The following is a 227,077-nucleotide window of genomic DNA, read 5'->3' as shown; positions in this document are numbered from 1 at the left end:
CGGCACCGCCACCGATTCCGCCTCCGGCATCGACGAGGCCGGTGCCCTGCTGGTCGCCGCCGGCGCCGTGGACGAGGGCTACGTGCGGGCGATGCACGACCGCGAGGCGACGGTGTCCACCTTCATGGGCAACGGCCTGGCGATCCCGCACGGCACGAACGAGGCGAAGTCCTCGATCACCCGCTCGGCGATGTCCTTCGTGCGCTACCCGGGCGGGATCGACTGGAACGGCAACCCGACCACCTTCGTGATCGGCATCGCCGGGGTCGGCAACGAGCACCTCACCCTGCTCCAGAAGGTCGCGATGACCTTCTCCGACGCCGCCCAGGTCAAGCGTCTCGAGGACGCCACCACCACCGACGAGATCCTCGAGATCCTCGGGGACGAGAAGGAGTGAGCACCATGAAGGCAGTGCACTTCGGCGCAGGGAACATCGGCCGCGGCTTCGTGGGCCTGCTGCTGCAAGAGGCCGGCTACGAGGTGGTGTTCTCCGACGTCGCCGCGCCGCTGGTCGAGTCGCTGCAGGCGGCGGACTCGTACACGGTCCGGACCGTCGGCCAGCACCCCACCTCGACGGTGGTCGACGGCTTCCGGGCGATCAACTCGAGCGAGGACCCGGAGGGCCTTGCCGAAGAGATCGCCTCGGCGGACATGGTCACCACCGCCGTCGGCGCCCGGATCCTGCGGTTCGTGGCCCCGAACATCGCCGCCGGCATCGCGGCCCGCCCCGCGGGGGCGCCGCGCATCGCAGTCCTCGCCTGCGAGAACGCGATCAACGCGACCGATCTGCTGGAGGCCGAGGTGCGCGCCGCCTACCAGGGCGAGGACCTCGACGAGAAGGCTCTGTTCGCGAACACCGCCGTGGACAGGATCGTCCCGGTCCAGGCCGAGGGCGCGGGCCTCGATGTCACCGTCGAGGACTTCCACGAGTGGGCCGTCGAGCGCGGCCCCTTCGAGGGCACCGAGCCGGACGTCCCGGGCATCACCTGGGTGGACAGCCTCGGCCCGTACATCGAGCGGAAGCTGTTCACGGTGAACACGGGCCACGCCACCACTGCCTGGCACGGCGCCCGCACCGGCCACGCCACGATCGCCGAGTCGATCGCGGACCCGGAGGTCGCCGCGCAGGTCGGGGCCGTGCTGGAGGAGACCTCCTCGCTGCTGGTCGCTAAGCACGGCTTCGCCGAGGAGGAGATGGCCGCCTACCGCACGAAGGTGCTCGGCCGCTTCGCGAACGAGGCGCTGCCGGACCCGGTCGAGCGCGTCGGCCGCTCCCCGCTGCGCAAGCTCTCCCGCCAGGACCGCATCATCGGCCCCGCCGCGGAGCTCGCCGAGCGGGGGCTCGGCCACGACGCGCTGCTGGACTCCCTCTCCGCCGCGCTCGTGTTCACGCCCGAGGGCGACGAGGAGGTCGATCGCCTGCAGGAGATCCTCACCTCCGCCGATCCGGACACCGCGACCGCGGAGATCACGGGCCTCGAGCCGTCCCACCCCCTGTACGCCGAGGTGCGCGAGCGGATCGCGTCCCCGGTATATTCGCGTCACACGGACTGAGCACCCCGCCCGAGCCGTCCCCGACTTCTCGCCCGCAGCCCGCGGCCGCGGGACCACCCGATCGAAAGGCATCCACCATGGCAGAGCGCACCGTCACGATCGCCAGCGCCTCCGGGCTCCACGCCCGCCCCGCCGGCATCTTCGCCCAGGCCGCTGCGCAGCAGCCGGCCACCGTCACCATCGAGAAGGCCGGCGGAAGCGCCGTGCAGGCCTCGAGCATGCTGATGCTCATGACCCTCGGTGCCGGTCACGGCGACGAGGTGACCCTCCGCGCCGAGGGCGAGGGGGCCGAGGAGTCGGTCAACGCGCTCGCGGACCTGCTCGAGAAGGACCTCGACGCCGAGGAGTGAGCGAGAGCCCCCGCGACGAGGAAGGCGCCCCACCGACCAGGTGGGGCGCCTTCCTCGTTCAGGAGCGCCGAGAGGCGGAGCTCAGCCCCTCACAGCCCCAGCTCGCCCAGGATCGGCAGGTTCGCGCGGACCAGGCTCACCGCGTCCTCGGAGGTGCGGGCCGCGAGCGCCTTCGCGGCGAGGTCCTTGGCCTGCTCGAGGGGGACGGTCGAGAGCACCTTCGCGACCGCGGGCAGGGAGCGCGGGGTCATCGACAGCGAGTTCACGCCGAGGCCGACGAGCACCACCGCGAGGCCGGGGTCCCCCGCGGCCTCGCCGCACACGCCGACGGGCTTGTTCGCGCTCTCCCCGAACGCCTCGGGGTCGCCGCCGGCCGTGCGGGCGCCGTCGCAGGTGGCCTTCACCAGCGCGAGCACGGCGGGCTGCCAGGGCGAGTTCAGGTGCGCGAGGGAGCCGAGCTGGCGATCGGCGGCCATCGTGTACTGGGTGAGGTCGTTGGTGCCGATCGAGGCGAAGTCGGACTCGGCGAGGTGGCGGTCGGCGGTGATCGCGGCCGAGGGGGTCTCGACCATGATCCCGGCCGGCTCGAGGCCGCGCTCGCGGCACAGGCCCACGAAGTCCTCGGTCTCGTCGACGGTCGCGATCATCGGCGCCATCACCCAGGGCTTCGCCTCGGTGCTCTTCGCGGCGGCGGCGATCGCGTCGAGCTGGTTGGTCAGCACCGAGCGCTTCTCCCAGGAGGTGCGATAGGCGCGCACGCCGAGGGCGGGGTTGGGCTCGTCGGCGTCGGTGAGGAAGGGCAGGGGCTTGTCGGCGCCCGCGTCGATCGTGCGCACCACGACCTTCTTGCCCGGGAAGTGCGCGAAGGTCTCCGAGTACGCGGCGGTCTGCTCCTCCACGCCGGGCTCGTCCTCGCGGTCCAGGAACAGGAACTCGGTGCGGAAGAGGCCCACGCCGTCGGCGTGCGCGGCGGCCGCCTTCTCGGCGTCCTTCGCGCCGCCGATGTTGGCCAGCAGCTGCACGCGGGTCCCGTCGGCGAGGACCCCTCCCCCGCCCTCGTAGGTCAGGGGGTTGCGTTGAAGCTCGGCCCACGCCTCGGAGAGGCGCTGGTGCTCCTCGGTGACCTCGTCGGTGATGGTGCCGAAGCCGGCGTCGATGAACACCTCGGTGCCGTCGGAGAACTCGTGGATCCCCTTCGCGGCGACGATCGCGGGCAGGCCCAGCTGGCGGGCGAGGATCGCGGTGTGCGACTGGGGGCCGCCGTCGGAGGTGACCAGGGCGAGCACACGCGCGGGGTCGAGGGTGGCGGTGTCGGCGGGGGCGAGGTCGATGGCGGTGAGCACGAACGGCTCGTCGACCTCGGGGATGCCGGGGGCCTGCTCGCCGCGTAGCTCGGCGACGATGCGGGCGCGGACGTCGCGCACGTCGGTGGCGCGCTCGGCCATGTACCCGCCGAGGTTCTCGAGCATGGAGGCGACCTGGTCGCCGGCCTCCCACACGGCCCGCTCGGGCGTCTTCCCGCCGGAGAGGACGAGTCCCTGGGCGGTCTGTGTGAGGGAGGGGTCGGCGGCCATCTGCGCGGTCGCCTCGAGGATCTTCTTCCCGTCGCCGTTCGCGCGCTCGGCGAGGCGGACGAGGGTGGCCTGCACGGCGGCGGCCGCGGCGGGGATCCGCTCGGACTCGGCCTGCGCATCGGCGCCCTCGGGGAGCGTCGCGTCCGCCGCGGGCTCGGCGACCGGCGGGGCCATCGTGCGGATGGTGCCGATCACCCGTCCGGGGCTCACTGCCACACCTGTGTACTGCGCCATCGTCGTCATCTCCTCGATCCGGCCGGATGCTCCTGCTTGGCGCACATGCTACGCGGCGGAGGGAGGACCGGCTCAGTGCGGGGAGCCGGGCGACTGCGGGGAGTCCGCGGAGACCGGGCTCGGAGCCGACGGCGCGGACGGTGCCGACGGGGCGGAGGGCGGGGTCTGCGCCGTGGGCGCGGACTGCGCGGTGGGCGCCGACCGCGCCGACTGCACATCGCCGGCCTTCGCAGGAGCGGGAGCGGCCTTCGCAGGCGCGGGAGCCGCCGAGGCCGCACTCACCGCCGTCGGCGCGCTCACCGCCGTCACGGCGCTGACCTCGCCACCAGCGGTCCCCGCGCTCTGCATCGTCTCCGTCGCCGGCAGCGCGACGGCGGGCTCGGCCGGGCTCGGCGCCGACGGGGCGGAGCCCGCGGTGGCCTGCGCGTCGCCGTCGGCCGGCTGCACGACCGCGTCCTCGGACGTGCGCGGGGCGCTGTCGCCGCCGCCGACCATCGCATAGGCCACGCCCGGGATCAGCACGGCCGCGGTGGTGCCGGCCGCCACGGTCCAGATCGTCGTCTTCACACGCATCGTGATCACTCCTTCGTCTTCCCGGTCGCCCGGGTCCTCTTCTCGATGACCACAGAGAACACGGGCCCGATGAGAGACGCCCCAGATGGTGATGAGGCGCCTCTCATGCGACGTCGTTGACCCGTCCGCGGCGCACCGCTAGCGTCCGCCGCAGCACGCGTTGCCGCCGCACCCCTCAGGAGCCCCCGTGATCCGGTCCCGTTCTGCACGCTCCGGCACTCCGCTGGGCTGGGAGCACCTGCCCGCCCCGGACCTGCGCGGCAGGACCCTCGTCATGACCGGCGCGAGCGACGGGCTGGGCCGCGAGGCCGCGCTGCAGCTGGCGCTCTGGGGTGCCGATCTCGTGCTCGCGGTGCGCAGCCGGGACAAGGGCGAGATCGTCCGCTCCCGCGTCACGGCGGAGACGGGGCGGCCCGGGGCGGTGCGCCTGGTCGACCTGGACCTCGACGACCTCTCTTCCGTCCGCGCGGCCGCCGAGGCGATCGGCCGCGAGACCGCCGGGACCGGGATCGACCAGCTGATCCACGTGGCGGGCCTGGTCACCCGCCGCCGGGAGGAGACGGCCGACGGCTTCGAGCGAATGCTCGGCGTCAACGCCCTCGCGCCGCTGCTGCTGACGGACCTGCTGCTCCCCTCGGTGCGGGACCGGGTCGTGGTGGTGGCCTCCCACGCCCACACCTTCGGTCGCGTCGACCGCGCCGATCCCCACTTCCGCCGCGGCGGATGGTCGCTGCGCGCCGCCTACGGCCGCTCGAAGCTGGTCACGATGCTGTGGGGGCTCGACCTCGCCGAGCAGCTGACCGCGACGGGCTCCCCGGTGGACCTCCAGCTGGTCCATCCCGGCTGGGTGCTCACCAACCTGCAGAACGCGACCGGCTCCGACCGGTTGGACGCCCTCGTGACCGCCGCCTCCCGTCCGCTGGCGATGACAGCGCAGGAGGGCGCGGCCCCGGTGCTGCTCGCGGCGACGCAGCCGCTCCCGCCCGGCTCCTACCTCGGCCCGGACGGTCCCGGCGCGCTGCACGGCCGGCCGACCTTCCTGCGCCGCTCCCCCACGGCGCTCGACCGCGACCTGGCTCGGGAGGTCGCCGCATGGGCGCGCGCGGAGGTCGACGACGTCGGCGGATGACCGCGCATGACGCGGGCCCTCGACGTGCGGGGTCCGAGGGAGCAGACTGCGAGCGTCCCGTCCGAGACCTGCAGGAGGCTCCCATGACCGCATCCGCTCCCGAGGACTTCCTCGCCTTCCGCGACCGTCGCGACCGCGGCCTCGCCGAGCCGCACGGGATCCTCTCCCAGGTGGGACTGCACTGGATCGACCCGGCCGACGGGGCGCACGAGATCGAGGGCGTGCCCGGCACCTGGCGGCGCGAGGGCGACGTGCTCGAGGCGGAGTGGGAGGGCGAGGCGCTCGAGCTGCTGGCGGACGCCCCCGAGGCGCTCGTCGAGCACCATGGTGAGCACACCCGCGTCACCGTCGGCGCGGCCGCCGACGTGCGCCTGGCCCGCTTCGGCGAGGACGTGCAGATCGACGTGATCCGCCGCGGCGACCGGATCGGGCTGCGCCTGCTGGACCCGTCGGCCCCGCGCCGCACCGCCTTCGAGGGCGTGCCGACCTTCGACCACGACCCGGACGCGGTGCTGACCGGCACCTTCGTCCCGCGCCCGACTGAGGTCACGGTCGGCTCGGTCCTGCCCTGGCTCACCTCGGAGATCCCCTCCCCCGGCGTCGCGCGCCTCTCGGTCGGCGGACAGGACGTGGAGCTGGTGATCACCGGCCGCTCGACCCTCATGTTCACCGACGAGACCTCCGGCACGGAGAGCGCGGACTGGCGTCAGGTGGAGGCGCGGATCGACGGGGACCGCATCAAGGTGGACCTGAACCGGGCGCTGAACTTCCCCTCGGCCTTCAGCACCTCGGCGACCTGCCCCCGCCCGCCGGAGGGCAACCACCTGCCCGTCCCGGTCCGCGCCGGCGAGCGCCGCGTGGAGCCGACGGACCGCTGAGCGCGCAGGTCAGTGCAGGGCCCACGGGTCCTGTCGACCCTGCATCCGCGCGTTCGTTGCGGCGATCCAGCGGCGGTGCGCCTCGATGGCGGCGAGGGTGGGGCAGCGCGGTGCATTCCCGGCTCGGACGGTGTCGAACGGGTTCTCCCCGCGGTACAGCATCATGCGATCCGTGGTCGCGAGCGCGGTGATGCGCCGGCCGGCGGGCTCGCGCAGCACCACGACCGCGGCGCCCGTGGTCCAGTAGGAGCTGCTCTGCTCGATCACGGCGACCTGCTCCCACGGGATCCGATGGGTGCGCACGTGGTGGACGATCGCGAGCCCCTTGTCGTCGACGAGGAACTGGACCCTGGTGCCCACGAACCAGACCAGGCCGATGAAGAGCACGAGGGACAGGCACAGCAGGAACCCGAGCACCCCGGCGACGGACTCCGCGGTGAGCAGCATGACGCCGCCGCCCAGCACGAGGAGGGAGACGGGCACGAAGACCACGCCGAGCGCGGCCCGGACCCACCAGACCCGCATCGCGCGATACCTGACCTCGGCCACGTTCCCCCTTCACCACGACGTCGCCCGCCCCCGCGCGACTCTTCCCCTGCGACGGACACTAGAAGCGCAGGTCGGCGGAGGGTGCGGGATTCGAACCCGCGGTACAGGGTCACTGCACAATGGTTTTCAAGACCATCTCATTCGGCCGCTCTGACAACCCTCCCGGTGCCCGGAGGCACCCGCGGAAGTCTACCGTCCGGCCGGACCGCGCCCCGACCGCTCAGCGCGTCTGGGTGCGGCGCACCAGCAGCAGCCAGACCCCGGCGGAGGCCGCGCCGATCACGGTGATCACGGCCACGGGTCGACGTCGAGGGCGGGATCGGTGTCGAGGTCCGGGTCGAGGTCAGGATCGGGGTCGGGGGGCATACGCTGGTGCCGACCGTGATGCCCGACCGTGAGGAGCCTCGAATGCGCGCGATCCTGATCGACTCCGAGGGCGCGGCACCGCGCCTGCTGGAGGACGCCGACGAGTCCCTGCTGACCGGCGAGGTGGCGCTCGACGTGGAGTTCTCCTCGCTGAACTACAAGGACGCGATGGCCCTGGCCGGCAAGGGCATCGCCCGCACCCACCCGCTCATCCCGGGCATCGACCTGGTCGGCACGGTGACGGAGTCCGCCGATGCCCGCTTCTCCCCCGGCGACGGCGTCGTCCTGAACGGCGACGGGATCGGCGAGTCCCGCCACGGCGGCTTCGCGACCCGCGCCCGCGTGCGGCCCGACGCGCTCGTCCACCTGCCCGCGGCCCTCACCCCGCAGCGCGCCGCCGCGCTCGGCACCGCCGGCTTCACCGCGATGCTGGCCGTGCTGCGACTCGAGGACGCGGGGCTCACCCCGGCCGACGGGGACGTGCTGGTCACCGGCGCCTCCGGCGGCGCCGGCTCGGTCGCGATCGCGCTGCTCGCCGGTCGCGGCCACCGCGTGATCGCCTCGACGGGCCGCGGTGAGGAGCACGGCGAGTACCTCCGCTCCCTCGGCGCCGCCGAGGTCGTGGACCGCCGCGAGCTGTCGGAGGAGCCGGGCCGTCCCCTGCAGTCGCAGCGCTTCGCCGCCGCGGTCGACGGAGTCGGCTCGACGACCCTCGCGAACGTCCTCGCGCAGACCGCATGGGGAGGCACCGTTGCCGCCTTCGGCCTCGCGCAGGGACCGGACCTGCCCACGACGGTGCTGCCGTTCATCCTGCGCGGCGTCACCCTCGCCGGCATCAACTCCGTCGAGTGCCCGCTGCCGCTGCGCGAGCGGGCCTGGGCGGCGCTGGCGAGCGAGCTCGACCTGGCCCTGCTGGACTCGATGACCACCACCATCGGCCTCGCCGACGCGATCCCCGCTGCACAGCAGGTGCTGGCCGGGCAGGTCCGCGGCCGCACCGTCGTCGAGGTGGGACGATGACGGCGAACCCGACGACCGAGAAGAAGACCATGCGCGCGATCACCATCGTCGGCGAGGGCGAGCTCGATCTCGCCGAGCTGCCCGAACCCACGCCCGGCCCCGGCGAGGTGCTGGTCGACGTCGTCGCCGCAGGCGTGAACCGCGCCGATCTGGCGCAGGCCGCGGGCCAGTACCCGCCCCCGCCCGGCGCCTCCGAGCTGCCGGGCCTCGAGGTCTCCGGCCGACGCCGCGACACCGGCGAGGAGGTCGTCGCCCTGCTCGCCGGCGGCGGCTACGCCGAGGTCGTCGCGGTCCCCGAGGAGCAGCTGCTGCCGGCCCCGGAGGGCATGGGCCTGATCGACGCGGCCGGGGTGGTCGAGGCCGCCGCGACGGTCGTGTCGAACCTGGTGCTCGAGGCGGGGATGCGCGAGGGCGAGACGGTCCTGGTCCACGGCGGCACGGGCGGCATCGGCACGGTCGCCATCCAGCTCGCGAAGGGCATGGACGCCCGGGTGCTCACCACCGTCGGCAGCGACGACGCCCTGCCGATCGTCGCCCAGCTCGGCGCCGACCAGGCGTGGAACCGCCGGATCATCGACCTGCCCGCCGCGGTGCGCGAGGCGGGCGGCGCGGACGTCATCCTGGACGTCGTTGGCGGCTCGGCGCTGGCCGACAACGTCGCGATGCTCAACGAGGGCGGCCGCCTGGTGATCATCGGGACGCTCGGCGGTGCGATCGGCGAGCTGCCGATCGGGCAGCTGATGGCCAAGCGCGCCCGCGTGATCGGCTCGACGCTGCGCTCGCGCCCTGTGGAGAACAAGGCCGCGATCCTCGAGGCGACCCGTTATCTGGTCTGGCCGCTGCTGGCCTCCGGGGAGCTGCAGATCCCTGTCCACGAGCGGCTCCCGCTGGCCGAGGCCGCTCGCGCCCACGAGATCCTTCGCACCGGCGGCCACCTGGGCAAGGTGATCCTGGAGGTCGAGGAGTCGGCCGACGGGCATCGTCGGGGGCGCCGCCGCCGGAGCGCATGAGCGATCAGCTCACGACCCGACTCCTCGTCGCCGCGGGCCTCACGCTCGTCGGCGTCTTCTGCCTCGCCTACACGGCCTGGGCCCGGCGCGGCCGCTCCGAGCGAGCTCGCGCCTGGATGGGCAGCGAGTTCGGCGAACGCCTGCGCGACGAGCGCTGGGCTGTGCTCGGCGCACCGATGTTCGGCGTCATATGCCTGTGCTTCGCTGCCTTCGTGCTGCCGGTGGTAGGGATCTACCTCGGCCTCGTCACACTGCCGCTGGCCGCACTGTCCTTCGTCTTCTTCCTGTGGGCGATGATGTACTTCATCCCGCTCCCCGACCTTTTCTACCCCCGCTGGGCCCGCCCGCTGCGGGAGCGGAACCGTCGCGTCGAGGCGGCCTGGAAGCGGGAGTTCCGACGACGAAGTCGCCGGTGACCCTGCGGGCTCAGTTCCGCGGGTCCTTGACCTCGTCGCTGCCGGGGAGCACCCGCACCATGGTCTCGAAGGCGGTCACCGACGGCACCGGCACCAGGGACAGGGAATCCTCGGCCTCGACCAGCACGAAGTAGTGATCGCCGGCGCGAAGGTGGACGGACATGTCCTCAGCCGCCTCGCCGTCGACAGCGACCCACCGGCAGTACGAGCGGACGAGCTGCCAGGATGCATCGGCCTGCTCGACGTCGATGTGGCCCTCGAGCAGATCTCGGACCGTCTCCCAGGCCGCGATCCGCTCGTTTTTCGTCTCCGCGGCCAGTGCGACGACCGCATCTCGCGGAACAGCGACCGACGCGTCCGGGTGCAGCGGGAAGTCACCCGGTCGGAATCGCACGAGGCGTGCCATCCCGCCGGGCAGCAGCGGGAAGGGCGACGCAGAGAGCTCGGCGAGATCCGGGCGTGCGATGCTCCACCGCACCGCTGCCGCGTTGATCCCCGCATCGATGACGTGCCGTTGCTCCCCTCCGGGACCGGACACGGTGAGCTCGACGGTGAAGATCGGAGTCCCGAGTGCGACGCGCACGGCATCCAGGAACTGGTCGTCCCCAGCCACGGGAGGCGTGACCCCAGCTTCCTGCATGGCGGCCGCGAGCTGCGAGGGATCACGGAGGCCCTGCAGGCGGGAGCGCAGGTCCTCGATGGCGCGGGCATCTCCCCGCAGGGTGCCGGCGACGTGGTCGTAGGCGATGGACATCAGGCGTCCCCCTCGGTCGTCACGACGGTGCAGGAATCCAGGATGTTCTGGAAGAGGCCATCGACCTCGCGATCACGCAGCGCCATCGTCGTCAACGAGATCGTCACGAGCAGGTCTCCTCGCCGTGTGAAGACCTGCCGGTTCACGGCGGTGATCCCGGGGGGTGCGGTCTGCAGGGAGGCGCGCAGCCATCCTTCGTCCCCGGCCACCTCCAGGGGCCGGTCATCGATCGTGTGGAAGTCCGGCACGTTCGCGAAGGCCTGCGCGTAGAAGAGGCCCTGCAGCTCCTCGAGATCCTCGGGAGCGTCCGGGCCCAGTCGCTCGATCCCGACCACGAGGTTGTCCCCGAATGGGCCCGCATCCTCGGAGGGCATGTGCGCGAGAAACGACCGCGGCTCGTCGAGCTCGCGGGTCACCCAGGTCGCGGGCACCCCGATGGAGACGCTGGCCTCCTCGATGCCCGGGATCCTGACATCGTGGGTGATGAGTTCAGACGGCATGCGGTTCGACTTCCTCGATCGATGGGGTGATTATCACAGGGAGGCAGGTCAACCCAAGACCCAGTCTATGGCCGCGTCCGCGAGCCCCCCGCCCGCGATACCGCCGACGATGCCGCCGACCGCGCCGCCGACCACGCCACCGATCGCGGTTCCTGCCCCAGGGAAGATGGAGCCGATCGCGGCACCGGCGATCGCGCCGCCCTTCGCTCCCACCGCAGCACCGCCCAATGCGCCGGCGAGATTCACGCCACCGTCCAGACCTGCTCGGACACCGCGCTCGGTGTCGCTGAGACTCGGATCACCGGCGTCCTCGTTCCATCGGTCGTTCGCGGCGAATCCGAAGGTCAGGACATCCCCGAGCGGCCCCAGGTACTTGGCGGCGGCACGCAGCCCGTGCGCGTTGCGCAGCCACGGGACGATCGCGTCCTCACCGCCGTGGGCGAAGATGTCCGCCGCGGCATCGAGCATGCGGTTGCCGGAACTCTTGAGGACCCCGAAAGCACCCGTCGCCCAGTTCCTGGGGTCGAGGAAGGCGAGCAAGGGGTTCTCGAGCGGCCCGTTGCCCGGAAAGAGGTCCCGAATCCTCTCCCCGATGGCCCCCAGCGCATCCTCGGCGGAGGCGACGTCCTGCTCCTGTGCGTGCTCGGCGATCTCCCGCGCCAGCTCCATCAGGCGATCGACGGCGGTCTCGATCTGTGTGATGTTGACCTGTCGCCAGTCTTCGCGGAAGCTCGTCGCATCGGAACCACGCCAGAACGAGTCGATCCCGGAGATCACTCCATCGATCTGTGATGCACGATCCTCGATCGCCCCTCGTCGATCCGAGATCAGCTGGGCGAAGGACTCACCCTGCGCCGTATCCATGCCATAGAAACCCATGAGACTCCCCGTGTCCTGTCCTGTCAGTTACATGGTTCCTCATATGGCATCGCCGCGACATGGGGAGTACTCCCCATGATGAGAGACTGCTTCCCATGGACGACCAGGTGACCATCCGGCTGCTGTTCTTCGCAGCCGCCTTCATCGTGGGAGCGGCCCTCTTCGCCTTCGCCATCTGGCAGCGCCGTGGACGCTCCCCTGCGGCCCGGCGGTGGATGGGCCGGGGCCGCGGGAATCCAGACTTCGAGGAGCGCATGTCGCTGATCGGGTTTCCAGCGCTCGGGGTGCTGTGCTGGTGCTTCGGCGCGGTGGTGCTGCCGGTGATCGGCACCTACCTGGCGCTCATCGCCGTACCGATTGGCGTCCTGTTCTTCATCCCGCTGATCATCTGCCGGCTGGACTTCATCCCGATCCCGGACGCCGTCTACCCGAAGTGGGCCCGCCCGATCCGTCACGCCAACGAGCAGGCCGTCAAGGACTCCGAGGCCTGGCTCCGCGCGTACCGTCGTCGTCAGCGCTGAAAGCGCTCCAGCACCAGCACTGTCCCGTCCTCGTAGATCGACTCGGTGACCACGTCCGCGACGTCCTTGACACCCTGCGGCGCCTGCCCCATCGCGACCCCGACCTCGGCCCAGGTGAGCATCTCGGTGTCGTTGAAGCCGTCGCCGACGGCGACGGTCGCGCGCCGCTCGATGCCGAGCCGGTCGCGGATCACCTCGAGGGCGCTGGCCTTGGAGATGCCGGGCGCGGCCATGTCCAGCCAGGCGGTCCACCCGATCGAGTATTCGACGCCGTGCACCCCGGACTCGGCGATGACCTTCGAGAACTCCTGCGGGGAGAGGTCGGGGACGTGGACGACCACGCGCACCGCCTCGAGCTCCATCAGGTCGTCGAGCGCGGTCTCGGTCGCCTCGACGCCGAAGCTCGCGTCCTGGAAGCCGGTGGTCGAGTGGAAGCCGCCGTCGGCCGTCTCGACCGCGTAGTGCGCGTCGGGGGCGACCTCGCGCAGGGTGCGCAGGGCGTGGCCGGGCTGGAAGGAGCGGGTGTCGACGATGCGGTGCCCGCCCTCGACCTCGGGGTCCATCTCGACGGTGACCGCGCCGTTGGAGCAGACCGCGTAGCCGCGCGTGATCCCGGCGGCCTCGACGATCGGCAGGGTCGCGCCGAGGGAGCGGCCGGTGGCGATGACGACGGTGTGCGTGCTCGCGGCGCCGCGCAGCGCGTCCCGCATCTCGGGGGTCATCCGCCCGTCGTGGTCGACGAGGGTGCCGTCGACGTCGAGGCCGATCAGCAGCGCCTTCCCGTCGAGCCGGTCGAGGTGCTCGGCCAGGCGCTCCCGTGCAGCGGTCCGGTCGGTGGTCGTGGTGGAGGCGCTCATGCGCGGCAGTGTGCCATCGGCCGCCGACGAACGGGTGAACCGACGGTGACGAAGAACCGCGCGCAGTCGCTGGAGGGGACGGGGGAAGGGCATCTCAGGCAGCGCCGCCCACGACCTCGAAGACCTCGCGCCCGCCGAGATAGGGCCGCAGACCCTCCGGCACGACGACGGAGCCGTCGGCCTGCTGGTGGTTCTCGAGGATCGCGGCGATGAAGCGGGTCGTGCCGAGCGTGCCGTTGAGGGTGGCGACGGGGCGCAGGCCGTCCTCGGTGCGCTCGCGGATGTTCAGCCGGCGCGCCTGGAACTGGGTGGTGTTCGAGGTGGAGGTCAGCTCGCGGTAGGTGTTCTGGCTGGGCATCCACGCCTCGCAGTCGTACTTGCGGGCGGCGGAGGTGCCGAGGTCGCCGGCGGCGGTGTCGATGATGCGGTAGGGCACGTCGATCCGCGCCATCATCTCCCGCTCCCAGTCCAGCAGCCGCTCGTGCTCCTCGTAGGAGTCCTCGATGCGGCAGTAGGAGAACATCTCGACCTTGTGGAACTGGTGCACGCGGATGATGCCGCGGGTGTCCTTGCCGTAGCTGCCGGCCTCGCGGCGGTAGCAGGCGCTCCAGCCGGCGTAGCGGATCGGACCGTCGGAGAGGTCGAGGATCTCGTCCTTGTGGTAGCTCGCCAGCGCCACCTCGGAGGTTCCGACGAGGTAGAGGTCGTCGCCCTTGTCGAGGTGGTACACCTCGTCGGCGTGCTCGCCGAGGAAGCCGGTGCCCTCCATCGCCTCGGGCAGCACCAGGGTGGGGGTGATCATCGGGGTGAACCCGGCCTTCGTGGCCTGGTCGATCGCGGAGTTCAGGATCGCGAGCTCGAGCTGCGCTCCCACGCCGCGCAGGAAGTAGAAGCGGGCGCCGGAGACCTTCGCGCCGCGGGCCATGTCGATCGCCTGCAGGCCCTCGGCGATCTCGAGGTGGTCCTTGATCTCGAAGTCGAAGCTCGGGGTCTCGCCGACGGTCTCTCGGAGGACGAAGTCCTCCTCGAGGCCCTCGGGGGCGCCCTCGGCGAGGTTCGGGATCTCGCGCAGGGCCGCGTCGCGGACGGCGAGCGCTTCGCCGGACTCGGCCTCGAGCCGCTTCACGTCGGCGGCGAGCTGCTTGACCTCGGCCAGCAGCGCCTGCTTCTCCTCGCCCGTGGCCTGCGAGACCTTCTTGCCGAAGGCCTTCTGCTCGGCGCGCGCCGACTCGAAGGCGGAGGTCGCCTCGCGCCAGCGGGAGTCGGCCTCGAGCACCGCATCGACGGTGGAGGCGTCGCGCCTCCGGGCCCGCTGGGCCGCTCGGACGACGTCGGGATTGTCTCGCAGGAGCCGCAGATCGATCATTGCTCCAGGGTACCTGCGTGCGCGGGCCGATCGCGGCGGGGCCGCGCCGCTACTGTGAGCACATGGATCTGACCCTGCTGCTGCTGAGCATCGCCTCGGTGGTCACCACGATCATCGCCGTCGTCCTGCTGGTCGTGGTGCTGCGACGCCTCGGCCGGCACCGCCGCGAGCTCTCCGCGCTGAAGTCCGAGAGCGCAACCCGGGCGGAGGCGCACGAGAATCCGGACGACGGCGAGGACGCGGAGGCCGCCGACCGCCTGCGCCGCATCGCCGTGGTCCTGAACCCCTCGAAGTTCGAGGGCACCGACGACTTCCGCCGACGGATCTCCGAGGTCGTCGAGCGGGTCGAGGGCGCGGAGGTCGAGTTCTACGAGACCACGATCGACGACCCGGGGCGCGGGCAGACGGAGCGGGCGGTCGCCGACGGCGCGGATCTCGTCATGGCCGCGGGCGGCGACGGGACCGTGCGGATGGTCGCCTCCGTCCTCGCCGGCACCGACACCCGCATGGGCATCATCCCCTCCGGCACCGGCAACCTCCTGGCCCGCAACGTCGACGTTCCCCTGGAGGACCCGGCCGCGGCGATGGTCGCGGCGCTGACCGGCAAGGACCACCAGGTCGACGTCGGCTGGCTGCGCTACGGGGACTCCCCCGCGGCGGCGCAGTCCGCGCCGAAGCAGATCTTCCTGGTGATCGCTGGCTTCGGCGCCGACGCCGAGATGATCGGCTACACCGACCCGCGGATGAAGAAGCGCATCGGCTGGGTCGCCTACGTCTTCGGCGGGGTCCGCACGATCCTCGGCCGCTCGGTCGACGTCGTCGTCGAGCTGCCCGACCGCACCCGCCACGCCCACAAGGCCCGCACCGTGCTGCTGGGCAACGTCGGCAAGCTGCCCGGCGGCTTCGTGCTGATGCCGGATGCGACGATCGACAACGGACGCCTCGAGGTGGTCGTCGCCGGATGGCGCGGCGCGGCGGGCTTCAGCCAGGTCGCCACCCAGGTGATCAACCCGAAGCTGGTGCCGAAGGTGGGGCCGAAGCTCTCCACGATGGAGCGCTACCTGACCACCGGCATCCGCGTGACCACGGCGAAGGCGCAGCCTGTCCAGCTCGACGGGGACACCGACGTCGAGGCGACGCACCTGATCGCGACCGTCGATCCAGGCGTGCTGCGGCTGCGCGTCCCGGAGAGCACGGAGCCCTCGAAGCACTGAGCGAGGCCGACGGGGTGCGGGAGCCGGCGGTTCAGGCGTCGGGATCCTCGAGCCGGGTTCCCCGCTCCTCGTCCCAGACGAGCTGCGTGCGCGGGCCCCACCAGGTCGCCGCTCCGTGCGCCAGGTTCTCGAAGGGCAGGGGCACTCCGCGCACCGCCTCGCCGTCCTGGTGGAAGACGTACAGGACCTCCTGCGTGGAGTAGCGCTCGCCGGTCTCGACGACCACCCCCGACTCCTCGTTGATCGTCGTCGCGGGCGTGCCGATCGTGTAGACGGTGAAGCGGTCCCAGTCGAACTCGTCGCCGATGGCCGTGGCGACGTCACGCGGCTCGTGGTCCTCGCCGACCGCGATGACGGCATCGGTGAGACCGCTGCTCGCAGCCACCTCGATCTCCCGTCGGCGCCCAGGCAGGAGCCCGCAGCCGCCGAGGACCAGGCCGACCCCCGAGAAGACGGCGACGGCCGCGAGATCACGTCGCGAACTGCGGCGCTGCAGCACTGCCACCGTTCCGCTCACTCCCGCAGCTTGCCGCTGCGGGCGAGCTCCGGGTCGGTGCAGGAGGAGAGGTCGAAGCAGCAGGGGCGGCGCGAGCCGTTGCGGAGCTTGTCGATGGAGACGTCGACCCTCTTCGCGCGGGTGCTCTCGCTGCGGGTCGAGCCGACCCAGCGCACCCACTCCCAGCGCGCCATCGGAGTGAGCGACGGCCACGTCTCGGCGAGGTCATCGGCGTCCTCGAGCGCGGTGGCGAGGTCGGCGGGGACCTCCGGCTCGGGCCAGTCCTTCGTGGTGGTGAGGGTGAACTCGACGGTGCTGCCCTCGCTCGCCTCGAGAGTATCGACGAGCTCCGCGGCGAGGTCGAGCCAGTGCCCCTTGCGCCCGTCGGGCTCGACGACCAGGTCGCGCTCGTGTCCGTCGAGGGAGGCGTGCACGGCGACCTGCCCGCGGGAGGGCAGCTGCGCGCTCGCCTCCTCGGGCAGCGGCAGGATCAGCCGCTCGTCGATCGCGCGCACCTGGGCGGTGCCGGTGACGGTGACGGGTGCCTTCGGGGCCATCTCAGATCTCCGTGGTCGGATCGGCGGGGGTGATCATGCCGGTGAGGCGCTCGAGCCAGTCGTGCGCCTCGTCGTAGGCGCCGTCGGCGAAGTCCTCGCGCACCTCGGGCTGCTCGCCGTCGACCCGCGGGTAGGAGCCGAGGTAGTGCACCACCGGGCAGAGGCGGTGCAGGGAGCGCAGCGCCGCGGAGACCCGCCGGTCCTCGATGTGTCCCTCGAGGTCGAGGGAGAAGGAGTACCGGCCCAGGAAGTCGCCGACGGGCCGGGACTCGATCCGGGACATGTTCACGCCGTTGGAGCCGAGGATCTCGAGCGCCTCGAGCAGGGCGCCGGAGCGGTTGTGCGGCAGCTGGATCACGACCGTGGTCTTGTCGGAGCCGGTGCGGGCGGGGATCCGGCCTTCTCGGGTGACGAGCACGAAGCGGGTGATCGCGCCGGCATGGTCCTCGATCCCGTCGGCGAGGACGGTGAGGCCGAAGTGCTCCGCCGCCAGCGGCGAGCAGACCGCGGCGCGGCCCCAGGCCCCGTCCTCGCTCATGCTCGCGAGGTCGCGGGCCGCGGCGGCGGTCGAGGAGGCGGCGGCGATGTTCGCGTCGGGCACGTTGCTGCGCAGCCAGCCCTGCACCTGCGCCTGGGCGTGCGGGTGGGAGGAGACGGTGGTCAGCTGCTCGAGCGCGGTCTGCTCGCGGGCGGCGAGCACGAAGGTGATCTGCACGGTCTGCTCGGCGACGATCGTGATGGAGTCGGTCGCGGCGAGCACGTCGAGGGTCCCGGAGACGCCGCCCTCGACGGAGTTCTCGATCGGGGCCATGAGCGCGTCGATGTCTCCGGCAATCAGGTCGGTGGTGGCGGTGGCGACCGACGCGAAGGGCACCAGCTCGGGCTCCGTGGCCCGGAACTCCTCGGGGATCTCCGTGAGCGCCTGGAGGAGTGCCTGGTGGGTGAAGGTCGTCTCGGGACCGAGGAATCCGTACCGCATGGGGGAAGGGTACTCGGGTGCCTCGAACGGGCCGCGGTCCGTGTCAGCGCTGCACTGGCCGCTCGCCCTCGCCGATCCAGTAGCGGCGCTTCCCGTCGCGGATGTCCTCGAGGGTGCCGCCTGCGCCCTCGATGGTGCGGCGGGAGGCGGTGTTGTCGGTGTCGCAGGTGATCAGCACGGGGTCGATGCCGAGCCCGGCCGCGATCTCCAGACCCTGCGCGAGGGCCGCGGTGGCCACGCCCCGGCGGCGAGCACCGGGGCGGACGGAGTAGCCGATATGCCCTCCCACCTCGAGGAGGAAGGGCGTGAGCTGGTGGCGGACGGCGAGGAAGCCGAGCACCTCGCCGGTCGCGGTCTCTCGAATCCAACGGCTCGTGCAGTGGACCCAGCCGTCGGCGAGCTCCGTGGAGGGGTCCTCCTCCGCCAGGCGCCGGGCGACGAACTCGCTGAGCTCGTCGTCGGTCCGCGGCGTGCGGGAGGGGTCGGTGATGCCGGATCCGTCCACGGCCGTCCCGGCGAAGTCGGCGAGGCAGTCCGAGACCTCGTCGCGCAGGGCGAGGGTCGGGAGCACGAGCTCGATGTCCACAGGCATCGGATGATCGTACGGGGTCAGAACGGCGGACCCTGCTCCCAGTACTCGCCTCTCTCGTCCTCGGGGTCGGGCGGTGGGTCGTGCAGAGGGTCCGCCGGTCCCCACTCCTGCAGGATCCGGTCGATCTCGCCGATCGCCTGCATCTGGTCGAGGTCCCGGTGCCAGCAGAACTCCTCCCACGACTCCATGAGCGCCTTCGCGTGGTGGGGCGCGGCGAGGTCACCACGGGGTGCGACGCGGGTGGTGATCAGAGCCGGGGAGCCGACCGTCCAGGTGGTGGCGCCGTCGGGCTCCCGCACGGGATCGATGCGCCCGGCGGTCTTCAGATCGTGGTGCCTCCAGTCGAGGCGGTGGAGGTTGTGGAGGCTGGTCGGTCCGCCGCGGGCGGGACCGGCGTGGTCGAACTCCTCGATGTGGTCGTTCTCGGCGTCGTCGGTGGTGGTGTGCGTGCAGCAGGGGGCGGCGCAGCGCGGGTGCAGAAGCCGCAGATGCTCCACCTGCTCGGCGGAGGGGCGGTAGCGCTCGGCGGGCAGCGGGAGGAATCCGCCGTCCGCGGGGTCGGCGAAGACGCGGTGCCAGACAGGCTCGGCGGCAGCGAGGTCGCGGGCCATCTGCGCGGGCAGCGGGTGGATCCCGTCGTACAGGGCCGGGGTGTCGCTGAGGCCCATCAGGGTGAGGACGGGGACGACGATGTTCACGCGGTGCCGCGGCGCAGGGATCTCGACCCCGCCGGTATCGAGCTCGGTGCGCAGGAGGATCGCATAGCGCAGCGCCGCCTGGCTCATGGCCTTCCCGTCGCGGGCCACGTCCCCGTCGAGGTCGAAGGGGATCGGCTCGCCCCGCTCGAGAGCGCGGCGCTGACGCGCCTGGACGGTCTTCGCGGAGCGGTCGAGGCGCCGGGCGAGGTCGAGGATCTCGGGGATCGGGCCGGTGATGCGCAGACAGGCGGTGCCGTCGTCGTGCAGGGAGTTCTCGAGGGACACGTCGCGCAGCGACTCGGGCTGCGGGGCGCTCATCTCGCGGTCGAACCAGGAGCGCAGCTGGCGCAGCTCGTCGCGGAAGCGGTCCGCTGGCACGGAGGCAAGATCCCAGGAGGCGATGATCTCGTCGACCTGGGCGCGCTGGACGGCGGTGAGGTCGCGGACGGCCTTCAGCATGCGCGTGTGCCATTCGACGGGCATGTCCCCGGCGGCGAGCCGTTCGAAGGTCGCGGGCATCTCGGTGACGGCGGTGTGCGCGTCCGCGATCCGGTAGGACGCGATCGCGGTGGTGGTGCGGGTCGCGATCGCGACGGCGAGGCTGCGCTCCTCGCGGTCGTCGTCGAGGTCGGGGTCCTCGTGGTCGATCCAGAAGGGGGCGAGGTCGGCGAGCCGGCGCGCGTGGCGCCGGGAGTCCTCTCGCTCCTCCTCGAGCAGGCGCGCGATGGTGCGAGCGTCGGCGCCGGGCTCGACGCCGCCGCGGCGCAGGAGGGAGTCCTCGGTGAGCCGGGCACGTGCCCGCACGCGGGCACGGGGAGGGGCCGTCGCGGTGCGCGGCACAGGGCCGCGCGAGGCGGGAGCGCGGGAGGCCGAGGGTCCGGACGACGGTCCGTCCGACGAGCTGCGTGAGGACCGTGCAGTGGCGGGAGACGGCACGGGCCTAGGGTCCGTCGTGGTCATCGCCCCCACCTCCTCGTGGACTCGTCGTCGATGCCGCTGTGCTGGGTGTTCCAGCTGGTCATCACCCTACGGACCCACCCTGACATTCGAAGCGGCCAGGCGCCACGGGCCGTCGGAAGATGTGGATTCGGAGGCGTTGTGGAGGAACGGTCGCGGGGCGTCAGGAGTCGAGCGGAGGCGGAGCGTCGCGACGGGGTCCGCCCGCCGAGGAGTCGTCCCCGCGAACGGGGCACGGCACGCCGCGGGGCCGTCGGCGCGAACGGGCGGCGTGGCGCCGAGCTGCGTTCGTGCCTACGCCCGCAGGTCCAACACCCATCGCTCAGCCCGACGCGGGCCGCCAGCGGGGTGCGGGACGAGCTCTCCCGTCGGCCGGGCGCCGAGAGTGCGGGCCACTGACTGCGAGGCGGTGTTGTCCGGGGCGATCAGGAGCACGGCCTCGGTCGTCGTCGTCCCGCGCCGTGCAGGCAGATCCCGCGCCCGGTCGGCCAGTGCGGCCGCGAGCGGCGCCCCCATGCCGCAGCCCCGGGCCTCTGCGAGCAGCCAGTAGGTCAGCGCCACCTGGCCCGGTTCGACTCCCGGGGCGAGCCGGTTCAGCCCTCCCCCGCCGAGCAGCCGGCCGCTGCCAACCTCGAGTGCCGCGAGCTCGACGACCGGGCCGTCCTCGCGCCAGCGCGCGCAGCGGGCGAAGAACTCCTCGAGGCGCTCCCGGTCCCAGGGGCGGCCGACGATCTCCCTGGCCAGCGCCTCGTCCTGGCCGGTGAGGATCTCCTCGGCATGGCGCGGGCCCAGGCGCTCGAGGCGGATCCTCACGCCGCGCGGCTCGACGACCGACTCCTGGGCCGCCTCACTGCGCGCCCGCGCTCTCCCCCGCGAGCACCGCCCGCACGGTCGCGAGGATCTCGACGTCGCGGGCGCCGCGGGTGCGGGCCTCGGCGACGGGGCCGGCGAACAGGGAGAGCAGCGCCGGATCGACGGGGCCGCCGTCCTCGCGCTCGGCGGTCTCGGCCTCCCGTCGGGCGTTCTCCACGGCGCCGGGCGCGATCGTCGTGCCCGCGCCGCGGCGGGTGACGATGATCTGCGCCTCCTCGAGCATCTTGTAGGCGCGGGCGACGGTGCCCGCGGCGAGGCCGAGGTCCGCGGCATGCGCCCGGATGGCGGGGAGCCGGTCGCCGGGACGCAGCTCGCCGCCGCGCACCTGCTCGAGGATCTCGCGACGGACCTGCTCGTACGGGGGCTGGGGTGAGGGCATGAGGACACGATAGGCGGAGGACGTGGAGGCCTCGTGCACGTCACGGCCGGTGTCGAGGAGCGCCCCGTAGCATCGGGGCGTGCCCGCCTCCCCCGCCCGCTCCGCCTCCCTGCCCGTGCCCCGCGCCCTCCGGGTGCTGCTGCTCGCGCTCCTCGCCGCGCTCGCGCTGCTGCCGGGCGCCTCCGCACGGGCCGACGGCGGCGCGGAGGCCGACGCACCCGTGCGCCTGGTCATCGCGACCGCGGGGCTGACCTGGGAGGACATCGACGCGGAGAGCACGCCGACGCTGCAGTGCCTCGCGGACCGCTCCGGCGTGGGCGCCATGAACACCACCTCCACCACCGTCGTCTCCACGAAGCGGCAGGGGCTGGAGACGCTGCACACCGGCTACCGGGGCCTGGCCGAGGAGGCGCCGCGCACCAGCGGCATCCCCACCCCGCCGACCGACCAGTGGGAGCAGCTGCCGGGCGAGGTGACCGAGACCGACGACCCCGCCGCTGTCGCCGGCGCGCTCCAGGACGGGGACGTGGTCGAGCTGATCACCCCGTCGGTCCCCGACCACGACGACCTCTCGCGCGAGCAGGCGCTCACGGAGCTCGACGGCGCCGTCGCCGCGGCGCTCGAGGACCTCGGCGGCTGCGAGGCCGCGGACCTGCAGCGCACCCTGCTGGTCTCCGTCGCCGCGACCGACCCCGAGCATCCCGAAGAGGTCGAGCGCACCGGCGCGGTCGCCTCCCGCACCGTCGGCCTGCAGGTCGCGATGGACACCGCCCTGCCCGGCCAGGCCCTGACCTCCGGCGCCACCAAGCAGACCGGCGTCGTGATGATCACCGACGTGGTCGCGACCGTGCTCTCCTCCCACGACGCGAGCGCCGACGGGCTGATCCCCGGCCAGCCCTTCCGCGGCACCGACAGCGAGGAGGCGCAGCAGCTCGCCTGGGACCGCTCCGAGGCGGCCCGGCTGGTGGATGCCGCGACCGTCCCCGCGCTCGGGTCCTGGCTCGCCCTCGGCGTGATCGGCCTCGTGATCGTGCTGGTCCCGGAGCTCGCCCGACGCCAACGCCTCGCCGCCGTCGGCCGGGCGCTCGCGGCGGTCGCGCCGCTCGCCCTGCCGGTGGGGCTGTGCGCCTCGCTGGTGCCGTGGTGGCGGGCCGACAGTCCGACGCTCGCCCTCGCGGGCGTGGTCTGGGGCGGGTGCGCGCTGCTGTCCGTGCTCGTGCTCGCCGGGCCCTGGCGCCGCAGCCGATTCGGCCCCGTCGGCGTCTCCGCGGCGCTGGTCGCGGGGATCATCCTGGCCGAGTCCGCGTTCGGCTCGCGGCTGCAGCTCTCCTCTCCGCTCGGGGCGCAGCCGATCTCCGGCGGGCGCTTCTACGGGCTGTCCAACCACCTCTTCGGGATGGTGCTGGCCGCGGCGATGATGGCGCTGCTGTGCCTGTTCACGGCGGTGCGGACACCCCGGGCGCGGGTGCTGTGGACCGTCGGCGTCGGCCTCGCGGTGGCCGCTGTGTGCGTCGCGCCGTCGATGGGTGCGGACTTCGGCTCGGGCCTCGCCACGGTCCCGGCGTTCGGGCTGCTCGCGCTGCTCGTCTCCGGGATCCGGCTGCGGGTGTGGCACGTGCTCACCCTCGGCGTCGGCGGGGCGGCGGCGGTGCTGTCGGTGTCCTTCCTGGACTGGCTGCGCCCGCCCGAGGACCGCACCCACCTGGGGCGCTTCATCGACGAGCTGCTCAGCGGCGAGCTGCTCTCCGTGATCGTGCGCAAGCTGGCCCAGAACATCCAGATGGCGACCGGGTACTGGGCGCTCGCGCTGGTGCTGGTGCTCGCGGTGCTCGCCTCGATCGCGATCCTCATGCCGCGCCGGCTGCGGTGGCGGCGGCTCGCCGCGCTCGATGCGGCCCACCCCGTCGCGCACCGGGTGCGGATCGCGCTCGTGGTCGGGGCGTGGGTGGGCTACGCCGTCAACGACACCGGGCCGGTGCTGATCGCCGCGATGTTCGGGATCTGGCTCGCGCTGCTGCCGCCGACGCTGCCGGACCCGCTCCCGGCCGACGGGACGACGGAGCAGCGCGTCTGATCAGCTGTTCTCGGCGTCGACCGCGGCGTGCACGACCAGGGAGGTGTACTCCTCCGGCGCGAGCGGCGCGGTGAGCGAGGCGGGGATCTCCGGCTCCCCCACCTGCAGGTGGGAGGCGATGATCACCGCGTGCGCCGGCTCGAAGCGGCCCTCGACGGGCGCGGCGTCCAGACGCTCGGCGAGCTGCTCGAGATCGGTGCCGGCGAGATAGACGATGTCGTCGGGCGCGAAGTCGCCCTCGACCTTCAGGGCGCGCAGCAGCGCGTCGAGCTCGGCCGGGTCCACATCGCCCAGCGCCCGGGTCTCGTCGTCGGAGAACTCGCCGTCGACGGGGAGGTCCGCGAGGGTGAGCCGTCGCTGCTCGGCCAGCTCGGCGTCCGGCTCGTCGAGGTCCGCGAGGCCGGCCCAGACCTTCGCCTCGTCGTGGTCGGGACGGCCGGTGGGGAGCGGGGCGGGGGTTCCGGCCGACGGGGCGGGGTCCGCCTCCGGCGTCGTCGCCTCGTCCGCCGCGGGGGCGGCCTCCGTGGTCGGCGTCGTCTCCGTGTCGGCTGTCGACGGAGCCTCGGACGGGGCGGCGTCCTGGCTCTCGGACGTCGTCGCCGGGAGGGCCGCGGGCGTCTCCGCCGCCGCGGTCTCCTCCCCCTCCTCCTCGATCTCCGGGCTCAGGTGGCGCGTGCGGGCGAGCGCGCGCAGCACGTCGCGCAGCTGGGCGGCGCGGTGCAGGCGGCCGCGCAGGTCGTTGCCGGTGGCGCGGTGGTGGAGATCGGCGGGGACCTCCTTGACCCAGAAGCCGGCGGTCAGCGCGTCGATCGTCAGCGAGGTCTCCACGCCCCAGCCGGGGGCGAGGGGCTGGCAGGCGTCCCAGGTCTCGCGGGTGATGCAGCGGGTGCCGGACAGCGGCTGCGTCGCCTCCCAGCCGGTCGCGCGGAGGATGCCTCGGCGGGCGGTGCGCACCACGACGCCCATCCCGCCGGCGCCCGACTGCGGCGGCAGCAGCGCGATCGCCATGTCGACGCCCTCGCCGAGGACCGCCTCGACCAGCGGCTGCGCGGCGGCGGCGCTCTCCCCCATGTCCGCGTCGAGGAACAGCAGGGCGCGGGGCTCGGAGGCGCGGTCGTCGATCACGGGCAGCGGGCCGGTGTGGCCGGGCGAGCGGGGTTCGGCGTGCAGCTCCTCGGAGAAGTCCGCCCCGCCGTCGGCCCGCTCGGCGCCCTCCTGGATCGCGACCATCTGCGCGCCGGTCGCCATCGCCGCGGCCTTGCCGCGGTTGGTCTTGTGCCGCACCACCAGGGCGTCGGCCCCCATCGCCACGGCGGAGGTGGCGTCGGACGAGCCGTCGTCGACGACGACCACCAGGTCGACCCCCGGGATCCCCCGGGCCGACGCGATGGTCGCCTCGATCCGCTCCGCCTCGTTCTTGGCGGGGATCACGACGGCGACCCGCTCGGGGCGGTGCGCCGTCAGCGGCCCCGCGGCGCTCATCGCAGCGTCACCTGACGGGCGACGATGCCGCCCCGGGCGCGACGCTCGATCGCGGTGAGCGGCTCGGTGGAGGTCAGCGCCTCCTCGAAGCGGGCGCGGAAGGACTCGGCCTCCGCCTCGGCGGCCTCGACCCCGGCGCCCTTGGGCAGGTCCCAGACGGGGATCGACAGACCCTCGGCGCGGAAGGAGCCGACGTACTTCGCGCCCTCGCAGAGCGCGGACTCGCGGCGGGCGTGGAGGCGGGTGACGGCGTCGATGACGCGGTCCTCGTCGGCGTCCAGCACCCAGCGCACGTGCTCCTTGGGGCCGGCGTCGACCCAGTAGGCGTGGGGCAGGCCCTCGACCGGGCGGGTGGGCATGATCGAGTCGTTCGCCTGGGTGATCGCCTGCTCGATCTCGCCGGTGCGCTCGGCGCTCGGGTCGAGCCAGAACTCGAAGGTGTCCTGGACCCGGATCGCGAAGTCGCCGGAGAGGTCCAGCACGTCCTGCAGGCGCGGGGAGTCGTCCTCGAGGGTGACGGAGGTGATCGGGTTGCCGGGCTCGAGCGCGACCGCCTGGCGGATCGCCTGGCCGAGCCCGCGGGAGAGGTCGCCGCCGGGGAACGGGGCCTGCACGCCGACGGTGACGGTGCCGTCGGTGCGGCGCACGGCGGGCCAGGCCATCGGCAGGATCGTGGCGAGCTCGACGTCGACCGCGCCGTACTCCTCGGTGGTCCTCGCCGACATGGTCGCCGCGGGGATCAGCTGGCGCATCGCGACGAGGTCCTGCTCGTTGGGCAGGCCCTCGAAGGGGCGACGGACCAGCTCGTTGCGCGAAGGGGAACTCATGGCGGCGAGTCTACCGATCGGGAACGTGCTCCCGCATCGTGCTCACGGATGCGTCCCCGCGTCCATCAGCTCGCGGGCGCACTCCTCGAGATCGCGCGGCTCGACGCCATCGAGCATGTGGAGGGCGAAGTCGGCGCTGAGCCGCTCGAAGAAGAGCGTGCCGCGCACGGAGTTGCCGTGCAGGTCCAGCTGCGGGGCATAGCTCGCGACCCCGAAGCGTGAGGGCAGGCCCGCGATGATCCCGCCGCCCACCCCGGACTTCGCCGGCAGGCCCACGTCGCTGACCCAGTCGCCGGCGTTGTCGTACATGCCGCAGGTGAGCATCACCGAGAGCACCTGGCGGGCGGCGACGCGGGAGAACACCTCCTGGCCGGTGAGCGGGTTCGTGCCGCCGGAGGCGAGGGTCGCGGCCATGACGGCGAGGTCGGTGACGGTCGTGAGCACCGAGCAGCCCTCGATGTAGCCGTCGACCACCTCGATCGCGTCCTCCCTCATCGAGCCGGCGGCGCGCAGCATGTAGGCCAGCGCGTAGTTGCGGTCGGCGCTCTTGAGCTCCTCGCGCCAGGTCACCTCGTGCGGGGCGAGCGGGCGGCCCGCCGCGGCGTCGAGCACCGCGCGCAGCCGCTGCGTGCGCTCCTCCCGGGTGGTGCCGAGCATGGCGTGGGTGCGGATCGCACCGATGTTGACCAGCGGGTTCTTCGGCTTCTTGGTGTACGGGTCAAGGCTGAGGGCGTTGAACTCCTCCCCCGTCGGCTCCTCGTCGACGAGGGATTCGACATACTCCGCGCCGTGCAGGTCGATCGCCGCGCCGTAGGCGAACGCCTTCGAGATGGACTGCATCGGGAAGGCGTGCCCGGTGCCCGAGGCGGTGATCTCGCCGTCGATCGTGCAGACGGCGACGCCCAGGTGATCCTCCCGGGCGCCGGAGAGGAAGGACAGCTCGGGGATGTCGCCATCCTCCTCCGCGCTGCCGGAGATGCCGCGGTCGGGGAGCACCAGGTCGCCGGGGCCGTGCGCATCGGCGACATCGGAGGTCTGCGCGGAGGCGAGGGCCGCGGTGAGTCGGTCGAGGTACGTGGTCAGTGCGCTGGTCACTCCTCGACGGTACCGCCCCCACCGCCCTGAAAGTTCTTGCAGGTTCTGCGGGTTCCCTTGAGCGTGCGACCTGGCCCGCCTACGGTGGTCGACGCGTCGGCCGCACAGGAGCGGCAGATGCACTGCAAGTTCTTGCAGGTCGGGTGCTCCGCACCGCCTGCCTCTCCCGTCGGCCCCGGTCGACGCTGCTGCCCGGACAGAGGAGTCCCCGCATGTCGATCCAGCCCTCCGCCCGCCCGATGAGAACCCGTCTGCTCGCGATCGCCGGAGCACTGGCGATGGGCACGGCGACGATGCTGAGCACCGCCCCGCTCGTGCACGCCGTCGGCCCCGGGCAGCCGGTGCTCACGGGCTCCCTGCAGGACGAGCTGGGCTGCGGCGAGGACTGGGACCCGGCCTGCGAGGCCACCGCCCTTTCCCCCACCGACACGGCCGGGCAGTGGGAGTCGACCTTCGAGGTGCCTGCCGGGCAGTTCGAGGTCAAGGCCGCGATCGGCGGCGGCTGGGACGAGGCCTACGGCCTGGACGGCGGGGAGGACAACATCCCGCTGGCCGTCGCTGCGCCCGCCGAGATCACCTTCCGCTTCGATGCGGAAACCTCGCGGCTGTCCGTCGAGTTGGCCGAGCAGGACGGGGAGTACACCGAGGCGGACGACGAGCTCGCCGCGGCCCCCTACCGCCATCCCGGCGGCGGGCAGACCTTCTATTTCGTGCTCACCGACCGCTTCGAGAACGGCGATCCGAGCAATGACACCGGCGGCCTCGAGGGAGACCGCCTCGACCACGGCTTCGACCCCACCGACAAGGGCTTCTACCAGGGCGGGGACATCGCCGGGCTCCACTCGCAGCTCGACTACATCGAAGACCTGGGGATGAGCGCCATCTGGCTGACCCCGTCCTTCACGAACAACCCCGTGCAGGGCGAGGGCGCGGACGCGAGCGCCGGCTACCACGGCTACTGGATCACCGACTTCACCACCATCGACCCGCATCTGGGCACCAACGAGGAGCTCAAGGCGCTGATCGAGGACGCGCACTCGCGCGGCATCAAGGTGTACTTCGACATCATCACCAACCACACCGCGGACCTCATCGACTACGAGGAGGGCGAGTACGGCTACGTCGACCAGGCCACCGCCCCCTACCTCGACCAGGACGGGAACCCGGTGGACGTCACGGCACTCGCCCAGTCCCCGGACTTCCCGGCCTTCGATGCGGAGACCTCGTTCCCCTACACCCCGGTCCGCTCGGAGCAGAACCGAGTGATGGTCCCCGAGGCGCTCAACGACGTGACGATGTACCACAACCGCGGCAACTCGACGTGGGAGGGCGAGTCCGTCACCTTCGGCGACTTCGACGGCCTCGACGACCTGATGACCGAAGACCCGCGCGTGGTCGAGACGATGACGGACATCTACACCACCTGGATGGACTTCGGGATCGACGGATTCCGTATCGACACCGTCAAGCACGTCGACTTCGCGTTCTGGCAGACCTTCACCTCCGCCCTGGTCGACCACCAGGCCGCGACCCCGGCCGGGGACCAGTTCTTCACCTTCGGCGAGGTGTACGACGCCGACGCGACGCTGCTGTCCCCCTACGTGCGGGACACCGAGATGGACTCGGTGCTCGACTTCGCCTACCAGGCCTCCGCGACCAACTGGGCCAAGGGCTACACCGCGCAGGGCATGGCCGGGCTGTTCGCCGCCGACGACCACTACACGACCGCCGACTCCTCCGCCGCGGACCTGCCCACCTTCCTGGGCAACCACGACATGGGCCGCATCGGGAACCTGCTCAGCAGCTCCGACCGGCTCGACGAGCGCGCCGCCTTCGCGCACGAGACCATGCTGCTGACCCGCGGCCAGCCCGTCATCTACTACGGCGACGAGCAGGGCTTCGTGGGCGACGGCAACGACAAGGACGCCCGTCAGTCGATGTTCGCCAGCCAGGTGCCGTCCTACCTCGACGACACCCTGATCGACGGCACCCCGTACGGGAGCGGCGAGCACTTCTCGACCGAGACGCAGCTGTACCCGCTGATCAGCGAGCTCGCCACACTGCGCGGCGAGACGCCTGCGCTGTCCACGGGCGCGCAGATCGAGCTGTACGCCGAGGACGGCGCCGGCGTCTACGCCTTCTCCCGCGTGAACCGCGACGAGAAGATCGAGCACCTGGTGGCGCTGAACAACGCACCCGAGGAGCGCACCGTCACCCTCACCGCCCTCACCCCGGGCGCGAGCTACTCGCCGCTGTACGGCGACCACGCCCCGGTGACCGCCGCGGCCGACGGGACCCTCGAGCTCACGGTCCCCTCGCTCGGCGCGGCGGTCCTGGTGGCCGATCAGCCCGTCGCCCCGGCCGGTGACGCGCAGGCGATCACCCTGGATCTGGCCGACGGCGGAAAGGTCGAGGGACACGCCCCGATCTCCGCGACCGTGGCCCAGGACCGCTGGGCCGAGACCTCCTTCAGCTGGCGGGCGGCCGGTGAGACGGCGTGGACCCCGCTCGGCACCGCCGAGGACGACACCCCGCGGATCTTCCACGACGTGGCGGACCTGCCCGTCGGCACCCTGATCGAGTACCGCGCCGTCTCCACCGACGCGAGCGGCGCGCGCGTGGCGGACTCCGTCACCGCGGTGGTGGGCGCGGACCTCTCCGCGACCGGCTCCCAGGACGGGAACAGCGGCGGCGAGGTCGACGGGCAGACAGTGACCCTGCCCGGCTCGCACAATGCGGCGATGGGCTGCGCGGGCGACTGGCAGCCCGACTGCACCTCCGCCCAGCTGGACCTGGACGCCGACTCCGGCAAGTACACCGGCACCTTCGACCTGCCCGCCGGCGACTACGCCTTCAAGGTCGCCATCGGCGGCAGCTGGGACGAGAACTACGGCGCAGGCGGTGTGCCCGGCGGCGGCGACATCACCTACACCCACGACGGCGGGCCGCTCACCTTCTGGTACGACCCGGTCACGCACGTCGTGCAGAACAGCGCCCAGGGCCCCTTCCTCACCCTCCCCGGCTCGATGAACGCCGCGCTCGGCTGCCCCGAGGACTGGATGCCCGGGTGCATGCGCACCTGGATGCAGGACGCCGACGGCGACGGGATCTACACCTTCTCCACCGAGGACCTGCCCCGCGGGTCCTACGAGGTGAAGGTCGCCCATGGTGGATCGTGGGCGGAGAACTACGGCGTGGACGGCGTGCCCGACGGCGCCAATCACACCTTCTCGACCCAGGACGGAGACATCGTGACCTTCGAGTACGACCCGGCCACCCATCAGCTGACCATCGAGGCCTCCGATTCGCTGACCGCGGGCTCCGGCAAGCAGCTGGCCCACTTCGTCGACACGGACACGATCGCCTGGCCCGCCGACCTCGTGGCCGATGCGGGCGCGACCCGCTGGGAGCTGTTCACCGCGCCCGGCGGCGGGATCTCCGCCGACGGCGACGAGGTCACCGGTGGGAGGAGCCTCGGCGAGCTGACCCTGCGGGACGGCGGCCTCGCCGAGGACGAGCTCGTCGGCCGCGCGCACCTGGACGGCCACCTCGCCCTCGACCTGCCCGAGCTCGAGCGCGGAGTGCTCGAGAAGGCGCTGCGCGGCCAGCTGGTCGTCGCCCAGCACGGCCCGGACGGACTCGAGGTGCTCACCGGGCTGCAGATCCCCGGCGTGCTCGACGCGCTCTACGCCGAGGCCGCCGCGGAGCAGCAGCTCGGTGCGAGCTGGGAGGACGGCGCGCCGAGCCTCGCGCTGTGGGCGCCGACCGCCCGCGCCGTCACCCTGCAGCTGCACGGCCCGGCGGACGAGGCGACCGCCCCGTCGGACCCCGTGCGGACGTACCCGATGCGGCGCGGCGCGGACGGCGCGTGGACGTTCGAGGGCAGGAGGCACTGGACCGGCCAGGCCTATACGTTCGCGGTCGAGGTGTACGTGCCCGCCCTCGACCAGGTCGTCACCAACGTCGTCACCGACCCGTACTCCGTGGGCCTGACCGTGAACTCGACACACTCGGTGCTCGTGGACCTGGACGACCCGCGCTGGGCGCCCGAGGTGTGGACCGACACGCCCGCCCCCGAGGTCGCGCAGTTCGCCGACCAGACCATCTACGAGATGCACCTGCGGGACTTCTCCGCCGGCGACGAGGCGCTGCCCGAGGGGATCCGCGGCTCCTACGCCGCCGTCGGCCACCCGGACTCGGCGGGCTCCGCGCGCCTGGCCGAGCTCGCCGAGGCGGGCATGACCACCGTGCACCTGCTGCCCACCTTCGACATCGCCACCATCGAGGAGGACCGCGCCGCACAGCTGCGCCCGGACATCCCCGCCGACGCCGGCCCCGCCTCCCCCGCGCAGCAGGAGGCCGTCGCGGCCGTCGCGGGCGAGGACGCCTACAACTGGGGCTACGACCCGCTGCACTACATGGCGCCCGAGGGCTCGTACGCGACCGAGGGCCACCAGATCGGCGGCGAGCGCACCCGCGAGTTCCGCGCCATGGTGGGCGAGCTGCACGGCATGGGCCTGCAGGTCGTGCTCGACCAGGTGTACAACCACACCGCCGCGCACGGGCAGTCCGAGCGCTCGGTGCTCGACCGCATCGTCCCCGGCTACTACCAGCGCCTGGACCTCGCCGGCGGCGTCGAGAACTCCACCTGCTGCTCGAACATCGCCACCGAGCACGCGATGGCGCAGAAGCTGATGGTCGACTCGACCGTGACCTGGGCGCGGGACTACGGCGTCGACGGCTTCCGCTTCGACCTCATGGGCCATCACAGCCGCGAGAACATGCTCGCCGTGCGCGAGGCGCTGGACGAGCTGACCCTCGAGTCCGACGGCGTGGACGGCAAGGGCATCTACCTCTACGGCGAGGGCTGGGACTTCGGCGAGGTCGCCGGCAACGCCCGCTTCACCCAGGCCACGCAGGGGCAGCTGGGCGGCACCTCGATCGGCACCTTCAACGACCGGCTGCGCGACGCCGTCCACGGCGGCAGCCCCTTCGACACCGACAAGCGCACCTCCCAGGGCTTCGGCAACGGGCTCGCCACCATGCCCAACGGCCACGCCGAGGTGGGCGAGGCGGAGCAGCTGACCGACCTGCGTCACCGCACCGACCTGATCCGGCTCGGGATGGCGGGGAACCTCGCCGACTACGAGCTGCTCGGCTCCACCGGCGAGGTGGTGCGCGGCGATCAGCTGGACTACAACGGCGCCCCGGCCGGGTATGCGACGGCGCCCGAGGAGACCGTGAACTACGTCGACGCGCACGACAACGAGGCGCTGTACGACATGAACGTGTGGAAGCTGCCGCAGGACGCCCCGATGGACGTGCGCGTGCGGATGAACACGCTCTCGCTCGCGACCGTGGCGCTGGGGCAGTCGCCCTCCTTCTGGGCCGGCGGCACCGACCTGATGCGCTCGAAGTCGCTGGACCGCGACAGCTACGACTCCGGCGACCACTTCAACGCCATCGACTGGACCGAGCAGGACAGCGGGTACGCGAACGGCCTGCCGCCCGAGGGCAAGAACGGCGAGGCCTGGGACCTGATGGTGCCGATGCTCGAGGACCCGGCGAAGAACCCCGCCCCCGAGGACATCGCGTCCAGCAGCGAGGTCACCCTGGACCTGCTGCGCCTGCGTTCCTCCACGCCGCTGTTCACCCTCGGCGATGCGGAGCTGATCCGCCAGAAGGTCACCTTCCCGAACGCCGGTCCCGAGGCGACCCCGGGCCTGCTCGTGATGCGGATCGACGACACCGTCGGCCCCGACGTCGACCCGGCGCTCGACGGCGCGGTCACCGTCTTCAACGCCTCCGACGAGCCGCTCACCGAGCAGATCGAGCACATGGCCGGACTCGGGTACGAGCTGCACGAGGTGCAGGCCAGCGGCGCCGACGAGGTCGTCAAGGGCGCGAGCTGGGACGCGGAGACCGGGACCGTGAGCGTGCCCGCGCACACCGTCGCCGTGTTCGTCGCCGAGCAGGGCACGGGCGAGGACGGGAAGCGCACGGGCCCGCCGGCGCACGCCGGACAGCCGGGGAAGCCCGGGCACGTTGGGGAGCAGGGCCCGCCCGCTCACTCGAACGGCAAGGCGAAGGGGCGCGCCGCGGGCGAGGGGTGAGCGGGAGCGCTCAGCCGTCGCACTCCGACGGCTCCACGGGGACGCCGGACAGGCGGATCACCGTGGAGCCGGGCACGGAGTACAGCTGGAGGCGCGCGCCGTCGGGGCGTGTCGTGTCGAAGCCGTAGGCGGGGGCGCCGCTGCGGCGGCCCGCGTCGCCCACGGGGTCGAAGCCGTGGGATCGCGTCATGCGGCGCGGCGGAGCCCGTCGCCATGGACAGCGCTGCGGTGAGACGGTCGAGGTACAGGGACAGGGAGGTCGGTGCGCTCGTCACGCACCGACCACACCGCCCTGCGCCTCGTCCCTCTCATTCCGGCGGGTCGAAGGTCCCGCGGTCGGTGCGGAACGCACGCCGGCGGGCGTAGGCGTGGACCGCTTCGAGCTGCTCGAACTGGTGCAGCGCCTGCTCGGCGAGCTCGCGGAACCGGTCCTCGTCCAGTCCGAGCTCCTGGGCGTTGTCGGCGAGGGTGAGCCAGCTGCCCCGCTTGCCGATCACCGCGCTGCGCATCAGCTCCGCCTCGAGCACCATCGTCATCGGGGAGCGCGCGACGAGCCGCCCGTTGCTCTTCAGACGGCCCGCATGCTCGCCGAGCCAGGCCGCGGCCTGCCGGTAGCGCCGGCGTCGCAGTCCTAGGTCGTCGATCAGCTGGTGGAGGAAGCGCCGCTCGGCACGGATCTGCTCGGCGATCGAAGAGAGCACGGGGTGGACGGGCGTGTCCACGAAGTCGGCGGCCATCCGGTCGATGCGGGCTGCGCCGGCGGCGGCCCCGGTGAGGTGGTCGGACAGGTAGAGCCCGAGCAGCCCGGTGTCGATCCGCGGCGAGGCCCCGGCGTCGCCGCCCGCGCCCTCGCCCGCGGAGGTCCCGTCGACCGCGAGGCGCGCCCGTCGGCTGTCGCGCGCACGCATCGGCACCGAGCCGGTGCCCCGGCCGTCGGCCATCCCCTCGAGCAGCTCGGAGAGGGCGTCGGCGGCGCTGTGACGGGGCCGCCAGCCCAGCTCGCGGTCGGCGCGGGCGTTGTCCATCACGGGGACGTTCATGCCCATGTCCAGCCATCCGGGGTCCGCGGCGACCAGACCTGCGCGGTGCGCTGTGGCGAGCGCGGCGCGCACCGCGGGCACGGGAAGCTCGATCGCTCGCCCCGTGCCCACGAGGTGAGCGAGGTCCCGCACGTCGAGTACATCGTCCGCGCAGATGTTGAAGGCGCCGGGCACCTCTGCCACGGCCGCGGCGGCGTATGCCTCGGCGACGTCGCGGGCGTGCACCGCCTGGATCCGCAGCCCGCGCGGCAGCGGGAGCAGCGGCGGCCGCCCGGCGCGCAGCAGCTGCACGGGCATCCATCGGCCCAGGAAGTAGCGCTGGATCTCGGAGCCGGCGTCCCCCTGGAAGATCAGCGCGGGGCGCAGGCGCGTGAGCGTCATCGCGGGGTGCATACGCTCGATCTCGTCGAGGACCTGCTCCTGGGCGACCTTGTCCACGCTGTAATGGGAGGTGCGCACGCCGCCCGTAGGCCACGACTCGTCACGGACCTCCCGTCCCGGGGACGGAGAATAGGCACCGACCGAGGAGGCGACCACCAGGGTGCCGACCCCCGCCTCCGCGGCGGCCCGGCCCACGTGAGCCGTCCCGTCGACGTTCACCCGGCGCAGGAGGTCCCGGTGAGAGTTGGGCTGGATCAGCCAGGCGAGATGGATGACGGCGTCCGCTCCACGCAGCGCCTCGGTGAGCTCGGCGATCGCCTCCTGCGCAGGCGTCGCGCCCCCGATGTCGATCGCGGCCCACTCCGCGCTCGCGTACGGCTCCTCGGTGCGCACGGGGAGACGCCGCGCGATTCCGAGGACCGAGGTGACCTCGGGCCGGCGGGCGAGGGCTGCGAGCACCTCGGTCCCGACGTTCCCGGTGGCTCCGATGACGGCGACTCTCATGGCGTGCTCCTCCTCTGACCACCGGGTATGCGGTGGGGCGATGGCACCTGCGGTCTCCTCCCAACCTAGGTCGCCGGGACCGCACGGAGAAGGGAAGGGCTCGGACGCCGACCGCTCGGTCTCCTCCCGTCCCCGTGTCCGGCCGCGCCGGATCTCGTTGCGACCCCTCCCTCGCCGGGGTACCGTCATCGCACCTGTGGCACGAACGACGACGAGGTGGATCGTGAGCGAGGCAGGATGACCGTGACCGACTGGTCGCCGACGAATTCCGACTACCAGGCGCAGCTGCGGCGAGCGCACGAGGATCTGCGCGCTCAGAGCGTCCCCGACGAGACGCCGTGGCCTGTGCGCGCCCCGGTACTGGACTCCTGGCGGCGCTCGCTGGCCGCACTGCCCGACGGCACGGGCACCGCACGCGCCGTGCTCGAGGGCGACGAGCTCGCCCGGGCGCGCCGCGCGCATCCCTTCTCCGCGATGCTGCCGCTGCTGCGCTCGCGACTGATCGAGCCGGCCGTCGACGCGGGGCTCATGGTCGCGCTCGGCGACGCGGAGGGCCGGCTGCTCTGGGTCGAGGGCCGCTCCTCCGTGACCTCCCGAGCCGATGCGATGGGCTTCGCCGCCGGCGCCGACTGGTCCGAGCCCGCGATGGGCACCTCCGCCCCCTCGCTCGCCCTCACCACCGGCTCCCCCACCCAGGTGGTGGGCGCCGAGCACTTCAACGAGGCGGTGCATCCGTGGAGCTGCAGCGCCGTGCCGGTGCTGGACCCGCGCACCGGGTCGACGATCGGGGTGCTCGACGTCACCGGCAGCGCGGACGCGGTCGCGCCCCTGGTGCTGCCGCTGCTCCAGGCGACCTCGCGCGCCCTCCAGGCGGAGCTGCGCGCGCAGGGCGCGGGACGCGCCCCCGCCGCACCCGCCCACCTGCTGCTCACCGGGCGCCGCACCCCGCAGCTCCTCCTCGGCGAGGACGCCGTCGAGCTGAGCGGCCGCCACGCCGAGCTGCTGACCCTCCTGCACCTGGCCCCCGACGGGGTGCGTGGAGCGGAGCTCGCCGAGGACCTCCACGGCGGCGCCTCCGCCGAGAGCACCGTCCGCGCCGAGGTGGTGCGCCTGCGGCGCGTGCTCGAGGTGAACGGCGGGCCCGCGATCGCCTCACGCCCCTACCGACTTCAGGGCGAGGTCGACAGCGACCTGCAGCAGACACGGTCCGCCCTCGCGCGCGGCGACCTGGACACGGCGCTCGCACACTGGAGCGGCGAGCTGCTGCCCGGTTCCGACGCTCCCGTGATCCGCCGTCTGAGCGCCCAGGTGGACGACCATCTGCGAGAGCTCGTGCTCGGGAGCGGCGGCGCCGCGCAGCTGTGGGCCTACGCGCAGCGGCCCGAAGCCGCGCACGACCTCGAGGTGCTCATGACGATCCTGCAGATCGCCCCGGCCGACGCCCCCGAGCGGACGGCCGCCGCGACCCGGGCTCGGGAGCTGCGGGGCGAGACGGCCTGACGTCGCGGTCGCAGCGCCCGCGCAACGTGCATGCAACGTGATGTGGATTACGTTCTACGCACCGACGACGACGTCGACCGCAGAAGGGAACGCCATGACTGTCTACGCACACCCCGGCACGGAGGGCTCGAAGGTCACCTTCAAGCCCCGCTACGAGAACTACATCGGCGGGCAGTGGGTGCCGCCCGTGAAGGGCGAGTACTTCGAGAACCCCACCCCCGTCACCGGCCAGATCTTCACCGAGGTCGCCCGCTCCACCGCCGAGGACGTCGAGCTCGCCCTCGACGCCGCCCACGCCGCCGCCCCCGCCTGGGGGAAGACGTCGGTCGCCGAGCGCGCGGTGATCCTGAACAGGATCGCGGACCGCATCGAGGAGAACCTCGAGATGCTCGCCGTCGCCGAGACCTGGGACAACGGCAAGGCGATCCGCGAGTGCCTGAACGCTGACCTGCCGCTGGCGGTGGACCACTTCCGCTACTTCGCCGGCGCGATCCGCGCCCAGGAGGGCGCGCTCTCCCAGATCGACGACGACACCGTCGCGTACCATTTCCACGAGCCGCTCGGCGTGGTCGGCCAGATCATCCCCTGGAACTTCCCGCTGCTGATGGCGGTGTGGAAGCTCGCCCCCGCCCTCGCCGCCGGCAACGCCGTCGTGCTCAAGCCCGCCGAGCAGACCCCCGCCTCGATCCTGGTGCTCGCCGAGCTGATCGGCGACCTGCTGCCCGAGGGCGTCCTGAACATCATCAACGGCTTCGGCGTCGAGGCCGGCAAGCCGCTCGCCTCCAACAAGCGCATCGCCAAGATCGCCTTCACCGGCGAGACCACCACGGGCCGGCTCATCATGCAGTACGCGAGCCAGAACCTCATCCCGGTCACGCTGGAGCTCGGCGGCAAGAGCCCGAACATCTTCTTCGAGGACGTCGCCTCGCAGGACGACGCCTACTACGACAAGGCGCTCGAGGGCTTCGCGATGTTCTCCCTGAACCAGGGCGAGGTGTGCACCTGCCCCTCGCGCGCCCTGGTGCAGGAGAGCATCTTCGACTCCTTCGTCGCCGACGGGCTGAAGCGCGTCGAGGCCACGAAGCAGGGCGACCCGCTGGACACCGACACCATGATCGGCGCGCAGGCCAGCAACGACCAGCTCGAGAAGATCCTCTCCTACATCGACATCGGCAAGCAGGAGGGCGCCGAGCTGCTCACCGGCGGCGAGCGCGCCGACCTCGGCGGCGACCTCTCCGGCGGCTACTACGTCACCCCCACCGTGTTCCGCGGCGACAACTCCATGCGGATCTTCCAGGAGGAGATCTTCGGGCCGGTGCTGGCGCTGACCTCGTTCAGCGACTACGACCAGGCGATCTCGATCGCGAACGACACCCTGTACGGGCTGGGCTCAGGCGTGTGGAGCCGGCAGCAGAACATCATCTACCGCGCCGGCCGCGCCATCCAGGCCGGACGCGTATGGGTGAACAACTACCACTCCTACCCGGCGCACTCCGCGTTCGGCGGCTACAAGTCCTCCGGCATCGGCCGCGAGAACCACCTGATGATGCTCGACCACTACCAGCAGACCAAGAACCTCCTGGTCTCCTACTCGGAGAACAAGCTCGGCTTCTTCTGAGCCGACCCACCCCGCAGCATCCACCCCGCTACCGCAGCGGCCCCTCGACGATCTGTCGACGGCCCGCCCTCACCCCCTGCCCGAGAACGGGCCGACCAAGGAGCACGAGATGACCACCACCATGACCGCCGCCGTCGTCCACGAGTTCGGGAGCGACCTCGCCGTCGAGGAGTACACCCTCCCCGAGCCCGGACCGGGCCAGGCCCTCGTCAAGCTGATCTCCTCCGGCGTGTGCCACACCGACCTCCACGCCGCCGAGGGCGACTGGCCCGTCAAGCCGTCCCCGCCCTTCGTCCCCGGCCATGAGGGCGTGGGCACGGTCGAGAAGGTCGGCGAGGGCGTCACCGACGTGAAGGTCGGCGACCTGCTCGGCAACGCCTGGCTGTGGAGCGCCTGCGGCGACTGCCAGTACTGCCGCACCGGCTGGGAGACCCTCTGCGAGGAGCAGCAGAACGGCGGCTACAGCACCGACGGCTCCTTCGGCCAGTACATGCTCGTGGACACGAAGTTCGCCGCCCGGATCCCCGAGGGCGCCGACCCCTACGAGATCGCCCCCGTGCTGTGCGCCGGGGTGACGGTCTACAAGGGGCTCAAGCGCACCGAGGTGCAGCCCGGGCAGTGGGTCGTGATCTCCGGGATCGGCGGGCTCGGCCACATCGCGGTGCAGTACGCGGTCGCGATGGGGATGCGCGTGATCGCGGTGGACATCGCCCAGGAGAAGCTCGACCTCGCCACCAAGCACGGCGCGGAGATCGTCGTGGACGCGAGCCAGGTCGACCCGGTCGAGGCGATCCAGGAGCAGGTCGGCGGCAGCCACGGCGTGCTCGTCACGGCCGTGCACCCCAAGGCGTTCGGGCAGGCGATCGGCATGACCCGCCGCGGCGGGACGATCGTGTTCAACGGCCTGCCCCCCGGGGACTTCCCCGCCCCGATCTTCGACATCGTGCTGAAAGGCCTGACGATCCGCGGCTCGATCGTCGGCACCCGCCAGGACCTCGCCGAGGCGATCGAGTTCTACGCGGCCGGGAAGATCCACCCCACCTATTCCCGCCGCTCGCTGGAGGACATCAACCAGATCTTCGGCGAGATGAGGGAGGGGAAGATCGACGGCCGCGTGGTCATCGAGTACTGAGCAGGACATCCAGAGACCGGGCCCGGCGGGGGCGGAGCAGCAGCTCCTCCCCCGCCGGGCCTGGTCCGCGTCTACCCTGGGAGCGGGAGCGACCCTCGCTCCGGCGCGACGAGGCGCCGACCGAGAGGAGAGGACCATGCCGCACCTGCTCGACGTCCCCGGGACGATCCGCTGGATCCGACGCGACGGCATCGAGAACATCCTCGCGGGGATGGTGAGATACCTGGAGTCCGACCTGCTGCGCTGGGAGGAGTTCGAGAAGGTCCCGCGACTGGCCAGCCACAGCCCGCACGGGGTGATCGAGCTGATGCCGACCAGCGACGGATCGCTGTACTCCTTCAAGTACGTCAACGGCCACCCGCACAACCCCGCCCGCGGGCTGCAGACCGTGACGGGCTTCGGCGTGCTCGCCGACGTCGACAACGGCTACCCGATCCTCCTCTCCGAGATGACGCTGCTGACCGCGCTGCGCACCGCAGCGACGTCGGCGCTCGCCGCGCGGGAGCTCGCCCTGCCCGGCGCCGGCGTCCACGCCCTGATCGGGGCGGGCTCGCAGGCCGAGTTCCAGGCGCTCGCGATGCGGACCGTGCTCGGGATCGACCGTCTGCGCGTGCTGGACCTCGACGAGGCGGCGGTGGAGAAGGTGCGGCGCAACCTCGTCCCGCTCGGCTTCGAGATCCACGCGGCGAGCTCGATCGAGGACGTGCTCGAGGGCGCCGACGTGGTCACCACCTGCACGGCGGACAAGGCCCGGGCCGCGGTGCTGCACAGCGAGCAGATGCGTCCCGGCATGCACCTGAACGCCATCGGCGGCGACTGCCCGGGCAAGACCGAGCTGGACCCGACGATCCTCGAGGAGGCGCGGGTGGTGGTCGAGTACGAGCCGCAGACCCGGATCGAGGGCGAGATCCAGCAGCTGCCGGAGGACTTCGAGGTCACGGAGCTGTGGCGGATCCTCGCCGGGGACGCCTCCGGGCGCACCTCCGACCAGGAGGTGACGGTGCTGGACTCCGTCGGCTTCGCGCTCGGGGACTTCTCGGCGCTGCGCTGCGCGCTGGACGCGACCGAGGGCACGGACCTGCTGGGATGGGTGGACCTCGTCGCCGACCCCGACGACCCGAAGGACCTCTTCTCCCTCGTGACATGACGACGGCCGGCGTCCAGAGCAGGACGCCGGCCGTCGGCATGCAGTGCGTGCGCGAGGGGTCAGTCCTCCGCGGGCGGAGCGCTCGGCGCGCTGGGCGCGCTCTTCCTGCCCTCGACCCGCGTCCGGTGACCGCCGCGACCGATGCCGCCGCGGGTGCGGGTGAGGCGGTAGTCGATGCGGTCGTCGACCAGCGAGGCGATCTCGTCGGTCGAGGCGTGGGTGCGGCTCACCTCGTCGGTGATGTGCGCGGTGACCCGCTCCAGGCGGGCGAGGCGCTCGTGCTCGGCCAGCACCGCCCGGTCCAGGCTCAGCGCCTTCACCAGCGCCACGCACATCAGCAGCAGGATCACGCTGAACGGCAGCGCGGTCATCAGCGAGCCGGCCTGCAGGGAGGTCAGGCCGCCCGAGAGCAGCAGCGCCGCGGCGAGCAGGCCCTCCAGCAGCGCCCACAGCACGCGGGACCACATCGGCGGGTTCGGATGGCCGCCCGAGGCGAGCATGTCCACCACCAGCGAGCCGGAGTCCGAGGAGGTGATGAAGAAGACCGCGACCACGATGATGCCGAGCACCGACAGCAGCTGTGTGGCGGGGAACTGCTCGAAGATGCGGAACATCGACTCCTCGGCGGTGATGTCGCCGAGGTCGCCGGTGCCGAACCACTGGCGGAACAGGCCGTTGCCGCCCCAGATCGAGAACCAGATCATGCCCACCAGGGTGGGGACCATCAGCACGCCGGCGACGAACTGGCGCACGGTGCGCCCCTTGGAGATGCGGGCGATGAACACGCCGACGAACGGCGCCCAGGCGATCCACCAGCCCCAGTAGAACAGGGTGTTGCCGGCGAACCAGCTCTGCGCCTCCTCGGAGCGGGTGTACGCGCCGACGTCGAGGGTCAGGTGGAAGACCTCGCTGAGGTAGATGCCGAGGGACTCCACGAAGTTCTGGAAGATGAACACGGTGGGGCCGAACAGCAGCGCCGCGACGGCGAGCAGGCCCGCGAGGGTCAGGTTGCCGTTGGAGAGCCACTTGATGCCGGCGCCGACGCCGGAGACCACGGAGAGGGTCGCGATGAAGGTGATCACCACGATCAGGATCACCAGGAAGTTCGTGGAGACCTCGTCGACCAGGCCGATGACCTGCATGCCGGCGGCGATCTGCTGAGCGCCGAGGCCCAGCGAGGTCGCGATGCCGAAGACGGTGCCGAAGATCGCGAGCACGTCGATGACGTCGCCGATCCAGCCCTTGACCCGGTCGCCGAAGATCGGCTCGAGGGCCCAGCGGATCGAGACGGGACGGCCGCGGCGGTGGATCGCGTAGGCGATGGCCAGGCCGATCACGGCGTAGGCGGCCCAGGGGTGCAGGCCCCAGTGCAGGAAGGTCTGCGCCATCGCGAGGCCCGAGGCCTCTGCGCCCTCGACGTCCCAGCCCGGCTTGGGGCTGTTCGTCGTGTAGCCGAGCGGCTCGGCGACGCCGTAGAAGACGAGCCCCACGCCCATGCCGGCGGAGAACAGCATCGCGAACCACGACATCAGCCCGAACTCGGGCTCGTCGTCGTCACGGCCGAGCCGGATCGAGCCCCACCGGGACAGCGCGACGATGATCGCGAAGGCGACGAAGATGCCGATGGCCAGCATGTAGAACCAGCCGAGGTTCGCCACGATCCAGTTCTGGGATTTCTCCATCACCGACCCGGAGGTCTCAGGGAAGACGATCGCCAGCAGCGCGACGCCGAGCACGACGACCATCGCGGGCCAGAACACGGCCGGGGCGATGGTGCCCTTGCTGATGCGCGCGCCCTGTCGGCGCAGCTTCTCCGTGATCTCGTCGTCGGAGTCGTCGGTGGCGATCTGCTGGGACCGGGGAAGATGAACGGTCCTGGGGAGCTCTTCGGGCCATGCGGAGATGTCGGAGCCCTGCGCGGGCGCCTCCGCTCCCTGGCCGTGACCTGAGCTGCTCATAGCGGTCCCTTCTTGTCGATTATCGGATTCCCACCAACTGTGCAGGATGCCCGGGGTATGGAGAGAATAGGCCGATCCGGAGTCCGAAGGTCGGACAACCGGCATCTGCGCAGTTCAGCACGCTTCCCCGCGCTGTTGCGCCGTCCGTCGCGACGGTCGGGGAACTCACATGCCCGACCCGGCGCACGTGGCGCATCACACTCGCGAGCGCCAGAGCAGCCACTCCAGGTACGGCGCCTCGATCAGCGAGACCATGAGCCCGGCGGGGACTTGGGCGGGGGCGATCAGGGGGCGCCCGAGCACGTCCGCGAGGGCGACGAGGCCCACGAAGCCGACGACCCCGACCGTGAGCACGCTGGTGTGCTCCAGTCGCGCCTCATCGCCGGCGTCGAGCAGGCTCCCGATCCTGGTCGGCGCGCCCGTCGGCCGGGCCGCGCTCGGTGCCGGTCAGGCGGCCGATCCCGCGCATGCCGTGGAAGACGACCAGCGCCGCCACCGTCCCCAGCGCGATGCCGGTGAAGGCGAAGCCGCCGACCTCCCAGTGCAGGTCCGCGATCGCGATGACGAGGGCGACGCCCGCGGTCATCTGGTTCACCGGGCGGGCGAAGTCGACCCTCCCATCGATCCACATGCGGAAGCCGACGATCGCGATCAGCCCGTAGAGCACGAAGGTCACGCCGCCGAGCACGCCCGGCGGGATGGTGTTGATCAGCGCGCCGACCTTCGGGGAGAGGGACAGGCCGATCGCCACCAGGCCCGCGACCCAGTAGGCGGCGGTGGAGTAGACCCGGGTCGCGCTCATGACGCCGATGTTCTCGCCGTAGGTGGTCGTCGGCGAGCCGCCGAAGGTGGCCGACAGCGCGGTCGCGGCACCGTCGGCGAAGAGGGTGCGCCCCACCATGTGGTCGAGGTTCTTCCCGGTCATGGTGCCGACGCTGGTCACGTGGCCGACGTTCTCCGCCAGCAGCACCACGATCACGGGCAGGAAGATCGGCAGCAGGCCGAGGTTGAACTCCGGGTGGTGGAACTCGGGCAGACCCAGCCAGGCCGCCTCCCGCACCGGGGTGAAGTCGACCTCGCCGCGGGCGAGCGCGATCAGGTAACCGACGACCACGCCGACCAGCACGCTGATGCGTCCCAGCAGTCCGCGGAACAGGGCGGTGCACAGCAGGATCGCGATCAGGGTGAGGGTCGCGGTGACCGGGGCCTGCGAGAAGTTGTTCTGGTAGGTGGTGGGCACCAGGTTCAGGCCGATCAGGGCGACGATCGAGCCCATCACCACCGGCGGCATGAGTCGGCCGATCCAGCCCGTGCCGATCCGCTGCACGAGCAGGCCCAGCAGGGCCAGCAGCACGCCGGTGACGAGCACCCCGCCGAGCGCGGCGCCCATGGAGTCCGCCTGGGTGGAGGCGGTGATCGGGGCGATGAACGCGAAGGAGGAGCCGAGATAGCTGGGCACCCGGTTCTTCGTGATCGTGAGGAACAGCAGGGTGCCGATGCCGGAGAAGAGCAGCGTGGTCGAGGGCGGGAAGCCGGTGATGACAGGGACCAGGAAGGTCGCGCCGAACATCGCGATGACGTGCTGGGCGCCGATCCCGATCGTCAGCGGCCAGGCGAGACGCTCCTCGGGCAGGACGATCGCGTCGGGGGCGACGGTGCGGCCGTCTCCGTGCAGGCTCCAGCGGAACATGGTTCTCCAGGGGTGGGGAGGGGCGGGGCCGGCGGGCCGGCCGGCGGCCGGTCAGCGGCCGGGGAAGATCTTCCGCTCGGCGGTGGCGCCGGAGACGTCGGGGACCAGGTCGAGGAGGGAGACGCGGCCGTTGTCGCGGGCGCGGAAGTCGGCGAACATGCGGGTGATGTCCGGGGCGCCGAACTCGTCCCGCACGGGAGCGGGGACGGTGAGCATGAGCGAGGTGGCGATGCCGAGCACGAGGGCGACGCCGCCGGTGACCAGGCCGGCGCCGCTCGCGGTCGCGATCGAGCTGACGATCACGTCGAGGAAGCCGACCACGACCAGGACGAGCGAGGCGACGACCCCGCTGGCCCGGGCGCTGACCGCGGGGCGGGAGAGCAGCGCGGTGCGGCCGAAGACGGAGACCAGCACGAAGCAGGCGCAGACCACGGCGTCGACCAGGTGGAGGACGGGGCCGCCGGGGCGGGGCACGGAGGTCGCCGCGAGAGCGCCCATCAGGTGCCACAGCACCGCGGCGGAGTGCATCAGGGCGCTGAGCTCGAGGGCGCGCACCGAGTACACCAGCCAATCGGTGCGCCGGAACGACAGCGGCATGGAGCGCACGAAGGAGCGCGAGATCATCAGCCCCAGCGCCGCGAGGAGGAAGGGCAGGTAGACGAAGCCGCGGGCGACGCTGATCGGGGCGGCGAACTGCAGCCCGAGGGTGTTGTCGGCCAGCGCCGCGATCGCGAGCCCGGCGACGACGGCGGTGGAGAAGACGTACCAGGAGCGCTCCCGGCGCAGCGCGGAGGCGAGCACCACGGCCAGCAGCAGCGCGGAGATCAGCGTGTTCGCGAAGGTCATCAGCGAGAACGCCCAGCCGGTGGTGAACAGGCGGCCGATGATCATCACCAGCGCCAGCAGCAGCGCGGCGGCCGCGGCGATCCCGACCCCGAGGAGCAGCCGTCGAGCGGCGCGGCGAGCCCGCTCCTGCGGGAGATAGCCCTCGTGGGCGCGCGGCTCGATGCCGAGGATCGCGCCGAGCAGCAGCAGGGAGACGCCCACGCCGACCCCGACGGGAGGCCCGTCGGGCAGGGGGGCGAAGAGCACCGGGAGGGAGAGGACGAGGTCGGCGCCGAGCACGAGCAGGGCGATGGCGAGGGCGGGGGCCATGCCCGCTACGCGCAGCGTCCGGATCGCGCGCAGCGGCGGCGCGGCGGGGATCCAGCGCAGGGCGTGGACGGCGACCAGCGCGGCGAGCGCCACGCCGATCGAGATCCGGCCCAGCAGGTCCAGGACCGGGTTGTCCGCGACGGTGAAGGTCGTGGTGAGGGCGGAGGTGAGGCAGATCAGGGCGAGCACGTCGCGCAGCGCGTCGAACAGGCCCAGGTCCTTGAACCGCTCCGGCAGCTGGAAGCCGGCGATCGGGATCTCGTCGTCCTCGGCGTTCGGGGTGGTGCCCGAGCGGGCGTAGGAGACGACGCGGGGGCGGGCGAGCGGGGCGACGGTGTCGTCGTCGGTCCCGTCGGAGCCGTCCTCCTCGCCCTCCACCGCGGGGATCGCGCCGGTGACCGCGTCGGGCTCGGTGCCGGGACGGTCCTGGTCCGGCAGCGCCGGGCCCTGACCGCGGCGAGCGAGCAGCGGCTGGGCGTAGCGGTCGAACTCCTCGCGGCCGGGGAGGCGGTCGGTGGGGAGGCTGTGGGGGTCGTCGATGGCGAAGATCCAGTCGGCGTCCTGGTCCTCCTCCGAGCGCGGATCCCTGTCCATCGACCTTCTCTCCTGCTGTTCGTCGCCCGGACGGTCGCCCGGGCGCTGGTCTGCCCCTCGAATCCTAGGGAGCGCGGGCCCGCAGGAGCCGTCGGCGCGCCGTGGGACCTTCGCTACAGGTGCAGGCGTGTGGCCAGCTCCTGCCGCACCGCGCCGCCGCGCACCGTCAGCAGCAGCACGATCGAGAGCACGCTCAGGCCGCCGCAGATCGCCGAGGGGATCACGGTGCCCACCCAGCCCAGCGCCAGGAACACGATCGGGGTGAGCCCCAGCAGCACCGTCAGCCCGAGATAGACGATGTAGTCGCCCACCTGCATCCGCACCACCCGCACCGTGATCACCAGGCCGATCAGGGAGGCGGCGCACAGGATCGGCACCACGAAGGTGAGGGACCACGCGTCCCAGCCGGTCAGATAGTCCCAGTACACGCACACGCCGCCGGCGAGCGCGACGAGATAGACGATGAACTTCGCGAGGTTGCGGCGCTTGCCCACGGCGACCAGCACCACCAGCCAGGTCGCGACCACGCCCAGCCACACCGAGCGCAGCGCACCCAGGCCCTGCTCCTCGGGACGGAACAGCAGCTGGGCGAGGAAGGACAGCGCGATCACCGCGAGCGAGGTCAGCGTGAGCACGCGCAGCACACGGCGGCGCCGGAAGCGCAGCGGCACCGCCGGATAGGGGCTCTGCGAGGCGGCGCCCTCGAGCGACGCCGCGCACAGGGGGCAGCGGGTCCACTCCCCCTCGACGCCGACCGCGCAGTCGGGGCATCTCCTCATCGGCCGACCTCCGCGAGCTCCGCCTCGGTGGTCCGGGACGCGGCCACGGACACCTCGATGCCGGCCTCGGTGAGGATCCGCGCGTACTCCCGCACGTGCTCCGTCTCCACGAAGGGCGAGGTGAAGGAGATCGTGAGCAGGCCGGCGTGGGAGATGGCGCAGAACTGGGGTCGTGCGGCGGAGACGTGGAAGAGCATCCGGCCGACGTGCGGGGCGGCGGCCTCGGGCAGCGTAACCCGGCCCAGGTTCGAGATCGCGACGGTGAGCGAGCGGTTGTTCGCCCGGTTGGCCAGCCCCAGCAGCACGTCCTTGAGCGGGCGGGGGACGATCCGGGCCAGTGGAGCGCGCTCCACCCGGATCAGGCGGCGCAGCCTCCCCTCGAGCGCCTCCGGCCTCGCCTCGGCGCCGAAGTCCTCCTGGAGCCGCCGCGCGACCTCGCCGAGGGAGTCGCCGCCGGCGCCGTAGGTGTGCGAGACCGTGATCGTGGCGAAGAAGTTGCGGGCCGAGTCGGAGGGGAAGAACTGGCGGAGGTTCACCGGCACCGAGGCGGTGAGGGTGCGGGCGCCGCGGGAGTCCCGCTCCAGCGCGCCGGTGCGGCGGATCGCCTCGAAGAACGCGGCGGTGAGGAACATCGACATCGCCACGCCCTCCCCCTTCGCGAGGGCGAGCACGGGCGCCACGGGCATCGTCAGCTCGAGGACGCGGGTGCGGTGGTCGGGGGTGCGGGTGCCGCGCAGGCGCAGCACCCGTCGCGGCGCGGGGTCGGGGGCGTCGGACTCCTCTCCCGCGGGCTCCTCCGCGATCTCGGGCTCCTCCTCCTGGGCGCGCAGCATCGCGGAGGCGGCCTCGCGGGTGAACTCCTCCTCGTGCGCGGCCCGCTCCTGCTCCTCCCGCGCCCGGGCGGCGCGCTCGGCCCGTGTGCGCCGGCGGAAGTGGTGGGCGAAGGAGTCGGCGGCCAGCTCGTGGACCTCGGGCTCGACCGAGCCCGCCGCGTCCGCCGTGTCCTCGGGGGCGAAGCGGCGACGGCAGTACTCCTCCAGCAAGGCGGTGAGGAACCACAGCGCCCCGGTCCCGTCGGAGAGGGCGTGGAACACCTCGAGGCTCACCCGGCGTCGGTGGTGGACGACGCGGAACAGCAGGGTGCGGCGGTCGGCCTGGTAGATCGGGGCGCAGGTGTGCTCGGTCTCCGGCTCGAGGACGGGGCGGAGGTCGCTGTCCTGGAGGTAGTACCAGAACACGCCGCGCCGCAGCACCGCGTGGTAGAGCGGGAAGCGCTCGTAGGTCGTCTCCAGCGCCTCCTGCAGCAGCGCCGGGTCGACCTCGTGGTCCAGCTCGGCGGCCATGCGGAAGACCTTGGTGTCCACGTCGCTGCGCGCGGCGAGGAAGATGTTCGAGGCGTTGTCCAGGCGCACCCAGTGCCGCCGCCGGACCGGCAGGGAGAGCTTCACGGCCCCTGCTCCAGGAACTCGTCGATCACCTCGTACGCCTCCTTCAGGGGGCGCGCGAAGCGGGGCAGGGTGATCACCCCGTGCAGCGCCTCCTCGAGGCGATGGACCCGCACCCGGTTCCCGGCCGCGGCGAGCGCCCGGCCGTAGGCCTCCCCCTCGTCGCACAGCAGGTCCAGGCCCGCGCTGAGCACGAGGGTGTCCGGCTGCCCGGAGAGGTCCTCGGCCATCAGCGGGGCGACCAGGCGGCTGCGGCGCAGCGCGGGGTACGGGACGTACAGGTCGAGATAGTCCTGGACCTCCGTGCTGGTGAGCCGGTAGCGGTCGCCGAGGCGGCGCACGGACTCGAAGGGGGAGGTGGCGGGGTCGTGGTCGTGATGGGTGACCGGGTAGAGCAGGATCTGGCGCGAGGGGACGCGGTGGCCGCTCTCGCGCAGCAGCAGCGAGACGGCGGCGGCGAGATTGCCTCCCGCGGAGTCCCCGACCAGCACGATCCGGTCCGGGTCCGTCAGACCCGCCCGGCCCGGGTCCTCCAGCAGACCCCGCGCGACGCCGTAGCAGTCCTCGAGCCCGGCGGGGAACGGGTGCTCGGGGGCGAGGCGGTAGTCGACGGAGGCGACGTGGCAGCCGGTGAGGTCCGCCATGGTGGCGCAGGCGGGGGTGTAGCTCTCGATGTCGCCGGTGACCCAGCCGCCGCCGTGGAAGAACAGCAGCAGGTCCTCGCGGCGCCGCTCGGTCGGCGCGAACACCCGCACCGGCACGCGGTGCCCTTCGGGGGCGTCGGAGAAGGTGTCCCAGGTGGGGGTGCGGTAGCGGGCCGTCGGCAGCGAGGCCAGGCGTCGCTGGAGGGCGCGGACGCGCTGGTAGTCCTCGCGCACGTCGAAGCGGCCGGCCCGGGCGACCGCCCGCAGGGCCAGGCGCAGCAGGGCGCTCACGGCCGCAGCTCCCGCTTCTCCCCCGCGAAGCGGATCGCGGGGCCCGCCTCGGCGCCGCCCTGCCCCATCTCGACGACGGGACCGATCAGCAGGCGGTGGGTCGCGGCGTCGACGCCCTGCTCGATGCGCAGCGCGAAGTGGGCGAGCGCGCCGGGGAGGATCGCGTCCCCGTCGGCGGTGCGCCCCGCCTCGATCCCGGCGAGCATCCCCTGCAGCGGCGCGCCGGGAGTGCCGAAGCGGTCGGCGAGCGCCTGCTGGTCCTCGGCGAGCAGGCTCAGGCAGCAGTGGCCCGCCTCCTCCACCGCCTCCGCGGCGCGGGAGAGCCCGTACAGGGCCAGGCCCATCGTCGGCGGGTCGTAGGAGATGTCGAGATAGGAGTCGACGGTGACGAGCAGATCGTGGGGCCCCTGCCGGGTGCTGACCACGGCCAGGCCCACGGCGAGCAGGTCGCTGAGGCGGCGGTACTCGTCCTGGTCGACGCCGTGATGCGCCATGCTCACCGCGCGGTGGGGAGCATGCGGGCGCGGGCGGAGTCCGCGTCGAGGATCTCCTTGCCGAAGGGGAAGCAGGTCACGGGGATCAGCTTGAGGTTCGCCCACGCGAGCGGAATGCCGATGATCGTGACGGCCTGGGCGAGCGCGGTGACGACATGGCCGAGCGCGAGCCACCAGCCGGCGATCACGAACCAGATCACGTTGCCGATCGTCCCGGCGGCGCCGCCGCGGCCGGTGTCGACGACCTCGCGGCCGAAGGGCCAGATCACGAAGCCCGCGATGCGGAAGGACGCGAGTCCGAACGGGATCGTGACGACGAGGAGGCAGGCCAGGATCCCGGCGACGAGATAGCCGAGGAAGAGCGACCAGCCGGCGGTCAGCAGCCAGATGATGTTCAGGACCAGGCTCAGGAGGGAACGCATGGGGCCAGGGTAGGCACCGCTGCTGTCCGCGGCCAGGGGGCTGTCCCCCGACCGTGCGGGAGGGCCACTACCCTGGGACGCATGCCAGCTCCCGAGATCGCGCTGACCGAGCGCTTCCAGTCCGCCTTCGCCGCCGCCTTCGGGCCCGAGTTCGCGGACGCCGATCCGATCATCCGCCCCTCGCAGTTCGCGGACTTCCAGTGCAACGCCGCGATGGGACTGGCCAAGCGCCTCGGCCGCAAGCCCCGCGACATCGCCGCGGACATCCTCGCGGCCGTGGACCTCTCGGACATGGCGGAGACCCCGGAGATCGCCGGTCCCGGCTTCCTGAACATCCGCCTGCGCACCGACTGGGTCGCCGCGCAGGCCGCCGAGCTCGCGGCCGACACCCGGCTCGGCGTGCCCGCTCCCGAGCACCCGGACACCGTGGTGCTCGACTACTCGGCGCCGAACGTCGCCAAGGAGATGCACGTCGGCCATCTGCGCACCACGGTCGTCGGCGACTCGATCGCTCGCACCCTCGAGAAGCTCGGCCATACCGTGGTGCGCCAGAACCACATCGGCGACTGGGGCACCCCCTTCGGGATGCTCATCGAGCACCTCCTCGAGGTGGGCGAGGACAGCGCCGAGGCGGAGCTGCTGACCACCGACCCCAACGCCTTCTACCAGGCGGCGCGCGCGAAGTTCGACGCCTCCGAGGCCGCCGCCGACGGCGGGTCCGGCTTCGCCGCGCGAGCGCGTCGGCGCGTGGCGACCCTCCAATCCGGGGACGCCGAGTCGCTGCGCATCTGGACGCACCTGGTGGGGCTGTCCAAGGAGTACTTCCACCGCATCTACGAGATGCTGGACGTGACGCTGACCGACGAGGACCTCGCCGGCGAGTCGACCTACAACGACCAGCTCGAGGCCACCTGCACCGATCTGGAGGCCGCCGGGATCGCCCGGATCTCCGACGGGGCGCTGTGCGTGTTCCCGGAGGGCTTCACTGGGCGCGACGAGCAGCCGCTGCCGCTGATCATCCGCAAGTCCGACGGAGGCTACGGCTACGCCACCACCGATCTCACCGCGATCCGCCATCGCGTGAGGGACCTCGGGGCGGACCGCATCGCCTATGTCGTCGGCACCGCGCAGGAGCTGCATTTCCGGATGGTGTTCGCCACCGCGCGGGAGGCGGGCTGGCTGCCGGACGAGGTCGAGGCGACCCATGTGAAGATCGGCTCCGTGCTCGGCGAGGACGGCAAGATCCTGCGCACCCGCTCCGGCGCCTCCCTGCGGCTGATGGCGCTGCTGGAGGAGGCCGTGGCGAAGGCCCGCACCGTCATCGACGAGCTGCGCCCCGACCTCTCCGACGAGGAGCGCGAGAAGATCGCGCACGCGATCGGGATCGGCGGCGTGAAGTACGCCGACCTCTCCACCGCGCACGACTCGGACTACACCTTCGACCTCGACCGGATGCTGGCGCTGACCGGCAACACCGCGCCGTACCTCCAGTACGCGGTGGCGCGGATCCGCTCGATCGGCCGACGGGCCGAGACGGCCGGCGTCACCGCCTCGGCCGCTCCCCTGGTCGTCAACGACGCGGAGCGGGCGCTCGCGCTGCAGCTGCTCGAGTTCGGCCCGGTCCTCGCCTCCGTCGGCGCGGAGTACGAGCCGCACCGCCTGTGTGCCTATCTCTTCTCCCTCGCGCAGGCGTTCACCGCCTTCTACGACGCCTCCCCGATCCTCAAGGAGGACGACGCGGAGGTGCGCGCGGGCCGTCTCGCCCTCGCGCAGCTCGCCGAGCGGGTGCTCGTCGAGGGCCTCGACGCGCTCGGGGTGGAGGCGCCGCAGCAGATGTGAGGGCACCCCCGGCGCGGCAATTCGGACATCCCTCCCCGGTCGTGACCGAACCGTGTCCGCCGTTACCCAAACGTGCCCCAGTCCGGCGGTCGATCCCTGGTCAGAGCCAGGATCTGCTTCCTACGCTGGGACGGTGTCCACGATCCGCTCGGCCCATCGCGCCCTGTGGGGGGCCTATGCGCTCCTCGCACTGGTCCACCTCGGCGCGCTCCTGGCCGACGCGGATCTGATCGGCAGGATCACCCAGCCGATGTTCGCCCCGCTGCTCATCGCCGTGGTGCTCACCGCGGCCCCGTACCGCTCCCGCACGACGGGGCTGATGCTCGGTGCCCTGGTCTGCGCTTGGATCGGCGACAGCGTGGGGCAGGTCCCCGTCGAGGGCAGCGGGATGCTCGCCGTCGTCGGCTTCCTGGGCGCGCTGATCTGCTACTCGGCCGCCCTCGTGCCGCTGTGGGCCCGATCCCGCGACCCCATGCGCATCGCGCTCGCGATCCCCTACGGTGCCGTGGTGATCGGGCTGTTCGTCGCCTGCGCGGACGGGGCCGGCTCCCTGCTGCCGATGGTGGCCGCCTATGCGGTGGCGCTGGCGACGATGGCCTTCCTCTCCGCCGGTGGCAACGGCCTGACCTGGACGGGAGGCACCCTGTTCCTGCTGTCGAGCTCGCTGCTGGGGATGGACTGGTTCCTGGCCGGCGCCGCGATCGCGTTCAGCACGGAGCTGGTGATGCTGACCTACCTGGTGGGCCACGCCCTGCTCGTGGCGGGGCTGGTGAAGGCGATGCCGCGGCACCGCTGGACCGTCGCCGCCCCCGCCCCCTCGCTCGTGATTCTCGAGGGCTGACGGGGCCGCTCAGCCCTGCCGGCCCTCCCGGTCCTTCCGGCCCAGGGCGCGGCCGATCAGCTCGGACTGCTCGCGGTGCAGCCGCTCGATGTCCTCGCCCTTGCGGGGGATCAGCTGCAGCCCGAGACGACCGCCGATCTCCCGATAGGCGACCTCCTCGCCGTTCTCCTCGAGCTGGAGACGCGCGACCCGCGCGTCGGAGGCGAAGAGGTCCTTCTGGCCGACGCTCAGGTGCAGCGGCGGCAGGCCCTCCAGGCCCCGGTTGATCGGGGAGAGGTCCGGATCGTCCAGCGGAGTGCGCCCGGCATAGCGGCGCGCCGCATCGCGCAGCAGGCGCCGCTCGTGCACCGGATCGGACTGGTCCGTCTCGCTCATCCACGCGGCGGACAGCTCCAGGTCCAGCCAGGGAGACATGAGCACGATCGCGGCCGGGGCGGGCACCGGCGCGAGCGCCTCGGACTCCTGCTCGACCAGTCGCCGCGCGACGACCACGGCGAGCCCGCCGCCGGAGTGCTGGCCGCTGAGGACCCACGGGCCCTCGCCCAGCCGCCCGTCGGCCGCGAGCGCGGCGAGGACCGCCTCGACGTCGTCCCGGGCGACGGGGTGCTGGTGGTCGGGGGCATTGCGGTAGTCGACCATCAGCCCGGCGCAGTCCTGCGCCTCGACCTGGCGGGAGAGCCACGCCCAATCGCTGGTGAAGGGGCCCGAGACGTAGGCGCCGCCGTGCAGGTGGATGATCAGGCCGTTGCCGCGGTGGTGGCGGTCCAGCCAGACGGTGCGGGTGCGGCCGATCATCTCCTGCTCGATCGCATGGGACTTCAGCACGTGCGAGGGAGGCTGCGGGCTGCGCGCCTCGCGCAGCGCCTGATGGGTGAGGGCGGAGGGGATCGGGATCCTCGCGGCGGCGCGAGCCCCCGTCACCACGGCGTCTCGGATGCGACCCATCGCTTGCCCTCCTGTCCGCGGCCGCTCGGGCCGCCTCTGTGCCGGTCCGCCCAGACTAACGAACGCGCCTGGACGGTGCGGGAGCGGCACCGGCCGGGCTCCGGCTCGCCGGTACGCTTCGAGCATGCCTGAGACCTCCGCCCCCGCTCCCCTGCTGGTCCTCGTCGCGATGCCCGAGGAGGCCGCGCCGCTGACCTCCCGCCTCGAGGACCCCGCCCCCGTCGAGGTCCCCTTCCCCGCCCCGGTCGCGGCCGTCCGCGGCCGTCTCGGCGGGTCCGAGGCCGTCGTGGTCACCACCGGCATCGGCGTCGCCGCCGCGACCGCCGCTGCGACCTGGGGCGTCCTCGCCCTCTCCCCCGCCCTGGTGGTCGCCGCCGGCTCCTGCGGCGGCCTCGCCGCCGACGTGGAGGTGGGCACCGTGATCGTGGGCGAGAGCTTCGCCTGGTCGATCGCGGACGCGACCGCCTTCGGCTACGCCCCGGGGCAGCTGCCCGGCGGGCCCGAGCGGGTCCACGCCCCCGCCGACTGGGTGGACCGCGCCGAGCGGGCCGCCCGCACCGACCCCGCCGCCCAGGTGCGGCGCGGGCTGATGCTCTCGGGCGACGCCTTCGTCACCGCCCCGCTCGCGGACCCGATGCGGGAGCGGTTCCCCGGCGCGCTCAGCGCCGACATGGAGACCACGGCGAGCGCCCGCACCGCCGAGGCGCTCGGCGTGCCCTTCGTCGCCCTGCGCGCCGTCTCGGACCTGTGCGGCCCCGTCGCCGGACAGCAGTTCCACCTCGAGCTGGACCAGGTCGCGGAGACCTCGGCCCGCGCGGTCGAGGCGCTCGCGGGATCTGTCGTTCAGGCGTGACCCCAGCTACTGTGCCCTACACCCGTCCCACAGTCCCCGACCATGCAACGGAGCATCGTGTCAGCATCGACAGCCCGTCCCACCCCCTCCTCGCCTCCTGACCCGCCGCAGGACGGCCCCGGCGGCCCGAGTCCCGCGTACGGCCTGTCGAAGCCGGTCTTCTACATCGCCGGGAGCATCATCCTGCTCGCCGTGCTCTTCGCACTGCTCCTGCCGGACGTGTTCAACTCGGTCATCTCGACCCTGAACTCGACCGTCGTCGACAGCATCGGCTGGTACTACGTCCTGGTCGTCACCGGCTTCGTCGGCTTCGGCATCGTCGTCGCCGTCAGCCGCATGGGCGAGATCAAGCTCGGCAAGGACGGCGACGAGCCCGAGTACTCGGTCTTCTCCTGGTTCGCGATGCTCTTCGCCGCAGGCATGGGCATCGGCCTGGTGTTCTGGGGCGCGGCCGAGCCGCTGACCTTCTTCTCCGAGAACGGCGCCCCGCCGAACGCGGCGGACCTCGAGGCACCGGCCCGGGCCGAGCGCGCGCTGGGCCAGACCTTCCTGCACTGGGGCCTGCACGCCTGGGGCATCTACGTGGTCGTCGGCCTCGCCGTCGCCTACGCCGTGCACCGTAGGGGCCGCCCCGTCAGCATCCGCTGGGCGCTCGAGCCGGTCCTCGGCCGGCGCACCAACACCTGGATCGGCGACCTCGTCGACATCATCGCGCTGGTCGGCACGCTCTTCGGCATCGCGACCTCGCTCGGCTTCGGCGTCAACCAGATCGCCGCGGGCCTCGACCACCTCGGCGTGCTCCCGAACTCCACGACCGTCCAGGTCGTCATCGTCCTCGTCGTGACGGCGCTGGCAACCCTCTCGGCCGCGAGCGGCGTGGACAAGGGCATCAAGCTGCTCTCGAACCTCAACATGGGTCTGGCCGCCCTGCTGCTGGTCACCGTGCTGATCCTGGGCCCGACGCTCTTCCTGCTGCGCGACGTGGTCTCCAACATCGGCTACTACCTGCAGAACTTCCTGCAGCTCGCCTTCCAGACCCTGCCCTTCCGCGGCGAGGACGGGGCCTCCTGGATCAGCGGCTGGACCACCTTCTACTGGGGCTGGTGGATCTCCTGGTCGCCCTTCGTGGGCGTGTTCATCGCCCGCATCTCGAAGGGCCGCACGATCCGGGAGTTCATCACGGGCGTGCTGCTGGTGCCGACGGCGCTGACCTTCCTGTGGTTCACGATCATGGGCGGCACCGCGCTGTACAAGTCCGTCCTGGAGGGCGTCGACTTCACGGGCGGCACCGGGGACATCGACCCCAACACCGCCCTGTTCGACACCTTCGCGCACCTGCCGGCCGGGGCCCTGCTCTCCGGCATCGCGGTCGTGCTCGTCTCGATCTTCTTCATCACCTCGGCCGACTCCGGCGCCTTCGTGATGGACATGATCGCGCACAGGGGCGATCCGAACCCGCCGCGGATCACCCGCATCTTCTGGGCCTCCGCCTCGGGCGTGATCGCCGCGTCCCTGATCTGGGTCAGCTCCCTCTCCGGGGACGGGGATGCCTCGGGCATGACGGCGCTGCAGTCCCTCGCACTGCTCTCGGCCCTGCCGTTCTCGATCGTCATGATCGCGATGTGCATCTCGCTGTGGCGCTCGTTGTCCAACGAGGTGAAGGTCATCGAGCGGCTCGAGACGCGCCTGCGAGAACGCGAGTTCATCGAGCACTACTCCAGCGAGATCACCGATCGGGTCGACGCCCGTGTCGAGGAGACCGTCCACGACCACGTCGTCGAGCACCTCGCGACGATCACCGGCGAGTTCCCGCTCCCGAACATCGAGGGCGAGTCCTCCGGGGACGCCGGGAGCCCCGTGACGAACCGTCACCGACGGGACGCCCCGGAGGCCTGACGGGCCCCTCCCCCACCGTCGGGCGCGGCGGCGCGCAGCTCAGCGCGCCGCCGCGTGCTGCATCTCCGTGCCGTCCACGAGGGCGCGGAGGCTCGTCGCGATCCGCTCGTCGGCGCCGACGGGCCGGCCGCCCGCGCCGTGCGGGGTGATCAGCAGGCGCGGCGCGCCCCACAGCGGGTCGCCCTCCGGCAGCGGCTCGGGCTCGGTGACGTCGAGGCCGGCCCCGCCGAGGGTCCCCGCCTCGAGTGCCTCGCGCAGCGCGACCTGGTCGACGGTCGCGCCGCGGCCGACGTTGACGAGGAGCGCGTGGTCGGGCAGCGCGGCGAGCACCTCGCGACCCACGATCCCGGCGGTCTGCTCGGTGGCGGGCAGGATGTTCACCAGCACGTCGGTGCCCGGCAGGGCGGCGGGCACGTCGGCCTCGGCGATCACCTCGACGCCGGCGCGGGTGCCGGCGCTGCGGGCGGCGCCGCGCACCTCGGCACCGAGGCCCTGCAGCATCGGGGCGAGGGTCTGCCCGATGCTGCCGAAGCCCCAGATCAGCACGCGTGCGCCGAGCAGCGTGGTGAGGCGTCCCTCGGGGTGCAGGGGCTGCAGACCGCCGAGCTCTCCGCTCCACTCGTGGCGCTCCTGCGCCTCACGGGCCTCGGGCAGGCGCCGCACGAGGGCGAGCAGCAGGGCGAGCGCGTGCTCGCTGACGGTCCTCGAGTGCAGGCCCGCGCCGGTGGCGACGACGACGTCGTCCGGGAAGCCGGCGGCGAGGATCCCCTCCACCCCGGCGGCGAGGGACTGGACCAGCCGCAGCTGCGGCAGGTCCGCGGCGGCGGAGGCGAGGTGGCGGCGGGAGGAGCCCCAGACCACGAGGGCGGCGGCGTCGTGATGGGCGGCGGGGATCTCGGCGCGGGCGTCGACCACGACCGCCTCCCAGCCCTCCGGCAGCGTCGGGTCCAGGGGCATGGTGTCGGGAAGCAGGATCTTCATGCCCCCAGGGTACGGAGGAAGCGCATCGCGCCGGTTCGACGTCCTCCGATAGCCTTCCCCCCATGCGCTTCGGCCCCGCCTCCGCACTGTCCTCCCTGACCGGCCTCACCGGCGGCGCCGCGCGAGCGCTGCGCCGCACCACCCGCCGCGCGCGTCGCGGGGCGCGCCGCTCGGCGATCACCGCCCCGCTGGACACCGGCGGCTTCCTCGGCGCCTCGCTGACCGCATGGATCTCGACCTCCCCGAGCCTGCTGCCCCGCACCTGGTGGATGTGGGCGGTGAACATCGGGCTGTCGGAGGTCTACGGCTATGCCGCCGGCACCCTCGCGGGCCGTGCCGTGCGCCGCGCCGGCGCCGCGATCGGCCTCGAGGTGGACATCGCCCCGGACCACCGCCGCCGCGCCCGCTGGGCGGGGGCGTGCGCCCTCATCGGCATCACCGCCTACTCGTGGGTGCGCGGGGTGATGCGGCAGCGGGAGATCAGCCATCTGGTCCACCAGGAGCCCAAGAATCTCGCCACGCACCTGGTCGGCACCGCGGCCGGGGCCGGGTTCTCCCTCGCCGCGCTCGTCGCCGCCCGGTCCACCGTCGCGACCGCGCACTTCTACCGCTCCCTGCTGCGTCCCTACCTGCCGGCGCGGGTGGTCGGCGTCGCCTCGCTGCTGCTGACCGCCGCGACGGTCGCGGTGGTGGTGGACCGGCTGATCCGCGGGCGTGTGCTCGAGGGCATGATCGAGCGAGCCGACGCCGCGAACCGGCTGATCTCCCCCGACGTGCCCCGCCCCACCTCCGCGCTGCGCTCGGGCGGGCCGGGATCGCTGGAGACCTGGCAGTCCCTCGGCGCGCCGGGCCGCAAGATCGTCTCCGCCGGCGCGGAGGCGGCCACGATCTCCCGCACCGTGGGCCGGCAGGCGGCCGAGCCGATCCGCGTGTACGCCGCGAAGTCCGGCTCCCGCACCCTCGAGGACACCGTCGACGCGGTCATCGCGGAGCTGGACCGCACCGGCGCCTGGGACCGGGAGGTGCTGGTGCTGTTCACCGGGACCGGCACCGGCTGGCTGCAGGAGTGGTCGCTGTCCGCGATCGAGTTCCTCACCGCGGGGAACTGCGCGACCGCCTCCCTCCAGTACTCGTACTTCCCGAGCCCCCTCACCTATCTCGCCGACCGCCGCTCCCCGCAGCGCGCCGGCGCACTGCTGGTCCAGGGCGTGCGGCGCCGGATGGCGCAGCTCCCGCCCGAGCGGCGTCCGCGCCTGTACGTGGCCGGCGAGTCGCTGGGCGCCTTCGGCGGCACCGCCGCGTTCCGCGACCTTCCCGAGCTGCTGCGCACGGTCGACGGAGCGGTGTGGACGGGCACCCCGAGCTTCACGCCGCTGTGGGAGCAGCTGACATCCCGTGCCCGGCCCGGCTCCCCCGCGGTCGCGCCGATCATCGACGACGGCCGGCACGTCCGCGTGGTCACCCGCCCCCGGGACCTGGACCGCAACTACTGGGGCGGGCTGTACGTGACGTGGGAGAGCCCGCGCGTGGTCTTCGCCCAGCACCCCTCGGACCCGGTGGTGTGGTTCGACCCCTCGCTGCTGTGGCGGGAGCCGGCCTGGCTGCAGGAGCGGGTGGGGCACGACGTCACCCCGGCGATGCGCTGGTTCCCGTGGATCACCTTCTGGCAGATCGCCTCGGACATGCCGCTGTCGATCGCGGCGCCCGGCGGGCACGGGCACTCGTACCACGAGGAGATGGTCCCGATCTGGGCGGCGGTGCTGGGCCAGGACGTGCCCGAGGAGCAACGCCCCGCGCAGCGACGCCGGCACCGCGAGATCATCGCGGCGATCCGGGAGATCCACCCGGGAGCGTGAGCGGGAGGGAGCTCAGGGGTTCGGACCGACGGCGACGGGCCGTCCGGGGTCCGTGCTCCACTGCGACCAGGAGCCGGGGAAGAGCCGCACCCGCCCGAAGCCCGCGGCCTCGAGCGCGAGCAGGTCGTGGGTGGCGGTGACGCCGGAGCCGCAGTACACGACGGTCTCGCCGTCCGCGGTGACGCCGGCGGCCGCGAAGCGCTCCCGCAGCTCCTCGGGGGGCAGGAAGCGCCGCTCCGCATCGAGGTTGCCGGCATAGGGCAGGTTCACGGCGCCGGGCACGTGGCCGGCACGCGGGTCGATCGGCTCGACCTCGCCGCGATAGCGCTCGGGGGCGCGGGCGTCGATCACGACGGCCTCGTCAGAGGCGGCGAGCTGCGCGACCTCGTCGGCGCTCGCGATCCGGTCCGCGGGCCAGTCCCGCACCGGCACGTCCCCGGGCTCCGGGGTGACGGGCCCGCTCTCGAGCGGTCCGTTCCAGGCGTGCAGGCCGCCGCTGAGCACGGAGGCCTCGTGGCCGAGGGCGCGCAGCATCCACACCAGGCGGGCGGAGGGGCCGCCGTCGGTGTCGTCGTAGGCGACGATGCGGGAGTCCCCGGTGACGCCGAGACGGCGCAGGGTCGCGGCGAAGTCCGCGGGATCGGGCAGCGGGTGACGGCCCGCCTCGGGGCGCGCCGGGGCCGCGAGCTCGGTGCCGAGATCGACGTAGACCGCGCCGGGCAGGTGCCCGGCGAGGTGGTCGTGCTCGCCCTTGCTGCCGTCGAGCGCCCAGCGCACGTCGAGCAGGACCAGGGGACGGTCCTCCTGCCCGATCTCGTCGATCAGCGCGTGGAGCGCGGCGACGTCGAGGAGCGGGGCGGAGGTCGGGCTCACGCCTTCACCTGCAGGTCCACCCGCACCAGGCGGTGGTCGGAGGTGGGGAAGGGGTGACTGCCGGTCAGCTCGCTGCCCGGCTCGCCCCGGCGCGGCCAGTACACGGCCGAGGAGGCGATCTGCAGCCCGCGGGCGGGCAGCACGTAGTCGACGCGGAGGTTCCCCGGGGCGGGCTCGGCGAAGTCGGCGGTGTCGTACCGCGCCTCGCCTCCGTGCTCGGCGTTCGCGCCGACCTGCAGCTCGGCCGCCTCCACGGCGCCGTCGCTGCTGGGCTTCGGGTCCTGGACGCGGGGATGGCGCAGGAGCTGCTCGATCGCGCCGGGCCAGGAATCTCCGTCGGCCGGATCGGAGTTGTAGTCGCCGAGGATCACGAAGGGGGCGCTGGGCTCCAGGCCGCCGCGCGTCCCGGCGTCGTCGACGATCCACTGCGAGCGACGGCCGGGCTGGAGGTAGTCCACCCACAGCCGGATCTCGTCGTGGTTGCGGCGCTGGTTGCGCTTCTCGGGTCCGTCGAAGCTCGGCGGGGTGGGGTGGGCGACGAGGACGTGGAGGACGTCCGTGCCGATCTGCACCGGCACGTCCCAGTGCGACTTCGAGCTCAGCCGCAGCTGCGGGGAGATCTCCGGCCCGTAGAACTCGGTGGGCAGCAGGTTGTGCGGCATGTCCGCCCAGCGCAGGTTCTGGAAGGTGCGCACCTGATCGGTGAGGATCGGGTAGCGGGAGAGGACCACCATCCCGTACTGGCCGGGGAACTGGCCGAACCCCCAGGCGTCGTCCGGGCCGCCGACGGTGCCGTCGCGGTTCAGGTCCAGGCCGGAGGGCACGCCCGTGTTCACGGGGGCGGTGAAGGCGTAGGGGTAGAAGGCGGGGCTCTGCCCGTTCTGCGGCACCTCGAGGTACTTCTCGCGGAAGAGGTCCACGCCGCGACCCTCGTCGTCGTGGTCGAACTCGTTGAGCAGCAGGATGTCGGGGCTGTTGATCTGGATGACCTCGGCGACCGCCCGGATCTGGGCGTCCTCCCCGGTGGCGAGGTCCTCGAGCAGCTGCCCCTCACGGCCCCGGTTCAGGGAGGCGTTGTAGGTCGCGGCGCGCAGCGACTGGAACGGACCGCCCCGACGCGAGGGCTCCGCCGCGGCGGCGGTGGCGGCGGCGGGCAGTCCGAGCCCGGCAGCAGCGGCGGCGACGAGCGCCCGGCGACGGGAGAGGCGAGGAGTCATGATCTCCATTGTGCACGTTCCCCGGACCGGACGACAGGCCGCTGTGGACGGCCCGGTGGCACACTGGCGGCATGAGAATCGCGTTCCTGGGCACCGGCCGCATGGGCACCGAGCTGGCCCTCCATCTGCTCCCCGACCACGAGCTCACCGTCTGGAACCGCACCGCCTCCCGCACGCAGCGCCTCGCCGAGGCGGGCGCCGCCGTCGCCTCCACCGCCGCCGAGGCCGTCGCGGACGCCGAGCTGGTCGTCACCTCGCTGTTCGGCCCCGATGCGGTGCGGGAGACCGTGATCGCCCCGTCCCTGATCCCGGCCGGCGTGACCTGGGTGGACACCACCACCGTCTCCCCCGCCGACGCCGAGGAGTTCGCCGACGCCGTCCCCACCTACGTGGGCGCGCCCGTGGTGGGCACCCTGGGCCCGGCGCGCAGCGGCAGCCTCGGCGTCTACGTCGGCACCCCCGACGACGCACGGCGTGAGCAGGTGCTCGACCTCGTCGCCCCCTGGGCCGATCCGGAGCGCCTGCGCGGCGTCGGCTCCGGCCGCGAGGCCGCCGTCGGGAAGCTGCTGGCGAACCTGGCGCTCGCCGTCTCCGCGCAGGGCCTGCGGGAGGCGCTCGCCCTCGGCGAGGCGACGGGCACCTCCGCGGAGGCGACCCTCGACATGCTCGGCTCCACGGGGCTCGCGTTCATCGCGGGGATGAAGGGCCCGTTCGTGCGCGGAGAGCGCAGCACCGAGGGAGGGGACTTCACCGCGGACGCCATCGCGAAGGACGCCCGGCTGATGATCGACACCGTCGACGGCGCTGCGTCCGACGGCTCGTCTCGCCCCGGCAGCGACCTGCCCGCGCTGCGCGGCGCCCTGGCCTCGCTCGACGCGGAGATCGCCGCCGGCCACGGCGAGGACGACTTCTCGACGATCCTGCTCTCGGAGGCCGAGCGCACCGGCGAGTGAGGCCTCAGCGCAGGTCGGCCAGGATCCCCTGCCCGGCCTGGCGACCGGAGAACAGGCAGCCGCCGAGGAAGGTGCCCTCGAGCGCGTTGTGGCCGTGCACGCCGCCGCCCCCGAAGCCGCTCGCCTCGCCGGCCGCGTAGAGGCCGGGCAGCGACCCGCCGCCGGGGACGCCCTCGCGCTGCACGCGGCCGCCGAGGTCGGTCTCGAGACCGCCGAGGGTCTTGCGCAGCAGCACGTGCAGGCGCACCGCGATGAGCGGACCCGCCGAGGGGTCGAGCAGCCGGTGCGGGGAGGCGGTGCGGATCAGGCGGTCGCCGAGATAGCCGCGCGCGCCGCGCAGAGCGGTGATCTGGGCGTCCTTCGAGAAGCGGTTGCCCACCTCGGCGTCCCGCGCCCGGATCGTGCGCTCGAGCGCGCGGGCGTCGATCAGGTCCTCCCCCACCAGCGCGTTCATCTGGTCGACGAGCCCCTCCACGTCGCGGGCCTGGAGGAAGTCCTCGCCGCGGTCGAGGAAGGCCTGCACCGGGCCGGGCGCGCCGGGGCGCACCCGTGCAAGCACCTGCTTCCAGTCCTTGCCGGTGAGGTCCGGGTTCTGCTCGCTGCCGGAGAGCGCGAACTCCTTCTCGATGATCTTCCGGGTGAGCACGAACCAGGAGTGGTCGTGGCCGGTGGTGCGCAGATGGCGCAGGGTGCCCGTGGTGTCGAAGCCGGGATAGGCGGGGGCAGGCAGGCGGTGGCCGCGCGCGTCGATCCACAGCGAGGACGGTCCGGGCAGGATCCGGATCCCGTGGCCGCGCCAGACGGGGTCCCAGTTGCGGATCCCCTCGGTGTAGTGCCACATGCGGCTCTTGTGGATCCAGCGCGCTCCGGCCCGCTCGGCGGCGAGCATCCCGGAGCCGTCCACGCTCGCCGGCACCCCGTGCACGACGTCCTCCGGCATGGTGCCGAGCTCCTCGGGCCACAGCGAGCGCACCAGCTCCTCGTTCCCGCCGATCCCGCCGGTCGCGAGGAGCACCGCCGCGGCGCGCTCCTCGAAGTCGCCGACGACCTCGCGGGTCGAGCCGGCACCGCGCGGGGAGCCGTCGGCCGCGAGCACGCTGCCGCGCACCCCGACCACGCGCCCCTCCTCCACCAGCATCTCCTCCACCGCGTGCCGGGTGCGCAGCGCGATCCGCCCCGCCTCGCGGTGCGCGGCGAGACGTCGGGCGAAGGGCTCGACGAGGCCCGGCCCCGTCCCCCAGGTGAGGTGGAAGCGGGGCACGGAGTTGCCGTGCCCCTCGGCGCGGCCGTCGCCCCGCTCGGCCCAGCCGACGACGGGGAAGACCCGGTGCCCCATCGACCGCAGCCAGTCGCGCTTCTCCCCCGCCGCGAACTGCAGGTAGGCCTCCGCCCAGCGGCGCGGCCAGGTCTCGTCGGCGCCGTCCTCGAACGCGGCGGAGCCCAGCCAGTCCTGACGGGCGAGCTCGAGGGAGTCACGGATCCCGAGGCGGCGCTGCTCGGGGCTGTCCACGAGGAACAGCCCTCCGAAGCTCCACCACGCCTGCGCGCCGAGGTCCTGCTCCCCCTCGCGCTCCAGCAGCAGCACGCGCCGTCCGCCGTCGGCGATCTCGGTCGCGGCGACCAGGCCCGACAGCCCGGCGCCGACGACGATCACCTCGGCCTCCATGGTCACTCCACCCTGATCCGTCGGACCCGCTCGAGATGGTCGCGGCTGTTGACGCCGGACATGGTGCGGCTCTTCTGGCGGTTGTTGCTGCCGACGCGGCGGTCGTCGGTGCGAAGGTTGCCGACGGCGACGTCGGTCTTCTTCTCGAACTCGTGCCGCTTGTCCCGGTTGCGGTAATAGCGGTAGATGCCGATGTAGGTCCCCAGGAACACGGCCGGCCCCAGCAGGAAGGGGAAGGCGATCCCGGCGGCGCCGTCCCCGGAGTCGGCCAGCAGCATCGCGGCGGTCGGGTCCGCGGCGAACTCAGCGAGCAGCGGGTGCATGCGGGCCTCCTCGGGGGCGGTAGGTCGTGGTCGGCGTGCTCATCAGAAGAACATGTAGGCGAGACCGGCGAGCGCGCCGACTACGGCGGCGACGGTGCCCGCGGCGCAGGAGGCGGCGAAGATCTTCGGATGGGAGACGGGCACGGAGCCCATCGTGGTGCCGGTGCGGCCGTTGACGGCGATGTAGTGGGTGAGCGCGCCCTCGCCCTTGGCGGAGTCGGCGTAGCTGTACAGCCACACCGGAACGTAGATCGACACCCAGCGGGTGCCGTGCACGGCCACGCCCTCCTCCTTCCAGCGCACCCCGCGGTCGTAGCGGGAGATGGTGGGGGTGGCCTTCGCCCGGGCGATCGCGAGGAACTTGTCCTCCACCTCGGCGTCGACGTCCCGGACGTTCAGGTCGCGCCGCTCGGAGGTGAAGCCCTTGAGGTAGTTCGAGTTGTAGGTGACCGCGTTCTCGGTGTCGTAAGGCTGGACGGCGTTGAGGATGTTGTTGGTCGCCTGCTCGTTCTCGTCCGCGTCGAAGCGGCTCGCGGACTCGACGGTGAGGTCGTCGACCAGCAGATCGAAGGCGCGCTGGACGGCGTAGACGTCCGCGTCGTAGTAGGTCTCGGTGACGTAGTTGTCCTTGCCCACGCGGCGTCGCACCGTGTACTCGCGGGTGGTGACCTCGCCGGTGCCTCGCAGCACGGCGTGCATGTTCCCGTCGACCACGAGATACGGGATGTACACGCCCATCACGTTCTCGGGCACGAACTCCTGCGTGAAGCGGCCCAGCGCGAAGGTCTTGCGCTTCCCGGCGAAGGCGTCGATCCGCTCGACCGCCTCCTCGCGGGTGAGCAGGAAGGGCAGCACCGCGTCCGGCACCGCGCCGTTGGGGATCTGCGAGTTGATCGAGAGGGTCTGGCGGCACCAGTGGCAGCGGGCCTGCATCTGCTGGTCGACGTTGAGGACGATCTCCGCGCCGCAGCCCTGGCACTTCAGGGTCACGGTGGTGAGGTCCTCGCGCACGTCCGCGGTGCCGGAGGCCATGGTGTGGCCGCGCAGCTCCGCGATCGAGGAGTCCAGGCCGAAGCGCTGCTCGGCGACGTCCTCGTTCCAGCTGTGGCGGCAGTACGAGCACACCAGCGCCTTCGCGGTCAGCGAGTACTGGATCTCGGTGCTGCCGCAGCGCGGGCACTTGTTCAGTCCGTCCTCACGTCCGGAGCTCGTGTCGATGATCCGCTCGGAGCTGTGGCCGGCGGCGGCCTCGGCGGCGCGCGCGACGGCCTCGTCCCCGAGCATGGGGGCGTCGGTGCTCGACGACGCCGCGCCTCCGGGCTGCGGGGCCCGGGGCGGCTGCGGCGGGCGCGCCCACGGCGGGCCCTGCGGATCCTGCGGAGGAGGTGAGGTCATCGAGAGGGTGCTCCAGGCGTGCGGGCGCGGCTCAGAGGCCGAGCGCGGCCTTCTTCGCCGCCTCGTAGTCCTCCTCGCTGATCAGCCCCTGCTCCAGCATCTGCTTGTACTGGGCGAGCTTCGCGACGGGGTCCTCCTGCGCGGGGGCGGGCTGCTGCTGCGGGGCCTGCTGCCCCTCGGCGGGGGCCTGCTGCTGCGGGGCGCCCTGCTGGCCGGGCGGGGCCCACGGCTGGACGGGGTTGACCATGCCGCCCGCGGCGCCCATGCCCGCCCCGAACATCGCCAGTCCCGCGCCGCCGCCGTTCTCGCCCGCGGCCTGCACGCCGCGCGCCGCGGCCTGGTTCATGAAGGACTGCGAGCGGGCGCCGGAGAGCGCGTCGGCCTTCTGCACGTCGGCCAGCAGCTCGCGGGTGCGCTGGTCGTACTCGATCGAGACGATCGCGGTCTTCACGATCGCGAGGCCGCGGTCGCTGGACCAGCGGTACCCCTCCTCGACGGCGGCCGAGAGCGACTGGGCGAAGCCGACCGAGTCGCCCTGGATGCGGGAGATGCGGTTGCCCTTGTCGGGGTCGTTCGTGTAGCGGGAGAACGCCTGGGCGAGGGAGCCGACGACCTCCTGGAACATCTGGTTGCCGGCCGCGTTGTCGGGATCGGAGAAGTCGAACACGGGCGCGTTCGCGGAGATGAACGAGGCGGGCACGAAGTTGTGCACGAACAGCAGCGGGTCGATGATCCGCATCGTGTAGGAGCCGCGCGTGACCGCGCCGACCTGCGCGTTCAGATACGCGTCGTCCCAGTAGATCTCCGACTGGGTGCCGAAGCGGTTGTCGGGGATCTCCTTGAGGCTCACGTAGAAGGCGAGCTGCTGCGAGGAGGGGCGGCCGCCGTACTTGAAGCGCTCCCAGGAGGTGCCCACGGTCGAGGCGAGCAGGTCGTCGCCCGCGAAGACGGAGCGGGCGTCCGGGGAGGAGTCGTTGAACTCGTAGCCGCCGGCCTCGGTGATCAGGCCCGTCGCGCGGCCGTCGACCACGGTGATCAGGCCGTAGCCCTGGGGCACGAGGATCTTCGAGCCGTTGGTGATGACGTTCTCGGAGCCGCGGGTGTTCGAGCCGCGGCCGGCGTTGGTGCCCTGCGGGACCGCCGGGAACAGCGCCGCCGTCTGCGGCAGCCCGTTCGGGACGGTGAGGAAGTCCTTCCACTGATCGGCGAGCATGCCGCCGACCGCGCCCTTGAATGCCTGGATGAATCCCATGTGAGCTCCTTCGTCGCCCCCGACGTTGTGATCGCGGCCATGCTACCGCCCGTCCCCGGACGCCCGCTGGGCGCCCGGCTACAGTTCCCCCATGGACCTGCTGCCGCTGCTCGAGCGCCGACAGGTCCCCCTCTATCTCGCAGCGATCGCGGCTGGGGTCCTGCTCGGTGTCGCGGCCCCGGGCACCGCCCCGACCCTCGAGCTCGCCGTCGAACCCGCGATCGCCGCGCTGCTGCTGGTGACCTTCCACGGCATCCCCCTCACCCGCCTGGGCGCCGCCCTCGCAGGCCCCCGCTTCCTGCTCGCGCTGCTGGCGCTGAACCTGCTCGCGGTGCCGCTGATCGTGTGGGCCCTGACCCGCCCGCTCGCCGGCTCGCCCGATCTGCTCCTCGGCGCGCTGCTGGTGCTGCTCGCCCCGTGCATCGACTACGTCGTGGTGTTCACGGCGCTCGCCCGCGGGGCGCACGAGAAGCTCCTGGCCGCGACTCCCCTGCTGATGCTGGGGCAGATCCTGGCGCTGCCGGTGCTGCTCCCGCTGCTCGGCGGCGGCGCGGCGACCGCCGCGATCGACCCCGCCCCGTTCCTCCGGGCGCTCGTTCTGCTGGTGCTCCTGCCGCTGCTGGCCGCCGCGCTGCTGCAGCGCCTCGTCCCCCGCCTCGACGTCGCCCCGGCGATGGTGCCGCTGATGATCCTGGTGCTGCTCGCCGTCACCGCCTCGCAGACCCCGCGGGTGCTCGGCGCGGGCGGCGCGCTGCTCGCCCTCGTGCCCGTCTACGCGGCCTTCCTCGTGCTCGCCACGGGAGCAGGCCTGCTGATCGCGCGCCTGCTGCGCCTGGACGCCCCCACCGCCACCGCCGTGACCTTCTCCGGCGCGACCCGCAACTCGCTCGTGGTGCTGCCGCTGGCGCTCGCGATGCCGACCCCGCTCGCCCCCGCGGTCGTGGTCGCCCAGACCCTCGTCGAGCTGATCGGGATGGTGGTGCTGGTGCGGGTGCTGCCGCGGCTGATCAGCCGGTGATGTCGAACCGTGCCAGGCGCTTGCGGTCGCCGCTGTTCTGCAGGTCCAGCAGCTGGGCGTAGATCCCACCGGAGGCGGCGAGCTCGGCGGGGGTGCCGATCTCGTCGATCCGCCCGTCCTCGAGGGTGATGATCCGGTCCACGGCCGCGATGGTCGAGAGGCGGTGGGCGATGATCAGGGAGGTGCGGCCCTCCATCAGCTCGTCCAGGCCCTTCTGCACCTGCCGCTCCGCCTTCGTGTCCAGGGCCGAGGTCGCCTCGTCGAGCACGAGCACCGGCGCGTCCTTGAGGATTGCGCGCGCCACCGCGATGCGCTGGCGCTGCCCGCCGGAGAGCTTCAGCCCCCGCTCGCCGATCACCTGCTCGTAGCCGCCGGGGAAGCGGCGCACGAAGCCGTCGGCGTTCGCGCGGCGGGCCGCGTCGGCCACCTCCTCGTCGCTCGCGCCGGGCCGGCCGTAGGCGATGTTCTCCCGCAGGGTGCCGGAGAACAGGGAGGCGTCCTGGAAGACGACGCCGATGCGGGAGCGCAGCTCGTCCAACGGCAGCTCGGTGCTGGTGCGTCCCACCACCTCGACCTCGCCGACCCGCGGCTCGTACAGGCCCAGCAGCAGGTTCACGATCGTGGACTTCCCGCCGCCGGACTCGCCGACCAGCGCGATCTTCTCCCCGCGGGCGACGGCGAAGTCGATCCCGTGCAGCACGTCCTCGTCGTCCTCGTAGGCGAAGGACACGTCCCGGAAGCGGACCACCGGGGCGCCGGGCACCGGCTCGATCGCCGGCGGCGGCACGTCCTCCTCCGCGCGGGCGAGCATCGCGGCGGTGCGCGGGTCGACCTCGGTCCCCATCACGCGGAAGTAGTCCTTCGACCCGGCGATGGCGCGCTGGGAGGAGTCGATCACCCAGCTCATCGACTCCACCGGCGCCTTGGCCATGCTCATCAGCTGCACCAGCAGCACCATCTCGCCGAGCGTGAAGGCGCCCTGCACGGTGCGCACGAAGATGATCACGTAGATGCCGAAGAACACCAGGTTCAGCACCGCGCGGCGGATCACGTCCATGCGGTGCCAGTGCGTGGACTGGGCGCGGGTGGTGGCGTCGGTGGACCAGAAGCGCCGACGGAAGTCCTCGAGCTCCGAGCGCTCCCGCACGAAGGACTTCACGACCCGGATCTGGCCGACGACCTCGGCGAAGCGGCCGGAGGCGATGTCGACCTGCTCGTTCTTCTCGCCCTCGAGCCGCTGCCACTTCACGGAGGTGAGGGAGGTCAGCCACACGTACAGCGGGAACACGATCAGCAGCAGCACCGTCAGCGGCCAGGCGTACCAGGCGCTGATCGCGAGCACCGCGACCGTGGTGATCAGCATCGACGCGAAGGAGTTCGACATCATCTTCGCGAAGTTCGTGATCTCGGTGATCGAGCGGTTCAGCCGCGCCACGATCGTGCCGGTGATCTCCCCGTCGAACCAGCGCTGGGGCAGGTGGAGGAGCTTGTCGTAGTAGCGCACCGAGAGGATCGTGCGCATCCGGTTGCTCATCACGTCGCCGAACCAGCCGCCGATGTTCGACACGACCGTGTTGAACAGCTCCGCGACCAGCACCGCGGCCGCGATCAGCACCACGGCGCGGACGGCGGCGGAGGTGGGGGTCTGCCCGCCGACGGCCCCGGCGACCGTGTCGGTCGCATGGCCGATCAGGAAGGGGACGGCGAGCGCCGCCGCCGCGGTGAGCACCGAGCAGAGGATGACCGCGGTGTACAGCGGGGCGAGAGCACGGGTGAAGCGCACGATGCGCAGGAGGGATGCCACGTCCCACCACCTTACGGAGGCGGCGCGGCGCGGTCCATGAGCCGCCTCACCCGGGCGCGACGCCCTGAGCGAACCGGCCTGCTCCCCCGTCCCTGCTCAGTCGTCCTTCGGTCCGACGATCCCCAGCAGCACCCCGAGGGTGGCCCGCTCCCCCGCCCGGCGTCGACGGACGAAGCCGGTGGCGAGCGCATAGGGCACGAGCATCACGAAGCCGACGGCGCTCAGCAGCAGGATCGCGACGACGATCGAGCCGGTCTGCGCGCTGCCCTCGGCCCCGGTGCGGGCGACCAGGAGCGCGGCGGCGATGTTGCGCTGGCTGGTGAGGATCGCGGGTCCGTCCGGGACGGTGAGGGTGTCCCCGGCGAGGTCGCCGGCGAAGCGGCCCGCCACGAAGGCGAGCGCGACGAGCCCCGCGGCGACGAGGAGCACCGGGGAGAGCAGCAGGTCCAGCACGAGGCCGGAGTTCGCGCCGAAGCCGGAGAGGAACATCAGCACCGCCGAGACCGCGGCGACGCCGCCCGCGATCCGGGCGAAGAGATCGGCGCGGCCCGGCCAGACCGCGGCGATGACGATGCCGGCGATCATCGGGGAGAGCATCGTGCCCAGCAGCAGCTGGGCGACGGACCAGCCGTGCACCTCGACGTCCCGCAGCAGGAAGGGGACCACCAGCGGCATGAACGCGATCGAGCCCAGCAGCAGCACCGCCATCGGCCCCGCGGTCTCGCCGTAGGGGATGCGGGCCATCGCCCCGAGCTGCAGCACGAACGGGGCGCCGGCCGCGCACAGCGCGATGACGAACCCCTCCCCCGTGTGGTGGGGCAGCAGCCCGGCGAGCAGCCAGATGAGCAGGGTGCCGACGGCCGGGACGACGACGAAGTTAGCGCCGAGCACGGCGAGGACGGTGCGGCGGTCCCGCAGCTGGTCGCGGAAGGCGCGCAGCGGGGTGCGCAGCCCCATCGAGAGCATGGAGGCGATCGCGAAGGCGGGCACGCTGATGTCGATCAGCGCGCCGAGCAGGGCCTCGATCGCATCCACCCCGGCAGACTACGCGTCACCGGAGGCAGGGGCTCAGATCCAGCCGTTGTCGGAGGCGGTCCTCACGGCCTCGGCCCGGTTCGCGACCCCCAGCTTCCCGATCGCGGCGGAGACGTGGTTGCGCACGGTCCCCTCGGAGAGGAACAGCCGCCCGGCGATCGCGGCGGTGGTGCCGCCGACGGCCGCGGCCTGCAGCACCTCGGTCTCCTTCGCGGTCAGGGGGCTCGGGCCGACGGCGAGGGACTGCGCGGCGAGCTCGGGGTCCACCACCCGCAGCCCCTGGTGGACGCGGCGGATCGCGTCGACGAGGCGCTCGACGGGGGTGTCCTTGACCATGAACCCGCTGGCCCCGGCCTCCATCGTGCGGCGCAGGTAGCCGGCCCGACCGAAGGTGGTCAGCACGATGATCCGCGGGGCGCCGTCGGTGCCCTGCAGCTGCTCGGCCACGCCGATCCCGTCGGCCGGTGCGCCGTCGGCCCCGGCGGGCATCTGCACGTCCAGCAGCAGCACGTCGGGCTGTGCCTGCCGGACCAGCTCGAGGGTCCCGGCGCAGGTCGCGGCCTCCCCCACCACCTCGAGGTCGGGCTCCAGGCGCAGCAGGGCGGCGAGGCCGCCGCGGAGGATGGCCTGGTCGTCGGCGACGGCGACGCGGATCATGCCGCCCGGTCCATCGTCGCGGTGAGAGTGGTGCCGGTCTCGGAGGTCTGGACCCGGAGCCGTCCCCCGGCGAGCGCGACGCGGGCCTCGAGGCCCTGCAGACCGCTGCGGGAGGCGCCGTGGGGGATGCCGATGCCGTCGTCGGCGACGGTCACCGCGTCCTCCTCGACGGTGATCCGGGCGCGCGTAGCGCGGGAGTGGCGCACGATGTTGGTGACTCCTTCGCGGATCACGTAGCCGAACAGCTCGGCGAGGTCCTCGTGCAGCGGCGGCAGGGCCGTGGGGACCTCGGCCTGGATCCCGACGGTGCCGAGCACGGTGCGGGCGGAGGCGATCTCGGTCGCGGCGCGCACGGTCTGCATGCCGGAGGCGGTGGCGCGCACGTCGGCGAGCGCCTGCCTCGTCGTGGTCTCGATGTGCTCGAGCTGGGCGCGGGCGGCCTCGGGGTCGCTCTCCAGCAGGCGCCGGGCGAGCTGGGCGGAGATCGTCAGCGAGGTCAGGGAGTGGCCGACGAGATCGTGGAGGTCCCGCCCGATCCGCTCCCGCTCCGCGGCGACGGCGAGCACGGCGTTGCGACGGTGGGCGGCCTCGAGCTGCTCCTGCAGCACCTGCTGGCGGATGCCGTGCCCGATGCCCCAGGACATGATCGTGCCCATCACGGCGAAGCCCGCCGCGATCGGCTGACCGGCCACGAGCGCGATCGCCATGACGGCGAGGCTCATCAGCAGCATCGAGGGCACCGCCCACCGCCAGGGCAGCAGCAGCACATGCGTCATGGCCTGGAACATCACCATGTAGAGCACGTTCAGGCCGATCACCGGGATCAGCACGAGCAGGATCCCGGTGCACAGCGCGAACCAGATCAGGCGCACCCGCCGCGGGTACAGCGCGATCCCGGTGGTGGCGGCGAACATCGCCCCGTACAGGAGCAGCAGCGCGGTGGCGAGCACCATCGTCGGCCCGGGCGCCTGGATCCAGCCGAACACGATCGGGACCAGCACGAACATCACCGGCGGGAGGGAGAACGCGAGCCCGCCCGACTCCCGCGCGGCCCGGAGCACGCCGCGCGGGGTGAGTGGCCGGGCGGCGGCCTCCTCCCCCGGAGGCGCGGGGTCGCGGGACCACCGCCCCCAGTCCGGGGCGTCGGGGGTGCTCATGGCGGTCATTGTGCCAGCGTCCCTCATCGCCGCTGCAGACCCACCGCCCGGGACATGCTCACCATGCACAGCACCCCGAGCACGAGGGTCCACGCCCCGATCACGACCAGGCCCGTCACCGGCAGCTCCGCCCCCTGCAGGGACCACTGCCCCAGGCTCGAGATCCAGTAGGTGGGCAGGAGCCGGCCGAGCTCCTGCATCCACTGCGGGAACAGCTCCAGCGGCATCCACAGCCCGCCGAAGATCGCCATCGCCATCATCGTCACCACGCCGCCGGCCATCGCGGCGGCGCCCCGGAGCACCATGCCGAGCACGAGCCCGATGAGGATCGTGGGCAGCAGGCCCAGCCACAGCACCACGAGGGTGAGCAGGAACCGGTCGGGAGTGGCCTCGACCCCGGTGGCGAGCCCCACGAGGCCGACGGCCGCGAGCGCGGGGACGATCACGGCGCTCGCGGCGATCACGGAGCCGATGAGGAAGGAGCGGGGCGAGAGCCCGGCGACGACCAGCTGGCGCAGGAAGCCGTTGCGCTGGTCCTCCTGGATCTGGGTGCCGGCGGTGACCGCGGCGCCGAGCCCGCCGTAGGCGGCCATGTTGATCATGATCTGCCCGCGCGCCTGCCCCTCGGCCTCGGCGCCGAACATCATCGAGAACAGCAGGTACATCCCCACCGGCAGCGCGATGGTGAAGACCGTGAAGGCGACGTTCGTGAGCGTCATGGCGGTGGTGTGGGCGGCGTAGCGCAGGGTGCGGGTCGCGGCCGAGGGCGCGGCGGCGGTGCGGGGTGCGGGGGCGGAGCTGAGGACGGTCAGGTCGGAGGGGGCGGTCATGGCGGGGCTCCTGTCGTGGGCGGGGCGGGCGGCGGGGTCGGCGGCGCTCATCGCGCTCCCTCGTCCTCGTGCTCGGTGATCCGCAGGAACGCCTCCTCGAGGCCCGGGGCGGACACGAGCACGTCGTGCACGTCGCTGGCGAGCGGACCGGTGAACAGCGCGGCGAGGGCGGCATCGGAATCCGCGCACACGGCCCGCACCCGTCGGTCGTCGGTCTCGTCGACGGCGGCGCTGTCCACGCCGGGCAGCGCCGCGACCTGCTCCGGGGCGACCCCGCGCAGCGTGATCACGCGCCCGGCGACGACGGCGGCGATCTCGGCGCCGGTCCCGTCGGCGACGACGCGGCCGCGGTCCATGACGACCACGCGGCCCGCCTCCCGCTCGGCCTCCTCGAGGTGGTGGGTGGCGAAGACGACGGTGCGGCCGCTCGCGGCGACCTGGCGCATCTGCTGCCAGAAGGCGCGGCGGGCGCCGATGTCCATGCCGACGGTCGGCTCGTCCAGCAGCAGCACCTGCGGGTCGCCGAGCAGTGCGATCGCGAAGCGGACCCGCTGGGACTGGCCGCCGGAGAGGGCGCTGATCCGCCTCGGCATGAGCTCGGCGATGTCGGCCTGGGCGACCACCTCGGCCATCGGCATCGGATGCGCCTGCAGGGAGTGGAGCATCCGCAGCATGGTGCGGACCCTCTGGTCGGGCAGCAGCGCCCCGGCCTGCAGCATCGTGCCGATCAGTCCGGTGCGGGTCGCGGTGGTGGGATCGGCGCCGAGCACGCGGACGCTGCCCTGCTCCGGGGTCGCGAGCCCCACCATCATCTCCATGGCGGTGGACTTCCCGGCGCCGTTCGGGCCGAGCAGCGCGACGATCTCGCCGGGGCGGATCTCGAGGTCGAGGCCGTCGAGGGCGCGGACCTCGCCGTAGCTGCGGGTGACGCCGCGGAGGCTGAGTGCATCCGTGAGGGTGGTGGTGGTCATGGCTCCACGATCCCGTCGGCGGAGCCGTCTCCCCAGCCCCCGCGATCACGTCCGCCCCATGACAGTCGTCATGGGCGCGGCGGGCTAGGCTGGATCGGTGCTGATCAGACAGGTGCTCACCCTCGACTCCGCCGTCCCCGCGGACCTGCGGATCGACGACGGGGCGATCGTCGAGCTCGGTGCGTCATTGCCGCGCCGCGCCGGCGAGGAGGTCCTCGAGGCGGGCGGTGCGCTCGCGATCCCGGGGCTGTGGGACCAGCACGTGCACACCGGGCAGCTCGCCCAGGCCCATGCCCGCCTCGACACCACCGGCGCGGGCAGCGTCGGCGTGATCCTGGAGCGGGTGCGGGCCGAGCTCGCCGCGCGGCGCGAGAGCGCGACGGACCCGGGCGCGGCGCTGATCGGCTTCGGGCACCGCCTGGTCGACTTCGCGATCCCGCCGACCGTCCCGGCGCTCGACGAGGCGACCGGCGCGGTGCCGACGGTGCTGATCGGCGGCGACGCCCATCACGCCTGGCTGAACTCCGCGGCGCTGCGCGCCCTGGGCCTGCCGCCGCGGGACGGGATCGTCGCCGAGGAGGACTGGTTCGCGCTCGCCCCGCGCCTGCCCGAGCTGCCGGGGGTCGCCGAGTCCGTCGCGACCGGTGCGGCGATGCTGCAGCGCCAGGCCCTGCAGCGCGGGGTCGTCGGCCTGGTGGACATGGAGTGGGGCCGGCCCTGGGAGACCTGGCCGCACCGAAGCCCACGGATGCGGATCCGCACCGCCGTCTACCCCGAGGAGCTCGCCGCGGCACCGGGCCCTGCGGGCACGGTGCTGGATCCGTCGGGCCTGGTGACGATGGGCCCGCTGAAGGTGATCGTCGACGGGGCGCTCGGCTCCCACTCGGCGTACACCCGTGAGGCCTACACCGACGGGCACGGCTACGCCGGCCACGGGGTGCTCAGCGTCGGCCCCGAGGCGCTGCGCGAGGCCCTCGCCGAGGCGGAGCGGCGCGGCCTGACCGCCGCCGTGCACGCGATCGGGGACGCCGCCGCGCAGGTGGCCCTCGCCGCGATCGCCGAGGTGGGGATCGCGGCGCGGATCGAGCACGCCCAGATGCTCACCGACGACGACATCGACGCCATGGCCGCGCTCGGGGTGGCGGCCTCCGTGCAGCCCGCGCATCTGCTGGACGACCGGGACGCGACCGAGGCGATCTGGCCCGGCCACGGCACGCAGGCCTTCCGCCTCCGCGACCTGCGGGAGGCCGGCGTGGAGCTCGCCCTCGGCTCCGACGCGCCGGTCGCGCCGCTGGATCCGTGGCTGGCGATGGCCGCCGCCGTGCATCGCAGCGCCGACGAGCGCCCCGCCTGGCATCCCTCCCAGCAGCTCCAGCCGCGCGAGGCCCTGGCCGCCTCGACCGACGGGGTCGGGACGCTCGCCGTCGGCGGCCGCGCGGACATCGCCCTCCTCGAGGAGGAGGACGACCTCTTCGCCGACGTCCCCGTCGGCGCGGGCGGCCTCATGGTGGAGCCCGCGGCCCGCGAGGCGGCGGCGCGGCTGCGCGCCGTCGACCCGCTCGCGACCGTGGTCGCCGGGCGCCTCGAGTCGCAGCGGTAGACGGAGGCAGCGCTCAGCCCTTCATGTCTCAGCCCTTCATGCCCGAGTGCGCGAGCCCCTCGACCACCCGGCGCTGCAGCACGATGAACAGGATCATCAGCGGCAGCATCGCCATGAACGCCGCGGCCATCATCACCGGGTAGTCGGTGGTGAACTGGCCCTGCAGCGTGGACAGGCCGACGGCGAGGGTGGTGCGGTCGTCGTAGGTCGCCACGATCAGCGGCCACATCAGGTCGTTCCAGGAGGCGAGCGCCGTGAGGATCGCGACCGCGCTCAGCGCCGGGCCGGACAGCGGGAACATGATCCGCCAGAAGGTCTGCCAGGGGCTCGCGCCGTCGAGCCGCGCCGCCTCCTCGAGGGAGCGCGGCATGCCCAGGTAGTGCTGACGCATCAGGAAGGTGCCGAAGGCGCTGAAGATGCCCGGCGCCGCGATGCCGGCGACCGTGTTCAGCCAGCCCAGCTCCTGGATGATGTCGTACTGCGGGATGAGGTAGATCTGGTACGGGACCATCAGGATCGACAGCACCAGCGCGAACAGCAGGTTCTTCCCCCGGAACTCCATCCGGGCGAAGGCGTAGCCGGCCAGCGCGCACAGCAGCAGCTGGCCGATCACCCGTGCACCGGTCACCGCCGCCGTGTTCAGGAACTGGTTCCAGAACGGCACCTGCTCGAACACCGCCGGGTAGTTCCCCCACTGCGGTTCGGCCGGCAGCCAGGTCGGCGGGACCGAGGTGACCTCGGCCTGCGTGGACAGCGACATGCTCAGCTGCCACAGGAACGGGAAGACCATCACCAGCCCGCCGAGCAGGAGCACCAGGTGGGTGCCCCAGCGGGGCCGCGCGGTCCGGGTGGGGCGCTCACTCATAGTGGACCCACCTCCTCTGCATCCGGAACTGAGCCAGCGTGAACACCCCGATGATCAGCAGGATCAGCAGCGCGATCACCGAGGCGTAGCCCTGGTCGTTCTGTCGGAACGCCTCGGAGTAGAAGAGGTACACGAGCGACTGCGTGTCGGCCATCGCGGGGTTGGCCTGCCCCATCATCGCGAACAGCAGGTCGAACAGCTGGAAGCCGTTGATCGCCGTGATGATGGTCAGGAAGAAGATGCTGGGGGTCAGCAGCGGCACGGTCACGGAGCGGAACTGCCGCAGCGCGCTCGCGCCGTCCAGCTGCGCGGCCTCGTACAGCTCCGACGGGATCCCCTGCAGTCCGGCGGAGAGGATGATGATCGCCAGCGGCAGGCTCGCCCACAGGCCGACGATCGACACGGCCAGCAGCGCCCACCAGGGCGCCGTGATCCAGTAGGGCCCCTCGATCCCGACGAGCGAGAGCGCCCAGTTGACGACCCCGAACTCCTGGTTGAAGATCATCCGCCACACGAGCGCGACCGCGACCGGCATCGACACGGCCGGAAGGAAGAACAGCACCTGGTAGAAGCGCGTCAGGCGCAGGCCCTTCTGGTTCATGAGCGAGGCGACGCCGACGGCGATCGGGATGCCCAGCAGCACGATTGCGGTGTAGATCGCGGTGTTCAGCACGGCGCGGGGGACGAAGGTGTCCGACAGCAGCGCGCGGTAGTTCTCCAGCCCGGCGAAGCTGCGGTCGCCGAAGGGGCCGAAGCTCGAGAAGGAGTTCAGGAACGTGGCCAGGATCGGCCAGAAGTAGAAGACGATCACCCCGATCATCAGCGGGGCGAGGAACACCAGCGGCCACAGGCCCTCGCGCGAGCGGCGTCGGCGCGAGGTGTCGTGCGAGGTGTCATGACTCATCGGCGAGCACTCCGTCCATGCGCTCGGCGAGCTCCGCGGCCGTGGCCTCGAGCCGCCCGTCGCCGCCGAGGATCTTCGGGAACAGCAGCTCCTCGAGCTGCAGCCACGCGCTCGTGTTCTGGCTGGCGGGATAGGCCCGGGCGGTCTCCGCCGCGTCGACGAACACGTCGAGGGAGAACTCCGGGATCGCCTCGACGTAGGCGTCGTTCGTGCCGAGGAACGCGGGATTGGCCGCGCCCGCCTCCGCCTGGATGCGGTGCGCCTCCTCGGAGCCGAGGAACGCCAGGAACGCCGAGGCCGCGGGCTTGTGCCGGCTGCGCGCGGACATGGCGCAGCCGATGCCGTGGATGACGTTGGCCTGCTCGGCGCCGTGGATCAGCGGCGCGACCCCCAGCTGCTCGCGCACCGGGGAGTCCTGCAGGAGGGCCGCCTCCCAGTTCCCGGACAGGTACAGCGCCGCGCGGCCGTTCGAGAACAGGTCCTTGGGCTGGTTCTCGGCGGTGTAGCGCACGTCGGGCGCGATCCCGTCGCGGATCATCCCGTCGAGGAACCGGAAGGCCTCGATCGCCGCGGGCTCGCCGTAGCCGGAGCGGGTCTTGTCCTCGGAGAGGACGAACCCGCCAGCCTGCATGATCAGCGGGTAGATCATGGCCTGGTTCGCGACCCCGCCCGGGTTGCCCCAGATCTGCTCGCCGCCCAGCGCCCGGGTGACCGCCTCGGAGGCGTCGCGGTACTCGTCCCAGGACCAGCTGCCGGTGGGCTCGTCCACCCCGGCCCGGTGCAGCAGGTCCCGGTTGAACCACAGGGCGATGGTGTCGAAGTCCTTGGGCACGGCGTAGGGCGTGCCGTCGTAGGTGTAGAGCTCCACGAGGTTCGGCGGGTAGTTCGCCGGGTCGAAGCCCTCGAGCTCGCTGAGGTCCTGCAGCATCCCGTGGGAGGCGTAGAGCTCGAAGTTCGGGCCGTTGATCCAGAACACGTCGGGCAGGTCGTCGCCCTGCGCCTGGATGCGGAGCCGTTCGAAGTACGGGCCGAAGGCCGTGGTCGAGATGCTCACGCCGATGCCCGGGAAGTGCTCGTGGAAGGCGTCGACGATCTGGAGCATGGCCGGCTCCTGCGCCTTGTCCCAGATGCCGAAGGTGATCTCGTCCTCGGTGTCGGCGGTCGCCGGCGGGCCGAGGGCGGCGTCGATCTCGGGCTCCGACGAGCACCCGGCGAGCGCCGCCGCGCCCGCCGCCCCGGCGAGGCCGAGGAAGGTTCGTCTGGACGTCACGTGAACTCCTTTGTCCGTCCGATCACACGAGCGGCCACGTTAACCCATTCACGGTCTGTTCCGCGCGACGTGGAGGGCCTGTGCGATGAGCACGCCCTGCAGCGGGAGGCGACCGACGGCGATCATCCGCTTCCGCGGCCGGGCACGGCGCCAGTCGTACGCCATCTGCACGTTCGCGGGGAACACCGCGACGAACAGCGCCGCCGCCGCGGCTCCTCCCAGGCGCCTGGTCCGGGGCGCGGCCAGCAGCCCCGCCACGGCGAGCTCGGCGACGCCCGAGGCATAGGTGTAACCGCGTGCGGGTCCCGGCAGCGCGGGCGGGACGATCGTGTCGAAGGGCTCGGGCCGGAGCATGTGCAGCGTCCCCGCCCCGGCGAGCAGGGCGCCGAGGAATCCGGCGGTGCGGCGGCCGCGGCTCATGCGCCTGCTCCCACGGCCGGCAGCACGCAGAGCTCGTTCCCGGAGGGGTCGCGGAACACGCGCCAGGGCAGCTCGCCCCAGTCCGGGAAGAGCTCCTCGCCTCCCCGTGCGGAGATCCCGGCCGCGACGGCGTCCGGGTCGTCGCCCGGCTCGAGCCGCACGTCGAGGTGGATCGGGTTCTTGGCCCCGGGCTGCTTCGGTGCCGGCTCCGGGCACAGCTCGAGCAGGGGTCCGCGTCCCGAGGGGTGGCGCAGGGTGCGCGGCGCGACGCCCGTCGCGGGCGTCCAGCCGCTCAGCCAGGCCCAGAACTCCGCATCCCGAGCGGGCTCGGCGGAGTCCATCGGCAGGGCCGCGATCGGTCCGGTGCCGGTGTACGCCTCGCGCTCTTCCATCACGCAGAACGCGCCGCCCTCGGGGTCGCCGAGCACGATCCAGGGGACTTCGCCCTGTCCGATGTCGAGGTCGCTCGCGCCGAGCTCCCGCAGCCTCTGCGCGATCTCCGCCTGCTCGGCGCCGCCGCGGAGGTCGAGATGCAGCCGCTGCGGGGAGTGGTTCGGCTCCGGGACCCGCGCGAAGCACAGGTCGAGATAGGCGTCGCCGCGGATGCTCAGCCTGGTCTCGAAGATGTCGGGCGCATCGGTGAGGGTGGTGGTGCCGAGGGCCGCCTCCCAGAAGCGGCCCAGGCGCTGCGGGTCCAGGGCGTCGATGCCGAGGTTCTCGAGGAACATCCCGCCACCCTATGGCCGCATCGGCTCACGACGGAAGGACGGTCAGGTCGGAGAAGGACCGTGCGAGCCGTGCGTCGAGGGTGAGCACTCGCACGGCCCGGACACCCGCCCACCCCGTCGGCCGAAGGGCCACCACCGCCGGCGCCGGGCCGGCGGCGCGGCATCCGGCGGGGAGGGGGCCGACGGCACGGCAGGACCCGCTGCCCGCACCTCACGCCACCGCGCCACCGCGTCGTCCCCGTCCCACGCCGGCGCCAGCATCCGCTGGAAGGGGTTCGCGCGCCGGTCCTCGTGGACGCGCTCGGTGAAGTCCGCGGCGTACTCGCGCACGGCCTTCTCGTCGGGCAGCGCGGCGAGGGTCTCGTCGCGGCGCTCGTACTCCTTGCGCAGCAGCACCACGACGGGCAGCAGCGCCTCGGAGTCGATGTCGCCGCTGGCGATGCGCTGGTTCACCCACCAGTCGGGGTCATGGGTGTCCGGCAGGTCCAGGGGCTTCCCGGCGCCGGGCAGGTCGTCGAAGTCGCCGCGCCGCGCCGCCGCCTCGATGGCGGACTCGATCCTGGCGACGTCCGGGTCCATCGACGGCGTGCTCACGCGCCCTCGGCGAGCTCCGCGAGGCGGTCGATCGAGGCCATGAGCTTCTCCGGCGTCATCTGCCGCGCCTTCGCGAGACGCGCCTCCTGCGAGGCGGGCAGGTCGGAGAAGTCGTAGACGTGGGTGACCAGGGTGCGCCCGTCCTCGAGCGGCTCGAGGACCCAGCCCCACTGGTGGCCGGCCGGCTGCTCGCCGTGGGGCGCGGGGCGCCAGGCGATCTCGCGACCCTCGACGACGGCGACGACGTGGTTGTCGCGCACCCCGCCGTTGCGGTTGGTCATCACGAACACGTCGCCGACGGCGCGGACCCGCTGGCCTGCCTCGGCGCCTGCGAGGTTGTCGTTGCCGTCCCAGCGCGGCTGCTCGGCCGGGTCGGCGATGAGGTCGAAGAGGGCGGCGGCGGGGGCGGCGATCTCGCGGGAAGCCGTGACGACGGCGTGGGCGTTCATGGCTCCATCGTGCCATCACGCGGGGCGGTGTCGTCGAAGACGTCGATCGACCCGGCATAGTTCGCGACCCACACCCGGCCGTGGGTGGGCTCGTAGGTGATGCCGATCGGGTTCTGGCCCACCTCGACGGTCTGGATCTCCTCGAGCGTCTCGGCGTCGAACTTCGTCACCGTGTTCGCGTAGTAGTTCACGACGTACAGCGCGAGCCCGTCGGGCGAGATCGCCATGGTGCGCGGCTCCCGGCCGGTGGCGACCTCGCGCAGCACCTCGCCGGTGGCGGTGTCGAGCTCGAGCAGCCGGTCGTCCCCGGACTCGGTGAGGTACATGCGGGACGCATCCGGGGAGAGCACCAGATGGCGGGGCTTGCGGCCTGTCTCGAGCACGAGCTCGCTCTCGCCGGTCTCGAGGTCCACGCGATACAGCTCGTCGGCGTACATCGCGGTGACATAGGCGGTGCGGTTGTCGGGCAGGACCACGGAGCCGCGCGGTGCGGAGTCGACGGGGATCTGCCGGATCTCCTCGCCCTTCTCCAGGTCCACGACGGAGACGCTCGAGTCGCACCAGTTCGAGACCAACGCGACCGAGCCGTCGGGCGAGAGGGAGATGAACTTCGGGACCCGTCCCACCTCGATGACCTGGTCCCATTCCTTCGTCTCGAGGTCCAGGCGGTACACGGCGCTGTTCCCAATCGCGTCGCCGGCGGCGCAGTCGTCGGTCGCGGTCTCCCCCGCCCCGGGCCCCTTGAGCGAGTACTGGGAGACGTAGGCGAACCTCCCGTCGGGCGAGAACACCGCCTCGACCGGCGCACCCGTCGTCTCCCCGGCGCGGTCGGGGTACCCGAACTCGGAGAGGTCCACGGTGTCGGGGACCGTCGCGGCGAGCTCGAGGCTGCTCGCGTCGTACAGCGTCGAGGTGTGGTTGTACATCATGTTGTTCGCGATGACGTCCCCGGCCGGGCTCGCGACCACGGACTTCGGCGAGATGTCCCCGGTGATCCGGTCGCGGTGCACGAGCCGGGTCGTGTTCGAGGGGTCGCCGATCGGCTCCTGCACGGCCGCCTCGGCGGGAGAGGCGGCGTCCTCAGGACGCAGCATCGAGGTGCCGAGCCCCGTGACCGCACCGCCGGCAAGCACGAGCGAGAGGATCGCCATCGCCACGGTGAACTGGTGCGAGCTGCGGCCGCGGCTCGGCGGCTTCCTGCGATGCTTCGCCTCCACAGCGCCCCCTGACCGCTCTGCCCGAATCCTCAGGCATGAACCTACGGGGCGGAGCAGGGCGATGGTGTCAGGCGCGCACGGCAGGCGTGTCGCTCAGCCCGCCCGCCTGCCCTGCATCACGACCTCATGGAAGAGCAGCTCATACCCGAGCTTCTCGTTGACCTGGATCATCCACGGGTTCACGTGCGAGTTCCAGGTGACCAGCGAGCGCAGCTGCGGAGCGAGCTCGGCGAGGCGCCGGTGGGTGGCGACCTTGAGCCCGAGGCCCAGCCTGTGCCCGCGGTGCTCGGGCATGACCAGGGTGTTCTCCTGGTAGCCGAGGGTGCTGCCGGGCGCCTCGTGCACGTGCACCTCGGAGTTGCCGACGAACTCGCCGTCCGGCGCGACAGCCACCGCGACGATCCGGATCGTGCCCGCCTCGCGCATCCGCCGCTCGCTCACGCGGATCCGCTCGGGGGTGTACTCGGCGGGCTCGTGCTCGACCTCCTCGTCGGGCTCGTCGATCTCGAGCTGGGTCAGTAGCCGGCCGTAGGCGCTCAGGTGCTCCTCGGGGATCTCCCCGACCCACTGCTCGATCCGGTACTCGCCGCGCTTCTGCGCCGACTCGGCCTCGAGCGCGTCGAGCCGGGCGGGGTCCAGCGGCAGCGGCAGCGCCCGGCACACGGCGAGGTTCTTGCGGGTCACGCCGAGCCGGGCGGCGATCCGGTGCACGGGGTGGGCGGCATCCTCCGGGTCGACGCCCGCCTCGATCTCGCCGTACGCCTCGACGAGCGTGCGGCCGGACTGCGCGATCGCGGGCAGCAGCGCCTCCTCGACCAGCGCGGTCGCGATGCCCTGCCCCCGGTGCGCGGGATGCACGGCGACGCCGACGGAGATCGACTCGAGGTTCTCCTGCTGCGGCGTGAAGGTCATCGCGCGGCCGACGAGCATCTCCCCGCCCTCGAGCGTCTCGGCGAGCGCGATCCAGCGCCGCACCGTCCAGTACGGAGTGTCCTCGAGGCCGGCGCGCAGCTGCGCGAGGCTCTCCTCCTGATGACCGCCGTAGACGTGGTCGTCCAGCGCCTGCTCGAGGGCGCGGTACTGCTCGAGCTCCAGGTCGGAGGCGGCGTCCAGGGGACGGATCGTCAGCTGCATGTGCGCAGTCCACCACGGCGCGGGACCGCCGGGCGACGGAATATCCTCGAGCCTCCTTCACCCTCCCCTCGGGGCACGGACGGGCGCGTGCGCGCTACTCGACAGCATGAACCGGCCTCAGCGGGCGGCCCGCACCATGCGGACGATCCCCACCGCCGACGCGCCGATCAGCCCGGCGATCCCGAGCACGAGCAGCGCACCACCACCGCCGAGGATCACCGACCACGCGATGCCGAGGTAGAGCACCTGCATCCCGAGCAGCGTCCAGACCATCAATCGCTCACCCTCGCGGTACATGGTCTGGGCGTTGCTCCCGGTGATCTCGACCGGATAGTTGAAGCCGCGCGGCCGGGTGGAGATCGCGGCGAGCGGGAGCGACAGCAGAACCATCACACCGGAGATGACCAGCAGCGACCACTTCGGACCCCAGTCGTCGGCCTCTCCGGCGGGGCCGAAGTGGGTCGCGACGGTCTCCGGAAGGGACGGGTAGGCGATCAGCAGCCAGGCGGTGATCGCGGCCATTGCCAGCACGGAGATCCACCGCAGCACGCGCGTGACCGGCCCGGTGCGGTAGGTCCGGGCGGGCCGGTCGGCCTTCGTCGTGGGGGTGCCCGTCATGCGCGCCTCCCGCGATGGGACCGTCGGACGCCGCGATCGGGTTCGACGTCGGCCCCCACGCCCTCCCGCTCCTCGTGACGCAGCGCCTCGTCGAGATAGGGCAGCGCGTACTCGACGAAGCCGCGCCCGGCGGGGCGGATCAGGTCGTCCTCGATGAGCCGCTCGCGGTAGGTGGACTGGTTGCGCGGGTCGATGCCCATCCGTCGGGCGATGTCGCCGACGGCCGACGGGCCCTCGTCCTCGAGCATCGCCAGCAAGTACTCGCGCTTGCGGGCGCTGAGGCCGCGCAGCGCCGGGCCGTGGACGTTCTTGATCATCGCCGCGACGACGGTGTCCCGCGCCCCGCGGACGTCCTCGACCTCGATCACGTCGGCGTCGCCGCTGTTCTGCCAGGCCTTGGAGCCGATGAGCTGGATCAGGTAGGGGTAGCCGCGGGAGATCTCGCCGGCGAGCACCGCGGCCTCCGGGGTGATCGACTTCGCGGTGTCGGCGACGGTCATCCGGATCGCCTCGGCGGCGGTGCCGACGTCGACGCTGCCCACCTCGAGCCGGTGCGCACGGCGCAGGAAGGTGGTGCGCTCATGGTCCAGCAGCGCATCGACCCCGGTGCGCACCCCGGCGGCGAGGAAGGCGACGGCGTGCCCGGAGCCGATGAGGTCCTGCACGTGCTGGGTGAGGGCATGGAGCTGGTCGCGGTCGGCGGACTGCAGCTCGTCGAGGGTGATCAGCAGCCCGCCGCCCTCGGCCTCGGCGAGCGCGGCGAGGCGGTCGAGCACGACGGTGAGCGGCTCCCCCTCCCCCTCGTAGCGGTGCACGATGTCGCGCTGGGCGGAGACGTTCATGACGCGCGCGGAGGTGAGGCGGGAGGTCTCCGCCTCGGGATCGATCTCGCGCAGCCGGGAGATGGCCTGGCCGCGCAGCTCGTCGAGCAGCGAGGTCGACGAGGTGTGCATCCTGAGGTCGATCCAGCCCGCCTCCAGGGCGAGCTCGCGGAACTCGGTGAGCAGCACGGTCTTGCCGGCGCCGCGCTGGCCGGAGATGAGGATCGCCCGCGCCTCGGGCACGGTACCGGCGAGCGCCGCGGCGAACTCGTCGATCGCGATGTCACGGCCCGCGAGGATGATCGGCGTCAGGCCGAAGCCCGGGGTGAAGGGATTCGTCATGGAGCCATCGTGCCGTGTGTGTCGGTGTATGTACAGGCGTGGGGACGGGGAGGAGCGGACCCGCTCGGCCCCGCCCGGCTCGACGAGGCGGCCGACGGGAGGTCGCGACACCATGACGACTGATCGACGGACCACTCCTCCATATTCACAGAAAGGGCAATTCCACAAAAGTCTTTTCATTGAGCCCCGAGAAGCATCCACGACATCCTCGTCAGAATCATTTTCACCCCACGCTCACCAGACCACCACCAGATCGCCTGCGCGTCGACCCGACGGTCCCACCCACCACACCCCTCAACCTCCGAGCACCCGCGCCACCAGCAGACACGCCGTACCACACAGGTCCGACAGTCGAGCCCGCCCATCCACACCTCCACCCCCCCCCCAGCCATGACCCTCCCTCCACACACCTCGGTTATCCACAGATTCATCCCCATTCCATCCCACCCCTTCCCCGGTGGCGCCTTCTCGAATATTCTGGAGGCGTTACGCGATGGAGCGATCCGGCATTCTCCCAGGCCGAGGAAGGAGGGGGCACGATGGGCGAGTTCGACCAGCCAGGTGACTGCGTGGCACAGCAGTCCGAGCACGGTGCGGCGCCGGCAGCACAGCGGGCTGCCGCCGCGGCCTCCGTCAGCCCCGCCTCGACCCCGACGTCGGCCCCGACACCGCGGTCCGGCGCCCTCCTCCCGCCCGTGACGGTCCCGGACCTGCCGGCATGGCGTGCCCGCTCCCGTCGGCCGCTGACCACGGAGCGGATCCTCGAGGAGGTCGGCGAGGGGACCGTCGAGTCAGGGCGCGTGATGGCACTGCACCGCACCGCACTGACCCGCGCCCGGCTGTACGCCCACCACCTGCGGCTGCTGGAGACCTTCTTCCGCGAGGACCCGGAGGTGCAGGGCCGCCCCGAGGACGCGGACATGGCCGCGCTGAAGATCGCGGCCGGACTTCGCTGCACGTACAACCAGGCCTGGAGCCAGGTGCTCGATGCGCACCGGGCGGTCGAGATCATGCCGCTCACCTTCGAGTACCTGCGCCGCGGCGATCTCACCGAGGCGATGCACCAGATGCTCCTTCGTCGGGTGCGGCGACTGACCGACGAGCAGGCCGCCCAGGTCGACGCCCACATGGCGACGATCGAGCTGCCGTCCGTCCCCCTCGACACCTTCTCCCGGCACCTCCGTCTCGCCGTCGAGCTCGCGACCGCCGGTGCCCTCCCGGCCCCGCCCTCGCAGAGCCGCGACGTGGAGATCGTCGACGTCGACTCCACCACCGGCACCGCCTCGCTTCTGGTCACCGGCCCGATCCTGGAGATCAAGGGGCTCGCCCACCGGCTTGACGTCGCCGCCCGCGACGTGCAGCGCGCCCAGCGAGCCGTCCTCCAGGACGGCGCCGAGGGACCACTCCCCTTCGACCTCGACGGCGACCTCGCCGAGCGCGGCGCACCGCTCTCGCTGCGCACCCTGCGCTACGCGATCCTCGCCCACACCGTGCTGGACACCGACCCGGTGCAGGAGACGGCCTCTCCGTACAAGCTCCTGGTGACGGTGCCGGTGATGACGCTGCTCGGACGGGACGACGCCCCGGCCCCGCTCGAGGGCACCACCCCGATCCCCGCCGAGCTCGCCCGGGACCTCGCGGCCGGGGAAAGCGTCTGGACCCGGATACTCACCGATGCGGTCCGCGGCACGCATCTTCCCGTGCTGCCCGAGACCTACCGGCCCAGCGCTGCGATGCGGCTGCAGCTGCGATTGCGCCACCCCGTCTGCGCAGCGCCCGGCTGCACCCGCCCCACCGCGACCGCCGCCGAGGACGACCACATCCTCGAGTACGACCACGAGCACCCCGAGCGCGGCGGCCCGACCTCCCTGGCGAACCTCCATCGACTGTGCTGGCAGCACCACCAGATGAAGACCGCCGGCCTGATCGACCCGACCCGCGAGCCGGTCGACGACAGCGCGCCCACCCGGCCGCTCACCACGCACTGGACCCTGGGCGAGGACCTGCGCACCACCACCGAGGAGGCCACCGACCTGCTCACCCCGCACACGGTCAGGCTCCTCGAACATGCCGCGGCCGAGCACGAGCGCCTCACCGCCGAGGCCCGCAGCCTCCACGCCGAGGAAAAGGCCCGACCCCGCACGGAACGCGTCGCCGAGGACCGGCGGGCCGCTCTCGCGAAGGCCGCCGGCCGGAAGGTCATCCCTCCCGGGAACCCGCCGCCGGATCTCGGCGATCCACCGTTCTGACCACCTCGACACCCGCCGCGGCAAGCTCCTCCTCGAGCTCCGCGACGCCCGAGGGATGCACGGCGGCCGTCATCTCCCGCAGCACCCGCACCGACGCGCCGGCCTCGCGGGAGCCGAGGGCCGTGGCGCGCACGCAGAAGTCGTAGGCGAGGCCCACCACGTCGATCTCGCAGCCAGGGACCAGCGCCTGCACCGAGTCGCCCGTGCCGACCACGGTCCCCTCGAGCACGCTGTACGACGGGACCCCGTGTCCCTTGTGCACGACCTCCACCCGGTCCTCCACCGCCATGATCGCCGGATGCAGCGCCGCGCCCTCCGTGTCCGCGACGCAGTGCACGGGCCAGGTGTCCATGAAGTCGGGGTTCACCGCGAAGTGCCCGCCGTTGTCGGTGTCCCCGCGGTGCCAGTCCTGGCTGGCGAGGATCCGGTCGTAGTCCCCGCTCCGGGTGCGGAGGTACGAGGCGATCCGCTCCGCGACCGCGCCGCCGCCGTCGACGCCGAGCGCACCGCCCTCGCAGAAGTCGTTCTGGACATCGACGATGATCAGCAGACGCGTCGTCATCGAGGGCTCCTCGCAGCAGTGTGGGACCGGTCCGTTCCAGCGTACGCGGACGAGCTGGCAGAATCGCAGGCATGTCCTCCCCTCAGCACTCCGCCGCAGCGTCGCGGTACCGATCCCTGCTCTCCCCGCTCGACCTCGGCCCCTTCGAGGTCCGCAACCGGATCGTGATGGGGTCGATGCACACGGGACTCGAGGACGATCCGTCGGACGCGAAGAAGCTCGCCGCCTACCTCGGCGAGCGCGCCCGCGGCGGCGCGGGGCTGATCGTCACCGGCGGCTTCTCCCCGGACCGCAGCGGCCGACTCACCCCGCGCGGCTCCCAGGCCGACGCCCGCACCCTGCGTGCCCACGAGCTGATCACCCGCGAGGTCCACGAGGCTGACGGACGGATCGTCCTGCAGCTCCTCCACGCCGGCCGCTACGCCTTCCACCCGCTGTCCGCCTCGCCGAGCGGCGGGAAGTCGCCGCTGTCCCCGTTCCGCAGCCGTCGCCTCACCCGCAGCGGGGTGCAGCGCACCATCGATCACTTCGCCGAGGCGGCCCGTCGCGCCGCGGACGCCGGCTACGACGGCGTCGAGATCATGGGCAGCGAGGGCTATCTGCTCAACCAGTTCCTCGCCCCGGCCACGAACCATCGCCGGGACCGCTGGGGCCGCACCTCCGAGGGCAGGCGCGCGGTGCCGCTCGCGATCGCCGCCGCGGTCCGGGACGCGATCGGGAACGACGCACTGCTGAGCTACCGCATCTCCCTGCTGGACCTGGTGCCCGAGGGGCAGACCTGGACCGAGACCACCGCGCTCGCGCAATCCCTGGTCCGCGCCGGCGTGGACGTGCTCTCCACGGGGATCGGCTGGCACGAGGCCCGGGTGCCCACCATCGTCACCTCCGTGCCGCGCGCCGCCTTCGCCGAGCAGACCCAGCACCTGCGCGAGCTGGTCGGCGTCCCCGTGGTCGCCTCGAACCGCATCCACGACCCGGACGTCGCCGAGCAGGTGCTCGCCTCCGGGCAGGCGGACCTGATCTCGATGGCGCGCCCGCTGCTGGCCGATCCGCAGCTGCCGAACAAGCTCGCGGACGGCCGCGCCGGACAGGTCGTCGCCTGCATCTCCTGCAACCAGGCCTGCCTGGACAAGGTGTTCGACGGGAAGCGGGCGAGCTGCCTGGTGAACCCGCGCGCCGCCCACGAGACCGAGCTGGTGCTGACGCCGGTGATCGAGCGCCGCATCCGGAAGGTCGCCGTCGTCGGCGCGGGCCCGGCGGGGCTCGAGGCGGCGCTGGCCGCCGCCGAGCGCGGCCACATCGTCACCCTCTACGAGGCGACGGACGAGATCGGCGGGCAGCTGCGGCTCGCGGCACGGATCCCGGGCAAGGAGGATTACGCGCAGGCGCTGCAGTCCTGGCGGATGCGGCTGGCCGCGGCGGGCGTCGGGATCCGGCTCGGGATGCGGCCGACGGCGACCGAGCTGCAGGGCTTCCATGACGTCATCGTCGCCACCGGCGTCGCGCCGCGGGAGATCTCGCTGGAAAGGAGCGGCGGGCCGGAAGTGATCAGCTACGCCGACCTGCTCGAGGGGCGGGCCGAGGCCGGGGACCGCGTCGCGATCATCGGCGCGGGCGGGATCGGCGTGGACGTCGCCGAGTACCTCACCGCGCCGCGCCCCTCCCCCACCCTGGACGTCGCGCGCTGGCGGGAGCACTGGGGCGTGGTCGACGCCGACTCGACGCGCGGCGGCGTGATCACCCGCCCCCGCGAGGAGACGCGACGCGAGGTCCACCTGCTGCAGCGCAAGGAGACGCGGATCGGCGCGGGGCTCGGCCGGACGACGGGGTGGGTGCACCGGGCGGAGCTGCGCCATGCCGGCGTGATCCAGCACCGCGGCGTGACCTACGAGCGGATCGACGAGGCGGGACTGCACATCACCGAGGACGGCGAGGCGCGGGTGCTCGATGTGGACACGGTCGTGGTGTGCGCGGGGCAGGTCAGCGTGAACGCGCTGGCCGACGAGGTGATCGCCGAGCGGCGCGGCCGCGCGCCGCGGGTGCACGTGATCGGCGGGGCCGACGTCGCCGCGGAGCTCGACGCGGAGCGGGCGATACGCCAGGCCGTGGAGGTCGCCGCGGGGCTGTAGTCTCGGCGGTCCCGGCCCCGAGGAGGCCCGCGATGGACCATCCCGATCCCACCGAGACCCTGCAGCGCACGATCGCCCTGGCCACCGCCAACGTCGCCGACGGCGGCGGACCGTTCGGCGCCGTGGTGCGCCTGCCCGGCGGGGAGCTGGTCGAGGGCGTGAACCGGGTGACCGCCACGAACGATCCCACCGCCCACGCCGAGGTCGCCGCGATCCGGGAGGCCTGTGCACGCAGCGGATCACCGGAGCTGCGCGGCGCAGTGCTGTACGCGAGCTGCGAGCCGTGCCCGATGTGCCTGGCCGCGGCGCTCTGGGCGCGGCTGGACCTCGTGGTGTTCGCCGCAGGCCGCGGGGACGCCGCTCGGGCCGGCTTCGACGACTCCGCCTTCTACGACTACTTCGCCCAGCCGGGCCGCCACGCCGTGCTCCCCGTCGAGCAGCACCGGCACGCGGACGCGGTCGCCCCGTTCGACGCGTGGCTTGCCCGCGAGGGGCGCACCGCCTACTGACCCGCGAGCACCTCGCGGGCGATCGGGCCGGCGGTGACGGAGCCGTAGCTGCCGTCCTCGACGAAGGCGGCGACGACCAGGTCGCCCTGGGCGACGATCACCCAGGAGTGCAGGGCGAGCTCGCCCTCCTCGTTCGTGTACTCGGCGGTGCCGGTCTTGCCGATCACGGGCTCGCCGGGCAGGTCCGCGAAGTCGTCGAGGCTGCCGTCGGTGACCACGCCGCGCAGCATCTCCTGCATCTGCGCGGCCTCGTCCTCGGTGAGCGGGGTCGGGATCTCGGGGGCGGTCGGCTCCTGGTCGGCGAGGATGCGCGGGGTGACCGTGGAGCCGTTCTGGACCGAGGCGAGCACGGTCGCCATGGCGAGCGGGGAGGTGAGCACGCGGCCCTGGCCCATCATCGCCGCGGCGTGCTCGACGCCCTCGTCGGTCGGGTCGATCGAGCCCATGAAGGCGTCGAGCCCGGCCGGGGCCTCCTGGCCGATGCCGAGGGTGGTCGCGGCGTCGGCGAGCTCGGCCTGGGTGACGGTCTCGTGCTGCAGCAGCAGTGCGGTGTTGCACGAGTGCGCGATCACCGAGCGCAGCGGCATGGTGCCGAACAGGGAGGGGTCCATGGAGTCGGCGTTCTTGAAGGAGCGTCCGGCGACCGAGGCGGTCTCGGGGCACTGCAGCTCGGTGTCCGGGGTGACGCCGGCGCGCAGCAGCGACAGCGCGGTGACGGTCTTGAAGGTCGAGCCGGGCGCGTACTGGCCCACGAAGCCGACGGGATAGGACTGGCCGGTCGGGCCGAGCGCCGCGGCGAGCACGTCGCCGGTGGAGGCGCTGAGCGCGATGACGGCCGACGGGGAGTCCTCGTCGGCGATCGCGGCGGTGGCGCGGCGCTGCAGGTCGTCGTCCAGGGTGGTGCGCACCGTGGTGCCGGCGACGGGCTCCACCTGGTGGAGCGGGCGCTCCTGCTCGCCGCCGGTGGCGACGATCTCGAGGCCGGAGGTGCCGAGGATCGCGTCCTGCTCCGCCGCGAGGACGCCGCCGGTCGCGACCTGGTCGCCGGCCTGGATGTCGCCGCCGGAGTTCTCGACGTCCTCCGCGGTCGCCTCGCGCAGGGAGCCGAGCACGCCGGGGGCGTAGTCCCGCTCGAGGGCGAGGGGACGCTGCTCCTCGAGGGCGTGGAAGCCGGGGACCTGCCCGGCCTTCGCGAGGTCGTACTCCCCCTCGTCGCTGACGCGGATCGTGAGCGCGGGGACGAAGGCCTCCTCGCCGGCGCCGGCGACGCTCTCGGCGTAGCGGTCCGCGTCGGTGCCGAGCGCGGCGGCGAGGTCGCGGGCGGAGGAGTCGAGCTGATCGGCGGAGAGCTGGGACGTGTCCAGGCCGAGGACCTTCACGTCGCGGGGGCCGTACAGCTGGGTGCCGTCGCGGTCGGTGATGGTGCCGAGCTCGGGGTCGACGGAGCGCACGGCGAGCGTCTCGCCGTCCTCGAGCTCGGGGCCGAGGGCCGCGGGGGTGAGCTGCGGGGCCCAACCGTCCTCGCCCTTCGTCAGGGTGGCGGTGGTGGTGTACTCCCAGGTCCCGGCGTCGTCCGGGAGGGTCCAGGTCCAGTCGTAGGTGGCGGTGCGGCTGCCGTCCTGGGCCTCGCCGGCATCGGCGAGGGTGACCTCGGGGGTCGCTCCCGCGTCGCGGAGGGCGCCGAGCACCTCGGCATCGAGGTCGGAGCCGCCCTCGGCGAGGGTGCCGGCGAGCTGCTCGGCGGCGTCCGTGCCGTCGTCGGCGGCGGAGCGCCAGAAGGCGATGCCGCCGAGCACGAGGGCGATGACCGCCAGCGCGGCGATCACGATGATGACGGGGGTGCGGCGGCGGGCGGAAGCGGGGGCCATCGGGCCATGCTCCCACCTACACTCGGGCCATGTCCCGTGTGCTCCACACCGCCCAGGCCCTCGTCGACGTGATCCTGGAGGTCGACGCGCTGCCCGCGCGGGGCGGGAACACCAACGCCCGCACCGAGCGCCGCTACGCCGGCGGGGCCGTGACCACGCTGCTCGCGGCGGCGCGCACCGGGGCGGAGGCCGTCCACGGGGGCGCGCACGGCACCGGCCCGAACGGGGACCTGATCCGCGAGGTGCTGGGGGCCGACGGGGTCGCGGTCTCGGACGTCCCGCGCGAGGACGCCGACACCGGGTACTGCGTGGTGCTGCTGGAGCCGTCGGCCGAGCGGACCTTCCTCACCGTGTACGGGGCGGAGCGGGAGGTGACCGCCGAGTCGTTCGCGCGGCTGGCGCCCCGGCCCGGGGACCTCGTGTGCGTCTCCGGATACAGCCTGTTCGAACCGACCCGGGAACCGCTGCTGGAGTTCCTCGAGGGGCTCGAGGAGGGCGTCGACGTGGTGCTGGACCCGGGCGACCCCTTCGCCTCCTTCCCGCGCGCGCTGCAGGACCGGATGCTCACCCTCACCACGGTGTGGACCTCCAACGCGGACGAGGCGCGGGCGCTGACCGACCTCGACCACCTCGAGGACACGCCGCAGGCGATCCGGCGCCGACTGCGGCCGGGCGCCGTCGTCGTGGTGCGCGACGGGGAGCGGGGCTGCCACGTCTTCCATCACGGGCGCGGCACCGAGATCCCCGCCTTCCCGCAGCCGCCGGTGGACACCAACGGCGCCGGCGACACCCACACCGGGGTGCTGCTCGCGGAGCGCGCGCTCGGCGCGGATTGGGAGTCCGCGGCGACCCGCGCCAACGCCGCCGCGGCGATCGCGGTGACGCGGCGCGGGCCGCAGAGCGCCCCCTCGCGGGCGGAGGTGGACGAGTTCCTCTCCTGACCTACGATGGCGTAAGGACGGCCACGGGAAGGAGATCATGGACGACCGCACCTTCCACGACTTCTCGGCGACGAGCATCGACGGGGAGCAGGTGGACCTCGGCGAGTTCCGCGGCGGCCCCGTGCTGGTGGTCAACACCGCCACCCAGTGCGCCTTCACCCCGCAGCTGCGGGGCCTGCAGGAGCTGCACGAGCGCTTCTCCCCGCACGGCTTCAGCGTGCTGGGGTTCCCCTCGGACCAGTTCCACCAGGACCCCGGCAGCGACGAGGACACCCGGGAGACCTGCACCTCCCAGTTCTCGGTGACCTTCCCGCTGTTCGCGAAGACCGACGTGAACGGGCCCGACGCCCCGCCGATGTGGCGCTGGCTGTGCGCGCAGAGACCAGGGGTGATGGGCGGGAGGATCGCCTGGAACTTCACCAAGTTCCTCGTCTCCGCCGACGGGCACGTGGTGCGCCGCTTCGCCCCGCCGGTGCCGCCCGTCCGCATCGCCCGCAGGATCGAGGCGGAGCTGGCCCTCCGGTGAGTTGGTAGCGTGTCTCACACGTTCCTCCCACTCGAAAGGGGTCCCCGTGGAAGGCCTCGTCATCACCATCGTCGTGCTCGTCGTGATTCTCGTCGTGCTCGCGATCCTCGCCGCGCTGCTGTTCGGCGGCCTGCGCACCTCTCTGATGTTCACGGTGCACACGCAGGAGGCGATCATCGTCGAGCGCTTCGGCAAGTTCCGCCGCGTCGCGCACGCCGGCCTGAACTTCAAGACGCCGTTCATCGACAGCACCACCAAGCCGGTCTCGCTGCGCGTCCAGCAGCTCGAGGTCAACATCGAGTCCAAGACCAAGGACAACGTCTTCGTGACGGTGCCCGTCGCGGTGCAGTACCGCATCCGCGAGGAGCAGGTCGTGGACGCTTACTACAAGCTGTCCAACCCCGAGGCGCAGATCCGCTCCTACGTCTTCGACACCGTCCGCTCCGCGCTGTCCGGCCTCGAGCTGGACGCGGCCTTCGAGTCGAAGGACGACATCGCCCGCAGCGTCGAGAACACCCTCTCGACCCGGATGCAGGAGTTCGGCTTCAACATCATCAACACCCTGGTCCAGGACATCTCCCCGGACTCGCGGGTGCGCGACTCGATGAACTCCATCAACGCCGCCCAGCGCGACCGGGTCGCCGCCCAGTCCCTCGCCGAGGCGGACAAGATCAAGCGCGTCACCCAGGCGGAGGCCGAGGCCGAGTCCAAGCGCCTCCAGGGTGAGGGCGTCGCCGCGCAGCGCAAGGCGATCGCGCTGGGCATCGCGGAGCAGTACGAGATGCTGCGCAAGGTCGGCATCGAGAACTCCGCCGAGCAGCTGCTGCTGATGACGCAGTACTTCGACACCATGCAGGACGTGGCCCGCAACGGCCGCTCCAACGTGCTCTACCTGCCCAGCAACCCCGGCTCCGTCGGCTCCATGGGCGAGGAGATCCGCTCGGCGATGCTGCAGTCGCAGGCCGCGGCCGAGGCGAGCCAGAATGCCGACGCCGCGGATTCCGTCCAGCGCCAGCGCGCCTCCGCCGAGCAGCAGCGCCAGCGCGAGGAGGCCCGCGCCCAGCGGGCCCGCCAGGAGGCCGAGCAGAAGGCGCGCGAGGCGCAGCGGCAGGCCCAGCAGCAGGTGCCGGACGGCTACCCCGGCGGCGACGTGCCGCCGTGGGCGCACCCCGGCAGCGCGAACCAGGGCTGACGCCCCTCTCCCGGCGTGGATCGCCCTGCCGTGAGCGGTCCGCGCCGGTCGGCGCAGCTCGCCGTGCTCGACGCGCTGCTCGCCCTGGTCGTCCTCGGCCTGGCGCTCGCCGTCGCGGCGATGACGGCGTTCGCCGCGGCGATCAGCATCGGCGAGATCTTCACGCCCACCCCCGACGGGGTCGAGACCATGCGGCGGGCCGAGGCCAGGACCGCATGGCTCGGCCGCCTCGCCGTGGCCGCCGGGATCCTCCTGCTCCTGGTCGATGCGCTGGTCGTCGTGCTCTCGCTGCGCCGCCTGCGCTCCGGCGACCCCGCCCGCCCCGCGGCGATCCTCTCCCTCGTCGCGATCGCGACCGGATCCGTGCTCCCGCTGCTGGTGCTGCTCACGAGCGCTGACGGCGTGCTGGCGCTGCTCACGCTCGCCATCGCCCTGCCGCCGGTGCGGCTCGCACAGCTGATCGCAGGAGCGACGGCGACATCCGCCCAAGGTCGTAGCGGAGTCGAGACCGCCGGGTGATCAGCGCGGCCGCCCGCGATGATGGGCTGGGGGCATGGCCAGAACCGATGACCACGCGCCCGCCCCCGCCGACTACTCCACCGAGAAGCGCCTGGCCCGCACCGCCGGGGTGACGCTCGCATGGTGGGCGCACGGCGGGGTGCGGCTCGCCCTCGCGCTGGTGCTGATGTACTACGGCGCCGCGAAGCTCGTGTTCGGCCAGTTCGGGTTCTCCGATGCGGGAGACGCCCTGATCGCCCACGGGGAGATGAGCCCGATGGGGCTGCTGTGGCGGATGGTCGCCTTCTCCCCCGTCTTCCAGTTCCTCTCCGGCCTCGCCGAGTTCGGGGCCGCTCTCGCGCTGCTGTGGCGGCGCACGGTCGTGCTCGGCGCGCTGATCGGCGCGGCCTCGATGAGCTTCGTGCTGGTGCTGAACATCGGCTACGACGTGATGGTCAAGACCCCGTCGGCCGTGTACATCGCGATGTCGCTGCTGGTGCTGATCCCGTGGATGCCGCGCCTGTGGCGCGCGGTGCTGGGGCGTGGGGAGATCGGCGAGGCGCCGCGGCCGCGCCTGGTGCCGTGGCGACCGGCGGAGCGGATCGGGGCGGTGGCAGGGCCGGTCGCCGCGGCGGTGATCGCGGGCCTGGTGCTGTGGGGCGTGTCGACGATGTACCCGCCGCGGAGCGTGGACGAGTCGGCGCCGGCCGGGGTGTGGGCCGTCAGCGAGGACACCGCGCAGCCTGCCGCGCAGCTCTCCGAGGACACGCGCTGGAGCCGACTCGCGCTCGGCTCGATCTCCTACGGCGGCGCCGCCCAGGCGCAGCTGCGCACGGCCGACGGGACGCTGCGCGCCGGCTCCTGGACCCGCGGCGAGGACGGCACGATCGAGCTGACGCTGAAGGACCTGCGCGAGGAGGGACAGCCCGTGCAGGAGTACCTCGAGGACGAGGGCGAGACGCTCACCCTGAGCGTCGAGGAGCAGGACGATGGGACACTGCACGTCACCGGCGAGGGGCAGGACCTGGTGCTCGCGCCCGACCCCTCCGGCGAGGTGCTCCACGAGCGCGGCTTCTCCTGGGGGATCCGGCCCGACGATCCGTTCAACCGGTGAGCGGCCTATGCTCCGGCCATGGAACCGACGCCGCACCGCCGCCTGGTCCTCGCGGGCCTGGTGCTGTGGGGCGTGCTCGCGGGCCTCGCCGCGGTGGGGATGCTGCTGCTGATCGTGATGCTGACGCTCCTGATCCCGTCGATCATGTCGGGGCCGACGGACGACGGCGCTGACGTCCCGCTGCTCCTCGGAGTCCGGACGATCGGGGTGATCGCGGCCGTGGTGTGGGCCGGGGCGGCCGTGTGCGACCTGGTCATGCTCCCGGGGATGGTCCGACGGGTGCGTCGGCCCGGTCGGTCCGCGGCGGTGTTCGCGCTCGTGGCGATCGCGACCGGGACGGTGCTGCCGGTGCTGGCGCTGTCGGTCCTGCTGCTCGGGCCCGAGGCGACGGGGGCACTGGGGGCGCTCGGGCTGCTGCTGCCGATCCCGCTCGCGGCCCGATTCGGGGCGGTGTGGGAGATGCGGCGGGAACGTCAGGCCTCTCGCCTACTGTGAGGTCATGCGTATCGAGTTCGGCTGGTCCCTGGACGGTGCGGCCTGGGCCGACGGCGGCGGGGCCGCGGGCATCGCGCGGCTCGGCCCGCGCGGCCTGGTGCAGCTGCTGCAGGGACGGCTGGGGCTGACCCGGCCCGCGGTCGAGCCGGCGGTGCGGGTGGCGCAGTACCTGCGGCTGCTCGAGGAGCACCCCCAGCCCTGGCCCGCGCGGTCCTTCGCGGTGGATCCGTGGAGCACCGCCGCCCAGCTGCTGCGCTGGCGGGATGCGGCGATCGAGACGGGATGGCGGCCCGCCCGGAGCGAGGGTCCGCTGCCGGAGCGGCTCGCGACGGTGCGGGAGCTGGAGCGGGTCGCGGAGGTGGGGGTGACCGGGGATCTGGCTCCGTCGGGCGCCGACGATCTGGCCGAGGTCATCGAACTGCTCGAGGAGGCGGGCGGGGCCTGGCCGCTCGGGATCGAGGAGATCGTCCTCGCGGAGGAGCCGGAGGCGCTGCCGGGGATGTGGCCGCAACTGCTGGCGCTGCTGGAGACGGCGGGGGTGCGGCTCGAGCAGCCCGCGCGCACCGCCGGGGGCTCGCCGGACCTGACGGTGCTCGAGGCGCTCGACGAGTGGACCGCGGCGGATGCCGCCGCCCGGTTCCTCGCCGCGGACCCGGCCGCCGCGGTGCTCGCCTCGGCGGACACGGACGTGCTGGACCGTGCGCTGCACCGGCGGGGCATGCCCGCGCTCGGCGCCGTCGGCCCCTCCCGCGACCGGGCCCACCACCAGGTGCTCGGCCTGTTCCTCGACGTGGCGACCGCGCCCGTGGACGTGCACCAGCTCGCGGCGCTGCTGGACCTGCGGGTGCTGCCCGGCGCCGAGGCGGAGGCGGAGCCCGTCGGGCTCGTGCCCGCCCTCGCCCGCCGCGAGCTGCTGCGCGCCCTCGGCGCCGAGCCCGGCGTCGGCGGACCGGCCTGGCGCTCGGCGCTCGCCCGGATCGCGGAGGGCGACAACGAGCGAGCTCTCGAGGCCGCGCGGGTCATCGATCGGCTCGTCTCCGACCCCCTGCCCGCGGACGCGCTGCGTCCGCGCGAGATCGCGCAGCGGCTCGACTGGCTCGCGGAGCGGCTGCGCGCCGTCGGGCGCGGGGACGGGGACCTCCTGGCCAGCCTCACCCAGGTCCAGGTGCTGCAGCGGGTGCTCGGCATGCTCGCCCCCGAGGCACCGCTCTCCCGGCGCACGCTGCAGCAGGTCATCGACAGCTGCGGCGGCTCCGGACCGTCGCCGCGCGCGGTGCGGGAGGTGTCCGATCGGCAGGTCACGACCTCTCCCGCCCAGGTGCGCGGCGGCGCCGTGCTGTGGTGGGGGCCGAGCTCCGACGACGCCCCGCGCACGCAGCGCTGGGACCCGGCCGAGGCCGACGCGCTCGCAGCGGGCGGAGGGCGCGTGCTCTCCCCTGCCCAGCATGCGGCCCTGCAGGTCGATGCCGCGCTGCGGGGGCTGCGGCGGGCCGAGCAGATCGTCGTCGTGCTGCCCGGGAGGCGGCTCGAGGAGGTGCCGGGGCCGAGCGGCCTGCTCGCGCATCTCGGCGCGGATGACCGGCAGCGCCCCGAGGAGCTGATCGAGGACGGGCGCTGGACTCTCGCGGGGAGGTCGCTGGAGGTCGTGGCACCGGCGCAGGAGGAGGAGCCCGCCGAGCCGCCGACGGAGCACCGGATCGCGCCGGCCCCGCACCTGCTGCCGCGGAAGCTGTCCTTCACGCAGATCTCCTCGCTGCTCGCCTGCCCGCACCACTGGGCGCTCGAGTATGCGCTGGACGTGCGGCCCGCGGACGTCGCGGTGCTGCCGAAGGGTGCGCGGATGATCGGCACGCTCGTCCACGCCGTGGTCGAGACGCTGGTCGATAAGCGCTACGACCCGGGCCTCGGCGGCACCCCGCTCACCGCCCCGTCGGCCGGGGAGATCGGCGAGGTGCTGGACCGCCTGGTGCCCCAGCTCGCCTCCGAGCTCGACCTGCCCGGACGCGCGGCCGCGCGGGAGGACGTGCGCGACCGGGCCGTGCGCTCGGTCGGGGCGCTGTTCTCCGGGGCGGCGGAGGCGGGCCTGCGCATCACCGGGACCGAGACCCGCTTCGAGCTCCCGCTGACGCTGATGCTGGCCGATGGTGAGCGGACCGTGCCCTTCGTCGGCAGCCGCGACGTCGACGCGATCGCGGCCGACGGGCGGCGCACCGTGCTGGACCTGAAGTGGTCCCGCAGCCGCAGCCGCTACGGCGACCTCTTCGACACCTCCGAGGCGATCCAGCTCGCCTCCTACGCCTGGGCCCTCGCGCAGGAGCACCCCGGCGAGCAGCCCGCCGACGTCGGCTACTTCCTGCTGCGCAGCGGCGAGTTCGTCTCCGCCGATCCGGCGCTGGATCCCCACGACCGCGCCCCGATGGACACCGGCGAGGCCTGGCGGCGCATGCTCGCCGCCGTCACCGCACGGCTCGACGAGGTCGCCGCGGGGCGGATCCGCTGCGGCTGCCGGGAGCTGCAGGAGCGGACGGGCCTGGACGCCTCGGCGAGCTGGTCGGCCAGATCGAGCGCGCTCGCGAAGGCGCGCGCGGCCGAGCGGGAGGCCGGCGGGCTCCTCGTCGAGGAGCACTGCGGGACCAGCGAGCACGCACAGCTGTGCGGGACGACGGGAGCGATCCGATGACCTCGACCTTCACCTTGATCAACGCCTCGGCCGGCTCCGGGAAGACCCACACCCTCACCCACCAGATCGCCGACCGGATCGCGCAGGGGCTCGATCCCTCGCAGCTGATCGCGACGACCTTCACCACCAAGGCCGCCGCCGAGCTGCGCGACCGGGTGCGCCGCACCCTGCTCGAGACCGGGCAGGTCGACGCCGCCCGCGCCGTGGACAGCGCCCTGATCAGCACCGTCAACTCCGTCTCCGGGGAGCTGCTGCGGGAGTTCGCGCTCGACGCCGGCATCTCGCCCGATGTGCAGGTGCTCGACGAGGACCGGCAGAAGGCCGCCTTCCGCGCCGCGATCGACGAGACCGCCGCGGAGGCCGGCGCGCGGGCCGCGGACCTCCTGGCCCGCACCGAGCACGACGGCGAGGAGGAGCCCGAGATCCCCTGGGGCGTCTCCCCCTCGTGGCGGGGCCATGTGCGGGACCTCGCCGGTCGGGCCCGGACGAATTTGCTCGATGCGGAGGCGCTGCGCCGCGGAGCGGAGGCGTCGTTCGAGGAGTACCGGGCGGCGGCGCTGCCGGCGGCCGCGGAGGCGGATCGGCGCGAGGCGTGGCGGTCCGAGCTCACGACCGCGGTGCAGGGGCTGTGGGCTCAGGTGCGCAGCTCCGAGACCGGGGACGGGCCCTTCACGGAGAAGGGCGCGGGGACCGTGCGCAAGCACCTGAAGACCCTCGACGGCCTGCTGCGGGACGTGGCTCGGCTCGAGCGGGCGCCGTGGAGCGTGTGGGCGAGGATCGCCCGGGTCGCGGGCGGCAAGGCCGGGGACCCCGAGGCGAAGGGGTACGTGTACAGCAAGGACGTCGATCTCGCCCTGGTCGGGGTCGCGTCGAGTATCGCCGAGGAGCTGCTGGCGAACCCGGCCCTGCAGGAGGACGTGCGCGCCCTGATCGCGCTGGTCATGGACACCGCAGCCGAGTCCCTCGAGGCGTACCAGCGCTTCAAGGACGAGCTGGGGCTGATCGACTTCATCGACCAGGAGGTGCGCACCCTCGAGCTGGTGCGCAGCAGCGGACGGGCCCGCGAGGTGATCCGCGACCGCTTCCACCTCCTGGCCGTCGACGAGTTCCAGGACACCTCCCCCGTGCAGCTCGCCCTGTTCCTCGAGCTGTCCCAGCTGATCGACGACAAGATCTGGGTGGGCGACCCGAAGCAGGCGATCTACGGCTTCCGCGACGCGGACCCCTCCCTCATGCTCGGGATCATCGAGCGGATCGAGGCCGGCACCGCCGGGCTCGGGGACGCGGAGGTGCTGGACCTCAAGCACTCCTGGCGCTCGCAGGAGCCGGTCCTCGACCTCGTCACCGCGGTGTTCCCGCAGGTGTTCCGCGAGCTGCCGCGCGAGCGGGTGGTGACCACCGCGGCCCCGGAGGCGGTGGCGCGTCGGCGCGAGACGGGGCATCGTCCCGGGCGGCTCGAGGCCTGGGCGCCGGAGGTGCCGAAGAAGCTCACCTACCCGCAGCACGCGACCGCGATCGCCGAGGGGGTGCTGGAGCTGCTGCGCGAGCCGGGCACCTCCCCCGCCGATGTCGCCGTGCTGGTCCGCTCGAACCGTCGGGCCCAGGACGTCATCGCCGCGCTCACCGAGCGGGGCATCCCCGCCTCCGGGGAGGGCCGCCCGATCCTCGCCACCCGCGAGGGACGCCTCGTCCGGGCCGCGCTCGCGGTCACCCTCGACCTCAGCGACACCCTCGCCCTCACCGAGCTGGTGGACCTGCTCCCGGACCATGCCGCGCACGGGACCTGGTTCGCGGACCTCGCTGCGCAGGCGGACCGGGAGGCGCGACGGGCGCTGTTCGATCGGTGGTGGCGGGACCCGGTGCTCGACGGGCTGCGGGACCTGCGCACGCAGTGCATCTCCCTCTCCCCCGTCGAGATGATCACCGCGCTCGTCGACGCGCTCGACCTGCCCGAGCGGATCCGCGCCTGGCCCGCCCCCGATCAGCGCCTGCGCACCCTCGACGCGCTGCGCGCCGTGGCCGGGCAGTACGCGGACCGGGCCCGCGCGAACTCCGCCCCGGTCACGCTGACGGGGCTGCGGATCGCGGTGGACGCGGTGGACCGCGGCCCCGACCTCACCGGCACCCCGGACACGGTGTGGGTGGGCACGATCCACGGCGCGAAGGGCCTGGAGTGGCCGCACGTCGTGGTCATGCTCGACCACGACCCGAGCGAACGGTCGCAGACCTCGGGCGGCTTCGTGGTGCCGGCCGCTGAGCTGGATGTCTCCGCGCCGCTCGCGGGACGGGTCCCGCGCTACTGGCCCGCGCTGCTGACCTCGCAGGCCGCGCTGCAGGAGGGGCTCTCCGCCTCGGAGCACGCGCTGCGGCGCACGGACCGGGAGCGAGAGGAGTCCGGGCGCCTGCAGTACGTCGCCCTCACCCGCGCCGCGGACGTCACCGTGCTGAGCGGCGACGGCTCGGCGCCGGTGCTGGACGCGCTGGTGCCCGCGGCGCACGAGGACGCCTCGCCGCTGCTGTCCTGGAGCGTCGGCGGGGAGGGGATCGCGGTGCGGGGCGGCGGAGTGCTGCCCGCCGTGGTGCGGGCCCCCGCCGGGGTGCTCGCCGAGGGCGCGGAGCGCTTCGATGCACGGCGCAGCCCGCTGGCGGCGAGCGATCTCGTCGGCCCGCGACCGCGGGAGGCGCATGTCGCCGCCCGCTTCCAGGCCTCCGGCGTGGGCTCCGAGGGGGTCGCCGGGACGGTCTCGGAGCCGCGTCGGATCGGGCGGCGGATCGTCGCCGGCGGCGGTCCGCAGTGGGAGCGCGTGGGCGAAGCGATCCATGCCTATCTCGCGATGCCGCTCGCGCACCTCGACGCGACGCAGAGAGATGCTGCCGCGGCACGGCTCGTCGAGCGGTGGGCGGTCGCCCGGGCCGTCGAGCCGTCGGTGCTGATCGAGGCGGGCGAGGCCTGGGCGGGATTCCTCGCCGCAGAGCTGCCCGGCGCGGAGGAGCTCACCGAGCAGCCGATCACCTGGTGGAACGAGGACGACCAGGTGATGGAGGGCTGGATCGACACCCTGCTGCGCCTGCCGGACGGACAGGTGGTGCTGGTGGACCACAAGAGCTACCCCGGCGATCACCCGGTGGAGCATGTACGGGAGAAGTACCTCGGGCAGATGGCGACCTATGCGCAGGCTCTTGCGGCAGCGGGGATTGCGCCGTCGCGCGTGCTGATCCATCTGCCGCTGCGCGGCGAGGTGGTCGAGGTGGAGCTCGGAGCAGCCGATGGGGTGCCGGTCGATGCCCACTGAGCTGAGCGCCGAGCGGGCGGTCGACGCAGCGCGAACCCTGCTGGACGAGGCGCTGCGCAGCGGGAGCCGACGGATGCTGGGCATCGCCGGGGCGCCCGGCGCAGGGAAGTCCACCCTCGCCGCGCGGCTCGCCGAGCAGCTCGGTACGCAGGCGGTGCTGGTGCCGATGGACGGGTTCCACCTCGCCGACGTCGCCCTCGCGCGCCTGGGGCGTCTCGCGCGGAAGGGCGCGCCGGACACCTTCGACGCCGGCGGCTACGTGGCGCTGCTGCAGCGCCTGCGCACCGCCCGGCCGCAGGATGCGCCGGTATGGGCGCCGATGTTCGAGCGGGAGCTCGAGCAGCCGCTCGCCGGGGCGATCGAGGTGCGCGCCGAGGTGCCGCTGGTGATCACCGAGGGGAACTACCTGCTGCTCGAGGATGGGACGTTCGCGCAGGCCCGGACGATGCTGGATGCCTGCTGGTTCGTCGAGGTGCCGGAGCGGGTGCGTCACGAGCGGCTGATCGCCCGGCACGAGCGCTTCGGGAAGTCGCCGCAGGCGGCGCGGGACTGGGCGCTCGGACCGGACGAGGACAACGCCCGCCTGGTCGCGGCGACCCGCGACCGGGCGGACGCCCTGGTGGGGGTCAGCTGCGGCTGAGCACGCTGCGCACGAACGCCGTGGAGCGCTCGCGCAAGCCCTCGATCTTCTGCTCGCGGTGGTAGGCGAGCAGGGCCGGGTCCTCGGAGCGGAGCTCGAAGGAGCTCGGCTCCCGGCGCACGTTGCGGGAGCAGCGGAAATCCGCGCAGATCGCGGTGCCGACGGTGTTGCCGCGTCGGCCGGAGGCGCCGGCGAGCGGGGCGACGAAGCTCGCCGCGTGCACGCCGTCGACGATGTCCTCGCACCACGCGCACAGCATCTTCTTCGCCGGCGGGTTCTCCGGGCCGCGCAGCAGCAGCACCGCCACCTCCCCGTCGAGCTCGAGAGCGACGTAGTGATGGCGCGGCTTCTTCGCGTCCTGCCATCCGAGGTAGTCGAGGCGGGAGAAGTCGACCTGGTCGAGGTCGGGGATCATCGCGCGCTTCGCCTCGCCCTTGGAGGCGTTGACGAAGGCGTCGCGGAGCTGGGATTCGGTGAGGGTGTTCATTCGGGGTCCTCGCAGAGGGCACGCTCCCGCATCGGGGCGTGCTGAAGTCGGGGGTGGTCGTCACGGCGCGCTCGAGGGCGCGCGGGCTCAGACCGAGCAGGCCGCTCGGGCCGCCTCGCTCCCTGCATGCGCGGTGGGCATGCCGACTCCTCTCCGTCCGTGGACGGGTGCCACCCTACGCCCCTCGCCGGCCGGGCGCGAAGGGATATCTGTCAGGTCACCGGGCGAGTATCAGGCGCTGATGCGGTCGAGCTCGGCGCGCCCCTCGTCAGCTCGGGGGAGAGCGCTTCGGCGGAGTCGGCGATCGAGGCCTCGCCCGAGGAGCGAGCGATGTCGCCCTTCGTGGCGGTCAGCTCTCGACCTTTCTCAGCGCCGACTCCTTGTGCGCGGCGATGTGGTCGGTCTTGTCGCTTGCGATCTCGTACTGGGGCTCGTCCTCGCTCGCGCGTCGGCGATGGCCCTTGTAGTCGAAGTCGGCGGTGTGCACCTTCGTGATCGTGCCGGTGACACGGCCGGCCTCGGAGTCCCAGCTGACGTGGTCGCCGACGGCGAACTCGGTGCTCATGTTTCCTCCTGTGCTTCCGGTGGATAGATCACGGTGCCGTCCTCGCGGACGAGGGGTCGGGCCCCCCAGGCCCCCAGCTCATGCACGGCGGGGGCACTGCCGACGCGCAGATGCACGACCTCCCAGCCGCGCGCGACCAGGGTATTCGAGATCAGCAGCCGGTGGCAGCGCCAGGGCATCGGCTCCCCGCACATCACCGCCACGTGGCTCTCCGCGGCCAGAGCCTCGAGCTCCTCGATCCCCTGCTCGTACTCGGCACTCAGGGTGTGGTCGGCGTAGTTGCGGAAACTCGTGTTCTGCCAGCCAGCGTTGAGCTGCGGGTCGACATCGCGCTGCTTCGGGCGGCGCCCGGTGAGCTCGGCAGAGCGCCGGTAGCCGATTCCCGCCCCGCCGAGCCAGCGGGTCATCTCCTCGGCATCGAACTGGGGGCTGCGGCGGGAGCCGGGCAGCTTGCGCACGTCGACCAGCTCGTCGATCTCGACGCCGCGGAGTGTCGCGAGCACGGCGTCCACGGGGCTGGTCCAGTGGCCGAGGGTCCAGATCGTGCCGGCCATCGCGCCTCCTTTCGTCTGCCCTCCATCATGCCTCGGCGCGGATCTCCAGCGGGCGGATCGTGAGCTCTCCCCTGCCCCAGCCGCCGCCGGTGATCCGGATGCTCAGCCCCGCCCGGGCCGCGGCAGCAGGGCGACGGAGAAGAACACGGCCGCCTGCGCGTCGCGGGCGCGGTAGCGGTAGGGGCCCGGGGAGGCGATCCGGGCGGAGCCGCCGGCCTCGATCACCTGCAGCCCGTCGGCGTCGTCGATCTCGAGGGCGCCCTCGATGACGTGGTGCATGATCCCGGGCAGGGCGATGCCGGAGCCGCCCTCGTAGCAGTCCTCCCCCACCAGCTTCCACTTCCAGGTCTCGACCGACAGCGCGTCGGTGTCCACGGCGCCCAGCAGCACCGCCCAGCTGCCGGAGTCGGTGGACCAGATCTCCACGCCGTCGGGAGCGTCGTCGGCGCCGACGCCCATCAGCGCGGCGAAGGTGGTGCCGAGCCCGGCGGCGATGCGGTCGAGGATCGCGACGGAGGGGTTCGCCTGGCCGAGCTCGATCTGGGTGAGCATGCGGCGGGAGACCTCGCTGGCCTCGGCGAGCGCGCCGACGGAGAGGTCCAGCTCCTGGCGGGCGGAGCGGATCCGCTCGCCGAGCCGCTCGACCACGGCCGGGCGCATCCCACCGCTCATCAGGGCCTCCTGGTCGCTCGGGCGTTCCGTGCCCGGAAGCCTATCGCCGACCGGGGTGACGGGAACTATATTGCGCATCCTCGGCGTTGCGCACTATGTTGCGCAGTAGCGGCCGGTGCGCCCTGCCGCCCCCTCTCCCCTGCGCCCTGAAGGAGGTTCCCCATGACCGCGCCCGCCCCCGCGCCCGCGACCCCCGCGATCGCCCGGCCCGAGTCCCGTCTGCTGCGCTGGTTCGGCTCCTACGGGACCTTCGCGGTGCCGCAGGCCGCCGCCCCCATCGCCTTCTCCCTCATCGCCCTGCCGCTGACCGGCAGCGCCTCCGCCGGCGCCGCGATGATGCTCGCGATGACGATCGCGCAGGTCCTCGGCGCGGTCCCGCTCTCCCGGCTCGGCCGACGCTTCGCCCCGGTCCCCTTCGTCCGCGCGCTCATCGGCCTGCGCACGCTCGCGCTGATCGCGATCGCGGTGCTCGCCGGGCTCGGCGCCCCCTTCGCCCTGGTCATCGCGGGCGCGGCGCTCGCGGGACTCGTCAACGGCGCGGCCTACGGCACGCTGCGCGCGGTGCTGAACCACCTCGTGCCCGCCAGCCGCCTGCCCCGCTCCCTCGGCATCGCGGCCACGCTGAACGAGGTCACCTTCGTGGCCTCGCCGGTGATCGCCGCCGCCCTCGGCGGGATCTCCCCGCAGCTCGCCGCCTGGGCGATGGTGGTGCTGGGTGCGGCGCCGCTGCTCCTGCTGCCGTCGATCCCCTCGGCCACCCCACCGGGCCCCGAGCAGCGCGGCAGCGCGCTGCGCCTGAGCCCGATGATCGTGCTGTGGCTGGTGTGCGGCGGGGCGAGCGCCGCCTCGATCGCCGCGATCGAGATCGGTGCCGTCTCCCTCGCGGTCTCCTTCGGCATGCCGGCCGCCTGGGGTGCGCTGTTCCCGGTCGCGATCTGCGTGACCTCGGTAGCGGGCGGCGTGTGGGTGAGCATCCACAACCGCGAGCCGCGCCGCCGCACCGTGCTGGTGTGGCTGGGCGTGACCGCGCTCGGCGTCGCGATCGTCGGCTTCGGCCACTCGGTCGCCGCGACAATCATCGGCGCGCTGCTGGTCGGCGCGGTGCTCGCACCGCTGGCGACCTACTACTCCCTGGTGCTGGACCGGCTCGTCGCCCCCGAGCACCGCGCCGAGGTGTTCGCCCTGCTGCGCACCGCGAACGCGCTCGGGATCATCACCTCCTCGGCGCTGATCTCGCTGGTCTCCCTGCAGGCGACCTTCACCGTGGTGATCGCGGTGATGGCCGTGGTGCTGGCGGTGACGGGGGCGGTCTTCACCTCCGGCTGGGTGAAGGCCCGCCGCCGTCGCCTGGCCCGCAAGGCCGCCGAGGCGCGGGCGCACGGAGAGGCCGCCGACACGATGGATCAGCAGAAGGGGGCCTCCAGCGGCACGCGCTGAGGCTCAGCGCCGCACCGTGCCGCTGGAGTCCCGATTCTGCAGGCGGAGGGCCGAGTGCCGGTTCAGCCGAGCCCGTGGCCGAGCGGGAAGGCCTCCCCCGTCCCGTCGGCCGTGGGGATCGCGACCGGCAGCTTCCCCCGCGCCTTCACCTCGCCCGCGAGCACGCCGGCGAGCGCGCGCAGGGAGGCGTCGGCGTTGCCGTAGGCCGCGAGCGAGGCGGCCACCTCCCCCACGTGCACCACGTCGTAGGGATTGCGCAGCGAGGCGTGCACGACGGGCGTGCCGGTCTCGGCGAGCGCCCGCACCAGGGAGACCTGCGCGGCGGGGGTGGTGAAGCCGGAGGACGAGGTGAGCACGAGGACCGCGTCGACCGCGGACGCGGCCTCGGCGGCCTGCTCGGGCGTCGCGCCGGCGAGCGCTGTCGCGGCATGGCCCAGCGAGGTCAGCGCGTCGACCACCACCTCGAGCTTCGCCGCCGTGGGGGAGCCGGTGACCAGCACCGTCGCGCCGTCCGCGAGCGGGAGCGCGCCGTCCTGGGCGGTGATCAGGGTGATCGAGTCCTCGGCGATCCGCTCCGCGGTCGCGAGCGCGCGGGAGGTGCCGATCGCGCCCTCGGCCCGGGCGGCGTCCACGTGCACGTCGTCGAACAGGCCGCGGCGCAGCTTCTGGGCGAGGATGCGCCGCACGGACTGATCCAGTCGCTCCTCGGTGATCTCGCCGCTCGCGACCGCGTCGCGCACCCCGCCGATCGCGACGACGAGGTCCGGCGGCATGAGCATCTGGTCGGCGCCGGCGAGGATCGCCTCGACCGGGACGCGGTCGTCGCCGAACAGGGTGCGCACCCCCTCCATCGCCAGGGAGTCCGTGACGATCACGCCCTCGAAGCCGAGCTCCTCGCGCAGCAGCCCGGTGAGGATCGGACGGGACAGCGTGGCGGGGACGCCGGAGTCGTCGAGCACGGGCACGACGATGTGCGCGGTCATGATCGAGTCGATGCCCTCGTCGATCGCGGCGACGAAGGGCGGCAGGTCGAGGGCGTCGAGCTCCTCGCGGGTGTGGTCGATGACCGGCAGGCCCAGGTGGGAGTCGGTCGCGGTGTCGCCGTGGCCGGGGAAGTGCTTGGCGGCGGCGGAGCAGTCCGCGCCCTGCAGGCCCTTGATCTGGGCGGCGGCGAGGCGGGAGACCGCGCGGGGGTCGGCGCCGAGGGAGCGCACCCCGATCACGGGGTTCTGCGCCTCGACGTTCACGTCGACCACCGGGGAGAAGGCCTGGTGGAGGCCGGCGGCGCGCATCTCGGCGCCGACGATCTCCCCCGCCTTGCGGGCATGGGCGCGGGAGCCGGTCGCGCCGAGCGCCATCTGACCCGGCAGCGGGGTCGCGGGGGCCGGGAGGCGGTAGACGACGCCACGCTCCTCGTCGGCGCTGATGATCAGCGGGATCCCACCGCTCTCGAGCGCCGCGTCCTGCGCGTCGTTGGAGAGCGTCGCGACCTGCTCGATGCTCAGGAGGTTCTCGCTCCACACGAAGTAGATCAGCCCGCCCACGTGGTGGGTGCGAACGATCTCCGCGATCGTGTCCACGCCGGTGGTGGAGGTGTTCGAGGCATGCGCCTGGTCGGCGCGGGAGCCGTAGCCGACGGCGACGAAGAGCTGGCCGATCTTCTGCTCGACGCTCATGCCGGCGAGGATCTCCTCGATCCGGTCGGCGTGCCCCTTCGAGGGCGCGGCCTGGGCGGCGACGGGCAGTGCGACGGCGGCGCCGGTACCGGCGAGGGCCGCGGTGAAGGCGCGGCGGGAGAGGGATGACATGGGGATCTCCTGGGGTTCTCGGGACGTCGGCGGGCTCAGTAGAGGCGGTAGCGCTTGGAGGTGACCTCGAAGCGCCTCGCCTCGCGGCGCCAGGCCGCGACGATCGCCTCTGGCGACTCGCCGTCCTCGAGCATCGCCCGGGTGCGCTTGGTGCCGGTGAGCTTGTCGATCCAGCACACGTCGTCCTCGGTGCGGCAGTCGTCGCCCTCGCGCCAGTCGACCTCCTCCACCGTGCGCAGCAGCGCGGCGATCACGTGGATGCCGGTGCGGACGGGCTCGTAGGCGGCGGCATCGGTGACGTGCAGCTGCAGGCCGCCGCAGAAGGTGCCCGCGTGCTTGGAGGTGGTGGGGGTGGCGAACATCGGCCGGTACAGCACGCCGGGCAGCTCGGCGGCGCGGAGGGTCTCGATGATCTCGTCGACCTGGGCCTCGGTGATGAAGGGGGCGCCGAACCAGAGGAAGGGCGTGGTCGTGCCGCGGCCCTCGGAGATGTTCAGCGACTCGATCAGCCCCGTGCCGGCGTAGACCACGGCGGTGTCCGGGGTGGGGATGTTCGGGGAGGGAAGCACCCAGGGCAGGTCCTGGACGGGCGGCGTCTCGGGGTCGTAGCCGCTCATCTCGACCACCTCGAGGGTGACCTCGCCGTTCAGGAACTCGCCGTTGAACAGGCGGGCGAGCTCGCCGACGGTGAGGCCGTGGGTCTGGGGGATCTCGCGCAGCCCCACGAAGGAGGACAGCTCCGGCTCGAGCACGAAGCCCTCGATGTCGGTGCCCAGCGGGTTCGGCCGGTCCAGCACCACGAACCGCTTGTCGTTCTCGCCCGCGGCCTGCATGGCGTAGTAGAGGGTCCAGATGTAGGTGTAGAAGCGGGCGCCGATGTCCTGGATGTCGAAGACGAGCACGTCGACGTCGGCGAGCATCTCCGGGGTGGGCTTCTGGGTCGCGCCGTACAGGGAGCGGACCGGCAGGCCGGTCTTCTCGTCGATGTAGTCGCCGACGGCGCCTCCGGCGGGCTCGGCCCCGCGCACCCCGTGCTCGGGCCCGAACAGGGCGGTCATGGTGAAGCCGCCGGTGCCCTGCGCCTCGACCAGGAGGTCGATCGTGGAGCGCAGCGTGCGGTCCGCGCCGGTGGGGTTCGTGATCAGGCCGACGCGCTGGTCGCGCAGGGTTTCGAGGGCGGCGGGCTCGAGGAGGTTCTCGACGCCGAGGCGGAAGTCGCCGTCAGCCCTCTTCCCACGGGAGGGGGCGGCCTGGGCGGAGGCGGCGCCCGCGAGGACGGCGCCGGCGGGGAGCGCGCCGAGGGAGGCGAGCACGCGGCGTCGTCCCGGTCGGGCCGACTGCGCGGCGGGATGGGGCGAGGGTGCAGGGTTCACGGGGGACCTCCGTCGTCGTCGTCGGATCGTGGCGCACAGGCGCGATCCACCACGCTACCGGCGCGTGGTGCGGGTCACAACCGATTCGGGGAGGTCCGAGGCAGATGTCAGGAGAGCTCGGCGGGGCCCGTCCCCCAGCGGCGTCGGAGCTCCTCGACATAGCGTCCGAGCTCGCTGGGCATGTCCACCGAGGGATCCAGGAGCCACTGCACCTGGAGCCCGTCCATCAGGGAGATGGTGGTGCGGGCGATGTGGCGGGCCGGGGCGTCGGCGGCGATCTCGCCGGTGCGCTGCCCCTCGCGCACGGCGTCCTCGAGCAGCGCGAGCGAGACCTCGAAGTGGCGGAGCATCCAGTCGTGGGCCGGATGGTCCGGGCCGACGGCCTCCCCGATCACGGTCGTGTACAGGGCGACGAGCTGGCGACGGCCGGCATTGATCCGCGCGAGCTCGACGAGTCCGTCGAAGACGGCCCAGGTACCGGCGTCCTCCGAGACGGGGACGTTGTCGGTCGCGTCGCGGTGGTCCAGCACCGCGCCCAGCAGCGCGGCCTTCGAGGGGAAGTGGTGGGCGAGGCCGGAGGGCGAGATCCCGGCGGCCTCCGCGACCTGCGCCATGGAGGTCGCGGCGTAGCCGTGCTCGGCGATGAGATCGATCGCGGCGCGCAGCGCCGCCTCGCGCACCACGGAGGAGTCCTGACCGCGGGGCCTGCCGGGTCGTCGGCGGCCGGGGCGGGGCTCCGTCGTGCTCATGGCGCTCCTTCGAGAGGGTCGAAGGACAGTGTTCCACGAGCGGCGAGGGACCCCGGCCGCCGAACGTCCGGTCAGGTCAGGGGGTCACTTCACGCCGCGGATGAACATCGTCAGGATCGCTCCGATCACCGCGGCGATCAGGGCCGCGACCAGCAGCGCCGTGAAGTCGGTGCCGCCGCCGAGGTTCGCCAGCAGGAAGCCGCCGAAGGCGGGGGCGAGGGACTGCGGGAGAGCGTTGGCGATGTTGAAGACGCCCATGTCCTTGCCGGCCTGCTCGCGGTCGGGCAGCACCTCGAGGACCAGCGCGAGGTCGACGGCGATGTAGGTCCCGTACGCGAGGCCCATGATCGCCTCGACCACGTAGAAGGCGGTGACCGTGTCGGCGTGCAGGAGCAGATAGGTCGCCAGGCCGAAGATCAGGATCGAGGCGGCGACGAGGATCTTGCGCCGGCCCAGCAGGTCCGAGAGCCAGCCGGCCAGCAGGCTCGCGACCATCGAGGTGACGGTGTAGATCGTCACGCCGGTGGCGACGGCGAGGGTCGCGGAGCCGGCGTCGAGCCCGAGGTGGTTCTCCATGTACAGCAGCCGGAAGGTGGTGAACATGTAGGAGGCGAGGATGATCGTGAAGCGGCCGCCCCAGGCGAGGCCGAAGTCGGGGAACTTCACGGGGTTGCGCCAGAAGGTGAGGGCGAGCTCGCGCAGGTTGAAGGGCAGGCGGTTCTCGCGCAGCACGGGCTCGGGGAGCATGAAGGCGAAGGCGAGCACGAGGACCATGCCGATCAGGCCCGGCACCAGGAACAGGGTGAGCATGTTCCCGGCGAAGGCGGAGGCGAGCCAGGTCGCGATCATGACGGCGAGGTTGCCGGCGATGCCGACCAGGCCGGAGGCGCGGCCGTACTGGGCGGGCGAGAGCTGGTCGGAGATCGAGGCGATGTAGGCGGCGAGGGCCAGGTTGCCAGCGGCCTGGGCGAGGAACCAGCCCACTGCCATCAGCGCCGCGCTGGGGGCCAGGGCGATCAGGACGAGGCCGACGAGCATGCCGAGGGAGCCGATGATCAGCCAGGGGCGGCGCCGGCCGAAGCGGCTGGTGGTGCGGTCGGAGATGCGGCCGCCGAGGGCGTTGAAGATGACGGCGGCCAGCGCCCCGGGCGCGACGGCGAAGGCGGTGATCGAGGCGGCCTCGGCCGGGCTGCTCGCGAGCTGGCTCGCCTTGATCTGGATCGACACGGTCGCGGGCCCCATCAGGGCGATGAAGATGCCGAGCTGGCCCAGCATGATCCCGAGCACGAACCACCAGGGGCGGGGTTTGTCGTACGCGATCCCGAGATGCGGGATCGGCAGCTTCGGGCCGATCAGGTTCGGGCTGCCGACGGGGTCGATCGTCGGGTCGGGGGCGAATCCCGGGGCGGGCGCCTGTGTGCTCACGCGGACTCCTTCGTCTGGTCGAGGCCCGCCGTCCGCGCTGCTGTGCGGGATCGTGGCGAGGCCGTGCCGGACATTATTAGTGGACGCCCTCTAATACGTCGACCAGATCTTGACCAGTGGTTGTTTTGTATGGATGACGAGAAGTCGCCGCCTGGGGGGATTCCCGGGCGGTGTGCGCGAGATCACAGATGGGGCGTCGGAGGATCGGGCGTGCAGCGGCACGGTGAGGACCTGGCAGGGGTGACGTCTGCAGGAACGGGACTCCAGCGGCACGGTGAGAAGCTCAGCGCCGCGGCGTGCCGTGAGAGTCCCCTTCCTGCAGGCCGGCCCCTCCGATGCGCTGCCCCCGATGCACGCGCCGCCTGATCAGCGTGTCCAGCGCTACCCTGGTCTCCTCCCAGCGGAGCCAGATGTCCTCCCAGGTCAGCCGCAGCACCAGGCTGCCTTCGAGCAGGGTCGCCCGATCCCTCGACCGGTCCGCGTAGTACCGGGACCGCTCTCCGTGGTGGCGCACGCTGTCGCACTCGATGACGAGACGGTCGACGACGAGCAGATCCACCCGCCCTCCCTCGAACACGGCCACCTGCTCCCGCACGCGCACCCCGCGCCGCTCGAGGTACCGACGCACCCGGGTCTCGGACCCGGAGCCCGCGAGCGCGCTGACCCGACCGATCGCACGCCGTCGACGGGCGGGTGCTCCGGCGAGCAGGAGGTCGACCTGCGAGGGGACGAGCAGCCGGCGCTCGAGGGCCGATTCGAGGAGCACCGCCGCGGAGTCGGCATCGAGGCAGGTGAGGGCGTGGGAGAGGGCCACCTCCAGCGACAGCACCGGTTCGTCGTCCGGCCAGCAGCGAAGCGCTGGACGGTGCTTCGAGACCACCCCTGCATGCTCCTCGCTCGTGGGGCGGCGGGAGGTCTCGTGCACGTCGGGGCCGAGGTCCGGCGCCCACAGCCCGAGGATCCGCGCGGCCGAGAGACAGGTCAGGCGATTACCCCGGGAGAGCGCACCGGCCACGTCGTCCGGGGTCTCGGCGACGCCGAACCAGCCGCCGCCGTACGCGCGCAGCGCCCCGTCGGCGACGAGGCGCTGCTGCCGGTGCCGGGAGATGCCGGCCGTGCGCAGGTCGGCGGTGGTCCAAACATGCAGGCGTCGACGGAGCGGGGAGCGCGGATCCATCCCCGGAGCGTGCCCGGATCTCGATCTCGCCGGGGCCGTGGGGCGCGAGATGTGGACTGTGCGGAGTGGGGAGGGACGGTGGACCCCTGCCGATCGGGGGCGGAGGTCAGGCGGCGCGGAGCCCCGTGGCGAGGTCGAGGAGGTGGTCGAGCACGCCCTCGCCGCTCGCGCGCAGGCCGTTGTGCTCGTACTCGCTGGTGACCCAGGTGCGCACACCGGGCAGGAGCGCGGCGGTGGTCATCGAGTGCTCGCGCGGGACGTAGGCGTCGTCGTAGTAGACGGCGGCGGCGCCGGGCACCTCGGCGGCGCGCAGGGCCTGCTCGTCGTAGAGGCGGGGCCACTCGTGCGCGGCGAGGAGGTCGGCGGCCTCGGCCCAGACGGCGAGCTCGGGGTCCTCGGCGAACAGGTCGCGGTGGATGTGCTCGCCGGCCAGGAGCGTCGGGTCCTCCGCGACCGCGGCGGGCATGGTGCGGTCCGCGGCCCAGCGGGTGGCGACCCCGTCGGCCCAGCAGCTCTCGTGGATCACGGCGTACAGCGGGTTCCGGCCGGAGAAGGGCAGGGCCGCGGCGAGGTCGTGGGCGAAGGCCGGCGAGGCGGGGTCGAGGTCCAGCAGGAGGTGGAGGCGCTCGGCGCCCTGGGACGCCCCGAGCAGGTGGCCGAGCCGGCGCAGGGACTCGACGCCGATGCGCCGCCCGCCCGGGGCGCGCAGCCGGCCTGCGGCGGCGGCGTCGGCCAGGCGGCGGAAGCGGTCGCGGTCGCCGGGGAAGCGGGCCCAGTACCGCTCGGAGCGGGCGACCATGCCCTCCCAGGTGGTCCGGTAGACCTGGTCCATGTGAGGGCCGACGGTGGGGAGCCCACCCGTGAACAGGGCCTTCTCGACGCTTCCGGCGGCGGCGGAGAGATAGCGCAGGGTGGTGAACCCGCCGAAGGACTGGCCCAGCAGCGACCAGCGCGGAAGGCCCAGCGCCTCGCGCAGCAGCTCGGCGTCGGCCACGATCGCGTCGGCGCGGAATCGGGCCAGGTAGCGGGCCTGCTGGTCGGGGCTCGCCTCGCGCAGGGTGCGGGCGCCGGGGATCGCGCCCTCGGGCAGCGGGGCGTCGGGGCCGACGGGGGTGGAGCGGCCGGTGCCGCGCTGGTCGAGCATGAGCACGCGGTGCTCGCGCAGGGCGCGCGGCAGCCAGGGCGGGGAGGCGGGGTCCAGGGGCCTCGGCGCCTCGGAGCCGGGCCCGCCCTGGAGGTAGACGAGGACGGGGAGGTCCTCGCCGCCGGGCCGGGTGACGAGGCGGGCGAAGAGCTCGATCCGGGGCCCGGCGGGGTCGGCGTGGTCCAGCGGGACGGGGAGGGTGAGGTCGGCGAGCGCGAGGCCGGGCAGGGTCCAGTCGGTGCGTGCGGGGCGGGCGGTCTCAGCGCTCATCGGGGCTCCTGGGCGTCTCGTCGTCGTGGGTGGTGGTGCCGGGGAAGTACTCCCAGTCGAAGCGGTGCAGGCGGCCGGGGCGGTCCCCGCGCTCGACGGCGCGGTCCACGACCACCCCGGACAGGCGTGCGAAGACGTCGTCGACGCCGTAGTAGCTGATCGGTCCGAGCAGCTCGGCCTCGGCGGGGACGTCGCCGATGGCGATGATCTCGAGCTCCTCGGGCACCTCCACCCCGGCCCGCTCCGCGGCGAGGCGGAGGGCGACGGCCTGGTAGCCGGTGTAGCAGACGACCGCGGAGGGGCGGTCGGGGCCGTTCAGCCAGTCCAGGGCGATCTCGAAGGTGCCGCGGGTGCCCTCGGGGGTCAGGCGCACGCGCTGCTCGGCCGGTCCGTCGTCGTGGACGGCGACGGCGTCGACGAAGGCGGCGGTGCGGGGCACGCTGAGCACGCCGCCGGGCCGGGAGCGCAGATCGGGGGCGAGGAAGTGCACGCGGTCATGGCGGGCGCGGAGGCGGGCGTAGGCGTGGTGCACGGCGGGGACGGGGCTGGAGCTGACCACGTCGAAGCGCTCGGGCTCCATCTGCGCGCTGAAGGCGACGAGGCCGCTGCGGGTGCGGCCTGAGAGGCTGCGCACGCGGCGCGGACCGTCCTGCTCGAGATCGATCGCGGTGAGCAGCGCGGCGTCGGCCTCGGCGCCGAGGAGGTGCTCGTACCAGCGCGGGTCGGTGAGGACCAGGGTGGACAGGCCCGTGCACAGGGCGTCCTGGCGCACCTGGCTGGTGAGCTGGACGCCCCACGGATCACCCAGGCTGCTGAGCGCCAGGACGACGCCTCCGCCCCGGCTCGCGGCGGCCGGGGGCGCGACGCCGTCGTAGTTCGCTGCGACCACCGGGATGCACCTCCGCACCAAACGGGCATTGCGGCCGAAATGACCACGAGGTAGCAGAGTACACGCTGGTCACAGCGATGTCCCGTTCTTCGTCGCAGAGACCCCTCACGATGTCAGGCGATGGCGCCCCCGCTCAGCCAGCCGATCGCAGGACCTGCGGTGTTCAGCAGCAGGATCACCCCGATGATCCCCACGGTCCAGGAGAAGGCGCCGCTCGCGTGGCGGATCGCCCGGTCGTGGACCCGCTCGAGGAATCGGTCGCCGCGCTCCCCCAACAGCACCCGCGCCCCGCACAGCAGGAGGGCCGGCAGGATCATCACCGCGCAGTAGCCGACGAGCACGAGCGCCCCGCGGGGCAGGCCGATGCCCATGTCCGCAATGATCCCGAGCGCCGCGAGATAGGGGATCATCGAGGCCGCCTCGATCAGGCCCGCGCCGAGGGCGAGGGTGATCAGCGCGGAGGGCCGTCCCGAGGCGCGGCGGGCGCGGGCGGTCCATCGCCGCGCGGACGCCTCCGGATCCCCGCCCCGCTTGGCGATCGCCTTCGGGTCGAGGCGGAAGGACCACCACAGCAGGGCCGCCCCGGCGGCGGCGAGCAGCACCATGGTCTGCGGGGCCGCGAGCAGGTGGCCGAGTCGCTCCATGAGCGGGAGCAGGCCGGCGAGCAGCGCCACGCCGAGCAGCAGGTAGAACACCCCGATCACCGCGAGGTACAGCAGCGTGCGCCCGGCGACGCGGCGGGCCCCGCCCTCCCCCACCACGAGCAGGATGAGGGGGATGACGAGGGTGCCCATCGAGGTCGAGTCGACGAGGGCGAGCACCACCAGCCCGAGCGGGCCGGCGAGGGAGGCGAGCTGGTCCATGGATCCATCGTGCGCGGCGGGGAGCGGGCCGGTCCTCCTCCCTTGGGAGGAGACCCGGCGGAGGCCCGGGGCCGGGCGGGCGCGGCCGCGTAGGCTCGCACCATGCCCGCCGACGTCCGCGCCGACGCCTCCGCCGCCCCCGATCCCGCCGCCGTCGGCGCGCCGCGGGTCACGCGGCGCGACCTGCTGACCGCGGGGATCTATGCGGCGCTCGTCGTCGGCCTGGCCCTCTCCGGGGTGTCGAACACGGGCTTCCTCGGCGAGGGCCCGCAGTGGTCCCGCGGGGTCTCGGTCGCGCTGCTGCTGGCGGCCTGCGCGAGCCTGTGCTGGCGACGCAGCCGCCCCCTGGTGCCCTTCGTCGTCGCCGGGCCGCTCGCGACCGCGGAGATCATCGGAGGCGGGCAGATCTCCGCCTACTTCCTGCTGTTCGAGGCGCTGTTCGTCCCGGTCATGCACGGTACTCGGCGCGTGGCGCGCACCTGCACCGCGATCGCGATCGCCGCCGCGGCGGCCGCGATGCTCGCCTCGCTGCTCGGGGGCCTGCCGGGACCGGCGGTGTTCCTCGTGGCGATGATCGCGGGGCTGATGGCGAGCACGCCGCTGCTGTGGGGCTGGGAGGTGCGCCACCACCGGGAGGCGCGCGGCGCCGCCGAGCGGCTGGCGGGCCTCGAGCACGAGCTCGCCGAGAGCCGAGCCGCGCAGGCCGTCGAGGCGGAGCGTCGCTCGATCGCCCACGACCTGCACGACGTCATCGCCGGTCATCTCAGCGCCGTCGCCCTCCACTCCTCCCTCGCCGCCTCGCTCGAGGATCGCGAGGCGAGGGAGGGTTCCCTGGCCGCCTCCCGCTCCTCCGCCCAGGCCGCGCTGCGCGATCTGCGCTCGATGATCGGGGTGCTCGCCGACGAGGGCACCGGCACCCTGCCGAGCGCCACCCTGGACTGGCCCTCCCTCGCCGCACGGCTGCGGGCGCGGGACCCGTCGGCCGAGATCGAGATCGCGCCCGCGCTCACCGATCCCGCCCGGGTGGGGCCCGCGGTGCAGGCCGCGGCGCTGCGGATCGGAGCGGAGGCGGTGACCAATGCGGTGCGGCACGGCCGGACGCCGATCCGGCTCACGGCGGGGATCCAGGAGGGCGCGGTGCGGATCGAGCTGGTCAACGGCCGCGACGGTGAGGAGCCGCTGGGAGCCGGGATGGGTCGTGCGGCCCTCGCGCACCGGGCGCTCGCGGTCGGCGGGACGGCGAGCACGGGCCCGGTCCCGGACGCGGACGGGTCCCCGGGGTGGCGCGTGGAGGCGGTGCTGCCGCTCGACGCATCGGGCGACCCGCCCGCCGAGCCGCCCCTGACCGGCACGACCCTCACCGCCACGGAGGCCTCACCGCGATGACCGATCCGTCCCCCTCCCCTGCGGCGTCCGACCGCCCGTCGTCCTCCCCCGCCGCCCCGATCCGGGTGGTCGTCGCCGAGGACCATCCCGCCGTGCGCTCGGGGCTCGTCGCGCTGCTGCGCTCCGCCCCGGACATCACCGTGGTGGCCGAGGCGGCCGACGGGCCCGCCGCCCTCGAGGCCGCCCGTGCCCACGGCCCCGACGTGGTGCTCACCGACGTGCGGATGCCCGGGGCGACCGGCATCGAGATCACCCCGCGGCTGCGGGAGACCGGGGCGAGCGTGCTGGTGATCTCCGGCTTCGACCTCGACGAGTTCGTGCTCGGCGCGCTCGCGGCGGGGGCCGACGGCTATCTCGTGAAGTCCGAGGACCCGCAGCGGATCCTCGCCGCGGTGCGGGACGTGCACCGCGGCGACGCGGTGCTCTCGGCGGCCGCGACCCGCACCGTGCTCGCGGCGCTGCGGGGCCGGGAGGGCGGCGCCCCCGACGAGGCCCCGCCCGCCTCCCCGGCGCCCACCGCCCCGGAGCCCGCGCTCACCGGGCGGGAGGAGGACGTGCTGGCGCTGGTCGCGCAGGGGCTGACGAACCAGCAGATCGCCCGCGAGCTGTTCGTCGAGATCACGACCGTGAAGTCCCATCTCTCCCATGCGCTGATGAAGCTGGGCTTGGATTCCCGGGTGCAGGCGGCGCTGTGGTGGCAGCAGCACCGGGGCTCCTGATCGTCCCTGCCCAGGCGCCTCCCTGTCCCTGATATCACGGTGACGAGAAGCGGGGTCGCGTGGGACGATCGGTGCGGGCCCGGACCTCGTCCGCCGCCCCTCCGACGGGTGGCCTCCCGGTCCCGGCCCGTCGGACCGCACTCGACGAAAGCGCGCCTGCCATGCACGCCCCCTCCCCCACCCCGACCGGTGAGCTGCCCGCCGTGGACGCCGGCCCCTCGACCTCCGCCCCCGCGCCCGCCGCGACGACCCGGGTCACGCCGATCATCGCCGTGCTCGTGGTCTCCGCCTTCGTCATGATCCTCAACGAGACGCTGCTCTCGGTCGCGCTGCCGGTGCTGATGGAGGACCTGTCGATCACGGCCGTGACCGCGCAGTGGCTCTCCACCGGCTTCATGCTCACCATGGCCGTGGTCATCCCGACCACCGGCTTCCTCATGACGCGCCTGTCGGTGCGCTCGGTGTTCCTCCTGGCGATGGCGCTGTTCCTCGCCGGGACGGCGCTGGCCGTCATCGCGCCGAGCTTCCCCGTGCTGCTCGGGGCGCGCGTGATCCAGGCGGCGGGCACCGCGATGGTGCTGCCGCTGCTGATGACCACCGTCCTCGCGCTCGTCCCGCTGCGCTCCCGCGGCCTGGTGATGGGTCTGGTGGGCGTGGTGATCTCGGCGGCGCCCGCGCTCGGGCCGACGATCTCCGGCGCCATCCTCGCCCGCGGATCCTGGCATTACCTGTTCGTGATGATGCTGCCGATCATCGTGGTCGCGCTGGTGATCGGGCTGTTGTTCATCCGCAACTACACCGAGCCGCGCGCAGTGCGCCTGGACGTGCTCTCCGTGGTGCTCTCCGCGATCGGCTTCGGCGGCGTGATCTACGCCCTCGCCTCGATCAGCGCGATCGTCGACGGGCATGCGCGCCTGGTGCCGCTGCTCGCCGCCGCCGCGGGCCTGCTCTCCCTCGCGGTGTTCGCGGCGCGGCAGGTGCGGATGCGCGCGCGGGGCCGGGAGCCGCTGCTGGACCTGCGCCCGCTGACCGTGCGCACCTACCTGGTCTCCCTGCTGGTGATCCTGCTGTGCTTCGCCACGATGCTCGGCACCGTCGTGGCGCTGCCGCTGTACATGACCGGGGCGCTCGGCATGTCGACCCTCGCGGTGGGGCTGACGATGCTGCCCGGCGCGGCGGCCTCGGGGCTGCTGGGGCCGCTGGTCGGCGCGCTCTACGACCGGGTCGGCCCGCTGCCGCTGGTGCTGCCCGGTGCGGCGCTGATGGCACTGGTGAGCTGGGCGTCGATGCTGCTGCTGGACGGCGACGCCACCCAGGGTCTGGTCATCGCGCTGAACGTGCCGCTCGGGATCGGCATGTCCATGGTGATGACGCCGCTGATGGCGCTGTCCCTCGGCTCGCTGCCGAAGGAGCTGTACGGCCACGGCTCCGCGATCCTCAACACCCTCCAGCAGCTCGCCGGGGCGCTCGGCACCGCGGTGTTCATCGCGCTGCTGACCCTCGGCGCGGCGGTCGCGGCGGAGTCCGGGGCGGGCCCCGAGCTCGCCCAGGCCTCGGGCGCGACCTGGGCCTTCGTCGCCGGCGGCGTGATGTGCTCGATCGCGGCGCTGCTCGCGACGACGCTGCGGCGGCCGCAGGCCCTCTGACCGCTCAGGCGTCGTCGGCCGTGGTGGTGCCGGGGAAGAAGCGCCAGTCGAAGACGTGCTTGGTCCCGGGCCGGTCGGTGCGGTCCACCGCCCGGTCCACCAGGATCCCGGCCAGCCGCGAGAAGACGTCCTCGACGCCGTAGACGCTGATCGGGCCGAAGAACTCCGAGCTGGCGGGGATGTCGCCGATCGCGACGAACTCGAGGTCGTCCGGGACCGACAGGCCCGCCCGCTCGGCCGCGAGCTGCAGCGCCACCGCCTGGTAGCCGGTGAAGCAGACGACACTGCCTGGCCGGTCCGGGCCCGCGAGCCAGTCGAGCGCCGCACGGTAGGTGTCGTGGCTGCCCTCGGGCACGACGCGCACGAGCGCCTCGGCGTCGTCGCCGTGGGCGCGGGCCGCCTCGAGGAAGGCACGGGTGCGCTGATGGGCGAGGACGCCGCCGGGCCGGTCGACCTCCGGGGCGAGCAGGTGCACCCGCTCGTGCCGTGAGCGCAGCCGCGCGTAGGCGCTGCCGATGGCGGGCAGCGGCGAGGAGGAGACCACGTCGAAGCCCTCGGGCTCCATCTGCGCGCTGAAGGCCACCAGCCCCGTCTGGGTCGAGCGGGCCAGGCGCCGCATCTGCTCGGGGCCCTCGGGCACGAAGTCGATGCTGGTGACGAGGGCGGCGTCGGCGGAGGCGCCGAGGAGGTACTCGTACCAGCGCTCGTCGGCGAGGACCAGGGTGGACAGCTCGTGCGCCAGGGCCCGGTCGCGGACCCGGGTGGCGAGCTGCACGCCCCAGGGGTCCTCGAGCGTGCCCAGCGCCAGCACGATCCCGCCGCCGCGGCCGGTGCGCATGGCCTGCGCGTGACGGTTGGGGACGTAGCCGAGCTGCTCCGCGGCGGCGCGCACCTTCGCCTTCGTCTCGGCGGAGCCCGCCGAGCGCAGGCCGCCGCGGCCCGAGAGCACGAAGGACGCGGTCGCGATCGAGACGCCGGCCTCGCGGGCGACGTCCGCGAGGGTCACGGGGCCGCGCGGCGGCCGACCGCCGTCGTCACTGGTCATGCGGCGGTCCTCCTCGGCACGTCTCCTCGCGCCGGCCGGCGCGGGTCCCGCGAGTCTAGCCGCGACGCGGCCCGGGGCCGTCGGCGGTCGCGGGGTCGAGCAGCCCGGCGAAGCGGGCGAGCGCCGCGGGGCCGACGACGTCCTCCTCCCCCAGTGGGACCTCCTGGCACGGCACCTCGGGCAGCGCGGTGCGGAGGGTGGCGAGATGCTCCTCCTCCACCGCGCGGCGGCGGGCGAGGAAGTCGCCGCGGTCCGCGGGCGAGCGCTTGTTCACCACGAGCGCGCCGACGTGGACGCCGGTCCGGGTGAGCTCCTCGTGCAGCTCGATCGTCTCCAGCACCGGCAGCCGCTCGGCGGCCAGCACGATCGCGAAGGAGGTCGCGGAGGGGTCGGTGAGGGTCTCGCGCAGTCCGGCGAGCCGGTCGCGGCGGCGCAGCAGGATCGCACGGATCTCCTCGTCCCGCTCCTCGAGCGGGTCCCGCGGCGCGGTGGAGCCGAGCACGGAGGCGCCGAGGTCGCCCTCCACGCGTCGGCGGGGTCCGCGCCGCTCCAGTCCGCGCCGTGCCGCGCCCAGCCGGGCGGACTTCTCCCGCCGGGCGAGCAGCCCGTCGGTCCAGGCGGTCATCACCTCCGGCAGCGCCATGAGGCGGGCGGTGTGGCCGCTCGGGGCGGTGTCGAGGACGACCAGGTCGAACTCCTCCCGCCCCCGCTCGACCAGCTCGGTCATCCGCTCGAGCACCGCCGCCTCGTGGGTGCCCGGGGAGCGGCGGGAGAGGTCCATGTGCTTGTCGACCTCGCCGTGGAGGGTGCGGGGCATGAGCCGCTTGAGGGTGGTGGCGACGTCGCGCAGGTGCTGGTCGGTGGTCGCGTCGGGGTCGATCTCGATGCCGTGCAGGGAGCCCCCGTCAGCCCCGTCGGCCAGCGGCGTGACCCGGTCGCCGATGCGCCGCTCCCACAGATGGCCGAGGTTGTGGGCGGGGTCGGTCGAGATGACGAGGACGCGCCTGCCGGACCGGGCGGCGTCGAGGGCGACCGCCGAGGCGAGGGTCGTCTTGCCGACCCCGCCCTTCCCGCCGAGGAAGAGCACGCGGCGGGACTGCGCGAGGCTCAGCAGCATCGGTACTCCTCCAGGGGCGAGCGCTCCATCCCCATCCTGCGGTGCCAGTCGTGGAAGCCGTCGTAGAGGACCGGGAGCAGCTCGGCCGTGTAGTAGGAGGCGGGGTTGGGGACGCCGAGCATCTCGCTCATCACGAGCATGCGGAACAGGTCGTCCTCGTCCCGCTGCGCGCGGGCGAAGGTGCGCCGGTAGGGGCCGACGTAGAACTCGTGCAGCCCCTCGGCCAGGGCGCGCAGGCGGGACGAGACCGTCATCGGGCCGAGGAGTCCTCGAGCGGCTCCTCGTCGGCGCCCTCGACCTCGGGCGGCTCCGTCCGCGCGCGGGTCAGCGCGATCGCCGACTCGACGATCACCCACACCGCGGCCACGAGGATGATGACGTCGAGCACCAGCAGCAGCCAGCTGCCCTCGGCCGCGTACTGCCCCACCTGCACCAGCAGCGCGAACACGCTCACGAAGAGCACGAACAGCAGCGGCAGCAGGACCGGCAGCACCGGGCGGCGCTTGCGGGTGAGCATCACGGCGAGGATCGCGAGGGTCAGCGCCGCGAGGATCTGGTTGGTGGTGCCGAACAGCGGCCAGATCACCATGCCGCCGGTTCCTCCGGAACCGGCGCCGAAGGCGAGGGCCAGGCACACCACGAGCACGATCGCGGTCGCGACCAAGGTGCCGAGCCGCAGGCCCAGGATCTGCCCGATCTCCTGGACCACGAAGCGCTGCAGGCGCACCCCGGTGTCCATGGTGGTGGCGGCGAAGAGCACCGCCATGGTGGCGAGGATCGTGGCGGACAGGGAGGTCGGGATGCCGAGGCCCGCGTTCAGGATGGAGCCGCCGCCGGCGACGAACGCCTCGACGCCGCCCTCGTTGAACGCGGAGTAGACCGCCTCCCAGTCCGCGAGGGTGCGGAAGCCGGCGGTGGTCGCGATGATCGCGCCGAGCGCCAGCAAGCCCTCGCCCACCGCGCCGAAGTAGCCCACGAACCGCGCGTCGGTCTCCTTGTCCAGCTGCTTGGAGGAGGTGCCGGAGGAGACGATGCCGTGGAATCCGGAGATCGCGCCGCAGGCGACGGTGACGAACAGCAGCGGCATCATGCCCGGGGTCCCCTCGGGCACGGCCCGGTTGACCATGGGGGCGACGACCTCCGGGCGGAAGATCAGCACCGCGCCGTACAGCAGGGCAAGGCCGACGAACAGCTGCAGGCCGTTGATGTAGTCGCGCGGCTGCAGCAGCACCCACACCGGCAGCATCGAGGCGATGCCCGCGTAGACGAACAGCACCAGGATCCAGAACGGCTCCGCGCCGATGCCGAGGAAGCCCTCCGGCAGCACGACGGGGAACCGGTCGCCGAGCAGGATCAGGCTGTACAGGGCGACCACCCCCACCACCGACACGATCGGCAGGCTCCACTTCAGGCGGTAGATCGCCTGCCCCACCAGCACCGCGACCACGAGCGCGCCCCAGGTGGGGAGCACGGCCGACGGGGTGGAGACCAGCAGCCCGGAGATCACCACGGCGAAGACGGTGTTCACCATGAGCAGCAGCAGGAAGATCACCACGAGGAACAGCCGGCTGCCGCGGCGGCCGATGTATTTCGCGGCGAGGGTGCCGATGGACTGGCCGCGGTTGCGGGTCGAGGCCCACAGCGCGCCGAGGTCGTGCATGCCCGCGAAGAACACGGTGCCGAGGGTGACCCAGAGGAAGGCCGGGCCCCAGCCCCAGATCACGGCGACGGCGGGGCCGACGATCGGCGAGGCGCCGGCGACGGAGGTGAAATGGTGGCCCCACAGCACGAACTTGTTGGTGGGGACGTAGTCGACCCCGTCCTGCAGCTCATGGGCGGGGGTGCGGAAGCCGGCGTCGAGCCGGTACACCTTCTTGGAGAGGTAGCGCGAGTACAGCAGGTAGCCGGCGATCATCATGCCGACTCCCACGATGGCGAGGACCAGGGAGTTCACGAGGAGTCGTCCTTCGGGGCGGGTGCGGGGAAGCGCGTCCGCCGTGGTGCGGGGACGAGCGACCTCCCTCGGCCTCCGGCTCCTCCGCGTCCTCGTCGAGCGCGTGGGTCCACCTTAGAGCAGGCCACCGGCCGACGGGTGGAGCTCGGGCCGCGATCAGGTCAGCGCGCGCAGGTACCGCTCCGTGACGCGGGACTGGACCAGCCGGGCCACGGGCGCGCCGAGACGCGCGTACCAGGTCGCCGGTCGGGAGACCGCGTCGAGGTGGAGCCGCACCAGGCCCGTCGGGGTGCGGGTCAGCAGGAACTGCTCGATGCCGGCCTCGGGATGGCCGGGGAGGGTGCCATAGGCGAATCCGGCGCAGTCCAGCTCGTCGATCACCCGCAGGACGCGGCAGGGGGCAGTGAGGTGCAGCGGTCCCAGGCCGATCCGGAGGTGCACCTCGGCGCCCTCGCGCAGCGGGGTGTGCGACGCGGCGACCTCCAGCCCGGCGCGTCGGTGCAGGTCCCCGGTCAGGAGCGTCTCGCGGGCCCGCTCGAACTCCGCACCGGGCAGCACGGTGCTGCGGTGCAGGCGGTGGAGACCGGGCGGCGGGAGCTCGAGGGCGTCGAGGGGGACGGTGACCTCCGCTCCTCCTGCGCTCATGCGCGGTCCTCCGGCTCGAGCATCGGATCCATCGGTCGCGGCGTCCAGCCCTCGACCCAGGGGCCGGCGATGAGGTGGGCGGACACGGCGGGCTGATCGGCGCTCCAGCCCGACGACGCGTGGAAGGAAGTGCGCTCCCGCCGGCCGTGCGGGGAGATCTCGACCTCGAAGGAGCCGTCGACTATCGAGAGGACCGCCTCGTCCAGCTGCTCGAGCAGGTCGCGGGAGCCGGAGTCGCAGGCGTCGCAGCCGCAGCCCGGGATCGTCTCGACCGGGAGCGGCGGGTCGCCGAGACCGACGACGAGCCCGGGCAGCAGTGCGTCGGCCGAGGCCAGATCACGGTCGCCGTCCTGCCCGTCGGGGGCGGTGCGGGCCAGCAGCAGGGGCTGCGCGCCCGGTCGGTGCGGGCGCAGAACCGTCGCACGGTGAGTGGTGACCAGCGGGTCGGTCAGCCAGGACAGGGCAGCGCTGTCCGCGATCTCCTCGCGCTCGGCCCAGCCCTTCGCGACGAGCACCTGGGCCCAGGCCTCGGCGCGCGCGGCGAGGATCCTGTGCTTGCCGGGGTCGAGGCAGCGGCTGTACTCCTCCTCGCGCACGGGGAGGTCCTGCCCGTCGGGCCCGAGATGCGGGTCTGGCCAGGGCGGGGTGTCCGCGCCCGTCACCTCGAAGGCGCGCTCCACGTCGGCGAGCAGGTCGAGCAGCTGCGGTGAGAAGGGCGGGCCGGCATCGACCTCGCCCTCCTCGGCGCACTCCTGCAGGAAGGCGTGATGCTCCTGCCACCAGGTGGGTGTCTCGTCGTCGGTCATGAGGCGGAGGCTATCCGCGGCACCGGGCGGAGTCCACGTCTTTCAGCCGGCCGTGCGTCCGCCCGCCGAGGCGATGCCGAGCCAGGTGTGGCGGTTGTTCCACCAGCACCAGCCGAGCTTCGGCGCGTCCTTCCGCTCCTTCCCGTCGCGGCCCGTGCCGCCCGAGATCCACAGCGCGGGGGTGCGCGAGTCGAGCCGGCCGCTCGCCGTGCGGGTCCGGGAGCCGATCGTCATGAAGCAGTGGTTCCGCTCGAGGACCTCGGGGACCTGCAGCACCCACAGCAGCCCCTCGGTGAGCAGCAGCGGGCTCCGGCCGGCGGCGGTGATGGCCTCGAGCGCCTCGGCCGGGGAGGCGTTCTCGAACTCGTCACCGCGGTCCGGGGCCTGGACGAGATAGAGCGGTGCGTCGGGCAGGTCGACGCCGGTCGGGGCGAAGGCGTCGACGTCGGTCATGTCCTCGACGACGAAGCCCGGCTTCTCGCCGCGTCGCATGAGCGGGGCGAGGGACGAGGGCGGGGCGAGGGCGGGGTCGATCGCGAGGAGCGCGTCGGTGCGATCGGCGCCGGCGCGGGCGGCGAACTCGCGCAGCGCGTCCGCCGAGAGACCCGCACGGGTGTGGAGGTCCAGGTCGATCAGGTGCTCGGCCTGGGCGGAGAGGGTGGGCAACGCTGTGGAGGCGGTGATGGGAGCTCCTCGGGGGGCGCGGCGGGCGGGGTGAGACGGACCGGGAGCAACGCGGGCGTTGACGGGAATGTTCCCCGCCGCGATGCTGCCGGGCAGTGGTCGGCGCGAGGCGGTGCACACTTCTGCGCTCCCTGCGTGACCTCAGCGCCTCTGGCGGTCTGAGGTCACGCACAGGACGCCGAAGTGTGCGCGCGGGGGTTCGGTCCCCTCGACGAGCGGGGCCGGGTGGGGAAGAGTGGGCGGCAGCGCCGGGACCGAGGAGAGGGTCAGGATGAGGATCGCGATCGCCGGGGGCACCGGCATGGTCGGACGACGCATCACCGAGGCCGCCCGCGAGCGCGGCCATGACACGGCGGTGCTGAGCCGCCGCGAGGGCGTCGACGTGCTCACCGGGCAGGGGCTGGACGCCGCGCTCGAGGGGGCCGACGTCGTCATCGACGCCCTGAACATCAGCACCCAGAACGCCCGGAAGGCGACCGAGTTCTTCACCGCCACCAGCAGGAACCTGCTCGGGGCGGAGGAGCGCGCAGGCACCCGGCACCACATCGTGCTCTCGATCGTGGGACTGGAGGCGGCCGATGCCGCCTACTACGCGGGCAAGCTCGCCCAGGAGCGTCTGGTCGAGGCCTCCGCGCTGCCGCACACCATCGCCCGCGCCGCCCAGTTCCACGAGTTCGCCGGCCAGATCATCGCGCAGACCACCCTCGGCTCTCTCACCCTCGCCCCGCGGATGCTCTCCCGTCCGGTCGCCGCCCACGAGGTCGGGCACCACCTGGTGGATCTCGCGGAGGACGGCCCCTCCCGGCGCGCCCCGGACCTGATCGGGCCCGAGGAGACCACCCTCGCCGCGATGATCCGCCGCCAGTACGCGCACGACGGGATCTCCCGGCGCGTGCTCGAGCTGCGCCTGCCCGGCACCTACAGGCGGGGACTGGCCTCCGGGTCGCTGCGCGGCGACCCCGCGACCGCGAGGATCGGCGAGATGACCTTCGAACAGTGGCTGGGTTCGGAGGACCGCCGCGGCTGACGGGCCGGGAGACCGAGTCGCTCAGCCCCGTCGGCGGCGCGCCCCGGCGGCGAGCTCGCGCAGCGCCTCCTCGGTCGCGTCCCAGCCCATGCAGGCATCGGTCACCGAGCGGCCGCGGACGAGCCCGACGGGGCCGACCTCGGGATCGAGCTTCTGCGCACCGCCGAGCAGGTTGCTCTCGAGCATGATCCCGGCGATCGCGGCGCCGCCTGTCGCGACCTGCTCGGCCAGCAGCCCCGCGACCTCCCGCTGGCGCACGTGGTCCTTGCCGCTGTTGGCATGGGAGGCGTCGATGATCAGGCGCTGCGGCAGTCCGGCCGCCTCCAGCCGCCCCGCGGCCTCCGCGACCTGGGCGGGGGCGAAGTTCGGCCCGCCCGACCCGCCGCGCAGGATGAGGGAGAGGTCGGGGTTGCCGGTGGTGGCGACCAGCGCGGCCCTCCCGTCGGCCCCGATCCCGAGGAAGGACTGCGGGGCGGAGGCCGCACTGAGTGCGTCGAGCGCGACCTGGATCCCGCCGTCGGTGCCGTTCTTGAACCCGATCGGCATGGACAGTCCCGAGGCGAGCTGGCGGTGGATCTGCGACTCGGTGGTGCGCGCCCCGATCGCTCCCCAGCTGATGAGGTCGGCGATGTACTGGGGGCTGATCGGCTCGAGGAACTCGGTGGCGGCGGGAAGGCCGAGCGCGGTGACCTCGCGGAGGAAGCCGCGGGCGGTGCGCAGGCCCGCGGCGATGTCGTGGGAGCCGTCCAGGTGCGGGTCGTTGATCAGGCCCTTCCAGCCGACGGTGGTGCGCGGCTTCTCGAAGTAGGTGCGCATCACCAGCAGCAGGTCGTCCTGCACCTCGGCGCGCAGGTCCGCGAGACGTCGGGCGTAGTCGAGCCCCGCCTCCGGGTCATGGATCGAGCAGGGGCCGACGACGACCAGCAGCCGGTCGTCGGCGCCGGTGAGCACGTCGCGGATCTGATCCCGGTGCGCGGCGACCTGGGCGGCGGAGACGCCGGTCAGCGGCATCTCGGCGCGGAGCTCTGCGGGGGTGGGCAGCGCGGTGAAGCCCGCGATGTGGCGGTCGGGGGCGACGTCGGTGTCGGCCTGGACGGGGGTGGTGGCGAGAAGGGTCATGGGTCCTGTCCTCCGGGTGGGGGCGGACCCGCTGCCGCAGAGCCCGCCGGGAATGGCGAAGGGCAGAGCGGATGCTCTGCCCTTGTCGGCTCTGGAGAGGGTCGGTGGCGCTATACGGCGGCCGGCCCCTCCGGAGCCGACTTCGCATAGAACTGCCAGCGCTTCTGCATGGGAGGGACCCTACACGTCTCCGGCGCCCGCGCCATCCCGGGCGTCGAGGAGCGGACAACAGCGCGGGTCCCGCGTACGGTGGGGGCAGGTCCGCCGACGGGCCTCGCCGGCGGTCCGACCCGTGAGGAGGACGGATCCATGCCGCGCAACGTCGCCCAGAAGCTGATCGCCGACCATCTCGTCGAGGGCAGCGCCGATCCCGGCCAGGAGATCGGGCTGCGGGTGGACCAGACCCTCACCCAGGACGCGACCGGCACCATGGTGATGCTCGAGCTCGAGGCGATGGGCCTGGACCGGATCCGCACCGAGCTGTCCGTGCAGTACGTGGACCACAACCTGCTGCAGACGGACTGGAAGAACCCCGACGACCACCTCTTCCTGGCCTCGGCCGCGCAGCGCTTCGGGCTGTGGTTCTCCCAGGCCGGCAACGGCGTCTCCCATCCCGTGCACCAGGCGCATTTCGGCCGCCCCGGGGCGGTCCTGATCGGCTCGGACTCGCACACCTGCGCGGCCGGGGCGCTGGGGATGCTCGCGATCGGCGTGGGCGGGCTGGAGATCGCGATGGCGATGGCCGGCCAGCCGCTGTACGTCACCATGCCGGAGATCTGGGGCGTGGAGCTGACCGGTGAGCTGCCCGCCTGGGTCAGCGCCAAGGACGTGGTGCTGGAGATGCTGCGCCGCCACGGCGTGAAGGGAGGCGTGGGTCGCATCATCGAGTACCACGGCGAGGGGCTCGCGCAGCTGACCGCGATGGACCGCCACGTCATCGCGAACATGGGCGCGGAGCTCGGCGCGACCGCGACCGTGTTCCCGGCCGACGACGCGGCCCGCGACTATCTGGACTCCGTCGGCCGCGGCGGCGAGTTCACGCGGATCGAGGCCGACGAGGGCGCGGGCTACGACCGCACCGAGCACATCGACCTCACCGCCCTCGAGCCGCTGATCGCCCGGCCCTCCTCCCCCGGGAACGTCGTGCCCGTCGCGTCCGCGGCCGGGGAGGAGGTCTCGCAGGTCGTCGTCGGTTCCTCGGCGAACCCGGGGCTGCGGGACTTCGCCGTGGTGGCCGAGATCCTCGAGGGGCGGCAGACCGCACCCGGGGTGTCCCTCGACATCAACCCCACCTCCCGCGAGGTGCTCGCGGACCTGATCACCGGCGGCTGGCTCACCTCGCTGGTCACCGCCGGGGCACGGATCCACCAGTCCGGCTGCATGGGCTGCATCGGGATGGGGCAGGCCCCGGCGACCGGCCGCAACTCCCTGCGCACCATGCCGCGGAACTTCCCCGGCCGCTCCGGCACCGAGGAGGACTCCGTGTGGCTGTGCTCTCCGGAGACCGCGGCCGCCGCGGCGCTGACCGGCGTGATCACCGATCCGCGCACTCTCGAGGACAGCCACGGCGTGGCATATCCGCGCCCGACGATGCCGGAGCGCTTCGCGCGGATCGACGACATGCTGCAGGCGCCGCTGCCGCCCGAGGAGGCCGCGCAGGTCGAGCTCGTCAAGGGCCCTAACATCTCCACACTGCCGGAGTTCACGCCGATCGAGGACGATCTGCGGGTGCCGGCGCTGCTGGTGATGGGCGATGACGTCTCGACCGACGAGATCATGCCGGCCGGCTCCCGGGTGCTGCCCTTCCGCAGCAACATCCCGAGGATCGCCGAGTTCTCCTTCACCCGGATCGACGAGACCTATCCGCAGCGGGCGAAGGAGGCGGAGGCAGGGCACGTGGTGATCGCCGGGGAGAACTACGGACAGGGCTCCTCCCGCGAGCACGCCGTGATCGCGCCCCGCCACCTGGGGCTTCGCGCGGTGATCGCGACGTCCTTCGCCCGCATCCACTGGCAGAACCTCGCGAACTTCGGGATCCTCGCCCTCGAGTTCGACGAGCCCGCCGACCACGACGGGATCGAGGTCGGTGCCGAGGTGGTGCTCGAGCGGATCCATGCGGCGCTGCGGGCCGGGAGCTCGCTCACCGCACGGATCGGCGGGAAGGACGTGGGGCTGCACCACCGGCTCTCGCCGCGGCAGGTGGACATGGTGCTCGCCGGAGGACGGATCCCGCTGACCGCGCAGGAGATGTGAGGCCGGGCCGGGCCGATCGACCGGAGGGTCGGACGGCCTGCAGTGTCGGCGCGTAGTCTCGAGGCATCGCACGGGAGCCGTGCGTCCACTCGACCGAGGAGGTCTGCCATGAGCACCGACGAGAAGTTCGAGAACAGCAAGGACAAGCTGGGCGGCCAGGCCAAGGAAGGCCTCGGCAAGCTGACCGGCGACAAGGAGACCGAGACCGAGGGCCAGGCCCAGCAGGGCAAGGCCGACGTCAAGGACAAGCTCCAGGACGCCCGCGACACCGTCAAGGGCGCGGTCGACGGCCTGCGCGGCAAGGACTCGCAGGACTGATCGTCCCGGGCCGAGGCCCGAGCCACGACCGTCGACGAGGGCGGCCCCATCGGGTGGGGCCGCCCTCGTCGTGCGCTCCGGCATCTCCGCCGCGGGCGCTCACTCCAGCCGCGTGACCTCCTGCCCGTCCTCGACCGCGTACTCGCCGGTCCGGAACGGCTCGGGGGCGAGCACGAGATGGACGGCGCCGCTCGCGGTGGTGCGGGTGCTGCGCACCGCGAAGCCGCGCGGCGGCGACCCGTCGGCGAAGAGGCGCTTGCCGCCGCCGACCACCACCGGGAAGACGATCAGGTGGTACTCGTCGATCATCCCGGCCTCGTGGAGGGCGGAGGCGAGCTGCGCGCTGCCGCTGACCTTCAGCTCCCCCTCCCCCTCCGCCTTCAGCCGGGCGATCGCGGGCAGCGGGTCGGCGCTGTCGATCACGGTGGTCTCGCCCCAGCCCGGCTCGTAGCCGGCATGGGCGACCACATAGCGCCGGGAGTGGTTGATGGCCCGTGCCACGGGGTCGCTGTCGTCGACCTGCGGCCAGAAGGCGCGGAACATCTCGAAGGTGGTCCGGCCCAGCAGTGCCGTGTGCGGGGTCTCGAGCCACGAGGTGACGATCTCTCCGAAGTCGGCGTCGGCGGTGTACGGCACCTGCCAGCCGCCGGCGGTGAACCCGCCCGAGGGGTCCTCATCGGCGGCGCCCGGCGCCTGCATCACCCCGTCGAGGGTGAGGAAGGTGTTCACGGTCAGAATCATCATCGGTCCTCTCCGAAGGGGGTGGTCGAGGTCGAGTCTCGGCTGACGGGGACGGTCCGGTCTTGGACGGGAGCGACACCCGCCGCGTCGGGGCCCGCAATAACGCCTCGACCCCGGGCGGCCGCGCGGCGACAATGAGCCGATGCGACACCGCCGCCCGGACACCGGTGCGCGATGATCCGGATCGAGCACCGGCCCTCGGTCTCGCCGTTCGTCGCGCAGGTGTGGCGCGCCCACGCCGCCGGGGTGGAGACGATGACCTCGGTCGCGAACTCGACGTGGGAGCTGGTGGTCTGGACCGAGGGCGAGCAGCTGCTGACCTCCGTGCGGGGCCCGGAGACCTGCGCGAGCACCGCCCCGGTCTCGCACGACTCCTCCTCGCTCGGGATCCTCTTCGCGCACGGCGTGCACATGCCGCACCTGCCCGTGACCGGGCTGGTCGATGCGGAGACCCCGCCGCGGCCCGTGCAGGACGGCGCGTTCCGGCTGCGCGAGGGCTCGTACCCGCTGCCGACCTACGGTGCCGCGGAGCAGCTCGTGGAGCAGCTCGTCGCCGACGGGGTCCTCGTGCGTGACTCCCTGGTCGCCGACGTCCTCGACGGGCTGGCGCCGACGGTCTCTCCCCGCACCGTGCAGCGCCGGGTCCACGCGACCACCGGGCTCACCCTCGGCACGATCCGGCAGATCGCCCGGGCCCGCGAGGCGGCGCTGAGGCTCGGCGACGGGGTCCCGATCCTCGAGGTGGTGCATGAGCTGGGCTTCTACGACCAGTCCCATCTCTCGCGAGCGCTCGGCCGGTTCATCGGCCGGACCGCGACCGAGCTCGCACAGGGACGCCATGCCCGGCCGCTCTCGCTGCTGTACAGCCCTAGGGCCGTGGCCCCGGACCCGTCGGGACGCAGACCATGAGCAGATTCCCGTCGAGGTCGCGGAAATGGAGCAGCTCGACGCTGCCGATGTCCAAGGGCCCCCTGACGACGTCGATCCCCAATCGTTCGAGGTGTGCGAGCACCGAGCCCATGTCGTCGGCCCACCAGAAGAAGCGCGGCGGACCATCGGCCGTGAAGGGCGCGTTCGCATCGAGGCTCAGCCCCGGCCCCGACTGCATGGGGATGTCCACGATGGTGGCGTCATGGGTCGGTGCGGCGACCTCCGTGCCCAGCAGCTCCGCGTACCACGGTGCGGCGACGTGGACGTCGCGCACGGGAATGAAGACCTGGCCGATCTCTAGTCGGAAGGGGGTTTCCATCGCCTCATGGTAGGTCGCCCTCCCTGCGCGGCGGATCGCGGCTCGGCCCAGGAGACCGACAGGTGACAGGTGGCGCTGCGAGGCGCACCATGGAGGCCCCTTCCGAGAGGTCTCCCCATGGCCCAGCGTGTGCGTGTGCAGAACTTCGGCGTCTCCCGCGACGGGATCGGCGCCGGCGAGGACCAGACCTTCGAGCAGCCCTTCGGGCACGTCGACCCCATGGCGCTGCTGGGCTGGGGCTTCGCCACCGCCAGCTTCCCGTCCCATGAGCCCGGCGTCGGCACCCGCGGCTTCGAGGACCGCCTGACCCGGGACTTCGACCACGGTATCGGTGTCGAGATCATGGGCCGGCACAAGTTCGGCCATCAGCGCGGGCCCTGGACCGACGACGGCTGGATCGGCTGGTGGGGCGAGGAGCCGCCGTTCCACACCCCGGTCGTGGTGCTCACCCACTTCGAGCGGGAGCCGCTCGAGGTGGGAGATACGACCTTCCACTTCCTCGACGCCTCCCCCGCTGAGGCGCTCGAGCGGGCGAAGGAGCTCGCCGACGGACAGGACGTGCGGATCGGCGGCGGGGTCGCCACCGTGCGGGAGTTCCTCGACGCGGACCTGATCGACGAGCTGCACGTCTCGATCGCGCCGGTCGAGTACGGGCACGGGCTGCGTCTGTGGGAGCGACCCGAGGAGCTCGAGGACCGCTTCCACCTGGAGAAGGTCATGGCGCCGAGCGGCGTCGAGCACTGCTTCCTGTGGCGGCGGTGACAGCGCCCTGCGTCGTCACGCCGTCGGCGTCAGTCCTGGGGGTACCCGATCGCGTCGCCGATCGGTCCGCCCGTGAGCGGGGCGGAGATCGGACCGAACACCGGACCGTCCGGCAGCGGGATCTCCGGGACGTCGGGGAGACCGCCGTCGGGAAGCGGAGCCGAGATCGGACCGAACGCAGGACCACCCGCCAGCGGATCCCCCAGCCCCTCGAGGAAGCCGCCGTCGACCGGCCCCCAGGCGGGACCGCCGCTCAGGCCGCCCCCGGGGAGCGGGGCGGAGATCGGACCGCCGATGGGCGGGAACGCGGGGCCGCCCTCGAGGCCTCCGGCCGGGCCGCCGAGGATCTCGCCGATGCCGCCTCCCCCGAGGCCGACGACGGCTTCCCCCGCCGCGCCGCCGAGGGCACTGCCGAGACCGGCACCGATTCCGCCACCGATCACACCGCCGGCGACCCCGCCGAGAGCGCCGCCGATGCCACCGCCGACCGCGCCACCGGCCACCCCGCCGACAGCACCCCCGATGCCACCGCCGACCGCGCCACCGGCCACCCCGCCGACAGCGCCCCCGATGCCTCCCTCGCCGGAGGCGCCGTCCTGCTCGGAGGCGTGGCCTGCGACTTCGTCCGCCTTCGTGTCGATGTCCCCTGCGACGCGCTCGGAGGCCTGCAGCGCGTCGGACTGCCAGCGCTGACGGAAGGAGTCCGCGTCGCTGCCGCGCCAGATCGCCTCGTCCATCACCAGGGAGGAGAGCTGCTCCTGGAGCTCCACGAGCCGCTGCGCGGCGGTGCGCATCGCCGTCGCGTGCTGCTCCAGCTGATCGGTGTCCGCACCCCAGAAAGCGTTCATCGCCGCGTTCCTCTCCCCTGCTCCGTCATGGTCGCGCGTTTCCGAGCGCGATCAGGGTCGATGCTAGGGAGCGCCGAGCGAGTTGGCGATGGGGAGAGGTCCCCATGCCCGCCGGCGCCGACCGGGGACGGGGCGCTCGGCCACGGCGACGTTCAGTCGAGATCCTCGAGCATCTCCAGCGCGCCGTACGCCTCGACCAGCACCTCGACGGTGCCGACATATCGGACGGCCTTCCCTTCGGGGAGCGGCTCCCGCTGCAGCAGCCCGTAGGCGGCGAGCGTGCCGAGGTCCCGCTCCGCCTGCCAGTACCGGTTGATCTCGTCCATGTCCGGGTCGCCGGCGGGATCTGCCGGCACCAGGCCCTGATCGAGGGCGGTGCGGATCGTGGCCGGGAGCAGCAGCCCGTCGGGCGCGACCGTGTGCAGCAGGGCGGTGAAGGTGTCCGGGCCGCCGAACAGCCCGCCCTCCTCTCCGCCCTGCCGGAGGCTCTCCAGGACCAGCAGCACGATCACGGCGCGGGCGAAGCGGACGAAGGCCGCCGGGTCCTCGGCCTGCGCTGCCGCGGGCACCATCCCCTCTCCCGGCACGACCTCGCCGCCGCTCACGCTCAGCCACGTCCCGGCGACCAGTGCGTTCCAGGGGCCGACGATCCCCCCGACCTCCCGCATCGAGACCGTCTCCTGCTCGCCGAGGTCGAGGTCCATGGCCACGGCGAGAGCACGCACGTCGGCCGGGTCGAGCTCGCCCTCCGAGGTGAGCGGACGGCCGGAGCCGATGTGCTCGAGCAGGGTCACGGCCCGGCGCACCAGAGGGATCCGTGCGAGCGACTCGGCCGCGTCCCGCGGGTCCTCGTCGACCGCATGGACCAGGTCCTCGTGCCGCAGCCCGTCCTGGGGGAGGAACCAGGGCCAGCCGGTCAGTGCGGCGGCGTCGACGGGCGCGGCCTCCTCGGCCTCCGATGCCGGGGCGGCGGAGAAGACGACCGACAGGTCGTTGGGAACGGGCTGGTCGTCTCGCGAGCTGTGCGTCTCCATCATGACGTCAATGATGACGGCGCGCCGTGCCGGAGGCGATTACCGGGAACGCGAGGGGTCAGCGCTCCTTCGGGGTGCGGGTCTCCGCGCTGATGAACCAGGCCTGCTGCTCGAGCTTCTCGATGATCCCGTGCAGGATGTCCGCGGAGGTGGGGTCCGCCTCGTCCACCTCGTCATGGACCGAGCGCATCGTGCCCACGGTTCCCTCGATGGACGCGGTCACGAGGTCGATCGCATCGTGCGTGAGCACCTCGCCCTGGGGGAACTCGGGCAGCGTGGTCTGCTCGGCGACCACCGCCGGACGGGCATCGGGCGTGGCGTGGAGGGCGCGCATGCGCTCGGCGACGTCGTCGGCGCTCGCCCGGGCGATGGCGACCACCTCGTCGAGGTTCAGGTGCAGGTCGCGGAAGTTCGGGCCCACGATGTTCCAGTGCGCCTGCTTGCCCACCAGGTGCAGGGCCGTGAGGTCCACCAGGACGGCCTGGAGGTTCTTGGAGAGTGCGGCGGGGGCGAGGAAGCCCTGCTCAGCGTTCTCGCGTCCGGTGCGCGTGGATCCTGCCGGATCGGGCACGGTGACGGTCTCGTTCATGGGAGGCCCTCCTTGTCGATGACCTGCGCGATCCGCGAGGGCCGCGGGCCGCGATCACTGCTCGGCAGGCTAATCAGCGGCACCGGGCACGGCAAGATTCCGGGCCGAGCGGTCGAGGCGGCGCCCGCCGGCGGACGCCGGAGGAGGGACGAGATCCGGCACGGCAGGAATGACGGCGCGTCCTGATCGGGCGGGGCCGTGCCGTGCAGGCCCGGCCCAGTGCTTGCGAGCCGCGTGCCTGTGATTCCGGTGCCGCGCGCGCCTCGGCTCTTGTCCGCGGCTGCGGGCCCGGCGCCTCGCACCCTGGGCCTCGAGCCCCGTTCCTCGCACTCTGGTCCTCGAGCCCGGTTCCTCACGCCCTGGTCCTCGAGCCCCGTTCCTCGCGCCCTGGTCCTCGAGCCATGGTCGAGTACTGGCGTGTGGCGTACCAGTACGCCTATATAGGCATAGCGGTACGCCATACGCCATCACCTGACCACGTGCGGCACGCACCCGCGGCGGGACGATGCCGGGGCGGCCGCCACCCGCCTCAGATCTCGATCTCCCGCCCGTCCTCGGTGCGCAGCTGCAGCACGAAGCGGGAGCCGGGGCCCTCGTGGACCGGGGCGACGCCGTCGCCGAGGTCGAGCGCGGCCAGCGCCTTCTTCAGCGGCTCGGGCTTGACCTCGATGCGCTCGAAGGAGACCAGCTCGATCGTGGGCAGGTCGGTGAGGCCTGGCTGCTCGGTGGTGCCCCAGTCGATGAGGAAGGGCACGCCGTAGTTGCGCGGGGCGCGGGCCTGCGTGAGCCGCCACTGCAGGAGCTCGCCGCCTGCCGTGGTGCGGGAGAGGTCCTCCACGGGGCCGGGATCGAATCCGGCGGCGCGGGCACGCTCGGCCACCTTCTCGATCCCCTCCGGGTGCACGGCGTAGGTGATCAGGGTGGGGCGCTTCAGGCGGTTGATGCTGAAGGTCTTCGGCAGCTCCTCCCCCTCGCGCTCCGGATCGGGGCCGATCAGCTCGAGGTAGTGCGGGCGTCGCTCGCCGCCGACGGTGAGGGCGACCAGGGTGTTCGCGGTGCCGGTGGGGTGGCTGCCGCCGGGGGCGGGGGTGACGCCGGTGAGCTCGCGGAACCACTCGACGGTCTCGGCGAGGTCGGGGCCGGCGATGACGATGTGGTCGAGCAGGTGGGGGACGGACATGGTGCTCCTTCGTCCGGGGTGGGGCGGGTGTGCCCAGCCTGCCACCTCGTGCGGACGGGAGGAGCATCGGCCGCGTCGGCGTGGTCATAGGCGTCGACGTGTCCGGGCACCACGAGCGGGAGGCCCGTTGCCCTCCCCCTCGCCGCGCAGTACCGTCGAGATCAGCTCCACCCGCCTGCCGACGGGCCGCCCGCCCGCTGGTCAGGCACAGTCCGCGGAGGGCGCCCGGGCGGTGCGTCCCGGCACCCTTCCTTGGTCATGGGCGCTCTGTTCGCCCACCATTCCAGGAGGTCGCCAGGCCATGACATGGAAGACGGGCGAGGATCCGATCCCGGAGGCACGCGAGGCCCTGGACAGGCTCCGCGACCGGGTCGCCGGCGAGGTCGTCGTCCCCGGGCATCCGGACTACGACGCGGCGCGGGCAGTGTGGAACGGGCGCGAGGAGCGCTTCCCCTATCTGGTGGTGCGCGCCGCGACGATCGACGACGTCGCGCCCGTGCTGGACGCCGTGCGGGAGACGGGTCTGCCGCTCGCGGTGCGCGGCGGCGGGCACTCCGTCGCGGGGCTCGGCACCGTCGACGACGGGATCGTGCTCGATCTCGGCGCGCTGCGGGAGGTCACCGTGGACCCCGCGACCCACCTGGTCACGGCCGCTCCCGGGGCGCGGGTCGGTGATGTCGACGCCGCGACCGCGCCGCACGGGCTCGCCGTGCCGCTGGGCACCGTCCCCTCCCCCGGCATCGCCGGGATGACCCTCGGCGGCGGCGTGGGCTGGCTGTCGCGGCGGGCAGGGCTGAGCCTGGACCGGCTCGAGGCCGCCGAGGTGCTCCTCGCCGACGGCCGACGCGTGCGCGCCAGCGAGGAGGAGCACCGGGACCTGTTCTGGGCCCTGCGCGGCGGGGGCGGGAACTTCGGCGTGGTCACCGCATTCACCTACCGGGCCGTGCAGATGCCGGAGTCGGTGCTCGGGGCGAGCCTGTACTACCGACGAGCGCAGTGGCGGCGCGCGCTCGGCGCCTTCGAGCGCTGGAGCCGCGACCTGCCCGACGAGCTCGCCGCGGTGGTCTCGATCGCCTCGCCGCCGCCCGAGGACGGGCTCGGGGACGACCCGTGGCTCGCGATCCACAGCGTCTGGATCGACGAGGACCACGCCCGCGGCGAGACGCTGATCGGCGCGCTGCGCCGCGCGCTGCCGCCGGACCGCGAGCTCAGCGGGCCTGTCAGCTGGGAGGCCTGGCAAGGGGCGCGCAGCGAGGCGGTGCCGACGGGGGCGCGCGGACTCTGGCGCAACGCGAGCTTCCGCCGCCTGGACGAGGAGGTGCTCGACGCTCTCACCGCCGTCGCCGAGGCGCTGCCCGGGCGGGGCGCGAGCCTGGAGCTGCATCTGCTCGGCGGGGCGTTCGCCCGCGTGCCGGAGGGCGCGACCGCCTTCCCGCACCGCGGCGGACGGCTCATGGTCTCGATCCATCTCGCCTGGCAGGACCCCGGGGAGGACGCCCGCTTCCGCGCCTTCGCCGAGCGGGCCGCGGCCGAGCTCGCCCGGCTGCGGGAGCGCGGCGAGTACGTCAACTTCCGCTCCATCGAGCGGACGCGGCCCGTGCCCGAGGTGACCCGCGAGGCGTACGGGGCGGAGACCTACCGGCGCCTGCAGCGCATCAAGCAGGTCTACGACCCGGGGAACATGTTCCGCCGCACCCTCAACGTGGCGCCGTAGCGGTCAGGAGAGCCGCAGCCCCCGCCACCGGTTCACCGCGGCGTGGATCTCGAGCGCGCGCGGCCGAGCGAGATGGCCGGGATGGCCGCGATGGGGCGAGAGGGTCTCGAGGCCGCCGTGCTCGATCCGGTCGACGAGCACCTGGACCGCGTCCTCGAGCGGGAGCGGGCCGTCCTCGGCGAGCAGGTCCGCGAGGCGGTCCAGGGCGTGGGCGACGGCCTGGGTCTGCGCGGGGTCGAGCAGCTGGGAGACGGCGGAGAGGTCGAGGTGCTCGCGGCCGAGCCGGATCGTATCGCGGCCGCGGGCAGAGGCGGGCTTGCGGGCGTCCGCGGGGCGGAGGGAGACCGGGTCCGGTAGCCGGGGCCGCGGCGCGGTGAACACCGGCGCTGCCGGGGGCTGCGCCTTCTCAGCGAGCGCGCGGGCCTCGGCGGTGACGTCGCGGGGGACGTAGGAATCCATCGCGATCACGTGGTCGGCGACGTCGAAGAAGGCGCCGGAGCCGCCCGCGACCAGCACGGTGGAGACCCCGCGCTCGGTGTGCAGGGGCCGGACGCGGTCCACGAACGGGGTGATCGGCTCGCGCTCCGCGGGGATCAGGGCGCGCATCCGCGCATCGCGGAGCATGAAGTTCGTGGCGGAGGTGTCCTCGTCGATCAGCAGCGCCGAGGCGCCGGCGTCGGCCGCCTCGATCAGGGACGCGGCCTGCGAGGTGGAGCCCGAGGCGTTCGCGGTGGTGAAGGAGCGGGTGTCGGTCCCCGAGGGCAGGCCGCTGATGAACGGGGAGATGTCCACGCCGGTCACGGCGCGGCCGTCCTCCGCGCGGATCGCCGCGGCATCGGCCCGGGTGATCACCCACTCGCGGCCGTCGCCCGCCACGTGCGGGTGGATGCCGCGCTCGAGGGCGCGCAGCAGCGTGGACTTGCCGTGGAAGCCGCCGCCGACGATGACGGTCACCCCCTCGGGGATGCCCATGCCGCTCACCCGTCGGCCGCTGGGCAGGTCGATCTCGACGCGCAGCGAGGCCGGGCTCTCGAAGGGGATCGCGCCCTCGGTGAGCGGCAGGTCGGAGTCTCCGGAGCGGCGGGGCAGGATCGCGCCGTCGCCGACGAGGGCCACGAGACCGCGGCCGGCGAGCCGGTCGCGCAGCGCCTCCTGGTCACGGTGGAGGGCGACATGGGCGCGCAGCGCCTCCGCGTCGTGCCGTGCGTGGAACAGGACGGCCTCGGCGATCCGGGGCAGGTCCTCGGTCAGCAGGCGCGCGGCGCGTCGGCCCTGGATGCGGCGACCGGAGGCGGGCAGCTCGGCGGCCAGGCGCGCCTCGATCGAACCGTCGGCGACGGCGATGGTGGTGCGCTCGAGCACCTCCTGCCCCGGGGCGCCGACGTCGACCCGCTCCCCGCTGCGGGCGGCGGTCTCGGCGAGCGCCCGCGCCAGGAAGTCAGAGGTCGCGACGCGTCCGCGCCGGTCGGCGAGCAGGTCCTCCGGGAAGCCCGCCGCGGCCCGGTCCACGACCAGGCGCATCAGCGAGGGCGGCGCGTAGGGGTCGGCCTGCACGTGGTCGATCACGAGCCGGCACGATCCCAGGTCGTAGCTGCCGCGCAGCTGCTTGTAGGAGCCGTAGCCTCGGCCGTCGATCGAGGAGAGGAGCTGGGAGAGGCGGGCGGAGTCGGAGGTCATCGCCCGCCATGCTAGGGGTGGACGAGTGAGCGGACGACACCGCGACAGTCCGCCGGCGGTCACTTCCTGCCGGCGGAAGCGTCCTCGCCGAGCTCGGCGACATACGCGGCGAAGATGTCCTGACGCAGCGAGTCGATCTGCTTCTTGAGCGTCTTGCGCTGTGACGCGGTGGAGCCCGGGGCGGCCAGGAGCTTCGCGGCACGGGTGGCGGCGTCGAGCTTGGCGGACCACGCGGCAGCCTGCGCGGCCTCCTGCCCGTCGTCAGCCGACTCGGTCAGCAACGTGACCTGCTCGCGCAGGGCCTCCAGCGTCGCGAGCATCGCCTCCGGCGTGGCCTTGTCGTGACGCCGGAGCTTCGCGAGCTGCTCCTTCACGAAATCCGAGATCTCCGGGTTGTCCCTCATGGTCTGCACGACCCGGATCACGATCGGTGTGGCCGCGCTGAGGAAGGCGAGCGCCTTCTTCAGACTGCTGCTCTTCGTGTCCACCTGTGAGTTCTTCTTCGCCGCCATCGCTGCTCCCCTCGCCGCGTACACGGTCACTGTAGACGGACCGGGCCCGCCCCCGGCCCGATCCCCCCGGCTCAGGACGAGCGCAGCACCGCGTTCGCGATCAGCAGGTCGAGCCGGCGCACGTCGATGTGCTTGCCGACGGCGATCTTGATCCGGCCCGCGCGCGTCCACAGCTCGATCTCGGCGTTGAGGTCGAGGGTGCCGGCGTTCTCCGAGGACCACATGTTGATCGCGGAGTAGGGCAGCGAGTAGATCTCGACCTTCTTGCCGCGGATCCCCTGGGCGTCGCGCACGATCAGCCGCTTCGTGGTGAACACGGCCGAGTCGCGGAACGTCTTGTACGCCGCGATCGCCCGCTCCTCGGGCACGAGCAGGGCGGTGACGTCCTGCGGGATCGGGCACTCCTCGACGAAGGTCCACGACGTGATCGCCGATACCGATGCGTCCAACTGATTCTCCTCATCTCCCCTGGCGGCGCGCTTGCGCCGCAGTGACGAGATCGAAGATAGCGCCACGTGGGGACGGACGAATCATCGATGGTCCCCACGCGGACAGCGCCTCCTCTGTCCCCGCCCCCTGAGATGATCGAGCGATCACCACCCCTGCCCGGAGAGGATCCTCGTGGGACTGCTCGATCGCTTCCGCGGACGTGCCTCGGCGCCGTCGGCAACGCCGCCTCCCACCCCGTCGGGCGCTCCTCGCTTCGCGGTGATCGACGTGGAGACCACGGGGCTGGATCCCGAGCGCGAGCGGATCCTCGAGCTCGCGATCCTGCGGGCCGACGAGCAGGGCCGCCCGATCGACCAGTGGGTGACGCGCTTCCACCCGGGCGGCCCGGTGCGCGCCACCCACATCCACGGCATCACCGACGCGGACGTCGCCGGTGCCCCGCGCTTCGCGGACCTCGCCGTCCAGATCGGCACCGCGCTGCAGGGCCTGGTCCTCGTCGCGCACAACGCCGAGTTCGACCTCGCCTTCCTGCAGGCGGAGTTCGCCCGGGCCTCTCTGCCGATGCCGCAGGTCAGCACCTACTGCACCCTGCAGGGCAGCACCGTCTACCTCCCCCACCTGCGGCGGCGCACGCTCGCCGAGTGCTGCGCAGCGCTCGGGGTGACCCATCAGCAGGCGCACTCCGCGCTCGGTGATGCCTATGCGGCGGCAGGGCTGCTCGAGCGGTACCTCGCGATGGATCGGCAGACGGGGTACGACGCCCCGCTGACCGCGTCGCGGGCGCTGCGGAGTGGGGCGGCTCCTCGACCGTTCGCGGCTCCCGTGCCGCCGGGGCCGACGGCCGCGGCAATGCCGCCGCCTCCGCGCCCGGCCTCCGCGGTACAGACCTCCGCACCAGTCCCGCCCTTGCCCGGCAGCGCCCTCAGACCCACGTCATCGTCTGCGGCGATGCCGCGTCGAGCGGTGCCCGCAGCTTCGGCAACTACGTCGACTCGCGGGAAGCCTGCCGGCGCGGCACAGGCCGCCGGTTCGAACCCGGTCGACGAGCTGGCCCCGGACGTGGACCTCTCCCCCACCGTGATCCGTGCGTGGGCGCGGGAGCAGGCAATCCCCGTCGGCGACCGTGGGCGATTGAAGGCCGAGCTCGTGGCCCAGTATCGGGCGGCGATGGGGCTGGAGCCCGAGGCTCCGTCGCAGGTCCGTCGACCCGCATCAGCCGCCGCGACCTCCTCGCGGACGGATCGCGTACGCCCCGAGAAGTCGCCGGAGCTGACGGACGGCCCGACGCCCTCAGATGTCGCGTCGGCGGCGCCCGCCGCTTCGACGTTCCGGTCCGAGGCCCCTGCGCCGTCGGCCCAGCCGGCGGCCTCCGCGTCCGCTGAGACGTCCACGGCCCCGCTGGTGATCACCGACGAGTTCGCCGCCGCGCTCGAGCATCTGCACGCCGGGCACCACCTGTTCCTCACCGGCAAGGCCGGCACCGGCAAATCGACGCTGATCAGGCACTATCTCGAGCAGACCGACCGCTCCACGATCACGGTCGCACCCACCGGCATCGCGGCGCTGAACGTCGACGGCTACACCATCCACCGCCTGTTCTCCTTCCCGCTCGGCGTCACCGAGGAGCACGTGCGCGGCGGTTCCTACTACCCGGGACGCTTCGCGAAGGCGCTGAAGGAGCTGGACACGCTAATCATCGATGAGGCGTCGATGGTGCGGGCGGACCTCTTCGATGCGCTCACCGCCGCGCTCGAGCAGTACGGCCCGAGACCCGGCACCCCCTTCGGCGGGGTGCAGCTGGTGCTCGTCGGCGACCTGTACCAGCTGCCGCCGGTGGTGACCGATCACGAAGCGGGCTGGATCGAGGAGCGCTACGGCACGCCGTTCTTCTTCTCCGCTCGCTCCTTCGACGAGGACACCTTCCCGGTGGTGGAGCTGTCGACCGTGTTCCGCCAGCAGGGCGACGACCAGCTCGTGGACCTGCTGAACGCGGTGCGGGAAGGGACGCTGCTGGAGGAGGCACGCGCCGAGCTGAACCGTCGGACGGACCCCGACTTCGAGCCCGGGCTGGACGAGTTCTGGCTGACTCTCGCCACGACCAACCGGATCGTCGGCGCCCGGAACCGGCAGATGCTCGAGCGTCTGCCCGGCCCGGTGCAGTCCTTCACCGCGCAGATCAGCGGGGACACCGACGGGTTCGAGAAGCCCACCGAGGAGACGCTTCGGATCGCGGTGGGCGCGCAGGTGATGCTGCTGAACAACGACCCTCTCGATCGCTGGGTCAACGGGACGCTCGGCCGGATCACTGCGATCGGCGCCGACTCCGACGGGCCGGTCGTCACCGTGCTGCTGCGCGACGGCCGCACCGAGCAGGTGCGCGAGCACACCTGGGAGATCACGCGCCCCAGCGTCGAGGGCGGCTCGCTCGTGCATCAGGTGATCGGCACGTTCACGCAGCTGCCGATGAAGCTGGCCTGGGCGATCACGATCCACAAGTCGCAGGGGCAGACCCTGGACCGGGTGGTCGTGGACCTCACCGGCGGCACGTTCGCCAACGGTCAGCTGTACGTGGCGCTGTCGCGGTGCACGAGCCTGGAGGGGCTGGTGCTGAGGCGCGAGGTGCTCCCGCGGGACCTGAAGACCGATCAGCGCGTGCGGCGCTATCTCGCGAGCGGCACGTCCGGGACCGAGACGCTCGGCGAGGCGTACCTGTCGGTGCTGACCGTGGGCACGACCGGGGATCGCTGGCGGCCGCGGCCGGTGGAGATCGCGGTGGTCACCGACGACGGCGACGAGGTCTCCACCGTCGTGAACCCCACCTCCGACCTGTTCTCCGCACGGGACGAGTTCGGGATCACCACGCGGGACGTGCAGCTCGCGCCGCTGCTGACGGAAGCGTGGCCGGCACTGTCGGCGCTGCTGGCCGGGCGGGTGCCCGTCGGCGTGGACATCGACCGTCAGCTCGCCCACGTCGACTTCGAGCTCAAGCGCAACGGGATCGTCGAGCCGGTGCCGCTCGGGCTCGAGGTCCCGGGCAGTCTGCTCGGCGCCGGCGAGCGCGCCCAGTTGAACGCGCCGACAGCGCTCGAGCGGGCCCGGGCGGTGCGCGACGCGGTGCGGCGCGTGCGGGCCGCGGGAGAGGAGCTGCCCGGCAACGGGATGGCGTTCCGGCAGGTCGTGGCGGGGCACGGCTATCTGCTCGCCCGCACGACGGGGCCGACGGGGACCAGCGCCCCGACGGGCTTCGTCGTCGGCGGGAACCTCGGCGCGCAGGACGACGCCGCCGAGGTGCTCGCCCACCTGCTCGAGGGGACCTGGCAGCGGGTCCTCTCCCCCGATCAGGAGGTCCTCGAGCGCCTGCGCGGGGTCGAGGAGCATTTCGGGGTGCGGGTGCTGCCCGAGGGCTTCGAGGCGAAAGGCCCGACCAGCGCGGCCGATGTGCTGGTGCCGGGGGCGCGGGTGTGCTTCTCCGGCACCGTCCACTCGCCCCGGCACGGCTGGCTGGAGAAGGAGCAGCTGCACGCCATGGCCGAGGCGCGCGGGCTCGTCGCCGTCCCGAACCTCACCAAGACCAGGACGGACGTGCTGGTCGTCGCCGAGGCGGGCTCGCAGTCGAGCAAGGCGAAGAACGCGGCGAGGTGGGAGAAGCCGGTGATCACGGCGGAGGAGTTCCTGGAGTGGGTGGGATGAACCGCAGCGACGAGGCGAGGCCTGACGTGGACGATACGGAGGACGACGACCGTTACCTGGTCATCCGGGGACGGAGATGGCGACGCACGGACCCGGCGCTGGACGCCGACGTGGTCCGGGCGCTGAAGAGCCATCTGGGCAGAGCCCGCTCCCAGGTCGGGCGCGCCGGCCGCGACGACGACCCGGCGAGCGTCCGCTCAGCTCGAGACCGCGTCCAGCTCGCGAAGGAAGGCCTCGGAGAGCGCGGCCCCGCATGGTGGGAGCGCCCCGAGGACGAGCGCCGCCGTCAGGCCGCGGATCGACTCGCTCGGCTCGAGCGGCTGGACCCCTCAGCCCGCGATGCCGACACGGACGACGACGGCGGGGAACAGTCCCACCATGGTGAGCGTCCAGAGGGCGTGGACGAAGAGCGCCCCGGCGAGTGAGCCGGAGGTCTCGCGGGCCCACATCGCCACCGGTCCCAGCAGGAGGGCCATCACTGCGAGAGCAGGGCTGCCGGTGCACAGCGTGACGAGGGCGTACACCGCGGTGGGGACCACCCAGCGGGCCGGGTCGGTGAGCAGCCGAGGCAGCGCACCGCGGAAGAACACCTCTTCAGCGGCGCCCGCCACCAGCGCGACCGCGAGCACACCCCACCGCCCGTCGGCCGCTGCGGCGACGGGACCGGCCACCCACGGGGCAGTCGCCGGGACACCGGCCAGGACCAGACCGCCCGCCAGCGAGGCCGCGGCCAGGCCGACGCCCGCGGCGGCCACCGCGACCTTCGGTGCGCGCCCCGGGGCCCGGCCGGCGAGATCCGAAGGTGCCAGGCGCATGATCAGCAGCCCGCCGACGGTCCAGGTCAGGGCGATTCCCAGAGCCCAGCCGGCGACGGTCCCCGGCCCCCCGCCCTCGGCACGCAGCGACGCGGCCAGGAGCGGCGCAGCCACCACGACGGCGAGACCGGCCACCCACCACGCGCCGGGACGGGAGGCGGGACGATCGGGGCTCATCCGCCTAGCGTACGAGGCCGCCCCCCGCGCCGGGGCGAGTCGCGTCTTGCTCGAGAGCGCCGGCTCGTATACACCTGACGCACGGCTCGCGACACGGGAGCACGAACACGGAGGTAGATCATGCGCGTTCTCGTCATCGGAGCCGGGGGGTATGTGGGGAGCCGGCTGATCCCCGCACTGCTGGAGGACGGACACCAGGTGGTCGCCGGGGCCCGGGATCTCCACAAGCTCGACGCCTTCTGGTGGGGCGACGCCGTCGACAGGGTCGAGCTGGATGCGACCGACGACGACTCCGTGCGTGCCGCGATCGCGGCGGACCCGGCGCTGGAGGCGGTGGTCTACCTGGTCCACGGCATGGGAGGAGAGGACTTCCGGGAGGTGGATCGCGCCGCCGCGCGGCGCGTGCGCGCCGCCGTCGACGCGTCCGAGGTGAAGGCCCTGGTCTACCTCTCGGGCATCATCCCGGACATCCCTCGCGAGGAGCTCTCCGAGCACCTGGCCTCCCGTCTCGAGGTCGAGGAGGAGCTCTCCGCGGCGCGATGCCGCTTCGTGGGCCTGCGGGCCGCAGTGGTGCTCGGCGCGGCCTCGACCAGCTTCGAGCTGATGACGCAGCTGGCCCACCGCCTCCCGGTGACCGTGTTCCCGGACTGGATGGACCATCTGGTCGAGCCGATCGCCGTGGTCGACGCCGTCGCCGCGATCCGGGCCGCCGTGGCCACCGAGAGCGCCCACGGCGTGTACGACATCGGCGGGGGCGAGGTCATCGCCTATCCGCAGCTCGTCCAGAAGGTCCTCGAGCTCACGGACCAGGAACGGCCTGGGTTCTCGGTCCCGGTGATGCCCCAGTCCCTGGTCACGGCGGTGGGATCGTGGCTCTCCGACATCCCCGCCCCGACGGTCACCGCGCTGATGGAGAGCCTGCGCGAGGACATGGTCGCGCGGGACGAGCGGTGGCTCTCCGAGCTGCTGCCGGACGGCCATGCGGCGCGGGTGACGATCGACGAGGCCCTGAGCCGCAGCCTGGCCGCACCGGACGTGAGCCGCAGCCCCCGGGAACGGGATCCGCTCGCGGTCATGCCCGGCGATCCCTCCTGGGCGACCAACGGCGAGGGTCAGGAGCGAGTGCTGGAGTTCAAGCAGGGCTGAGCGCGGGGTCGGATCGCCCCGCGAGGCTGAGATCAGCCCACGAACTGCACCACGAAGCCGAGCAGGGCCATCGCATAGCCACCGATGCGCACGCCGGCGACGAGGCGCCGGGCGGCGGGATCGAGCAGGTTCGCGACGCCCAAACAGAGCATGAACCCTGCGGCCACCAGCGCGATGCCGGGATCCGGCGATGCATCGGAGAAGCCGTCGATCGTGAGCGACACGGTCAGCACCAGAGCGAAGATGATCAGACTGAACACCGGCGCCCAGCCCGGCTGGTGCGGGGCGTGGTGCCTCTCGCTCCGGCGCGACATCTGCTCGGTGCGGGGTTCGGTGGGCTGCTGCATCGGTCCTCTCCTCGGCGGGGCCTTCGAGGCTACGCGGCCTCGATGCCCTCCGCACCCCGGACACGGATGAACACCGGACGGCTCGCGACTATGCCGGCGACGAGCTGCCCGACCAGCACCACGCACAGCACGATCAGCGGCACGGCCCAGCTGTCGGCCGCGGCGTGGAGCGCGCCGATGCCGAGCGGGCCGAACCCGGCGACCAGGTACCCGAAGCCCTGCGACACCGTCGAGAGCTGGCCGGTGAGGTGCGTGGTCGGTGAGCGCCACACGATATACGTCAGGGACAGGCTGATCGAGGCGCCGAGCCCGAGGCCCAGCACCGTCATCCATGCCACGGCGCCGCTCGCGGGTGCGATGATCAGTCCGAGATAGGCGGCGCCGAGGAGCAGCACGGCCACGACGGGCGGCAGCCACGTCGGCCGCATCCGTGCGGCGAGGGTCGGTGCGAGCAGGGCGGCGAGCGCGGCCGGGAACGCGGAGTAGGCGATCATGCCGCCGGCGGCGGTGACGTCCATCCCGGCGTCCTGCAGCATGGTCGGCACCCAGGTCACCGTCGTGTAGTAGCTGACGCTCTGCAGCCCCATGAACCCGGTGACGGCGATGGCGGTGGGGTCGGTGAGGATCGCTCCCAGCGGCGAGCGGCCGTGGTCGACCGGGGCGTCGGCGACCGCACTGCCGGAGCGCAGGCGTCCGGGCGAGCGGAGCAGCTGCGGCAGCCATACGAGAAGGGCCAGCGCGGCCGGGAGCGCCCAGATCGCCAGGGCGGAGCGCCAGCTGCCGCCGAGGACCGGCAGCAGCGGCGCGGTCAGCCCGGAGGCGAAGGCCGCGCCGACAAACAGCGACATCGTGTACAGGCCCATCATCAGCCCGGCGCGGTGGGCGAAGTCCTGCTTGATCGCCGCGGGCATCACGACGTTGCCCACCGCGATCGCGATGCCGACCAGCACGGTGCCGGCGAACAGAGCGGTCATGCTCGGCTCGTGCCGCAGCAGGTTCCCCGCCGCGAGGACCAGCAGCACGAGCCCGAGCAGGCGATGCATGCCGAGCCGCCGGGTCAGGCCCGGAGTGAGGAACGCGAACGCCCCGAACACGAACACGGGGATCGTGGTCAGCAGGCTCACGACAGTCGCCGACAGGCCCAGCGAGGCACGGATCTCGCCGATCACCGGCCCGATCGCGGCGACGCCGATGCGCAGGTTCAACCCGATCAGGATCAGTCCGACGCCGAGCAGCAGCAGAGCCGCGCGGCCGAGGGGCCTCTCGGCGGGCTCGCGCACCTCCGCGGGGGCGGGCGGCGCGCCGGTGGGGACGGGGAACGTCTCCGCCGCGGCGGTGTCCGTGGAGCCGGTCGTCATGGGGGCCTTGCCGATCACGAGGGGGTGGGAGGAGTGCCGGCCTCGGCGGGCCGCTGCGCTGCGGGGTGCCGGGAATCGGTCACTCGTTGCAATCTACGCCCCTTGGTTGGCAGATATGCAACCCTCGTCCGAAATCGTGCGGGCCGCGGTGCGGCATGCCATGTTTCCGGTGCTCGCCGGGAAGTGAGCCAGTCGGGCGGGGCACGACGATCTGTCGGACCCCCGCCCTACTCTCGGCGCATGATCATGATTCTCGGCGACGAGCCGCCGGAGCCGTACTCGGAGCCGCGCGGCACCTGTCCCGTGTGCGGTTCGCACCAGGTGATCCACCATCCGCTCGGCGGTCCGGACCCGCGCCTCGACGAGGAGGATCCGCCGTGGGTCCAGTGGCAGGGGTGCGTCCTGGCCTTCAGCGACCGGACGTGCGAGGACTGCGGTGCCGGGTGGAACGTGGAGAGCGACGAGGACGAGGAGGAGTGAGGGAGCGCTGATCCCGGCATCCGGCTCCGGCCCGCCCGGTGGATCTGCTGGTCAACAGCGCCGGCTTCGGGCTGCGGCTCGACTTCGAGCGCAACGACATCGAGGACGAGGCCCGGCATCTGCGCCTGCACGTCGAGGTGCCGATGCGTCTGATGCACGCGGCGCTGCCGGGAATGCTCGAGCGCCGCTCCGGCACGATCCTCAGCATCGCCTCCGCCTCCGCGGTGATGCCCCGCTCCACCTACGGCGCGGTGAAGAACTGGCAGGTGCAGTTCTCCCGCTGGGCGAATGGTGCCTACAGGGTCGCGGCGTGACCGTCACGGCGGTCTGCCCCGGCTACACCCACACCGACTTCCACGCCCGGCTGCGCCTGCCGCGCGGCGAGGAGGGGATCCCGGACTGGCTGTGGCTGGAGGCGCCGCGGGTGGTCGAGGAGTCGCTGCGCCATGCCGGGCGCGGGAAGGCCGCCTCCGTCCCGAGTCGGCGCTACACCGCGATCCGGACCGCCGCCCGCCTCGCCCCCACGGGCCTCATGGCACGGCTCGCCGCGCGAGGGCGGTGAGCGAGGCAGCCCCCGGGGAGTGCCCGTCGGCCGCCGCTCCCCGACGCGGCGCTCCGAGGTGATGTCGGCACCCGACACGGCGGGCGGACGGCGAGGCGATCCCGGAGCGGCTGCCGATGGGGCGTCGCGGGGCACCGGGCGACGGCGCGCTCCGCCCCGCCTCTCACGCGAGCGTGAGGAACAGCTTCTCGAGCTCCTTGCGGTCCAGGTCCTTCTCCGGGCTGGTCATGCACTGCTCCATGCCGCTGGCGATGATCGCGAAGCCGGCGCGGTCCAGCGCCTTCGAGACGGCGGAGAGCTGCGTGACGACGGCCTTGCAGTCCTTGCCCTCCTCGATCATCCGGGTGACGGCCGCGAGCTGCCCCTGGGCGCGCTTGAGGCGGTTGACCACAGGGGTCATGTCATCGGGGTTCAGGTCCATGGTGCTCTCCTCGGGTCGGTCCGCACGCCCCAGACTATACCCCCAGGGGTGTCTTGCATACCCCCTGGGGTATGTGGCAGGCTCGGCGACGGAGGCGGTCGCGCCGCGAGCCTCCGACCCACCTCTCGAAAGGCCCCTCGTGACACCCACCCTCGCGCTCACCCTGCTGCTGGCCGTGCTCATCGGAGTCTCCCTGGGGCTGCTCGGCGGCGGGGGCTCGATCCTGACGGTGCCGATCCTCGCCTACGTGGCGGGAGTTCCGGCCAAGGAGGCGATCGCCGCCTCGCTCGTCGTGGTCGGCGTGACCTCGGCCGTCGGCGCCGTCAGCCACGCCCGCGCCGGCCGGGTGCGGTGGCGCACCGGGGTGAGGTTCGGGGCCGCCGGGATGGCCGGGGCCTTCCTGGGCGGGCTCCTCGGCGGACACATCCCGAGCACGGTGCTGATGGTCGCGTTCGCACTGATGATGATCGCGACATCGGTCGCTATGCTCCGGAGCCGACGGGGCGCCTCCGCGGAGGAGGGGCCGAGCCGGGAGCCGTCCGCGGGCAGGATCGCGCTCGAGGGGCTCGCGGTGGGCCTGGTCACCGGGCTCGTCGGCGCGGGCGGCGGCTTCCTGGTGGTGCCCGCGCTGACGCTGCTGGCCGGACTGCCGATGCCGGTCGCCGTGGGCACGTCGCTGGTGGTCATCGCGATGAAGTCGTTCGCAGGTCTCGCCGGCTATCTCACGTCCGTCTCGCTGGACTGCGCCCTGGTGGGCGGGGTGACGCTGGCGGCCGTGCTCGGCTCCCTGCTCGGCGCGCGAGCGGCAGGCCATCTCCCCGAGCGGGCGCTGCGCACAGGCTTCGGGGTGTTCGTTCTCGCCATGGGGGCCCTCGTCCTGGTGCAGGAGCTCCCGGGCGCCGCCGGCGCCGTCGTCGGCGGAGTCGTGGCGCTTCTCGCCCTGCTCGCCGCCGGATGCTGGATGCTGGTGTCGTCCTGTCCGCTGCGCACCGCCGGCCCCGCCTCGCATACCCCCCAGGGTACCTGATACCCTCGGGGGTATCCCGTCCGCTGTCCATCCCGCACACCCACTGGAGGAACGATGCTTCTCGAACGGATCTATGACGAGGACCTGTCCCAGGCCGGCTACTTCATCGGCTGTCAGGCGCAGATGGAAGCGCTGGTGGTCGATCCGCGGCGCGACATCCAGGTCTACCTCGACCTCGCCGCCCACCACGGCATGACGATCACGGCCGTGGCCGAGACCCACATCCACGCCGACTTCCTCTCCGGCACCCGCGAGCTCTCCGCCGCCACCGGCGCCACGGCGTACGTCTCCGGCGAGGGCGGCGAGGACTGGCAGTACGGCTTCGAGGCCGAGCGCCTGCACGACGCCGAGTCGATCCAGCTGGGCAACATCACCGTCACCGCCCGCCACACCCCGGGCCACACCCCCGAGCACCTCAGCTACCTGGTCACCGACGGCGCCTTCGCCGACGAGCCCGGCTACTTCCTCACCGGCGACTTCGTGTTCTCCGGGGACCTGGGCCGCCCGGACCTGCTGGACGAGGCCGTGGGCATGGAGGACACCCGCTTCGCCGGCGCGAAGCAGCTGTTCGCCTCCCTGAAGAGCGCCTTCCTCACCCTCCCCGATCACGTGCAGGTGTTCCCCGGCCACGGCGCCGGCTCCGCCTGCGGGAAGGCGCTGGGCGCGCTGCCCTCCACCACGGTGGGCTACGAGCGGAGGTTCGCCTGGTGGGGCCCGTTCCTGGAGAACGACGACGAGCAGGGCTTCATCGACGAGCTGCTGGACGGCCAGCCCGACGCCCACGCCTACTTCGCCCGCATGAAGCGGCAGAACACCGACGGCCCCGCCCTGCTGGGCGAGCGTCCCGCCCCGCGCGAGGTGGCTGCCGGGGAGCTCTCCGGCGGCCTCGCCGACGGCTCCCTCGCCCTGGTGGACACCCGTCCCGTGGCGGAGGTGCATGCGGGCACGGTGCCTGGCGCGCTGTCGATCCCCTCCCTCGGCAAGGCCGCCACCCACATCGGCTGGGCCTTCGACCCCGAGGCCGACGACGCCCAGCTGGTGGTGCTCGCGCCCGACGCGGCCACCGCCGCCGCCTACGGCGACCACTTCGTGCGGGTGGGCGTGGACGCGCTCACCGGCTACATCCCTTCCCTGGACGGGCTGGAGCTGTCCGCCCCCGCCACCGTGGCCCCGGCGGACCTCGCCGCGCTGCGCGCGCAGGAGCCGGATGCGCACCTGCTGGACGTGCGCACGCGCACCGAGCACGCCGCCGGCACGGTGGACGACGCCGACCAGCTCTCCGCCGGCAAGGTGCTCTTCCACCCCGACGACCTGCCCGCGAAGGACGCCGGGCGCCTGATCACCTTCTGCCAGTCCGGGCTGCGCAACTCCGTGGCCGCGGCCGCGCTGCGCCGCGCCGGCTACGACGTGGTGGAGCTGGAGGGCAGCTACGCCGGCTGGTCCCGCTGGGCCGCCGCACAGCACGACCTGGGGACCACCGGAGCGGACGCCCGATGACCGCCACCCCCACCACGCGCACCGTGACCCCTGCCGAGCTCGCCCACCGCCTCAGCACGGACCCCGAGCTGATGGTGATCGACGTGCGCACCCCCGGCGAGTTCGAGACCGTCCACATCCCCGGCTCCCACAACGTGCCGCTGGACCTGCTCACCGCCCACGCCGACACGCTCGCCGGCCGCATGGGCGAGCACGTGGTGCTGGTGTGCCGCTCCGGCGCCCGCGCCGGGAAGGCCTGCGAGGCGCTGCAGCAGTCCGGCCTGGAGGGCATCGACGTGCTCGACGGCGGCATCGCCGCCTACCAGGACGCCGTGGGCGGCGTGAACCGCAGCGGCGGCCGCTGGGCGATGGACCGCCAGGTGCGGATGGCGGCGGGCACCCTGGTGCTCGCCGGCACCCTCGCCGGGCAGCTGGTCCACCGGCGCCTGGGCCTGGTCGCGGGCGCGATCGGCGCAGGGCTCACCTACTCGGCGCTCAGCGACACCTGCGCCATGGCCGCGGTGCTCGCAAGGATGCCGTGGAACCGCACGGCCGACTCCCCCACCGTCGAGACCGCCCTGGTGCCCGGCGGCGTCGCGGCGCGCTGAGGCCACCCGACGAGGTCACCCGCCCCGCGCCGGAGCCCGATGCTCCGGTGCCGGGCGGCCTCCCCCCTCCGCGGGGCGCGCCGGACCGTGCCCCGCACCCCGCTCACACCCCTCCTCTCTCACCTCTCACCTCTCACCTCTCACCTCTCACCTATCACCTCTCACCTCTCACCTCTCACCGAAGGAGCACGCCATGTGCCGAGCCACCACCTGCAACACCTGCGGCAAGACCACCTGGGCCGGCTGCGGCCAGCACGTCGACCAGGTCATGAAGGACGTCCGCCCCGCCGACCGCTGCCCCGGCCACGCCGAGGTGGCCCCGGAGAAGGGCTTCTTCGCCCGGCTGCTGGGGCGCTGAGGCCGCCACCGCTTCGCCCTCCTGCAGGGCGACCGCGTTCTGGCCGTTGACCTGCATCCACACGATCTGCTTCGCCGGCCCCCTGACCCGGCACCGCGGCTCAGCGGGTCAGCGCCTCCCGGGCAAGGGAAGTCGCCTCCGGGAACGAGCAGAAGCCCCGCTCGCTGAGCCGCGACGTCACGGTGCCTGTGTTGGCGAGCAGATGCCAGGCAGGCAGGTCGAGGATCGCCCCGGTGGTGACGGGGCCGGACACGCTCGGTCCGATGATCGCGGTGAGGACGCGCGCGATCTCCTCCATCGGCAGCGGCAGTCCAGGTTTCGTCGTCGCGACGTGGGTCAGGAGCACCACCTGGGCGAGCTCCTCGGTCTCGTACCTGCTCGGGACGAGGGAGTCCAGGAACAGCTCGCGCAGGTTGCCGACCCCGCAGTACGGTTTGGCGCGACGGGTGAGCAGCAGGGCGCCCTTATGCTTCCGCAGGATCCCGGCGCGCTGCAGCAACGTGCGGGACATCTCGAGCGGGACGGCGTGGACCTCGCGGTTGTTCATGCCGATCCAGTCCGCCATCTGTGGCAGGACCGCGCTCGCGGCCTCGACGTAGGCAGGACGGAGGTGGCCGGCGCCGGTCAGCGGGATGCCGCCCTCGGCGTCGGCTCGCTCGAGGAACCAGGTCAGGGCGCGCAAGGCCGACTCGACTGCGCTGTCCGGGAGCGGGGCGAGCGGGGCGCCGAGCAGCAGAGCTCGGTCCATCAGGTCCCGTCCTGCGCGGGCGCGGCCGATCAACGTCAACGGCTCGACGAGGAGCGCGGGCACGACGTCGTCCTCCGGGACGGTCAGCATCGTCGTGCCCGACCAGAGCTCCAGGTCCAGGGCCGCGACGTCGAAGAACGCCGGGTCCTCCAGGAGGGTCTTCAAGTCCTCCTCGTCGCGCAGCCCGCCGCAGTCCTCGGGCGGTGCTGCGCGGCTCCCGCCCGTGGCCCGGGCCGGGGCGTCGCCCGACTCCGCCTCCCGCACGGCCTCGACCATGATCCCGAGGTCCCAGCCGTCGCCGTAGTCGTAGAGGTACTCCAGGGTGTCGCCCTCGCTCTAGAGCAGTTCGCCGAGCCGCACCTCGCCAGCCGGGATACCGTCCGGGTCTTCCCCCTCCTCGACGTCGAACTCGCACAGGAACTGCTGCGCGTCCTCATCGAACGGGGCTCCGCCCGCGGCGAAGCACCACAGGTGGTAGCCCGCCCAGCCGAAGGCGGTCTGGAGCACGGTGTGCACGTCCTCGAGTGAGAGGTCGCTGCGCAGCTCGAGACGCCGCCAGATCGGCGGGGTCGAATGGTGGAGGTCGACGCGGACGGTGAGGACCTGGAGCGTTGCCGGTTGCGGGCGGCGTCGGTCGGCGGATTCCGTCCTGTCGCCGAACACCTCGTGGTTCAGGCCTGCGGTGATGTCCCGGAAGCGGGCGAGGATGCCGTCCTCGGCGTCGTCGGTGGAGGGCATGGGGCACATCATCCGGGGCCGCCCGCCCGGCAAGCAAGATCAGATGCCGCCCGGCCAAGAGGCAAGCCCCAAGATCATGAGGGCGCGCTTCCCCGCCCAGTCAGACGTCGCGGCCGACAGACGGAGATGAGAAGTGGAGACCTAACTGCTGGTCAAGTCGGCGATGACTTCGAACCTCAAGCACTCCAGACTCGGCACCCCGACCCGTAACCGTCGGATATCTTGTGCTACGTGACGCATGCTTCATATGCACCCAGTCCCGATCGCACCGAAGCGGCTACCGCACTTCCCCCGGTCCCAAAGCCCGGCGAGGTCGTCCTGGTGCGCGGGTCGCTCTGGGCGGTGACGAACGTGCGAGTGCAAGGTCTCTCGCGGAGTCCCGCCGATGACGGCCATCAGCGCCTCGATCACATCGTCACCTTGCAGTCGATCGCCGAAGATCGCCTCGGCGAAGAGTCCACGTTCGTCTGGGAACTGGAGCTGGGTCACAGCATCGCCCCGGACCAGGGCCTCCCTGTCCGGATCACACCCAACGGATTCGATGAGCCTTCCACGTTGGGAGCATTCGTCGACGCTCTGCGCTGGGGAGCCGTCACGAGTGCGGACCCCAAAGCCTTCCAGGCGCCGTTCCGATCCGGGGCAAACGTGGAGCCGTACCAGCTCGAGCCGCTCCGGCGTGCCCTCGCACAGCCTCGCGCGAATCTCTTGCTCGCAGATGACGTCGGCCTCGGCAAGACCATCGAAGCCGGCCTCGTGATCCAGGAACTCCTCCTGAGGCACCGTGCGCGAAGCGTCATGATCGTGTGTCCCCCGAGCCTGTCCCTGAAGTGGCAGGAAGAGATGCTCGAGAAGTTCGGACTCGATTTCACGATCGTCGATTCAACGTTGATGGCCGAGGTGCGGCGGAAGCACGGCTTGGACGCCAACCCCTTCAAGATCTTTCCCCGGGTCATCGTGAGCATGGCCTGGCTTCCTGGCGTACGCGCCCAACGACTTCTTCGGGACGTCACCTCAGGGCTCGAGCATCGGGCCTCCGCCCGCCGCTACGCCTTCGACGTCCTCGTAGTCGACGAGGCCCACCACGTCGCCCCCTCGAGCCCGTCCCGCCGCCGCTCGGGGACGGACTACGCGGTCGACTCTCAACGGACCATCGCCGTACGAGAGCTGTCGCGGCTGTGCGAACACAGGCTGTTTCTGTCCGCCACACCCCACAACGGACACACCGAGTCTTTCACTGCCCTCATGGAGATGATCGATGATCGACGTTTCCAGCGCGGCGCATCGGTCGATCCGGAGGCGTTGCAGGAAGTGTCGATCCGCCGCCTGAAAAGTGACATCGCCGAGAAGGGATTCCAGCCTCGACGGCTAGGAACGATTCCGTTCACCCCAAGCGACGACGAGGAGCAGGCCTTCGGCGAGCTCGACAGGATCCTTACCCTCAGCGCGGACCGCAACGGACGCAAGCGCTCCGGGGACATCGTCTCCATGCTCCTGAAGAAGCGCTTCCTGTCCTCTCCCTGGGCCTTCTCCCGAACCATGAGCCTGTACCAGGAGGCCAGCGCCGGCCTCGCGGACTGGGACGAGCTCAGCGAGCCCGATGAGTACTACGCGGAGATCTTCGGATCGGATCAGAGCGACGAGGAGGAAGGGCTCGCCGAGCAGCCTGAGTCCGAGGCTCTGCGTCAGTCCAAGTCCATGAATCCCCTCAGCGCTGCCTCGCCTGCAGAAGTCGCAGCACTGAGCGACTGGGGCAGTCGGTACCAAGCTCGCCCGGACTCACGCCTCCGCGCTCTGATGGATTGGCTCCGAGGCATCGTCCGCATCGGCACTGATTGGTCCAATGAGCGCGTGGTCATCTTCACCGAGTACGCCGATACACTCGAATGGATCCGCACCAACCTCGAGCAGCAGGGCTACGACTCGACCCGACTCGGCGTGATTCAGGGTTCCACCGATAGGGAGGAACGCGAGCGGGTCCGTGCTCGATTCACGACGGACCCCGCCAAGGAGCCCATCCGAGTGCTGCTCGCCACCGACTCCGCCGGAGAAGGCATCGATCTGCAGGACTACTGCCATCGCTTGGTGAACTTCGATATCCCATTCAATCCGTCCCGGCTTGAACAGAGGATCGGCCGCATCGATCGCTACGGCCAGAAGCACACTCCGAAGATTTTCCAGCTCTCGCAGCGTGGGCAGCGCTCGCGGGGCAGGGAGGGGATCTATGGCGCCGACCTCGACTTTTTGCAACGTATCGGGGAGAAGGTCGCGACAGCGGCTGCAGACCTGGGATCGGTGAACCTCGTGATCGACGCGGAGATCCAGAACCACTTCGGCAGTACAACAGTCAAGGTGCCGACCCCTGCAGCCGATGACTCTTCGGCAATCATCAACAAGGCCCTCGCCGGGAGCCGGGACGTCAATCGCAGCCTGACCGAGCTCGCCGAGACCTTCGAGTCGCGTCAGGAACAGCTGCATCTGACACCCCGCAATGCCGAACGAGTGCTGCAGACTGCCCTGCGCCTCACCACACAGCCCCCGCTGGAGCGCGATGACGAGATCCTCTCGGACTTGCCCGAGGATGCACCGCTCGACAATGCCAGCGTCTTCACGGTCCCCGACCTCGGCGGCGACTGGGCGGATGCAATCCAGTCGCTCAGCACCCTGCTCGATCCCGACTCACGCCGTCCGATCACCTTCGACCCCGCGGCGGCCCGCGCGGTGCCGGATGACGGACTCGTCCACGTCCATCTGGGACACCCGCTCCTTCAGAAGGCCGGGCGGACGCTCCGCTCTTCCCTGTACGACCCTCGCCACGATCTGCACCGGGTCACAGCCGTCTCACTTGACGGGATCGAGCAGACGTCTGTCGCCGCGGTGTGTCGGATCGTGCTGGTGGGGCGCGGAGGCGTACGCCTGCACGAGGAGATATTCATCGCGGGTATCCGACTGCGCGGGCAGCAGCTTGCCGCCGAGCGAGCTGAGAGTCTGCTCGGCGCAGCGCTGGACAGCGATCCGGAGCTCGCTGATGAAGCTGTGCGCGCCCAGTGCGCGCAACTGTGGAACGACGGCAGCAGCATCCGCCAACGGCTGCAGCACCGCGTTGACTTCCTGGCGCAGAAGCGCCGTGACGATGTACGGCACGACCTCGAGACGCGTCGAGAGGAGGACTTTCGTCATGCACGCGAGATCTACGCGGCCTTCCGGAGAGTTCTCGACGAGTCCCAAGAACAACTCCGAGAGCGCCAGAGGCAGCTCCGGGAGGAACAAGAGACGACGTTGTTCACGATGGACGAAGCCTCCGGCAGGCAGCTACAGCGCGACATCGACTGGATGAAGGAACGACTTGCAGGACTCGACGCAGAGGAGAGTGCCGAACTGCGAAGTATCGAGGAGCGATACGAGGATCCGCAGCCTTTCGTCACCACTGCGGCCGTCGTCTTCGCCGTGACCCCGCAGGACGCGAAGAAGGGAGTGCTCGCCTGATGGCTGTTACGCCTCGACGCACTCGCACCCGCCGTGATCACTGGCGATGGCTCGAGCTGGTCGACCGAGACGGGCCATTTGTCGCGATCCCCGCTCTGAAGCAGGCGTGGCCGCAGGGCATCATCCCTGAGGACGGGCCTCGAGATGTCATCCGCGATGCGAAGCCGGCTTTCGACCGCGCCTGGGACTCCCTGCAGATTGCCGGGATCGACACCGACCGTGCCCTGGAAGAGTTCCGACCGGCCCGCGACGTATGGGTCGACCGGGTGCTGCGCGACGCGTTCCGATGGGACCGGCAGCTTGTACTCAAGACTGAACAGAGCAAGCAGGACGTGCCAGCCGAACAGTGGCCAGAGGCACATTCCCCAGACCGGCGCCATACGGTGCGGGCGAGCGGACTGTTCGCGCGCAACGGAGAAGAGTATGCGGCACTGCTCGTCGTCGACCCCGTCGCCTCATTGAGAGATCAGGGGACCGACGGGTGGTCGGCGAGTGCTATCGACCGCTTAGAACTACTTCTCCGCAGTAGTGATGTAACCATTGGTGTCGTCACCGATGGCCGCTGGTGGGGAATTGTGAGTGCCCAGGCAGGGCTCATGGTCGCAAGCGGCATCGTCGACGCCCAGACCTGGATCGAGGAGCCTGAGGTCTTCACCGGCATCCGTGCCCTACTCGACCCCGGATGCCTCGCAAGCCGAGTACCCGAGAATCGCCTTGACGCCCTGTTCCGCGACTCCGTGGACGCAGCCGAGGAGATCACCGAGCAGCTCGGCGCCCAGGTACGCCAGGCTGTCGAACTGCTCGTCGCAGCGTTCTCCGACGCAGCCCTTCACGACACGGACGAACAGAGCGGCCCGGTCCTGCCAGAGGACACGGACGAGGTGTATCAGGCCGCTGTCACGACGATGATGCGCGTAGTGTTCCTTCTGTTCGCCGAGGAGCGCGACCTCATGCCAACGTCAGCTCTGTACAGCGAGGGCTACGCGATGTCCGGCAGGCTCGAAGCCCTGGAGAAGCGGTCTACCGAGGAAGGAGGCCAATCCCTCGACGCCACCAGCCGAACCTGGCACCGCTTGTTGGCAACCTCCCGTGCCTTGCACGGCGGGGTTTCGACCGAGGATATGCGCCTTCCCGCATACGGCGGGTCCCTCTTCGACCCTGCACGGTTTCCATTCCTCACTGCCGTGGGGACTAACGGATTGAGGATCCAAGTCTCGGACCGCGTGATGCTCGAGGTCCTTCGTGCACTCCAACGTGCCGAGATCGGAGGCGAGAGGCGTCCCATATCGTTCCGTGACATCGATGTGGAACAGATCGGCTACATCTACGAGGGGCTCCTCGGCTACTCCGCTGCCGTCGTAGAGACGACGACCCTGGGCATCATTGGCGGTTCTCGGAGCACCGGCTCAGAGCCCGAGATCTCGCTTGACCAGCTCGATGACTTCGCCGAAGCGACTGACGGGGACGACGATACGCTGGCCATGGGAATCATCGCCTGGGTGAAAAAGGACCAGCCCGGTTCAAAACCGGCCACGAAGAACCAGCTCGTGAAGGCGCTCGCCGCTGGTGATCAAGTCGCTGAAGCCGACGCCTTGTTGCACGCCGTCACGCGCGATGCGGACCTCCGCGAACGCCTGCGTCCGTACGTGGGGATCATCCGGCGTGATCTGAGAGGACGCCTCCTTGTCGTCGAACAAGGTGGACTTGTAGTCATCGAGACACCGTCGCGAGCCAACTCCGGTGCTCACTACACGCCGAAAGCCCTTGCACAGGAAGTTGTGCAACACGCTCTCGAGCCATTGGTCTATCAGCCCGGCCCATACCAGACCGATGACCGATCGTCATGGGTCCCGTTGCGCTCGAACCAGATCTTGGAGCTGAAGATCGCGGACATCGCGTGTGGGTCGGGCGCATTCCTCGTCTCGGCGGCCGAGTATCTCGCCGACCGGCTCGTGGAGGCGTACCAGCGCGAGGGAGTTGCCCAAGGTAACGCGGCGCAGCAGCGGCGCAGTGCCCTCCGCGAGGTGGTGGCCACGTGCCTATATGGCGCGGACATCAACGCCATGGCGGTGGAAATGTGCAAGCTCTCTCTTTGGCTCGTCTCACTCGACCCGACCAAACCCTTTTCCTTCGTCGATGACAAGATCTTGTGCGGCAACTCGCTGCTAGGAATCACCGACGAAGCTCAACTGAGGGCGGTTGACTTGGACCCGTCTAAGGCTCCGGCCCTGGATGAGGCGCCGCAGATGTTCGCATCGTGGAGCTCGGGGAGGTTCCTCGACTCGCTCGACGTAGACGGTGTTTTGCAAGGCGCAACCGATCTACGTCGACACCTCACCTCGCCCGTGGACGACGCTGATCCCCAGCGTGCAGCGAAGACGAAACGACGCTTGTGGGCCGAATACCACAACAAGGTGGAGACACTTCTTCGCGTTGGCGACGGAGTAGTCGCTGCGGGCCTGCGCACTGGTGCAAAACCGGGGAAGCGCCGCGACGAGGCGTTCGAAGACCTTCGCGAAGCAGTCGATCTAGCATTCGCGCAGGATGGGCCCCGTAACACCACAATGCTGGATGCAATTATCGAGTCAGGTCTGACCCCCGAGGTCGACACTGACTACGAGCAATGGCAACCATTGCACTGGGCGATCGCCGTCCCCGACGTCGTGCGGCATGGCGGTTTTGACGCGATCGTGGGCAACCCGCCGTTTCTCGGCGGACAGAAGCTCACCGGCACGATGGGGACCAATATTCGGGACTGGTTCGTGAACGTCCTCGCCAACGGCCGACGCGGGTCCGCTGACCTAGTGGCGTACTTCTTCTTGCGCGCGATGAGTCTATTGGGGCCTCGGGGGGCACTCGGCCTCATCGCCACGAACACTGTGGCACAGGGTGCCACCCGTGAGGTCGGGTTAGACTACATGGTCAACCAGGGATTCACTATCACCCGAGCGATCCAATCCCGACACTGGCCCGCAAAGAGCGCAAACCTTGAGTTCGCCGCGATCTGGGGAACAAGAGGACAGGTTGCCGATGATGTCTCACGAGATGCCGACGGCGCCAAAGTTCCGAGAATATCAAGCCTCCTTGAGCCAGCGGGGCGTACCAATGGACCGCCACAAAAGCTCAGTGAGAATGCACACATTTCCTTTCAGGGGTGCATCCTCCTCGGAGAAGGATTCATAACTAATGAGCGGGAGGCCAAGGAATGGATCGCAGAAGACCCAGCGAATGCTGACGTTCTATTCCCCTACCTTAATGGCGAAGACCTCAACTCTAGTCCGCGAACAGATGCGTCACGCTGGGTGATCGACTTTAATTCACGGTCAGAAGAAGAAGCTTCCAGGTATGAACTGCCATTCGCCCGCGTAGCAAATAAAGTAAAGCCTGAGAGGGCATCGAAAGCCAGGGAGGTTGCCTCAGCACCCTGGTGGAGATTCCTGAGAACCAGACCAGCACTTAGACAGGCAGTCGACGCATTAAATGAAGTCTTGGTGATCGCCCTCGTAAGTAAGACAGTTATGCCGTTGCGGGTCCCGACCGACCAAGTGTTTAGCCATGCACTCGGAGTCTTCGCGACCGACACGTTCTCAGATCAGGCTCAGTTATCTTCGAACTTCCATCAGCTATGGGCCATACGCTTCGGCTCCGGAATGCGCAACGATCCCAGATATACACCGTCAGACGTTTTTGAAACATTCCCCCGCGCACACGGCAGCGACGGACTCGACTCGACCGGCCGTTCTCTCGATAAAGAACGGCGCGAGATAATGCTGCGCCGAGGACTCGGTCTAACCGATCTCTACAACCTCGTGAACCATCCGGACGTCCGCGACGAGGACGATCGGGACATCAGACGGATGCGACAACTCCATACTGAAATTGACCGCGCACTCCTGGATGCATACGGATGGAACGACATCGAGCTGGATCACGGGTTCCATACGTACCGACAGATGCAGCGATGGACCGTCGGGCCTGAGGCGCGAGTCGAGATTCTCGACCGCCTCCTGGAGGAGAACCACCGCCGCGCAGCGGTCGAAGCTGGTTCGTCGGGCGGCGTCAACTCGGTGCCCGCTACGACAGATACCGATCAGGATGACAGTAAGGCGGAAGGGACCGAGCTCTCATGAGCGATACCACCCATGGAACAACCGATGGAAGCTACTCGGAGCGCTTGCTCGGACTGAGCTACGCACCAGACGGGACTTCCTGGACCGATCGTGAGAACCTCACCGACCTGCTTCAGCGTGACCTACTCGGCCCCACCCACGGTGACGACGAGCTGCTGGACGCTCAACCTGATTCGCTCTACCTCGTAGGTCGGATCGCCCCGGCAAAGCTCGAAGGCACAGCCTCGGACCGACCCGTCACTCAGGGCGTCGACGACGACGCCGACGAAGAGATCATTCCTGCCCTGGAGGCTCGCCTTGGCCGCGGCGTCCCCGCCGGGAATGTCGATGAAGACACCGCCGGTAACGAAGACGAAGGTGCCGAAGACGTTCCCCTGCGCCGAGGACTCATGATCCCCGCGTCCATGGGGCTGCGATTCCAAGTCCCCCTTGACCAGGAGACAGTCACCGTTCACGCGTCCTGGGGCTCATACCGCCCTGAGACGGCACTAGAGGATCCAAGCGACCCGCCGAAGGCGGGAGAGCGGCCGCGTCGAAAGTACCGCCGTACCCAGCACGTACAGTCTCGGCGGGTCAATCTCACGTCCTTCATCGCGGGCAAGACGGCCGAGCTCCTCCTCGAAGACCGCATCGTGTTGCGCATCGACACATTCGTGCAGGGCTCAAAGCGGATCATCGAGATCTCGCTGTGCAACGACCGCGAAACGCCCCGAAAGATCCCCGTGGACGCCTGGCTCTACCAGACCCGGCTCGACGTGGATGCAGGGGGCGATGCAGTCTTTCTCCCAGTCCGCGATATCCTCCTCGAGGATACTCCGGCAGATGATGACGAGGAAGCCCGGCTCGAGCTGCAGTACCGCAACCGACTCGAGTTCGCCATTGGGCGCACGTGCTCCGCGGACTGGACCGCCCAGGAAGGCCAGCGTCGCGCCACTCAAGTGCGCACCACATGGCTGCCGGTCTCCGAAACGCCGCAGACCCAGGCTCGAGACGTCGATGGCGCCCAACTGGATATGACTGTGCTCGAGGAACTCTCGACGCCGCAGAACGCCGAACGGCTGAAGGAGGCCTTGCTACCAATCGTCGTCGGCTACGACGACTGGCTGTCTGTACAGGAAGCGGAGAGCAAGGGGCTTCCGCTCCGGCTCCGGAAGACGGCGGAGACCACGATATCCACCGCCCGGATCACGGCTAAGCGTCTGCGTCACGGTGTCGATTTCTTAACACAGGACGAGGAGGCTCTGCGTTGCTTCGCCTTCATGAACCATGTGATGGCGGAACAGCGCCTCCAGAGTCAGGTGGTCGAGCTTCGGAGCGCAGGCTCAGAACGCGACCCGCAGGAAGCAAGACGGGCCGTCGAGGCTAAGGGACCGCGTGCTCACTCGTGGCGTGTATTCCAGCTCGCCTTCATCCTCTTGCAGATCCGTGCACTGGTCCAGCCCGATCACGAACGCAGGTCCGGGGATCTGGCTCAGGCCGAGCTACTGTTCTTCCCGACCGGTGGTGGGAAGACCGAGGCTTACCTCGGACTGGCTGCGTTCACCTTCGCAATTCGTCGCCGTCAGGGCGTGCGCGACACTCCCGAAGGGCCGATCGATGGCCTCACCGGCGTCTCCGTCCTCATGCGCTACACCCTTCGACTGCTCACCGCTCAGCAATTCCAGCGTGCGACCGCGATGGTCTGCGCAGCCGAACTAGAACGCCGCAACAGGCCGGAGATCTGGGGAACCGAGCCCTTCCGCATCGGGCTCTGGGTCGGTAGCGCCGTCTCCCCGAAGCGCTATGAAGAGGCTCGCGAGCAACTTGAAAACGCGGCCGAGGGAAAGAAGTACGGCTTCACGATCCTCCAGTTCGAACGTTGCCCCTGGTGTGGCACCGAGATCGGCCCTCAGAACGTCATGGGGGACGACACATTGCGCCGTGTCTTCGTGCGCTGTGCGGACCGCACCGGGCAGTGTCCTTTCTCCGTCGGCGCTCAGGTCGAAGAGGGACTACCGGTCCTCACCGTGGACGAGGAGATCTATCGACTTGTGCCCGCGTTCGTCATCGCCACGGTGGATAAGTTTGCACGCTTAGTCCGGGAGGGGGAGGCATCTTCCCTGTTCGGGTACCCGCAGTACAGATGCGATCGGCACGGCTTCGTCCATGACGACTCGACATCGTGCACTATCAGCGTGAATAGCAAGCACCGGAGGGAAAAAGCAGGCACAGGCCAGGAACTTCCCGCTGCGAGCAAGCGCCTGGCTCGTCGCCTGCGGCCCCCGGACCTCATCATCCAGGACGAGCTCCACCTGATCACCGGAGCACTCGGAACGGTCGTCGGTGCATTCGAAGTTGCCATCGACGTCATGAGCACTTGGACCGATGGGCAAGGGCGGCAGGTCCGTCCACTGGTCGTCGCGTCGTCGGCGACAGTGCGTCGTGCCGAGGTGCAGATCCGGAACCTCTACGGACGCGGTACAGCAATCTTCCCACCCCAGGTGCTCGATGTGGCGGACACGTACTTCTCGCGCGAGCTGCCCATCTCCAGGGAAACACCCGGGAGGCGGTACATCGGCATCTCCACGACCGGTGTGCGGCTGACCGCAGCAGAGATCGCTGTCTCCACTTCGCTCCTCTCTTCCGGGCAGCTCCTTCTCGATACCGCCGTGGCCCCGACTAATGGCGCACCGGTCAGCACGGACCCATATCTGACGTTGGTCGGCTACTTCAACGCCACGCGAGAGCTCGCCGGCATGGCCCGGTACGTAGCGGACGACGTCCAGACCGCGTTGAAGAAGCGCCGGCCCGGGAAGTTCTTCCCGCTGCGCTGGGGAACCGCCGGAGGGTTAAACGTCGCCGAGCTGACGTCCCGTGCTGGAAGCAGTGAGATCAACGAGACTCTGGACCAGATGGGCACGGAGTTCGACCACGGATACGACACCTCTGCGGAATTCCGGAAGCGGTCCCGCGACATCCGGGAGGGGCGCAAGCCGTCGCAACGTGAAGGGGCTCGACCGATCGACGTCGTACTCGCCACGTCCATGTTGCAGGTCGGCGTCGACGTGACGCGCCTGGGGCTCATGCTCATGGTCGGGCAACCCAAGAACACTGCCGAGTACATCCAAGCGACGTCTCGAGTTGGTCGTGACCCGTCGCGTCCTGGACTGGTGGTGACCCTCGGGAACTGGGCGCGGCCGCGGGACCTCGCCCACTTCGAGCAGTTCCGCCACTACCACGAGACCTTCTACTCGCAGGTCGAACCGCTCTCGGTGACGCCATTCTCCGAGACCGCCCTCGACCGCACCTTGTCCGGTGTGCTCCTCGCGGCAGTGCGCGTGATGGATGCCCAGGTCAAGGACGGGCTCTCTCCCGAGGCCGGGGCAGATCGTATCCGCACTCGGGAGGCCCGTGTCGAGGAACTCATCGATCGACTCGCCGCGCGTGCGGACCTCGCCTCGACCTCCGATGCATCGCACGATTCCGACGGGGCCTTCAACGTGCGAGATGAAGTACGTTTCCGATTGATTAATCGACTGGACAAGTGGCGCAGCCATCGCAGCAATTCCATCGCCTCGCAGCGCCACCTCGTCTACGAACGGATCGGGAAGAAGGGAGACAAGGTCCCGCTCATCCGCTCGCTCGAGGACGTTCCTAACTCGAGCAACGTGGAGGGGGTGCCGTTCCCGGTAGCCAACTCGATGCGTGAGGTCCAGCCTGAGATCAATATCCTGGTCTCGCCCGTGAAGGAACGTCTCCAGTCCCCTGAGCTGGAAAACGCCCCAGCCTGGACAGCAAGCGCGGAGAAGGGGGAGAACGATGACTGATGCCAACACACAGGACGAAGGCGGCCTTGACCCTCTTGGTGATGCCGAGCAGTGGAAGTCGAAGAACTATGCACGAGTCGGTTCTGCACGCCCGTCCTCGCTCCTGTACACGTACGGGCCCGGGGCGGCGATGGACCTTCCCCACTTCACCGTGATGCCCAGTGGTCTCGACGACTGGAACCGTATCTGGAAGCGCCGTGAGGGAGAGCCCAACACGATCCACGCTCCGAGACTGCTCCACGCTGTTCAGAACTACTTCATGGGAGACTCGGTCCGTGAGCTGCGTCCATTCCCATGGGCGCCGAAAACTTCGTGGGGCGATACATCAGGAAGTGACCTTGGTGTGCCGTCCCGCGTGTTTCCGCAGTGGATGCGTTGCACGGGTTGCGACAAACTCTCCACCGTCGTGCATTTCACCTACAAGAACACCAATCCCTTCCGCTCGGACCTGGCGAGGTTCGTGCACGAAGACTGCCCCGGACACGGAAGGGGAAGCCGGGTGCGACGCGCCCCACGTGTCGCCGACGTCGTGCCGGCCCGTTACTTGCTGGCCTGCCCGAACGGTCACTTGGACGAATTCCCCTACGAGTGGTGGGTGCATCAGGGGGGCCACTGTCCGGATGCGGAGACACCCTCGCTCATGATGACCGAACGGAACGTCGGTAAAGGCTCGACCGCGACAATCCGCTGCCAGACCTGCGGGGTAGCAAGGCCGATGAACGAAGCGCAGGGAGAAATCGGCCGCGCGAAGCTCCCCCGTTGCCGGGGGCGTCATCCGCACCTTGGGCGATTCGACGCCGAAGGCTGTAGCGCCGACCCCCGCCTCATGCTGCTCGGCGCCTCGAACTTGTGGTTCCCCGCGACGCAATCAATCATCGTCATGCCCGGTGCGGAAGCACCTACGTCTCGAAGTATCGGGTTCCAGATCATCGACTCGATCGGGGAGCGGAGGTTCGCCTCGTACAAGGACGATATTGCGAAGATCCGTGAAGAACTTGACCTCTCCGACTCTGGTCTCACCGAGCTCTCGGACGACGAACTCGAGGCCGCGATCGCGGCTGTCGACGCTGACGACGAGGATCAAGTTCAGCAAAGACAGGCGCTTGAGGACTTCGACCCCATCAGCCTGCTCGAGCCCGAGTGGCACTATCTCGCCCGGTCGCTGGACAAGCCGCGCGTCCATGACAGCCAGAGCGGACTCGTGCTCTCACGGCCGGCGGGAGGTGTGGACAGGCAGCTGAAGGAGCTTGGGATCGCACAAGTTCACACCGTAGACAAGCTACGCAAGGTGAACGCTCTCGTCGGCTTCACCCGAATCGACGACATGGAACGAGCCGAAGGGCTAGGACACCGTCTCGTCCCGCTCACGCGCACCCGCAGGCCCACATGGACAGTAGCCACGGAAGACCGGGGCGAGGGCATGTTCCTCCAGTTCGACGAAGAACGGATCAGCAGATGGGAGCGCACTATCTGCGAGAGCGATATTTTCAAGGCCCACAAGGCCGCTCACAAGCGCAACTACGACGCGAGACTCTCTGACACCGCCAAGGCAGAAGACCATCTGAAGCGGTTCCAACCGCCTCGCTACTGGTTGCTACACACGCTCGCGCACGTGCTGATCCGAGAGATGGCCATGGCATCGGGATACTCCGCAGCGAGCATCTCCGAACGCATCTATGCTTGGCCGAAAGATGGCGAGCGCTCCCCCGCTGCCGGGATCCTCCTCATCACGACAGCCAGCGACAGCGATGGGACCCTCGGAGGCCTCGTCCAGCTGTCGACCCGACGCGAACTCGCGCAGACGCTCAGCACGGCGCTACGCAAGGCCCGGCGCTGCTCCTCGGACCCAGTCTGTGCATACCGCACACCACAGGATCCCGAGGACTTCCTCCACGGCGCGGCCTGCCACACCTGTGCCATGGCTTCGGAGACATCGTGCGAGCGAGCCAACAGGTTCTTGGACCGCCGGTTCCTGGTCGACCTTCCCGGGGCTTCCGGCAATGGGTTCTTCGACGGCGATTGGTGATGTGATCGTGGACGATCCAATCGACGCACTTGGACGTCAGATCCGCACTGCGGACGCCCGCATCGTCGTCGGGTCTCTGCAGCAGGGCGAGTCCGTCCTCGGTGCGTTGATGTCGCTCAGTCCCGGTGCGCGGGCAAGCGTCAAAGCGTTACTCAGACAAGCAGACATGCTGTACGACGCCGCAGGGCTCGAGCGAGTGCTGCGCGGGGTCGTTGGAGCACGTTCGGTGGGCTCGCCAAACGAGCTTCTGTGGACTGCACCCGGGCTCCGTGCGCAGTCCGGCGGCCTCACCACATCTCTCGTCGGGCTCGTCGATGACGCTGCGGAGTCGGTCATCTGCTCCACCTACAACTTCCAGACCAGTTCCGGTATGTGGAAGGCGCTTCGTCGTGCTGCACGCAGACAGCTCGACATGCGCATCTACATCGACCGAGAGGCTGCGAAGGGCGCCTCCGGGCCGACGGCGATCGACGTCGCCAAGCAACTGGCACCAGCCACAGTGCTTCAGACCCAGTACGTCGATGGTCGCGCACTCCGCAATCATGCCAAGTTTGTCGTAATCGACCATCGGCTGTTAGTCGTGACCAGTGCCAACTTCTCATGGAGTGCTGAGAACAACAACGTGGAACTCGGGGTGAAGATGACCGATCCACAACTCGCTCGCCGGGTGGAGCGCGAGCTCGAGAACCTTGAGGGCAGCGTGTATGAACATGTAGTGCCATAGGAAGTAGAGGACTGAAACATGGCCGTTCCGAATCGACTTCGTGAACTCGTCAGCTCCGCACAGCAGCCTGAAGACCTGGTTCAACATGCCATGGCATGGAAGCCTGCGTCGTGGGCCCGTCGTTTCGACCGGGCCTCTGAACGCCTTCTGAGCCAGGACTACCGAGCCTTGATCGACGGTCTCGCTCCTTCGGCAGAAGGTGATCAGCCCGAGAGCGGTCCGCGTATCGGCCGGGACGCGGTGCATGCACTCTGCGCACCTGACGTCCTCGGCACCTCCGGTGGGCACATCGATGACACCGCTGTGGTGAGGGCTTTCCTCTCCACCATGATCTGGGGGTATGGCCTCGTCGGGTACGGCCCCTACCGCACGGAGCGCATCCTGACTCGCGACTCCACAGCTCATGACAAAGAAGCGATCGAACAGCTCGTCGAGATCGCAGGGATCGCACATTCCGCAGGCGGTGTGGCGGCGTTCGATTACGTGGCCACGCAGCGCCGCAGCGGCGTCCCCTTCCTGAAGTACCTCGGGCCGGCATTCGGCACCAAGTTCCTCTACTTCCTCACCAAGGCTTCGAGCGTCCCGACGACTCCGGTGCTGGACAGCGTCGTCCATGGCTGGCTTCAGCAGCACGCTCCCGAGGCCGGGAGCTTCTCCCTCTCGTGGTGGGACACCTCGAGCTACGAGAGATACGTCGATCTGCTGCACTCGTGGGTAGACGAGCTCCCTCCCCTCACCGGTCAATCGTTCGACGCCGATGATCTAGAGTTCCTGATGTTCAGTGATCGCCGCAGGCAAGCACCGCTGCTTGCTGAGTCGGAGAACGTCACTGTCGAATCGATGCTCGACGATCTGGGCGCAGAGGCCGACGCCCATGGCGGGGAGAGCGACAGAGTCGGAGCACTGCTGGTCGAGTCGCTTCGCGAGTGGTTCGCTGGTCACCCGCAGAGCGACGCGTGAGCGCCCGAGCTCTACATGAGACCGCGCTCTGCTGAGTCACAGCGCGGAGGCCGCAGGTCGATCCGCGGCCAGTCGACGTCCTCCCCCATCAGCTTGATCAGGTCGTCCTGTCGCGGCTGACCCATCACCGAGCGGTACGCGCCGAGCGTCCGCTGGAGTCGCAGGTACTGGCGTGACTCACGGCTGAGCGGCATGGCGGGCACGTAGCGCTCGATCTTGGCGGGACCGTCGTAGAGCCAGAACGGGCTGAGGCCGTCACTGCCCTCAGGCTCGGCCTTCACGGCGGCGTCGAACATCGCTGCCCAGGGATCGTCGTAGCCCTCGGCGAGCGCCGCACGGCCATGCCAGTGCGAGATGTTGCGACGGATCGCATGCCCCTTGTACCGGTGCACGCGGCCCTCGCGCTGCTCGAGGTCCACGGGCAGCCCCTGGCGGAGATCGGGTGCTGCGAGTCTCCCATGCGTTTCTCGGCCGCGGTTCTCCCGCTACCTACGGCCGAGACGTCACTCGAGCGATCGCCTCCCGGACCCCAGAAGTCGTCACTCCGTGCTCTTCCGCGATCTCGGCGGCAGGCGCCGAGGCCCCGAACGCACTGACGCCGATCACCTCGTCGCTCTCTCTCACGATGCCGAACCAGCTCATGGGATGCGATGCCTCCACGCAGATGCGCGGCAGCGCCGGCGGCGCGAGCTCCTCGCGCACTTCACGAGTCAGCTTCCGGAAGCGCTCCAGGTTCGGCACGGAGACCACGCGCACACGCCGCTCGGTCTGACCGGCAGCCAGGACCGCGGTGGTAACCTCAGTGCCGGTCGCGAGGACGACGACCTCTGGCTCGTCCACGTCGTAGGCCACGTACGCGCCGGAGACGATGTCCTCGGGCATGCGCTCGGACCGGATCTGGTCCACGCCCGAACGGCTGAGCACGATCGCCGCGGGGCGGTCCGGGGTCGCGAGGACCTCGGCCCACACGGCACGGGTCTCGAGGTCGTCGGCCGGACGCCACACCTCGAAGTCAGGGATGGCACGGAGGAACGGCAGCACCTCGACGGGCTGGTGGGTGGGGCCGTCCTCCCCCACCAGGATCGAGTCGTGAGAAAAGACATGGATCGCGCCGAGACGCTGGATCGCGGACATGCGCAGTGCGTTGGCCTCGTAAGTCGCGAACATCAGGAAGGTGGAGCCGAGGCCACGCAGAACGGAGTGGGCGCTGATGCCGTTGGCGATCGCACCCATCGCGTGTTCACGCACTCCGAAACGGATGTTCGCGCCCCGACGGCTCTCGGGGTCGAAGACCGCGCCGTCGGCGATCACGGTGCCGGTGGCACCGGCGAGATCCGCCGACCCGCCGAGCACGCCGGCGTCGAGTCCGGGCACGAGGGCGAGCGCTCGCGAGGAAGAGGCGCGGGTCGCGGCCGGTTCGGTGAGCGCGGGCAGGTCCAGGATCCGTTCCCGGGCGCGAGCTGTCTCCTCGTCGAGCTCGCGGGTATGCCGCTCCCACGCCTCGCCGTGGGCGTCCTCCCACTGCCTGCGCAGGCTGGTTCCGCACTCTCGAACTGCCTGCCAGCGGGCGGCGACGTCGCCGGGCACCTCGAAGGGGGCGACGTCCGTGAGGTCGAGCGCGCGCACGATCTCCTCGTACTCCTCTGCCGTGGGGGCTCCGGAGTGCGAGGCTGAGGTGCCGGCTCGCGGCGAGAGATGGCCGATGACCGTCGGGACGCGCACGAGCGTCGGCCGACCGTCCCCCAGCTCGAAGGCCTCGTCGAGTCCATGGCGCAGGGAGACGCGATCGTTCCCATCGGCGATCTCGACGACCCTCCACCCGAGGGCGGCGAAGGCGTCGACGACGCCCTGTGAGCTCATCACCGAGGACGCTGCGGAGTCGATGACGATGTCGTTGTCGTCGTAGCAGACGATGAGGTTGCCGAGGTTCTGCTCAGCGGCGAGTGCTGCAGCCTCGTAGGCGATCCCTTCCATGAGATCGCCATCAGAGGCAAGCACCACCGTGCGGTGGGAGATCACGTCGGCGCCGAGCTGTGCGCGGAGGGCGGTCTCTGCGATCGCGAGTCCTACAGCGTTCGCGAGCCCCTGGCCGAGAGGACCTGTCGTCACCTCGACACCGGGAGTCTCGCAGCGCTCGGGATGACCCGGTGTGCGCGAGTGCAGGGTGCGGAAGGCACGGAGGTCCTCGACGCCGAGGTCGTAGCCTCCGAGATGGAGGACCGCGTAGAGCATCGCCGAGCCATGCCCGGCCGAGAGCACGAACCGATCGCGGTTCGGCCACTCAGGCGCCGAGCCGTCGTAGCGCAGGTAGCGAGAGAACAGCTCATCGACGAGATCTGCCGCTCCCAGCGGAAAGCCGTAGTGCCCGGACCCGGCGGCGAGAACCTGCTCGGCGGAGAGCTTACGCAGCGTGTGAGCGCATCGTTCGTCGAGAAGTGTGGTTCTCGCTGACTCCGGTCGTGCGGTGGTGGAGGACATGGTGCGTGGTCAACCCTTCGTGGCGCCTGCGGAGAGCCCGGCCACGATGTGGCGCTGGGCGAAGATGGAGAAGAGGAAGATCGGAAGGCTCATCAGCACGGCCGCCGCCATCAGGCCGCCCCAGTCGATCGAGGCGTAGCCGATGAAGTCGAACAGCGCCACCGGCAGGGTCTTGAGACGGGACGAGCCGAGCACCATCGAGAACAGCAGCTGGTTCCAGGAGAAGATAAAGCTCAGAAGAGCGGCGGTCGCGATGCCGCTGCGCACGACGGGAAGGACGATCCGCACGAAGGCCTGTGGACGGGTGAGCCCGTCCATGGAGGCGGCCTCCTCGAGCTCTCGTGGCACCGTGGCGAAGAAGCCCATCATGATCCAGATGGTCATCGGCATGACGATGACCAGGTGGCTGAGGATCAGCGACGCATAGCTGCCTACCAGCCCGATCCGGGTGAAGATGATGTACCACGGGATGAGGTAGATGATGCCCGGGAGCATTCGGATGACAAGCAGCGCGAAGGCCGTCCGGTTCATCGAGTAACGGGCGATGACGTAGGCCGCGGGAAGGCCGAGCACGACAGCGAGCGCGGTCGAGCCGATCGCGACGACCAACGAGTTCATCGCTGCCTCGCCGAGGTTGCTGCTCGCGAGGATCGTCTCGAAGTTCTTCAGCGTCGGGGTGAACACCAGGAGCTTGGAAGCATTGTTGATGTCGACGTTCGTCTTGAAGGCGGACAGCACCATCCACACCAGCGGCAGTGCGCACCAGATGGCGAAGACGATGATGACGGCTGCGCGCACAACCGAGGCCGGTGAGCGTCGCTTGCGGCGAGGATGCACGGTTCCTCCGTCTGTCGAGGTGGCGGCGCGGCGGGTGGACGCAGGCCGTTCGGGAGCACGGGCGGTGAGGGTCATCGGAGGATCGACTCCGCTCGGTTCTGGACGATCGCCAGCGAGGCGGTGATCGCGACGACGATGAGGATGAACCCCACGACGATCGACGCCGACGAGCCGAAATTCGTGTACTCGAAGGCCTGCACGAAGGCGTAGGTGTTCAGCGTCTCCGTGGAGAAGCCGGGCCCGCCCTTCGTGGTGGCGTAGATGATGTCGAAGGTCTTGAGTGAATCGACCAGGCGAAGCATGATCGCCGAGAACATCACCGGGAGCATCAGCGGGAAGGTGATGTGCGTGAAGCGCTGCAGCAGACTCGCGCCGTCCACCTCCGCGGCCTCGAAAGGCTCCTCCGGAAGTGCCGTCAGGCCTGCCAGCAAGATGAGGACCATCATCGGAGTCCACTGCCAGATGTCGATCACCATCAGCCACCCGAGTGCCGCCGACGGATCGGAGAGGAACTGGTGGCCCTCGATGCCGACCACCTCGAACAGGCGGGGCGCCAGTCCGATGCTGGGATCGAGGATCAGCATCCATGCCATGGCCACTGCGACCGGGGTGAGGACCACGGGGATGAGAGTGACGGTGCGGACGATCCCGTCCCCGCGGAACGGCTTCCGGAGCGCCAGGGCCACGACATATCCGAGCACCACCTCGACGACGACGGTGACAGCGGTGAACAGCACTGTGCGTCCCGCCGCGCCGAGGAACCGGCTGCCCGGTTCGAACAGCGCCCGCATGTTCTCCAACCCCGTGAATCGGGGTGGATTGAATGCCGTGCCGCTCCACGTCGTCGTGCTCATGTAGAGCGTGTACACGATCGGGAACGCCACAAGTGCGAGGCTCACGATCAAGGCCGGCAGGAGGAAGGAGATCTTGAATCTCCGCTCCTGCGCGGCAATCCCCTGCCGAGCGGACGGTCGGATGGTACGCGTGGTCGCTGTCGTGGTCACTACTGCTTCCTTCGACGAGTGGAGGCCGAGGTGGTGGTACCGCGGCCGGAACAGGAGCGGGTCAGCTGATCCCGAACTCGGACTTCTCGGCGTCGATCAGTCCCTGGAAGGTCGTGTTCGCCGACTCCGCGGCGGTTGCGACGTCGCCGCCTTCGATCGCGGCAGCGATTGCGTTGCCGATGGCGTCGCGCGCCTCGCCCACCTTCACGATGCGCGGGCGATCGTAAGGAACGCCGTTGGCGTTGCCCTCCTGGACCGCAGCGATCACGTCCTCGGGGAAGGTCTCAGCGGTCTCCGGTGCCTCCCACGCGGAGTCACGGGCACCCATGACTCCCTTGCCCTGCATCGTGGCGGCCATCTCCTTGCTCGAGGCCCACTTCACGAACTCCCAGGCCACGTCCGCCTTGCTCGTGCCCGAGGCGATCCCGAGGGCCTGGGCGGGAACCACGCTGGTGCGGGCAGGGCTCGGGGCATACCCGACCTGGTCCTCCGTTAGGGTGGAGACCTCAGGATCGGTGAACTCCGGCCAGCGGTCATCGCCCTCGATGTACATCGCGACGTGCCCCTGCTGGAACTGCGCCGTGCCTTCGGCCCATGACATGTTGAGGACACCGTCCGGACCCGATTCCCGAAGGATCCGGCCGTAGTACTCCAGCGCCGCGACAGCTTCCGGGCTGCTGACAGCCCCGTCGCCGTAGGGCTCGCCGTCCGCGTTCCAATCGCCGTCGTGGGCGTAGAGGAACTGCGCGAAGGTGGTCACCGCCTGAGCACGCTGTCCGCGCAGCGCGACTCCTCGCACGTCCCCGGACTTGAGCTTCGCGGCGTACTCCTCGAGCTGATCGAGATCGGTCGGCGGCGCGGTGAGGCCGGCGGCCTCGAAGAGGTCCTTCCGGTAGAAGAGCATCTGCCGCGCGGTGCCGACCGGGACCGAAACGATCTGCCCTTCGCGGGAGGTGGACGCTTCGCGCGCGGGGGCACCGAAGTCCTCCCAGTCGTAGCCGTCCTGCTCGACGTACTCCGAAAGATCCAGGAGCCAGCCGTTGTTGACGAACTGAGCCTGGTCCTGGAGCGGACGGAAGAGGAACACATCGGTGTCGAAGTTTCCGGCGCCATACTCCACGCGGAGCTGCTGCGAGACCTGATCCTCATTCAGCGAGGTCAGGTTCACCGTGACGTCGTTGGCCTCTTCGAACTCGGAGAGCTTCTCCTCGATGGTCGAGGTGATCACGTGCGGGGAGACGAGGACGTTGAGCTGACCGTCCGGGCTGCCACCGCCGGTGCCGCCGCAGCCGGCGAGGCCGAGACCGGCCGCGATGGGAAGGGGTGCGAGGAGGAGGGTGCGACGCTGCATGAGAGGCTCCTAGGTTGGTCGGGCGTCGATCGTCAGCGATCGCGCCGCTCCGGGAGGGTGGACTCACGTTCTTGTAAGCCCGCGTGGTGAGCATAGATGTAAGGCTTGTAGTGTCGCAAGTCTCTAAGAGGTAACAACAAGCTCAAGTGCCCATACTGCCCATCGCAGCTCTATCACCTGTGACGTTGCGGGAGATGGGCGAAGTTGCCATCAGGCCTCACAACATTGGAGCAGCTCAGCCTCACCCCGCAGTATCTCTCGTTGTAAATGAGGTATGCTCCACCCACCTTGAGGGACACAGCAGTTCAGTAACGAGGTTCGACGGAACGCATACGCGTGATCGATCTCCTGCACCTCGGAGACCAGTAGGTAGTGGGGCGCACCTGCGCCTTCGGGAGAATGGGCGTCCGAGCTAGCGCCCGACACGGGCCGGCAGAGGGGTCGGGGCCGACGCAGCAGCTGCGAACAGGAAGTGGACGACATGGATCTGCAGGAGTTGCCCAGGATGAGTGCCCTGGTGCACCTGGACCGGGAATCGGCGAGCCCGCTGTACGTGCAGGTGGCTGATGGGATCCGCACCAGCATTGACCAGGGGCAGCTCAGCGAGGGGCAACGCCTCCCCTCGGAGAATGAGGCCAGCGACGAACTCGGGGTCTCGCGACCGACTCTGCGACAGGCGTTCCGAATGCTCGAGAACGAGGGGCTGATCGTGCGGAGCCGCGCGAGCGGTACTCGTGTGCGCCGTCCTCAGGGAGCTGTCGCGGCCCCGGCGCCGCTGCCGGCCGCCACAGAGCGTGCCCGCACCGGGGTGCGATACATCGGGATGGTCGTTCCGGACTGGACCAATCCCTTCTTCATCTCCTTGTGTGCCGGGGTCGAGCGAGCCGCGCGGGTCGCGTCGATGCGAGTCTCCGTCACCGATGTGATGGAGGACCGCCGGGTGGAGAGGCGGACCCTGCGTCAGATGCAACGGGACTGCGACGTCACGGTGGCGGTCGCGCCGAGGCTCGACGATGCCGAGATCACCGAGCTGCTTGACCCGCACCGCACGGTGCTGGTCAATCGGGCCGTCCCCGGATTCCGATCGGTGAACGTGGATGCGACGACTGGCATCAGCCAGGCGGTCGGCCATCTGGTCGCACTGGGGCATGCATGCGTCGGGTACGTCGCCGGACCGGCGAGCTCCCGCGCGAGTGGCGCACTGGCAGAGCACGTGGAGAAGGAGGTCCTCGCCCGAGATGCCGATTTCCTCCTCTTCGGCCCCGTGGAGCCCACGATAGGAGGAGGCGCCTCGATCGCCGACGAGGTCCTCAATTCCGAGGCGACCGCCGTCGTCACGCACAACGACCTCGTCGCGCTCGGGATGATCAGCTATGCGAAGAGCCGAGGGGCATCGATCCCCGGAGACCTCAGCGTCATCGGATTCGACAACATCCCCTTCGACCCGGTCGCCGACCCGCCGCTGACGTCGGTCGCTGTACGTGACCATGAGGTGGGCCGCTTGGTCGTGCACGAGATCTCCGAGATGCTCGAGGGGTCCGGCGGGCACCCGGGCGTTGTCCAGCTCGGGAGCGAGCTCCATATGCGGAAGTCGACGGCACGGCCCGGCGGCTGACTACGAACTCGCTACGAGGTGCTCACCTGCGTGCTCGAAGCCGCATACACAGCCGCGAGGAATCCAGGCCTGCTCGGGAGCGGACCCAAGTAGACCCTTACGGCTTCAGGCTCCTGTCCTTCCTCGTCCACTCCCCCACGGTCGCCCATTCCGCTGCGCGAGCTCCCTGAGTGCGTCCGCGTCGAGCACCTCGGCATTCGGAACTCCCGAGAGACCGACGGCCAGCTTGCACGCCTCTTCCAGCTCGACTGTCGCAGCGACCGCAGCATCCACCGACTCGGCGTAGAGGATGAGTCCATGGTGAGCGAGCAGTGCGGCCCTGAAGTCCAGGTCGGCCTGATCTATCAGCTCCCCGAGCTCAGGATCGCCCGGGTGCCGGTATGGGATGAGCGGAAGGTTCCCGATCGTCATCACGAAGTACGGCGCATGCGGCGGAACTGCACAGTACGGCGCCCACGCGGGCATGCAGGAGCTCTGCACTGCGTAAAAGGAGTGCGTATGCACGACCACTCCTGGCCCGAACCTGCGATACATCGCAGCGTGCATCGGCATCTCTTTCGACGCCCTGGGCCCGCTCTGCTGCGAGAGTGCTCCGTCACCTGCCATCCTCAGCACGCTCAGGTTGTCGGGGTCGAGGCGCCCGAGGTCAGTCCCACTCGGGCTTCCGATGACCTCGCCCTCGGCGGACAGGATTGAGATGTTCCCTGCCGTGCCCCGAGAGAGGCCGAGTTCTACAAGGCGCTCTCCGAGCTCTGCCAGATCGCTCTTCTCGCTCACAGTGCCTCCCAGGCGGTCGTGAAGAGGTCGTCGTTTCCGAAGTTCCCTGATTTGAGGAGGAGGTTGCAGTGCGACGCCGTCTCCGTCTCGCGGGGCCTGATGCGTCCGAGTGCCCAGGAGACTCCGGGGTCCACTTCCTCGCCCAGCTCGAGTCGATCGACGCCGAGCGCTGCGATGACGGAGCCTGACGTCTCACCACCAGCGACCAGGAACTGACGAACCCCTGAAGCGAATGCTCGTCGGGCCAGCTCGGCCATGGTCCGTTCGATGCCTTCAGCCTGCGCGCGGGTCGGTGCCCGACCGCCGAGGGACTCGGCATCGGAGTGGATCAGCACGGGCCTGTCCGGCGAGCGTGCCCATTCCTGGTCGGCCCAAGCGATCAGCTCCGCTGCGAGAGCCCTCGGGTCTTCCGTCGCACGCACGGGGTCGATCGTGCGAGAGGCATAGGCGGCCTCTCCCTCTGAGACCTGCCGTCTGGTGGCAGTCGATGCACTGCCCGCCAGTATGACCTTGCGCCCGTCCATGGCCCGCAACGGTTCCGGCTCGACGCTCGCGGCCGGTGTACCGAGAGCGAGGCCTGATCCTCCCGTGACGAGACGATCATCGGCGGTCGCGGCGCTGATGACCTCAAGATCCGAGGTGTCCACGGCATCGACGACAATATAGAAGTCGCCGCGGGACTGCCGGGAGTCCAAGGCTTGTCGGAGCGCCTCTGCCCCTTCCCTCACGACAGAGAGTGGCACCATCCCGACCTGGCGTGAGGTCTGCGCCTGGAGCAGGCGAACAATGCTGGAGTCTCGCATCGGGTTCAGCGGGTGATTCCGCATTGGTGACTCCGAGAGCAGCTGGTCGTGGACGAACAGATGCCCCTGGTACACCGTTCTTCCGTTCGCCGGCATGGAAGGGACCACGACGGCTCGCTCGGCATCGAGAGCCGTCGCCAGAGCGTCGGCGATCGGACCGATGTTCCCCCCGGGCGTGGAATCGAAGGTCGAGCAGTACTTGTCGTAGACCTGGACCTCAGTCAGAGGGGCGAGGGCCGCCCCGACGCGTTTCGCCGCTTCACTGGCTTCATCTGAATCGATCGATCGGATCTTCAGCGCGAAGACCACTGCGTCCATCGACTTGGCGAATTCGAGATCGTCGGCCGTCGGCTCGCCGAAGATCACCGCGGTCCTCAACCCCCGACGTCGCCAGGATCCCGCGAGGTCCGTCGCACCCGTGACGTCGTCCGCCAGCGCAGCGAATCTGAGACTCATTTCTGGTTCCTCTTGTGTGCTCATGTTCTTCCAGGCTTTCAGCTGCCCTGGATCTCCTCGACCCAGCCCTGCACCGTCGGGTCGGCCGTGTCGTACAGCGGCAAGATCTCCTCGCGCCATCCGGCGGCGTCGATGTCGAAGAACTCGACACCCTTGCCCTCGAGGAACTTGATGTTCTCGGCGGTCTCGTCGATCGAGGTCTGCCTGTACCAGGTCGACACCTCTGCGACCGCTTCGTCGACCACTGCTCGAGTGTCGTCGTTCCAGTTGTCGTACGTGTCGCCCCACGTCTGGAGGTGGAAGTTGCCATAGATGTGGTTCGTGTTGGTGACGTAGGGTGCCACCTCGAAGAACGAGTTGAAGCGCACCACATCGATCGGGTTCTCCTGGCCGTCGATCGCTCCCTGCTCGATGCCCGAGAACACCTCTGTGAGTGCGAGGGGCGTCGGTGCTGCGCCGAGCATGCGCCAGGTGTCGATGTACGTCTGCTGAGTGGGCACTCGCAACTTGAGCCCGGCCGCGTCCTCGAGGGATTCGACGGCATGGACGGAGTTGAGCACGCGGGGACCGCGATACATATCGCCGAGGAGCAGGAACCCAGAGTCCTCGCGGATGGCCTGGATCATCCGCGCCCCCTGGTCACCGTCCCAGACGGAGAGGAAGTGCTCTTCATCGTCGTAGAGGAAGGGCAGTCCCTCGATCGCTGCGAGATCGGTGTAGCGCTCGAGGGAACCGACCGACTCGATGACGAAGTGCATCGCGCCGGTCTCGGTGCTCTCCTGCATGTCCTCCCAGCTCCCGAGCTGGCCCGACGGGAAGATCTCCACGGTGATCTCGCCGTTCGAGCGTGCGGAGACTTCCTCCGCGAAGAGTTCGGAGGCTCGGTTCTGCAGACTGCCGACACCGTAAGCGTGGCCGAGACGCAGGACCGATGGAGATGGGTTGGCCGTCCCGCGGGCACACCCTGACAGGGCGGCCGCGGTGGCGCCGAGTGCGACGGAGGAAAGCAAGGACCTCCGAGAGATTCGAGGCATGAGACGTCCTTTCACGGTCGCCACGTCAGTACAGACCGAGGATCAAGGGGGCGTAGCTGACCACCATCAGCAGGCCGAGAGCTGTGCCGAGCCAGGGGATGACGTCGCGGATGCTCTTCTCCATCGAGATATCCGCGATCTTCGTGGTGATCAGCAGGGAGATACCCACCGGAGGAGTCAGCAGCCCGATGGCCAGGTTGATGACGACGATCAAGCCGAAGTGGACCGGGTCGATGCCGGCGGCCGTCACCACCGGAAGCAGGATCGGAGTGAAGATGATGATGGCCGCATTCCCCTCCATCACCGCTCCGACTGCAAGCAGGAGAATGTTCGTGAGAAGGAGGATCAGGTAAGGGTTCGCCGTGATCTCGAGGATGGTCGAGGCGATCGACTGAGGGATGTTGCCCGCGACGAGCGCCCACGAGTAGATCTGCGCCATCGCGATGATCATCATGATTGCCGCGACGAGCATGAGGGTCTCCCGGAAGACCTCCTTGATCTTCGCCACCGTGAGCTCGCGATATACCAGCCCTGCGAGGATCAGCGCGATGAGCACTGCGACTGCAGCGCCTTCCGTGGCGGTGAAGACGCCGATACGGATTCCCCCCAGGACGACGACCGGGATGGACAGGGACGGGAGTGCCTTGCCGAGCGCGCCGAGTGCCTGGCGGCCGTTCATCCTCGGCTCCGAGGGATAGTTCCGTGCGCGGGCGATCAGCCACCCGGTGATGACGTACACGAGGCCGAAGCCCAGGCCGATGTACAGACCGTGGAAGAAGAGGTCGGAGATCGACACCTCGGCGGTGACGCCGTAGAGGATCAGCGTGATCGACGGCGGGATCACCAGCGCGATAGTGGAGGCCGTCGCGGTCACGGAGGCGGCGTAGCCGGGCGAGTAGCCACGGTTCTTCATCTGCGGGATGAGCACTCGTCCAACCGAACCGGCGTCGGCGACTGCCGAGCCGGAGATGCCGCCGAAGATCATGTTCGTCACGACGTTGACGGCGGAGAGCCCTCCCTTCATGGGACCGACCAGGGCGAATGCGAAGTCCACGAGACGCCGGGTGATTCCACCGGCGTTCATGATCGCGCCGGCCAGGACGAACAGCGGGATGGCGAGGAGCGGGAACGAGCGGAGCCCCGCGAGCATCCTCTGCGAGGCGAGCGCGAGGGGGACGTCGGTGAACAGACCCAGTCCGAGCAGCGAGGCCAGTCCGATAGCAATCGCGATCGGCAGACCGATGACGATGAGGAGGATGAACCCTCCGATCAGCACATAACCCATGTCAGATCAGCCCCTCTTCGGGAGTGCCCACGAGCTCGGCGGAGCTCTTCTTGATGTCACCGCGTGCGAGCTGCACGATTCGCTCGAGGGCGTACAGCCCGGAGGCGAGGCACCCGACGGGGATTGCGAGATACATGATGAGCAGCGGGATCTCGGTTCCTGCCGCCATGGTGAGGCCGGGAAGGACTTGTCTCGCGCCGGAATGGAGTAGGCCGAAGGAGGCGATCCCGACGGCTACCAGGGTGGCGCCGACCACGGCGTTCAGAAGAATCTGTGTCCAGGTCCATCGCGCCCCGGCAAGCCGGTTCACCAAGAACTCCATGGAGATGTGCTCCTGGTGTCGGATCCCCAACGGGATCACGAGCATCACGCACCATACGAAGGCAAGGGTTGCCACTTCCTCGGACCACGACGTCGGGTTGTTGAGCACGTAGCGCAGGAACACCTGGAGAAGGACGACGCCGACCATCACCGTGATCATTGCGGCAGCGACCCAGAAGAGGATCTTCTCGAACCAATCGAGGACAGTTCTGAAGAGTGTCATGGGATGAGCACCAGCTTCAGGACGTCGCCGGGGCCCTCGGCCGCCATCGTCGTGATCAGATCAGCTCCCACTTCGAGGGAGACCGTTCGACTCACGAGAAGGTCTGCGAGATCGGGATGCCGCTCGAGCACACCGAGAGCCGCGATGAAGTCGTCGCGCACGTACATCGCCGTGCCCAAGAACGAGACTTCCTTGACCTGGAGCTCGCCGATCGGGATCTCATGGCCGGACTTGAAGACTGCGACCTGGACGATCGTTCCGCCTGTGGCGACGTTGTCGAAAGCGGTGTCCACGAGAGAGGGGACGCCGGCGGCGATGAAGATCGTGTCGTAGAGGTCGCCGCCGCGCTCGGCGAACTCTTCAGGGGCGAACACCGAGGTGGCCCCCATGGTGCGCAGTGTCGGCGCGAGGAATTCGCGAGGCTCGACGACATCGACGACGGGGACGCCGCGGTCGCTGAGGACACGCACGATGAGCGATCCGATCGTGCCTCCTCCCAGCACGAGCGCTCGCGCAGCATGCGTGAGATCAGCTCTGCCCACCGCGTGGGCCGCCACTGCGATCGGCTCGGCGAGCGCGAGATGCTCATCCCGCACGCCGTCAGGGGCGGGGATCAGCGTGTACGCGGGCACCGCGACGAGGTCGGCGAAGGATCCATCCCATTCGCTGATCCCGAGCATCTGCTTGCTCGGGCAGAGGTGGTAGCGGCCGCTGCGGCAGGTGGCACAGCGTCCGCACACGCGCTGCGGGTCGATGACGACGCGCTCGCCGGGTCGGACGCCCTCGACATCCTCGCCGACGGAGTGGACGACACCTCCTGCTTCGTGCCCGGAGATGAGGGGCGGCTTCCTGAAGATATGGGTTCCCGCGAGTGCAGAGAGGTCAGAACCGCAGACACCTGTCGACGTGACACGGACGACGACGTCCTCGGGCCCGGGGGTCGGTTCGGACAGCGGCACGACCTGTGCCTGCCCGTTGGCTTCGAAACGTATTCCGCGCACGGTTCTCCTCGATGAGCTTCCTTGGTCAGAGTGCGGCATCCTGACGGATCCGGTAGGAGAGTATCCTGTCATACCAGTTTGGGCAACCACACTCTGACCAGGCACTTCGCGAGCGAGGGAGCAGGTGGACGAACTTGTAGACTTGCGCTCGACGAGAGGGGGAAAGCCTGATGAACGGGACCGATGAGATGCTCCCCGGCACCACGCCGCTCGTCCGACAGCCTCGACTTTCGGATCAGGTCGCCCAGCAGCTTCGACATCAGATCGACGCAGGACGAATGCGTCCTGGGGACCCGCTCCCGTCGGAGCGCGAGCTCTGCGAACGCTTCTCGGTGTCGAGAACAGTGATCCGTGAAGCGGTGAAGACGCTGACGGCGAAGGGGTTGGTCTCCTCGGTTCCCGGGTCTGGATTGATCGTGGGAACCACCACCATCGAAGACGTCGCCGAGATCTTCGACCTGTACTTCCGCGGCGAGCCGGATCTGCAGTACCTGGATCTGCACGAGGTGCGTTACGCGCTGGAGCCGGCCATGTGCGCGCAGGCTGCACGGAATATCGATGACGAGCAGGTTGACGATCTCTTCGCTCTCTGCGATGAGCTCGAGACCTTCACTCCCGAGGATCTCGTCGATGCATCTCGTAACGACGCGGTCTTCCACCGGAATATCGCAGTCGCGTCCCGCAACAGCTTCTTCATCATCCTGCTGGACGCGCTGGGCCGCTCCCTGCTGGACACTCGAGTCGCGACGTTCTCCATGGATCCGACGCGACTGTCCACGGTCTCCGCCGCGCACAGAGCGATCGCCGAGGGCATCGCCTCCCGCGACCCGGAGGAAGCGGCTGATGCAATGAGGGCTCACCTCACGGAGGTCCTCGATACCTGGAAACGTTGGACGCCGCCGGCTACTTGACACCGTTCGTCGCTAGTCTGCGCTTCGCGTGTAATGCAGTTGCGGGCGAACTCTTCGATTTACCCCCATGCCCCAGGCCGAGCACATCGCCTGGCATCAAGCCGTGGCGACGCACATCTACTCAAGCTGGACTCTGTCGACGCGCCTCGGGACCTGATCCACCAGTTTCCGCGCGTCGCGGTCGTGGAGTCCTTCCTAGAGCCACCTATTGACTACGCAGTCAATGCTCGCCTACTGTCCACCGTCAACACCAGCCCGTCGATGGAGGAGGTACACATGGTCGCGACAAGCCCGACTCGTCGTGCACGCCGCACCGCCTCCATGACGGACGTCGCCGCACGCGCCCAGGTCTCCCAGAAGACCGTCTCCCGCGTGGTCAACGGGGAGCCCCACGTGCGCCCGGAGGTGCGCGACCGGGTGCTCGCCGCGATCCGCGAGCTCGACTACCGGCCCAATGCCGCGGCCCGCTCGCTCGTCACCCGACGCACCCGCCGGATCGGCGTGGTCACGCTCGGCACCTCCCTGTACGGCCCGCTCTCGGCGCTGACCGCCCTCGAGTCCGTGGCCCGCTCCGACGGCTACTCGCTGTCGATCCACCGCACCGACTCGACCGAGCGCGAGGAGGTGCAGGCCGCGATCGACGCCCTCCTCGGCGAGGGCGTCGAGGGGATCGTGCTCTCCGAGCCGATGGAGATCCCCGGCCCGCCGCTCCGCGTCCACTCGAACGTCGCCGTGCTCACCCTCGGAGGCCGGGGCCTCACCGATCTCGAGGACGAGATCCTCGTCGGAGCGGACGAGCACTCGGGCGGCCGGCTGGCCACGGAGCACCTGCTCGCCCATGGCCACCGCACCGTGCACCATCTCGCCGGGCCCTCCGCCTGGGTGTCGAGCAGATTGCGGCAGGACGGATGGCGCAGCGTCCTCGAAGCGCACGGGGCGGAGGTGCCCGAGCCCGCCGCCGGGGACTGGACCCCGCGCAGCGGCTACGAGGCGATGAACCGCCTCCTCTCGCAGGAGCTACGCCCCACCGCTGTGTTCGTCGCCAACGACCAGATGGCGATCGGGGCGGTCTCCGCCCTTCGCACCGCCGGACTCGGCGTCCCCGGGGACGTGAGCATCGTCGGCTTCGACGACATCGACGTCGCCGCCTACCAGGCCACTCCCCTCACCACCGTGCGCCAGGAGTTCGCACAGTCGGCGCTCCACGGCATGAACCAGCTCATCCGCGCGATCGACGGGATCGCGGCGGACAAGCTGCATCATCGGGTCCCGGTCTCGCTCATCGAACGCGAGTCCGTCGCCCCGCCCTCCGACTCCGGTACCGCGACGCCGCGCTGACCGGAACACGGGGCCGCGTCCCACCAGGACGCCATGCTCCGTCGCACCACACCGCCGACCCCGGCGGTCCGTTGTACCCACCATTGACAGCGCAGTCAGGAGTACATCCGATGCCCCGACCCACCCATCGCGGGCGGCTCTGCCGCCGTCCGTCCCCTTCGACGATTCCCGTTCCACCAGAACCTCGCCGCCGTGACCTGCTGCGCGTCGGTGCCGCGACCGCAGCTGTGCTCACGACCTCCGGAGCCCTCGCCGCCTGCGGGGGCACCAGCACAGCACCGATCCAGTCGGGCGAGGTCCCGCTGGCCCTGTGGACCCATGACGACGGCTACATCGACTTCTTCACCGAGGCGATCGGCCTGGCCGAACAGAACGCGGACTTCGTCTACGACCTCAGCATCACGAAGATCGGCGCCTCGGACCTCGTCACCAAGCTCATCGCCCAGGCCGTCGCCGGCACCGGCACTCCCGACGTCGCCGGCCTCGAGATCGGCGCCTTTTCCCGGATGCTGCGCGGCGACATCGCCCCGGAGCTGCTGGTCGACCTCTCCGAGGACATCGCTCCCTTCGGCGACGACCTCATCTCCGCGCGCCTCACGCCGTTCAGCAAGGACGGTGCCGTGTACGCGCTCGACTCCGACACTCCCGTCACCGTCCTCTACCACCGGGCCGATGAGTTCGAGCGCCTCGGCATCGATGCCGACTTCGGCTCCTGGGAGAACCTCGCCGACGTGGGCCGCTCCCTCGCCGAGACCGAGCAGCTCGCGCTCGGCGCGATCGCGGTCAACGACCCGGGCGGCACGGTGCAGGGCTACCACCTCCACCTCCTGCAGCGGGGAGGCGATCTCTTCGACGCCGACGGGAATCCGACGCTCATGACGGAGGAGGCCGCGGACACGCTGACCTTCCTCACCGACGCGGTGCAGAGCGGCATCTACGCGACCGTCGCCGACATGTACGGCCCCTCCGTCCAGAGCGGCCTGAAGTCCGGGAAGATCCTCGCGGTCAACATGCCGTCGTGGTACTCGAGCTACGGCATCCAGCCCAACGTCCCGGAGCAGTCGGGGCAGTGGCGCGTCGCTGCGCTCCCGCTGTGGGAGAACGGCGGCCACCGCGCGGGCGTCGGCGGCGGCACCGGCTTCGGCGCGCTGCGCGACAAGCCCGCCACCGCAGCCGCCCGGAACCTCGTGATCAGCACATACCTCGATCCCGCCCAGCAGGTCAAGCGCTACCAGGCGATGGGCTACCTGCCCACGCTCCGCTCGGTCTACGACGACCCGGAGCTGCTCGCCCTCGAGGATGAGTACTTCGGCGGACAGCGGCTGTTCGAGATCTTCCGCGACGTCATCGACGACGTCCCCGACGTCCACCAGAGCGCGAACCAGTCGATCATGAACATCGTCCTGGCCGGGCACATCCTGCGCGCCTTCCGCGGCGACGTGAGCCCCACTCAGGCTCTCGCCGACGCGACCGACGATTTCCGCGGCCAAGCGAAGGGCTGAGAGATGACCACCGCCACCCCCACCGCCCCTGCCTCCCGCACGGCGCCTGCGGCGACCTCTCGCCGACGCAGCTCCCTGCGGGGAGGCCTTGCTCCCTACGGCTTCATCGCGCCGTTCTACGTGCTGTACGTGCTGTTCATGATCGTCCCGATCATCGCCGCCGTGTACCTCAGCCTCACCGAGTGGGTGGGCCTGGGGACGCCGACGTTCATCGGGCTGACCAACTACATGAACCTCGCGTCCGACTCGAGCTTCGCCACCGCCCTGGCGAACTCGCTCGTCTACACCCTCATCGCCGTGCTCGTGGTGGTGCCCTGCGCACTGCTCGTCGCCCAGGCGCTGAACACGAAGGGGCTGCGCTTCCGGGACATGTTCCGCGTCGCGTTCTTCGTCCCCATGGTGCTCTCCCCGATCGTGATCGCGCTGATCTACAGCCTCATCTTCGACCGCGACTACGGGCTGCTGAACGCCACGCTGAACGCCGTGTTCGGGCTGCCGAACATCGACTGGCTCGGGGACCCCACCCTCGCCAAGCTCGCCATCGGCTTCGTGCTCCTGTGGCGGACCGTCGGCTACCTGACGATCTTCTTCCTCGCCGCCCTCCAGAACGTGCCCGCCGAGCAGTACGAGGCGGCCGCCCTCGACGGCGCCGGGCGAATGCGCACCTTCTTCGCCGTCACGGTGCCGGGGATCAAGCCGATCTCCGCGTTCGTCATCGTCACCTCGTTCATCAGCGCGGCGCAGCTGTTCGACGAGCCGTATCTGCTCACCAAGGGCGGTCCCGGGGAGTCGACCATCTCGATCGCCATGTTCATCTACCGCGCCGCCTTCGAGCGGCAGCAGTTCGGCTACGCCGCCGCCGCGGGCGTGGTCCTGTTCGTCATCGTCTTCGCAGTCAGCCAGGGCCTGAACCGGCTCCTCGGCATCGGGAGGGACTCATGAGCACCACTGCCACCGACACGGTCACCGCCCCTTCGAGGCCTCGCCCCGTGGACGCCCCTGCGAGAGCGCGCCGTGGCCTGCTGTACCTCACCCTCACCGCCCTGCTGGTCGTGTTCATCTTCCCGATGCTGTGGGCGCTGAGCGGCTCCTTCAAGCAGCGCGGCGACATCTTCGCGACCCCGCCGAGCCTCATCCCGGACCCGGCGACCCTCGAGAACTACCAGAATCTGCTCGGCACCCAGCCGTTCTGGTCCTGGTTCGGGATCAGCATCGGCACCGCCGGCATCGCGACCGTGGTCTCGGTGTTCGTCTGCGCCATGGCCGGCTACGGCTTCGCGAAGTTCCGCTTCCGCGGCAAGCGAATCCTGTTCGCGGTCATGTTCAGCTCGCTGTCGGTGCCCTTCGCGGTCATCCTCATCCCGCTGTTCATCCTGGTGGTCAAGAGCGGGCTCGCGAACCCGTGGTTCGCGCTGATCGTGCCGTGGGTCGCGCCGGCATTCGGCATCTTCATGATGCAGCAGTTCATCGTCCAGGCGATCCCGGACGAGCTGCTCGAGTCCGCCCGCATCGACGGGGCCACCGAGTTCGGGACCTTCCGCCGGGTGGTGCTGCCGCTGCTGCGTCCCTCGCTCGGGGCGCTCGGGGTGTGGAGCTTCCTCCAGAGCTACAACAGCTTCCTGTGGCCGCTGGTGATCATCTCCGACACCGAGCAGTTCACCCTGCCGCTCGGCCTGAACATCCTCTACGCCTCCGAGAACCGCAGCTTCGACCTGGTCCTGCCCGGTGCGGTCCTCGCGTCGATCCCGACGATCCTCGTGTTCATCCTGCTGCGCAAGCAGCTGCTCGAGGGACTCGTCGCCGGCGCTGTCAAGGGCTGACGCCCCGGGGCCGACGGGACGGGGAGGCCCGTCGGCCCCCAACGGGATTCGAACCCGTGTCGCTCGACCTGCCCCCACCACAGACCGATCCTCCGAAAGGAACGCTTCATGACCGCTCTGCCCGACCACGTGCTCTTCGGCGCCGCCTACTACCACGAGTACCAGCCCAGCCCTCGTCTCGAGGAGGACATGCGCCTGATGCGCGACGCCGGCTTCACGGTCATCCGCGTCGGCGAATCTGTCTGGTCCACCTGGGAACCGGAGGACGGGGTGTTCGATCTCGACTGGCTCGCCCCTGTGCTCGACGCCGCACACGAGAACGGCATCGCCGTCGTCCTCGGCACCCCCACCTACGCGGCACCGATGTGGCTGGCCCGTCAGGTGCCGGAGGTCAATGTCGAGCGCACCACCGGGCAGCGCATGGGCTGGGGCGCTCGTCAGGAGATCAACTACGCGCATCCGGCGTTCCTCTTCCACGCCGAGCGGATGATCCGGAAGGTCATCGCCCGCTATGCGGACCATCCCGCGGTGATCGGGTACCAGGTCGACAACGAGCCCGGCAACGAGATCTTCGCGAACGACCAGGTGTTCCAGAAGTTCATCGACCATCTGCGTCGCGAGTACGGCACCGTCGAGGACCTCAACCGCGAATGGGGCCTCACCTACTGGTCCCACCGACTGAGCGACTGGGCGGACCTGTGGCGGCCGGACGCGAACGTGCAGCCGCAGTACACGCTCGCCTGGCGACGCTTCCAGGCGCAGCTGACCACGGACTTCATCGGCTGGCAGGCCGAGGTGGTGCGCGAGTACGCCCGCGAGGCCCAGTTCGTCACCACCTGCATCTCCTACGACAGGCCCACCCTCGACGAAGAGAAGGTGGCTCGCTCCCTCGACGTCACCGCCGGCAACCCCTACTACCGGATGCAGGAGTCCTTCGCCCTGCCCAGCACCGGCCAGGACGCCCAGTTCTGGACCACTACGGGCGTGTGGTCGCTGTTCACCCACGCCGACCGGATGTACGGCACCAAGCAGGCTCCGTTCCTGGTCACCGAGACCAATGCCCAGGCGATCGGCTACCCGTGGATGAACGAGCCCGCCTTCGACGGGCAGTGGAAGCAGGCCGCCTGGGCGCTCATCTCCCGGGGCGCCGCGATGATCGAGTACTGGCACTGGCACACTCTGCACGCGGGAGCCGAGACCTACTGGGGCGGCATCCTCCCCCACGCTCAGGACCCCGGGCGGGTGTACCGCGAGCTCGCGGAGCTCGGTGATGATCTGCGCCGCGCCGGTTCCGCGGTGACAGGGCTCGCGCCGCATGCGGACGTCGCGCTGCTGTTCGACAACCCGAGCAAGTGGCTGCTCTCGCAGTACCCGTCCCTCGCCACCGCCGACGGAGGCCCGGACCGTCGAGCCTTCCAGACCGTGTACGAGGCCTTCTCGCGGGGTGTGGTCGACGCAGGCCTGCAGGGCAACGCCGTGCACATCGCGCAGCTGCGCAGCGAGGCCCCGGCCGAGTTCGCGGCACGTCGGCCGGTGCTGGTCGCCGCCGCGTTCACCATCGCGTCCGATGAGGACCTGCTGTGGCTGCGGGAGTACGCGGAGGCCGGTGGGCATCTCGTGCTCGGCATCCGCACCGGCTATGAGGACCAGGAGGGACGCGCCCGCCTCGAGCGCAAGCCCGCCCTTCTCTCCGAGGCCTCCGGCGCCTGGTACGACGAGTTCAGCAACCTGCGCGCGCCGCTCCCGGTCTCGGCCGGGGCAGGGGCGGAGACCGCTGGGTTCTCGCTGCCGTCCGGCGCGACGGCGACGCTGTGGGCCGATGGCCTGCAGGTCGAGGGCAAGGGCATGGAGGTGCTCGTCGGCTACGAGCACCCGCACTTCGGCCGGTGGCCCGCGGTCACCACTCGGTCCGTCGGCGCCGGGCGGATCACCACGGTCGGCACCGTCCCCGACCAGGAGCTCGCCGCCGCGATCATGGACTGGGCGGTGCAGGTCGGAGCGGGCACGCCGTCCTGGCGCCCCGCCGGGGACTCGCAGACGGTCTCGAGCTCGACCAACAGCGCCGGCGAGCGCGTGCACGTGCTGCACAACTGGTCCTGGGATCCGAGCTCGTACCCGCTGCCGTCGGATGTGCGCGATGCGGTGAGCGGTGAACAGCTCTCCGCGGGCGACGCTGTCGAGCTCGGCGCATGGGACGTGCGGGTCGTGATCGAGCAGCACTGACACAGCCCCGCCCACGACGCGGGGTCCAGCTGCGCCGCGGCAGAGATGGCGCAGCTGGACCCCGTGATCGTCACAGCGCGGCGTGGTCCTCGGGCGGTGCCAGCGCACGGCACCCCTCTGTCCACGCCGTCCACCTTTACAGGCGCCCACTTCCCGCCACCTCGGGTCCTCGCGCCGCCGCGATGGTCACCGACTCGATGACCCTCTACCTCGATGCGGGCACCACCGTGCAGGCGATGCGTCCGCTGCTGCAGGAGCGGAAGGACCTCACCGTGGTCACCAACGACCTCGGCACCGCCGGCGCCTTCCTCGACCACCCGAGCGTGGACCTGATCTGCGTGGGCGGTCGGATCGACGTCGCGAACCAGTCGATGATCGGCCGCCTCGCTGCGCTCACCCTCGCCGAGCTGTCGCTCGACCTCGCCGTCATCTCCACCAGCTCCTGGGACGCAAAGCACGGGATCACCACCCCGGTCGAGGCGAAGATCGATGCGGAGCGTGCCGCGATGGAGGCGGCGACCGAGTCCGTGCTCCTCGCCGACTCCGGGAGATTCGGGCACTTCGCGAAGTACCGCGTGGCGAGGCTCGACGAGTTCGACGCGATCATCACCGATGAGGCTCTGTCGGCCGAGGACGTCGCGGCGGTGAAGGAGCTCGGGCCGCGGGTGGTCGTGGGTTGACTAACGCCGATCCCGGGAGACTGACTGTCCGCCGCTGGGGAGAGGAGGAGTGAACGCACGTGATGTCGCGCGCCGTGGCAATAGCACCATCCCTGCTTGGCATCGGCGCGATTATTCCTTCGCCGCAGCCGGCGCGGGCTAAGCGCGGCGCGGATTTGATTCACACGGTTCGGACACGCGGAAGGTGCCCGGCCGCAGCCGGGCACCTTCCGCGCGCTCACCTCACTCGCTCAGCCGCGCAGGGAGCGCAGATGCTGATCCCTCTCCTGGGGATCCAGGGCGACCAGCTGCGACGCTGTAGCGACTGCCGTCTCGAGCGCCTCACGAGCACCCACCCCCCTGCTGAGCGCTCCGAGGAAGACGGCATTGAAGCTATCTCCCGCTCCGGTCGTGTCCCGAACCTTCACCTCAGGAGCAGTCACGCGGTACAGCTCCTCCCCGTCGCAGAGGAGACCGCCTTCTGCACCCAGCTTCGCCACCACCAGTGCCCCGGAGCGCACGGCGAGATCGCGCGCCGCGTCCTCGACGTCCTCGAGGTCGGTGAGCCCCCGCAGCTCGCTCTCGTTCGGCAGGACGATGTCGGTATGGGGCAGGACGTGCTCGAAGAGCTCGTCACGGAAGTCGTCGCTCCATCCGCCATCCGGGTGGCCGGTGTCGACCGCGGTGGTCGCTCCGCTCCTCTGTGCCTCGCGGAGGAGCGAGGCCGCCGACGCGCCTTGAAACTCCGGAAGGAGGAAGTACCCGCTGAGCAGGACATACCGCGCCTGGAGCGCCTCCGGGGGCACGTCCTCCGCAGTGAACGTGCCCATCGCGCCGAGCGAGGAGAGGAAGGACCTCTCGCTGCCCTCCTCCTCGGCGGCGACCGTCAAGCCGGATCCCTCCGACGGCGCGCTGATCAGGTCGAGTGCGAGCCCTTCGGTCTCCGCGAGGGCGCGCACCATCCGCCCGGAGGCGTCGTCTCCCACCTTCGCTGTCAGTCGAGCAGCGATGCCGAGCTGCGCCGCACGCTGAGCGGCGATCGCGGCCGATCCGCCCAGCCGCACTTCGATCTCCGGCACGATCTGCTCCGTGCCCGCCGGGGGGAATGTCGTCGCCGAATGGACGATGACGTCGAGGTTCGCATTGCCGATGACGCTGAGGGCGCATGTGGCCGATGCGGTCCCCACCAGATCGGTCACAGTGCCGAGCAGTCGCTCACGAGCGTCGGTAAGCAAGCGCCGCCGTTCCTGGAACTGCGCCGACAAAGAGCGCTCCCGCTGCTCGGCGTGCTGGAGGGCGACCGCGATGGCCTGCCGCCCCGGGGACCCGGGCTGCTCGCGCTCGAGGATCCTTCGCGGGTCCCGTCCGGAGGAGAGGACCAGGTCGCGCAGAGGCCCGTCGTCGTCGATGCCGGCTCCAGCGAGCGCTTCCTCCACCTGGTCCGCACTCCACGTGGTCGGGTCCCCTTGTCGGAACAGCGTTCCCACCACGTCGTGAGCGCTGCGCCAGGGCACCGACTGACCGGCGAGCGCCTCGGCCACCGCGGTGGTCGTGGCGCCGGATCGGACGATGTCCTCGTCGGAGGGGAGGTCGGCGGGCTCGATCTCGAGCGTGAGCCCGTCGAGCAGGCGCACGAAGCGGATGATGCGCTCGGTGGAGGACCACAGATGCTTCTGGACATCGGTGGTCGCGTTGTTCGAGTCCTCGTACCAGCCGGCGGCGATCGTCGTGAACACGGCATTCGCCTCCCCGTTGGCGGCACCGGACATGGAGACCAGGTGCTCGAGCACCACAGGGTTCTTCTTCTGCGGCATGATCGAAGAGCCCTGAGTGAACTCGTCGGGCATGCGCACCCAGCCCAGATTCATCCACTCCTGGAGCACGCGCGCCCAGCGGGCGCCTGTCGACGCGATGCGCGCGTGCAGGCCGGCGAGCCTCATGAAGTGCTCGGCGCCGGCAACGGCCTCGTAAGAGGCGGTGAAGGAGCTCGAGAATCCCAGCAGATCGGCCACGCGCTGCGCGTCGATCGCGATGTCCGTGCCGGTGAAGGCGGCGGAGCCGAGCGGCGAGACGTTCATCTCGTCGTAGACGGACAGCAGCTCCTCGGCCTGCGAGAGCATGGCCTCGGCGAGGCCCGAGAGGACGTGGGCGATGGTGGTGGGCTGTGCCGGCCGGCGGTGCGTGTGCCCGATGAGCAGGGCGTCCGTCGTTCGCGCCGCGACCTCCTCCAGATCGCGGACCGTCTGCAGGAGGAGCTCGGCGAGATCAAGGATGCACCGGCGCAGGATCATGCGGAAGACGCCGGCGTCCAGGTCGTTGCGGCTGCGGGCGAGCTGGACGTCCAGGTCCGAGGTGCTGATGCCGCATGCGGCGGCGAGCTGCTGCTCGAGGTAGTAGTAGGGATCTTCCACGGATCCGTCGAAGGGATGCGAGGCGACGCGCGGGCGCCAGTCCTCCGACGGCTCTGCATCGCCCCACCTCTGCCAGAGGGTCAGCAGCCCTCGCAGCAGCCGATCCGCGCGGGGCTCAGGGAGCGCCTTCGTCTCGCGCAGCATCGTGACGTGCGCGAGGCTCGCCTCGACCATCGCGGGCAGATCGTGCGGCGCCGACTGCTCGAACGCGACGCGGAGATGGTTGTCCCAGTAGATCGACAGATCGTCACGGTCTCGCAGCGGCGCGCGACGGCCGGCCTCGGGCTCGGGTGCGGTGTTGTCCTGCGTCAACAGGGTCTCCTCTCACGCAGCGGTGGCTGCGGCGGTTTCAGCGATGTCGCCGGTGCGACGACGACGGCGAGTGAAGCGTCCCGGCTTCTCCAGGACCTCCGAGATGATCAGGACGATCAGAATGGCGAGCACCTGGAGCGAACCGTAGGCGAAGGCCGTGCCCAGATCATTGGCGTACTGACGGTTGTAGATCTCCACCGAGAGCGGCACGAAGCGGGCCGGGTAGATGACCACGGAGGCGACGTACTCGCCGAAGCCCTGGACGAACGCGAGCAGCGCACCGGCGATCACACCGCGCGCCATGAGCGGCAGCGTGATCGTGCGCAGGGTCCGGAGAGGCCCGGCACCGAGATTCTGCGCGGCCTCCTCCACGGAGGGATCGATCTGGGCGAGCGACGCGGCGGCGTTGCGGAAGACCAGCGGCACGAAGCGGATGAAGTACGCCAGCGGCAGGATCCACAGGGACCCGAGGAACACCTGCCCGAGGTTGAACGGAGTCGGGGACGCGAACGCGGTGACGATGTTGATGCCCACGACCGTGCCGGGCAGCGCCCACGGCAGCATGATCATCAGGTCGAGGATTCCCGCGCCCTTGCCCTTCCACCGAGCGATCACCCACGCGGTCACAACTCCCACCACGATCGACGCGGCCATCGCGACCGCCGACATCTGGGAGGACACCAGCAGCGGCCGCAGACTGCGCGGCTCGGTGAAGATGTCGATGAAGTTCTGCAGCGTGTACTCGGGCGGGATGATCTGCGTGGTCCAGGTGCCGTTCACGGTGAAGGCGAGAAGCACGATCGCGGCCACGGGCGCGGCGAGGACCAGCACGATCACGGCGGAGCCGATCGCGGCGAGGATCTGAGGGAGGATGCCCTGCACGGTCTTGACCGTCTGGGGCGTACCCTTCGACATCGAGCGGGTCAGGCGACGGTTCTGATACCAGCGCATCAGGAGAAGGAACAGGATCGACACCACCGACAGCACTGTGGACTGCGCCGCCGCGAGATCGTAGGCGCCGGAGGTCTTGGCCGCGACGATACGCATGGTGAGCGTGTTGACGTTGTAGAACTGCGGCGCGGTGAAGGACGCCATCGACACCATGAACGTCAGGAGCGCGCCGGATACCAGCGCAGGGGTGAGCATCGGGAGGAGCACGGTGCGCCACATCGTCGAGCGGCTCGCCCCGAGGTTCATCGCCGCCTCCTCCAGGGACGCGTCGCTCCCGGAGAGCCCTGCGCTCACGGACAGGTAGAAGTACGGGTACATCGTGAGCGTGTGCACGAGCATCACCCCCGCGATCCCGTCGAAGGACAGGGACGACGCGGGGACGCCGGTCAGCTCGGCCAGCACGCGAGGGATGATCCCGCTCGTGCCATAGAGGTAGTAGAACGAGAGCGCGCCGATCAGCGGCGGCAGCGCCAGCGGCAGCAGCGCGAAGACCTTCAGCACGGAACGTCCGGGGAAGCTGAAACGGGTCAGCAGCACGGCGAGCCCGGTGCCGACCACGCCTGCGGTCAGCACCGAGGCCAGCGAGATCCCCACGGAGAGCACGAGGGCCTGCCGCGAGTTCCCGGAGACGAAGTCGACATAGGCCGCTCCGCCGTCCTCGGCCGAGGTGAACACCGTCGCGATCATCGGGAAGACGATGTAGACGAGCAGGATCAGCACCAACGGGATCGCGAGCACGTAGACGAAGCGGTCCGACGCGGTGAGCTGCAGGCGATTCCGGCGTGGCTTCGGCGCGGTGGCCGCGGCGGGCCGAGCAGTGAGCGTCATGGCGCCACCACCCAGGTGCGAGCAGTGTCGGGGCGAAGCAGCACCTCGTCGCCAGCTTCCGGAAGGTCGTCGGTGTCGGGGATGGTCGCCAGCAGATCCTCGTCGCCGTACCGCAGCCAGATCACACAGCTCGCCCCGGTGAACTCGGTCATGCGAACGGTCGCGCGCACGCCTCCCACGACGGTGCCGCTGCCTTCGGGGACAGCTTCGATGCGCATCGTCTCCGGCCGGACCGAGAGGGCCACGGCATCACCCCCGGCGACCCGTGCGGAGAGGGCCCCCTCCGACACCGGCGCCTGAAGCACCTCGCCCCCGTCGAGGCGGACGGAGAGACGCTCGGTCCCGGCCTCCTCGACGGTCCCGGAGAGCACGTTGGACCGGCCGATGAAGCGGGCCACGAAGCTCGTCGCAGGTCGACGATAGATCTCCCGAGGCGCCCCGACCTGATGCAGCACGCCCGCGTTCATCACGGCGATCCGGTCGGACATCGCCATCGCCTCGGACTGGTCGTGGGTGACGTAGACGCTCGTGGTGCGGGCGCGCTGCTGGATTTGGCGGATCTGTGCACGGGTCTCCTCGCGCAGCTTGGCGTCCAGGTTGGACAGCGGCTCGTCGAGGAGCAGCACGGACGGCTGGATCACCAGTGCTCGCGCGAGCGCCACTCGCTGCTGCTGTCCGCCGGAGAGCTGATCGATGCGGCGGTCCGCGTATCCGGTCAGCCCCACCATCGCCAGCGCCTCATCGATGCGAGAGCGCTTCTCGGACTTCGCGACCCCCCGCATCGAGAGTCCGTAGGCCACGTTCCCGGCGACGTCCATGTGGGGGAACAGCGCGTAGTTCTGGAAGACCATGCCGGTGTCCCGCCGGTGCGGGGGCAGGTTCGTGACGTCGCGCTCGCCGAAGCGGATCCGTCCCGACGTGGGGTTGATGAAACCCGCGATCATGCGCAGGGTGGTCGACTTCCCGCAGCCCGACGGTCCGAGCAGCGTGAAGAATTCACCGTCCCCGACCGTCAGGGTGAGGTCGTCGACGGAGGGCGTGCTGCCGCCGTAGACCTTGGTGACGTTCTCGAGGTCGACTGAGTTCATAGGTTCCTCCGAAGATGAGGGCAGGGGCCCGCCCCGCACGGGCCGGGCCCCTGCCGTTCCAGTGCTGAGCGGTCAGCCCTTGCCCTTGATGCTGCTGGCCCAGTGACCGATCCACTCGTCCTCGTTCTCGGCGATGCGGTCCCAGTCGAGCTCCATCTCCTCGAGCCCGAGCTCGGCGAGCCACTGCGGCTCCTCCTCGAGCTCGATGGCCGGGATCTGGAAATGCTCCTCGGCCATGGCCGTCTGCACCTCGACGCTCATCAGGTAGTTGATGAAGGCATCCGCTCCGGCACCGCCAGGGCCACCGGCGATCTTGGCGAGTCCGTCGACCAGCATCGGCGCCCCCGAGGAGGGGACCACCGCATCGAACATCGGGAAATCCCCGTTCTTCTGCAGCATGATGTCCTGCAGATTCCACAGGGAGAGCGCAGCCTCCTGACGGCTGACCCGCTGGTACATGTCCGTCGGGTTCGCGGCGTAGGTGGCGGTGTTCGCATCGAGTCCGCGCAACCACTCGTATCCGGCCTCGGCGGAGCCCTCGTCGTCATAGAGACGATCGATCATGGCGCAGTAGATCGCGCGCATGGTCCCGGAGGCCTCGACATCGCGGATCACGATGTTGCCCGCGTACTCCGTGCCCAGCAGGTCGTCCCAGTCAGCGGGGACCTCATCACCGCTGATCATCTCGGTGTTGATCATGAACAGCTCCGCCAGCAGCATCTCGCCGACCCAGAGCCCCTCAGGGTCCCGGTATTCCTCGGGCACCGCGTCGATGACCTCCTGCGGCGCCGGCGCCAGGATCCCGTCGGCCGCTCCTTGGGAGAGCTGCTGACGAGTGCCGCCCCACCACAGGTCCCCCTGCGGATTGGACTTCTCCGCTCGCACGCGCTCGAGAGCCTCCTGCGCCCCGAGGGTCAGGACGGTCGCCATGCCCTCCCACTCCGGGTTCGCCGCCTCAAAATCTGCGACGACCTTCTCTGCGAGCTCGCTGTCGCGAGCGGTGTAGATGGTGAAGGGCACCGGACCGCCCTCCCCGCCTCCCTCGCTGCTCCCCGAGCCACCGCCCCCGTCCAATCCGCAGGCAGCCAGAGCCGCCGTCGCGCCGACCAGTGCGGTGCCCTGCAGGTACTTACGTCGGTTGAACATCGTTCTCTCCTTTGAGTGGTGCTTTCAGTGGTCAGGACAACAGTTCTTCGGGAGGTTCCTTGTCGGGCCCTGCCGTCGACCGGTGTGGATCAGCGTGCTCCTCGTCCTCCGGGAGGAAGATCCATGGAGCGCTCTGCAGATGCGAGATCGCGCCGTTGACGATGGCGCCGTCCCCCAGCTCTGCGAAGCGGACCTCGATGGGCGAGGGGCTGCCTGCGAGGACCTTCGAAGTGAGCGCGGCCCGGGATGTCTCGGAGAGGTTGGCGGCGTCGCCTGCGAAGACCACTTGCCCGGGATTGATGACGCAGGTGAGCACGATCCCGGCGTAGGCCCAAGCGTCCATCGCTGCGTCCAGCAGGGCTCGCGCCTCCGGCATGTCACTGCTCTCGAGCGCTTCGACGACGTTCGTCTCGTCCGCGTCGATGCCGATCTCTTCCGCCCGCCTGCGCAGGGCGGAGACGGACCAGTTCGACTCGAGCGGCCCGAACGCGCTGCCCCCGCTGCTCGGAGCCCCGTTCCAGGGCAGGAAGCCGATCTCTCCGGCGGATCCTGAGACGCCGCGGTGGACCTTGCCGTCCAACACCAGCGCGCCGCCGATACCGTCCCCGACGAAGATTAGTCCGAAATCCTTGACGTCCCGGACTGCCCCTCCCATCGCCTCGCCGAGAGCCAGGAGGTTTACGTCGTTCTCGCCAATGGTGTGGAGACCGGAGGCCTCTGCGACGACGTCCTGGATGCGACGATCCGTGGGCTGTCCGAGCGCCGGCGCGAGGGACACATCGCCCTCGGCGGAGACGACCCCCGGCAGGGAGATGATCGCGCAGGTCGAGGGCGATTCTGCAACCCCCTGGAGTGCGTCGATGGCGTTCAGGACGGAGGTCAGGGGGCGCTCGGGGACTAGACGCCGGCGCACCTGGACATGAACGGTTCCGGAGAGATCGACCTGGCGCGCGACCAGATGACCGGAGTCCACCGAGATCAGCATGAGCAGGACGCTCCGTCGATCGAACTCGAGCATCGTGCGTCGGCGTCCGCCAGTCGATCGGCCACGCCCGGTCTCGATCACGTGACCGAGACGCATGAGCATGCGGATCGATCCGGTCATGGAGGACTGCGAGTAACCGGTGAGCTCCGCGAGCTCTGTGCGAGACATGGTCCCGTGCGCCAGCAGGGTACGGACGACGCTCTGCAGGCGCTTCGAGCCCTGCGTGCCGTTCGCTGAGTGTGGAGTCACCATCGACATGCTTACTTTATAGCCTGCAGAAAGCGTCGGAGCAAGTGCCGCTTACGACAGGATCCCTGCAGTTCCAGCGCCCGCGGCCCCAATGGCGACCAGAAGGTCGCATGCCTCGAACACTTGTTTTAGGCGCTTCCTTCAGGCTATGAAGTATGAGGGGCGTCACGTCGAGGTGATGCCCGGACCTCGAAAGGGACATCCATGGAACAGCATCGTCACTGGTCAGCCGCACGACCTTCCCGACGCAGGGTGCTGCAGGCCTCAGGAGCTTTCAGCCTGGCCGCAGCATTCACCGGCACGAACCTCGCCCTCACTCCCGCAGAACGCGCTCTCGCGGAGGAAGGATCGGACTCCGTGAAGCTCAACATCCTGTTCATCGGGGCCCATCCCGACGACGAGGCCAGCACCCTCGCGGCGCTCGGGCAGTGGGGAGAGCTCCACGACATGAAGGTCGGCGTCATCACTGCGACGCGCGGTGAGGGCGGCGGAAACGCCGTCGGGCTCGAGGAGGGGCCCGCGCTGGGGCTCATCCGCGAGGCGGAGGAGCGAGATGCCGTCGGACTCGCAGGCATCGAGCACATCTACAACCTCGACGCCCTCGACTTCTTCTACACCGCCAGCGCACCCCTTTCTCGGGAAGTGTGGGGCGGGGAAGAGCTGCTCGGCCGCATCGTGCGCGTGGTGCGCGCGACCCGCCCGGAGATCATCGTGACCATGAATCCCTCGGCCGTCGAGGGCAACCACGGCAACCACCAGCAGGCGGCGATGTACGCCGTCGAGGCGTATCTCTGCTCCGGCGACCCGTCCGTGTTCCCCGAGCATCTCGAGGAGGGCTTCGCGGCGTGGACACCGCAGCGCATCCTGAGGAGCGGGGCGAACGGCAACGGCACGACCGGTCCCGACAGCGTGGCCGAGGGCTACGTCCCGACGGTCGAGAGCGACCTCGTGTTCGGCTGCTGGGACGGCACTCCCAGCGAGGCCCACGGCAAGCGGTGGTCCGCGATCAAGGATGAGGCCATCTGGACCTACGAGACGCAGGGGTGGGCTGAGCGCGAGGGCAGTCCGTCTGCTCCGGAGAAGATCGCGAGCACGTGGATGACGCTGCTGCACACGCGAACGCCTCTGGTGGATCCGACGAGCGGCGGCGACGCCGCCCTGCGCGGCGCCACCCTGCCGATCGACGGGGGCCTGCCGCTGGGGACCCACCTGGAGGTCGCCCCTGAACGCTACGAGTTCGTCGCCGGCGACCCGCTCCCCGTGAAGGTGGTCGTCACCGCGCCTCAGGGGGAGGGCCTTTCCGCAGGGACCGTCACATTGCAAGGGCCGAACGGATGGGCGGCGAGCGGTGCTCGAGCCCTGCCGGCTCTCGACGCCGGTGAGAGCACCTCCGTCTCCTTCGACGTCACCGTCGACGCATCGGTCGAGCCGGGGACCACCGCGCGGCTCGAGGCGACTGTGTCGATCGAGGCCACGGGTATGGCCGGCACCTCCAGTGCACCGGTGCGAGCCGCCGGGGCCCTTGAGGCGAGCATCGAGCCGCTCGAGGAGATTCGCGAGTTCCGCGAATGGACGGAGAACCTGGACCTCAAGCATCTCGACGCGCTGGTGCCGGAGCTCTTCGCGGTCGGCCAGGGACGCAGTCGGGACCTCGGAATCACCATCAGGAACTATTCGACGCGGCCTCACAACGGCTCGGTCGAGATCACCGTCCCCGATGGCTTCTCCGCCACGCCCTCGACTCTCGAGGTCCCGACCATCGAGGCCGGTGGCAGCCAGCAGTCCACTGTGGAGATCGCCAACACCGATGATTCCGTCCCGACTGCGAACCGCGGGCAGAACGGGGGCGCCTGGCCTGTGGAGCTGCTCGTGCGGGCTGAGGGCTCCACGTCCCGGCGGACGGCGACCATGAACCTCGTGCCGAGCCGGGTCGTCGAACCGGCCTCCACCGCTCCGGTGATCGACGGGGTCCGCGACGAGGAGGAGTATCCCGGCGAGCCGATCCCTGTCAAGACGGTCTGGGATCCGGTCAGCGATGCAGGCGGCACCACGGATTCGGTCAGCGGCGACTGCTGGCTGACCTTCGACGACGAGAACCTCTACGTCTTCGTCTCCGTCGCCGACGACGTGCGGGGCACCATCCTGCCGCTCGACGACAACAAGCGTCAGCGCCGCACCGATTCCGTGGAGATCTACGTGGACCCGCGGGGGAACGCTGCGAACACCGCGGAGACGTTCATCGCCGGCATCATGCCCTCGATGGGCTCGATGACCGGACCGCCCGGAGCAGGTCGGGACCGCGACAACCACCAGGGAATCGCCGAGGAGACCGCACCGGGCATGGAAGTCGCCGTGACCATGGCGGACAGCGAGGAGGAGTACTCGGGCTACGACCTCGAGGTCAAGATCCCCTTCGACGTGCTCCCGGACGCCGTCGATCCTCGCCACATGGGATTCAACGTCCTGATCAACGACTCCGACACCCAGAATCAGGCGGCGCAGGTGCGGGTCGGCTGGTCGACGTTCGCCGGCGTGCGCGCGGACCCCTGGCGATGGGGGCAGGTCTCTCTCGAAGGACTGGAGGATGCGGGCTCCGAGCCGAAGGACGCCGTGCTGCCGTCGACCGCAGCTCGGTCGGTGGACTCGCCGCTGTCGATCATCCAGAGCGCCGGGGACCGTGTGCCGCTCGGCGGCCACAGCCCCACCAGCCCCCATCTGGAGATCGTGTCGGTGGAGAGGAAGAAGGACCGCATCACGGCAGTGGTCCATGCCCCGGTGAAGGGAGCGGCGAAGCTCTTCGTCTGGGACGGGGAGAGCGTCCTGGCCGAGATGGAGCGGAACATGCCCGCGGGAGAACGACGCGTCAACATGCGTGTGCCCGGCCTCCCCTCTGTCCTCGAGACGACCGAAGTGACCGTTCTCGCGTCCTTCCAGTCCGAGGACACGGTCTCCGCCGCTGCGCGGAGGCTCGAGTGAGCCTCGGCTCCCAGACGTCGCCCGCACTGCGTCGGGGGGCTCGCCCGTCGTGAACGGCGTCGCCGGCGAGGCAGGCCGGCCGTCGAGCTGACAAGGCTCACCGATCGACAGTCCTGGGCAACCTGCCCGGGGCCGTCGATCGACCGTCGGTGCTTCGGGAGTGGTCCGTGGCGCGACGCTCGCGGGCTTTATCACCGTTCCGGGGACGCGATACCTCTGGAAACCGACGAGCCGAACGGCGCAGGCCGGGCCGCGACGTAGCGACCCGCCCTGCCCCCGTCTCGGTTCGCAATCGCCAGTCCCCGGATGACCATCATCATGACCGCCGGCGGGTCCGTCGTCGTCTTGAGCAGCGCGTCCTCGACCTCGTGGAGTCTGAGACGACCGATGATCAGCGAGTCGGCGTCGACCGCACCGGAGTCGATCAGGGGCACCGCGCCGGGTACCTCGTCTCAGGCGGGCTCGTTCACGAGCGGGTAGAACCCTTCATCGGCAGATCGCGGTGCTCCCCCGGAGGACCAATGCCAGCCCGCGGCCACGCCACCTATCCTGACCACGTGTCGACACAGCTTCTGCAGGTCTCAGGCGGGCAGCTCGCCGCCGTGGTCCTCGCGGCCTTCCTGCTGGGGGCGCTGTGCACTGCCGGGCTCCTCACCCTGCGCAGGCACCGCGCGCCGGTCGTCCTCCCCCCGCAGGCCGGGGCCGCAGAGGCCGGCGAGGAGAAGTCCTCGGCTCGGCTCCTCTCCCATGAGATCCGCACCCCGCTCACCCTGGTCAAGGGCGCCGCCGACCTGCTCGCCGAGGAGACCCCGGGCCCGCTGACCCCCACCCAGCGCTACTTCGTCGACACGATCGTGGACAACACCTCGCTGGTGGTGGGCATGGCCGAGGACTTCCTGCTCGAGGCACGGCTCGAGGCCGGTGCGCCGACGCTCGACCTGGCGTCGGTCGACGTCCGGGAGCTGGTGCGCGGGACCGTCCTGGAACTGCGCCGGATCCGCAGCGCCGCCGTGAACCTCGACAGCCGCGGGGAGCCGCTCGTGCTCGAGGTCGACCGGGCGATGATCCGTCAGGTGCTGTGGAACCTGCTGAACAACGCCGTGCGTCACGCGGGGCCGGGCGCCGAGGTCACCGTGCGGGTGGAGGCGACGTCCGAGGGCGCCACGATCGCGGTCGCCGACGACGGCGAGGGCATGGATCCTGACCGCCGCGCGGAGCTGTTCTCGCCCCGGTCCAGCGGTCATCCGGAGGGGACGGGTCTGGGCATGGGAGTGATCCGTCAGATCGTCGACGCCCACGGCGGCCGCGTGGTCGTCGACTCCCTGGCGCGCCGCGGCACTCGCATCCTGATCGTCCTGCCCTGGCCGTCACGGGAGGTCCCCGATGACTGACGCCCCGGTCGACGCCGCATCGACGCCGCTCGTGCTCGTCGTCGACGACGAGGAGCAGATGACCGCGATCATCTCCTTCGCCCTGGAGACGCAGGGCCTGCGCACCGTGGTCGCCGCCGACGCCCGCTCCGCTCGAGCGCTGCTCGAGACCGAGCCGATAGAGCTGATCGTCCTCGACGTCATGCTCCCCGGCGAGAGCGGCATCGAGCTGTGCCGCTCCCTGCGCGAGACCTCCGACGTCCCGGTCATCCTGCTCACCGCGCTCGGCGAGGTGGACGATCGGGTGGCCGGATTGACCGCCGGGGCGGACGACTACCTCACCAAGCCGTTCAGCCCGCGCGAGCTCGCGCTGCGGGTGCAGGCGATCCTGCGACGCTCGGCCGGGTCCGTGAGCGTCCCCGACCCCGCCGGGCAGGTGCTGCGCTGCGGCCCTCTGCGGGTGGATGCCGCGGGCGGCGCCGCGAGCTGGGAGGGGGCCGAGCTCCAGCTGCCGGAGACCGAGCTGCGCCTGCTCGCCCGCCTGGCCCAGGACGCCGGTCGAGCGGTGCCGCTGCGCACGCTGCTCCAGGAGGTGTGGGGCACGAGCCGCACCGAGGGCGGGCGCGACATGGTCAAGTCGATGATCTACCGTCTGCGCCGGCAGATGCTCGCCCAAGGCGCGCCCGGGGACCTCATCGAGGCCGTCCGCGGACAGGGATATCGGGTCCGGGTGCTGCCCTCGGCCCGTCGTCGCTGACCTCGCCGCTGAGGTCGTCACCGAACGTCACCGAGCGCCACCCCACGGTTACCGCGCCGTCGGCAGGCTGTGTGCGGCGGTCCTCGAGACTGCCGCCGAGCACCGGCCCCGCCATCGACGAGGGGCATCCCCGGCCGCCCGGCACCTCCCCGATGACGAAGGAGAACCATGTCAGCCCCGACGAAGCGCCGCAGCTTCCTCGCCGCCCCACCGCCCCGGCCCCGACTGGACGACGCCGAGATCGCGCGCCGCTATCCGCGCCGCCGCCTGAACGTCTTCCTCGGAATCTTCGTGGGCTATGCCGGCTTCTACCTGATCCGCAACAACGTCTCCCTGGTCGCTCCGCTGCTGATCGAGGACAAGGGGCTCAGCACGATCGGCATCGGCCTGATCGCGAACGCCGTCCTGTTCGCGTACGGCCTCTCGAAGTTCTTCATGGCCACGCTCTCGGACCGGTCCAACGCGCGGCTCTTCCTGCCGATCGGACTGGCCCTGTCGGCGCTGACGAACCTGTTCGTCGCCTTCGTGCCGTGGGTCTCCGGCACCATCGCGATCTTCGCGACCGTCATGTTCCTCAACGGCTGGTTCCAGGGCATGGGCTGGCCCGCCTCGGGCCGCGTGCTGGTGCACTGGTTCTCGACCAACGAGCGCGGCTGGAAGACCTCCATCTGGAACACCGCGCACAACGTCGGCGCCGCCGGGCTCGGCGTGGCCGCGGCCGCCGCCCTGGCCTGGACGGCCGACGACTGGCGCGCCGCGTTCTGGTTCCCGGCCGTGATCGCCCTGGTGGTGGCCGTGGTCGCCTTCGTCCTGATCCGGGACACCCCGGAGTCCGAGGGCCTGCCGCCCATCGAAGAGCATCGCGACGACCCCGCGAAGGTGGAGATCGAGGAGGACGGCGACGAGCAGCCCTCGATGTGGCAGTTCGTGCGCACGCACGTCCTCACCAACCGCGTGATCGTGCTGCTGGCCGTCGCCAACGTGTTCGTCTACGCGCTGCGCTACGGGGTGCTCAACTGGATCACCGTCTACCTCGCCGACACCCGCGGAGCCGAGATCTCGGACGGCATCACCGGTTTCGTGGTGTTCGAGCTGGCCGGCATCGTCGGCACCCTGCTGTGCGGCTGGATCTCCGACAAGGTCTTCCGCGGCTACCGCGCCGGGACCGGCATGCTGTTCATGGCCCTGACCGCCGTCGCCCTCGTCGCCTACTGGCAGGTTCCCACCAGCGCCCCCCTGTGGATCTCGATCGCCCTGGTCGCGGTGATCGGCGGTCTCATCTACGGCCCGGTGATGCTGATCGGCCTCCAGGCCATCGACCTCTCCCCGCGCCAGGTGGCAGGGACCGCCGCAGGCTTCACCGGGCTGTTCGGCTACCTGCTGGGCGCCACCCTCGCCTCCTCCGGGGTGGGCGTCATGGTCCATGCCTTCGGCTGGGACGTGACCTTCGCGGTGCTGACCGTCTGCGCCCTGCTGGTCGTCGCCATCATGTGGGTGATCGGCAAGGACGAGAAGAAGCTGATGCAGGATCGCGAGCAGAGGCGGCGGGAGAAGGAGGCCGCGGCGAGCACAGCCTCCGACGCCTGAGACCTGGCCTACTCTCGAAGGACCATGACTCCTTCGCTCCGGTCGCCGTGTGCCCTGGCCGCACTGGTGGTGCTCGCACTGCTGGTCGTCACGGGCTGCACGGCGGCCGACGGTCCGGCGGAGCGCGACGAGGTCGCCGTGCTCTGCTCGAACGACGCGGAGATCTGCCGCGCCTGGGCCGCGGCGTTCACCGAACGCAGCGGACGCGACGTCACCCTCGTCCGTCTTCCCACCTCGGAGGCTCTCGAACGGATCCGTCGCGGCGAGGGCCTGCCGGAGTTCGACGTCTGGCACGGCGGCGGCGCCGAGATGTACGTGGAGGCCGCCGAGGAGGGGCTGCTCGCGCCGTACAGCTCGCCGGAGATCGCTATGATCCCTGACGCGTTCCGCGACCCGCAGCGCAGATGGAGCGGGGTGTACTCCTCGATGCTGGCCTTCTGCATCTCGCCGCCCGGCCTGGCCGCGCTGGACTCGCAGACGCCGCTCACCTGGGACGATCTGCTCGACCCGGCGCTGACGGGGCAGGTCAGCACGGCGTCGCCCCGCACATCGGGCACCGCCTTCACCGCGATGTCGCTCCAGATAGATCGCCTCGGCGCCGACGGGGGGCGCGACTATCTCGAAGCGCTGTATGCGCAGGTCCTGCAGTTCACCCGCTCCGGCACCGCCCCCGTCCAGGTGGTGGTGCACGGCGAGGCCGCCGTCGCCCTCACGTTCGCCCCGTACTGCGAGGCCGCGCGTGCCGAGGGGCACGACGTCGAGACGGTGGTGCCCCATGACGGCACCGACTATGAGATCGGGGCGGTCGCCGTGCTGGCCGACGCCCCGCATGCGCGCGGCGCGCGCGAGTACGTCGACTTCGCGCTCTCGGCCGAGGGGCAGCGATCGGGCGCGGACGCCGGGATCCACCAGATCGCCACCCGCTCCGATCTGCCCGGCAACCTCGCCGAGATCCTCGCCTCCGGGCGCTACCCCCTGATCGGGTCCCCGCTCGCCGAGCGCGTCGAGCGTCGCGACGAGCTGCTCGGCTGGTTCACCGCCGAGGTCGAGCGATGACGGAGCGCGGGACGCGCCTCATGGCGAGGGCCGCGCTGGTCCCCGTCGGCGCCGGGGCGCTGATCCTCGTCGGCTGGCCCGTGGTCCGGATGGCGACCCAGGCGTTCGCCGCGCTGGCGACCGCGAGCACACCGGGCCTCGGCCGCACCGCGGCTGTCTCGACCGGGCTGTCCCTCACCGTCACCGTCCTCGCCACCGCTCTCGGGCTCGCACTCGCGATGACCGCCCGCACGCTGCCCATCAGGCCGAGGCGGCTGCTCGACGCGGTCATCGGCGGGCTCCTGCTCGTCCCGCCTTACACCGTCGCCGCCGCCGTCGTCGCGGTCGGCGGGCGCGGCGGGAGGTTCGCCGCCGTGCTGCCGGACGTCTACGGCCTGCCGGGAATGGCCCTGGCGATGGTCCTCGCCCATCTCCCCATCGCCTACCTGGTGATCCGCGTGGCCTGGCGGGTCGTGGACCCGCACCTGGTGGAGATGGCGCGGGTGCACGGGGCTCGGGCCGGCGAGGTGTTCCGTCTGGTCCTCCTTCCGCCGCTGCGCGCACCGCTCGGAGTGACCGCCGCGCTGATGTTCGTCTCGACGCTCTCGGACCCCTCGATCCCGGCGGTGCTGCGCGGCCGGGTGCCGACGCTCGCGCACACCGCCTACATCGAGGTGATCGCGTGGGGCGGCGAGGGAACGGCCTCCCTCATCGCCGTCCTGCTGGCGCTGCCGGTGCTCCCGCTGCTGCTGGTGCTGTGGCGTCGTCCCGAGCCGTCGCTGCTGAGGACCCGGTGGCTGGGCGGCGGCGCCAGTCCCACCCTGGTGCTGCCGTCCTCGCCGCTCGTGAACGTCTGCCGGGCGCTCAGCGTGCTCGTGCTGGCCCTGGTGCTCGTCCTGATGCTGACGGCGGGAACGTCGATGGCCCGAGCTCAGGTCGCTCTCGTGACGCCCGCGATGCGAGCAGTGATCATCTCCACGCTCGGGTACGCGCTGGCGGCGCTGCTGATCGCCGCCCCGCTGGGAGTCCTGACGGCATGGGCCTCGCAGCGCGCCGGGGACCGGGTCGCGCGGGGCGCGGATCTCCTGCAGGTGACCCTGCTGCTGATGCCCGCCACCACCCTCGGCATCGCCTTCTTCCTGGCCTACGGCCTGGAGACCCCCACACCGTGGGGCGACCTGCCGGCACTGGTGGGCGGTGCCTCGCTCGGCTCGGGCGCAGTGGCGCTCCTGGTCGCCTTCGTCGCCCCGGCGGTGCCGCTCGTGCACCTGGCCGTCCGCGCCGGTCAGCAACGCACACCGCAGGCCCTGCACGAGACCGCCCGCGTGCTCGGAGCGGGTAGGCGCCGCCTGGCCCTGCAGCTCGTGCTCCCCCGCGCCGGAGCGCTGGTCGCCGCCACCGCGGCCGCCGTCACCGCCCGCAACATCGTCTCGGTCGTCCCCGTCGTGTTCCTCTCCACCCCGGACGCGCCGATGGTGGCGTCCTTCGCACTGGATCTGCTGGACCGGGCATCCTTCGAGCAGACCTTCGCGCTGACCGGCATCATCGCCGTGCTCGTCACGGCCGTCGGCGCCGCGGTGGCCGCGGCGAGCGCCGCGGTCGTCGGGCGGAGGGGACCGTTGTGAAGGACGAGGGCGGACTGGAGCTGAGCGGCGTGGCAGGAGTGGATCTGCGGGTGCGCTCCGGGGAGATGGTCGCCCTGATCGGGCCCTCGGGGTCCGGCAAGACCACGCTGCTGCGACGCGTCGCGGGCCTGGATCCGCTCCCTGCCGGCACGGTGCGGATCGCAGGGCGCGACATGGCGCAGGTGCCGGTCGAGCGACGACCCGCGACGATGCTCTTCGAGACTCCCGTGCTCTTCCCTCAGCTGACCGTCGAGGAGAACGTCGGCTTCGCCCTCGAGCACGGGCGGACCGATGTGACCGCCGCCGACCAGCTCGACGTGGCGCTGACCTCGCTGGACCTCAGGACGCTGCGCACCCGCTACCCGCACGAGCTCTCGGCCGGTCAGCGCCAGCGGGTCGCCCTGGCTCGGGCCCTGGTGCGCCGACCCGAGGTGATGCTGTTCGACGAGCCGCTCGCTCACGTCGATCCGGCCGCCCGTGCCGGGCTGCTGCGGGAGATCGCACGGATCCATGAGCGACTGGGGAGCGCCTCTCTGCTGGTCACCCACGACTGGTCGGACGCACTGGCCGTCGCGGACCGCATCGCCGTGATGCGCGAGGGCGTGATCGTGCAGGTGGGCACGCCCCGGCAGATCTACTCCCGTCCGGCGAGCGCCTGGGTCGCGACCCGGGTGGGCGTCCCCAACTTCCTCGCGGCGCACGTAGAGGGCGTGCCTGCTGGCACCGACGGACACCGGGTGCGGGTCAGCGCGCTGGGACAGCAATGGGACGTGCCCGCCGTCTCGGATCTCCGAGCCGTGGGCGAGGAGTGCATCCTGCTCGGGCATCCTCACGCGTTCAGGATGAAAAAGGCACCCGAGCACGAGGAGGTGGACCCACGCCGGGGCCGGATCCTCGCCACCACCTTCGGCGGGGACCACGTCGACCACGACGTCGAGACCAACGCAGGGACGCTCGTCATCCGCCGGCCGCTCGGGCCGACGGACGAGCCTTGGCCGACGGGCACCTCGGTCGAGGTCGCGCTCGTCCCCGAGGCGGTGTGGGCGGTCTCCCACTGAGCACGCCGTCCGCTCGGCCGTGTCAGCGCGCGCTCATCGGTCCACGTCCAGTGAGGACGTCGCAGACAACACCAGCTCAGTCGCCCGTTGGGTCCCGGTCTCGGCACGCACCCGCTCAGCGTGCGTGCGGCTCGGGCTCCCTGCCCTACTCCCCGTCCCCACGAAGCCCCCAAGGCCGTCCGTTCCTCCGCGCCGGCTGCGAGAGGTCTGTTCCGTCCAGCACCCGCGCCTCGTCGACGCCCGCGAGGCTGACGGCAAGCCGACACGCCTCGTCGATCTCGACCGGCGCTGGCACGAGTGCCAGTCGCCCCCGGCTCGGTGAAGTTGTACGACTAGTCGATTCCGGCCCGCTCCTCGCCGTCCGAGGGACAGCCGGGGCCGATGCGACGCGCACCGCTGTGAGCGATCAACGTCGCTCACAGCGGGCGGGCCTCACACCTGCGGCGAGTCGCCCCTCCCGGCATGGCGGGAGTCGTCGGACTCCTCCGGCTCGAAGGTGTCCTTCGAGCCGACGGTGCCGCCGACGCCCTCGTCGTTCAGCTCATCGAGATCGGTGTCCGCGGAGTCGGCGTCCTGGGAGGATCGCGACGCTCCCGCGTCGGCGGGATCCTCCGGGCCACCCTGGTGGGAAATTCCCTGGTCCTCCGGGTGGGGATTCGTCTCGTCGTCATCGGGGTGGTACAGCGGGGTGCTGCTCATGTCCGAACCTCCTGAGATGGGGTCGTGCGGACACCCACCTTCTCACCGGCATCTGCCGAGTGCCACGGGAACGCCACGACCGGCGCGTCCTGCAGGAACCGCTCGGTAGCGCGGATCGCCGTCGAGGCGCCCCCGAGCACGCCGAGCAGCGGAGCACCCGCCGCCGCGCCCCGCTAACCTCGAGCGGTGCCCACCTCCCGCCGCTCCCCCTCCACCCGCCGCCGCAGGTCCTCACGTCGTCGTTCGTCGAGCAGCTCGCGCCACGCCCCGAAGGAGCTGCCCGTCGTCGGCCCGGGCGAGCGGCTGTGGATCCTCGACGTCCCCTACGGCACACAGGTCGAGGGCGCCTCCTGGCATCCCGCGGTGAAGATGCACGTGCACGTCGGCCGGACGCTCCCCGAAAATCTCGCGCCCTACTCCCCCGGCCCGCACACCCTCGGCCGTTTCCTGGAGAACCTCCACAACCCCGGCTCCCCCGCCCCGGTGCCCGAGCCGACCGACGGCTTCGAGCCGCGGCAGAACCAGTACGAGGCGGCCGACGCGATCGCGGCCCGCGCCGAAGCCGGCGGGCGGATGTTCCTGCTGGCCGACGAGCCGGGCGTCGGCAAGACGATCTCCGCCGTGCTCGGCGCGAGCGCGGTCGGCGATCTGCGCGGCGCGGAGCGGGTGCTGGTGGTCGCGGACCGGCCGGCGGCGATCACGATCGGGCACTGGTGCCGCACGATCACGGCGCTCGGCGACAGCGGCCTGGAATGGGTGGTGATCACCTGGGACCGGCTGGAGAAGGTCGCCGGCTTCGACTGGGACGTGATCATCGCCGACGAGGCCCATGCCCTGCGCCGCACCACCACGAAGCGGTGGAAGCTCTGGTCGCGGATCTCCGGGCACACCCGCTCGCACGATGCGGCGCCGTTCGTCATCGCGACCACCGCCACCCCGGGCCACACCCCGCTCGAGCTGCCCTATCTCGCCCCCGCCTATGCGCAGTCGCACGGCGAGCCGATGTCCGCCTGGGCTACTGCGAAAGAACCCGCGCACACCTTCACCTCGGCGCTCGAGCGGCACGGGATCGGTCTGGAGAAGGGCCGCTACGGCGCGACCTGGACCACGGATCCGACCCGTCGGGCGGAGGATCTCGCGCGGGTGCGCAGCTGGCTCACGGACGACGAGCCGGCCGCGATGCTGCACCGGTCCGCGCCGTGGGGGCCGGTGCCGATCTCCGGGATGCCGGTCGCGCTCATCCCGGCCGAGCGAGAGGCGTACGAGGCGGAGTGGGGCGAGTTCTGCCGTGAGATGGACCTCGCGCGTCGCGGCCGCAACACCGCGAAGGGGCGGGCGGCGCTGCTGCGCTTCCGGCAGAAGGCGGGGCTGCTCCGCGTCGACTCGACGGTGCAGTGGATCGCGCAGCAGGTCGAGGCGGAGCGGCAGGTGGCCTGCTCGGTCGAGTTCGTGACCACTGCTGCGGACCCGATCACCGAGCGTCTGCGGGACGCGGGCCTCAAGGTCGCGACGATCTACGGCCGGAACCGCTTCGACGTCGAGGCCGAGCGCCTGCGCTTCCAGACCGGGGAGGCGAAGGTCTGCGTGTTCACCACGGTCGCCTCGATCAGCCTCCACGCCGGCGAGTCCCTCCCCGGCGGCAGGCAGGCGTCCACCGAGCCGCGGGTCGGGATCTTCCACCAGGCCCGCTTCTCCGGCATCGCGGGCCGACAGGTCACGGGCCGCACCCACCGCGACCACCAGGTCTCCCCCTGGCACATCGCCTACGCCGAGGACACGGTCGAGGAGCAGGTCAGCAAGGTGATGGTGGAGCGGATCGCCGCCGCCTCCGACACCGTCGGCGGCGACACCGAGGGCCTCTCCGGCGTCGCGCAGCTGCTCGGCGCGGACTGGCTGCCGCAGGCGGCGATGACCGACGGCGCCGGCTGAACGGATGGCCCGAGCCGCGCGTACCCTTCTCGCCATGAGGGGAACAGTCACGCGCGGGGGCGCGGCCATGCTGCTGCTGGGATCGCTGGTGCTCAGCGGATGCACCGAGCACGTGAAGAAGCGCTGCAGCGGCAGCGGGGGCGAGGTCTCCTGCACCGTCAGCTACAAGACCTCCGACGGACGCTGGGACACCGAGCTCGATGCGGACGAGTACAGCGACGAGATGACCATCTCCGGGACCTTCACCATCGAGTCCGGTAGCGGCACCCTCATCCTCGAGGGCGACGACGCCAGCCAGGAGTTTCCGATCAGCGCCGAGGAGCCGGTAGTGGTCGAGGGCCTGACGCTGCCGGTGATCGAGCGGGACGACGAAACCTGGGTCAACCTGCGGGTCATCGCCGATCCGCAGATCGACGGGTTCAGCGGGGAGTACACCTTCCAGCACGACTGAGGCGGCCCCGGGGGCTCCGCGCGCTCAGGTGAACAGTTGCAGGATCAGCGCCGGGATCCGCCCGACGAGCCGTGCCACGCCGGCGATGAGGTCGAACAGCTCCAGGAACAGGGACGCGCCCTCGCTCCGGGAGAATCGTGTTCGTCGCTTGCGTCGTCGTGCCATCACTGCCCCGTTCCCCTCGACGGATCGGCGCCGCCGGGGGCCGCACCGTAGTGCGGGCAACCCTATGCCGAGAGCAGTTCTACGGAGAAGAGCGCACGCCGTCCCCTGCGTTCCAGAAGACCCCGCCATACCAAGCACCGCCCTTCTCGTCGGCCGCCGTGCGAGCGCCGCCGGCTCCCCGCTCGACACCCGCCGCCTCGCCGACCGTGCGGGCTCGGGCCACCTCGGTGACGCCGCCGAGTGGGCCGTGCACAGGTCTCGAGACGCGCCAGTGACGCAGAACCAGGACCGTCGCAGGACGTAGCCGAGCACAGCGCCGAGGGCGAGTCCGGTGAGGATCATCGCGGCCACGACCACATATGAAGCCCGCAGGAGAAGCAGGTGACTCATGGCCCGACACCCCGGAGAGTTCAGTCCGGTGCCCGCTCGCGCAGTTCACCTGGCGAACCCCGCACCGGACCCTGGCATGCGAATCTTTCACAGAATTCCTTGACTGCCGCCGGACATGCGAGATACTTTTTCATCGATGTCGGCACCGTCGCCGGCCCTGGTCACTGTCGACCATTCGCCGACTGAGCGTGTCGGCCCCTCGCTTTCCCACCTCTGCCCCGCCCGTCAGGAGCTTCTCGACGATGAGCACCGCGACCCCTGAGCTCGAGATCGAGCGAACCCGGTCCCCCCGCCGCATCCGGGGGACGGGATTCGTCTGGCTGCTGGTACTGCCCGGCCTCGCCCTGCTGATCGCAGTAGTCCTCTACCCTCTGCTGCGCTCCATCGCCATGGCGTTCTTCGAAGAGAGCCTGCTGTACCCGGGACGCGAGTTCGTGGGGCTGGAGAACTTCACCGTCGTGCTCGGCGAAGACTTCCCGCAGCTGCTGTGGCAGACGCTGATCTTCACCGCCGGGGCGACGGTGCTTCCTTTCCTGATCGGACTCGCCCTCGCTCTGGCGCTGGACACGGGGATCCGCGGCCGTGGAGTGATGCGGGGCATGTTCCTGTTCCCCTGGCTCCTGCCCAGCGTGGTGGTCTCGTTCCTGTGGTCGTGGATCTTCGATGCGAACTACGGCGTGCTCAACGGGTTGCTGCAGTCACTGTCGCTGATCGACGCCCCGGTCGCGTGGCTGTTCGACACCGAAGCGGCCCGCGCCGGGCTGATACTCGCCAAGACCTGGAACAGCTTCCCGTGGATCATGGTCATGTTGCTCGCCGCGCTGCAGACCGTCCCCTCCGAGCTGAAGGAGGCCGCGTCCATCGACGGCGCCGGCGCGATCCGCAGGTTCCGGACGGTCACCTGGCCACACATCGCCGGCGTCACCGGGATCGTCCTGCTGCTCGAGGTGATCTGGAACTTCCAGCACTTCGACCTGATCTACGTGATGACCGGCGGCGGACCCGCCGGAACCACCAGCACCCTGGCCACCGCGCTCTACGAGGCGGCGTTCAGCGCCTACGACCTCGGGGAGGCCGGAGCGATCGGCGTGCTCTGGATCATCCTGCTGATGGCCATGGTCGTGGTCTACGTCCAGCTCTCCGAGCGCAGCGAGGAGCCGTCATGACCACGACGCAGCAGATGACCGGCACCAGGGACGCGGCGCAGTACAGCGGCGCTGCCCCCGCCCCCCGACGCCCCCGCCGTTCCGGCCCCCGGATCGTGCCCTGGCTGGCCGTGATCGTGATCGGCGTCTTCGCCTTCGGCCCGACGTACTGGCTTCTTGTCACCTCGGTGACGCCGGACAGCCAGGTCTACCAGTACCCGCCGCAGTTCTTCCCCACCAGCTTCACCCTGGACAACTACGTCTCCGTCTTCACCGATCCCCAGATCTACGGCTGGCTCACCAACTCGCTGATCGTCGCGGGCGCGACCGCCGTGCTCAGCGTGATCATCTCGGCGTACATGGGGTATGCGATCTCGAAGTTCCGCTTCCGAGGTCGACGACCGTTGCTGCTGTTCATCCTGTTCAGCCAGATGCTGCCCTCCGCGCTGCTGCTGGTCACGCTCTACACCGTCTTCGCGAGCCTGGGCCTGCTGAACAACCGCCTCTCGCTGATCGTCTCGTTCACGACGTTCACCCTCCCGTTGTGCGTCTGGATGCTCAAGGAGTTCTTCGACACCCTGCCGGACGACCTCATCGAGGCGGCCGCCATCGACGGCGCGTCGAGGTGGCGCACGCTCCACGCGGTGGTGCTGCCGCTGACGATCCCCGGGATGGTTGCCGCCGGGCTGTTCGCCTTCATGCGCGGCTGGAACGACTTCATCTTCGCCCTGACCCTGACCAGCCAGGACCAGCGCACCCTTCCGCCCGCGCTGGTGAACAAGTACATGGGCGAGGCCGGGACCGACTGGCCCGAGCTGATGGCCGCATCGTTCCTGGTCGCCCTCCCAGTGGCGATCGCCTTCATCGCCCTGCAGCGCTTCCTGACCGGTGGTCTGACCGCCGGCGCCGTCAAGGGCTGACCCGCCCGCCCCTCCACCGCCCGACATCGCCGTCCCGCACACCCGAGAGGAACCCACCATGCACTCCCCACTCCACCTCCCCCGCCCCGCCGGTCGCCCCGTCGCCGGCGTCTCCCGCCGACAGGCCATGGGCCTGTCCGGCCTCGGCCTCGGAGCACTCGCACTGTCCGCCTGCGGAGGATCGGACGGCGGCGGCGAGGCGCCCTCGGGCGAGAGCGGAGAGGACTTCCACTTCACCTCCTTCGCCCTGTCCGAGGACCCTCCCAGCTCGTGGCTCGAGGAGACGATCGCCGGCTACCAAGAGGACAACAGCCTGACGATCACCACGACGACCGACGCGTACAACGACGCGCTCAACCAGATCCTGCTGCGCGCCCGCGGCGGCGAGATCAGCGGCGTGGTCCAGCTCAACCTTGAGTGGCTCGCCCCCATGGTCGCCACCGGGCAGCTCGTGGACCTCGCCGAGTACGCCTCCGACGTCGACTACACGGAGGCCGCGCTGGCCACCGGGCAGCTGGAGGACACCCAGTACGGACTGCCCTGGACCACTGCGGCGATCGGCCTGATCGCGAACTCCGAGCTGCTCGAAAAGGCAGGAGTCGCCGAGACGCCGGTGACCCTCGACGAGTTCGCCGACGCGTTGCGGGCCGTCAAGGAACTCGGCGGGGACATGGTGCCCTACGCCGCCTCGACCGAGGTCGCCCAGCTGAAGGACTTCATCTTCTGGCTCGAGACCTTCGGCGCCACCCTCATGGAGGACGGCACCTGCACGCTGGGCGACGACCCCTCCGTGGCGGCCATGGAGTGGTACAAGGAGATGTACGACGAGGGCCTGATCGCGGCCGGCACCGACCGCAACTCCGCGCGGAACCTGTTCAGCCAGGGCCGCACCGCCTTCTACGACGACGCCCCCATCGGCGCGTCCATCGTGGTCGCGAACTCCCCCGACTCCGAGATCCGTTCGAAGATGGTGCCGACATCCCGCCCCGTCCTCGCCGAAGGTGACACTCCGCGGGCGCTCGCCTGGGGGAACCTGCTGGTGGTGATGGACGGCCCCGGTGCCGTCTCGGGGGCGGAGTTCACGCAGTGGATCACCTCCGACCCCGAGATCGCCCTGGAGTACTTCGAGGTCACGAGCAGCCCTCCGGTGACCGACACCGGTCTGGCCGACGGCGCGATCCAGGACGACCCCTTCCTGGCCGCCTTCACCGAGAAGATCACCGCCACCGCCTCCACCAGCCCGCTGTGGGCGTACCCCGAGTACGCGCAGCTTGAGACCGAACTGGCCGAAGCGGTCCAGAAGGCGCTGCTCGGTGAGCAGACCCCTGCCGAGGCGATGGCCGGCGCCGGAGAGGCGATCAACTCTCTCCTATGACTGCCGTGCGCGGGCCGGCGGTGCGTCGGCCCGCGCCCGCGGTCCTCACCCCCTCTCGAAGGAGCTCCACCGTGAACACCCCTCCGGCACCTGACGCCGGCGGCCCGTCCGACGGCGGCGCTCCGCAGTCCCCGCTGCGGAGGATCGCCGACGTCCTGCCCTCGCTGAACCCCACGATGTCCCGCGTCGCCGAGGCGGTGCTCGAGGACCCGGCCGTCTCCGGCATGGAGTCCATCACGGCGCTGGCCGAACGGGCGGGTGCCTCGGCCACCACGGTCACTCGCTTCGCCGTGATGATGGGCTACTCCGGTTACCCCGCCCTGCGCGGCGCCATCGCCCTGGACAACGGCCGCAGCGTCCAGTCCGGCTGGGAGCACGACATCGGCACGGAGATCCGTCCCGACCATGCCCCCGACGAGGTGCTGGGCATCCTCGCCGGCACGCAGGCGCGAGCCCTCCGCGACAGCGCGAGCGTCCTCGACGTCGACGCCATCGAGCGCGCCGCCGCCGCCGTCGCCGAGGCCGGCCGGGTGCACCTGTTCGCGGAGTGGGGGGACATCCCCGCGATGCGGGAGCTGCACATGAGACTGCTACGCATCGGGGTGCCGGCCTGGTTCCACGAGAGCCCGCAGGAGGCCGGGCTGGCCGTCTCGACCCTGCTGCGGGAGGGGGACGTGCTGCTGCTGGGCAATCGGTCCGGGGAGAGCGATGCCGCCGTGACCCTCGCGCAGACCCTGAGAGAGACGGCCGGCACCGCTATCGCCCTCCACGGCGACCCCGAGTCCCGGCTGGCCCGGACCGTGCACATGCCGCTGTTCACCGGGATCCGCAACGGCTCGGTGTGGACCCAGTACTTCGCGGGCCGAGCCAGCGACACCCTCGTGTCGAGCCTGCTGTGGGTGCTGGTCGCACAGCGACGCACACGCGACGCCGCGATCTCCTTCCTGGACACATCGATCCTCTTCGAGCACGGGAGACACGAGGCATGAACACCGAGCATCACGAGTACGACATCGTCGTCGTCGGAGGCGGCCTCGCCGGCGTCTGCGCCGCGATCGCCGCCGCCCGGCAGGGCCGACGCATCGCCCTCGTTCAGAACCGGCCCGTGCTCGGCGGGAACTCCTCGAGCGAGGTGCGGGTGTGGGTGTGCGGCGCGACCGCGCACGGCATCCACATGTTCGCCCGCGAGACCGGGATCATGGGCGAGCTGTTCGTGGAGAACCAGTACCGCAACCCCGACGGGAACCCCTACTACTGGGATCTGCTGCTGCTGGAGAAGGTGCGGGCCGAGGAGAACCTCTCCCTGTTCCTGAACACCGACGTCACCGAGGTCGAGGCCGACGGCCCTGCCGGCGAGCGCCGGCTGCGCTCGGTCACGGGATGGATGAGCGGCTCGGAGCGGCGCCTCCGCTTCGAGGCCGAGACCTTCATCGACTGCAGCGGCGACGGGCTCGTCGGCCATCTCGCCGGCGCCTCCTCACGCCGCGGCAGCGAGCCGCGCAGCGAGTTCGATGAGTCCTGGGCGCCCGAGCATCCGGGCGAGGACATGCTCGGCTCGACGATCCTCTTCTACACCAAGGACGTCGGCCATCCGCAGCGCTTCGTGCCCCCGCCCTTCGCGATCGACGTCTCCGCCACCTCGATCCCCGAGAACCGGGTGATCCGCCGGGAGATGAACGGCTGCGACTACTGGTGGATCGAATGGGGCGGCGACCTCGACGTCGTCCGCGACAACGAGCGGATCCGCGACGAGCTGCAGGCCGTCTGCTACGGCATCTGGGACCACATCAAGAACTCCGGCCGCTTCGACGCGGAGAACCTCTCCCTGGAATGGATCGGCGCCGTGCCCGGCAAGCGCGAGTACCGCCGCTTCGTCGGCGACCACGTGCTGACCCAGCACGACGTGCTCGGCCAGACCGAGTTCGAGGACCGGGTCGCGTTCGGCGGCTGGTCCATCGACCTCCACCCCGTCGGCGGGGTGTACGCCTCCGAGCGCGGCTCGCGCCACTGGCACCCCGACGGGAACTACCACATCCCCCTGCGCTGCCTGTACTCCCGGGACGTCGCGAACCTGTGGATGGCCGGGCGTGACATCAGCGCCAGCCACGTCGCCTTCGGCTCCACCCGCGTGATGGCGACCTGCGCGGTCCTCGGCGAGGCCGCCGGAATCGGCGCCGCCCTCTCCCAGCAGCTCGACGTCTCCCCGCGTGCGCTCGCGACCGAGCAGCTCCCGCAGCTGCGCCGCGCTCTGGTCCGCGCCGACGCCTCGACCCTCGGGATCGCCGACGAGGACCCCGCGAACCTGGCCCTCACGGCGTCGGCAACCGCCTCCTCGACCCGGACGCGCCTGGCCTCCACGACCAGCACCGGGGCCCAGGTGCTCGAGAACGATCTCAGCCTGGTCCTGCCCGCCGACCCCGGGATCGACGGCGTCGAGGTGCTCGTGGACGCCGCGGAGGACACCGAGCTCTCCGCCGCCCTGCACACCACCTCGAAGCCCCAGAACTACCTCCCCCACGAGCAGCTGGACACCGTGCGCGTCGCAGTCCCGCAAGGACGCTCCTGGGTGCGCCTGCCCCTGACGCACACTCCCGCGAAGCCGCGGAACGTGGTCGTCGTGCTGCACAGCAACCCGCTGCTCCAGGTGCACCGCGGCGACCACGCCGAGCCCGGCACCGTCACCATGCACCGCCGCCTCCTGCCGCAGGGAGAGGAGTTCACCGAGCAGTGGCGCGAGTGGAAGGAGACCCTGCACGGGGAGAGCATCTGCTTCCGCCTCGCCTCGCCGACCGGCGCCTTCGCCCCCGCCCGCGTGATCGGGGGCTTCGCCCGTCCCTACGGCGGGCCGAACATGTGGGTCTCGGGCCCGGCCGCGGAGGACCCGCAGCCCACGCTCGAGCTCGCCTGGGAGGAGCCGCAGACGATCACCGAGGTGGACCTGCTGCTGGACGACGACCTCAACGAGGACCTCATCAACCTCCACCACCACCGCTCCCCCGACGACATCATGCCCACCCTGGTGCGCAACGCCCGGCTCGAGAGCCGGTCCGACGGGGCCTGGCACCACCTCGCCTCGCTGCGCGAGAACCGCGAGCGCCACCGGGTGCTGCGCCTGGACTCGCCGGTCGTCACGGACGCGCTGCGGCTGGTCGTCGAGGACACCCACGGGGTGCCCGAGGCGCGGGTGGTGGGGTTCAGGGTGTACGGGGACTGACGATGCTCGAGACCATCGACCTCGCCGCGGACCTCGTCCGCATCCCCAGCACGTCCGCCGATGTCGACGGCATGCGCTCTGTCCAGCAGCGCGTCGCCGACGTGATTCGGCACCACGCCGACGACGCGCGCGTCTCCACCGGCGGAGGAGACCGCCCGTGGACCCTGATCTCCCTCGGCCCGGACGGCCCGGCACCGCTCTTCGCATGCCACGTCGACACCGTTCCCGTGGGAGCCGAGGCGCAGTGGTCCCGGCCTCCGCGCGGCGGCGAGATCGACGACTCGCATCTGCACGGGCGAGGTTCCGTCGACATGAAGGGCGGACTCGCCGCCGCGACCACCGCCCTTCTCCGCGCCTCGGACCGCGGGGCCGCGGGGCATCTGCTGCTCACCTCGGACGAGGAGATCGGTTCGCTCGGGGCTCAGCACACCCGCGACGTGATCACCGATCTGGCGCTCACCGGGATCGTCATCCCGGAGGCCACGTCCCTCACCGTGCGGTGCACGCATCGCGGGGCCCTCTGGCTCCGGCTGGTCGCTCGTGGACGGTCATCGCACGGATCCGCCCCCGAGCGGGGCATCAACGCGGTGACGAGGCTCGCCTCGGCCCTCGGCCCGGCCCTGGCCGCCGCACCTCTTCGACACGACCCCGCGCTCGGTGCGGAGACGGCGTCCGTCGGCACGTTCCATGGCGGGGACGCCACGAACATCGTGCCGGACGCGGCCGCTGCGACGGTCGATCTGCGGACGATCGCGGAGCCGGAGCCGCTGCTCGAGCACTGGGCCGGGACCGAGGGGATCGACGAGGTCGAGACGCTCCTCGACCTCTCCGCGCTGCGCACCGACCCGGACTCGCACTTCGTCCGCTCGCTGCCTGCCGAGGTCGATCCGTCCCCGGTCACGTACTTCACCGACGGGTCCGTCCTTCAGCAGTTCCGTCCGGACCTGCCGGTGGTCATCTGGGGCCCGGGCGATCCGGCGCAGATGCACTCCGTGGACGAACACCTTGAGCTCGCCCAGCTGCTGCGGGCCGCTGAGCTGTTCGAGCAGGTGCTGGTGTCAGGACGACGGTGAGGGGCCCGCCCCGACCGACCCTGCGATCCGCAGTTCCATCGGCAGGAGCCGGGCCGCCGGCTCCGCGGGGGCACCGTCGGTGGTCAGGAGGTCGAGCGCCTGCTTGGCGATCTCGGCGACCGGCTGAGCGACGGTGCTCAGCTTCGGCGTGACCCAGGAACCCTGCTCGATCCCGTCGAAGCCGATCAGCGAGAGATCGCCCGGAATGCTGACGCCGTGCATCGGAGCCGCCGAGGACAGGCCGACGGCCACGATGTCGCTCGCCGCGAAGACGGCAGTGGGCGGCTGGTCGAGGCGCAGGACCCGCGAGAGCGCGCTCGCACCGAAGGACTCGGAGTACGGCCCCTCGAGCACCAGCTGGGGATCGGTGTCCAGGCCGGCGTCCCGCATCGCCCGCAGATACCCGCGGAGTCGGTCGCGCGCCGAGCCCAGGCGTTCCGGTCCCGCGAGATGCGCGATGCGTCGATGTCCCTGGCTGAGCAGGTAGGTCGTCGCCCGGTAGGCGCCTTCGAAGTTGTCCGCACCGACGAAGTGTCGCGAGCCGGCGAGCGGCCCGTCGAGCTTCTCGTCGATCACGACGAACGGGAAGCCCTCCGGCACTTCGGTGAGCAGGGCGCCGCTTCCCGTCATCGAGGCGAACAGGATCGCGTCCACCCCCATGCGAGCGCTCTGTGCACACGCAGAGACCATCCTGTGCTCGCGCGCCTCGAGGCCGTCGGAGACGAGGACCGACACTTCGAGATCCCTGTGATGCGCCGCATCGGTGATCGCCTGCGTCAGCTGCGCGAAATAGGGGTTGGAAAGCTCGGGGATGATCAGGGCGAGGTGCCTCACGGAGCTGCGCGGCGACGTGAAGCCGGTGGCGCCCATCGCCGACCGGATGCGGGCCTCGGTCTCGGGACTGACCCGCAGCTCCCCCTTCAGGAAGCGCGAGACGGTCGATGTCGAGACACCGGCCTCACGGGCGACGGCTGAGATCGACATGAGTCCCCTTCCCTTCCTGTGGTGCTGCGCCGACAGGCTACGCGTGATCGGGTTGCCATCTGCACGTCACGGCCCTATGGTCGGTCACACCATGTATTGCGCAATCGTTGCGCAACACTCTACGAGAACTGTTCGAGGAGGAACGAAGATGGCGAAGGTGCTGTTGGCCGGCGAGTCGTGGGTCAGTGCGACCATTGACCACAAGGGATACGACCCCTTCCCCCACACGCAGGTGCAGATCGGATGTGCACGTCTCCTCGACGTGCTGCGCGAAGGTGGGCACGAGGTCACGCACATGCGCTCTCACGATGTCGCGGAGTTCTTCCCGCTCACGCGCGAGGAGCTCGATGAGTACGACGTCGTCCTCCTCTCGGACGTCGGCGCGAACACGCTGCTCCTCCCTCCGCAGGTGTTCGACCACGGGCGTCCTACTCCGAATCGCCTCCACCTGCTGCGCGACTGGGTGCGGGACGGCGGCGGCCTGATGATGGCCGGGGGCTACCTCTCCTTCCAGGGCTTCGGCGCGAAGGCGAACTACGCCGGCACCGCTGTCGAGCAGATCCTCCCCGTCGACATCCACCGATGGGACGACCGCGTCGAGTCGCCCCAGGGCGTCACGGGCACCCTCACCGGTGTCGAGCACCCCGTCGTCGCGGGCCTCGAGAGGTCCTGGCCGATCCTCCTCGGCTATCAGCAGCTCGTGGCGAAGGAGGATGCGACCGTCCTCGCCGAGGTCGACGGAGATCCCCTCCTGGCCGTGCGCAGCGTCGGCGAGGGCCGCACGCTGGCATTCGCCTCGGACGTCTCCCCGCACTGGGCACCGACGGAGTTCATGGACTGGGCCGGCTACGGCCTGCTGTTCTCCCAGGCCATGTCCTGGCTGGCCGGCGAGACGGAGAAGGAGGACTGACCATGCCCCAGACCACGGACAACGTCGTCCACACCCGCCCGCCGACCGCCAAGACCGTAGCAGTCGGGATCTTCGTCCTGTTCACCGTCCTGGCAGGCATGCTCGGCCCCATGCAGTCGGCCGTCAACGGTCGTCTCGGCACCGAGCTCGGGGACGGTCACCTCGCAGCGATCGTCAGCTTCGGATCCGGCCTCGTGCTGATGCTCGTGATCATCCTGCCGCGACCTTCGACGAGACAGGCCTTCCTGTCGCTGCCCGGACACCTCCGCCGCGGAACGATTCCATGGCCGAACTTCTTCGCCGGCCTGTGCGGCGCGGTGATCGTGCTCTCCGAGGGCATCTCGGTCGGCGCGCTCGGCGTCGCCACCTTCCAGACCGCCCTCATCTCCGGCATGGTCATCTCCGGCGTCGTCTGCGACCGCCTCGGGATCGGTGTCCCCTTCAAGCAGGCCCTGAGCATCTTCCGCATCATCGGCGCCGTGCTCGCCGTCGTCGCCACGGTGCTCGTGGTCTCCCCGAACTTCGAGACCCCGCACACCCTGGCGCTCGTGATCCTGCCGTTCGCCGGCGGTCTCCTGGCAGGCTGGCAGCCGGCCGGCAACTCGAACATCGGCAGGCTCTCCGGCTCGATGCTCGTCTCGATCACCTGGAACTTCCTGATCGGATTCGTCGCCCTCACCATCGCTTTCCTCGGTCGGGTCGCCGCCGGGAACGCGAGCTTCGCCCTGCCGGACATCTGGTGGATGTACCTGGGTGGCCCGCTGGGACTCGCGTCGATCGCCCTGATGGCGCTGCTGGTCCGCCGTCTGGGCCTGCTTCTGCTCGCCCTCGCCTCGACCGCCGGTCAGCTCGTCGGCTCGATTCTCATCGATTCGATCATCCCCGGCATGGGGACCGTGCACGTGGTGACCGTCCTCGGAGCGCTGGTCGCCCTGTCTGCCTCCGGCATCGCGATGATCCCCTCGAATCGTGTCCGCGAGGAGGAGACACCCCGCCAGATCGGCCCTCACGACGGCATCGCACCGGAGTCCCAGTCGGACGAGGTGCGCTCATGAGCGGAAAGGGCCCTGTCGTCCAGACCGTCCAGGGACCCGTCGCCGCGTCCGACCTGGGAACGGTGCTCCCCCATGAGCATCTCTTCAACGATCTGAGCCCGTGCCTCGCACCACCGTCCTACGAGTTCAGCCACGTGCTCCTGGACCGTGCTGTGGAGCCATCGCTGCTGTGGGCCCTGCGGCAGGACCCGTACTGCAGCCGCGACAACGTCGCACCGAAGAGCTTCGACGGCGTCCGGGGCGAGGTCGCCGCTTACCAGGCGACCGGAGGCGGCACGATCGTCGACGCCACCGGCTCGGCCGCCATCGGCCGCAGCCCGGCGGACCTGCTGCGGCTCTCGCAGGAGACGGGACTCCACGTGGTGATGTCCACCGGTGCCTATCTCGAGAAGTTCGAGGGAGAGAGAATCACCGGCGCGGGAGTGGATGCTCTCGCGCAGGAGATCCTCGACGAGCTGCACGTCGGCGTCGGGGAGACCGGTCTCCGCGCGGGGGCGATCGGCGAGGTCGGGGTCTCCCCGGGCTTCACCGCCGGCGAGCGCACGAGCCTCCGCGCCGCCTCCCTCGCCCAGCACGAGAGCCCGGGCACGGCGATGAACATCCACATGCCCGGATGGCAGCGCCGCGGCGACGAGGTGCTGGACATCGCCGTCGGAGAGATGGGTGCTGATCCGACTCGCCTGTCTCTCGCCCACAGCGATCCCTCCGGCGACGATCTCGACTACCAGCGGCGCCTCCTGGACCGAGGGGTCTGGCTCGAGTTCGACATGATCGGGCTCGACATCACGTTCCCTGGGGAAGGGGCATCACCGGCCATCGCCGCGACCGTCGCTGCCGTGGCCCGACTGATCGAGCTGGGATACGCGGACCAGATCCTGCTCAGCCACGACCTGTTCCTGAAGCAGATGTGGAGCAGCCTGGGTGGGAACGGATTCGTGCTCGTGCCCACCGTGTTCCTCGATCTCCTGGTGGCGCGCGGGGTCGAGCGGTCGATCGCTCGACAGCTGATCACGGACAACCCTCAGCGATACCTCGCCGGAGGCGCGTCGTGATCGAGGCAGGCTCTGCGCGCTGCGTGACCGCGCAGGACGACGCGTCGCCGG

Annotated in this window: 197 protein-coding genes, 1 tRNA gene and 1 pseudogene (2 of these 199 only partly in view); 88 read left to right on the top strand and 111 right to left on the bottom strand. The window is 71.2% G+C overall.

The genetic code is table 11. The features are described 5' to 3' along the window. The 3 genes from A4A78_RS09330 to A4A78_RS09320 all read left to right on the top strand — a co-directional run. A protein-coding gene (locus A4A78_RS09330) for a PTS sugar transporter subunit IIA (RefSeq protein ID WP_062948596.1) crosses the window boundary here: on the top strand, positions 1–397 show its 3' portion. It extends 1,778 nt beyond the left edge of the window; the window shows 397 of its 2,175 coding nt (coding positions 1,779–2,175); its start codon lies off the left edge, out of view; the stop codon is at positions 395–397. Positions 398–402: 5 nt separating this feature from the next. Next, a complete protein-coding gene (locus A4A78_RS09325) occupies positions 403–1,554 on the top strand; it encodes a mannitol-1-phosphate 5-dehydrogenase (protein WP_062948594.1) in 1,152 nt (383 codons plus the stop codon). A 77-nt stretch (positions 1,555–1,631) separates the two neighbouring features. Continuing rightward, positions 1,632–1,904 (top strand): HPr family phosphocarrier protein, encoded by a 273-nt coding sequence (locus A4A78_RS09320; RefSeq protein WP_010550035.1) that lies wholly within the window; start codon positions 1,632–1,634, stop codon positions 1,902–1,904. Positions 1,905–1,993: 89 nt separating this feature from the next. On the opposite strand, the gene ptsP is transcribed toward A4A78_RS09320, so the two are convergent. Beyond that, complete coding sequence (ptsP, locus tag A4A78_RS09315) at positions 1,994–3,712, bottom strand: phosphoenolpyruvate--protein phosphotransferase (protein WP_062949798.1); 1,719 nt, start codon at positions 3,710–3,712, stop codon at positions 1,994–1,996. A gap of 72 nt (positions 3,713–3,784) precedes the next feature. After that, on the bottom strand, positions 3,785–4,285 hold the full coding sequence (locus tag A4A78_RS17790) for a hypothetical protein (protein ID WP_062948592.1): 501 nt from the start codon (positions 4,283–4,285) through the stop codon (positions 3,785–3,787). Positions 4,286–4,472: 187 nt separating this feature from the next. Here A4A78_RS17790 and A4A78_RS09305 point away from each other — a divergent pair, with 187 nt between their 5' ends. Continuing rightward, positions 4,473–5,414 (top strand): SDR family NAD(P)-dependent oxidoreductase, encoded by a 942-nt coding sequence (locus tag A4A78_RS09305; protein ID WP_062948590.1) that lies wholly within the window; start codon positions 4,473–4,475, stop codon positions 5,412–5,414. An 83-nt stretch (positions 5,415–5,497) separates the two neighbouring features. Further along, the gene (locus tag A4A78_RS09300; RefSeq protein ID WP_062948588.1) at positions 5,498–6,292 is read left to right on the top strand and encodes a DUF1684 domain-containing protein; all 795 of its coding nucleotides are present in this window, start codon (positions 5,498–5,500) and stop codon (positions 6,290–6,292) included. A gap of 9 nt (positions 6,293–6,301) precedes the next feature. Here A4A78_RS09300 and A4A78_RS09295 read toward each other — a convergent pair whose 3' ends face one another. Both A4A78_RS09295 and A4A78_RS09290 read right to left on the bottom strand, forming a co-directional pair. Continuing rightward, positions 6,302–6,841, bottom strand: coding sequence for a hypothetical protein (locus tag A4A78_RS09295; protein WP_062948586.1), 540 nt, complete (start codon positions 6,839–6,841; stop codon positions 6,302–6,304). 75 nt (positions 6,842–6,916) lie between these two features. After that, positions 6,917–7,004, bottom strand: a tRNA-Ser gene (locus A4A78_RS09290). A 245-nt stretch (positions 7,005–7,249) separates the two neighbouring features. On the opposite strand from A4A78_RS09290, the gene A4A78_RS09285 reads away from it, so the two are divergent. Genes A4A78_RS09285 through A4A78_RS09275 form a run of 3 tightly spaced genes read left to right on the top strand, consistent with a single transcriptional unit; the run spans position 7,250 to position 9,653 of the window. Then, complete coding sequence (locus A4A78_RS09285; protein WP_062948585.1) at positions 7,250–8,227, top strand: MDR family oxidoreductase; 978 nt, start codon at positions 7,250–7,252, stop codon at positions 8,225–8,227. A gap of 29 nt (positions 8,228–8,256) precedes the next feature. Further along, positions 8,257–9,237, top strand: coding sequence for an NAD(P)H-quinone oxidoreductase (locus A4A78_RS09280; protein WP_062949796.1), 981 nt, complete (start codon positions 8,257–8,259; stop codon positions 9,235–9,237). Beyond that, positions 9,234–9,653, top strand: coding sequence for a hypothetical protein (locus A4A78_RS09275; protein ID WP_062948583.1), 420 nt, complete (start codon positions 9,234–9,236; stop codon positions 9,651–9,653). Before A4A78_RS09280 ends, A4A78_RS09275 begins: the two co-directional genes overlap by 4 nt. A gap of 10 nt (positions 9,654–9,663) precedes the next feature. Here the strand turns inward: A4A78_RS09275 and A4A78_RS09270 are convergent, their stop codons facing one another. Genes A4A78_RS09270 through A4A78_RS09260 form a run of 3 tightly spaced genes read right to left on the bottom strand, consistent with a single transcriptional unit; the run spans position 9,664 to position 11,786 of the window. After that, positions 9,664–10,407, bottom strand: coding sequence for a hypothetical protein (locus tag A4A78_RS09270; RefSeq protein ID WP_062948581.1), 744 nt, complete (start codon positions 10,405–10,407; stop codon positions 9,664–9,666). Continuing rightward, entirely contained in the window at positions 10,407–10,907 is a 501-nt protein-coding gene (locus A4A78_RS09265; RefSeq protein ID WP_062948579.1) for a hypothetical protein, read from the bottom strand. The genes A4A78_RS09270 and A4A78_RS09265 overlap by 1 nt, the downstream gene beginning before the upstream one ends. A 48-nt stretch (positions 10,908–10,955) precedes the next feature. After that, complete coding sequence (locus tag A4A78_RS09260; RefSeq protein WP_062948577.1) at positions 10,956–11,786, bottom strand: WXG100 family type VII secretion target; 831 nt, start codon at positions 11,784–11,786, stop codon at positions 10,956–10,958. A gap of 95 nt (positions 11,787–11,881) precedes the next feature. Here A4A78_RS09260 and A4A78_RS09255 point away from each other — a divergent pair, with 95 nt between their 5' ends. Then, positions 11,882–12,307: a hypothetical protein gene (locus A4A78_RS09255; RefSeq protein ID WP_062948575.1), complete on the top strand. Its 426-nt coding sequence runs from the start codon at positions 11,882–11,884 to the stop codon at positions 12,305–12,307. Here A4A78_RS09255 and A4A78_RS09250 read toward each other — a convergent pair. Together A4A78_RS09250 and serS are read right to left on the bottom strand one after the other, a co-directional pair. Next, a complete protein-coding gene (locus A4A78_RS09250) occupies positions 12,298–13,164 on the bottom strand; it encodes an HAD family hydrolase (protein WP_062948573.1) in 867 nt (288 codons plus the stop codon). The two genes, A4A78_RS09255 and A4A78_RS09250, sit on opposite strands and share 10 nt — an antisense overlap. A 94-nt stretch (positions 13,165–13,258) precedes the next feature. Further along, a complete protein-coding gene (gene serS, locus A4A78_RS09245; protein WP_062948571.1) occupies positions 13,259–14,530 on the bottom strand; it encodes a serine--tRNA ligase in 1,272 nt (423 codons plus the stop codon). 62 nt (positions 14,531–14,592) lie between these two features. On the opposite strand from serS, the gene A4A78_RS09240 reads away from it, so the two are divergent. Then, on the top strand, positions 14,593–15,744 hold the full coding sequence (locus A4A78_RS09240; RefSeq protein WP_062949794.1) for a diacylglycerol kinase family protein: 1,152 nt from the start codon (positions 14,593–14,595) through the stop codon (positions 15,742–15,744). 31 nt (positions 15,745–15,775) lie between these two features. Here A4A78_RS09240 and A4A78_RS09235 read toward each other — a convergent pair whose 3' ends face one another. The 7 genes from A4A78_RS09235 to A4A78_RS09205 all read right to left on the bottom strand — a co-directional run bounded on the left by A4A78_RS09235 (position 15,776) and on the right by A4A78_RS09205 (position 21,275). Continuing rightward, positions 15,776–16,249, bottom strand: coding sequence for a hypothetical protein (locus A4A78_RS09235; protein WP_197466659.1), 474 nt, complete (start codon positions 16,247–16,249; stop codon positions 15,776–15,778). Positions 16,250–16,257: 8 nt separating this feature from the next. Beyond that, on the bottom strand, positions 16,258–16,797 hold the full coding sequence (locus tag A4A78_RS09230; RefSeq protein ID WP_062948567.1) for a YdeI/OmpD-associated family protein: 540 nt from the start codon (positions 16,795–16,797) through the stop codon (positions 16,258–16,260). Between the two features lies 1 nt (position 16,798). After that, positions 16,799–17,776: a prephenate dehydratase gene (pheA, locus tag A4A78_RS09225; RefSeq protein WP_062948565.1), complete on the bottom strand. Its 978-nt coding sequence runs from the start codon at positions 17,774–17,776 to the stop codon at positions 16,799–16,801. Between the two features lie 43 nt (positions 17,777–17,819). Continuing rightward, positions 17,820–18,368 carry a GNAT family N-acetyltransferase gene (locus tag A4A78_RS09220; protein WP_082835276.1) on the bottom strand — a complete coding sequence of 183 codons (549 nt, stop codon included), beginning with the start codon at positions 18,366–18,368 and terminating at the stop codon, positions 17,820–17,822. Between the two features lie 17 nt (positions 18,369–18,385). Beyond that, the gene (locus tag A4A78_RS09215; RefSeq protein WP_231881007.1) at positions 18,386–19,870 is read right to left on the bottom strand and encodes a DUF222 domain-containing protein; all 1,485 of its coding nucleotides are present in this window, start codon (positions 19,868–19,870) and stop codon (positions 18,386–18,388) included. Positions 19,871–20,317: 447 nt separating this feature from the next. Continuing rightward, entirely contained in the window at positions 20,318–20,836 is a 519-nt protein-coding gene (locus A4A78_RS09210; protein WP_062948561.1) for a GNAT family N-acetyltransferase, read from the bottom strand. Between the two features lie 34 nt (positions 20,837–20,870). Further along, on the bottom strand, positions 20,871–21,275 hold the full coding sequence (locus A4A78_RS09205; RefSeq protein ID WP_062948559.1) for a GntR family transcriptional regulator: 405 nt from the start codon (positions 21,273–21,275) through the stop codon (positions 20,871–20,873). A gap of 79 nt (positions 21,276–21,354) precedes the next feature. Between A4A78_RS09205 and A4A78_RS09200 the strand changes: the two genes are divergently transcribed. Further along, positions 21,355–23,349, top strand: a complete 1,995-nt coding sequence (locus tag A4A78_RS09200) for a hypothetical protein (protein ID WP_062948557.1) — start codon at positions 21,355–21,357, stop codon at positions 23,347–23,349. Here the strand turns inward: A4A78_RS09200 and A4A78_RS09195 are convergent, their stop codons facing one another. The 3 genes from A4A78_RS09195 to glsA are packed head-to-tail and all read right to left on the bottom strand — an operon-like array spanning position 23,350 to position 26,753. Continuing rightward, a complete protein-coding gene (locus tag A4A78_RS09195) occupies positions 23,350–24,831 on the bottom strand; it encodes a glycosyltransferase (protein WP_062948555.1) in 1,482 nt (493 codons plus the stop codon). Then, the gene (locus tag A4A78_RS09190) at positions 24,828–25,658 is read right to left on the bottom strand and encodes a DUF5926 family protein (protein ID WP_062948553.1); all 831 of its coding nucleotides are present in this window, start codon (positions 25,656–25,658) and stop codon (positions 24,828–24,830) included. Before A4A78_RS09190 ends, A4A78_RS09195 begins: the two co-directional genes overlap by 4 nt. 42 nt (positions 25,659–25,700) lie before the next feature. After that, the gene (glsA, locus tag A4A78_RS09185; protein ID WP_062948551.1) at positions 25,701–26,753 is read right to left on the bottom strand and encodes a glutaminase A; all 1,053 of its coding nucleotides are present in this window, start codon (positions 26,751–26,753) and stop codon (positions 25,701–25,703) included. A 212-nt stretch (positions 26,754–26,965) separates the two neighbouring features. Here glsA and pulA point away from each other — a divergent pair, with 212 nt between their 5' ends. Continuing rightward, complete coding sequence (pulA, locus tag A4A78_RS09180; protein ID WP_062948549.1) at positions 26,966–32,866, top strand: pullulanase-type alpha-1,6-glucosidase; 5,901 nt, start codon at positions 26,966–26,968, stop codon at positions 32,864–32,866. 10 nt (positions 32,867–32,876) lie between these two features. On the opposite strand, the gene A4A78_RS09175 is transcribed toward pulA, so the two are convergent. Together A4A78_RS09175 and A4A78_RS09170 are read right to left on the bottom strand one after the other, a co-directional pair. Next, positions 32,877–33,056 (bottom strand): hypothetical protein, encoded by a 180-nt coding sequence (locus tag A4A78_RS09175; protein ID WP_062948547.1) that lies wholly within the window; start codon positions 33,054–33,056, stop codon positions 32,877–32,879. A gap of 118 nt (positions 33,057–33,174) precedes the next feature. Further along, positions 33,175–34,791 carry an NAD-dependent epimerase/dehydratase family protein gene (locus A4A78_RS09170; RefSeq protein ID WP_062948545.1) on the bottom strand — a complete coding sequence of 539 codons (1,617 nt, stop codon included), beginning with the start codon at positions 34,789–34,791 and terminating at the stop codon, positions 33,175–33,177. 237 nt (positions 34,792–35,028) lie between these two features. On the opposite strand from A4A78_RS09170, the gene A4A78_RS09165 reads away from it, so the two are divergent. The 4 genes from A4A78_RS09165 to A4A78_RS09150 all read left to right on the top strand — a co-directional run bounded on the left by A4A78_RS09165 (position 35,029) and on the right by A4A78_RS09150 (position 40,188). Beyond that, a complete protein-coding gene (locus A4A78_RS09165) occupies positions 35,029–36,291 on the top strand; it encodes a hypothetical protein (RefSeq protein WP_062948543.1) in 1,263 nt (420 codons plus the stop codon). Positions 36,292–36,385: 94 nt separating this feature from the next. Beyond that, positions 36,386–37,909 carry an aldehyde dehydrogenase family protein gene (locus tag A4A78_RS09160; RefSeq protein WP_062948541.1) on the top strand — a complete coding sequence of 508 codons (1,524 nt, stop codon included), beginning with the start codon at positions 36,386–36,388 and terminating at the stop codon, positions 37,907–37,909. A 109-nt stretch (positions 37,910–38,018) separates the two neighbouring features. Further along, positions 38,019–39,041, top strand: a complete 1,023-nt coding sequence (gene adhP / locus A4A78_RS09155) for an alcohol dehydrogenase AdhP (RefSeq protein ID WP_062948539.1) — start codon at positions 38,019–38,021, stop codon at positions 39,039–39,041. A 136-nt stretch (positions 39,042–39,177) separates the two neighbouring features. Beyond that, the gene (locus A4A78_RS09150) at positions 39,178–40,188 is read left to right on the top strand and encodes an ornithine cyclodeaminase (protein ID WP_062948537.1); all 1,011 of its coding nucleotides are present in this window, start codon (positions 39,178–39,180) and stop codon (positions 40,186–40,188) included. A 59-nt stretch (positions 40,189–40,247) separates the two neighbouring features. Here A4A78_RS09150 and A4A78_RS09145 read toward each other — a convergent pair whose 3' ends face one another. The 9 genes from A4A78_RS09145 to A4A78_RS09105 all read right to left on the bottom strand — a co-directional run bounded on the left by A4A78_RS09145 (position 40,248) and on the right by A4A78_RS09105 (position 49,660). After that, complete coding sequence (locus tag A4A78_RS09145) at positions 40,248–42,146, bottom strand: BCCT family transporter (protein WP_062948535.1); 1,899 nt, start codon at positions 42,144–42,146, stop codon at positions 40,248–40,250. Between the two features lie 195 nt (positions 42,147–42,341). Next, positions 42,342–42,500, bottom strand: coding sequence for a hypothetical protein (locus A4A78_RS09140; protein ID WP_369816745.1), 159 nt, complete (start codon positions 42,498–42,500; stop codon positions 42,342–42,344). A gap of 22 nt (positions 42,501–42,522) precedes the next feature. After that, complete coding sequence (locus A4A78_RS09135) at positions 42,523–43,836, bottom strand: uracil-xanthine permease family protein (RefSeq protein ID WP_062948533.1); 1,314 nt, start codon at positions 43,834–43,836, stop codon at positions 42,523–42,525. Positions 43,837–43,887: 51 nt separating this feature from the next. Then, the gene (locus A4A78_RS09130) at positions 43,888–45,585 is read right to left on the bottom strand and encodes a hypothetical protein (protein ID WP_062948531.1); all 1,698 of its coding nucleotides are present in this window, start codon (positions 45,583–45,585) and stop codon (positions 43,888–43,890) included. Between the two features lie 113 nt (positions 45,586–45,698). Continuing rightward, complete coding sequence (locus A4A78_RS09125; protein WP_062948529.1) at positions 45,699–46,364, bottom strand: DUF6320 domain-containing protein; 666 nt, start codon at positions 46,362–46,364, stop codon at positions 45,699–45,701. Next, on the bottom strand, positions 46,361–47,812 hold the full coding sequence (locus A4A78_RS09120) for a hypothetical protein (RefSeq protein WP_062948527.1): 1,452 nt from the start codon (positions 47,810–47,812) through the stop codon (positions 46,361–46,363). Before A4A78_RS09120 ends, A4A78_RS09125 begins: the two co-directional genes overlap by 4 nt. Beyond that, a complete protein-coding gene (locus tag A4A78_RS09115; RefSeq protein WP_062948525.1) occupies positions 47,809–48,744 on the bottom strand; it encodes an alpha/beta hydrolase in 936 nt (311 codons plus the stop codon). Before A4A78_RS09115 ends, A4A78_RS09120 begins: the two co-directional genes overlap by 4 nt. Further along, complete coding sequence (locus A4A78_RS09110; RefSeq protein ID WP_062948523.1) at positions 48,741–49,238, bottom strand: flavin reductase family protein; 498 nt, start codon at positions 49,236–49,238, stop codon at positions 48,741–48,743. The genes A4A78_RS09115 and A4A78_RS09110 overlap by 4 nt, the downstream gene beginning before the upstream one ends. 2 nt (positions 49,239–49,240) lie before the next feature. Continuing rightward, on the bottom strand, positions 49,241–49,660 hold the full coding sequence (locus A4A78_RS09105; RefSeq protein WP_062948521.1) for a YccF domain-containing protein: 420 nt from the start codon (positions 49,658–49,660) through the stop codon (positions 49,241–49,243). An 81-nt stretch (positions 49,661–49,741) separates the two neighbouring features. Between A4A78_RS09105 and argS the strand changes: the two genes are divergently transcribed. After that, positions 49,742–51,499, top strand: coding sequence for an arginine--tRNA ligase (gene argS, locus A4A78_RS09100; protein WP_062948519.1), 1,758 nt, complete (start codon positions 49,742–49,744; stop codon positions 51,497–51,499). A gap of 133 nt (positions 51,500–51,632) precedes the next feature. Further along, the gene (locus A4A78_RS09095; protein WP_062948517.1) at positions 51,633–52,340 is read left to right on the top strand and encodes a lysoplasmalogenase family protein; all 708 of its coding nucleotides are present in this window, start codon (positions 51,633–51,635) and stop codon (positions 52,338–52,340) included. Positions 52,341–52,349: 9 nt separating this feature from the next. Here A4A78_RS09095 and A4A78_RS09090 read toward each other — a convergent pair whose 3' ends face one another. Beyond that, the gene (locus A4A78_RS09090; RefSeq protein ID WP_062948515.1) at positions 52,350–53,285 is read right to left on the bottom strand and encodes an alpha/beta hydrolase fold domain-containing protein; all 936 of its coding nucleotides are present in this window, start codon (positions 53,283–53,285) and stop codon (positions 52,350–52,352) included. A 124-nt stretch (positions 53,286–53,409) separates the two neighbouring features. Between A4A78_RS09090 and mtnN the strand changes: the two genes are divergently transcribed. Together mtnN and A4A78_RS09080 are read left to right on the top strand one after the other, a co-directional pair. Beyond that, positions 53,410–54,138, top strand: a complete 729-nt coding sequence (gene mtnN, locus A4A78_RS09085) for a 5'-methylthioadenosine/S-adenosylhomocysteine nucleosidase (RefSeq protein ID WP_062948513.1) — start codon at positions 53,410–53,412, stop codon at positions 54,136–54,138. Positions 54,139–54,195: 57 nt separating this feature from the next. Then, positions 54,196–56,034, top strand: coding sequence for a BCCT family transporter (locus tag A4A78_RS09080; RefSeq protein ID WP_231881006.1), 1,839 nt, complete (start codon positions 54,196–54,198; stop codon positions 56,032–56,034). Positions 56,035–56,073: 39 nt separating this feature from the next. On the opposite strand, the gene A4A78_RS09075 is transcribed toward A4A78_RS09080, so the two are convergent. Continuing rightward, positions 56,074–57,015, bottom strand: coding sequence for a phosphoglycerate dehydrogenase (locus tag A4A78_RS09075; RefSeq protein ID WP_062948511.1), 942 nt, complete (start codon positions 57,013–57,015; stop codon positions 56,074–56,076). A gap of 62 nt (positions 57,016–57,077) precedes the next feature. Here A4A78_RS09075 and A4A78_RS09070 point away from each other — a divergent pair, with 62 nt between their 5' ends. Beyond that, positions 57,078–58,871, top strand: coding sequence for an alpha/beta-hydrolase family protein (locus tag A4A78_RS09070; RefSeq protein ID WP_062948509.1), 1,794 nt, complete (start codon positions 57,078–57,080; stop codon positions 58,869–58,871). A gap of 12 nt (positions 58,872–58,883) precedes the next feature. Here the strand turns inward: A4A78_RS09070 and A4A78_RS09065 are convergent, their stop codons facing one another. Both A4A78_RS09065 and A4A78_RS09060 read right to left on the bottom strand, forming a co-directional pair. Beyond that, positions 58,884–59,744, bottom strand: a complete 861-nt coding sequence (locus A4A78_RS09065; RefSeq protein WP_062948507.1) for a sulfurtransferase — start codon at positions 59,742–59,744, stop codon at positions 58,884–58,886. After that, complete coding sequence (locus A4A78_RS09060) at positions 59,741–60,961, bottom strand: endonuclease/exonuclease/phosphatase family protein (RefSeq protein ID WP_062949788.1); 1,221 nt, start codon at positions 60,959–60,961, stop codon at positions 59,741–59,743. The genes A4A78_RS09065 and A4A78_RS09060 overlap by 4 nt, the downstream gene beginning before the upstream one ends. Before the next feature lie 71 nt (positions 60,962–61,032). On the opposite strand from A4A78_RS09060, the gene A4A78_RS09055 reads away from it, so the two are divergent. Beyond that, on the top strand, positions 61,033–61,914 hold the full coding sequence (locus A4A78_RS09055) for an NAD(P)-dependent oxidoreductase (protein WP_062948503.1): 882 nt from the start codon (positions 61,033–61,035) through the stop codon (positions 61,912–61,914). 4 nt (positions 61,915–61,918) lie between these two features. On the opposite strand, the gene A4A78_RS09050 is transcribed toward A4A78_RS09055, so the two are convergent. The 4 genes from A4A78_RS09050 to A4A78_RS09035 form a co-directional block, all read right to left on the bottom strand. Then, a complete protein-coding gene (locus A4A78_RS09050) occupies positions 61,919–63,580 on the bottom strand; it encodes an FAD-binding dehydrogenase (RefSeq protein ID WP_062948501.1) in 1,662 nt (553 codons plus the stop codon). Positions 63,581–63,582: 2 nt separating this feature from the next. Further along, positions 63,583–63,903, bottom strand: coding sequence for a hypothetical protein (locus tag A4A78_RS09045; protein WP_062948499.1), 321 nt, complete (start codon positions 63,901–63,903; stop codon positions 63,583–63,585). 42 nt (positions 63,904–63,945) lie between these two features. Then, positions 63,946–65,187 carry a hypothetical protein gene (locus tag A4A78_RS09040; RefSeq protein WP_082835274.1) on the bottom strand — a complete coding sequence of 414 codons (1,242 nt, stop codon included), beginning with the start codon at positions 65,185–65,187 and terminating at the stop codon, positions 63,946–63,948. 142 nt (positions 65,188–65,329) lie between these two features. Next, complete coding sequence (locus tag A4A78_RS09035) at positions 65,330–66,550, bottom strand: SPFH domain-containing protein (RefSeq protein WP_062948497.1); 1,221 nt, start codon at positions 66,548–66,550, stop codon at positions 65,330–65,332. 91 nt (positions 66,551–66,641) lie between these two features. On the opposite strand from A4A78_RS09035, the gene A4A78_RS09030 reads away from it, so the two are divergent. Further along, positions 66,642–67,568 (top strand): arsenic resistance protein, encoded by a 927-nt coding sequence (locus A4A78_RS09030; RefSeq protein WP_062948495.1) that lies wholly within the window; start codon positions 66,642–66,644, stop codon positions 67,566–67,568. Here the strand turns inward: A4A78_RS09030 and A4A78_RS09025 are convergent. The 6 genes from A4A78_RS09025 to A4A78_RS09000 all read right to left on the bottom strand — a co-directional run bounded on the left by A4A78_RS09025 (position 67,558) and on the right by A4A78_RS09000 (position 74,022). Beyond that, positions 67,558–69,372 carry an ABC transporter ATP-binding protein gene (locus A4A78_RS09025; protein ID WP_062948493.1) on the bottom strand — a complete coding sequence of 605 codons (1,815 nt, stop codon included), beginning with the start codon at positions 69,370–69,372 and terminating at the stop codon, positions 67,558–67,560. The genes A4A78_RS09030 and A4A78_RS09025 overlap by 11 nt on opposite strands. A 96-nt stretch (positions 69,373–69,468) precedes the next feature. After that, positions 69,469–70,407, bottom strand: coding sequence for a Na+-dependent transporter (locus tag A4A78_RS09020; RefSeq protein ID WP_062948491.1), 939 nt, complete (start codon positions 70,405–70,407; stop codon positions 69,469–69,471). A 33-nt stretch (positions 70,408–70,440) separates the two neighbouring features. Next, positions 70,441–71,064 (bottom strand): response regulator transcription factor, encoded by a 624-nt coding sequence (locus tag A4A78_RS09015; RefSeq protein WP_062948489.1) that lies wholly within the window; start codon positions 71,062–71,064, stop codon positions 70,441–70,443. After that, a complete protein-coding gene (locus tag A4A78_RS09010; RefSeq protein WP_231881005.1) occupies positions 71,061–72,221 on the bottom strand; it encodes a sensor histidine kinase in 1,161 nt (386 codons plus the stop codon). Before A4A78_RS09010 ends, A4A78_RS09015 begins: the two co-directional genes overlap by 4 nt. Before the next feature lie 23 nt (positions 72,222–72,244). Continuing rightward, positions 72,245–73,102 carry an ABC transporter permease gene (locus A4A78_RS09005; protein ID WP_231881004.1) on the bottom strand — a complete coding sequence of 286 codons (858 nt, stop codon included), beginning with the start codon at positions 73,100–73,102 and terminating at the stop codon, positions 72,245–72,247. Continuing rightward, positions 73,099–74,022, bottom strand: a complete 924-nt coding sequence (locus tag A4A78_RS09000; RefSeq protein ID WP_062948485.1) for an ABC transporter ATP-binding protein — start codon at positions 74,020–74,022, stop codon at positions 73,099–73,101. Before A4A78_RS09000 ends, A4A78_RS09005 begins: the two co-directional genes overlap by 4 nt. A gap of 97 nt (positions 74,023–74,119) precedes the next feature. Between A4A78_RS09000 and A4A78_RS08995 the strand changes: the two genes are divergently transcribed. Further along, positions 74,120–75,622, top strand: a complete 1,503-nt coding sequence (locus A4A78_RS08995; RefSeq protein ID WP_062948483.1) for an amidohydrolase — start codon at positions 74,120–74,122, stop codon at positions 75,620–75,622. A gap of 28 nt (positions 75,623–75,650) precedes the next feature. Here the strand turns inward: A4A78_RS08995 and A4A78_RS08990 are convergent, their stop codons facing one another. The 11 genes from A4A78_RS08990 to A4A78_RS08940 all read right to left on the bottom strand — a co-directional run bounded on the left by A4A78_RS08990 (position 75,651) and on the right by A4A78_RS08940 (position 84,984). After that, on the bottom strand, positions 75,651–76,487 hold the full coding sequence (locus A4A78_RS08990) for a carbohydrate ABC transporter permease (RefSeq protein WP_062948481.1): 837 nt from the start codon (positions 76,485–76,487) through the stop codon (positions 75,651–75,653). Then, positions 76,480–77,391: a carbohydrate ABC transporter permease gene (locus tag A4A78_RS08985; protein ID WP_062948479.1), complete on the bottom strand. Its 912-nt coding sequence runs from the start codon at positions 77,389–77,391 to the stop codon at positions 76,480–76,482. Before A4A78_RS08985 ends, A4A78_RS08990 begins: the two co-directional genes overlap by 8 nt. Further along, complete coding sequence (locus A4A78_RS08980) at positions 77,381–78,661, bottom strand: sugar ABC transporter substrate-binding protein (protein ID WP_062948477.1); 1,281 nt, start codon at positions 78,659–78,661, stop codon at positions 77,381–77,383. Before A4A78_RS08980 ends, A4A78_RS08985 begins: the two co-directional genes overlap by 11 nt. Before the next feature lie 48 nt (positions 78,662–78,709). Then, entirely contained in the window at positions 78,710–79,081 is a 372-nt protein-coding gene (locus tag A4A78_RS08975; RefSeq protein WP_062948475.1) for a MauE/DoxX family redox-associated membrane protein, read from the bottom strand. After that, the gene (locus A4A78_RS08970; protein WP_062948473.1) at positions 79,078–79,809 is read right to left on the bottom strand and encodes a VOC family protein; all 732 of its coding nucleotides are present in this window, start codon (positions 79,807–79,809) and stop codon (positions 79,078–79,080) included. Before A4A78_RS08970 ends, A4A78_RS08975 begins: the two co-directional genes overlap by 4 nt. A 42-nt stretch (positions 79,810–79,851) precedes the next feature. After that, positions 79,852–80,403, bottom strand: coding sequence for a DUF1992 domain-containing protein (locus A4A78_RS08965; protein WP_231881003.1), 552 nt, complete (start codon positions 80,401–80,403; stop codon positions 79,852–79,854). After that, complete coding sequence (locus A4A78_RS08960; protein ID WP_062948471.1) at positions 80,400–80,852, bottom strand: SRPBCC family protein; 453 nt, start codon at positions 80,850–80,852, stop codon at positions 80,400–80,402. Before A4A78_RS08960 ends, A4A78_RS08965 begins: the two co-directional genes overlap by 4 nt. Further along, positions 80,849–82,069 (bottom strand): YncE family protein, encoded by a 1,221-nt coding sequence (locus A4A78_RS08955; RefSeq protein WP_062948469.1) that lies wholly within the window; start codon positions 82,067–82,069, stop codon positions 80,849–80,851. Before A4A78_RS08955 ends, A4A78_RS08960 begins: the two co-directional genes overlap by 4 nt. Positions 82,070–82,162: 93 nt before the next feature. Next, on the bottom strand, positions 82,163–83,203 hold the full coding sequence (locus A4A78_RS08950) for a GNAT family N-acetyltransferase (protein ID WP_062948467.1): 1,041 nt from the start codon (positions 83,201–83,203) through the stop codon (positions 82,163–82,165). A 117-nt stretch (positions 83,204–83,320) separates the two neighbouring features. Then, positions 83,321–83,821, bottom strand: coding sequence for a DUF1648 domain-containing protein (locus A4A78_RS08945; protein ID WP_062948465.1), 501 nt, complete (start codon positions 83,819–83,821; stop codon positions 83,321–83,323). After that, positions 83,818–84,984: an AAA family ATPase gene (locus tag A4A78_RS08940; protein ID WP_062948463.1), complete on the bottom strand. Its 1,167-nt coding sequence runs from the start codon at positions 84,982–84,984 to the stop codon at positions 83,818–83,820. The genes A4A78_RS08945 and A4A78_RS08940 overlap by 4 nt, the downstream gene beginning before the upstream one ends. Before the next feature lie 569 nt (positions 84,985–85,553). On the opposite strand from A4A78_RS08940, the gene A4A78_RS08930 reads away from it, so the two are divergent. After that, entirely contained in the window at positions 85,554–87,233 is a 1,680-nt protein-coding gene (locus tag A4A78_RS08930) for an HNH endonuclease signature motif containing protein (protein ID WP_231881002.1), read from the top strand. On the opposite strand, the gene A4A78_RS08925 is transcribed toward A4A78_RS08930, so the two are convergent. After that, positions 87,184–87,795: an isochorismatase family protein gene (locus A4A78_RS08925; protein ID WP_062948457.1), complete on the bottom strand. Its 612-nt coding sequence runs from the start codon at positions 87,793–87,795 to the stop codon at positions 87,184–87,186. The genes A4A78_RS08930 and A4A78_RS08925 overlap by 50 nt on opposite strands. A 71-nt stretch (positions 87,796–87,866) precedes the next feature. On the opposite strand from A4A78_RS08925, the gene A4A78_RS08920 reads away from it, so the two are divergent. Both A4A78_RS08920 and A4A78_RS08915 read left to right on the top strand, forming a co-directional pair. Then, positions 87,867–89,924: an NADPH-dependent 2,4-dienoyl-CoA reductase gene (locus A4A78_RS08920; RefSeq protein WP_062948455.1), complete on the top strand. Its 2,058-nt coding sequence runs from the start codon at positions 87,867–87,869 to the stop codon at positions 89,922–89,924. Positions 89,925–89,956: 32 nt separating this feature from the next. Then, positions 89,957–90,433, top strand: coding sequence for a nucleoside deaminase (locus A4A78_RS08915; protein WP_062948453.1), 477 nt, complete (start codon positions 89,957–89,959; stop codon positions 90,431–90,433). Here the strand turns inward: A4A78_RS08915 and A4A78_RS08910 are convergent. Then, a complete protein-coding gene (locus A4A78_RS08910; protein WP_062948451.1) occupies positions 90,427–92,301 on the bottom strand; it encodes a penicillin-binding transpeptidase domain-containing protein in 1,875 nt (624 codons plus the stop codon). The genes A4A78_RS08915 and A4A78_RS08910 overlap by 7 nt on opposite strands. Before the next feature lie 29 nt (positions 92,302–92,330). Here A4A78_RS08910 and A4A78_RS08905 point away from each other — a divergent pair, with 29 nt between their 5' ends. The 9 genes from A4A78_RS08905 to A4A78_RS08865 are packed head-to-tail and all read left to right on the top strand — an operon-like array spanning position 92,331 to position 103,680. Then, entirely contained in the window at positions 92,331–93,242 is a 912-nt protein-coding gene (locus tag A4A78_RS08905) for a PfkB family carbohydrate kinase (protein ID WP_062948449.1), read from the top strand. A 37-nt stretch (positions 93,243–93,279) separates the two neighbouring features. Next, positions 93,280–93,768, top strand: a complete 489-nt coding sequence (locus A4A78_RS08900) for a glutathione peroxidase (protein ID WP_062948447.1) — start codon at positions 93,280–93,282, stop codon at positions 93,766–93,768. Positions 93,769–93,814: 46 nt separating this feature from the next. Further along, positions 93,815–94,960 carry an SPFH domain-containing protein gene (locus A4A78_RS08895; protein ID WP_062948445.1) on the top strand — a complete coding sequence of 382 codons (1,146 nt, stop codon included), beginning with the start codon at positions 93,815–93,817 and terminating at the stop codon, positions 94,958–94,960. 30 nt (positions 94,961–94,990) lie between these two features. Then, on the top strand, positions 94,991–95,479 hold the full coding sequence (locus A4A78_RS08890; RefSeq protein ID WP_062948443.1) for a hypothetical protein: 489 nt from the start codon (positions 94,991–94,993) through the stop codon (positions 95,477–95,479). Between the two features lie 34 nt (positions 95,480–95,513). Next, complete coding sequence (locus A4A78_RS08885; protein WP_062948441.1) at positions 95,514–96,572, top strand: hypothetical protein; 1,059 nt, start codon at positions 95,514–95,516, stop codon at positions 96,570–96,572. 18 nt (positions 96,573–96,590) lie between these two features. Next, complete coding sequence (locus A4A78_RS08880) at positions 96,591–97,067, top strand: hypothetical protein (protein WP_062948439.1); 477 nt, start codon at positions 96,591–96,593, stop codon at positions 97,065–97,067. A gap of 4 nt (positions 97,068–97,071) precedes the next feature. After that, complete coding sequence (locus tag A4A78_RS08875; RefSeq protein WP_062948437.1) at positions 97,072–99,747, top strand: PD-(D/E)XK nuclease family protein; 2,676 nt, start codon at positions 97,072–97,074, stop codon at positions 99,745–99,747. Beyond that, positions 99,744–103,040 carry an exodeoxyribonuclease V subunit beta gene (locus A4A78_RS08870; protein WP_062949782.1) on the top strand — a complete coding sequence of 1,099 codons (3,297 nt, stop codon included), beginning with the start codon at positions 99,744–99,746 and terminating at the stop codon, positions 103,038–103,040. Before A4A78_RS08875 ends, A4A78_RS08870 begins: the two co-directional genes overlap by 4 nt. Next, on the top strand, positions 103,030–103,680 hold the full coding sequence (locus A4A78_RS08865; RefSeq protein ID WP_062948435.1) for a nucleoside/nucleotide kinase family protein: 651 nt from the start codon (positions 103,030–103,032) through the stop codon (positions 103,678–103,680). The genes A4A78_RS08870 and A4A78_RS08865 overlap by 11 nt, the downstream gene beginning before the upstream one ends. Here the strand turns inward: A4A78_RS08865 and A4A78_RS08860 are convergent. The 4 genes from A4A78_RS08860 to A4A78_RS08845 form a co-directional block, all read right to left on the bottom strand. Continuing rightward, the gene (locus A4A78_RS08860; RefSeq protein WP_062948433.1) at positions 103,667–104,167 is read right to left on the bottom strand and encodes an FBP domain-containing protein; all 501 of its coding nucleotides are present in this window, start codon (positions 104,165–104,167) and stop codon (positions 103,667–103,669) included. The two genes, A4A78_RS08865 and A4A78_RS08860, sit on opposite strands and share 14 nt — an antisense overlap. A gap of 349 nt (positions 104,168–104,516) precedes the next feature. Then, on the bottom strand, positions 104,517–104,732 hold the full coding sequence (locus A4A78_RS08855; RefSeq protein ID WP_062948431.1) for a DUF2945 domain-containing protein: 216 nt from the start codon (positions 104,730–104,732) through the stop codon (positions 104,517–104,519). Then, positions 104,729–105,286 carry a DUF488 family protein gene (locus tag A4A78_RS08850; RefSeq protein ID WP_062948429.1) on the bottom strand — a complete coding sequence of 186 codons (558 nt, stop codon included), beginning with the start codon at positions 105,284–105,286 and terminating at the stop codon, positions 104,729–104,731. The genes A4A78_RS08855 and A4A78_RS08850 overlap by 4 nt, the downstream gene beginning before the upstream one ends. Before the next feature lie 102 nt (positions 105,287–105,388). After that, positions 105,389–105,958, bottom strand: coding sequence for an XRE family transcriptional regulator (locus tag A4A78_RS08845; RefSeq protein ID WP_062948427.1), 570 nt, complete (start codon positions 105,956–105,958; stop codon positions 105,389–105,391). Positions 105,959–106,120: 162 nt separating this feature from the next. Between A4A78_RS08845 and A4A78_RS08840 the strand changes: the two genes are divergently transcribed. Then, the gene (locus tag A4A78_RS08840) at positions 106,121–107,395 is read left to right on the top strand and encodes an MFS transporter (protein ID WP_062948425.1); all 1,275 of its coding nucleotides are present in this window, start codon (positions 106,121–106,123) and stop codon (positions 107,393–107,395) included. Between the two features lie 62 nt (positions 107,396–107,457). On the opposite strand, the gene A4A78_RS08835 is transcribed toward A4A78_RS08840, so the two are convergent. From A4A78_RS08835 to A4A78_RS08800, 8 genes are all read right to left on the bottom strand, one after another. Beyond that, positions 107,458–109,203 (bottom strand): glycoside hydrolase family 3 protein, encoded by a 1,746-nt coding sequence (locus A4A78_RS08835; RefSeq protein ID WP_062948423.1) that lies wholly within the window; start codon positions 109,201–109,203, stop codon positions 107,458–107,460. A gap of 35 nt (positions 109,204–109,238) precedes the next feature. After that, positions 109,239–110,576 (bottom strand): exo-beta-N-acetylmuramidase NamZ domain-containing protein, encoded by a 1,338-nt coding sequence (locus A4A78_RS08830; RefSeq protein ID WP_062948421.1) that lies wholly within the window; start codon positions 110,574–110,576, stop codon positions 109,239–109,241. Positions 110,577–110,683: 107 nt separating this feature from the next. After that, entirely contained in the window at positions 110,684–111,325 is a 642-nt protein-coding gene (locus A4A78_RS08825; protein WP_062948419.1) for a TetR/AcrR family transcriptional regulator, read from the bottom strand. Positions 111,326–111,409: 84 nt separating this feature from the next. Further along, a complete protein-coding gene (locus tag A4A78_RS08820) occupies positions 111,410–112,750 on the bottom strand; it encodes an MFS transporter (protein ID WP_062948417.1) in 1,341 nt (446 codons plus the stop codon). A 283-nt stretch (positions 112,751–113,033) separates the two neighbouring features. After that, a complete protein-coding gene (locus tag A4A78_RS08815) occupies positions 113,034–113,927 on the bottom strand; it encodes an endonuclease domain-containing protein (RefSeq protein WP_062948415.1) in 894 nt (297 codons plus the stop codon). A gap of 106 nt (positions 113,928–114,033) precedes the next feature. Then, positions 114,034–115,341 (bottom strand): alpha/beta fold hydrolase, encoded by a 1,308-nt coding sequence (locus A4A78_RS08810; protein WP_062948413.1) that lies wholly within the window; start codon positions 115,339–115,341, stop codon positions 114,034–114,036. After that, positions 115,331–116,230 (bottom strand): substrate-binding domain-containing protein, encoded by a 900-nt coding sequence (locus A4A78_RS08805; RefSeq protein WP_062948411.1) that lies wholly within the window; start codon positions 116,228–116,230, stop codon positions 115,331–115,333. Before A4A78_RS08805 ends, A4A78_RS08810 begins: the two co-directional genes overlap by 11 nt. 113 nt (positions 116,231–116,343) lie before the next feature. Then, entirely contained in the window at positions 116,344–117,093 is a 750-nt protein-coding gene (locus tag A4A78_RS08800; protein WP_062948409.1) for a GAP family protein, read from the bottom strand. A 102-nt stretch (positions 117,094–117,195) separates the two neighbouring features. Between A4A78_RS08800 and A4A78_RS08795 the strand changes: the two genes are divergently transcribed. The 3 genes from A4A78_RS08795 to A4A78_RS08785 all read left to right on the top strand — a co-directional run bounded on the left by A4A78_RS08795 (position 117,196) and on the right by A4A78_RS08785 (position 120,844). Then, complete coding sequence (locus A4A78_RS08795; protein WP_231881001.1) at positions 117,196–118,479, top strand: sensor histidine kinase; 1,284 nt, start codon at positions 117,196–117,198, stop codon at positions 118,477–118,479. Beyond that, positions 118,476–119,198: a response regulator transcription factor gene (locus A4A78_RS08790; protein ID WP_062948407.1), complete on the top strand. Its 723-nt coding sequence runs from the start codon at positions 118,476–118,478 to the stop codon at positions 119,196–119,198. The genes A4A78_RS08795 and A4A78_RS08790 overlap by 4 nt, the downstream gene beginning before the upstream one ends. A 161-nt stretch (positions 119,199–119,359) precedes the next feature. Continuing rightward, positions 119,360–120,844 carry a DHA2 family efflux MFS transporter permease subunit gene (locus tag A4A78_RS08785; protein WP_062948405.1) on the top strand — a complete coding sequence of 495 codons (1,485 nt, stop codon included), beginning with the start codon at positions 119,360–119,362 and terminating at the stop codon, positions 120,842–120,844. 4 nt (positions 120,845–120,848) lie between these two features. Here A4A78_RS08785 and A4A78_RS08780 read toward each other — a convergent pair whose 3' ends face one another. The 7 genes from A4A78_RS08780 to A4A78_RS08750 form a co-directional block, all read right to left on the bottom strand. Next, positions 120,849–121,889, bottom strand: coding sequence for a LacI family DNA-binding transcriptional regulator (locus A4A78_RS08780; protein WP_062948403.1), 1,041 nt, complete (start codon positions 121,887–121,889; stop codon positions 120,849–120,851). Between the two features lie 55 nt (positions 121,890–121,944). Next, the gene (locus A4A78_RS08775) at positions 121,945–123,006 is read right to left on the bottom strand and encodes an ArsA family ATPase (protein ID WP_062948401.1); all 1,062 of its coding nucleotides are present in this window, start codon (positions 123,004–123,006) and stop codon (positions 121,945–121,947) included. Next, entirely contained in the window at positions 122,997–123,260 is a 264-nt protein-coding gene (locus tag A4A78_RS08770) for a cory-CC-star protein (protein ID WP_062948399.1), read from the bottom strand. The genes A4A78_RS08775 and A4A78_RS08770 overlap by 10 nt, the downstream gene beginning before the upstream one ends. Then, a complete protein-coding gene (locus A4A78_RS08765; protein ID WP_062948397.1) occupies positions 123,257–124,960 on the bottom strand; it encodes a carbon starvation protein A in 1,704 nt (567 codons plus the stop codon). Before A4A78_RS08765 ends, A4A78_RS08770 begins: the two co-directional genes overlap by 4 nt. 156 nt (positions 124,961–125,116) lie before the next feature. Further along, positions 125,117–125,605, bottom strand: coding sequence for a DUF1990 family protein (locus A4A78_RS08760; RefSeq protein WP_062948395.1), 489 nt, complete (start codon positions 125,603–125,605; stop codon positions 125,117–125,119). Continuing rightward, positions 125,602–126,411, bottom strand: a complete 810-nt coding sequence (locus A4A78_RS08755; protein ID WP_062948393.1) for a DUF6226 family protein — start codon at positions 126,409–126,411, stop codon at positions 125,602–125,604. Before A4A78_RS08755 ends, A4A78_RS08760 begins: the two co-directional genes overlap by 4 nt. Before the next feature lie 42 nt (positions 126,412–126,453). After that, complete coding sequence (locus A4A78_RS08750; protein WP_231881000.1) at positions 126,454–127,077, bottom strand: DUF5701 family protein; 624 nt, start codon at positions 127,075–127,077, stop codon at positions 126,454–126,456. Between the two features lie 289 nt (positions 127,078–127,366). On the opposite strand from A4A78_RS08750, the gene A4A78_RS08745 reads away from it, so the two are divergent. Then, entirely contained in the window at positions 127,367–128,122 is a 756-nt protein-coding gene (locus A4A78_RS08745) for an SDR family oxidoreductase (protein ID WP_062948391.1), read from the top strand. Between the two features lie 21 nt (positions 128,123–128,143). On the opposite strand, the gene A4A78_RS08740 is transcribed toward A4A78_RS08745, so the two are convergent. After that, on the bottom strand, positions 128,144–129,241 hold the full coding sequence (locus tag A4A78_RS08740) for a 3-deoxy-7-phosphoheptulonate synthase (protein ID WP_062948389.1): 1,098 nt from the start codon (positions 129,239–129,241) through the stop codon (positions 128,144–128,146). Positions 129,242–129,550: 309 nt separating this feature from the next. On the opposite strand from A4A78_RS08740, the gene A4A78_RS08735 reads away from it, so the two are divergent. Then, the gene (locus A4A78_RS08735; RefSeq protein ID WP_062948387.1) at positions 129,551–131,494 is read left to right on the top strand and encodes an aconitate hydratase; all 1,944 of its coding nucleotides are present in this window, start codon (positions 129,551–129,553) and stop codon (positions 131,492–131,494) included. A gap of 108 nt (positions 131,495–131,602) precedes the next feature. Further along, the gene (locus A4A78_RS08730; RefSeq protein WP_062948385.1) at positions 131,603–131,812 is read left to right on the top strand and encodes a CsbD family protein; all 210 of its coding nucleotides are present in this window, start codon (positions 131,603–131,605) and stop codon (positions 131,810–131,812) included. Positions 131,813–131,911: 99 nt separating this feature from the next. Here A4A78_RS08730 and A4A78_RS08725 read toward each other — a convergent pair whose 3' ends face one another. Continuing rightward, complete coding sequence (locus A4A78_RS08725; protein WP_062948383.1) at positions 131,912–132,556, bottom strand: dihydrofolate reductase family protein; 645 nt, start codon at positions 132,554–132,556, stop codon at positions 131,912–131,914. Between the two features lie 171 nt (positions 132,557–132,727). On the opposite strand from A4A78_RS08725, the gene A4A78_RS08720 reads away from it, so the two are divergent. Next, positions 132,728–133,462 carry a helix-turn-helix domain-containing protein gene (locus tag A4A78_RS08720; RefSeq protein WP_062948381.1) on the top strand — a complete coding sequence of 245 codons (735 nt, stop codon included), beginning with the start codon at positions 132,728–132,730 and terminating at the stop codon, positions 133,460–133,462. Here A4A78_RS08720 and A4A78_RS08715 read toward each other — a convergent pair. Further along, complete coding sequence (locus tag A4A78_RS08715; protein WP_062948379.1) at positions 133,422–133,802, bottom strand: VOC family protein; 381 nt, start codon at positions 133,800–133,802, stop codon at positions 133,422–133,424. The genes A4A78_RS08720 and A4A78_RS08715 overlap by 41 nt on opposite strands. Before the next feature lie 117 nt (positions 133,803–133,919). On the opposite strand from A4A78_RS08715, the gene A4A78_RS08710 reads away from it, so the two are divergent. Next, the gene (locus A4A78_RS08710) at positions 133,920–134,564 is read left to right on the top strand and encodes a dihydrofolate reductase family protein (protein ID WP_062948377.1); all 645 of its coding nucleotides are present in this window, start codon (positions 133,920–133,922) and stop codon (positions 134,562–134,564) included. A 29-nt stretch (positions 134,565–134,593) separates the two neighbouring features. Here the strand turns inward: A4A78_RS08710 and A4A78_RS08705 are convergent, their stop codons facing one another. From A4A78_RS08705 to A4A78_RS08690, 4 genes are all read right to left on the bottom strand, one after another. Next, positions 134,594–135,412, bottom strand: a complete 819-nt coding sequence (locus A4A78_RS08705; RefSeq protein ID WP_062948375.1) for a WXG100 family type VII secretion target — start codon at positions 135,410–135,412, stop codon at positions 134,594–134,596. Positions 135,413–135,564: 152 nt separating this feature from the next. Beyond that, the gene (locus tag A4A78_RS08700) at positions 135,565–136,449 is read right to left on the bottom strand and encodes a hypothetical protein (RefSeq protein WP_062948373.1); all 885 of its coding nucleotides are present in this window, start codon (positions 136,447–136,449) and stop codon (positions 135,565–135,567) included. Between the two features lie 55 nt (positions 136,450–136,504). Next, positions 136,505–137,035, bottom strand: coding sequence for a Dps family protein (locus A4A78_RS08695; RefSeq protein ID WP_062948371.1), 531 nt, complete (start codon positions 137,033–137,035; stop codon positions 136,505–136,507). A 529-nt stretch (positions 137,036–137,564) separates the two neighbouring features. Further along, a complete protein-coding gene (locus A4A78_RS08690; protein WP_062948369.1) occupies positions 137,565–138,215 on the bottom strand; it encodes a VOC family protein in 651 nt (216 codons plus the stop codon). A 301-nt stretch (positions 138,216–138,516) separates the two neighbouring features. On the opposite strand from A4A78_RS08690, the gene A4A78_RS08685 reads away from it, so the two are divergent. Then, positions 138,517–139,929, top strand: coding sequence for an FAD-binding oxidoreductase (locus tag A4A78_RS08685; protein WP_062948367.1), 1,413 nt, complete (start codon positions 138,517–138,519; stop codon positions 139,927–139,929). 3 nt (positions 139,930–139,932) lie between these two features. Here A4A78_RS08685 and A4A78_RS08680 read toward each other — a convergent pair whose 3' ends face one another. The 3 genes from A4A78_RS08680 to A4A78_RS08670 all read right to left on the bottom strand — a co-directional run bounded on the left by A4A78_RS08680 (position 139,933) and on the right by A4A78_RS08670 (position 142,567). Beyond that, positions 139,933–141,606: an ABC-ATPase domain-containing protein gene (locus A4A78_RS08680; RefSeq protein WP_062948366.1), complete on the bottom strand. Its 1,674-nt coding sequence runs from the start codon at positions 141,604–141,606 to the stop codon at positions 139,933–139,935. A gap of 59 nt (positions 141,607–141,665) precedes the next feature. Further along, positions 141,666–142,118 carry a hypothetical protein gene (locus A4A78_RS08675; protein WP_062948364.1) on the bottom strand — a complete coding sequence of 151 codons (453 nt, stop codon included), beginning with the start codon at positions 142,116–142,118 and terminating at the stop codon, positions 141,666–141,668. 71 nt (positions 142,119–142,189) lie between these two features. Continuing rightward, positions 142,190–142,567 carry a PH domain-containing protein gene (locus A4A78_RS08670; protein ID WP_062948362.1) on the bottom strand — a complete coding sequence of 126 codons (378 nt, stop codon included), beginning with the start codon at positions 142,565–142,567 and terminating at the stop codon, positions 142,190–142,192. Positions 142,568–142,739: 172 nt separating this feature from the next. Here A4A78_RS08670 and A4A78_RS08665 point away from each other — a divergent pair, with 172 nt between their 5' ends. Further along, the gene (locus tag A4A78_RS08665) at positions 142,740–146,258 is read left to right on the top strand and encodes an exonuclease domain-containing protein (protein WP_231880999.1); all 3,519 of its coding nucleotides are present in this window, start codon (positions 142,740–142,742) and stop codon (positions 146,256–146,258) included. 329 nt (positions 146,259–146,587) lie between these two features. Here the strand turns inward: A4A78_RS08665 and A4A78_RS08660 are convergent, their stop codons facing one another. Next, positions 146,588–147,250 (bottom strand): CPBP family intramembrane glutamic endopeptidase, encoded by a 663-nt coding sequence (locus tag A4A78_RS08660; protein WP_062948360.1) that lies wholly within the window; start codon positions 147,248–147,250, stop codon positions 146,588–146,590. A 120-nt stretch (positions 147,251–147,370) separates the two neighbouring features. Between A4A78_RS08660 and A4A78_RS08655 the strand changes: the two genes are divergently transcribed. Continuing rightward, positions 147,371–148,396: an NAD(P)H-binding protein gene (locus A4A78_RS08655; protein WP_062948358.1), complete on the top strand. Its 1,026-nt coding sequence runs from the start codon at positions 147,371–147,373 to the stop codon at positions 148,394–148,396. A gap of 32 nt (positions 148,397–148,428) precedes the next feature. Here A4A78_RS08655 and A4A78_RS08650 read toward each other — a convergent pair whose 3' ends face one another. Both A4A78_RS08650 and A4A78_RS08645 read right to left on the bottom strand, forming a co-directional pair. After that, positions 148,429–148,743, bottom strand: coding sequence for a hypothetical protein (locus A4A78_RS08650; protein ID WP_062948354.1), 315 nt, complete (start codon positions 148,741–148,743; stop codon positions 148,429–148,431). A gap of 29 nt (positions 148,744–148,772) precedes the next feature. After that, positions 148,773–150,101, bottom strand: a complete 1,329-nt coding sequence (locus A4A78_RS08645) for an MFS transporter (RefSeq protein WP_062949776.1) — start codon at positions 150,099–150,101, stop codon at positions 148,773–148,775. 240 nt (positions 150,102–150,341) lie between these two features. Between A4A78_RS08645 and A4A78_RS08640 the strand changes: the two genes are divergently transcribed. The 3 genes from A4A78_RS08640 to A4A78_RS18125 are packed head-to-tail and all read left to right on the top strand — an operon-like array spanning position 150,342 to position 151,143. After that, positions 150,342–150,581: a hypothetical protein gene (locus A4A78_RS08640; protein WP_062948353.1), complete on the top strand. Its 240-nt coding sequence runs from the start codon at positions 150,342–150,344 to the stop codon at positions 150,579–150,581. A 38-nt stretch (positions 150,582–150,619) separates the two neighbouring features. Further along, entirely contained in the window at positions 150,620–150,895 is a 276-nt protein-coding gene (locus tag A4A78_RS18130; RefSeq protein WP_062948352.1) for an SDR family NAD(P)-dependent oxidoreductase, read from the top strand. Further along, on the top strand, positions 150,892–151,143 hold the full coding sequence (locus A4A78_RS18125) for a hypothetical protein (protein ID WP_062948350.1): 252 nt from the start codon (positions 150,892–150,894) through the stop codon (positions 151,141–151,143). The genes A4A78_RS18130 and A4A78_RS18125 overlap by 4 nt, the downstream gene beginning before the upstream one ends. Positions 151,144–151,306: 163 nt before the next feature. Here the strand turns inward: A4A78_RS18125 and A4A78_RS08625 are convergent, their stop codons facing one another. Then, the gene (locus A4A78_RS08625; protein WP_010549885.1) at positions 151,307–151,564 is read right to left on the bottom strand and encodes a metal-sensitive transcriptional regulator; all 258 of its coding nucleotides are present in this window, start codon (positions 151,562–151,564) and stop codon (positions 151,307–151,309) included. A gap of 139 nt (positions 151,565–151,703) precedes the next feature. On the opposite strand from A4A78_RS08625, the gene A4A78_RS08620 reads away from it, so the two are divergent. The 4 genes from A4A78_RS08620 to A4A78_RS17945 all read left to right on the top strand — a co-directional run bounded on the left by A4A78_RS08620 (position 151,704) and on the right by A4A78_RS17945 (position 155,033). Beyond that, positions 151,704–152,591 (top strand): sulfite exporter TauE/SafE family protein, encoded by an 888-nt coding sequence (locus A4A78_RS08620; RefSeq protein WP_062948348.1) that lies wholly within the window; start codon positions 151,704–151,706, stop codon positions 152,589–152,591. Positions 152,592–152,645: 54 nt separating this feature from the next. After that, positions 152,646–154,088, top strand: a complete 1,443-nt coding sequence (locus A4A78_RS08615; RefSeq protein ID WP_062948346.1) for an MBL fold metallo-hydrolase — start codon at positions 152,646–152,648, stop codon at positions 154,086–154,088. Next, on the top strand, positions 154,085–154,675 hold the full coding sequence (locus A4A78_RS08610; RefSeq protein WP_062948344.1) for a rhodanese-like domain-containing protein: 591 nt from the start codon (positions 154,085–154,087) through the stop codon (positions 154,673–154,675). Before A4A78_RS08615 ends, A4A78_RS08610 begins: the two co-directional genes overlap by 4 nt. A 193-nt stretch (positions 154,676–154,868) precedes the next feature. Beyond that, positions 154,869–155,033 carry a hypothetical protein gene (locus A4A78_RS17945; protein ID WP_164740364.1) on the top strand — a complete coding sequence of 55 codons (165 nt, stop codon included), beginning with the start codon at positions 154,869–154,871 and terminating at the stop codon, positions 155,031–155,033. A gap of 100 nt (positions 155,034–155,133) precedes the next feature. Here the strand turns inward: A4A78_RS17945 and A4A78_RS08605 are convergent. Continuing rightward, a pseudogene (locus tag A4A78_RS08605) lies at positions 155,134–156,519 on the bottom strand (plasmid pRiA4b ORF-3 family protein). Positions 156,520–156,750: 231 nt separating this feature from the next. Here A4A78_RS08605 and drmD point away from each other — a divergent pair. The 6 genes from drmD to A4A78_RS08570 are packed head-to-tail and all read left to right on the top strand — an operon-like array spanning position 156,751 to position 171,648. Next, positions 156,751–160,002 carry a DISARM system SNF2-like helicase DrmD gene (gene drmD / locus A4A78_RS08595; protein ID WP_255360972.1) on the top strand — a complete coding sequence of 1,084 codons (3,252 nt, stop codon included), beginning with the start codon at positions 156,751–156,753 and terminating at the stop codon, positions 160,000–160,002. Then, complete coding sequence (locus tag A4A78_RS08590) at positions 160,002–164,132, top strand: DNA methyltransferase (protein ID WP_062948338.1); 4,131 nt, start codon at positions 160,002–160,004, stop codon at positions 164,130–164,132. Before drmD ends, A4A78_RS08590 begins: the two co-directional genes overlap by 1 nt. Further along, positions 164,129–167,938 (top strand): DISARM system helicase DrmA, encoded by a 3,810-nt coding sequence (gene drmA, locus A4A78_RS08585; protein WP_062948336.1) that lies wholly within the window; start codon positions 164,129–164,131, stop codon positions 167,936–167,938. Before A4A78_RS08590 ends, drmA begins: the two co-directional genes overlap by 4 nt. Then, positions 167,931–169,964, top strand: a complete 2,034-nt coding sequence (gene drmB / locus A4A78_RS08580; protein ID WP_062948334.1) for a DUF1998 domain-containing protein — start codon at positions 167,931–167,933, stop codon at positions 169,962–169,964. The genes drmA and drmB overlap by 8 nt, the downstream gene beginning before the upstream one ends. Next, positions 169,939–170,688 (top strand): DISARM system phospholipase D-like protein DrmC, encoded by a 750-nt coding sequence (gene drmC, locus A4A78_RS17490; protein WP_082835271.1) that lies wholly within the window; start codon positions 169,939–169,941, stop codon positions 170,686–170,688. The genes drmB and drmC overlap by 26 nt, the downstream gene beginning before the upstream one ends. A gap of 18 nt (positions 170,689–170,706) precedes the next feature. After that, a complete protein-coding gene (locus tag A4A78_RS08570; protein ID WP_156488597.1) occupies positions 170,707–171,648 on the top strand; it encodes a hypothetical protein in 942 nt (313 codons plus the stop codon). An 11-nt stretch (positions 171,649–171,659) separates the two neighbouring features. On the opposite strand, the gene A4A78_RS08565 is transcribed toward A4A78_RS08570, so the two are convergent. The 5 genes from A4A78_RS08565 to A4A78_RS08545 form a co-directional block, all read right to left on the bottom strand. Then, a complete protein-coding gene (locus tag A4A78_RS08565) occupies positions 171,660–172,067 on the bottom strand; it encodes a hypothetical protein (protein WP_062948328.1) in 408 nt (135 codons plus the stop codon). A gap of 70 nt (positions 172,068–172,137) precedes the next feature. Beyond that, positions 172,138–174,126: a transketolase gene (locus A4A78_RS08560; protein WP_062948326.1), complete on the bottom strand. Its 1,989-nt coding sequence runs from the start codon at positions 174,124–174,126 to the stop codon at positions 172,138–172,140. A 9-nt stretch (positions 174,127–174,135) separates the two neighbouring features. Beyond that, positions 174,136–174,924: a carbohydrate ABC transporter permease gene (locus tag A4A78_RS08555; RefSeq protein ID WP_197466657.1), complete on the bottom strand. Its 789-nt coding sequence runs from the start codon at positions 174,922–174,924 to the stop codon at positions 174,136–174,138. Positions 174,925–175,034: 110 nt separating this feature from the next. Then, positions 175,035–175,817: a carbohydrate ABC transporter permease gene (locus A4A78_RS08550; RefSeq protein WP_156488596.1), complete on the bottom strand. Its 783-nt coding sequence runs from the start codon at positions 175,815–175,817 to the stop codon at positions 175,035–175,037. Positions 175,818–176,028: 211 nt separating this feature from the next. Beyond that, positions 176,029–177,318, bottom strand: a complete 1,290-nt coding sequence (locus tag A4A78_RS08545; protein ID WP_062948321.1) for a sugar ABC transporter substrate-binding protein — start codon at positions 177,316–177,318, stop codon at positions 176,029–176,031. Between the two features lie 481 nt (positions 177,319–177,799). Between A4A78_RS08545 and A4A78_RS08540 the strand changes: the two genes are divergently transcribed. Beyond that, positions 177,800–178,933, top strand: coding sequence for a substrate-binding domain-containing protein (locus A4A78_RS08540; RefSeq protein ID WP_062948319.1), 1,134 nt, complete (start codon positions 177,800–177,802; stop codon positions 178,931–178,933). Positions 178,934–179,038: 105 nt separating this feature from the next. On the opposite strand, the gene A4A78_RS08535 is transcribed toward A4A78_RS08540, so the two are convergent. From A4A78_RS08535 to A4A78_RS17485, 6 genes are read right to left on the bottom strand one after another with little or no spacing between them, the layout of a single operon-like run. Then, entirely contained in the window at positions 179,039–179,710 is a 672-nt protein-coding gene (locus A4A78_RS08535) for a class II aldolase/adducin family protein (protein ID WP_062948317.1), read from the bottom strand. Then, positions 179,707–180,969, bottom strand: a complete 1,263-nt coding sequence (gene otnK, locus A4A78_RS08530) for a 3-oxo-tetronate kinase (protein ID WP_082835267.1) — start codon at positions 180,967–180,969, stop codon at positions 179,707–179,709. Before otnK ends, A4A78_RS08535 begins: the two co-directional genes overlap by 4 nt. A gap of 38 nt (positions 180,970–181,007) precedes the next feature. Continuing rightward, complete coding sequence (locus tag A4A78_RS08525) at positions 181,008–182,003, bottom strand: TRAP transporter substrate-binding protein (protein ID WP_082835266.1); 996 nt, start codon at positions 182,001–182,003, stop codon at positions 181,008–181,010. Between the two features lie 25 nt (positions 182,004–182,028). Next, positions 182,029–183,288, bottom strand: coding sequence for a TRAP transporter large permease (locus A4A78_RS08520; RefSeq protein ID WP_062948312.1), 1,260 nt, complete (start codon positions 183,286–183,288; stop codon positions 182,029–182,031). 1 nt (position 183,289) lies between these two features. Beyond that, positions 183,290–183,832, bottom strand: coding sequence for a TRAP transporter small permease (locus A4A78_RS08515; protein WP_062948310.1), 543 nt, complete (start codon positions 183,830–183,832; stop codon positions 183,290–183,292). Beyond that, on the bottom strand, positions 183,829–184,833 hold the full coding sequence (locus A4A78_RS17485; RefSeq protein ID WP_197466656.1) for a zinc-binding dehydrogenase: 1,005 nt from the start codon (positions 184,831–184,833) through the stop codon (positions 183,829–183,831). The genes A4A78_RS08515 and A4A78_RS17485 overlap by 4 nt, the downstream gene beginning before the upstream one ends. Positions 184,834–185,003: 170 nt before the next feature. On the opposite strand from A4A78_RS17485, the gene A4A78_RS08505 reads away from it, so the two are divergent. The 7 genes from A4A78_RS08505 (at position 185,004) to A4A78_RS08475 (ending at position 193,307) form a co-directional block, all read left to right on the top strand. After that, a complete protein-coding gene (locus A4A78_RS08505) occupies positions 185,004–185,744 on the top strand; it encodes a FadR/GntR family transcriptional regulator (RefSeq protein WP_082835264.1) in 741 nt (246 codons plus the stop codon). A 276-nt stretch (positions 185,745–186,020) separates the two neighbouring features. Then, positions 186,021–187,082: a LacI family DNA-binding transcriptional regulator gene (locus A4A78_RS08500; RefSeq protein WP_062948304.1), complete on the top strand. Its 1,062-nt coding sequence runs from the start codon at positions 186,021–186,023 to the stop codon at positions 187,080–187,082. A 227-nt stretch (positions 187,083–187,309) separates the two neighbouring features. Further along, the gene (locus A4A78_RS08495) at positions 187,310–188,584 is read left to right on the top strand and encodes an ABC transporter substrate-binding protein (RefSeq protein ID WP_197466655.1); all 1,275 of its coding nucleotides are present in this window, start codon (positions 187,310–187,312) and stop codon (positions 188,582–188,584) included. Between the two features lie 3 nt (positions 188,585–188,587). Continuing rightward, the gene (locus tag A4A78_RS08490; protein ID WP_062948302.1) at positions 188,588–189,526 is read left to right on the top strand and encodes a carbohydrate ABC transporter permease; all 939 of its coding nucleotides are present in this window, start codon (positions 188,588–188,590) and stop codon (positions 189,524–189,526) included. After that, the gene (locus A4A78_RS08485; protein ID WP_062948300.1) at positions 189,523–190,404 is read left to right on the top strand and encodes a carbohydrate ABC transporter permease; all 882 of its coding nucleotides are present in this window, start codon (positions 189,523–189,525) and stop codon (positions 190,402–190,404) included. Before A4A78_RS08490 ends, A4A78_RS08485 begins: the two co-directional genes overlap by 4 nt. Before the next feature lie 108 nt (positions 190,405–190,512). Beyond that, positions 190,513–192,627: a beta-galactosidase gene (locus A4A78_RS08480; RefSeq protein WP_062948298.1), complete on the top strand. Its 2,115-nt coding sequence runs from the start codon at positions 190,513–190,515 to the stop codon at positions 192,625–192,627. Between the two features lie 182 nt (positions 192,628–192,809). Continuing rightward, complete coding sequence (locus A4A78_RS08475; protein ID WP_062948296.1) at positions 192,810–193,307, top strand: DeoR/GlpR family DNA-binding transcription regulator; 498 nt, start codon at positions 192,810–192,812, stop codon at positions 193,305–193,307. 230 nt (positions 193,308–193,537) lie between these two features. Here the strand turns inward: A4A78_RS08475 and A4A78_RS17785 are convergent, their stop codons facing one another. The 5 genes from A4A78_RS17785 to A4A78_RS08450 form a co-directional block, all read right to left on the bottom strand. Continuing rightward, positions 193,538–196,009, bottom strand: a complete 2,472-nt coding sequence (locus A4A78_RS17785) for a PfkB family carbohydrate kinase (RefSeq protein WP_156488593.1) — start codon at positions 196,007–196,009, stop codon at positions 193,538–193,540. 12 nt (positions 196,010–196,021) lie between these two features. Then, complete coding sequence (locus tag A4A78_RS08465) at positions 196,022–197,788, bottom strand: iron ABC transporter permease (RefSeq protein ID WP_062948294.1); 1,767 nt, start codon at positions 197,786–197,788, stop codon at positions 196,022–196,024. Then, complete coding sequence (locus tag A4A78_RS08460; protein WP_062948292.1) at positions 197,785–198,876, bottom strand: ABC transporter ATP-binding protein; 1,092 nt, start codon at positions 198,874–198,876, stop codon at positions 197,785–197,787. The genes A4A78_RS08465 and A4A78_RS08460 overlap by 4 nt, the downstream gene beginning before the upstream one ends. Positions 198,877–198,948: 72 nt before the next feature. Continuing rightward, positions 198,949–200,022, bottom strand: a complete 1,074-nt coding sequence (locus tag A4A78_RS08455; RefSeq protein ID WP_062948290.1) for a substrate-binding domain-containing protein — start codon at positions 200,020–200,022, stop codon at positions 198,949–198,951. A gap of 31 nt (positions 200,023–200,053) precedes the next feature. After that, complete coding sequence (locus A4A78_RS08450; RefSeq protein ID WP_062948288.1) at positions 200,054–201,265, bottom strand: ROK family transcriptional regulator; 1,212 nt, start codon at positions 201,263–201,265, stop codon at positions 200,054–200,056. Between the two features lie 348 nt (positions 201,266–201,613). Between A4A78_RS08450 and A4A78_RS08445 the strand changes: the two genes are divergently transcribed. Beyond that, entirely contained in the window at positions 201,614–204,232 is a 2,619-nt protein-coding gene (locus A4A78_RS08445) for a sugar-binding protein (protein WP_062948286.1), read from the top strand. Positions 204,233–204,423: 191 nt separating this feature from the next. Here A4A78_RS08445 and A4A78_RS08440 read toward each other — a convergent pair whose 3' ends face one another. Beyond that, positions 204,424–204,666, bottom strand: a complete 243-nt coding sequence (locus tag A4A78_RS08440; protein WP_062948285.1) for a hypothetical protein — start codon at positions 204,664–204,666, stop codon at positions 204,424–204,426. 123 nt (positions 204,667–204,789) lie between these two features. On the opposite strand from A4A78_RS08440, the gene A4A78_RS08435 reads away from it, so the two are divergent. The 6 genes from A4A78_RS08435 to A4A78_RS08410 all read left to right on the top strand — a co-directional run bounded on the left by A4A78_RS08435 (position 204,790) and on the right by A4A78_RS08410 (position 211,664). Then, positions 204,790–205,623, top strand: coding sequence for a sensor histidine kinase KdpD (locus tag A4A78_RS08435; RefSeq protein ID WP_197466654.1), 834 nt, complete (start codon positions 204,790–204,792; stop codon positions 205,621–205,623). Beyond that, positions 205,616–206,359 (top strand): response regulator transcription factor, encoded by a 744-nt coding sequence (locus A4A78_RS08430; protein ID WP_062948281.1) that lies wholly within the window; start codon positions 205,616–205,618, stop codon positions 206,357–206,359. The genes A4A78_RS08435 and A4A78_RS08430 overlap by 8 nt, the downstream gene beginning before the upstream one ends. A gap of 168 nt (positions 206,360–206,527) precedes the next feature. Then, complete coding sequence (locus A4A78_RS08425) at positions 206,528–207,946, top strand: MFS transporter (RefSeq protein ID WP_062948279.1); 1,419 nt, start codon at positions 206,528–206,530, stop codon at positions 207,944–207,946. Positions 207,947–207,970: 24 nt separating this feature from the next. Continuing rightward, positions 207,971–209,002 (top strand): ABC transporter substrate-binding protein, encoded by a 1,032-nt coding sequence (locus tag A4A78_RS08420; RefSeq protein WP_062948277.1) that lies wholly within the window; start codon positions 207,971–207,973, stop codon positions 209,000–209,002. Continuing rightward, positions 208,999–210,606 carry an iron ABC transporter permease gene (locus A4A78_RS08415; RefSeq protein WP_062948275.1) on the top strand — a complete coding sequence of 536 codons (1,608 nt, stop codon included), beginning with the start codon at positions 208,999–209,001 and terminating at the stop codon, positions 210,604–210,606. The genes A4A78_RS08420 and A4A78_RS08415 overlap by 4 nt, the downstream gene beginning before the upstream one ends. Positions 210,607–210,635: 29 nt before the next feature. Then, the gene (locus A4A78_RS08410; protein WP_156488592.1) at positions 210,636–211,664 is read left to right on the top strand and encodes an ABC transporter ATP-binding protein; all 1,029 of its coding nucleotides are present in this window, start codon (positions 210,636–210,638) and stop codon (positions 211,662–211,664) included. A 432-nt stretch (positions 211,665–212,096) separates the two neighbouring features. Here A4A78_RS08410 and A4A78_RS08405 read toward each other — a convergent pair whose 3' ends face one another. Beyond that, positions 212,097–212,363 (bottom strand): hypothetical protein, encoded by a 267-nt coding sequence (locus A4A78_RS08405; protein ID WP_062948271.1) that lies wholly within the window; start codon positions 212,361–212,363, stop codon positions 212,097–212,099. A gap of 186 nt (positions 212,364–212,549) precedes the next feature. On the opposite strand from A4A78_RS08405, the gene A4A78_RS08400 reads away from it, so the two are divergent. Both A4A78_RS08400 and A4A78_RS08395 read left to right on the top strand, forming a co-directional pair. Beyond that, positions 212,550–214,292 (top strand): hypothetical protein, encoded by a 1,743-nt coding sequence (locus A4A78_RS08400; RefSeq protein WP_062948269.1) that lies wholly within the window; start codon positions 212,550–212,552, stop codon positions 214,290–214,292. Between the two features lie 34 nt (positions 214,293–214,326). Continuing rightward, positions 214,327–214,743: a hypothetical protein gene (locus tag A4A78_RS08395; protein WP_156488591.1), complete on the top strand. Its 417-nt coding sequence runs from the start codon at positions 214,327–214,329 to the stop codon at positions 214,741–214,743. Between the two features lie 24 nt (positions 214,744–214,767). Here A4A78_RS08395 and A4A78_RS17780 read toward each other — a convergent pair whose 3' ends face one another. Beyond that, positions 214,768–214,908 carry a hypothetical protein gene (locus tag A4A78_RS17780; RefSeq protein ID WP_156488590.1) on the bottom strand — a complete coding sequence of 47 codons (141 nt, stop codon included), beginning with the start codon at positions 214,906–214,908 and terminating at the stop codon, positions 214,768–214,770. A gap of 632 nt (positions 214,909–215,540) precedes the next feature. Between A4A78_RS17780 and A4A78_RS08390 the strand changes: the two genes are divergently transcribed. The 6 genes from A4A78_RS08390 to A4A78_RS08365 all read left to right on the top strand — a co-directional run bounded on the left by A4A78_RS08390 (position 215,541) and on the right by A4A78_RS08365 (position 223,025). Further along, positions 215,541–216,464 (top strand): carbohydrate ABC transporter permease, encoded by a 924-nt coding sequence (locus A4A78_RS08390; RefSeq protein WP_062948265.1) that lies wholly within the window; start codon positions 215,541–215,543, stop codon positions 216,462–216,464. Beyond that, positions 216,461–217,363, top strand: a complete 903-nt coding sequence (locus tag A4A78_RS08385) for a carbohydrate ABC transporter permease (RefSeq protein ID WP_062948263.1) — start codon at positions 216,461–216,463, stop codon at positions 217,361–217,363. Before A4A78_RS08390 ends, A4A78_RS08385 begins: the two co-directional genes overlap by 4 nt. Positions 217,364–217,421: 58 nt before the next feature. Then, the gene (locus A4A78_RS08380) at positions 217,422–218,738 is read left to right on the top strand and encodes an ABC transporter substrate-binding protein (RefSeq protein ID WP_062948261.1); all 1,317 of its coding nucleotides are present in this window, start codon (positions 217,422–217,424) and stop codon (positions 218,736–218,738) included. A gap of 71 nt (positions 218,739–218,809) precedes the next feature. Beyond that, entirely contained in the window at positions 218,810–219,727 is a 918-nt protein-coding gene (locus A4A78_RS08375; RefSeq protein WP_062948259.1) for a MurR/RpiR family transcriptional regulator, read from the top strand. After that, entirely contained in the window at positions 219,724–221,952 is a 2,229-nt protein-coding gene (locus A4A78_RS08370; RefSeq protein ID WP_062948257.1) for an FAD-dependent oxidoreductase, read from the top strand. The genes A4A78_RS08375 and A4A78_RS08370 overlap by 4 nt, the downstream gene beginning before the upstream one ends. Before the next feature lie 2 nt (positions 221,953–221,954). Further along, positions 221,955–223,025 (top strand): M20/M25/M40 family metallo-hydrolase, encoded by a 1,071-nt coding sequence (locus A4A78_RS08365; protein WP_062948255.1) that lies wholly within the window; start codon positions 221,955–221,957, stop codon positions 223,023–223,025. Here the strand turns inward: A4A78_RS08365 and A4A78_RS08360 are convergent. Further along, positions 223,011–224,009, bottom strand: coding sequence for a LacI family DNA-binding transcriptional regulator (locus A4A78_RS08360; RefSeq protein ID WP_062948253.1), 999 nt, complete (start codon positions 224,007–224,009; stop codon positions 223,011–223,013). The genes A4A78_RS08365 and A4A78_RS08360 overlap by 15 nt on opposite strands. A 148-nt stretch (positions 224,010–224,157) precedes the next feature. Between A4A78_RS08360 and A4A78_RS08355 the strand changes: the two genes are divergently transcribed. The 4 genes in view from A4A78_RS08355 to A4A78_RS08340 are tightly spaced (at most 23 nt apart) and all read left to right on the top strand, a layout consistent with a single transcriptional unit that may run on beyond the window. Next, positions 224,158–224,919: a glutamine amidotransferase gene (locus A4A78_RS08355; RefSeq protein WP_062948251.1), complete on the top strand. Its 762-nt coding sequence runs from the start codon at positions 224,158–224,160 to the stop codon at positions 224,917–224,919. Positions 224,920–224,921: 2 nt separating this feature from the next. Continuing rightward, positions 224,922–225,974: a DMT family transporter gene (locus tag A4A78_RS08350; protein ID WP_062948249.1), complete on the top strand. Its 1,053-nt coding sequence runs from the start codon at positions 224,922–224,924 to the stop codon at positions 225,972–225,974. After that, positions 225,971–227,026: a phosphotriesterase gene (locus A4A78_RS08345; protein WP_062948247.1), complete on the top strand. Its 1,056-nt coding sequence runs from the start codon at positions 225,971–225,973 to the stop codon at positions 227,024–227,026. The genes A4A78_RS08350 and A4A78_RS08345 overlap by 4 nt, the downstream gene beginning before the upstream one ends. 23 nt (positions 227,027–227,049) lie before the next feature. Next, a protein-coding gene (locus tag A4A78_RS08340) for a ribokinase (protein WP_062949768.1) crosses the window boundary here: on the top strand, positions 227,050–227,077 show its 5' portion. The gene runs 944 nt beyond the window's last position; only the first 28 of its 972 coding nucleotides appear in the window; its start codon is at positions 227,050–227,052; the stop codon falls past the right edge of the window.

Source organism: Brachybacterium sp. sponge (genome assembly GCF_001613775.1).
GTDB lineage: Bacteria > Actinomycetota > Actinomycetes > Actinomycetales > Dermabacteraceae > Brachybacterium > Brachybacterium conglomeratum.
The sequence above is the reverse complement of the archived record's forward strand: the minus strand, read 5'-3'. Positions and strand labels throughout refer to the sequence as shown.

What these genes read in the sequence shown, in the direction of transcription:
- A4A78_RS08900 (WP_062948447.1), top strand. Translation starts at nt 93,280, where the DNA reads ATGGACGACCGCACCTTCCACGACTTCTCGGCGACGAGCATCGACGGG.
- A4A78_RS08405 (WP_062948271.1), bottom strand. Translation starts at nt 212,363, where the DNA reads ATGAGCAGCACCCCGCTGTACCACCCCGATGACGACGAGACGAATCCC.
- A4A78_RS08735 (WP_062948387.1), top strand. Translation starts at nt 129,551, where the DNA reads ATGCCGCGCAACGTCGCCCAGAAGCTGATCGCCGACCATCTCGTCGAG.
- A4A78_RS09030 (WP_062948495.1), top strand. Translation starts at nt 66,642, where the DNA reads ATGGACCTGCTGCCGCTGCTCGAGCGCCGACAGGTCCCCCTCTATCTC.
- A4A78_RS08855 (WP_062948431.1), bottom strand. Translation starts at nt 104,732, where the DNA reads ATGAGCACCGAGTTCGCCGTCGGCGACCACGTCAGCTGGGACTCCGAG.
- A4A78_RS08625 (WP_010549885.1), bottom strand. Translation starts at nt 151,564, where the DNA reads ATGGACCTGAACCCCGATGACATGACCCCTGTGGTCAACCGCCTCAAG.
- A4A78_RS08560 (WP_062948326.1), bottom strand. Translation starts at nt 174,126, where the DNA reads ATGTCCTCCACCACCGCACGACCGGAGTCAGCGAGAACCACACTTCTC.
- A4A78_RS08500 (WP_062948304.1), top strand. Translation starts at nt 186,021, where the DNA reads ATGGTCGCGACAAGCCCGACTCGTCGTGCACGCCGCACCGCCTCCATG.
- A4A78_RS09050 (WP_062948501.1), bottom strand. Translation starts at nt 63,580, where the DNA reads ATGGAGGCCGAGGTGATCGTCGTCGGCGCCGGGCTGTCGGGCCTGGTC.
- A4A78_RS09060 (WP_062949788.1), bottom strand. Translation starts at nt 60,961, where the DNA reads ATGACTCCTCGCCTCTCCCGTCGCCGGGCGCTCGTCGCCGCCGCTGCT.
- A4A78_RS09195 (WP_062948555.1), bottom strand. Translation starts at nt 24,831, where the DNA reads ATGAGCGCCGCGGGGCCGCTGACGGCGCACCGCCCCGAGCGGGTCGCC.
- A4A78_RS09285 (WP_062948585.1), top strand. Translation starts at nt 7,250, where the DNA reads ATGCGCGCGATCCTGATCGACTCCGAGGGCGCGGCACCGCGCCTGCTG.
- A4A78_RS08720 (WP_062948381.1), top strand. Translation starts at nt 132,728, where the DNA reads ATGATCCGGATCGAGCACCGGCCCTCGGTCTCGCCGTTCGTCGCGCAG.
- A4A78_RS09110 (WP_062948523.1), bottom strand. Translation starts at nt 49,238, where the DNA reads ATGGCGCATCACGGCGTCGACCAGGACGAGTACCGCCGCCTCAGCGAC.
- A4A78_RS09265 (WP_062948579.1), bottom strand. Translation starts at nt 10,907, where the DNA reads ATGCCGTCTGAACTCATCACCCACGATGTCAGGATCCCGGGCATCGAG.
- A4A78_RS09260 (WP_062948577.1), bottom strand. Translation starts at nt 11,786, where the DNA reads ATGGGTTTCTATGGCATGGATACGGCGCAGGGTGAGTCCTTCGCCCAG.
- A4A78_RS08650 (WP_062948354.1), bottom strand. Translation starts at nt 148,743, where the DNA reads ATGCAGCAGCCCACCGAACCCCGCACCGAGCAGATGTCGCGCCGGAGC.
- A4A78_RS08950 (WP_062948467.1), bottom strand. Translation starts at nt 83,203, where the DNA reads ATGCAGCTGACGATCCGTCCCCTGGACGCCGCCTCCGACCTGGAGCTC.
- A4A78_RS08865 (WP_062948435.1), top strand. Translation starts at nt 103,030, where the DNA reads ATGCCCACTGAGCTGAGCGCCGAGCGGGCGGTCGACGCAGCGCGAACC.
- A4A78_RS08840 (WP_062948425.1), top strand. Translation starts at nt 106,121, where the DNA reads ATGACCGCGCCCGCCCCCGCGCCCGCGACCCCCGCGATCGCCCGGCCC.
- A4A78_RS09135 (WP_062948533.1), bottom strand. Translation starts at nt 43,836, where the DNA reads ATGTTCCGCTGGAGCCTGCACGGAGACGGCCGCACCGTCGCCCCCGAC.
- A4A78_RS09015 (WP_062948489.1), bottom strand. Translation starts at nt 71,064, where the DNA reads ATGATCCGCGTCGCCGTCGCCGACGACCAGGCCATCCTCCGCGGCGGC.
- A4A78_RS09255 (WP_062948575.1), top strand. Translation starts at nt 11,882, where the DNA reads ATGGACGACCAGGTGACCATCCGGCTGCTGTTCTTCGCAGCCGCCTTC.
- A4A78_RS09190 (WP_062948553.1), bottom strand. Translation starts at nt 25,658, where the DNA reads ATGAGTTCCCCTTCGCGCAACGAGCTGGTCCGTCGCCCCTTCGAGGGC.
- A4A78_RS08970 (WP_062948473.1), bottom strand. Translation starts at nt 79,809, where the DNA reads ATGTTCCTCGAGAACCTCGGCATCGACGCCCTGGACCCGCAGCGCCTG.
- A4A78_RS08990 (WP_062948481.1), bottom strand. Translation starts at nt 76,487, where the DNA reads ATGAGTGAGCGCCCCACCCGGACCGCGCGGCCCCGCTGGGGCACCCAC.
- A4A78_RS08810 (WP_062948413.1), bottom strand. Translation starts at nt 115,341, where the DNA reads ATGAGCGCTGAGACCGCCCGCCCCGCACGCACCGACTGGACCCTGCCC.
- A4A78_RS08475 (WP_062948296.1), top strand. Translation starts at nt 192,810, where the DNA reads ATGGTCACCGACTCGATGACCCTCTACCTCGATGCGGGCACCACCGTG.
- A4A78_RS08485 (WP_062948300.1), top strand. Translation starts at nt 189,523, where the DNA reads ATGAGCACCACTGCCACCGACACGGTCACCGCCCCTTCGAGGCCTCGC.
- A4A78_RS08675 (WP_062948364.1), bottom strand. Translation starts at nt 142,118, where the DNA reads ATGGCGGCGAAGAAGAACTCACAGGTGGACACGAAGAGCAGCAGTCTG.
- serS (WP_062948571.1), bottom strand. Translation starts at nt 14,530, where the DNA reads ATGATCGATCTGCGGCTCCTGCGAGACAATCCCGACGTCGTCCGAGCG.
- A4A78_RS08920 (WP_062948455.1), top strand. Translation starts at nt 87,867, where the DNA reads ATGTCCTCCCCTCAGCACTCCGCCGCAGCGTCGCGGTACCGATCCCTG.
- A4A78_RS09280 (WP_062949796.1), top strand. Translation starts at nt 8,257, where the DNA reads ATGCGCGCGATCACCATCGTCGGCGAGGGCGAGCTCGATCTCGCCGAG.
- A4A78_RS08540 (WP_062948319.1), top strand. Translation starts at nt 177,800, where the DNA reads ATGGATCTGCAGGAGTTGCCCAGGATGAGTGCCCTGGTGCACCTGGAC.
- A4A78_RS08420 (WP_062948277.1), top strand. Translation starts at nt 207,971, where the DNA reads ATGACTCCTTCGCTCCGGTCGCCGTGTGCCCTGGCCGCACTGGTGGTG.
- A4A78_RS08615 (WP_062948346.1), top strand. Translation starts at nt 152,646, where the DNA reads ATGCTTCTCGAACGGATCTATGACGAGGACCTGTCCCAGGCCGGCTAC.
- A4A78_RS08360 (WP_062948253.1), bottom strand. Translation starts at nt 224,009, where the DNA reads ATGTCGATCTCAGCCGTCGCCCGTGAGGCCGGTGTCTCGACATCGACC.
- A4A78_RS08770 (WP_062948399.1), bottom strand. Translation starts at nt 123,260, where the DNA reads ATGACGGTCTCGTCCCGCCTGCGCGCCCTGGCCGAGGGGCTGCACGAG.
- A4A78_RS08695 (WP_062948371.1), bottom strand. Translation starts at nt 137,035, where the DNA reads ATGAACGAGACCGTCACCGTGCCCGATCCGGCAGGATCCACGCGCACC.
- A4A78_RS09230 (WP_062948567.1), bottom strand. Translation starts at nt 16,797, where the DNA reads ATGGCCCCGAAGGCACCCGTCACCGTCACCGGCACCGCCCAGGTGCGC.
- A4A78_RS08880 (WP_062948439.1), top strand. Translation starts at nt 96,591, where the DNA reads ATGGAACCGACGCCGCACCGCCGCCTGGTCCTCGCGGGCCTGGTGCTG.
- A4A78_RS08710 (WP_062948377.1), top strand. Translation starts at nt 133,920, where the DNA reads ATGGCCCAGCGTGTGCGTGTGCAGAACTTCGGCGTCTCCCGCGACGGG.
- A4A78_RS09070 (WP_062948509.1), top strand. Translation starts at nt 57,078, where the DNA reads ATGCGCTTCGGCCCCGCCTCCGCACTGTCCTCCCTGACCGGCCTCACC.
- A4A78_RS08345 (WP_062948247.1), top strand. Translation starts at nt 225,971, where the DNA reads ATGAGCGGAAAGGGCCCTGTCGTCCAGACCGTCCAGGGACCCGTCGCC.
- A4A78_RS09325 (WP_062948594.1), top strand. Translation starts at nt 403, where the DNA reads ATGAAGGCAGTGCACTTCGGCGCAGGGAACATCGGCCGCGGCTTCGTG.
- A4A78_RS08715 (WP_062948379.1), bottom strand. Translation starts at nt 133,802, where the DNA reads ATGGAAACCCCCTTCCGACTAGAGATCGGCCAGGTCTTCATTCCCGTG.
- adhP (WP_062948539.1), top strand. Translation starts at nt 38,019, where the DNA reads ATGACCACCACCATGACCGCCGCCGTCGTCCACGAGTTCGGGAGCGAC.
- A4A78_RS08545 (WP_062948321.1), bottom strand. Translation starts at nt 177,318, where the DNA reads ATGCAGCGTCGCACCCTCCTCCTCGCACCCCTTCCCATCGCGGCCGGT.
- drmA (WP_062948336.1), top strand. Translation starts at nt 164,129, where the DNA reads ATGAGCGATACCACCCATGGAACAACCGATGGAAGCTACTCGGAGCGC.
- A4A78_RS08680 (WP_062948366.1), bottom strand. Translation starts at nt 141,606, where the DNA reads ATGACCTCCGACTCCGCCCGCCTCTCCCAGCTCCTCTCCTCGATCGAC.
- A4A78_RS09205 (WP_062948559.1), bottom strand. Translation starts at nt 21,275, where the DNA reads ATGCCCTCACCCCAGCCCCCGTACGAGCAGGTCCGTCGCGAGATCCTC.
- A4A78_RS08960 (WP_062948471.1), bottom strand. Translation starts at nt 80,852, where the DNA reads ATGAACGCCCACGCCGTCGTCACGGCTTCCCGCGAGATCGCCGCCCCC.
- A4A78_RS08415 (WP_062948275.1), top strand. Translation starts at nt 208,999, where the DNA reads ATGACGGAGCGCGGGACGCGCCTCATGGCGAGGGCCGCGCTGGTCCCC.
- A4A78_RS08940 (WP_062948463.1), bottom strand. Translation starts at nt 84,984, where the DNA reads ATGACGAATCCCTTCACCCCGGGCTTCGGCCTGACGCCGATCATCCTC.
- A4A78_RS08730 (WP_062948385.1), top strand. Translation starts at nt 131,603, where the DNA reads ATGAGCACCGACGAGAAGTTCGAGAACAGCAAGGACAAGCTGGGCGGC.
- argS (WP_062948519.1), top strand. Translation starts at nt 49,742, where the DNA reads ATGCCAGCTCCCGAGATCGCGCTGACCGAGCGCTTCCAGTCCGCCTTC.
- A4A78_RS08815 (WP_062948415.1), bottom strand. Translation starts at nt 113,927, where the DNA reads ATGGATCCGCGCTCCCCGCTCCGTCGACGCCTGCATGTTTGGACCACC.
- A4A78_RS09090 (WP_062948515.1), bottom strand. Translation starts at nt 53,285, where the DNA reads ATGGGTCGCATCCGAGACGCCGTGGTGACGGGGGCTCGCGCCGCCGCG.
- A4A78_RS08515 (WP_062948310.1), bottom strand. Translation starts at nt 183,832, where the DNA reads ATGACACTCTTCAGAACTGTCCTCGATTGGTTCGAGAAGATCCTCTTC.
- A4A78_RS09250 (WP_062948573.1), bottom strand. Translation starts at nt 13,164, where the DNA reads ATGAGCGCCTCCACCACGACCACCGACCGGACCGCTGCACGGGAGCGC.
- A4A78_RS08985 (WP_062948479.1), bottom strand. Translation starts at nt 77,391, where the DNA reads ATGAGTCATGACACCTCGCACGACACCTCGCGCCGACGCCGCTCGCGC.
- A4A78_RS09145 (WP_062948535.1), bottom strand. Translation starts at nt 42,146, where the DNA reads ATGAGCAGCTCAGGTCACGGCCAGGGAGCGGAGGCGCCCGCGCAGGGC.
- A4A78_RS08835 (WP_062948423.1), bottom strand. Translation starts at nt 109,203, where the DNA reads ATGTCATCCCTCTCCCGCCGCGCCTTCACCGCGGCCCTCGCCGGTACC.
- A4A78_RS08700 (WP_062948373.1), bottom strand. Translation starts at nt 136,449, where the DNA reads ATGATGGAGACGCACAGCTCGCGAGACGACCAGCCCGTTCCCAACGAC.
- A4A78_RS09165 (WP_062948543.1), top strand. Translation starts at nt 35,029, where the DNA reads ATGACCGTGACCGACTGGTCGCCGACGAATTCCGACTACCAGGCGCAG.
- mtnN (WP_062948513.1), top strand. Translation starts at nt 53,410, where the DNA reads ATGCCTGAGACCTCCGCCCCCGCTCCCCTGCTGGTCCTCGTCGCGATG.
- A4A78_RS08590 (WP_062948338.1), top strand. Translation starts at nt 160,002, where the DNA reads ATGGCTGTTACGCCTCGACGCACTCGCACCCGCCGTGATCACTGGCGA.
- A4A78_RS09320 (WP_010550035.1), top strand. Translation starts at nt 1,632, where the DNA reads ATGGCAGAGCGCACCGTCACGATCGCCAGCGCCTCCGGGCTCCACGCC.
- A4A78_RS08910 (WP_062948451.1), bottom strand. Translation starts at nt 92,301, where the DNA reads ATGGCCCCCGCTTCCGCCCGCCGCCGCACCCCCGTCATCATCGTGATC.
- A4A78_RS17780 (WP_156488590.1), bottom strand. Translation starts at nt 214,908, where the DNA reads ATGGCACGACGACGCAAGCGACGAACACGATTCTCCCGGAGCGAGGGC.
- A4A78_RS08570 (WP_156488597.1), top strand. Translation starts at nt 170,707, where the DNA reads ATGGCCGTTCCGAATCGACTTCGTGAACTCGTCAGCTCCGCACAGCAG.
- A4A78_RS08760 (WP_062948395.1), bottom strand. Translation starts at nt 125,605, where the DNA reads ATGAGCGCAGGAGGAGCGGAGGTCACCGTCCCCCTCGACGCCCTCGAG.
- A4A78_RS09150 (WP_062948537.1), top strand. Translation starts at nt 39,178, where the DNA reads ATGCCGCACCTGCTCGACGTCCCCGGGACGATCCGCTGGATCCGACGC.
- A4A78_RS08875 (WP_062948437.1), top strand. Translation starts at nt 97,072, where the DNA reads ATGCGTATCGAGTTCGGCTGGTCCCTGGACGGTGCGGCCTGGGCCGAC.
- A4A78_RS08690 (WP_062948369.1), bottom strand. Translation starts at nt 138,215, where the DNA reads ATGTCCGTCCCCCACCTGCTCGACCACATCGTCATCGCCGGCCCCGAC.
- A4A78_RS08660 (WP_062948360.1), bottom strand. Translation starts at nt 147,250, where the DNA reads ATGAGCCCCGATCGTCCCGCCTCCCGTCCCGGCGCGTGGTGGGTGGCC.
- A4A78_RS08505 (WP_082835264.1), top strand. Translation starts at nt 185,004, where the DNA reads ATGAACGGGACCGATGAGATGCTCCCCGGCACCACGCCGCTCGTCCGA.
- A4A78_RS08870 (WP_062949782.1), top strand. Translation starts at nt 99,744, where the DNA reads ATGACCTCGACCTTCACCTTGATCAACGCCTCGGCCGGCTCCGGGAAG.
- A4A78_RS08885 (WP_062948441.1), top strand. Translation starts at nt 95,514, where the DNA reads ATGGCCAGAACCGATGACCACGCGCCCGCCCCCGCCGACTACTCCACC.
- A4A78_RS09045 (WP_062948499.1), bottom strand. Translation starts at nt 63,903, where the DNA reads ATGCACCCGCTGCTCGCTGAGTTCGCCGCGGACCCGACCGCCGCGATG.
- A4A78_RS08385 (WP_062948263.1), top strand. Translation starts at nt 216,461, where the DNA reads ATGACCACGACGCAGCAGATGACCGGCACCAGGGACGCGGCGCAGTAC.
- A4A78_RS08740 (WP_062948389.1), bottom strand. Translation starts at nt 129,241, where the DNA reads ATGACCCTTCTCGCCACCACCCCCGTCCAGGCCGACACCGACGTCGCC.
- A4A78_RS08455 (WP_062948290.1), bottom strand. Translation starts at nt 200,022, where the DNA reads ATGTTCAACCGACGTAAGTACCTGCAGGGCACCGCACTGGTCGGCGCG.
- A4A78_RS08520 (WP_062948312.1), bottom strand. Translation starts at nt 183,288, where the DNA reads ATGGGTTATGTGCTGATCGGAGGGTTCATCCTCCTCATCGTCATCGGT.
- pulA (WP_062948549.1), top strand. Translation starts at nt 26,966, where the DNA reads ATGTCGATCCAGCCCTCCGCCCGCCCGATGAGAACCCGTCTGCTCGCG.
- A4A78_RS08550 (WP_156488596.1), bottom strand. Translation starts at nt 175,817, where the DNA reads ATGAGCACGACGACGTGGAGCGGCACGGCATTCAATCCACCCCGATTC.
- A4A78_RS08945 (WP_062948465.1), bottom strand. Translation starts at nt 83,821, where the DNA reads ATGACGGGCACCCCCACGACGAAGGCCGACCGGCCCGCCCGGACCTAC.
- A4A78_RS08490 (WP_062948302.1), top strand. Translation starts at nt 188,588, where the DNA reads ATGACCACCGCCACCCCCACCGCCCCTGCCTCCCGCACGGCGCCTGCG.
- A4A78_RS09175 (WP_062948547.1), bottom strand. Translation starts at nt 33,056, where the DNA reads ATGACGCGATCCCACGGCTTCGACCCCGTGGGCGACGCGGGCCGCCGC.
- otnK (WP_082835267.1), bottom strand. Translation starts at nt 180,969, where the DNA reads ATGAGTCTCAGATTCGCTGCGCTGGCGGACGACGTCACGGGTGCGACG.
- A4A78_RS17790 (WP_062948592.1), bottom strand. Translation starts at nt 4,285, where the DNA reads ATGCGTGTGAAGACGACGATCTGGACCGTGGCGGCCGGCACCACCGCG.
- A4A78_RS08390 (WP_062948265.1), top strand. Translation starts at nt 215,541, where the DNA reads ATGAGCACCGCGACCCCTGAGCTCGAGATCGAGCGAACCCGGTCCCCC.
- pheA (WP_062948565.1), bottom strand. Translation starts at nt 17,776, where the DNA reads ATGCGGTACGGATTCCTCGGTCCCGAGACGACCTTCACCCACCAGGCA.
- A4A78_RS08775 (WP_062948401.1), bottom strand. Translation starts at nt 123,006, where the DNA reads ATGCTGCTGAGCCTCGCGCAGTCCCGCCGCGTGCTCTTCCTCGGCGGG.
- A4A78_RS09005 (WP_231881004.1), bottom strand. Translation starts at nt 73,102, where the DNA reads ATGAGCGCCGCCGACCCCGCCGCCCGCCCCGCCCACGACAGGAGCCCC.
- A4A78_RS09160 (WP_062948541.1), top strand. Translation starts at nt 36,386, where the DNA reads ATGACTGTCTACGCACACCCCGGCACGGAGGGCTCGAAGGTCACCTTC.
- A4A78_RS08610 (WP_062948344.1), top strand. Translation starts at nt 154,085, where the DNA reads ATGACCGCCACCCCCACCACGCGCACCGTGACCCCTGCCGAGCTCGCC.
- drmC (WP_082835271.1), top strand. Translation starts at nt 169,939, where the DNA reads ATGGGTTCTTCGACGGCGATTGGTGATGTGATCGTGGACGATCCAATC.
- A4A78_RS09010 (WP_231881005.1), bottom strand. Translation starts at nt 72,221, where the DNA reads ATGAGCACCCCCGACGCCCCGGACTGGGGGCGGTGGTCCCGCGACCCC.
- A4A78_RS08655 (WP_062948358.1), top strand. Translation starts at nt 147,371, where the DNA reads ATGCGCGTTCTCGTCATCGGAGCCGGGGGGTATGTGGGGAGCCGGCTG.
- A4A78_RS08640 (WP_062948353.1), top strand. Translation starts at nt 150,342, where the DNA reads ATGATCATGATTCTCGGCGACGAGCCGCCGGAGCCGTACTCGGAGCCG.
- A4A78_RS08380 (WP_062948261.1), top strand. Translation starts at nt 217,422, where the DNA reads ATGCACTCCCCACTCCACCTCCCCCGCCCCGCCGGTCGCCCCGTCGCC.
- A4A78_RS08645 (WP_062949776.1), bottom strand. Translation starts at nt 150,101, where the DNA reads ATGACGACCGGCTCCACGGACACCGCCGCGGCGGAGACGTTCCCCGTC.
- A4A78_RS08450 (WP_062948288.1), bottom strand. Translation starts at nt 201,265, where the DNA reads ATGTCGATGGTGACTCCACACTCAGCGAACGGCACGCAGGGCTCGAAG.
- A4A78_RS08745 (WP_062948391.1), top strand. Translation starts at nt 127,367, where the DNA reads ATGAGGATCGCGATCGCCGGGGGCACCGGCATGGTCGGACGACGCATC.
- A4A78_RS17945 (WP_164740364.1), top strand. Translation starts at nt 154,869, where the DNA reads ATGTGCCGAGCCACCACCTGCAACACCTGCGGCAAGACCACCTGGGCC.
- A4A78_RS08975 (WP_062948475.1), bottom strand. Translation starts at nt 79,081, where the DNA reads ATGAGCCGCGGCCGCCGCACCGCCGGATTCCTCGGCGCCCTGCTCGCC.
- A4A78_RS09170 (WP_062948545.1), bottom strand. Translation starts at nt 34,791, where the DNA reads ATGAGAGTCGCCGTCATCGGAGCCACCGGGAACGTCGGGACCGAGGTG.
- A4A78_RS09300 (WP_062948588.1), top strand. Translation starts at nt 5,498, where the DNA reads ATGACCGCATCCGCTCCCGAGGACTTCCTCGCCTTCCGCGACCGTCGC.
- A4A78_RS08785 (WP_062948405.1), top strand. Translation starts at nt 119,360, where the DNA reads ATGCACGCCCCCTCCCCCACCCCGACCGGTGAGCTGCCCGCCGTGGAC.
- A4A78_RS08825 (WP_062948419.1), bottom strand. Translation starts at nt 111,325, where the DNA reads ATGAGCACGACGGAGCCCCGCCCCGGCCGCCGACGACCCGGCAGGCCC.
- A4A78_RS09270 (WP_062948581.1), bottom strand. Translation starts at nt 10,407, where the DNA reads ATGTCCATCGCCTACGACCACGTCGCCGGCACCCTGCGGGGAGATGCC.
- A4A78_RS08860 (WP_062948433.1), bottom strand. Translation starts at nt 104,167, where the DNA reads ATGAACACCCTCACCGAATCCCAGCTCCGCGACGCCTTCGTCAACGCC.
- A4A78_RS09040 (WP_082835274.1), bottom strand. Translation starts at nt 65,187, where the DNA reads ATGCTCGGGGACGAGGCCGTCGCGCGCGCCGCCGAGGCCGCCGCCGGC.
- A4A78_RS08425 (WP_062948279.1), top strand. Translation starts at nt 206,528, where the DNA reads ATGTCAGCCCCGACGAAGCGCCGCAGCTTCCTCGCCGCCCCACCGCCC.
- A4A78_RS08430 (WP_062948281.1), top strand. Translation starts at nt 205,616, where the DNA reads ATGACTGACGCCCCGGTCGACGCCGCATCGACGCCGCTCGTGCTCGTC.
- A4A78_RS09105 (WP_062948521.1), bottom strand. Translation starts at nt 49,660, where the DNA reads ATGCGTTCCCTCCTGAGCCTGGTCCTGAACATCATCTGGCTGCTGACC.
- A4A78_RS09275 (WP_062948583.1), top strand. Translation starts at nt 9,234, where the DNA reads ATGAGCGATCAGCTCACGACCCGACTCCTCGTCGCCGCGGGCCTCACG.
- A4A78_RS08915 (WP_062948453.1), top strand. Translation starts at nt 89,957, where the DNA reads ATGGACCATCCCGATCCCACCGAGACCCTGCAGCGCACGATCGCCCTG.
- A4A78_RS08795 (WP_231881001.1), top strand. Translation starts at nt 117,196, where the DNA reads ATGCCCGCCGACGTCCGCGCCGACGCCTCCGCCGCCCCCGATCCCGCC.
- A4A78_RS08365 (WP_062948255.1), top strand. Translation starts at nt 221,955, where the DNA reads ATGCTCGAGACCATCGACCTCGCCGCGGACCTCGTCCGCATCCCCAGC.
- A4A78_RS08465 (WP_062948294.1), bottom strand. Translation starts at nt 197,788, where the DNA reads ATGACGCTCACTGCTCGGCCCGCCGCGGCCACCGCGCCGAAGCCACGC.
- A4A78_RS08525 (WP_082835266.1), bottom strand. Translation starts at nt 182,003, where the DNA reads ATGCCTCGAATCTCTCGGAGGTCCTTGCTTTCCTCCGTCGCACTCGGC.
- A4A78_RS09125 (WP_062948529.1), bottom strand. Translation starts at nt 46,364, where the DNA reads ATGAGGAGATGCCCCGACTGCGCGGTCGGCGTCGAGGGGGAGTGGACC.
- A4A78_RS09055 (WP_062948503.1), top strand. Translation starts at nt 61,033, where the DNA reads ATGAGAATCGCGTTCCTGGGCACCGGCCGCATGGGCACCGAGCTGGCC.
- A4A78_RS08925 (WP_062948457.1), bottom strand. Translation starts at nt 87,795, where the DNA reads ATGACGACGCGTCTGCTGATCATCGTCGATGTCCAGAACGACTTCTGC.
- A4A78_RS09035 (WP_062948497.1), bottom strand. Translation starts at nt 66,550, where the DNA reads ATGGGATTCATCCAGGCATTCAAGGGCGCGGTCGGCGGCATGCTCGCC.
- A4A78_RS09220 (WP_082835276.1), bottom strand. Translation starts at nt 18,368, where the DNA reads ATGCCTGTGGACATCGAGCTCGTGCTCCCGACCCTCGCCCTGCGCGAC.
- A4A78_RS08370 (WP_062948257.1), top strand. Translation starts at nt 219,724, where the DNA reads ATGAACACCGAGCATCACGAGTACGACATCGTCGTCGTCGGAGGCGGC.
- drmB (WP_062948334.1), top strand. Translation starts at nt 167,931, where the DNA reads ATGACTGATGCCAACACACAGGACGAAGGCGGCCTTGACCCTCTTGGT.
- A4A78_RS08355 (WP_062948251.1), top strand. Translation starts at nt 224,158, where the DNA reads ATGGCGAAGGTGCTGTTGGCCGGCGAGTCGTGGGTCAGTGCGACCATT.
- A4A78_RS09130 (WP_062948531.1), bottom strand. Translation starts at nt 45,585, where the DNA reads ATGGACAGGGATCCGCGCTCGGAGGAGGACCAGGACGCCGACTGGATC.
- A4A78_RS08705 (WP_062948375.1), bottom strand. Translation starts at nt 135,412, where the DNA reads ATGAACGCTTTCTGGGGTGCGGACACCGATCAGCTGGAGCAGCACGCG.
- A4A78_RS08395 (WP_156488591.1), top strand. Translation starts at nt 214,327, where the DNA reads ATGAGGGGAACAGTCACGCGCGGGGGCGCGGCCATGCTGCTGCTGGGA.
- A4A78_RS08790 (WP_062948407.1), top strand. Translation starts at nt 118,476, where the DNA reads ATGACCGATCCGTCCCCCTCCCCTGCGGCGTCCGACCGCCCGTCGTCC.
- A4A78_RS08905 (WP_062948449.1), top strand. Translation starts at nt 92,331, where the DNA reads ATGTCCCGTGTGCTCCACACCGCCCAGGCCCTCGTCGACGTGATCCTG.
- A4A78_RS08350 (WP_062948249.1), top strand. Translation starts at nt 224,922, where the DNA reads ATGCCCCAGACCACGGACAACGTCGTCCACACCCGCCCGCCGACCGCC.
- A4A78_RS08780 (WP_062948403.1), bottom strand. Translation starts at nt 121,889, where the DNA reads ATGACCAGTGACGACGGCGGTCGGCCGCCGCGCGGCCCCGTGACCCTC.
- A4A78_RS08850 (WP_062948429.1), bottom strand. Translation starts at nt 105,286, where the DNA reads ATGGCCGGCACGATCTGGACCCTCGGCCACTGGACCAGCCCCGTGGAC.
- A4A78_RS08480 (WP_062948298.1), top strand. Translation starts at nt 190,513, where the DNA reads ATGACCGCTCTGCCCGACCACGTGCTCTTCGGCGCCGCCTACTACCAC.
- A4A78_RS08845 (WP_062948427.1), bottom strand. Translation starts at nt 105,958, where the DNA reads ATGAGCGGTGGGATGCGCCCGGCCGTGGTCGAGCGGCTCGGCGAGCGG.
- A4A78_RS08725 (WP_062948383.1), bottom strand. Translation starts at nt 132,556, where the DNA reads ATGATGATTCTGACCGTGAACACCTTCCTCACCCTCGACGGGGTGATG.
- A4A78_RS09240 (WP_062949794.1), top strand. Translation starts at nt 14,593, where the DNA reads ATGGATCTGACCCTGCTGCTGCTGAGCATCGCCTCGGTGGTCACCACG.
- ptsP (WP_062949798.1), bottom strand. Translation starts at nt 3,712, where the DNA reads ATGGCGCAGTACACAGGTGTGGCAGTGAGCCCCGGACGGGTGATCGGC.
- A4A78_RS08460 (WP_062948292.1), bottom strand. Translation starts at nt 198,876, where the DNA reads ATGAACTCAGTCGACCTCGAGAACGTCACCAAGGTCTACGGCGGCAGC.
- A4A78_RS09000 (WP_062948485.1), bottom strand. Translation starts at nt 74,022, where the DNA reads ATGACCACCACCACCCTCACGGATGCACTCAGCCTCCGCGGCGTCACC.
- A4A78_RS09075 (WP_062948511.1), bottom strand. Translation starts at nt 57,015, where the DNA reads ATGAAGATCCTGCTTCCCGACACCATGCCCCTGGACCCGACGCTGCCG.
- A4A78_RS08685 (WP_062948367.1), top strand. Translation starts at nt 138,517, where the DNA reads ATGACATGGAAGACGGGCGAGGATCCGATCCCGGAGGCACGCGAGGCC.
- A4A78_RS08755 (WP_062948393.1), bottom strand. Translation starts at nt 126,411, where the DNA reads ATGACCGACGACGAGACACCCACCTGGTGGCAGGAGCATCACGCCTTC.
- A4A78_RS08800 (WP_062948409.1), bottom strand. Translation starts at nt 117,093, where the DNA reads ATGGACCAGCTCGCCTCCCTCGCCGGCCCGCTCGGGCTGGTGGTGCTC.